Genomic DNA, 230,686 nt, shown 5'->3' with positions numbered 1-230,686 from the left:
GTCCGGCCCGCCGTCGAGCGCCACCGGGGCCTCGTGCAGCCGTGCCTCCGGCGGCATCAGGGCCACCGCGTCGGTCGGCACGTACGGGGCGTTGGCGACCACCAGGTCAAGTCTCCCCCGCCACTGCTGGGGCAGAGGGGCGAACAGGTCACCCTCGTACACCTCGGCGGTCAGGCCGGCGAGGTTGCGCCGGGCGCACGCCACCGCCACCGGGTCGATGTCGGCGGCGGCCAGCCAGCGCGGCGCGAGCCGATGCGCCAGCGCGACGGCCGCAGCCCCGGAGCCGCAGCAGAGGTCGACGACCGCCGGGGCGGGTCCGGTCAGCTCGACCGCCACCTCGACCAGCAGGGCCGTCCGGCCGCGCGGCACGAAGACGCCCGGGTCGACGGCGATCCGTAGGCCGCAGAACTCCGCCCAGCCGAGCAGGTACTCCAGCGGCTCACCGGCCACCCGGCGGTCGGTCAGCTCGGCCAGGGCCACCGGGTCGTCGGTGGCGGCGACCAACAGCTCGGCCTCGTCCTCGGCGTACACACAGCCGGCGGCGCGCAGCCGGCCCACCAGGGCCGACCGGTCGATCGGCGGTGAGTCCACTCAGGCCCCCGCGCTGGCGTCCAGCGCGGCGGCGATGTCGGCCACCAGGTCGGCCGTATCCTCGGCGCCGCAGGAGAGCCGGACGAAGCCGGGGGCGGTGTCGTCGCCCCACTGGGCCCGTCGGTCGGCGGTGGTGTGCAGACCGCCGAAGGAGGTGGCGGCCGCCACCAGCCGAGCGGCCTCGACGAAGCGGGCGACCCGATCGGCGTCGCCCAGGTCGAACGACAACACCCCGGGCATCCGGCGCATCTGCGTCGAGGCGACCGCGTACGCGGGATCGTCCGGCAGCCCCGGCCAGCGCAGCCCGGTCACGTCCGGACGGGCCGCCAGCAGGTCGGCCACGGCGGCGGCGTTCGCGCTCTGCCGGGCCAACCGCAGGTCGAGGGTCGCCAGCGACCGGTGGGCCAGCCAGGCGTCGAACGCGCCCGGCACCGAACCGGTGCTGGTACGCCAGAGCGTCACCGCCTCCAGCACCTCGGCGGACCGGCTGGCCAGGTAGCCGAGCAGCAGGTCGGAGTGGCCGGTGAGCGCCTTCGTGCCGGACGCCACCACCAGGTCGGCGCCGAGGTCCAGGGGACGCTGCCCGAGCGGGGTGGCCGTGGTGTTGTCGACCGCGAGCAGGGCGCCCGCGGCGTGCGCCCGCTCCGCCAGGGCGGCCACGTCGACCACGTCCAGGCCCGGGTTGGCCGGGGTCTCCACCAGCACCAGCCGTACGCCCTCGAACGAGGGGTACGGGCCGACGGTCGGCACGAAGAGCACCCGTACGCCCATCGTCTCCAGCACGGCGGTGGCGAACGCCCGCACCGGGAAGTACCCGTCGGACGGCAGCACCACGGTGTCCCCCGGGCGCAACAGGGTGAACAGCGCGCCCGTGATGGCGGCCTGACCGCTGGCGAAGACGCGGCAGTCCCCGCCCTCCAACTCGCCCACCGCGGCTTCCAACAGCCGCCGGGTCGGGTTGTCGGGGCGACCGTAGCCGTTCGGCGACGTGTCCGGCCCCTGCCGAGGGTCCAGGTGGTACGGCGCGGCGAACACCGGCCCCGGCAGGAACGGGTCACCCGGTGCCGGCTCCGGCAGGCCGGCGCGGACACAACGGGTGCCGTCTCCCCACTCGCTCATCAAGACCTCACTCGTACGACTCGGGCTTGGCGGTGCGGCTCATCAGCGCCTGGACGGCGAGGCGCGGGTCCATCCCCTCGTGACAGATCCGTTCGACGTGCTCGGTGATCGGCATCTCGACGCCGTGCGCCCGGGCCAGGTCGCGGATCGCGAGGCAGCTCTTGACTCCCTCGGCGGTCTGTCGTGTGGCGGCCTGGGCCTGCTCCAGCGTCTCACCGCGGCCCAGGTGCTCGCCGAAGGTGCGGTTACGGGCCAGCGGGGACGAGCAGGAGGCGACGAGGTCGCCCATGCCGGCCAGGCCGGCGAAGGTGATCGGGTCCGCGCCGAGCGCCACGCCCAGGCGGGCCGTCTCGGCCAGCCCCCGGGTCATCAGCATGGCCCGGGTGTTGTCGCCGAAGCCCATCGCGGTGGCGATGCCGTACGACAGGGCGATCACGTTCTTGACCGCGCCGCCCAGCTCGCAGCCGATCACGTCGTCGTTGGTGTACGGGCGCAGGTACGGCGTCCGGATCGACGACTGCACGAGCGTGGCCCGGTTGGCGTTCGTGCCGGCCACCACCGTGGCGGCCGGCTGCTCGGCGGCGATCTCGGGGGCCAGGTTGGGGCCGGAGACCACCACCACCCGGTCCGCGGCCACCCCGGCGGTCTCCACGATGACCTCGCTCATCCGCCTGGTGGTGCCGAGTTCGATGCCCTTCATCAGCGACACGAGCGTCGAGTCCGGGTGCAGGTATGCGGCCCACTCGGCGAGGTTGCCGCGCAGGGTCTGCGACGGTACGGAGAGCACCACCACCTCGGCGTCGGTGATCGCCTCGGCGGCGTCGGTGGTGGCGGTGACCCGGGCCGGCAGCAGCAGGTCCGGCAGGTACTCGGGATTGCGACGCTCGGTACGGATGCTCTCGGCCACCGGAGCACGGCGGGCCCACACCGTCACGTCCCGACCCGCGTCGGCCAGGATCTTGGCGAAGGCGGTGCCCCAGGAGCCGGCGCCGAGCACCGCGACGTGGCCGCTCATGCCGCTTCGCCCTGTCGCCGTTCGCCGGACGGTCGGGCCGGTCGTTGCCAGAGCGGGGGCGGGGTACCGCCCCGGATCTCGGCGAGCATGTCCCGTAGCCGCAGCATGATGGCGTCCGTCATCTCTTCGAGGGTTTCCCGGGTCGGCGGGGCGTCCGCCCAGCGGCTGAGGTCGACCGGGGCGCCGGCCACCACGGTGACCGGAATCCGGGGGCGTGGGTTGAGGCGGCTGGTACGCGGGTCGAAGATCCGCTCCGGCCCCCACATCGCCACCGGCACCACGGGCGCGCCGGTGGCCAACGCCAGGCGGGCGGCGCCGGTCTTCGCCTTCATCGGCCACAGGTCCGGCTGCCGGGTGGTGGTTCCCTCCGGGTAGATCACGACCGCACCGCCCTCGTCGAGCGCGGCGACGAGCTTGTCCAGCGAGCGGACGGCTTCCACGCTGCCCCGCTCGACCGGGATCTGCCGGCACCGGTGCAGGATCCAGCCGACCACCGGCACCCGGAACACGCTGGCCTTGCCCAGGTACTGCGGCCACCGGCCGGAGTCGTAGATGAAGTGCGCGGAGACCAGCGGGTCGGCGTGCGAGATGTGGTTCGGCACGATGATCACACCGCCGTCCCCGGCGAGGTGTTCCTGGCCACGCCAGGTCCGCCGGGTCCAGACGGTCATCACCGGCTTCACCAGCCCCACGGCGAACCGTTGCCAGAACCCCAGCCTCCGCCGTGCCACTGTGCCTCCTCGTCGCGCCGAACCCACCGCGCGCGCCCGACCCGCGACACCCGCAGCGGAAATCATGCCTGCTCGCCCCCGGTACGGCCAGCGAGGGTCCCGTCGTCCGGCTGGCAGGATTGCGGACGTGAGTCAGCCGAGGTGGGCCGTGGTGGTGCCGGTGAAGCGTCTGACCGTGGCCAAGAGCCGGCTGCGGGGCGCGCTGCCCGGCGTACCCCACGAGGAGCTGGCGCTGGCGCTGGCCGCCGACACCCTCCGCGCGGTGCTGGCCTGCCCGGCGGTCGCCGAGGCCCTGGTGGTGACCGACGACCACCGGGTGGCGCGGGCGGCCCGGGCCGTCGGGGCGCGGACGCTCGCCGACCTGCCGGACGCCGGCCTGAACGCCGCGTTCCGGCACGGCGCGGCACAAACCCCGGCGCGGTGGGTGGTCGGGCTCACCGCCGACCTACCGGCGCTGCGCCCGGACGAGCTGGCCGCCGCGCTGCTCGCGGCGCAGCACGGTCCCACCGGGGTACGCCGGTTCGTCGCGGACGCGCCCGGCACGGGAACCGTGCTGCTCGCCGCGCCGCCGGGGGTGGACCTCGACCCGCGGTTCGGGATCGGCTCGGCGGTGGTGCACGAGGTGAGCGGGGCGCTGCCGCTGACCGGCGACTGGCCCAGCCTGCGACGCGACGTGGACACCGCCGGGGACCTGGCCGACGCCGCCCGCCTGGGCCTGGGACCGCGCACGGCGGCGCTGCTCGCCGCCGGCTGCCCGGCGCGCGCCACGAGCTGAGAGCGCGGCCGCGCGGCGTCGGGCCGACCCCACCGGTGTACGGTGCCAGCATGCAGGGCACGGTGGCCAGCTACGACGCGGCGACACGCAGCGGTGTGCTGTTGCTCGACGACGGCACCGAGCTGCGCTTCCCCGCGCGGGCGTTCGACGCCTCCGGCCTGCGACTTCTCCGGCTCGGCCAGCGGGTACGGATCGACACCGATCCCGACGGCGAGGTCGTCCGGGTGACATTGCCGACGATGAACTGAACCGGCGGGGCCAAGTTCATTTTGCGTTAACTCTCTTCGGGTGATTATGAGCGGGTGAGCACCCCTCGCGAGCACCCGGTCACCCCGCCCGCCACCGATCCCCGCAACGGCGCCCGCATCCGCGGCACCGACGGCCGTTTCCGTCCGTCCCGGGCCGAACGGGCCGGCGCCGCCCGCGCCGACACGCTCGCCGACGACCCGGGAGGGGCCTCCTCCGGGCTGGACGAGGTCCTCGACCCCGCCGTGCCGACCACCGAGACGGACGGCCCGGCGGCCGGTGGAGTCCAGCCGGCCCCGCCCCCCGCCGAGGACGACGAGGAGCCGCCGGCTCCGCTGCCGGAGGACCGCTTCCTCAACCGGGAGCTGTCCTGGCTCGACTTCAACGCGCGGGTGCTCGCGCTCGCCGAGGACCAGAGCACTCCCCTGCTGGAGCGGGCCAAGTTCCTGGCGATCTTCGCCAGCAACCTGGACGAGTTCTACATGGTGCGGATCGCCGGCCTGAAGCGGCGGCTCTCCGCCGGCCTTCCGGTACGCGGCGGCGACCGTCTCCCGCTGCGCACGCAGCTCGAACTGATCGCCGAACGGACCGCCGAACTGGTCGCCCGGCACGCCGCCTGCTTCGTCGACGACGTCCTGCCCCGGCTGGCCGAGGAGGACGTCCGCATCCTGCGCTGGGCCGACCTCGGCGACGCCGAGCGGGAACGGCTGCGCACCTACTTCCGGGAGCACATCTTCCCGGTGCTCACCCCGCTCGCGGTGGACCCGGCGCACCCGTTCCCGTACATCTCGGGACGGTCGCTCAACCTGGCGGTGGCCGTCCGCGACCCGGACGGCGGTTCCGAGCTGTTCGCGCGGGTGAAGGTGCCCAACAACGTCCCGCGATTCGTGCGCGTCGACCGGGACCAACCGGGCGTACGGATGCTGCCGGTCGAGGACCTGATCTCGGTGCACCTGGGTCAGCTCTTCAGCGGCATGCAGGTGGTCGAGTGCCACCTGTTCCGGGTGACCCGCAACGCCGAGGTGGAGGTCGACGAGGACCGCGACGAGGACCTGCTCCAGGCGCTGGAACGGGAACTGGCCCGCCGCCGGTTCGGTCCGCCGGTCCGGCTGGAGGTCGCCGCGTCGATCTCCGATCACATGCTCGAACTGCTCGTCCGTGAGTTGGACATGGACGACCAGGACGTGCTGCGGGTGCCCGGCCTGCTGGACCTGTCCGCGCTGTGGCAGGTGTACGGCGAGGCCGACCGCCCGGACCTGAAGGACCCGCCGTTCGTACCGGCCACGCACCCCCGGCTCACCGAGGGTGAGGTGCCACGCAGCGTCTTCGCCACATTGCGGGACGGGGACATCCTGGTGCACCACCCGTACCACTCGTTCGCGACGAGCGTGCAGCGCTTCATCGAGCAGGCCGCCGCCGACCCGAACGTGCTCGCCATCAAGCAGACGCTCTACCGGACCAGCGGAGATTCCCCGATCGTGGACGCGTTGGTGGACGCGGCCGCCGCCGGCAAGCAGGTGGTGGTGCTGGTCGAGGTGAAGGCCCGCTTCGACGAGGTGGCCAATATCGGCTGGGCCCGGACCCTGGAACGGGCCGGCTGTCACGTGGTGTACGGCCTCGTCGGGCTCAAGACGCACTGCAAGACGGCGTTGGTGGTCCGGCAGGAGGGCAACCAGATCCGCCGGTACTGCCACATCGGCACCGGCAACTACCACCCGAAGACCGCGCGGCTGTACGAGGACTTCGGCATGCTCACCGCCGACCCGGAGATCGGCGCGGACCTCACCGACCTGTTCAACGTGCTGACCGGCTACAGCCGGCAGACCGCGTACCGGCGGCTGCTGGTCGCCCCGCAGGGCATCCGCAGCGGACTGATCGAACGGATCGAGCGGGAGATCGCGCACGTCCGCCTCGGCATGCCCGGCCTGGTCCAGTTCAAGGTCAACTCCCTGGTCGACGAGGGCGTGACCGACGCGCTGTACCGGGCCTCCCAGGCCGGCGTCCACGTCGACCTGCTCATCCGGGGCATGTGCACGCTGCGGCCCGGGGTGCCGGGGCTGTCGGAGAACATCCGGGTCCGCTCGATCCTGGGCCGGTTCCTGGAGCACTCCCGCATCTTCCGCTTCGGCAACAACGGCGAGGCCGAGTTCTGGATGGGTTCGGCGGACCTGATGCACCGCAACCTGGACCGGCGGGTGGAGGCGCTGGTGCAGGTGAGCGATCCGGTCGCCCGGGCCGAGCTGGACCATGTGCTGACCGCCGCCATGAGCCCAGACGTCGACGCGTTCGAGCTGGCCGGCGACGGCACCTGGACCCGGCGCACCGGCGGCGACGAGGCGGCCCGCGTCCATCTCCAGGAACTGTTGCTGCGCCGCGTCGGTGGCACAGCCGGCTGAGCGATCACCGCCTAGGCTGAGTTGATGGTCGAGGAGGAGCAGAAGTACGAGGTGGACGACACCTTCGTGCTGCCCGACCTGTCCGCCGCCGCACCCGTCGGCGGCCGGGTCCGGGCGCTGCCGCCGGTGACGCTCGTCGCCCGCTACCTGGACACGGTCGACCTGCGGCTGGCCCGCGCCGGGGCGTCCCTGCGGCACCGTGCCGGGGACGAGCCGCCGTGGACGGTGAAGCTGCCCACCGGCACGCCCGGCGTCCGGCATGAGATCTCCCGTCCCGGGCCGGCCGGGCAACCGCCGCCGGAGCTGGTCGAGCTGGTCACCGCGCTGCACCGGGGTACGCCCCTGGCACCGGTGACGGTGGTGCGTACCGTCCGGCACGCCCACGAGGTGTGCGCCGAGGACGGCACGGTGCTCGCCGAGGTGGTGGACGACCGGGTGAGCGTCCTCGACGACGCCGGCACCAGCACGGATGAGTTCCGCGAGGTGGAGGTCGAGCGCAAGGCCGGCGACCGTGACCTGCTGGGCCGCGTCGGCGCGGTGCTGCGTGACGCCGGGGCGCGGGCCGGCTCGTTCACCCCGAAGCACGTGCGGGCGCTGGGCGCGGTGGCGCAGGCCGAACCGGACCTGGTAGCACCGGGTGAGCTGGCCGACGACCCGAGCGCCGGGGAGGTGGTCACCGAGGCGGTCCGCAAGGAGGTACGCCGGCTACTGGCCCACGATCCCCTCGTCCGACTGCACCGCTCCACCGGCGACGGTGACAGCGCCGTACACCAGATGCGGGTGGCCTGCCGACGGCTGCGCAGCGACCTGCGGACCTTCCGGCCACTCGTCCGCCGCAGCTGGGCCCGTCCCCTGCGCGACGAGCTGCGCTGGCTGGCCGGGGTGCTCGGCGGGGCGCGCGACGCCGAGGTGCTGCGCGGACGGCTGCGGCGCACCGCGACCGCCGACCCGCTCAGCCCACTCGACGCGGGCGCGGTCGACCGGCTGGACGACGCGCTCGCGCAGCGGCAGCGGCGCGCGCTCGTCGCCATCGACGAGGCGCTGCGCTCCCCGCGCTACCTCGCCCTGGTGGACGCCCTGGTGCTGGCCGCCCGAGCGCCCCGGCTCACCCGGCGGGCGGCCGCCCCGGCGGCCCGGACGCTACCGAAGCTGGTGGCCCGCCCGTGGCGGCGGCTCACCGGCCCGGACGGCGTCGACGGGCTCGACCCGCTCGCACCCGACGACCGCTGGCACGCCGTCCGCAAGCAGGGCAAACAGGCCCGGTACGCGGTCACCGCCGTCCTCCCGGCGGTCGGCAGCGACGCGCGGAGGCTGGCCCGTGCGCTGGCCCGCGTCCAGGACGTGCTCGGTGAGCACCAGGACGCCGCGGTGGCCGCCGAGACCTGGCTCGCCCTCGCCGCCGAGCGACCCGACGACCACGAGATCGCGGTCACCGCCGGGCGGCTGGCCGAACGGGAACGCGACACGGTCCGCCGGATGCGGGCCCGGTTCCCCGACGCGTGGCACCGGGCGACCCGGCGACGGCGGACCCGATGGCTGCCATGACGGGCATCCGGGCCGCCGGTGGGGTCTGCTGGCGACCCACCGACGACGGCGTACGGGTCTGCGTGGTGCACCGCCCGCGCTACGGGGACTGGACGCTGCCCAAGGGCAAGTTGGAACCGGGCGAACATCCGCTCGTCGCGGCGGTCCGCGAGGTGGCCGAGGAGGCCGACGTGCGGGGCGTACCGCAGGTGCGGCTGCCGTCGGTGCGCTACCGCAGCGAGGGGCAGGCCAAACTGGTCGACTACTGGTCGATGCTCGCCGTCGCCGAGGGGGGTTTCCAGCCGGGCACCGAGGTCGACGACATCCGATGGCTCACCGTGGACGACGCGATCCGGCTGGTCAGCTACCCACACGACGCCGAGGTGCTGGCCGCGTTCGCCGCGCTGCCGCCGGTGACCGCGACCGTCGCGCTGGTTCGGCACGGGCACGCCGGCAAGCGGGCCACGTGGACCGGTCCGGACACCGCCCGTCCGCTCGACGACGAGGGGTGGGCCCAGGCGTACGCGCTGGCGCCGCTGATCGCCGTGGTCCGGCCGGCCCGGTTGCTGTCGGCGTCGGCACGCCGCTGCGTACAGACCCTGGACCCGGCCGCCGCGCTCCTCGACCTGCCCATCGAGGTCTGCGGCGACCTGGACGAGCCGCAGCCCGGCCAGCAACACGACGAACGGGTGCTGGCGACCGCCGCGCGGGTGCTGGAGTTGGCCTGCGTCGGCGGGCAGGTGGCGGTGTGCAGCCAGGGCAAGGTGCTGCCCGGCGCGTTGGAGCGGCTGACCGGCCGCACCGACGACGACTTCACCACCCCCAAGGGCGGCGGTTGGCTGCTCGCCTTCGTCGGCGACCGACTGCTCGCCACCGATCGCCTCTGAACCCTGGGCGCCGATCGGCCCGGGTCGGCGACCAACCGACGCCGCGGCGTCGTCGGTCCCGGCGCACCGGGTCAGCGCGGCGGCAGCGTGACGGTCACCGCCACCGGCAGGTGGTCGCTGGCCTCGCCGCGCGGCGCGACCGGATCCGTCGCCGTCAGACCGGGTGAGACGAAGACGTGGTCGATCTGCTGCCGGGGGTCGTCGGCGGGGCTGGTCGCCAGCGGTCGGGCGGCCGCCAACGCGTCCACCAGACCCGCCCCCGTGAACTGTCCGAACGCCTCGTCGCCCGGCTCGGTGTTCAGGTCGCCGGCCACGATGAGCGGGCGGCCCACCGCGTACCGGACGGCGAAGTCGGCGACCGCGCGGGCCTGGACCACCGGTCCCCGGCCGGGCGGCGGCTGGAGGTGGGTGCTCACCACGACGGTACGCACGTCGTCGCCGAGGTCGAGGGTCACGGCGAGCGCCTGCGCGCCGGTCGGCGCCCCGACGGCCGGCAACGGCAGGGACTCCGGCGCGGTGACCGGCCAGCGGCTGAGCACCGCGTCACCCCACACCGGGTCGGCGGCCGGCCCGAAGACGTACGGCATGCCGAGCCGGTCGGACAGCAGGTCCAACGTGTCGTGGCCGCCGTTGAGCAGCCAGCCCCGGTCCACCTCGCTGAGCAGCACGACGTCCGGTCGCTGCCGGTTTATCGCGGCGGCCAGCCCGGCCAGGTCGAACCGGCCGTCCAGACCGAAGCCCATCCGGATGTTGTACGCCACCACCCGCAACCGCTCCGGCGGCCCTTCCCGGTTGCTGGCCACCGGAAGTTCCTCGGCGACGAGCGGCGCCAGCAGGGCGAGCGCGGTCACCGCGGCCGTGGTCGGCAGGGGCGGCAACGGTCCGGGCAGCCGGAGGCGGATGGGACGGGCCGTCAGGGCCACCACGGCGACCACCCCGGCCACCACCACCGGCACGGCGGCGTTGGGATACCCGAGGTCGTAGGCGGAGTAGTAGCCGATCGAGCCGACCACGAAGACGAGCATGCCGGCGGCCACCGCGTACCCCCGGCGGGCCGCCGCCCGCCGTCCATCGCCCGCCTCGTCCGCCCGGACCCGATCGGGGCCGGCCTTGTCGGTCCGACCTGCGCTGTCGGGGCGGCCCGCGCTGTCGGTGCGACCGGCGCTGTCGGTGCGACCGGCGCTGTCGGGGCGGCCCGCGCTGTCGGTGCGACCGGCGCTGTCGGTGTGGGCCAGGCAGGCGCCGAGGCCGACGGCGCTGAGCAGCATCGCCGCGACCAGCAGATCGCCACGGTCGAGGGCGAAGAGCACCGCGCCCGCCAGCAGGGCCACCGGCCCGAGTGGGCGGGTCCACGGCCGGATCGGGCCTGCCAGGGCGGCCAGCAGGAATCCGGCCACCGCCACCGGCACGGGCGCCAGGCCGAACAACGGTGAACGGGCGACCGACCCGCCCGCTTGCAGGTACGACATCCCGGCCTGTGCCAGGGCCGGCGCGAGGGCCACCATGCCGGACAGCAGCAGCGTCGGCCCGAACAGCAGCCACGATCGGGCCCCACCGGGGCCGGGCGGCGCGGCGGGTAGGGCGGCGTCGAGCAGGAACAGCGCCACCGCGACGATGCTGAGCAGCCAGGCCGCCCAGCCGCCGCGCCAGACGAGGTCGTAGGTGTCCAGCAGCGCATGACCAACGGCGTTGACCGCCAGCCCGAGCGCCAGCCCCGGCACCGGGCGGTCGGTGCCGGCGGCGACGCCGACCAGCCACACCAGCCCGGCCAGCAGGCCCGTGGTGGCCAACCAGAGCTGCGGACGGCCCCCAGGGGTCGCGGTGAGGGCGAGACGGGCCACGGCCAGCACGACGGCCGCCGCGACGGTCACCGGACGGGCACCGACCCGACGGACCAGCGCCGGCGCGGCCAGCGCCAGCACGAACCAGCCGAGCGCGAACGCGCCCATCAACTCGGCCGGAGTGGAGGCGGCCTGCCCGAAGATGGTGATGATGCCGGGTAGCCAGACGCGTAGCACGTCGATGAACAGGATGACGCCCAGCGCGAGCGATGAGGTGGTGAGCTGGCGGTAGCGCACCGGTGCCCCACTTCCCGTCGACGGACCAGCCCGAAGGGGGAGCCGGCACGGCGATTCTGCGCGTACGGTCCGGTCCGGTCAACGGTTCCGGCACGCACGAGGGGCGTCCACCGCGCGGTGGACGCCCCTCGTCGCTCTGTCGGTCGGTCAGCGCTTGCTGGCCGCCTTCTTGGCCGGAGCCTTCTTCGCCGGGGCCTTCTTGGCCGCCGTGCTCTTGCTCGCCGCCGCGGTGGTCTTCTTCGCCGTGGTCGACTTGGTGGCCGCGGCGCTCTTCTTCGCCGGGGCGGTCTTCTTGCTGGCCGCCTTGGTGGCCGTGGCGGTCTTGCTCGCCTTGGCCGGGGCGGTCTTCTTGCTGGCCGCCTTGGTGGCCGTGGCGGTCTTGCTCGCCTTGGCCGGGGCGGTCTTCTTGCTCGCCGCCTTGGTGGCGGTGGCCTTGGTGGCGGTGGCCTTGGTGCCCGTCGCCTTGGTGCCGGCCGCCTTCGCCGTGGTGGTCGCCGTCTTCTTGGCCGCCACCGTGGCCTTCGGCACCTTGCCGCTGGCCACCATCTCCTTGAACCCAGCGCCGGGACGGAAGGTCGGGACAGACGTCTTCTTGACCTTCACCGCCTCGCCGGTACGCGGGTTGCGCGCTGTTCGTGCGCCACGCACACGCTTTTCGAATGCTCCGAATCCGGTGATCGCCACCTTCTCGCCCTTGGTGACCGCCGCCTGGACCTCAGTGAGGACCGCGTCGAGCGCGGCCGTCGCCGTTTTCCGGTCCCCCAGGCGAACGGCGAGCGCCTCGATGAGCTCGGCCTTGTTCACGACTTCCTCCCGATTGTGCAACTGACTCGACGCGAGCCATTCTGCGCGCACCGTATGCCCTGTAGTGCCTGGACACAAACATTCGGCGGAAAAAAGCCCTTGTGTCGTAACGGATTCGCCCCCACCGGTTGGACCGGTGGGGGCGAAATCCGATGTGGGGGTGCGCGTACGGCTATGCCACGGAGGGCAGGAACGGCAGTCGGCCGGCCTCGTAGGAGTCGATGTCGGCGGCGTGTCGGAGGGTGAGTCCAATGTCGTCCAGGCCCTCGATCAGCCGCCAGCGGCTGAAGTCGTCGAGCGGGAACGACCAGGTCGCATCCCCGGCCCGGAGCTGTCGCGCGGTCAGGTCGACGGTCACCGGCGTGGTCGGGTCGGCCTCGACGAGATCCCACAACTCCTCGACGGCTTTCAATTCCAACTCGACCGGTAGCAGGCCCTCCTTGAGTGCGTTGCCGCGGAAGATGTCACCGAAGCGCGGTGACACGACAGCACGGAAGCCCCAGTCCCGCAGCGCCCAGACCGCGTGCTCGCGCGAGGATCCGGTGCCGAACTCCGGTCCGGCGACGAGGATCGACGCACCGGAATAGGATTCATCGTTGAGCACGAATGCCGGGTCTTCCCGCCAGGCGTTGAACAGCCCGTCGGCGAAGCCGGTACGGGTCACCCGCTTGAGGTACACGGCCGGGATGATCTGATCCGTGTCCACGTTGGACCGCCGCAGCGGCACGGCCGTACCGGTGTGGGTGGTGAACTTGTCCATCTCGTCGGTCCCTTCTACAGGTCGGCGGGGGCGGCCAGCCGGCCGACCACGGCGGTGGCGGCGGCGACCGGCGGGGACACCAGATGGGTACGTCCGCCCCGGCCCTGCCGGCCCTCGAAGTTGCGGTTGGAGGTGGAGGCGGAGCGCTCGCCCGGCTTGAGCGTGTCCGGGTTCATGCCCAGGCACATCGAGCAGCCGGCGAACCGCCATTCGGCGCCCGCGTCGGCGAAGACCTTGTCCAGCCCCTCGGCTTCGGCGGCCTCCCGTACGGCGGCGGAGCCGGGCACCACGAGCATCCGCACCCCGTCGGCGACCCGGTGCCCGCGCAGCACGTCGGCGGCGGCCCGCAGATCCTCCAGACGGCCGTTGGTGCACGAGCCCACGAAGACCACGTCGATGGGCAGCTCCCGCAGCGGGGTGCCGGGGCGCAGATCCATGTACTCCAGGGCCCGGCGGGCGGCGGCGCGCTCCGCGTCGGTGGTGAACTCCTCCGGGTCGGGCACCGGCGCGCTCAGCGGCGCGCCCTGCCCCGGGTTGGTGCCCCAGGTGACGAAGGGCGTGATGCGGCTCGCGTCCAGCGTCACCTCGGCGTCGAAGCGCGCGCCCTCGTCGGTGGGCAGCGTCCGCCACCAGGCGAGCGCCGCGTCCCAGTCGGCGCCCTGGGGCGCGTTCGGCCGACCCTTGAGGTACGCGAAGGTCGTCTCGTCCGGCGCGATCATGCCGGCCTTGGCGCCCCACTCGATGGACATGTTGGCGATGGTCATCCGCCCCTCCATGGAGAGGTTGCGGATCGCCTCGCCGCGGTACTCCACGATGTGCCCACGGCCACCGCCGGTGCCGACCTGCGTGATCAGCGCGAGCACGAGGTCCTTGGCGGTGACGCCCGGCGCGAGCTGGCCGGTGACGTTCACGGCCATCGTCTTCGGCCGGCTCTGCGGCAGCGTCTGGGTGGCCAGCACGTGCTCCACCTCGCTGGTGCCGATGCCAAAGGCGAGCGCCCCGAACGCGCCGTGGGTGGCGGTGTGCGAGTCGCCGCAGACGATCGTCATACCCGGCTGGGTGAGCCCGAGCTGCGGGCCGATGACGTGCACGATGCCCTGGTTGTCGTCGCCGAGCGGGTGCAGGCGCACCCCGAACTCGGCGCAGTTGCGGCGCAGCGTCTCGATCTGCGTACGCGACGTCGGGTCCGCGATGGTGAGCAGGTCACCACGGCGGGACCGGAACGCCGGATCGGCGTACCCGGTCGGGGTGTTGTGGTCCTCGGTCGCGAGGGTCAGGTCGGTACGACGCACCCGGCGCCCGGCGAGCCGCAGCCCGTCGAACGCCTGCGGGCTGGTCACCTCGTGCAGCAGGTGCAGGTCGATGAAGAGCAGGTCCGGCTCACCAGCGGCGGACCGTACGACGTGCGCGTCCCAGACCTTCTCGGCCAGGGTCCTCGGCTCAGGAGTGACTCCCACCATCTGGACATCCTAAATTCTGGGAGGTAAGTTTCGGCTTGTGGGACACAGTATGAGCGGTGTCGGCGTTCTCGACAAGGCGGTGGTCATCCTGGCCGCCTGCGTCGACGGCGCCAGCCTTGCCGAACTCGTTGAACGCACCAAGCTGCCCCGAGCCACCGCACACCGGCTGGCGCAGGCCCTGGAGATCCACCGGATGCTGGTCCGGGACACACAGGGCCGTTGGCGCCCCGGCCCCCGGCTCGGCGAGCTGGCCAACGCCGCACCGGACGTGCTGCTGACCGCCGCCGAGCCCCTGCTCGCCGCGCTGCGCGACGCCACCGGTGAGAGCGCCCAGCTCTACCTGCGCCGCGCCGACGAGCGCATCTGCGTGGCCGCCGCCGAGCGCGCCAGCGGTTTGCGGGACACCGTCCCGGTAGGCTCGGTGCTGCCCATGACGGCCGGTTCGGCGGCGCAGATCCTGCTCGCCTGGGAGCCGCCCGAGGCGGTGATGCCGCTGCTGCCACGCAGCAAGTTCACCGGCCGCACGCTGGCCGAGGTACGCCGTCGCGGATGGGCGCAGAGCGTCGCCGAGCGGGAGGCCGGTGTGGCGAGCGTCTCCGCGCCGATCCGCGACCGCACCGGCCGCGTGATCGCCTCGATCAGCATCTCCGGCCCGATCGAACGCCTCGGCCGCCGCCCCGGCGAACGCCACGCCATGGCCGTAGTCCGAGCCGGCCAACGCCTCTCCGGCCTCTAACCCCCGCCCAACCCCCTCCCACCAGCTGGCAACCCCCACCCACCCACCCACCCGCGTTGATCATGAAGTTATTGCCCCTCGCGCCGGCGTGTCGTGACGATAACTTCATGATCAACCGGCCGGGCCGGGCCGGGCCGGGCCGGGCCGGGCCGGGCCGGGCCGGGCATGGGTGGGCCGGTTGCCCCTGGTGATCAAGAGGTTCGCGTCACGACACGGCGGTCTCGATGACGCGAACGTCTCGATCACGAGGACCGGGGCGGCCGACGGCCGAGGGGGAAATGGAGAAGGCTCACCTCGTTGGGCGAGGTGAGCCTTTGGTTGTAGCCCCGACCGGATTCGAACCGGCGCTACCGCCTTGAGAGGGCGGCGTCCTGGGCCGCTAGACGACGGGGCCAGAACTTTCCTGTTCACCACCCTCGCGGGCGGTGCGACTTGTAGTCTAGCGGCACCGCCCGCGAGGGCGAGCACGGGGTACGGGCAACGGCCGCACCCGATGCGGCCCAGATCGACTCGGGTTCCGTGAACTCGGCCTATCAGCCGGCCCAGGACACCACGGTTTCCTGCAAGCCGAGTCGATCAAGCCAGGCCGCGACCAGCAGGCCGCGGCCGGCGGGCCGCGAACCGGCCGGCGGCGGACACGAAACAGCCCGCCTCACTGTAGTGAGACGGGCTGTGCACGATGTAGCCCCGACCGGATTCGAACCGGCGCTACCGCCTTGAGAGGGCGGCGTCCTGGGCCGCTAGACGACGGGGCCAGAACAACTTTCGCTCCCCCACCCGTCTGGGTGGAGGAGCTGCACTCCGCCGGAGAACACTCCTCCGCCCCCGCAGGGACGGAGTCGAACTCCGTCAGAATCCAGCGTCCGGGATTCTCGCGAATCCCAGCTGCGCTGGGGTACCAGGACTCGAACCTAGACTAACTGAACCAGAATCAGTCGGGCTGCCAATTACCCCATACCCCATCGGCCCCTTGCGGCGCCGGGAGTGAACATTACCCTCCCGGTGCCGGCAGGCCAAATCCGATCCCCCCGAAACACCCTTGAGCTGCGGAAACAGGGGCATCAGACCGATCAGGCGACGGGGACCACCGGGTTGCTGAGCTCGCCGATGCCCTCGATCCGCACGGAGACCGTATCCCCCTCGACGAGCTGACTAACCCCCGCCGGGGTGCCGGTGAGCACCACGTCGCCGGGCAGCAGCGTCATCACGTGCGAGATGTACGACACCAGGCCGGGCACGTCGAAGACCATGTCCTTCGTCCGGCCGAGCTGGCGTACCTCCATCTCGTCGGGGTTGCGACCGACCTCACACCGGATCTCCAGGTCGGAGATGTCCAGCCCGGTGGTGATCCACGGCCCGATCGGGCAGAACGAGTCGAAGCCCTTGGCCCGCGTCCACTGCCCGTCCGAGCGCTGGAGGTCCCGGGCGGTGACGTCGTTGGCGCAGGTGTAGCCGAAGATGGCGCGTTCGGCGGCGGCGCGGTCGGCCCGGCGGGCGCCCGGGGCGCCGATCACGACGGCCAACTCCGCCTCGTGCTCGACCTGCTTGGAGAAGATCGGCAGCCGGATCGCGTCGCGTGGACCGATCACCGAGGTGGACGGCTTGAGGAAGAGCAACGGCTCCTTGGGCACGTCGTTGCCGAGTTCGGCGGCGTGGTCGGCGTAGTTGCGGCCCACGCAGACCACCTTGCTGGGCAGAATCGGCGAGAGCAGCCGGACGTCGGAGAGGGCCCAGCGGGCCCCGCTGAAGGTGAGCTGGCCGAACGGGTGACCCTCGATCTCGGCGATGGTCAGGCCCTGCGGCCCGGCCTCCGGCTCCCCTTCGACGGCTCCGAACGACATTCCCTTGGCATGAGCGAAACGAGCGATACGCACCCGGCCAATCTAGCCCCGCGAGCGCGTCCACCGGCCACAACGCCCGGCGGGTGTGCGCAACCCGTCAGTGTCGCGGCACCCTAGCGCAGGGCGGGACTGCCGAGGCGGGATTCCGCACTTCGTACCCGCACGGAGGCCGGGCCGCCCTAGCGTCGGCTCCGGAGGTTCGTTCGTATGCCTGCATCGACACGACACCACAGAGCCCTCGCAGTGTTCGTACACTGCCTCGGCATCCTCGCCGCCGTGCCGGCCCTGCCCGCGGCGGCCCCGGAGGCGGCGGCCGCGCCACGACCGGCGGTCGTCACGCCACCGCCGACCGTGCCACCACCGGCGGCCGGCACACCACGACCAGCCGCGCCGCCCACAGCCGCGCCGCCGCCGACGACCGGGCCGATGGCGGTCGGGCCGGCGGTGCCGGTGGCCGCGCGGGCGACCAGCGCGGAGCCCACGCCGCCCTCGGCGCCCCCGGCGGTGCCGACGCCCACGCGGGCGGTCGTGCCGGCGCCCCCGCCTCCGGTCACGGTGGCGGTAGCGCCGGAGAACAGTCCAGCGCCGCGGTACCGGATCCACGTCCGCAACGTGGGCAACTCGCCGGTCGACACCACGGTCCGTCAGGAGCTGCCGTCCGGTTCGTCGGCGACCGCGATCAGCGCGGGCGGCCGGTCCAGTCGCTCCAACGGCTCGACGTCCGAGGTGACGTGGCGGTTGCGGCTGCCGGCCCACAGCAGCACGACGCTGGGCACGAGCCTGACCGCGACCGCGCCGGGCCAGCCGCTGACCGCGCCGGCCTGCGCCTTCACCAGTGACGGCAGCCGGCCGTACGACTGCGCCACCGCCACCTGGCAGGCGGCAGCCGCGGCACCGGCGGCGGAGGTCACCGAGGCGCCGCCCTGGCGGCGGTACCCGGTGCTGCTGGCCGGGTTGGGGATCCTGCTGCTGATCAGTGCCGTGGTGGCCTGGGTGTGGCGTCGTCGACGACGCGGACCGCGGGTGACCGCCGCCGCCCTGGCCGACGGGGCCGCAGACGGTGGACGCGGAACGATCTACCCGCGCCCGGCGACGCCGAGCCCGAGCCGACGTCGGCGTACCCCGCCGGTCTGGCTGCTGGTCGGCTCGGCAGTGGTGGTGCTGGCGGGGGTGATCGGCACGGCTGGCTGGACGGCGACCCGGCAGGTCTCGTCGATCGACACCCAGAAGCAGCCGACCAGTGGCGCGTGGCGGGGCACCGGGGTCTCCGGCCCGATGGGGGTGCCGCTGCGGGAGTCCGCGTTCGAGTTCACCGTCTACCGGATGACGTGCGGCGCGGCGGGCAGCGCGGCCACCGCCCCGGGGGCCAGCGCGCCACCGCCGGGCGCGCGGAGCTGTCAGGCCACCGTGGGTGTGCGCAACCTCACCGGCGCCCAGCAGCCCTGGCACGGCCAGTTGCAACGCGCGTACCTGCCCGGCAACCGCTGGGTGAGCACGGACGAGCCGGCCACCCGGGCGGCCAACCTGGGGCGGGACGTCTTCGCCAACCCGGTGGCCGCGGGCAGTCGGGTGGTGCTCCCGCTGGTCTTCACCGTCGACGGGCGGGATCCGCCCCAGCAACTGGAGCTGCGCAGCGGGGTGTTCTCGGCCGGCGTCCGGGTGCAGATGCCCTGACCGGCGCGCGGGCGGCGGTCGTACCCTGGGTTCCGTGACCGCCGCCCTCGCCCCCGCCGTGCTCGACGTGGCGACCTGGCAGGCCCGTCGCCGGGCCCACGAGGAGCGGGCGGACGCCTGGCTGACGCCGCACCTGGAGCGGCGGCGTCGGGGCGAGCGGCATCCGGTGGAGGACTTCCTCTTCACCTACTACTCGCACCGGCCGGCGCAGCTACGTCGCTGGCATCCGGGCGCGGGGGTCGAGCTGCGCGACGCCGACCCGGCCGAGTTCGGCCGGGACTACCGCGCCACGTCCGCCGGGGTCACCCTCGACACCGAGGGGGTACGCGTCAGACGCGGCGATTCGATCGCGTGGATCCGTTCGCTGCTGGCGGCCACGGCGGGCCGGACGCCGCACTTCGGCTGCTTCGGGATGCATGAGTGGGCGATGGTGTACCGGCAGACCCGCGAGGAGCTGCGGCACAACGCCTGGCCGCTGCGGCTGGCTCCGGAGCGGACCGCCGAGGTCGTCGAGGAGCGCGGCGTACGGTGCAGCCACTTCGACGCGTACCGGTTCTTCACCCCGCCGGCCCGGCCGTTGAACCTGCTCGACCCGACGCGCGAGACGCAGCACGCGAACGAGCAGCCGGGCTGCCTGCACGCCAACATGGACCTCTACAAGTGGGCGTACAAGTTGTCGCCGCTGGTCCCGTCCGAGCTGGTGGCGGACTGTTTCGAGCTGGCCCGCGAGATTCGCACGCTGGACATGCGGGCCAGCCCGTACGACCTGGCGGCGCTGGGTCATCCGCCGGTGCGGGTGGAGACGCCGGAGGGTCGGGCCGAGTACGCGACGGCACAGCGTGGGTTCGCGGACCGCGCGGCGGTGCTCCGCGACCGGCTGCTCGCCGCCGTTCCCTAGCGCCGGCCGGCCCGCAGGCCGTCGAGGAGCAGCGCGACCACTGCGGCCAGGTCGTCGTCGAGGCCCGGCTCGTCCCATTCCGTCCGGTGCGACGGGTGGTGGAAGCGGGCGGTGGCCTGGAGCAGCGCGCGGCCGGCCACCGCCGGGTCGGGCACGGTGAACTCGCCGGTGGCCACCCCGTCGGCGACGATCAGATTGAGCTGACCGGCGAGGACCTCCAGGTGGTTGGCGACCGCCCCCTCGGAGAGGGTGGCGAGCTGGTGGAAGTTGTCGAACAACTCCGGATCCTCGCGGGCCATCCGCCGCTTGGTGCCGCTCAGCTCGGCCAGCCAGCGGCGCAGCCGCTCGGCGGCCGGCCCGGGGGCGGTGGCGACGCCGATCAGCGGGGTCGACACCCGGGCCAGCCAGCGTTCGGCGACCGCCTCGCGGAGCGCGGCCTTGCTGGCGAAGTGCCGGTAGACGCTGCCGTGGCTGACGCTCAGCGCGCGGGCCACGTCGAGCACGGTGGCCTTCGCCGGGCCGTACCGGCGCAGCACCTCCTCGGCGGTGTCGAGGATGCGGTCGGCCGTCAGGGCGGTGGCGTCGCTCATCATCCCAGCCTCCCTGACGCCGCCGCCGGTCGTGGCGCGACCCCCGGGCGAGCGGTCGCGCCACGACGGGACGGTCATGCCCGCTCGCTGTCCAGCATGGCCATCTGCGCCTCGCCGTAGCGGCTGCCGGCCACCGCGTTCGAGGGTACGGCGGCCTCGATCGCGGCCAGGTCGGCCTCGGTCAGGGTGACCGTCGCGGCGCCGAGCGCCTCGGTCAGCCGCTCCCGGCGGCGGGCACCGATCAGCGGCACGATGGTCTCGCCCCGGGACAGCACCCAGGCGATGGCGATCTGCGCCACGGTCACGCCCCGCGCCTCGGCGACGGTGCGCAGGGCGTCCACCAGGGCGAGGTTGCGGTCCAGGTTCGCGCCGGTGAACCGGGGCAGGTCGGTGCGGAAGTCGCGGGCGGTGGTCTGCCGCTGCGGCGTCCAGTGACCGCTGATCAGGCCCCGGGACAGCACCCCGTACGCGGTGATGCCGACGCCCAGCTCGCGCGCGGTGGGCAGGATCGCGGCCTCGGGGTCGCGGGAGATCAACGAGTACTCGATCTGGAGATCGGCGACGGGGTGCACGGCGTGCGCCCGCCGCAGCGTCTCGGCGCTCACCTCGGACAGGCCGATGTGCCGGATGTGGCCGGCCTTGACCAGGTCGGCCAGGGTGCCCATCACGTCCTCGACCGGCACGTCCGGCGCGAGCCGGGCGGGGCGGTAGATGTCGACGTGGTCGGTGCCGAGTCGGCGCAGCGTGTACGCCAGGAAGTTCTTGATCGCGGCGGGTCGGAGGTCGTGGCCGATCCAGTTGCCGTCCACGTCGCGCAGGGCGCCGAACTTGACGCTGATCACCGCGTTGTCGCGGTTACGGCCGCGCAGGGCGTCGCGCAGCAGCATCTCGTTGTGGCCCATGCCGTAGAAGTCGCCGGTGTCGAGCAGGGTGATGCCGGCGTCCAGCGCGGCGTGGATGGTGGCGATGCTCTCGGCCTCGTCGGCGGGACCGTAGAGGTCGGACATGCCCATCAGGCCGAGCCCGAGGGCCGAGACGGTGGGGCCGGTGCTGCCGAGGGTGCGGGTGTCCATCGGTCTTCCTCTCACGTGGGGTACCCGGATGACAGTACACCGATCGACTGACAGATTCCAGATTATGTCACTCAATAGCGCGCGGATGCCGTCGAAGTGAAGCTCGGTTCCGCTACTCGCCGTCGACGCGGCGGTCGCGCTTGCGCTGCGACTGGCGCTTCTTCTCGGCCAACCGGCGTTCCTTCGCGCCGCGCGAAGGCCTCGTCGCGCGGCGCGGCGGCGGGGGCGGGGCCGCCGCCTCGCGCAACAACGCGGCCATCCGCTCCCGGGCCGCCTCCCGGTTGGCAAGCTGCGCCCGGTGCTCGCTGGCCGCGATCGTCAGCACGCCGTCCACCAGCCGATTGGCGAGGCGCGCGAGCGCCCGCGTCCGCAGCGACTCGGGCACGGTCGGTGAGTTCGCCAGGTCGTAGCTCAGCTCGACCCGGGAGTCGGCGGTGTTCACGCCCTGCCCACCGGGGCCCGACGAACGGGAGAAGCGCTCCCGAAGCTCCCCGGCGGGGACGACCCACCGGTCGGTCACCCGCAGTCCGTCGTCCACGCCCCGAGGCTAGCCCCCCGGGAGGCGCACCGGGTCACCGGCGCGAAGGCTCACCCGGGGTCGCGGACGAGGTGGGTGCCGGGCCGGCGGTCTCGTCGTCCGAACCCGCCGCCGCGTACGCCACGGCCCCGAACAGCAGCAACCCCACGACCGCGGCCTTCACGGCCACTCCGCGGACCAGCACCCACGCGCCACGGCGAGCGCCGGGCACCGATTTCTTCGCGGTCTGGTAATCGGTCCACCCGCGCCGTGCCCGGGCGTACGCCGACCCCACCGCCCACCCGATGACCAGGCCCACCAGCAGGAGGACCGTGAGAAGAGGACGCTCCACCTCAGCCAGTATCCATACCGAGCGTCATATTTCCATCCTCCGATGACGTCGGGCCGGATATCCGACACTGGAGGCGGCCGACAGGACCGTTCGTGCAGGTCAGCCGCCCTTGCCGATGATCGTGTCGGCGGTCTGCTGGACCTGCTCGATCGGGATGGCGAAGCCGATTCCGATCGAGCCGTTGCCGTCGATGGTGGCGATGGCGGTGTTCACCCCGACCACCTCGCCCCGGGCGTTGACCAGCGGCCCGCCCGAGTTGCCCGGGTTGATCGACGCGTCGGTCTGCACCGCGCGGTGCCGGTTGTTGCCCAACCGCACCTGGCGGTCCAGCGCGCTGACGATGCCGGCGGTGACCGTCCCGGACAGTCCCAGCGGTGAGCCCACCGCCAGCACCGGCTCACCGACCCGGGTCGCGCCCGGCTTCGCCAGTGGCAGCGGAGCGAGTCCGGCCGACGGTGGCACCTTCAGCACCGCCAGGTCGCTGCCGGCCTCCCGGCCGACCACCTCGGCTTCGTACCGGCGGCCGTCGGGCAGCTCCACGGTCACCGGTCCGCCGCCGCCCTTGGCCAGGATGTGGTCGTTGGTGACCAGGTGTTGCTGGTCGTCGATGGCGAATCCCGAGCCCGTCGCGGACGCGCCGTTCGCACCGCCGGCGAGCACCGACACCACACCGGGCACGGTCCGCTCGGCGGCGGTGACCAGCTCCGCCGGCACCGGCGCGGCGGACGCGGCGGCCGGCCCGCCGGCACCGTCCCGGCTGGCCACCACACCCCCGGCCAGCGCCCCCGACACGGCCGAGACCGCCACGATCGCCAGCGCGGCGAGCAGCCGACCGGGCCGTCGCCCGCCGGGGTCACGGCCCGAGCCGGGAGCGTCCCACCACCCTCGCCCGTCCGGATCGAGGTCCGGCGAGATGAACCAGGGACCGCGCGGTTCGCCCAGTCCGGTCTGCACTGCCATGCGTACTCCTCACGGTCGACGTCGGCGCTGCCGGTCAGGGCAGTCGGGAGAACCAGCGCATCGATCCGGCGGCGGCCCCCATCGCGAACACCAGTCCGAGGCCGATGAACCGCGCCGAGACGTCCTGGCGTTCAGTGCGGTAGCCGACCGAGCTGCCGATGTCGTCGTAGACGGCGCGCAGTTCGTCGACGGTGCTGGCCTCGTGGAACATCCCGCCGGTCTCGTCGGCGACCGCCCTGAGCGTCTGCCCGTCGACCGGGACCTGGATCGGCCGTCCGCCCCGGTCCACGAACCCCGACGGGGTGCCGAAGGAGATCGCGTGCACGGGCACCTTCGCCGCGACGGCCTCCGCCGCCGCCTCCATCGGGTCCATCCCCGAGGTGTTGGCCCCGTCGGAGAGCAGGATGATCCGGGCCGGGGGTGGTTCCTTCGCGGCCTCGCTGTCCAGGCTCTTGACCGCTCCGAGCGAGGTGTTGATGGCCTCCCCGATCGCGGTGCCCTGGACTCCGGTCACCCCCTCGGCCAGCCGGCCGATGCCCTCGTCCAGGGCGTCCCGGTCGGTGCCCGGTGGCACCAGGACGGCGGCGCTGCCGGCGAACGCGACGAGGCCCACGTTGAACTCGTCGGGGAGGCCGTCGACGAAGCGTCGGGCCGCCTGCTTGGCCGCCGCCAGCCGGTCCGGCTCGACGTCGGTGGCGAGCATCGAGGTGGACACGTCGACGGCCACCATCACCGTGGCGCGCTCACGGGGGACCCGGACCTCGGCGGTGGGCCGGGCGAAGCCGACCACCAGCAACGCCAGCATGGCCAGGAACAGCCCGGCGGGCACGTGCCGTCGCCAGGCCGGCCGCTCCGGCGCCACCCGGTCCAGCAGCCGCAGGTTGGTGAAGCGGACGGCGTAGCGGGCGCGTCCGCGCTGCACCACCAGGTACGCGACGACAAGCGCGAGCACACCCACCAGCAGCCAGAGCCGCAGCGGGGACTCCCAGCTCACGCGGCACCTCCCCGGGCGGCCCCGGCCGGCGCGGCAGCCATCCGTCGCTGGGCGTGCACGTGGCGGACGATGTCCGCGCTGACGTCGCGGTCGGTCCGCAGCGCCAGGTGTGTCGCCCCGCTGCGGCGCAACGCCACTCGGACCTGCTCCCGCTGCGCGGCGGCCGCCGCGGCGTAGCGCTCCCGCAGGCGGCGGTCCGATGTGCACACCTCGCGGCGACGGCCGGTCTCCGGGTCGACGAGCGTGATCAGGCCGACGTCGGGCAGTTCCAGCTCGCGCGGGTCGGTCACCTCGATCGCCAGGACCTGGTGGCGCGCGGACAGCCGGCGCAGGGTCCGCTCCCAGGGCGGCGGCTCGTCGGGGTCGTCCGCAAGGCCGTCGAGGAAGTCGGAGACCACCACCACGAGTCCACGTTGGTTGGCCACCCGTTGCAACGCGTCGAGCCCGTCGGCCAGCTCCGGAACCTGCGCGGTCGACCGTTGCCCCGGACCACGGGTGGGCGCGCTGGCACGCGGGGCCGCGAGCAACGCCCGCAGCAGACCGAGCAGATGGGTACGCCCGCAGCGGGCCGGAAAGCGGCGCATCCCGTCCGCGCTCAACACCTGCGCGCCCAACCGGTTGCCGACGCCTGCGGTCAGGAAGCCGACGGCCGCCACCGCGGTCACCGCCAGCTCCCGTTTGTCCAACTCGGCGGTGCCGAACTCCATGCTGGCGCTGGAGTCGACGAGCAGCCAGGTGGTCAGTTCCCGATCGGCGTCGACCTGGCGGACGTGCGGCACGGCGGTCCTGGCCGTCACCGCCCAGTCCATCCGGCGGACCTCGTCCTCCCCCGGCCGGTACTCCCGGCTGCCGGCGGGTTCGCTACCCGGCCCGGGCAGCAGGCCGCGGTACTGACCATGGAGCAGTCCGTCGAGCCGCCGGGTGACGGTCAGTTCGAGCCGGCGCAGCCGTTGGTCGGGGGTCAACTCGGCCAGACCCGGATCGGGCGGTGTCGGCACCGACGTACGGCCGGCGCGTCTCATGCCGCCGCCAGGTCGGGTGCCAGCTGGGGGTGTCCGGCGGCCACCCGGGGCGGGGGCACCGCCTCCACGAGCCGCCGGACGATGCTCTCGGCCGAGACCCCGTCGGCCACGGCGTCGAAGGAGAGCACCAGTCGATGGGACAGGACGTCCACCGCCAACTCCCGGACGTCCTCGGGCAGCACGTACTCCCGCCCGCGCAACAGCGCCTGCGCCCGGGCGGCAGCGACCAGGCCGAGCGTGGCCCGGGGGCTGGCGCCGTACGCGAGCAGCGGCGCGATGTCGGCCAGCCCGAACCGGCCCGGGTCGCGGGTGGCGAGGATCAGCCGGACCACGTACTCGGCCAGGGCGTGGTGCACGAAGATCCGCTCGGCGAGCCCCTGGAGGTGTTGCAGTCGTTGCGGGTCGAGCACCTGGCGCGGGCTGGGCCGGTCGCTGCTCATCCGATAGAGGATCGCCAGCTCGTCGGCGTCGCTGGGGTAGTCGACGACCACCTTCATGAGGAACCGGTCGCGCTGCGCCTCGGGGAGCTGGTAGACCCCCTCGGACTCGATGGGATTCTGGGTGGCCAGCACCAGGAACGGCGCCGGTACGGGCCAACTGCGTCCGCCGATGGAGACCTGCCGTTCGGCCATCGCCTCCAGCAACGCCGACTGGACCTTGGCGGGCGCCCGGTTGATCTCGTCGGCCAACACCAGGTTGGCCATGATCGGACCCAGCTCGATGTCGAAGGTCTCCTTCGAGGCCCGGTAGATCCGGGTGCCCACGATGTCGGAGGGAACCAGGTCCGGGGTGAACTGGATCCGGGAGAAGGTGCCGCCGACCACGGTGGCGAGGGTCTGCGCGGCGAGGGTCTTGGCCACGCCGGGCACACCCTCCAGGAGGCAGTGCCCGTTGGCGAGCAGTGCGGTGAGCAGACGCTCGACGAGCCGATCCTGCCCGACGATCACGCGTTTGACCTCGAAGAGGGTCTGTTCCAGCTCGGCGCCGGTCGGCTCGGGATCGACCGGGGTGGGCATGCTGGCCAGGGTGTCCGAGATGTCCGTCACGGTGCTTGCTTCCCGGACGGGACCCCCGGCAAACGTCGGATTGTGCGGGCCGGACCGGCCCGGAGGGCCCGCATCAGGCACGGACCGCGCGAAAGAGTGACGAGCCACGCGAGTCGACCGCGCACGACCGAATCACCCCGGGGGCGACCACGAGAGCACACAGCGGGCTCGTGGGCGCAACGGAGCCGGCCCCCGCGCGGGATGCGCGGGGGCCGGCCCTGTCACCTCGCTCAGAAGGTGTGCGTGAGCAGCGTGAAGCCCAGGTCGGCGGGCACTCCGGCAGAGTTGTACGTCTGCACGAAGACCGCGTTCGGGGTGCTCAGCCGCGGGGCGACCGTGGCCTCACCGGCGGGCGGGATGCAGCAGGAGTTGGCGCTCGAGATGGTCGCCAGGTAGGCGCCGGTCGAGACGTTCACGCCGAACTGCACCTCGTACTGGCCGGCGCCGTACTTGATCACGGTGCCGGTGCCCCGGACCTTGGTCCCGTTGGCGTTGACGACGGTGAAGTAGGTGGCCGTGGCCAACGTGGTGGCACCGCTGGCCTTCAGCGCGGCCTTGGCCGACCGTGCCGACTCGGCAGTGACGGGCGGCTGGTCGCCCACCCGCTTCGCCGCCGGCTGGACGGCCGCCTGCGGCGCCTTCGCCGACGGCTGGGCGACGGCGATGCCCCCACCCGCCAGGGTGAGTGCCGCGACCGCGAACCCGATCGCTGCCGCCTTGCGTCGGAAGGATGTACTCATGACAGGTCCCCCTTGTGTGACCGTGCGAATTCGGCCGACCCGCGGGGCGGGACGGATAACTGCCGGGAAATGAATGAGACGGTTGATTCCTCGGTGACATCCACCGGCCCTGAGCTGGGATTACTACTCAGAGTTGCGTCGTTTCAACCAGATGGAACGTAGCACCGGCAAAAGCCGCAGGTCAATAGTTGATCTCGCATTATCGGCCGTGTCATTCAACTGTCAGAGAATTGTGAAAGGTGAACGGAGAACCATTCACGAATTGTCTGGACCGGTGCCGTTAGGCTGACGCCATGATCGTTACCGACGACCCGCCCGCGCCGACCCGCGGCCGGACGTGGGTCGGCACCGCTCTCTGCTGGGTGCTCGTCGGGCCCACGGCCGCCTGGGCCGCCGTACGTCTGGTCGGGCTGGACCGGGGGCCGCTGGTGCAGGCGCTCGCCTTCACCCCGTACGTCGCCGCCGGAAGCGTGCTGGTGCTCGGACTCAGCGTCGCGCTGCGGCGCTGGTGGCCGGCGGCGGTCGCGGCCCTGGCCGCGGTGGCGTTGCTCGGTGTGGTCGCCCCCCGGGCGCTGGCCGCGCCGCAGCCGACGGTGACCGGCCCGACGATCCGGCTGCTCACCGCGAACCTGCTCGCCGGTTCCGCCGACGCGTCGGCGCTCGTGGAGCTGGTCCGGCGGCACCGGGTCGACGTGCTCACCGTGCAGGAGTTCACGCCCGACGCGCAGGCCGCGCTGGACCGGCTCGGCCTCGACCGGCTGCTCCCCCACCGGCAGCTCAACGCACACGTCGGCACGCCCGGCTCCGGGCTCTACTCGCGCTGGCCGCTCAGCGACGTCGGCATCCGGAACAACCGGGGCCAGGGCGGCTGGGGATTCACCCAGGCGTACGGCACTGTGGCCGTCCCCGGAGCGGCACCGGTCCGGGTCGAGTCGGCCCACCCGTCGGCGCCGTCCGCGCTGGACCAGGTCGACGCGTGGCGTACCGACCTGACCGCCCAACCACAGGCCACGCCCGACGGTGAGCTGCAAATCCTCGCCGGGGACTTCAACGCCACCCTCGATCACGGGCCGCTGCGGGCGCTGCTGGACACCGGCTACGTCGACGCCGCCGACGCCACCGGCAAGGGGCTGACCGGCACATGGGGCCCGTACGACGGCGACCTCATCCCCCCGGTCACGATCGACCACGTGCTCGTCGACCGCCGCATAGCCGTCGACGAGGTGACCGTGCTCCCCCTCCCGAAATCCGACCACCGCCCCGTCCTGGCGACCCTCCGCCTCCCCACCCCCTGACCCCGTCGATCTTGCACTTTCTGTCGCCGCATCAGCGACAAAAGCCACGTGTCGTCGACACAAAGTGCAAGATCGCGGGGGCGGGGTGGGCCGCTGCCGGTTAGAGGTTGCCGCCGCGGTTGAGCCAGGCCCGGACCGCGCCCTGGCGGTAGACGACGAGGTAGTCGGCCTTACCGTCGCCGGTGACGTCGTTGAACTGGATGTACTCGCGCGGGTAGTGCGAGGCGTTGGACCAGTTCAGGTGCTGCTCGAAGCCGCCCGCGTCCTTGCCACCCCGATTGAGGAACGCGTGGACGCTGCCGTCGGTGCCGACCATCAGGTAGTCGGCCCGGCCGTCGCCATCGACGTCGGAGAAGCGCAGGCTGTTGAGCGAAGCGCCGTTGACGCCGGGGGCCCAGCTCAGCTTCTCCACCCACTTCGGCTTCTTGATCAGCGAGTCTCCGTCAGCGATGTTGTAGTAGGCGTGGACCCGGCCGTTGTCGCCGATGCGCAGGGCGTCGTCGCGGCCGTCACCGTTGATGTCGGCGAACCGGATGTGCGTGCGCTTGACGCCCTGCAACTGCGCCGGGCCGGCGTTCGCCATCTTGGTCCACCCCGGAGGTGAGGTGTTCGTGAGAGAGAGGTTGAGGTAGGCGTCCATGGTGCCGTCCTCGGTGACGAAGACGACGTCGTCGCGGCCGTTGCCGTCCATGTCGGCGAGGCGGATCTGGTTGCCGTACTCGGGTGGGTTCGAGCCGGTGCCGACCTGCGCACAGGTCGAGCACGGGTTGAACACTCCGGTGCCGCCCAGCCAGAGCGGCCAGGTGATGTGCCCGGGCTCGTCCTCGGTGTTGATGGCGACCCGGATCGAGCCGTCCTGGCGGATCTGGACGTAGTCCTGCCGCCGATCGCCGTTCATCTCCGCGATCTCGGTCCGGACGTAGTTCGCCGGCCGTTGCATGCCCGGAGCGATCACGCCGATCCGACTCCAACCGGACCCCAGCGCCGTACCGTCGTCGACCGGGTTGCCGGTCGCGTTGCACGGTTCGCCCGGCTCCGGCATCTCGGGCGTCCGGATCCAGCCCTGGTCCAGGGCCTCCCCGATGCCGAAGTAGAAGGCGTAAGCGAGCTTGGCGTAGCCGCCGTCGTTCGGGTGGGCGTCGTTCTGCATGCCCTCACTGGCCTGGATGGTGCTGGTGTCCGCCCAGATCACGTGCTTGCCCTCGGCCCGCAGGTCGCGCACCACGTTGTAGATCGCCGGGTTGTAGGCGTCGATGCGGGGTTGCAGGCCGGACTTGCCGGTGGGCAACAGCTTGCCGACGACGACCGTGGCCCGGGGCGAGTAGGCGAGCGCCTTGTTGATGAGGTTCTTGAGGCGTTGGGGCGCGCCGGACAGGTCGTAGCTCTGGTTGATGTCGTTGGTACCGGCCATCAGCGTGATGACGTTCGGTTTGTACTGGGCCACCTTGCAGTCGGCCACCCGGGCGATCTGGTCGATCCGCCAGCCGGGGTGCCCCTCGTGGTCGGGATCGTCCATGGTGCCGGCCTCCTGCGAGCCGACGAAATCGACGTCGCCGGCGACGATGTCCAGCGCGTCGAACAGTTTCCGGCGATAGCCGTTGTTGTCCGAACTCTCCACACCCGCGGTGATCGAATCACCGAGCGGCATGACCCGAAGCTCGGTGGAGGCTTGCTCCAGCACCTGCCGGCCCCGGGCAACGATGGCCGGCATCAACTCCGGCAGCTCGATGGTCACGCTTTCGAGCGCCTGTCTGGTCCCCGTACGGGCGCCCAGCCACACAAGCAGGTTGTAGAACGAGGTCCGCAGATAGGTCTGCAGGCGCAGGGCGAGGGCCGCGCCACCTTCCTGGGCCCAGTTCATGATCGCGCCTCCGGCGTAGGCCAGTCCGGCGCCCACCATTCCCGCCCAGAACGCCTTGGCCCAGACCTCACTGTTGCCGAGCGACTGACCATCGAACATCGCGGCGAACAGTTCGGCGAACAGGCCCCCGAAGAAGCCGGAGAACGGGCCGCAGGCGGGGGCAAGCGCGGGAAGGGCGCCCGCCGCGACACCGCAGATGGCAACGGCCAGGAGGCTGATGGCCCCCGCACCAACCGTGATCACCACCCCCTGCCAGAAGCTCACGGTCGCCTGAACCTCCCCCGCCGGGATCACCACCACGAGGGTGGCGCCGACGGTGACCAGTTTGCCGTCGAAGGCGAGAGCAGGGGGCGCCCATTCACCAGTGGGCGGTACGACGCCAGGACGATTCAACGTGAACCGGTCCCCGAGGAACTCGCCGAGCGACGTGCCGCTGGCCTTGGCCCGCCGCGACTCGTCGGTGAGCTTCTGCATGGCGTCGTGGAACTCGTCCTGGTACTCGGCGCCGTGACCGGTGATCTGGAACATCGCGTCGTCGTCACTGTCGGCCAACGCACGCAGCTCGCCCGCGTGCCTGGCGCATCCGAGCCGCAGTGTGACGTCACCGGCCGACGTTCCCGTCGGCAGGGTGAACGCGCTCTCCCCCCGGTCGCAAGGGTCGAGGCCGGCGGCCAGCGCCGGCCGGCCGGCCGTCATCCCCAGCACCACGACAAGGATGCAGAGAATGCCCGCCAGGAGTCTTCGTGGTCGTGACACCACCACCGGGGACGAAGTCCGGCCGGGTCGGATTGCCATTGTTTCTCCTCGGATCAGCGCGACGTGGGGTCCACCACGGCGGTACGGGCCGCCGCGGTTGGTCCATAGTGGACGGTTGATGTTTCGGAACACTGCCCGCGACGGTTCACGGACGTCGTCGCCTGGCGACAGGATGTCGGCGGATCAGGTCGTTGCCGTCGCCGAGTGCGACCACGCCGACCACAGGGCGGTGTAGGCGCCACCGCGCGCGATGAGGTCGTCATGCGTACCGAACTCGACGATGGTTCCGGCCTCCAGGAGGGCGATGCGGTCGCAGGCGCGGGCCTGGGTCAGCCGGTGCGCGATCACCACGGCCGTGCGGCCCTCGATCAGCGCCGCGGCGGCCCGGTCCAGATCACCGGCACCCGCGCTGCCCGCTTCGGCGGTCGCCTCGTCGAGCACGACGACGGGCGGATCGCGCAGGAGCAGCCGGGCCAACGCGAGCTGCTGCGCCCGCGCGGGTGGCAGTGGGCCGACTGCCGTGTCCAGCAGGTCGCGCGACACCCAGTCGCGCGCGCCGACCGCCACCAGGGCGCTGCGGAGGCGAGCGTCGTCGGCGTCCGGCGCGGCGTAGGTGACGTTGTCGCGCAGGGTGCCGGTGAAGACGTGTGTCTCCTGCGACACCAGGCCGACCCAGTCGCGCAGCACGGCGGGGTCCAGGTCGGCGACGCCGACCGAGGTGTCCGGGCCGGTCAGCGTGATCCGCCCAGCGCGGGCGGGGAAGGTACCGGCGATCAGGTTCGCCACTGTCGTCTTGCCGGCGCCGCTGCCGCCGACCAGCGCCAGCGAGGTGCCCGCCGGCACGTCGAGGTCGATGCCGGCCAGGACGTCGGGTTCCCCGCCGTACGCGTGCCGTAGCCCGCGCACGGACACCGCGACCGTTCCCGGCGTGCCCGGTCGCTCCCGCCTGCCGGCAATGGGCCCAGGCACCAGCAGGACTCCGGCGGTACGCGCCATCGATGCCTGTGCGCGCTGCACGTCGTCGAAGGAGAGAAGCAGGGTGCCCAGCGGTGTGAACAGGCGGTGGAACAGCAGGGCGGCTGCCGTCACCGCGCCGACGGTGACCAGGTCGGCGCGGACCAGCCAGTAACCGGTCAGCAGGACGGCGGAGAGCCCGATCGCCTCGGCCGCGTTCATGCTCTTGCTGAACCACAGGAAGCTGCGGGCCGCGCGCAGGGATGCCGCCAGGTTGTCCCCCGACGCCGTGGCCAGCCGCCGGGTCTGTAGCGCGGCCATCCGGTACGCCGACACGGTGTCCCGGCCGTGCAGTGCCTCCAGCAGCACCCGTCCGCGCTCGGCGGCGAGCGACCGCTCCTGTGCGTAGAGGAGGGCTGCCCGTGGCAGGTAGGCACGCAGGCTGAGTGCGTAGATCGGAAAGACCACCAGGAAGGCGAGCGCCAGCCGCCAGTCCAGGGCCAGGAAGCCCGCGGCGGACAGCAGGACGGTGATCAGTGCGCGCAGGACCTCGGCCACCAACGGGACCGAGGTGACGACGTTCTCCAGGTCCTCGGTCACCCGTGACGCCACCTCGCCGCGGCCGGCGTTCTCGAGTACGGCCGGTGGCAGCTCGAGGGTGCGGTGGACCGCCTGGACGCGCAGGTCCGCCGCGACGTGCGCGCCGAGGTGTTCGGTGGCGCGTAGGGCCAGCGCGGTGGCGGCGGCGCCGGCCAGGACGACCGCGCCGAGCCCGACTGTCAGACCGGTCGCGTGCGGTCCCCGGCCGGCGCGGACCGCGTCGACGAGCCAGCCCAGCAGCAGCGGGGCGGCGACGGTGGCGGCGGCGCTCAGCACGGTCCAGAGCAGGGCGGCGACGGCCGTGGCTCGATGCGAGATCAAGACCCTGGCCAGCAGAGTCAGGCTCTGCCGGCCGGTGGCGATCGGCAGCGCCGTCATCGCAGGACCGCCGCGGCGTATTCGGCGTCGGTGGCGAGTTGGTCATGGGTGGACACCCGCGAGGTCCCGACGCCGGGCAGAAAGGCGACGCGGTCGCATCGGGTGAGCAACGTGGGAGACGTGGTCACGATGACGGTGCTGCCGCGGCCGTCGCGTCGCATGGCAGACAGGCCCGCGCCAACCCGGTCCTCGGTTACCGCGTCGACCGCGGTGAGGGGATCGCGCAGGATCAGCAGCGACGGCTGGGCTGCCAGGGCGCGGGCGAGCGCGACCCGCTGGCGCTGTCCGCCGGAGAGGTTGACGCCGCCGTCGAGTAGCGCCGCGCTCAGGTCGGTGGCCTGTGCCGCGTCGAGTGCCCGCCGCAGCGTCGCTGGATCGACGTCGCGGCCGGTGTCGAGGGCCTCGACCAGGGTGCGGCCGAGAAGGTGCACCAGGTGCGGCTCCACCAGCACATCCGGGTGCGTCGCCGCCAGCGTGGCGATCAGGGTGTCGACGGAGCCGGGGGCGGTGGCGACGACGCCGAGCAGTTCACCCTCGCGTACGGCGACCTCACACGCCGCGTCCGGGCGTGGCGGGTCAGCGCGGCGCGGGTGCGCCCCTGCGAGCAGGACGGCGATGCGGATGGCACTGGCCCGGGAGATCGCCAATTGCTTGATGCCGGCGGCGACACGGTCGACCGGCTCGCCGGCGAACGCGACCATGGCCACGACGGTGACGAAGCCGCCGACGCCGATGCGCCCGGAGAGCGTCATGGCGGCCGCGACGGCGGTGGTGCCGACCAGCACGAGGCCGCCGGCAACCGCGCCGATTCCTTCGGCGGCCGCTGACGCGGTCGCGCTTCGAAGCGCGGCGTCGCGGGAGGTCAGGTTCACCTCACGGTAGCGGCGGACCGCCTCGCCGACGCCGCCGAAGCCGCGCAGCGGTCGCAGGGCCTGGACCAGCTCGGCGGCGAGGGCGGCGGCTGACCCGGCGGTGTGCTGCCGATCGGCGATCCGGCGCTCCAGCAAGGGGCTGATCCGGTTGACGGCCAGCCCGAGCGCAGGCACCCCGACGGCGACGCCGAGGCCGAGCCAGGGATCGATCGACAGCAGCACGGCCACGGTGACGAGCAGGCCGGCGGCCCCTGAGATCAGCAGTACGGCCGCCCGCAGCACCTCGGCGGTGGCTCTGGTGTCGGCGACCAGCACCGTCGACAGGTCCCCGGGCAGTCGCCCCGCGCCGACGCCATCGGTCAGGATGCGGCCGGCCGCGCGGATACGCAGATCGTGCGCTTCGCGGGTCGTCGCTGAGGTCAGCCGCCAGTAGTTGATGCCACCGCCCGTCGCCAGCACGGCGAACAGGGTCAGCACTCCACCGACAGCCAGCACGATCGACATTGGCGAGCCACCGTCGACGGCGTGGTCGACGGACAGTCCGATGGCGAGTGGAATCAGGGCCTCGCAGATCTGGTGACCAGCCGAGGCAGCACAGGCAAGCGCGAGCGAGCGTGCCCTACGGTGCAGGACGCCCGCGAGAACGGGATGCATGGCTCCGGACGCTAGGAGTCACCGGCGGCAGCTTCCAACCGCTCGGCAGATGCCGAATCCTCGAACGTCGCCAGGAGCGTGTCACCTTCCGGCCGGCGCGCGTAGAAGACCTGCCGGCCGAACCGCGTCCGGCTGACGGCACCGGCCTCTCGCAGCGCACTGAGGTGCTCGGAGACCGTGCCGGACGACAGGCCGAGCGCCGCGGCCAGGTTCGTCGTCGTCGTGGGCTCGGTCAGGGCCCGCAGCACGGCGGCACGCCCCGAGCCGATCAACCGGGCCAGCCGGTCGCGCTCGGGATCGGCTGGCGCCGGATGCTCGGCCAGGGCCCCCGCCCCCCGGGCCTGATACGTCACCATCAGGATCTCGGGGTGATCGGTCGAGCAGGTCATCCTGTTCTGCAGGAGCAGCACGGGCACGAGCACCAGACGCCGCCCGCGCGCATCGAGCACCGACTCGTGCTGCCTCGACAGCGACAACACGGGCCGCTCCCACCACGCGGCCCCGCGCAGGCCGCTCAGCAGCGCCTCGGGGCCAGCCACGGCAAGGGTGCGGCCGCGCAGGAGCACCTCCTCGTCGAGTGCGGCCCGCATGGCCGGCCAGTGCGCGGCGGTCGTGAGCTCCCAGAACGCGTTGAGGGCATCGCCGAGCCGGCCGAATGCGCGATCCGGGTCGTCACGGTAGGGCGCGAGGAAGGCGGGCAGTTCCTGCGGATAGTGCTTCGCGAACTGCTCCCGTACCACCGCGTGCGGCGTGCGGCGCAGGTCGTCGAGCTGCGCACCGAGGGTCGGGCTCGCCGCCGACGGCACCGGCGTGAACACATCCGGGGTCGGTCGGTTGTGGCTCTCGCCGTACAGCTGCGCGTAGATCCTCAGCGGAGCCGTCTCGGGGACCGTTCGCAGCACCTCGCGGGCCCGCTGGACCCATGCCGTGTACGGCCACGGCGCGGCCCGGCGGCCCCGCTCGCGATGCACCATGTCCAGGCCACCGACCAGCTCCGAGATCGGGCTGACGGCGATCCGCGTGCGATCGATCGAGGAGTCGTCGAACCGGATCCGGATCACACCGAGAGCCTAGTGCCGCACCCGGCGCTGCGCCCCCGCACCAACACCCCGTCGATCTTGCACTTTCTGTCGCCGCATCAGCGACGAAAGCCACGTGTCGTCGACACAAAGTGCAAGATCGCGGGGGCGGGGGCGGGGAGGTTTAGACCGGGGTGGGGGCCAGGCCGTAGGTCAGGGCGTCTACCAGGGCGTGCCAGCTTGCCTCGACGACGTTGGGGTGTACGCCCACCGTCGTGAAGTCCCGGCCGGTGCCGTTGGCGGTCTCCAGCAGCACCCGCGTGACCGCGCCCGTGCCGTGGCTGCCCTCCAGGATTCGCACCTTGTAGTCGGCCAACTCGAACTCGCGCAACTGCGGATAGTGCCGGGTCAGCCCCACCCGCAGGGCTTCGTCCAGCGCGTTGACCGGGCCGTTGCCCTCGGCCGTGGCGATGACCCGCTCACCGCGTACCCGGATCTTCACGGTCGCCTCGGAGACGACCGCGCCGTCCTCGCGGTGCTCGACCAGCACCCGGTACGACTCGAGGGTGAACGGCCGCGCCGGGCCACCCTCCGGGAGCTCGGAGCGGACGAGCAGCTCGAACGAGGCGTCGGCGGCCTCGAAGGACCAGCCCTCGGCCTCCAACTCCTTGACCCGCCTGGTGACCCGGGTCAGCGCCTCCGGACGGTCGGCCAGGTCCAGGCCGAGCTCTCGGCTCTTGAGCTCGACACTGGCCCGGCCGGCCATCTCGGTCACCAGGATCCGCATGTCGTTGCCCACCACCGACGGGTCCACGTGGTTGTAGAGCAACGGGTCGACCTTGATCGCGCTCGCGTGCAGCCCCGCCTTGTGGGCGAAGGCGGCGGCCCCGGCGTACGCCTGGTGGGTGTCGGGGGCGATGTTGGCGATCTCGGCGATGGCGTGCGAGACCCGCACCATCTGCGCCAGGCAGCCCTCCGGTAGGACGGGCATGCCGAGCTTGAGCTGGAGGTTGGCGACGACCGCGAAGATGTCGGCGTTGCCGGGGCGTTCGCCGTACCCGTTGGCGGTGCCCTGCACGTGGCGGACGCCCGCCTCCACGGCGGCGATCGTGTTGGCGACCGCGCAGGCCGTGTCGTTCTGCGCGTGCATGCCGAACAGCGCGGCGTCGACCCCGAGCCGGTCGGTCAGGTCGTGGATCGCGGCGGTCACCTGGGACGGCAGCATGCCGCCGTTGGTGTCGCAGAGCACCATCCGCTCGGCGCCCGCGGCGAGCGCGGTCTGCACCACGGCGGCGCCGTACGCGGGGTCGTGGCGGTAGCCGTCGAAGAAGTGCTCGCCGTCGACGAACACCCGGCGTCCCTCGGCGACCAGGTGGGCGACGGTGTCGTGGATCATCGCCAGGTTCTCCGCGCCGGTCGTGCGCAACGCGCGCTCGACATGACGGATGTCGGCCTTGGCGACCAGGGCGACCGCCGGGGTCTGCGCGTCCAGCAGGCCGCGCACCTGGGGGTCGTCGGCGACCGCGACACCGGCCTTGCGGGTGGCGCCGAACGCCACCAGCACGGCGTGGCGCAGGGTCAGCTCGGTGCGGGCCCGGCGGAAGAACTCGGTGTCCTTGGGCACCGCGCCCGGCCAGCCGCCCTCGATGAACCCGACGCCGAACTCGTCGAGCAGCCGCGCCACCGCCAGCTTGTCGACCACCGAGTAGGTGAGCCCTTCGCGCTGGGCGCCGTCTCGCAACGTCGTGTCGAAGACCTGGAACGTCATCAGGATCCTTTCTCGGAGCAACAAAAAGACCCCCCGCGGGATGCGGGAGGTCTGCGCGCTCGGCGGAGGGGAGAGCCGGCGCGCTAGGTCGCAATAATCAGGGCGGTGCAGGTCACGATCGCTACTCTGCCACCCGCTCCCGCTTTTGGGAGAGACAATCCATATGGTGGGACATCTATCGCCCACAAGGAGGCCCCGTGCTCACCGTGTCGCTCGACACCGCCGCCCCGCCCGCCGAGGGCTGACCCGTGGGACTGGACACGATCCGGGCGGCCCTGCCCGCGTACGCCACGGACATCGCCCACAACCTCGACTCGACGATCGGCGCGTCGACGCTGACCCCGGCGCGTACGTGGGGCACGGCGCTGGCCTGCGCGGTGGCCGCGCGCAACCCGCTGGTACTGCGCGAGATCGCCGCGGCAGCGCTCGACCACCTCGGGCCGGACGGCGTCGAGGCGGCCAAGGGCGCGGCGGCCGTGATGGCGATGACCAACATCTACTACCGCGCCACGCATCTGATGGGCGACGAGGAGTACGTCTCGCTACCGGCCCGCCTCCGCATGCAGATCATCGCCCGACCGGGCGTGGACAAGGGCGACTTCAAGCTGTGGTGTCTCGGCGTCTCGGCGATCCACGGCTGCGAGATCTGCCTTCAGACCCAGGAGCAGGCGCTGCGCCGCCGGGGATTCACACCCGAGCAGGTGCAGGAGGCCCTGCGGATCGCCGCAGTCGTCCACGCGGCGGCGGTCACCCTGGACGCCGAGGCGGCGCTGGCCTGATGCCCGTCCCGCAGGCCCTGCGGCCTGGTGTCCGGCGCTGATCGGCGGACCGGCACGGGCTGTCGCCGCGCCGGTCGGTCACCGTTTCCGGGGGCCTGCCGCCGGGTAGCTCCTCTCGGGGACACCCGCATCGAGGCCGAGACGATCGGCGACAGTCAGGAGTGAACGGCATGGACAGGATCGACCCGCACGCCGCCCACGCCGGCCCGGACCCGCTGCGCGGCGGCGACCAGGGCGCCGTGCCCGGCGGGGCGCCGGCCGGCACGTTCGACCCGTGGCGCTACCGCGACACCGCCGGCGTGGCCGACGTCGACCTGGTCGGCTACAAGGTCGAGGCCAGCGACGGCGGTGTCGGCAAGATCGACAGTGCCAGCCACGAGGTCGGCGGCAGCTACCTGGTCGTGGACACCGGGCCGTGGATCTTCGGCAAGAAGGTGATGCTGCCCGCCGGCACGGTCAACCAGGTCGACCACGACCAGCGCACCGTCTCGGTCGACCGCACCCGCGACCAGATCAAGGCCGCCCCGGAGTACGACGAGACCAGCCACAGCGACCCGGCGTACCGGGACCAGCTCGGCGGTTACTACGACGAGACGTACGGCGCGCTCCCCCCGGGCACCGCACGCTGACCGATCGGACCCGACGGCCGGTGGGGAACGACCCCGCCGGCCGTTACCGTGTGCACGTGGACGCCATCGATGACGAACGTCACCTCACGCTGCCCGCGACCTTCAACTTCCGCGACGTCGGCGGCTACCTCGGCCACGACGGCCGCACCGTACGCCGTGGTCGCCTCTACCGCTCCGACTCCCTGCACCGGCTCGACGAGCAGGACCGCGACGCCTTCGCCGCGATCGGCATCCGCACCGTGGTCGACCTGCGCCGCCCCAGCGAGGTGGAGCGCGACGGTCGGGTGCCGGCCTACCAGGGGCTGACCTACCGGCACATCCACCCGGAGCACGAGGACTGGGCGCTGACGCCGCACGAGAAGGGTACCGACCTGGCGCGCTACCTCGCCGACCGCTACGCCGACCTGGCCCAGACCGGCACCGCGGGTCTGGGCGAGGCGATCGGGCTGATCGCCGACTCGGCGAACGCCCCGGTCGTCGTGCACTGCGTGGCCGGCAAGGACCGCACCGGCATCGTGTGTGCCCTGACGCTTGCCGTGCTGGGCGTCGACGACGCGGACATCACCGCCGACTACGCGCTGAGCAGCGAGGCGTCGGCCCGGTTCAGCGCCTGGCTGGCCGCCACCATGCCGGACGGCGCGGAGGTGCCGGCGCCGTTCCTGGCGTCGCCCGCCGAGGCCATGCAGATCTTCCTGGACGAACTGCGCGAGGGGCACGGTTCGATCGAGGCGTACCTGCGGCATGCCGGGGTGACCGACGTGCAGCTCGCGGCCCTGCGCGACCACCTGCTCGACGGGGGTCAGGACTGACCGGCCCGTGGCGACGGGCCGGTCAGCCGGACGTCAGAGGACCTGGCGCACCCAGCCGTGCGGGTCGGCGGCCTTGCCGCGCTGGATGTCGACCAACTGCTGGCGCAGCGACATGGTGACCCGACCGGGCTCGCCGCCACCGATCAGGAACTCGCCGTCGGGGAAACGCACCCCGCCGATCGGGGTGATCACCGCGGCGGTGCCGCAGGCGAAGACCTCGCGGAGCCGGCCGCTGGCCGCGTCGGCCTGCCAGTCGGCGAACGAGACCGGGCGCTCCTGCACCTGGTGCCCGGCCTTGCCGGCCAGCGTCATGACCGCGTCCCGGGTGATGCCGGGCAGGATCGTGCCGGTCAGCGGCGGGGTGACCACCGTGTCGTCGTCGTAGACGAAGAAGACGTTCATGCCGCCCAGCTCGTCGACGAAGCGACGCTCCACCGCGTCGAGGAAGACCACCTGGTCGCAGCCGGCGTCGATGGCCTCGGCCTGGGCCGCCAGCGAGGCAGCGTAGTTGCCGCCGCACTTGGCCGCGCCGGTGCCGCCGGGCGCGGCCCGGGTGTAGTCCGGGGAGACCCAGACGGTGACCGGCTTGACGCCGCCGGTGAAGTACGCGCCGACCGGCGAGGCGATCACCATGTACAGGTATTCGTTGGCCGGGCGGACGCCGAGGAAGACCTCGCTGGCGAACATGAACGGCCGCAGGTAGAGGCTGCCGTCCTCGCCGGTCGGGATCCAGTCCCGGTCGATCTCGATGAGCTTGTGCAGCGAGTCGACGAACACCTCGGGCGGCAACGCCGGCATCGCCATCCGCTGCGCCGAGTCGACGAAGCGGGCGGCGTTGGCGTCCGGCCGGAACATCGTCACGCCGCCGTCGGCCGTCCGGTACGCCTTGAGCCCCTCGAAGATCTCCTGCGCGTAGTGCAGCACCGCGCTGGCCGGATCCATCGGGATCGGCCCCCGCGCCTCCACCCGGGCGTCGTACCAGCCCTTGCCCTCGGCGTACCGGATGGTGACCATGTGGTCGGTGAAGACTCGGCCGAACCCCGGGTTGGCCAGCAGGGCGGCCCGGTCGGCGGCGGATACCGGCGCGGGATTCGGACGGATCTCGAAGTCGAGCTTGTCACCACCGCTCATCGCGCTGACCTCCCTGCGGGAAAACGGCGTGCGGGACCGCACACCGACATGGCTGTGCCAGAAACTTACCCCGAACGGTCGTTCAGAAGGTAGCGCCGCTCGGGACCGGGTGGACTGCCCGGACAGGCGGAATCCGCCCCGGCCGTGGACCGGCCGGGACGGTCAGGCTACGGCGTGGGCGGCGAGCCGGTCGCCGACCTCGGCCGTGCGCAGCGTCGTACCGGGGGTACGGCCGGCCAGCTCGGCGGCGACCGCCGCGTTGACCCGGGCCGCCGCCTCGGCGTGCCCGAGCTGCTCCAGCAGGAGCGCCACGGAGAGCACCGCGGCCACCGGGTCCGCGATGCCCTGCCCGGCGATGTCCGGTGCCGAGCCGTGCACCGGCTCGAACATCGAGGGGTACGCGCCCTCGGGGTTGATGCAGCCACTGGCGGCCAGCCCGATTCCGCCGGTGACGGCGGCGGCGATGTCGGTGAGGATGTCGCCGAAGAGGTTGTCGGTGACCACCACGTCGTAGCGCTGCGGCTGGGTGACCAGGAACATCGCGGCCGCGTCGACGTGCTGGTATTCCGTCGCGACGTCCGGGTGCTCGGCGGCGACCGCCGCGAAGGCGCGCGACCACAGCGACCCGGCGTGGGTCAGCACGTTGGTCTTGTGCACCAGCGTGACCTTGCGCCGCTCCCGACGACCGGCCCGCGCGAACGCGTCGCGGATCACCCGCTCCACGCCGTGCCGGGTGTTGAGGCTCTCCTCCGTGGCGACCTCGGCGGGCGTGTCGCGGTGCAACGTCCCGCCCGCGCCGGCGTACAGCCCCTCGGTGCCCTCGCGGACCACCACCAGGTCGACCTCGCCCGGCTTCACGTTGCCCAGCGGACCGGCGACGCCGGGCCAGAGCCGCGAGGGACGCAGGTTGACGTACTGGTCGAAGGCGAACCGGAGCTTGAGCAGCAGGCCGCGTTCCAGGACACCCGGCGGCACCGTGGGGTCGCCCACCGCGCCGAGCAGGATCGCGTCGTGCCCGGCCAGCTCGGTCAGCACCGAGTCGGGCAGGACCTCTCCGGTACGGTGCCAGCGGGCGGCGCCGAGGTCGTACTCGGTGGCCTGCACACCGGGAAGCACCGCGTCGAGGACCTTGCGGGCCTGCGCGACCACCTCGGGCCCGATGCCGTCCCCGGCCACCACCGCGATCCGCGCCACGCCCGCTCTCCCCACGCTCGACTGCCCTGTCCGGCAACGGTACGTCGCCGTCCCGACTCCCGGTACGTTGCTTCCAAGATGTGAGACACGAGGATGCACAGCAGCCTCTCAGCTGGGATTCATGTGGCGATCATGTGCGCTGCCTACGGTATGCAGCAGCGGGTCAGAGGGCCCGCGAACGGTGGTCGTGACGACGCGACGTCAACTGCGAGGGGGCAGGCGCCATGCGCATCGACGAGCAGCCGCGGACCCGGTGGCCGGACCTGTCGGCGTTCCGGCACCGCCGGCCCGACCTCCGCCTCGGCAGCCGCCGTGGCCGATTCGACCCGGCCGCCGCCACCCAGGGCCGCATCGCCGTGCAGCACACCGTACGCACCGCCACGGCGGAGTACACCCTGCTGCTCAACGCCCCCGAGTGGCTCGGCCGCCGGGGCGTCGGCGAGGCGCTGCGGGACAGCGTCGCGGAACTGCGCGCCATCGACGTGACCTACGGCCCCAACCGACCGGAGAGCCTGGTCTCCAGACTGCGTCGGGGCGAGATCAGCCCCGAGTCGTACCCCCCGCTGGCCGACCTGGTGGACCGCTGCGCGGCGATGCGCGCCGCCACCGACGGCTGGTTCGACGCCTGGGCGGTGCCCGGCGGCTTCGACCCGGGCGGCCTGCTGGGCGGCTGGGCCGTGGAACGCGCCGCCGCCCGGCTGCGCGCGGCGGGTGTGCACGACTACGCCGTACTCACCGGCGCCGACCTCGTGGTCCGGGGCCGCGCGCCGCACGGCGGGCCGTGGCGGGTCGCGGTGCACCACCCGACGGCGCCGCAGCGCGCGCCACTGATGCTGGAGATGACCTCGGGAGCTGTCGGCACCTCCGGGGTGTCCGGACGGCAGGGGCACGTGGTCGACCCGCACAGCGGTGAGCCGGCCGACCACCTCGTCGCCGCGACCGTCGTGGGCCCGGACCTGGCGGTCGCCGACGCTTACGCGACCGCGCTCTACGCCGCTGGCCCCACCGGACTGAGCTGGTTCCGGGGTGGCTCCGAGTATCGGGCGCTCTTCGCCCACCGGCGCTGACCGCCCGCCCTCAGCCAGGGACGCTAGCGTCCCGTGCTCGGGTCCGGCACGGTCACCCGCGCCGGGGTCGGTGCCCCGAAGACGGTGGCGACCAGATCGCTCACCGCGTGCACTCCCACACCGATCCCCTTGCCGGGTGGCAGCTGGTACATGATGGCGACGACGTAGCGCTGGTCGTCGCCGGCGAACCCCACGGTGTTCGTGACCCAGTGCTCACCGCCCGGGTCCGGCTCGATCGACCAGCCGTCCTTGGTGCCGGGGCGCATGTCGCTGCCGGCCGCCCAGACACCCCACCGTTGGATCGAACCGACCGAACGCATCGCGCCGACGAGGTAGGCCCGGTCGGTCGGGTCGAGGTCGTCCAGCACGTACGACATCAACCGCTGGAGATCCTCGGCCGTGCACTTGAGGTGACCCCAGAAGCGCGCGTAGCCGGCGACGGTGGTCAGCCCCGTCATGCCGTAGCGCTGCTGGAAGCGTTTGAGCTGACCGTCGCGGCCGTACCGGTTCCACAGCGCGGTGGCCGCGTCGTCGGAGGAGAAGTTCAGCATGTCGGCTATCTGTCGACGCGCGGCGCTGTCGAGCGTGATCTCGCCCGCACGTGAGCGCTCCAGCAGCCCGACGGCCATCGCGAGCTTGATGGTGGAGGCCGTCCAGATCGGATGGTCGGTGGTCCCCGCCCGCCAGGAGGTGCCGGTGCGCCGGTCCCGTACCAGGATTCCGAGGACCCCCGGCTTGCTCTTGAGAAGGGTGGCCGCCGCCGCGAACCGGCGGCGTTGGGCCTCGTCCGCGCTGCCCGTGTCGGGTCGTCGGCCCTTGGCCGGGCCCAGCCCACTCGTCGACCGCGGCTCGGCGGTACCCGTGGCCGACGAGTCGCGCGCGGCAGGCGAGCCGGTCGGATCGGTCGAACAGCCGGCAAGTACGAGCACCGCCACCAGGGCCGCGAGGAGCCGCGTCGGGCCCACCGCTCGCCGTGGGGGCGCAGGTCGCCGGAGCCGGGCGGCCCAGCGGCCACCCCGACGGCCGTCGCCGTTCGACAACTGGGCGCTTGTCACGGCGGCCGATCATAGCCTGGATTGCGATCGGCCCCCACGGCCTCGGCAACGGCTGTGGGGGCCGATCAGCGACGAGTGCGCGTGGCTCGCACAATCGAGGGGTGCGGACCGGTCGGGCCGGACGTCGGCCGCGCCACCCGAAGACGGGCCGGCGCCACGGCCTGGCGGCCAGTAACCGCAGTCGTACGCTAGCGAATCGACGCAACTCGACGCAAGAGTCTCCACAGCGGACGCCTTCGGACGTCACCGCAACGGATCGGCGATTGGCCTGCGGCGAGGCAATTTCGACATGGTGAACGACGGATGGCACGCTGTCCGCCGTGAGTTTCGATCTGAGTGTGTGGGCCCTGGAGGACGGGGCGACGCCCGAGGACGTGCGGGCAGCGGTCGAGGGTTGCCGGCAGGGGCGGCACGTGGACCGATACCCGGACCCGCGCGTCGTCGGCTTCTACCGGGCGATCACCGCGTCCTATCCGGACCGCCACCCCGGCCCGGACAGCCCGTGGGCGGTCGCGCCGCTGCACGCCGCGCACGATCACGTCGAGCTGAACCTGCACCCGACCTGCCCGGACCAGGTGCTGCTGGACATCGAGCGGCTGGCCGGCGAGCACGGTCTGATGCTCTTCGACCCCCAGGACGGCTCGGTGTACCCGCCCCCCGCCCGGCTGCCGAGCTGACCGCTCCCGGGGCGTAACACCTCCGGCGTACGACGAAGGGGCCCGGCGCTGTCGCCGGGCCCCCCGTGGTGCTGTCGTCGGTGCCGCCACGCCTGTCGCGCGGCGGCCGCTAGCTACTCGTCGCGCAGGTCGGCCGCGCTGGCGGCGGTCGCGCCGATGGAGTCGGCCGCCGAGGTCAGCAGGTCGGCGCCGAGCGCCTGGTCGACGGTGAGGGTCATCAGCGTCTCGCCGCCCGCCTCGCGCCGGGCCACCTGCATCGCGGCGATGTTGATGCCCGACTCGCCGAGCAGCGTACCGACGGTGCCGACGACGCCCGGGCGGTCCGCGTACCGCAGGAACACCAGGATGCCCTCCGCACCGATCTCCACGTCGAAACCGTCCACTTCGGTCAGCCGCGGGACGTCGCGCCCGCCCGCGTGGGTGACCGTCCCGGAGACGCTCACCGCCCGGCCGTCCGGCAGGGCACCGCGCACCGTGACCAGGAGGGGCTGGTCGGCGGTCTCGACCTGACTGTCCAGAGTGACCTCGACGCCGCGCTCGGCGGCCAGGTGCGGGGCGTTGACGTAGGTGACCTGGTCCTCGACCACCGAGCTGAACAGGCCCTTCGTGGCGGCCAGCTTGAGCACCGACACGTCGTGGCCGACGACCTCGCCGCGAACCTCGACGGTGACGCTGGCCGCGACCCCGCCGGCGACGGCGGTGAAGGCCCGGCCCAGCTTCTCGGCCAGCGGCAGCAGCGGGCGTACGTCCTCGGCGACCACGCCGCCGGCCTGGACGTTGACGGCGTCCGGCACGAACTCGCCCTGCAGCGCCAGCTTCACGCTCTTGGCAACCGCCAGACCGGCCTTGTCCTGCGCCTCGTGGGTCGACGCGCCCAGGTGCGGGGTGGCCACCACGTTGTCGAAGGCGAACAGCGGCGAGGAGGTGCAGGGTTCCTTGGAGTACACGTCGACGCCGGCGCCGGCGACCCGCCCCTCGGCGATGGCGTCGGCGAGCGCCTGCTCGTCGACCAGACCGCCGCGGGCGGCGTTCACGATGCGGACGCTGGGCTTGACGAGTGCCAGCTCCTTCTCGCCGATCAGACCGACCGTCTCGGGGGTCTTGGGCAGGTGGATCGAGATGAAGTCGCTCTCGCGCAGCAACTCCTCCAGCCCGACCAGCCGTACGCCGAGCTGCGCCGCCCGAGCCGGCTGGATGTACGGGTCGTACGCGATCAGTCGGGTGCCGAACGCGGCGATGCGCTGCGCGAAGAGCACCCCGATGCGGCCGAGGCCGACCACGCCGACGGTCTTGCCCTGCACCTCGACGCCCGTGTACTTGGACCGCTTCCACTCGCCGGCCTTGAGGGCCGCGCTGGCGCTGGCGGTGTTGCGGGCGACGGCGAGCAGCAGTGCGACGGCCTGCTCGGCGGCGGAGACGATGTTCGAGGTGGGTGCGTTGACGACCATCACGCCCCGCGCGGTGGCTGCCGGCACCTCGACGTTGTCGAGCCCGACGCCCGCGCGGGCGACCACCTTGAGTCGCGGGGCCGCGGCGACCGCCTCGGCGTCGATCTGGGTCGCGCTGCGCACGATGACGGCGTCGGCCTCGGAGAGCGCCGAGAGCAGGGCCGGACGGTCGGTGCCGTCGACGTGACGGACGTCGAAGTCGTGAGCGAGCACCTCGATGGCGGCGGGGGCGAGTTCTTCGGCGATCAGTACGACAGGATTCATCGGTCCTCGTAGAGGTCGTGTTTGCGATCGGCGCGGGTGGCGGGGCGCCGCACTGCACCCCGTGCTGATCCGTGCCGTGGCCGTCAGGTGCCGGCTCAGCGCACCTACCCGCGATCGTAGGGGCCGCGCTGGCCGGCGTGTTCCGGTCTGCGGGGTGAGTGCCCTCACACGCCCGGACACCAGTCGTTCACCGCACCGAAACGCGCCCCTCCCCCGCGATCTTGCACTTACTGTCGCGACGTAAGGGGTGCCTCATGACAAATCGCCATACCAAAGTGCAAGATCGGCGAGGGCGGGGGGAGGCACGGGTTTGCCCCGGGCCGCGCTGGGGAGAGCGCGGCCCGGGGCCGGGGGAACCGTGTTTTCGGGGTGGGTCAGGCGGTTTCGGTGATCGGGCGGTCGACCCAGCTCATCATGCCGCGCAGCTTCCTACCGGTCTCCTCGATCGGGTGCGCCGCACCCTCGGCCTGCCACTTGGTGAAGTTCGGCCGGCCGGCCTCGTCCTCGGCCACCCACTCGCGGGCGAACTCGCCGGACTGGATCTCGCCCAGGATCTTGCGCATCTCCTCCTTGACCCGGGAGTCGATGATGCGCGAGCCCCGGGAGAGGTCGCCGTACTCGGCGGTGTCGGAGATGCTGTACCGCATCTTCGCGATGCCACCCTCGTACATCAGGTCGACGATCAGCTTCAGCTCGTGCAGGCACTCGAAGTAGGCGACCTCCGGGGCGTAGCCGGCCTCGGTGAGCACCTCGAAACCGGTCTGCACCAGCGCCGAGGCACCGCCGCAGAGCACCGCCTGCTCGCCGAAGAGGTCGGTCTCGGTCTCCTCGGTGAAGGTGGTCTTGATCGCGCCGGCGCGGGTGCCGCCGATCCCCTTGGCGTACGCGAGGGCGAGCGCGAACGCGGTGCCCGTGGCGTCCTGCTCGACGGCGACCAGACAGGGCACGCCCTTGCCGTCGACGTACTGGCGACGCACCAGGTGGCCGGGGCCCTTGGGGGCGACCATGGCCACGTCCACCTCGGCCGGGGGCTTGATCAGGCCGTACCGGATGTTGAAACCGTGGCCGAAGAAGATCGCCTTGCCGGGGGCCAGGTGCGGCTCGATCGACTCGGCGTAGATCTTGCGCTGGGCGGTGTCCGGCGCAAGCACCATGATCACGTCCGCCTCGGCCGAGGCCTCGGCCGGCGTGAGCACCCGGAGGCCCTGCTCCTCGGCCTTGGGACGGCTCTTCGAGCCCTCCGGCAGACCGATCACCACGTCGACGCCGGAGTCACGCAGCGACAGCGCGTGGGCGTGACCCTGGCTGCCGTAGCCGATCACCGCGACCTTCTTGGCCTGGATCAGGCCGAGGTCGGCATCGTCGTCGTAGTACACCTCAACGCTCATGAGAACTTCCCTTTCGTACGACGGCCTGGGTGCCCGTCGTGGTCTGTGCGGATGGGTCAGGCGGCCCGCAGCGCGGGACCGGCGGTGATCGAACGCGAGCCGCGCCCGATGGCCACCAGCCCGGACTGGACCATTTCCTTGATGCCGAACGGCTCGAGGTCGCGCAGCAGCGCGTCGAGCTTGTCCGGCGTGCCGGTGGCCTCGATGGTCAGCGTGTCCGGTGCGACGTCCACCACCCGGGCCCGGAACAGGTTGACGGTCTCCAGCACCTGGGACCGGGCGGCCCGGTCGGCGCGGACCTTCACCAGCAGCAACTCCCGGGCGACCGAGACCTGCGGATCCAACTCAACGATCTTGAGTACGTTGACCAGCTTGTTGAGCTGCTTGGTGACCTGCTCCAGCGGGGACGAGTCCGCGTTCACCACGATGGTGATCCGGGAGACGTCCGGGTTCTCGGTCTCGCCCACGGCGAGGCTGTCGATGTTGAAACCGCGCCGGGAGAAGAGGCCGGACACCCGGGCGAGGACGCCCGGCTTGTTCTCCACCAGCACCGAAAGCGTGTGCATAGTCATGTCAGATGTCATCCTCGTCGAAGACCGGGCGGACGCCGCGGGCGAACATGATCTCGTCGTTACTGGTGCCGGCGGCGACCATCGGCCAGACCATGGCGTCCTTGCCGACCACGAAGTCGATCACCACCGGGGCATCGTTGATCTCCATGGCGGCGGCGATGGTCTTGTCCACGTCCTCGGCGGTCTCGCAGCGCAGCCCGACGCAGCCCAGCGCCTCGGCGAGCTTGACGAAGTCGGGGATGCGGTGCTTGTGCGTGCCCAACTCGGTGTTGGAGTAGCGCTCGTTGTAGAAGAGCGTCTGCCACTGCCGGACCATGCCGAGGTTGCCGTTGTTGATGACGGCGATCTTGACCGGGATGCCCTCCAGCGCGCAGGTCGCCAACTCCTGGTTGGTCATCTGGAAGCAGCCGTCACCGTCGATCGCCCACACCACCGCGTCCGGCTTGCCGACCTTCGCGCCCATGGCCGCCGGCACCGCGTAGCCCATGGTGCCTAGGCCGCCGGAGTTCAACCAGGTGTACGGCTTCTCGTAGGAGATGAACTGCGACGCCCACATCTGGTGCTGCCCCACACCGGCCACGAAGATCGTGTCGGGGCCGACGATCTCGCCCAACCGCTTGATCACGTATTGCGGGGAGAGCGTGCCGTCGGACGGCTCGTCGTAGCCCAGCGGGTAGCGGTTGCGCAGGTCGTCGAGCTGGGTCCACCAGTCGCCCAGGTCGGTGACGCGCCCCGCCGCGCGCTCGACGGTGACCGCCGCGATCAACTCGTCGATCACGTGCTTGGCATCACCGACGATCGGGACGTCCGCGTGCCGGTTCTTGCCGATCTCGGCGGGGTCGATGTCGGCGTGCACCACCGCCGCGTCCGGAGCGAACGAGTCGAGCTTGCCGGTGACCCGGTCGTCGAACCGCGCGCCCAGCGCGACGATCAGATCGGCCTTCTGGAGGCCGTACACGGCGGCGACCGTGCCGTGCATGCCGGGCATGCCCAGGTGCTGCGGGTGCGAGTCGGGGAACGCGCCGAGCGCCATCAGCGTGGTGATGACCGGGATGCCGGTCAGGTCGGCGAGCCGACGCAGCCCCTCGGTGGCGCCGGCCTTGAGCACCCCGCCGCCCACGTAGAGCACCGGCCGCCGGGCGCCGGCCAGCAACCGGGCCGCCTCGCGGATCTGCTTGCCGTGCGGGTGCAGGGTGGGCCGGTAGCCGGGCAGGTCCAGCGTGGGCGGCCAGGTGAAGGTGGTCGACGCCTGGAGCACGTCCTTGGGGATGTCGACCAGCACGGGGCCGGGCCGGCCGGTGCTGGCCAGGTGGAACGCCTCGGCCAGCACCTGCGGGATCTCCTCGGCGGTCTGCACGAGGAAGTTGTGCTTGGTGATCGGCAGCGTGATGCCCTGGATGTCCGCCTCCTGGAAGGCGTCGGTGCCGATGGACGGGCGAGCCACCTGGCCGGTGATCGCCACCATCGCGACCGAGTCCATGTACGCGTCGGCGATCGGCGTCACCAGGTTCGTCGCGCCCGGGCCGGAGGTGGCGATGCAGACGCCGACCTTGCCGGTGGCCTGCGCGTACCCGGTCGCCGCGTGACCGGCGCCCTGCTCGTGGCGGACCAGGATGTGCCGGACGGTGGAGTCGTAGAGCGGGTCGTACGCCGGCAGGATCGCGCCGCCCGGGATGCCGAAGACGACGTCGACGCCGAGCGCCTCAAGGGACCGCACCAGCGAGCCGGCGCCGGAGACCTGGGCCGGGGCGGGTGTCCGTACGGCCGGGACTGCCGGCGTGGCCGCGGCGCGGGCGGCGGGGTCGGCGGCGCCGGCCGGGTCGGCGGTCGCGCGGGCCCGCCGGGCGGTGTGGGCGAGGGTCTCGGGCGTTGGTCTCGTCATGGTGGTTCTGGCCTTCGGCTGGAGTGGCTGGGGCTTGTTCAGCGATGCGACGTGGGCGTGGGCCCGTCGCGACAGGTTCCGACGGCAATAAAAACGGCCCTCGTGCAGATGCACGGGGCCAGCGCACTCTCGACGGAGGAGAGTGCGCTCAGATAAGTACTCGCAGCGACCGGTACGACGACATGCGGCTAAGCCTGACGCATCTCACGCGATGAGTCAACTGATCCCACATGTTGGTTAACGGACGGCGGCGCGTCGGCCGACGCCGCGCCGCTGCCGGACGGCGTGACCTGCCCGGACCCGCCAGATGCCCGGCGCTGGGCGGGCACCGCGGCGGGCCGCGCGCCCGGCGAGGTGGCCGCCTCCAGCATCGCCTCCAGGTGCTCCGCGGGCACCCCCCAGCCGAACAGCGCGCCCTGACCGAACCGGCAGCCCGCGGCGACCACCGCGGCCAGCTCCGTCGGCGTGGTGACGCCCTCCGCGATGACCTCCATGCCCAACTGGTGACCCAGCCGCATGACGATGTCGACCATGGGCGCGAACGCCGGACCGTCCCGGCCCACCGGCCGGACCGGCTCGTGCTCGGCCACCAGACTGTGGTCGATCTTGAGGATGTCGATGGGGAGCCGACGTAGCTGCCCCAGGGACGAGTACCCGGCGCCGAAGTCGTCGAGCGCGATCCGTACGCCGGTCAACCGCAGCGCGGTCAACCGCCGGATCAGCTCGTCCAGGTCGGTGGCGACCGCGTGCTCGGTGACCTCCAGCACCAGCCGCTGCGGCGGTACGTGGTGGGCGCGCAGGGCCTCGGCCACCTGGACCACGTACTCCGGGGCGTGCAGCTCGCGCGGCGAGACGTTCACCGAGACCCAGACGTCGTGCCCGTCGGCCAGCCAGCGGGAGAGCTGGTAGCAGGCCTGGTGCAGCACCCAGGCACCGAGCGCGGCGATCATGCCGCTCTCCTCGGCGATCGGGATGAACTCGTCCGGGCGGACGTTTCCCAGCTCGGGGTGGTGCCAGCGGAGCAGCGCCTCGGCCCCGACCGGCCGTACCGACGGCAACGACGCCACCGGCTGGAAGGCGAGCCGCAGCTCGTCGCGGTCGATCGCGCCCCGCAACTCGTGCTCGACGGTGGTGCGGCGACGCAGCAGCTGGTCGTACGCCGCGTCGTAGCGCTCGATCCGGTTCTTACCGCGTTGCTTGGCGTAGCGCAGCGCCAGGTCGGCGTGGCGCAGCAGCAGCTCCACGTCCGGCTCGGCGGCCCACCCGGCCACGCCGATGCTCACGGACAGGAAGACCGGTCCCTCCGGCTGGTCGTACGGGCGGTTCAGCACCCCGAGCAGCCGCTCGGCCACCCGGTCCGCCTCGGCGGGCCGGGCCGGCATGAGCACGGCGAACTCGTCGCCGCCGAGCCGGGCCGCCACGTCGCCCGGACGCAGGTTGCCGCGCAGCCGGCGACCCACCTCGGCCAGCACCGCGTCCCCCACGTCGTGACCACGCATGTCGTTGACGTTCTTGAAGCCGTCCAGGTCCAGACCGAGCAGGACGCACGGCGTGCCCGCCGCCGCGCCGTCGTGCAGCGCCCGCAGCAGCCCGCGCCGGTTGGCCAGCGACGTCAACGGGTCGGTGTGCGCCAGCTCACGGAAGTGCGCCTCCCGCTCGACGAGCCGGCCGGCGTAGTCCCGGACGTCCTTGAGGGCGAGGTACTGCCGCGCCACCAGGGCGAAGCCCTCCACACTGCCGGCGAGGATGCCCGGCGCGGTGAAGCGGCCGTCCTGGAGCAGGTGGTACATCGCCGAGGCCGCCATCGCCAGCATCGGGGCGAGGGCGTACTCACCGTCCCGACCGACGAGGTCCAGCGCGACCTCCCCGGGCTGGTCGGCCCGGCGCACCCCGAGCGCGACGGTCAGCAGGCCGGCCGAGAGCAGCGCCGCGCCGGTGAGCGCCATGGTCGGCCCGGACTGGCAGAGCCCCGCGCTGAGGCCCAGCCCGCCGCAGCTCACCGCCGTGATGCCGGTCGCGAGCACGACCAGCCGGCGACGCGGGGCGGCGGCCCGAAAGACGACGATCACGGCGAGGCCGGCCCCGAGCGCGGCGCTCACCGTCGTGACCAGGATCGCCGGGCAGGCCATCGGGGTGGCGGCGCCGAGCAGCCGGGTCGGCTCGGAGAAGAGCACCCAGCCGACGAACCACAGCGCCGCCGCCACGGTGACGCCGTCCAGCGCGAGCCGGGCGGTCCCCGCGGCGGTGGCGGCGACCCCCGGCAGCCGGAGCAGACCGGCCGCGAAGGCCAGCCCGGCCAGCGCCATACCGATCGCCGTGGCGTTGGCCCATCCGGTCCGCTGCCCCTGCTCGTGCGCCCAGTGGTCGCTCGCCGACAGCACCGCCACCACCCCGGCCAGCAGGCTGACCAAAGACACCCCGGCGGCACCCGCGAGCAGCACGTGCGCCGGTCGACGCGGCCCCGGCCGCTGCCCGACGAGCATGGTGAGCAGCGCGGTGGCCACGGCCGCGACCAGTCCGCTCAGCGCCGCGACGGCGACCATGCCCGGGGAAAGATGCACGAGAACAAGAGTGCCGGATGAGCGCAGGTCGCGGGAGACCGGATGTGCATCTGTTGGGACACGGGCCCTCTCCCGCAGGGTGCTTCGCGGCCGCGGTGTCATGCTGGTACGCATGCCTGAGCTGCGATCGAGGACGTCCACACACGGTCGGACGATGGCCGGCGCCCGGGCCCTCTGGCGGGCCACCGGGATGACCGACGACGACTTCGGCAAGCCGATCGTCGCCATCGCCAACAGTTTCACCCAGTTCGTGCCGGGTCACGTACACCTCAAGGACATGGGCGGCCTGGTCGCGGACGCGGTGGCCGAGGCCGGCGGGGTCGGCCGAGAGTTCAACACCATCGCGGTCGACGACGGCATCGCGATGGGGCACGGCGGCATGCTCTACTCCCTGCCCAGCCGCGAGCTGATCGCCGACGCGGTGGAGTACATGGTCAACGCGCACTGCGCGGACGCCCTGGTCTGCATCTCTAACTGCGACAAGATCACCCCAGGCATGCTGCTGGCCGCGCTGCGCCTCAACATCCCGACCGTCTTCGTTTCCGGCGGCCCGATGGAGGCCGGCAAGACGGCGGCGATCGAGGGCATCGTGCACAGCAAGATCGACCTGATCGACGCGATGATCGCATCCTCGAACGAGGCGGTCACCGACGCGCAGCTCGGCGAGATCGAGCGCTCCGCCTGCCCCACCTGCGGCTCCTGCTCCGGCATGTTCACCGCCAACTCGATGAACTGCCTCACCGAGGCCATCGGGCTCGCGCTCCCCGGCAACGGTTCGACCCTCGCCACCCACGCCGCGCGCCGGTCGCTGTTCGTCGAGGCCGGCCGGACCGTCGTCGACATCGCCAAGCGGTGGTACGACGGCGACGACGACTCGGTGCTGCCGCGCACCGTCGCGTCCAAGGCCGCCTTCGAGAACGCCGTCGCCCTCGACGTGGCCATGGGCGGCTCGACCAACACGGTGCTGCACCTGCTCGCCGCCGCCCGCGAGGCGGAACTCGACTTCGGCGTCGCCGACATCGACGCCATCTCCCGGCGGGTGCCCTGCCTGGCGAAGGTGGCGCCGAACTCCCCGAAGTACCACATGGAGGACGTGCACCGCGCCGGTGGCATCCCCGCCATCCTCGGTGAGCTGGACCGGGCCGGCCAGCTCAACCGGGACGTGCACGCCGTGCACTCCCCCTCGCTCGCCCAGTGGCTGACCGACTGGGACGTGCGCGGTGGCTCGCCGACGCCGGAGGCGGTCGAGCTGTTCCACGCCGCGCCGGGCGGGGTGCGGACCGTGGAGCCCTTCTCCACCACCAACCGCTGGTCGTCACTCGACACCGACGCCGCCGAGGGCTGCATCCGCGACCGCGAGCACGCGTACTCCGCCGACGGCGGCCTGGCCATCCTGCACGGCAACCTGGCCCCGGACGGCTGCGTCGTGAAGACCGCCGGAGTGCCGGACGACTGCCTGACGTTCCGCGGCCCAGCCAAGGTGTACGAGTCGCAGGACGACGCCGTCACCGCGATCCTGGCCAAGGAGGTCGTCGCCGGGGACGTCGTGGTGATCCGGTACGAGGGGCCCAAGGGCGGGCCGGGCATGCAGGAGATGCTGTACCCCACCTCGTTCCTGAAGGGTCGCGGGCTGGGCCGGTCCTGCGCGCTGCTCACCGACGGCCGCTTCTCCGGCGGCACGTCCGGCCTCTCCATCGGACACGCCTCCCCCGAGGCGGCCTCCGGCGGGCTGATCGCGCTGGTCCGCGAGGGCGACGAGATCGTCATCGACATCCCGGCCCGGTCGATCGAGCTGAACGTGCCCGCCGACGAGTTGGAGGCGCGGCGGGTGGCCGAGGAGAAGCGCGACCGGCCGTACACCCCGACCGACCGGCAGCGACCGGTGTCGGCGGCGCTGCGCGCGTACGCCTCGATGGCCACCTCGGCCAGCGACGGCGCCTACCGACGCGTCCCCGAGTAGCCGGGGCTGATCAACGCGACTTCGCCGATGTCGTGGTGTCCCGCCCACTCGGACACCCCGACATCGGCGATCTCGTGTCGATCACCTGCCCAACTCGTGCACGGTGCAGCCGGCGCGGGTGAAGCGGATGGTGACCACCTGTCCGGCGTGCTGGGCGGCCAAGCGCAGAAGCTCCTGCTCGGGGTCGGCGACGTCACGCGGCCCCGAGCAGGGCACCGGGATCGGCGTCGTCGGGTCCGGCGGAACAGCCCCGGCGACGGCGTCCGTCAGGCACTCCGCGCACCAGGCGAGCGCGGCCGCCAGGCTCGGCCGACAGGGATACGTGTCGGGGCGGACGGGCGCGTCCCGGGGCGCGATCTCGACCGACCAGCTGAGCCCGTCGGCCAGCAGCGGGTCACCGGCGTTGTGCCGCCAGTCGCACACGCTCACCATCAGGGCCAGGTCGAGGCCCAGGGCGAGCCGTACCAGCTCGGACAGCGGCGGCGCTTCGGGAGGGGCCACCGTCACGATCAGGCGGCCGGCGGCTGCGCCCCGCCCGGCGTCGCGCACGTACTCCCCGACCGGATCGGCACCGGCCCAGGGCAGCGTGACATACCCGTCGCGCAGGTCCTTGCCGATGGCATGGCCGCCGTCGGCGTCGGCGAGGTCTTCGGGTCGCCCGCCTAGGGCGGCCGCCCACGCGCCGAGCCGATAACGCTCGGGAAGCCGCACAACCGGCTTGCCGCCGGGCTGGGTGGCGACCAGCGGGGCGACCTCGGGTGTGCCTGCGTCCCAGGTCAGGTGCACCACGCGGTGCCGCAGGTCGGTGAGGGTGACCAGCACCGTGCGATGGAGACGGTGGGTGCCGCCGCAGGTGAAGCAGGGGAACGCCGAGGGGCGCAGGCCAGCGCCGCAGCAGTGCGGGCAGTCGGGCTGGGCGGTGCGCCCACCGAGCCGGCAGTCGCAGACGCGCAGCCGGCTGCCGGGGCGGCAGTCGGGGCAGGGCCGCCAGTCGACGGGTTCCCCCAGCCAGGACGGGGCCGGTGGCTCGTACCCACGGGTCAGCGGCACCCGCACGCGGCGGACCACCTGACCGGTGGGCTGCTCCGCGAGTACGTCCTCCGGCTCGCCGGGGCGCAGGGTGCTGTGCCACCATCGCCCGTCCCGCCAGATGGACTGCGCGCCGGGCAGGTCGTCGCCGCTGCCCGGGTCGACGCAGTCGGCGACGATCCGGCGTTCGAGCTGGTCGACGTGGGAGGCGGCGACGCCGGGCGGGCGCGGCGAGTCGGGTCGCAGCCTCCGGGCGGGCGCGGCCAGACCACGCGCGGCGAGGCCGGTCAGCGCGCCGGCCACGTCGGTGTGGCTCAAGGCCTCTGCCAGGCTGAGGTGCCAGCCGGCCGCGCCGGCCGACACCGGGGTTCCGGGCACCTCGTACCGGATGTCCCAGCCGAAACTCCCACCCTGCCGGCGAGCCTCGACGACCAGGTCGAGCAGCAGCAGGTCGGCCAGCGCGCAGAGCCGGGCCAACCGGGCGGCCGGGTCGACCGTGGGCGCGGCAACGGACCGGCCCAACACCAACCGCCAGGGCACATGATCCGCCCGCAGGATGGTCTGGGCCTCCAGCTCGTGCCGACGCGCGGCCGGCAGCTCAGGCTGCCACTCGGCGGGCAGCCACAGCGCCGGCACGTCCGACTCCGACACGACCGCGCCGACGTCGGCGGCGAGGTCGCGTACCCGATCGGCCAGGTCGACCACCCACACGCCCGCCGGGTCCCGGCGGGGGTCGAGGCCACCGGGCACGACCTGGTGGGACGCGACCGCGCCGGTGTCCAGGTTGGCGACGCTGAGCACGAGCTGCGCCCGCCGCCGGCCGCGCCGCGCGCAGCGGTGACAGGGGTACGCGACGCTGCCCGCGCCGCGACACTGCTCGCAGTTCCGGTACGCCTCCCGGCGCGGCCCGAGCCCGTCGTCCTCGACGAGGAACCGGTCACCGTAGGCGGTGCACCGGCACGGTTGCAGCGTGAAGGTCGCCCCGTCGCAGTCCGGGCACACGACGACGGGCGCGGCGCTCACCGGCACCACCGCGCCGCGCAGTCACCGTCGTGCTCGACGCGCCGCACGCACCGCCGGCCGCCGTCGAGTGGCAGGTCGCAGAAGACCCGATGGCGTACGCCCTGGGCGTCCTCGGTCGACACGGTGGTCTCCCCCGGGTCCACCTCGGACAGGAAGCTCAGCGAGCGGGCCAAGGTGCCGGCGAAATGCTGGGCGGCCGGCAGGTCGGCGGCGGTGAACGGCAGGTGCGCCACCCACCGGGCGCTCACCGGCGGACCGCCAGATCCTCGCGGGCCCGCTGGGACTGCCAGCTCTTCAACGCGTCCTTGATCCGCTGGGTCTCCCGCCGGCTGCTGCCCAACGCCGCGTACACCTCGGCCAGGTCATGGGCGACCCGGTCGAGGAACTCGGCGACCTCCACGGCGTCCACGCCACGCCGGCCACGCCGGGTGAAACGGCGGCCACGGACCTGCCAGGGCTTCAGGGGTACGTAGTTGGCCGCCCGATAGGACACGGGCCGGGGTGGCTCGGCCCGAAGATGACGGAGAAACGCGCGCACGAAAGCGACACCACCCTTCATCGCAATTGTTCGACGGTCGTCGGCGTGGGAATTGCGCGTCCATCGCCGTTGTCGGACCAATCTTGTAGGGTCGGAAGCGCCATAGCAATGAATGTCCACTCACACTGTTCCGCTATTTGTGCGCAACATTCCCCTGTTGCAGATCGGGCGTCGGGATGTTGCAGAACTTAACAGGAAGGAGAGCCGGGTGGCCGATGACATGGGCTCGACGGTGCCCCGCCGCCAGCTCGGCAGGGCGCTACGTGACCTGCGCACCGAGGCGGGGGCGACCCTCGACGCGGTCGCCGAGGCGCTGGAGTGCAGCCGCCAGAAGGTGTGGCGGATCGAGAGCGGGCTCGGCTCGGTGCGCGGCGTCGACGTCCGAGCGATGTGCGAGCTGTACGGGGCGACGGGCGAGCTGACCCGGGCGCTCACTTCACTGGCCGGCGAGACGAGAGCGAAGGGATGGTGGCACGCGTACGGCGACGCCGTCCCGGAATGGTTCGAGCTGTACGTGGGGCTCGAATCCGCCGCGTCTAGGCTCCGCTTCTACAAGAACACTCTCGTGCCCGGCATTCTTCAAAGCCGGGACTATGCCCGGGGCATCTACCGCATCGACCAGCCTGACATGGACGACGACGACCGGGAGCGCGCGGTCGAGCTTCGACTGCAACGGCAGTCCCTGCTGACCCGTCGCCTGCCTCAGGCTCCGCAGGTGCAGGTGGTGCTCTGCGAATCGGTCCTGCTTCGGCCGGTTGGTGACGCCGAGACGATGGCCGGGCAGCTCAATCACCTACTGGCGATGACCAGGCTCCCGAACATCTCGATTCGGATCTTGCCGCTGGCTGCCGGGCCCCACCACGGAGCAGTGGGGGGCGAATTCGTTTTGCTGAACTTTCCGCTCGGCAATCGAAGCACCCCCGAGCCACCCGTGGTCTACAGCGAGTCGTGGACGGGTTCGCTGTACCTCGACCGGCCCGCCGAATTCACCGCCTACGAGAAGGTCTGGTCAGGGCTGCTTGACCGCAGCCTCGATGAGGAACAATCGAGGCAACTGATCCAGAAGATCATCGGGGAGGTCCACCATGGCTGATCTGACCGGCGCCCGCTGGCGCAAGAGCACCCGCAGCGGCGGCAACGGCGGCGAGTGCGTGGAGGTTGCCGACAACCTGCCCGGCATCGTCGCCGTACGCGACAGCAAGGACCCGCACGGTCCGGCCCTCACCTTCACTCCCGCCGCCTGGGCCACCTTCGTTCAGGCGACCGGCACCTTCCGCTGAGGCTTCGGTGGGTGTCCCAGCCACCACCGAGACACCCACCCCGACCCTCGAATGCATCAAGATTCGAGCAACTTCTCTGTTGTTGCTGCCTGCGGCGCGCGTGAGGCAGCAACATCCCTGATGTTGCGCGGATCTCCCCGACGGCAGTCCCCCGCAAGCAGGAAGTACGACGCAGCGACCGCCAGCCCCGCTGGCCCGGCTCATCCTGATCATGACAGTCGGCAGGGGCTGACGGAGTGGCAGTCGGCCCGACAGAATGATCCCCGTGAAGGCGTGTGTCGGGGTGACCGACGGAGACTGGTCGCGCTTCCTGGCGGCTCGTCCGCACCTCACCTACGGCGCCGTGCCGGACCTGTCGACGTATCTGTTCGAGAAGGCACTAGCTGCCCGAGGACCGGTGGATGGCGAAGCGACAGACTGACCCCCAGCGCAAGGGGCGATCGAAGACCGGCTTGGTCCGTGAGACCGACCTCCGACCGCCTTCTTTCGCGACGCCGGCGGGAGGTTGATGGGTCGGCTGCTTGGAGCGTCCGTCGAGATCGACCCAACCGTTCCTCAGATGGCACCCCGAGACGAGGTGCCGGGCAGCCTGAGGCCCGAGCTCAATGACGCTCCGACCCCTCATGCTTTCCCCTCGCGCCGGATGCGTTGCCAGGCGGAAGGCAACGAGGTTGATACCTCTGAGTCATCAAGATGACTGCGGGGCATCACGCTCATCGCCGAATCCGCCCGCCGAGGGCGCGTCCGTTCCTCGGCGCTCCTCGCGTAGCTGTTCGAGCATGGCGGTGTCCGACGCGAGGTCCGGGTGGTCGACCTGGCGGTCGAGATCGACGACGATTTCCAGCTCGCGGATCGCCTGGTCGAGATTCCCCGCCGCTCGATGGATCATCGCGAGGTTGTAACGGGTGACCGCTTCGCCTGAGCGGTCGCCCACCTCACGTCGAATAGTCAGAGCCTGCGTGTAGTAGGCCAGCGCCTGCTCCCCATCGCCGCGCGTCTTGTACTCGAGGCCAATGTTGTTGAGGGTGGTGGCCTCTCCGGCGCGATCGCCCACTTCTCGCCGAATCGGTAGAGACCGGGCGTAGTAGGCCATTGCCTGCTCTCTGTCGCCTCGCCTGCTCTGGACGACGCCGATGTTGTTGAGGGTGGTGGCCTCTCCAGCTCGATCGCCCATCTCCCGTTGGACGGGTAGAGCCTGCCCGTAGTAGGCGAGCGCCTGCTCGCCATCGCCGAGTTGGGCGTGGAGGGCGCCGATGTTGCCGAGGGTGGCAGCTTCACCGGCACGGTTGCCCACCTCCCGCTGGACAGGCAGAGCCTGCCCGTAGTGCGCCAGCGCCTGTTCCCCGTCCCCAAGGTTGGCGTACACGAGGCCGATATTGTTCAGGGTGGCCGCCTCGTTGCCGCGTTCACCGGCTTGGCGGTACAGGGCCAGGGCCTCCCCGAAGCTGGCCAGGGCCTGCCAGGGCTGGCCCGTCGCGGACTGCGCCCGCCCCAGCTCGAAGAAGGCGCTGGCGTCCGGGCCGAGAGTCAACGTCGCAATAGCCATCGCCGCCACGTCGGCGAACCGCGACCGGGGCATCCACACCCTCGACACCAGATCGACGACGTGCCTCGCTATTGCCGCCTCGTGGCCCGCGACCGCCAACCGGTGCACCTCCACCCATCGAGCTGGGGTATTCACGCCGTGGACCCGGACACCCCGGCGTCGACGACCCAGAGTTCGTAAAGGCTCCGGGCGGCGGCGGCACAGGCCTGCGTGTGTTCGTCGTCGGTGAGCAGCGGGCGGATGAGCGGGCGCAGCACGTTGGAGACGAAGTACCGGGGATGTCCGGTTTCCGGGTCGGTGCCCTCTTCGAGCAGGCCGAGTTGGACGGCACGCTCGACGTGCCGGCCGGCGTCGGGGTGGTCGTGGACGGCCCGGACGGTGTCGGCGGGTACGGGCAGTTCGATGACGTTGACCTTGGCGAGCATCCGTTGCAGTTCCCGATCCTGCGACCCGAGCAGGTTCTTGGCGAGGATGGTTTCGCGACGGAACTTGTCGGTCTCCCGTTCGATGGCGCTGATGAGACCGTCGACGTCGAGGCTGCCGTCGCCGACGATCAGGTCGAGCCAGTCGAGCAGGCGAGGGTTGCCGGCCGCAGCCTGGACGGCACGCTCACGGATCTCCGGGTCGATGGCCGATCGCGGACGCAGGTTCGGCAGGTTGGCGAGCTTCTTGGCCTGCTCGGTCGGGTTCAGGGTTTCGAGCGATTCGACCACGGCGGATCCGGCCGGCGTCGGGAAGCGGTAGCGGCTCGTGATCACCACCCGACTGGGGCTGCCCGTCTCGCGGATGGCTTTGACCAGGGCCGGGAGGATCTCAGCCATCTCGGCGGAGAGCACCTGCCCGCCGTCGCGTTCGTCCAGGTTGCCGTCCTCGAAGTCGTCGAAGACGAACAGGCAGGCGGTCTGCCCGAGTGGCCCGTCGACGTCGAGCAGGTGCCGAAGGCGCACGACGAGGGGCGCGTCGTCGTTGGCCAGCAGCCGGTCCGCCTCGACCTGCTGCTCGAGGGTGGGGAACGAGACCTTGGTGGCGAGGTCGCGGAAGCTGGTCAGGTCGACGCGGCCGTACCAGACGGCACGCTGGTGGTTGGGCATGCGCTCCAGCAGCCGGGAGGCCAGGCTGCTCTTGCCGAGACCGCCCATGCCGTGCAGGACGAGGGTCGGAACCCCGCTGCCCGTGGGGCTGCGGAGGGTACGTAGGCAGCGCTGGATGACGCGCCGCCGTCCGACGAAGGTGGCCCGGGGGGCGACCCGGGAAAGGTGGGTCTGTGGGTCCAGGAATTCCTGGTCGGCGGGCCGGATTCGGGTGCGCGCGCGTCCTTTGGTGAGCAGGGGCGTGACCATCGGGGCGAGCGGCGACCGGTCGGCGTAGACGCGCAGCAGGTGCCAGTTTCCGTGCTGGCGCGCGTACAGGTGTTGCCGGGCCTCGACGATGGCCCGGTCGAGCGACACCCCGTCGGCCAGCGACCGGTAGAGCTCGGCGGCGAACTCGGTGGCGGCGAGGTCGCTCACCGGCAGCGCCCACCCCAGCACGGCGGGGGCGCCGGCGTCGACCAGGCTCTCACTCATTGAGGGGAACACGCCGGCACCCGGGGCGTTCCCGGTGAGGCAGCCTGAGACGAAGACCAGGCGGGGCCAGTGTCCCGCCATCGCCTGGACGATCCGGTCGGCAGTGACATCGACCCGTCCGCCGAACTCGTCCTCCATCAGGAACACGGGCTGACCGTCGGCGTTGATCGTGGCGTGGCCGCTCAGGTGCAGGACGTCGAAGTATCCCGCGCCGTAGTCCCGGCTCAGCAGACGCAGCCCTTCCAGGGTGCCGCTCTCCTCGACGACCAGTTCCGCGCCGGTGCGGGCGGTGGCGTCGAGGATGGCGGCCTCCTCGGCCTCGTACCTCAGTTCGGGTTCGACACCCTCGGGGGAGGTGGCCATGAACAGCACGCGCAGGGGCCGGTTTGCCGGCGCGACCGGGCCCCTGCGGGCGGTGTCGTTGCCCGCGGCCCGCACCGGCAACAGCGGCGCCGAGCCGGAGACGGCGAGATGCGCGCCGTCGGCGGCGAGCAGCTCCCAGGGCAGGTGCCGCAACCGCCCCGCGCCGGTGATCCGCAGTGTGGCGCCGGGAGGTTGGTGCAGGATCCGGGTCAGCCACCGCTCCTCGCCGTCGAGGAAGGTGGCCAGTCGCGTCCCGAGATCGCGTAGCTGCGGCGAGCCGAAGGTCTGCTGGACGACCGCGTGCTGGCTGTAGTGGCGTTCCACGCGTTCGATCAGCTGGTCGATGGCGGCCTGGTCCAGCGCACGGGTCTTGGGCCGCTCTCCAGCGTTCGACAGCCGCAACTCGGAGTAGTCCGAGGTCCGCTCGAAGATCTCCAGCTCATGGGTGGTCAGGTCACCCGCCACAGTGGTCTCCTCCCCCAGCCGCAGTGCCCATCGCTCACCGTGCCCCGGCCTGCGGTATCTGAGCAAGGATGGCCCGGAACCGGTCCAGCTCGGGATGATTCGTCTGCTCGGCCAGGGCGACCGCGCGACGCTGGTACCCGATGGCCTGGTCCAATCGCCCCATCTTCAGCAGCAGAAGGGCCATGTTCTGGGTGGCCGTCGCCTCGGACATCTGGTCGCCGACAGCGCGGAGGGTCTCAAGAATGTCGTCGAGCGTGTCTTTCGCGCCGGGGAGATCACCCTGATGGAGCCGAATCGCGGCCACGTTGTTGAGGGTGTTCGCTTCGCCCGGCCGGTCACCGACCTCTCGGGCGATGGACAACGCCTGCCCGTAGTAGGACAGCGCCCGCTCCCCATCCTCACGACCGGCATACACGAGACCGATGTTGCTCAGGGTGTTCGCTTCGCCGAACCGGTCACCGACCTCACGGGCGATGGACAACGCCTGCCCGTAGTAGGACAGCGCCCGCTCCCCATCCCCATGACCGGCATACACGAGACCGATGTTGTTGAGGGTGGCTGCCTCGCCGTTGCGGTCGCCGATCTCCTGGCGGATGGGAAGGGCCTGCGCGTAGTGGGCCAGCGCCTGCTCCCCATCCCCGTGCCGGGCGTACACGTAGCCGATGTTGTTCAGGGTGACCGCCTCGCCGGCCCGGTCACCGACCTCGCGTTGGATGGGCAGTGCCTGCGCGTAGTGGGCCAGTGCCCGCTCCGGATCGCCCCGGTTGTCGTGCACATGGCCGATGTTGCTCAGGGCGGCCGCCTCGCCCTCCCGGTTGCCGACCTCGCGTTGGATGGGCAGGGCCCGCGCGAAGTAGGCCAGCGCATCGCCCCACTGCCCGAGCCGGTCGTGCACGTGGCCGATGTTGTTGAGGGTGACCGCCTCGCCGTCCCGGTCGCCAACCTCACGGGCGATCGCCAGCGCCTCCTCGTAGTGGGCCAGCGCCCGCTCCCCGTCCCCGAGCCGGTCGTACGTGGCGCCGATGTTGTTGAGGGTGCCCGCCTCGTCGCTCCGGTCGCCGGCCTCTCGGTACAGGTGCAGGGCCCGCTCCTGGCTGGCCAGGGCCTGCCGGGTCTGTCCCGTCACGTACTGGGCGTGCCCCAGGTGGTAGTAGGCGTCGGCGTCCGGGCCGAGAGTCAGGGTCGCCGTCGCCAGCGCCGCCACGTCCGCGAACCGCGACCGGCGCACCCACGCCCTCGACACCAGGTCACCGACGTCACGGGCGATCTCCGGCTCCCGGCCCGCCACCGCCAGGCGGTGTACCTCCGCCCACCGGGCGACCGTCTGCGTCGGCGACCTCGGTTGGCGAGGCGGCCGAGTGTCGGCCGCCGGGCGTGATCCGTCCGTCAACCCAGCACCTCCCGGGGGCCGTCCGCCGATGGATGGTCACCATTGTTGGCTCCGAACGCCACCCCCGCTGCCGCCGGGAGAGTCCAGGATCCGACACCACGCCCGGCCACTGCGGCTACCGGGACCGCCACTCCCCGCGATCTTGCACTTTCCGTGCCGACAGAAGGGGTATCTCACCCCATGTCGACGACAGAAACCGCGAGATCGGCGGGAAGGTGGGGTGCGGGTTCAGGTCAGGTCGTTCACGCAGCGCAGCACCGGGCGCGACGTCAGCGCGTCGGCGTCCAGCGCGGCCCCGGACCGGACGGTGAACGTGGCCGACTCGCCCGGCAGCAGGGTGACCAGGGCCTTGTCGACGGACGCCGACCCGTCCAGCCGGTCCGGGAAGAGAGTCAGGTCGCGCAGCACCGTGCGCGCGGTCACCCGGACCCGCTGGCCGCCGTCGACCGGCTCGACCGTCGCGTCCCAGGCCGCCGCGGGCCAGTCGACGTCCCGGTCCTCGGCGAAGAACCACAGCGCCCGCTCCGCGGTGCCGCCGGCCTCCGCGACCAGCAGCTCACGGCGGCTCTCGTCCGGCCGCGCCAGCTCCGCCGGCAGCTCCAGCACCACCGAGGAGTACGCCGGGACGTCGAGGTCGACCGAGGTCTTCGCCCTCGGCTCCCCGGTGAGCATGACCCGGGTCACCGTGGCCGGCACGGTCCACGCCTCGCCGGTCTCGTTCACCGCGACCAGCGCCAGCCCACCGTCACGAGGCTGCACGGTGAGCAGGCGGTCGGCGTACGCGTGGCGCAGCGCGTACCACAGGGGTTTGCGGCGGCCGTCGCCGTCGACGGCCGACCAGGAGGTCACCGGCCAGCAGTCGTTGAGCTGCCAGACGATCGTGCCGGCGCAGACGTCGCGGTGGGAGCGGAAGTGCTCCACCCCGAGCTGGATGGCCCGCGCCTGGTTGAGCTGCGTGAGGTAGTGCCAGTCGTCGAAGTCGGCCGGAGCGGGCAGGTGGGCGTCCAGGCCGCGCTGGAGTTTGGCGTCCCCGCCGGCCGCCTTCTGATGGTGGGCCATGCCCGGCGAGTCGGGGGCGAGTGGTTCGTCGCTGAGCGCCCGCCGCAGCGTGGCGTACGCGGGCGGGCCCTGGTACCCGAACTCGGCCACGAAGCGCGGCACGTACTCGCGGTACTTCGGGTAGTCGTCGGTGTTCCACACGTCCCAGATGTGGGTGGTGCCGTGCGCCGGGTCGTTGGGGTGAATGGTCTCGCTCCCCGACCAGGGGCTGCCCGGCCAGTACGGGCGGGTCGGGTCCAGCTCGCCGACGACGCGCGGCAGTACGTCCAGGTAGTAGCCGCGCCCCCAGGTACGCCCGGCCAGGGCTTCCTGCCAGCCCCAGTCGTGCCAGCCCCAGATGTTCTCGTTGTTGCCGGTCCACAGGACCAGCGACGGGTGCGGCGTCAGGCGGGTCACCTGCTCGCGGGCCTCGGCGGCCACCTCACCGCCGAGACCACCGAACGGCTCCTCCTCGGGGTACGCGGCGCAGGCGAAAAGGAAGTCCTGTTGGACGAGCAGGCCGCGCTCGTCGGCGAGGTCGTAGAAGTCCGCCGACTCGTACCGGCCGCCACCCCAGACGCGCAGCAGGTTGACGTTGGCGGCGGCGGCCTGGTCGAACCGCTCGGCGAGCCGCGCGCGGGTGATCCGGGTGGGGAACGCGTCGTCGGGGATCCAGTTGACGCCCCGGACGAAGACCGGCACGTCGTTGACCGCGAGCGCGAACGGGGTGCCGTGCTCGTCGGGGGTGGTGTCCAGCCGGACGGACCGGAAGCCGATCCGCCGGGACCAGGTGTCCAGGGTGGCGCCGTCCGGCGCGTGCAGGGTCACGTCCAGCAGGTGACGGGCCTGCTCGCCGTACCCCCGGGGCCACCAGAGCGCGGGCTCGCGGACGGCGAGGGTCAGCACGGCCGTGCGCTGGCCGGCCGCGACGACGGCCTCGGCGCGGACGCCGCCGACGACGGCCCGGACGGTCAGCGGGACGTCCGCGACCCGCTCGACCTCGACGTGCACCTCGACCCGGCCGTCGCGACCGTCGAGGGTGACCAGCGGGCGGACGGCGGCCAGCCGGGCGGTGGACCAGGCGTGCAGGCCGATGTCCTGCCAGATGCCGGCGGTGACCAGCGTCGGCCCCCAGTCCCAGCCGAAGTTGCAGGCCATCTTGCGGACGAACTGGAAGGGCTCCGGGTACGCGTTGGGTCGGTCGCCGAGTCGGTCCCGTTGCGCCTCGGCGTAGCGGTACACGGAGTCGAACGCGACGGTCAGCTCGTTGTCGCCGTCGCGCAGCAGCGCGCGGACGTCGAACCGGTAGCCACGGTGCATGTTCTCGGTGCGGCCGACCTGGACGCCGTTGACGCTGACGGTGGCGACGGTGTCCAGGCCCGCGCAGACCAGGTCGACCCGGTCGTGGTCGCCGGCCGGTGGCCGGAAGGTCGTCCGGTAGCGCCAGTCGGTGCGGCCGATCCAGGCCAGCGACAGCTCGTTGTCGTCGAGGTACGGGTCGGGGATCAGCCCGGCGTCGAGCAGGTCGGTGTGCACGCACCCGGGCACGGTCGCCGGTACGGTCCGGTTGACGATCTCCGTGGGCACGTCCACGTCGGACATCGCGCGCAGCGTCCAGCCGTCGTGCAGGGCCTGTCGGCTCACGATTCACCGCACCTTCGTGATCGAGACGTTAGCTGAACCGGATAAGCTCAGCCACCGTACGGTCCGACCCTGGGGGTGTCAAAGCCCCTGAACGGCTAAGGAGCACGCCGGTGAAGCGGCCGACCATCGCGGACGTCGCCCAACGAGCGGGAGTGTCCAAGGGCGCCGTGTCGTACGCGTTGAACGGGCAGCCCGGTGTCTCCGAGGCCACCCGGCAGCGCATCCTCGCCATCGCCACCGAGATCGGGTTCAGTCCGAGCAGCGCCGCGCGGGCACTGTCCGCCGCCACCGCCCGGGCCGTCGGACTGGCCCTGTGCCGCCCCGCGCGGACGCTGGGCGTCGAGCCGTTCTTCATGGCGTTGATCAGTGGCGTGGAGGCCGAACTGTCGGCCCGCTCGTACGCGCTGACGTTGCAGGTGGTGGCCGATCACGACGCCGAGATCGCCGTCTACCGGCGGTGGTGGGGCGAGCGCCGGGTGGACGGGGTCCTCGTCTGCGACCTACGCACCGACGACCAGCGCATCCCCGCCCTGGAACAGCTGCGCCTGCCGGCGGTCGTCATCGGCGGGCCGGGCGGTACCGGGGAGTTGGCGAGCCTGTTCTCGGACGACGCGGCGGCGCTGACCGAGGCGGTGGAGTACCTGGTCGCGCTCGGGCACCGCCGGATCGCCCGGGTCGGCGGCCTGCCCGACCTGCGGCACACCGAGATCCGGACCGACGCCTTCGCGGCGGTGTGCCGACGACTCGGCCTGACCGACACGGTCACCGTCTTCTCCGACTACACCGGCGAGGAGGGCGGGCGGGCCACCCGACGACTGCTCAGCGGCACCTCCCGGCCCACCGCGGTCATCTACGACAACGACGTGATGGCCATCGCGGGGCTCTCGGTGGCCCAGGAGATGGGCCTGACCGTGCCGGCCGACCTGTCCATCGTGGCCTGGGACGACTCGCCGCTGTGCCGGCTGGTGCACCCGCCGTTGACGGCGCTGGGCCGCGACATCTCCGCGTACGGCGCGCACGCGGCCCGGCACCTGCTCGGCGTCATCGCGGGCGAGCCGGCGACCCGGCTGCGGGACGAGACCCCGCAGTTGACCCCGCGCGGCAGCACCGCACCGCCCCGGCAGAGGTGAACCGGTTCATCACCGGTACGCCGAGGGAAACTCCTCGAAGTACGCCTCGACGCGCTCGGCGGTCGCCGGGCGGGACAGCGCGAAACCCTGCCCGTAACGGCAGCCGGCCCGGTGCGCACCCTCGACCTGGACCGGCGACTCCAAGCCCTCCGCGACGATCTCCACGCCCAACCGCTCACCGACGTTGACCACCACGTCGATCAGCGGCGGCTGCCCCGTCGGCTCGGCCCCGACCAGGTCGGGCCCCACCTTCAGCAGGTCGATCGGCAGCCGGCGCAGGTGGGCCAACGAGGCGTGTTCGGGCCGGAAGTCGTCGAGCGCGGTGCGTACGCCCAACGACCGCAGGCCCGCCAGCCGGGCCACCACCGTCGACAGGTCGGCGGCGACCCTCGGCTCGGCCACCTCCACCACCAGGCGCTCCGGCGGCACCCCGTACGCGGCCAGGACCGCCGCGGCGCGCTGCACGAAATCGGGTGTGGCCAACTCGCGGGTGGTCACGTTGACGGCCATCCACAGCTCCCGGGAGCCCGCCGACCAGGCCGCCAACTGCCGGCAGGCCCGGTCCAGCACCCACCACTCCAACTCGCCGACCAGATCCAGGTCCTCGGCGACCGGCAGCAGCTCGGCCGGGAGCACCGTGCCGAGCACCGGACTACGCCACCGCAGCAACGCCTCGGCGCCCACCGGCTGCCGGTCGGTCAGGTCGAGCACGGGCTGGTAGACCAGGTCCAGTTCGCCCCGGGCGACCGCGCCCGGCAGCTCACGTTCCAGGTCGAGCCGGCGGACCAGCTGCTCCTCCAGGAACGCGTCGTACCACTCGACCCGGTCCCGGCCCAGCTGCACCGCCCGCCGTCGGGCCAGCTCGGCCTGACGGAGCACGTCGGCCGGTCCCGCGCCACCCACCTCGGCCAGCCCGATGCTCGCCTGCACGCGCAGCACCGACCCGGCCAACCGGTACGGCGAGGTGAGCGTGCCCAGCAGCCGGGTGCCCAGCGCGTACGCCAGCACGGGCCCCACGCCGGTGACCACCGCGAACCCGGCGCCGGCGCAGGCGGTCACCAGATCGCCGGGCGCGACGACCGCCCGCGCCCGCAGGGCGGCCTCGGCAAGCGCGTCCTCGCGGGCCACCGGGCCCAGCCCTTCGATGCCGTGCAACTCGACCAGCAGCAGCGCGCCGGCCGGGGCGGGCACGTCGCCGATCGCGGCGAGGGCGGCGAGCAGGCCCGCCCGGTCCCCCGGCCCGTCGCCGGCCGGGCCGGAACCCTGGCGTGACCAGGAGACGCCCGTGTCGGGCCACGTCGCGTCGACGTCGGCCGCCGGAGTCCACGGATCGGTCGCCGCGGCCTGCCACGGCGGTTGCGGCTCCGGGTGGCGGACCGTGTGCGCGGCGGCCCGGCGGTGCGCGGCGGGCCGCTCGGAGCTGCCCCCGTCACCGCCGCGCAGCAGCTCGCGCAGGACCAGAGGCGGCAGCGCCGCCAGGGCGAGCAACAGACTCGTCCGGTCCGGAGTGCGACCGGAACCGAGGTGCAGGCCCGCCGCGACCAGCAGCACCGACGCCGGGAGCACCGCCCGTGGCCAGGTGGTGGCCGGTGCACCGACCAGGGGCGTCGAGCTGGCCGACGTCACCGTCGACGTCGCACCCAGGGCGGTCAGCAGCATGCCGAGCACCAGCGGCGGCACCGCGAGCAGCGACGCGCGCCCCGACGACGCGGGCGGCAGGATCGTCAACAGCGCCAGGCCGATCAGGGTGAGCAGGAGGCCTCCCCGGCAGATCGCGGGGCCCGAGCGCCGTCCGGCGCCCGTGAACGCGCTGAGCGCGGCGATGCCCAACCCGGCCACCACCAGTGCCGCGACCAGCCGGGCCGGTGCGGGGAGGGTGTCGGCGGGCAGGAGCAACCACCCGGCAAGGGTCAGACCGACCGTCGGCCCGGTCGCCTCGACCAGGTCCCGCAGTCGGGTCGGCGCGGGCCCCCGTGCCGGGAGCCCGCGCAGCCCGACCACGGACAGGGCCGCGACGGTGAGCGATCCGAGCAGCGCGACCGCGCGCTGCCGGGTCTCGACCAGCGGCAGCGCGGCCGGGACCCACCCGGCCGCCACCACCGCCGCGTCGAGCAGGACCAGACCGACCCGCCCCGGGGAGCCGCTCGACGACGGTGCGGGCCGACCGGCAGCCAACCGGGAGAGTCGTACGCCGGCCAGGGTGGCGCCCGCGCCACCGGCCAGCGCGATCACCACCGGGGTCGGGACCAGGCCGGCCACCCCGGCGAGGACGAGCAGCGCCACCGCCGTGGACACGGCGGCCTCCGGGGCCGCCCGGCGGGGGACGAGGAAACGGAACGGGTACGCGAGGAGCACGGCGGTCGCCTTCGTGAGGGGGCACGGGGCGGTGCGGCGGTGCGGGTGGTGCGGTGGTGGTGCGGTAGTGCGGGGCGGCGGATGTTGCGAGTCCGCTGCCCAACACTGGGGAACGATCGACGATCGGATCGGTTACGCGTCGGCCGGCGGCACGAAGCAATGACCCGTGTCACTGTACGCGTGCGGACCCCCATGACACCGCCCGCCGCGACCCCCGCCGACCAGGGGTGGGATCATCGCGGAGTGAGTACGCCCGACACGGTCCGCTTCCGTTTCAACCAAGCCATCCTGGCCGCATCGGTCATCGCCTTCATCGGCGCGCTGCCGCTGGCGAACGCCCGGGCGTACCTGCTGCCGGTGCTGCTCGTCCCGCTGGGTGTCGGAGTGTGGGCCTGGCGGGCCGGTACCGACGCCGACCCTCGGGAGCTGCGCCTGCGGGCGCTGTTCGGGCAACGCCGCATCGGCTGGGACCACGTCGTCGAGTTCGCCACCGACGCACGCGGGCGGGCCGTCGCCCGACTCGACGACGGCCAGCAGGTCGTCCTGCCGGCGGTACGCGGCACCGACCTGCCCCGCCTGGTCTCGGCCACCGGCCAGACCCTGCCGGACGAGCCCGCCGAGACGCCCTGAGCCGCCCCGGGACCGGCCGCCGGCCCGGAGCTCAGTAGCCGTCGACCACCCGGTTGGTGAGCGGCTCACCGGCGGCGAACCGCCGTACCTGCTCGCCGACCAGCCGGTACGCCCGCGGCAGCAGTCCCCGCACCGACCCCGCCACGTGCGGTGTGAGCAGCACGTTCGGCATCGTCCACAGCGGGGATTCGGCGGGCAGCGGCTCCGGGTCGGTGACGTCCAGCGCGGCCGAGATCCGGCCGGTGGCCAGTTCGGCGACGAGCGCGTCGGTACGGGCCACCGGACCTCGGGCCGCGTTGACCAGCAACGCCCCGTCGGGCATCGCGGCCAGGAAGTCCTTGTCGATCAGACCGCGGGTCTGGTCGGTGAGCGGCACCAGCACCACCACCACGTCCGCGTCGGGCAGCAGTCGCGGCAGCTCCGCGACGGCGTGCACCGACTGCTCCGGCCGGGCGCTGCGGGCGACCAGGGTGAAGCTCACCCCGAACGGCGCGAGCCGGTCACGTACCGCCGTGCCGATCGAGCCGGCCCCGACGATCAGCACCCGTTTGCCGGTCAGCTCGTCGGTCGGCGCGTTGCCCTCGTACGCCCACTGCCGCTGCGCCTGCGCGCGGGCGAAGGCGGGGAACGCCCGGAGCTGGGCCAGGATCGCGGTGACCACCCACTCGGCGGTGGACGGATCGTGCACCCCCCGGGCGTCGCAGAGGGTGACCCCGTCGGGCATCCGACCGACCCAGGCGTCCGCCCCGGCGGAGAGCAGTTGCACGACCTCCAGATCGGGCAGCTCACCCAGCAGAGCGGTGGCGTCCGAACCGCTCAGGAACGGTGGCACCCAGAAACGGACGTCGGCCACGGCCGACGGCAGGCGGTCGGCGTGCTCGGCGACCTCCACCGTCACGCCCGGGGGCAGCTCGCCGACGAGGTCCCGGCCGGCCGGGTGCGGAATCCATACCTTCACGTCCGCCGACGATAGCCGTCGCCACGACGGTCGGCGCGCGCACGGTGGAACCCGCGCCCTGGGCGAGACGCGACACACGAGTTTTCCACCCGGCCACGGCGAGGTATAACCGAGAGTCGGGGGCCGGTCGGCCTCCGCCCCGGCAGACAGGCGCTCGATGACCGACGGCTCTCCCGCCAGCGCGCGACGTCCGAACGCTTCACCTCCGGCTCTTGGTGACGCGGCGCGGCTGCGCGCGCTCGCCGACACCGGGCTGGACGCGGCCCCGGACGAGGCGTTCGACCGGTTCGCCCGACTGGTCAGCGACCTGCTGGAGGTGCCGGTCGCGCTGGTCTCGCTGGTCTCCGCCGACCGGCAGTTCTTCCCGGGCGCGGTCGGTCTGCCCGAGCCGTGGTCGCAGCGGCGGCAGACCCCGTTGAGCCATTCGTTCTGCCAGCACGTGGTGGACGTCGAGGTGCCGATGGTGCTGCCGGACGCCCGGCTCTACCCCCGGGTCCGGGACAACCTGGCCATCGACGACCTCGGCGTCGTCGCGTACGCAGGAATGCCGTTGACCGACCTCTCCGGCCGGGTCCTCGGGTCGCTGTGCGCCATCGACAACAAGCCCCGGGCGTGGACCGCCGGGCAACTGCGGACGCTGTCCGACCTCGCCGCCGCCTGCTCCTCCGAGTTACGCCTGCGGATCGCGCTGGACGGCGCTCAGGAGGCGCACCAGCGACTGGAACTGCTGGCCGGGGTGAGCGAGACGCTGGCTGGCACGTTGGACGTGGGCACGTCGCTGCGCCGGCTCACCGCCGCCATGGTGCCGCTGCTCGCCGACTGGTGCGTGCTCATCCTCGTCGGGCCGACGGGACAGCCTCGGGAAGTCGTCGCGGCGCACCAGGACCAGGCCTGGACGTCGGATGTCGACCGGTTCGCCGCGCTGCTGCGGACCGGCCTGAACCAGGAGTCGGCGATCCGCGCGGTGCTGCGTACCGGCCAGCCCCGGCTCGGTCAGGTGGCGTCGCCGGCCGACGTGGCCCGGGGCACCGTGGATCCGGAGCTGCCGGTGATCGCCGAGCGGCTGGGCATCGCCTCGTACCTCAGCGTGCCGGTGCGAGCTGCCGGGGGCACCGTGCTGGGCGCGATCACCCTGGTCAACGGGTCCGACCGGCAGCAGTTCGACGACCGCGACCTGCTCACTGCCGTGGACATCGGCCGCCGCGCCGGGCAGGCCATCGGCAACAGCTCGATGTACGGGGAGCAGCGGCACGTCGCTGAGGTGCTGCAACACAGCATGCTGCCGCGGCTGCCGCTCGTACCGGAGCTGGAGCTGGCGGCCCGTTACCAGCCGGCCGCCGACCGGGTGGAGGTCGGCGGCGACTGGTACGACGCCTTCGTGCAGCCCGACGGCGACCTGATCGCGGCGATCGGGGACGTGGCCGGGCACGACATCGAGGCCGCCGCGACCATGGGTCAGCTCCGCAACCTGGTGCGCGGCAACGCGTTCGGGCGGCGCGACGACGTCGGGGCCCTGGTGAGCCACCTGGACGACGCCATCCGTGGTCTGCGGCTGCCCATCGCGGCCACCGCCACGCTGGTGCGGATCGGCCCCGAGCGCTCCGGTGTCCGTGAACTGACGTGGTGCAACGCCGGGCACCCACCGGCACTGGTGGTCCGCGTCGGCGGCGCGGTGGAAGTCCTCGACGCGACGCCCGAGCCACTGCTCGGCCTGGCCCGGCCCACGCCGCGTACCAGCCACTCGACCGGCCTGGCCACCGGAGACACCCTGCTGCTCTACACCGACGGGTTGATCGAGCGCCGGGACCGGTCCATCGACGACGGGCTCGCCGAGCTGGTGGGCCGGCTGACCGGCACCGACACGCTGCCCCTGGACGAGCTGTGCGACCTGCTGCTCGCCTCGATCCACCATCGCGAGGACGATACGGCGCTGCTGGCGGTCCGGGCCCGCTGAGAGCGCTGGACCCCGGCCGGGCCGTCCGGCGGGCTACCCTGGGCCGGGTGAGAGCCCGTCCCCCGTACCCTCGCGTCCGGCGCCTCCGGGCGGTCCTCGCGGCGTCCTGCGCGGCGCTGCTGTTCGCCTCGGGTTGCAGCTTCGGTGAGCCGGAACCCGACCCAGCGGGCGAGCCACCCAACCTGCCGACCCCCTCGGCGTCGCCGAATCCCGGCGGCGCGGGCCAGCAGGCGGTGACCACCGTGCTGGCCAAGGGACTGCGGGTACCGTGGGCCATCGCGTTCCTGCCCGACGGCGGCGCGCTGGTCACCGAGCGGGACACCGGCCGGATCCTCCAGGTGGGCCCGGAGTCCGGCCCGGACGGGCTGCGGGTCCGGGTCGTGCAGACGATCAACGACGTGGCCGCGGCGGGTGAGGGCGGCCTGCTCGGCATCGCCATCTCCCCCGGCTACGCCCAGGACCGGACGGTCTTCGTCTACTACACCGCCGCGCAGGACAACCGAGTCGCCCGCCTTCAGATCGGCGGGCAGCCCACCCCGATCCTCACCGGTATCCCGAAGGCGAACGTGCACAACGGCGGCGGGTTGGGCTTCGGGCCGGACGGGCAGCTCTACGTCAGCACCGGTGACGCGGGTGAGCGGCCCAACGCGCAGGACACCAAGAGCCTCGGTGGCAAGATCCTGCGGATCACCGCCGACGGCAAGCCCGCGCCGGGCAACCCGTTCCCCGGCTCGCCGGTGTGGTCGTTCGGCCACCGGAACGTGCAGGGTTTCGCCTGGGACGCGGCCAAGCGGATGTACGCCGTCGAGTTCGGCCAGAACACCTGGGACGAGATCAACCAGATCACCAAGGGCGGCAACTACGGCTGGCCGGAGGTCGAGGGGCGGGCCGGCGACAAGCGTTACACCGACCCGATCACGCAGTGGGCGACGTCCGACGCGTCCTGCTCCGGGCTGGCCGCGACGGACCGGCTGCTCGTCACCGGCTGCCTGCGTGGCAAGCGGCTGTGGGTGATGGAGCTGACCGACACCGGCACACTGCTCGGGCAACCGAGCGAGCTGCTGACCAACCGGTACGGACGGTTACGTGCCGTGGCCGCCGCGCCCGACGGCTCGCTCTGGGTGAGCACCTCCAACCACGACGGGCGGGGTGATCCGGCGGCCGACGACGACCGCCTCCTGCGGGTGGTCTTCGCCGGCGGCGACGGCGGACGCAGCTGACCTGCGTCACCTTCCGCCCAGGTTTGCCAAGATCCTTCGACGGGCAGGTCAGAATCTCAGCATGGACGGGCAACGCGACGAGCAGCACGGCGACGCCGAGGGCCGGGACGACCCGGTGACCGGCGTCGAGCCGTCACGCCCGGCCCGCCGACGGATCGGCCGCCCCGGTGGTCCGGTACGGCGCACCGGCATGATCCTCGCCGTGCTGGTGGTGGCCCTGGCCGGGGCGGCGCTCGGTGTGCTGGCCGGCGGTCGGGTGAACACCGACATCGGGCCGTTCCGGGCCAACCTCACCCTCTCGCCGGCCAGCGATGGCGGGACGACCATCGACGTGCCGCCGCTGGGCGCGCTGTTGATCGACAGTCACCGCGGGCCGACGCACCTCACGGTACGACTCGGCGCGCTCGACCAGGGCCGCACCGAGGCGCTGCTGGACGATCCGGCGAGCATCAGCCGGGCCAGCCAGAGCGCCGTGGAGGACGTGCGTTCCGGGGTGATGCGGCTCGGCCTGCGTACCCTCGCCTCGGCGGTGCTGGTCACCCTCATCCTGGCCGCGTTGGTCTTCCGGGACGTGCGGCGTACGGCCTGGGCGGGCGGGTTGGCGCTGCTGGTCACCGCCGGCAGTCTCGGCACGGCCGCCGCGACGCTGCGCCCGCAGGCGATCGAGGAGCCACGCTACGAGGGTCTGCTGGTCAACGCCCCGGCGATCGTCGGCGATGCCCGCCGCATCGCCAACGACTACACCAAGTACGCCGAGCAGCTGCAACGCATCGTCGGCAACGTCAGTCAGCTCTACACGACGGTGTCGGCGTTGCCGGTGCTGGACCCGGCGCCGGGCACCACCCGGGTCCTGCACGTCTCCGACATGCACCTCAACCCGACCGGCTGGCAACTGATCCGCACGGTGGTGGAGCAGTTCGGCATCGACGTGGTCATCGACACCGGCGACATCACCGACTGGGGCAGCGAGCCGGAGGCCTCGTTCGTCGGCTCGATCAGCCTGCTCAAGAAGCCGTACGTGTTCATCCGGGGTAACCACGACTCGGGCAAGACCGGCGCAGCGGTGGCGCGTCAGCCGAACGCGATCGTGCTGAACAACTCGACGACCACGGTCGCGGGGCTGACCATCGCCGGCATCGGCGACCCGCGCTTCACCCCGGACAAGAACACCTCGCCGGCCGGCAGCGGGCTGACCCAGGAGGTCGCCGACCAGGTGATCGGCGCGGGTGAGCAGCTCGCCACGACGATCCGTAACTCGCCACGGCCGGTCAACATCGCCCTCGTGCACGACCCGGCATCGGCCGGGCCGCTCGCCGGCACCTGCCCGCTGGTGCTGGCCGGGCACACGCACGCCCGGCAGGTCTCCAAGTTGCCGCAGGCCCCCGGCCAGCAGCCGACCGCCCTGTTCGTGGAGGGCTCGACGGGCGGGGCCGGGCTGCGCGGCCTGGAGGGTGAGAAGCCCACCCCGCTGTCGATGACGGTGCTCTACTTCGACCAGCAGAAGATGCTCCAGGCGTACGACGACATCACCGTCGGCGGCACCGGCCAGGCCCAGGTCAACCTTGAACGCCACATCGTGCAGGATCCGAACGCGGGCGCGCCCGCCTCGGTCACCCCCACGCCGACCCGCTGAACGCGGGCTGCCGCCGGCCCGCCCGCCGACCCGCCGCCCCGGCGGTGCCCGCCCGCCTTCCCACCCAGCCGGAGCCAGAGCCGGAGCCGGAGGTGCGTGCGCAGCCTTTGCTCTGCTTCAACGGACGCAACAGTTACGGCGGGTTACTCCGCTTCCGGTGTGCGCACCCGAATTTTCGCAGCTCAGCGCGGATGTTGCGTATGTTGAAGCAGAGCAAAGGGCGAAGGGAGCCCGTTAGGTAGGCGGACGCCCCGCACTGTCAGTCGCGGCGGCGGTGGGACGCGAAGGTCGGCACCCGCGAGCCGGCGCACGCAAGCCGGCAGGCGCGAGCCGGCAGGCGCGAGCCGGCAGGCGCGAGCCGGCAGGCGCGAGCCGGCAGACGCAAGCCGGCAGGCGGGGAGAGCCCGCCCTCGCGGGCGCGGTCAGCGCAGGGCGAGGGCGGCCAGGGCGGCGTTGACGATGCTGCCGGGCAGCAGGTCGTGCAGCTCGTACAGGTCGGCCACGCTGCCGGACTGGCCGAACTCGTCGACCCCGAGCGGCACCGCCGGTGCGCCGAGCGCCGATCCCAGCCAGGCCATGGCGTGCGAGGCCGCGTCGTGCACGGTCACCACCGGCACCCGGTCGGCGAACGCGGACCGCAGCGCGCCGGGCACGCTGGGCACGGTGGCCGTGCGTACGCCCTGGCGCAGGGTGCGCTGCCACGCCCGGTAGAGCCGGTCCAGGCTGGTCACGTCCACGACGTGCGCGGCGATGCCCTCCTCGGCCAGCTCGGCGGCGGCGGCCAGCACCTCGGGCAGCACCGCACCGGAGCCGGCGAGTTGCACCACCGGCGCGTCGGCCAGGTGCGGGTACGCCTGGTGCGCGTCGACGAGCCGGTACGCCCCGGCAACGACCTGCCGGCGCAGCACCGCGTCACCGAGCCGGGCGCGGGCCGCCTCGAACGGCGTCTGGTCCAGCGGACGGGTGCTGAGGCGGAAGTAGTACGCGCCGTCCTCGGCGGGGGCGGCCGTCGCGGCGGGCGTCGACCCGCCGGCGATCTGCCCCAGCGCATCGCAGAGCAGCCAGTCGAGGCTGCCCGCGTACGCCGGCTCGACGAACGTCACGCCGGGCAGTTCCAGGCCCACCGAGGCGGTGATCGTGGACTGGTGGGCGCCACCCTCGGGGGCCAGGGTGATGCCGGACGGGGTGCCGGCCACCACGAACCGCGAGCCGGAGTACGTGCCGTAGAGGAACGCGTCCAGGCCCCGCAGCACGAACGGGTCGTAGACCGTGCCCACCGGCAGCAGCGGCTGACCGGACAGGTCCCACGACAGGCCGAGCTGCCCGAGCAGCAGGAAGAGGTTCATCTCCGAGATGCCCAGCTCGATGTGCTGCCCGGTGGGGCTCTCGGTCCAGCGCAGCATCCGGTCCTCGGTCCAGGACCGCTGCTCGGTGGGGGCGAACACGCCGGTCTTGTTGATGAATCCGGCGAGGTTGGTGGAGGTCGCGACGTCCGGGGCGGTCGTGACCAGGTAACGGCCGACCTCCCGGTCCCGCGCCAGGTCGACGAGCACCCGACCGAACACCTCCTGGGTGGAGATGGGCTTGTTGGCGCGTACTCCGGTGCTCTCCGGAACGGTGACCCCGAGCGCGCGCTCGCGCGGCGCGCGGGACAGCGCCTCCCGGCGGGCGTTGGCCCGGATGCCGGCCGGGGACGCCGGGTCGAGGCGGTCCCACTCGGTCTCGGCGGTCAACCCGTGTGCGCTGCGCAGCGCGTCGACCTGCTCGGTGCTGAGCAGCGCGGAATGGTTGCGCGGATTGCCGGCGATGGGCAACCCCCAACCCTTCACGGTGTACGCGAAGACGACGCTGGGCCGGTCGGTGACCGCGTCGCACTGCGCGTAGGCGTCGAGCATCGCCTGAAGGTCGTGCCCTCCCAGGTCGGTGACGAGCGGACCCAGTTCCTCGTCGCTCACACCCTCGATCAGCTCGGCGATCCCGGCCGGTGCGCCGTCCAGGAACTGCTTGCGCAGCGCGTCGCCGGCCAGCCCGAACAGCGACTGGTACTGCTCGTTGGGCATCGCGTCGATCCAGTCGCGCAGCGCCTCGCCCCCCGGCCGGGCGTACGCCTCGGCGAGCCTGCGGCCGTACTTGACCTCCACGACGTGCCAGCCGGCGGCCTCGAACTGGCCGCGCCACTGGTTGATGCGGATGCCGGGCACGACCCGGTCGAGCGACTGCCGGTTGAAGTCGACGAGCCACATCACGTTGCCCAGGCCGGTGGTCGCCGGGTCGGCCACCGCCTCCCAGATGTTGCCCTCGTCCAGCTCGGCGTCACCGATCAGCGCCACGAACCGGGAGTGCGGGCGGGCCCCGAAGTGGGCGTCGACGTACCGGCGGGTGGCAGCGGCGAAGAGCGGCGCCGCCGCGCCCAGACCGACCGAACCGGTGGAGAAGTCCACCTCGTCCGGGTCCTTGGTGCGCGACGGGTACGACTGGAGGCCGCCCCGCGCCCGCAGCCGGGGCAGGTAGGAGCGGTCCAGGTTGCCCAGCAGGTACTGGATGGCGTGGAACACCGGGGAGGCGTGCGGCTTCACCGCGACCCGGTCCTCGGCGTCCAGGTGCGCGAACCACAGCGCGGTCATCGCCGTGACCAGGGACGCGCTGGACGCCTGGTGCCCGCCGACCTTCACGCCGTCGCCGGTGGCCCGGTCGTGGTTGGCGGCGTCCACGATCCGGGTGGCGAGCCAGAGCACCCGCCGCTGGAGCTCGTCGAGAACGTCAAGGTCGTGCTGGGTCACGGTGGCTCCATTCGGGCGTCGACGATGACGCCCTCGACGAGGGGTGCGGGGTGGCCGCGTGGTCGACAGAGGTGCGGAGAAGGCCGCCGCCGGGTCGCGGCGGCGGCCTGTTCCGAACGGGGTGTCAGCCCTGGACGCCCAGGCGCTCCAGGATCAACGTGCGGACGGCGGCGGCGTCGGCCTGGCCACGGGTCGACTTCATCACCGCGCCGACCAGCGCGCCGGCCGCCGCGACCTTGCCGCTGCGGATCTTGTCGGCGATGCCCGGGTTGGCGGCGATGGCCTCGTCCACGGCGGCGGTCAACGCGCCGGTGTCCGAGACGACCTCCAGGCCCCGGCTGGTCATGATCTCGGTGGGCGAGCCCTCGCCGTCGACCACGCCCTCCAGCACCGTACGGGCCAGCTTGTCGTTGAGCTTGCCGGCGTCGACCAGGCCCTGCAACTCGGCGACCTGCGCCGGGGTGGCCCCGACGTCGGCCAGCTCCACGCCGGTCTCGTTGGCGCGACGGGACAGCTCACCCAGCCACCACTTGCGGGCCGCCGCGGGCGTGGTGCCGGCGGCGACGGTGGCCTCGATCAGCTCGACCGCGCCGGCGTTGAGCACCGACTGCATGTCCAGGTCGGACAGGCCCCACTGCTCCTGCAACCGACGCCGGTGCACCCGGGGCAGCTCCGGCAGGGCGGCCTTCAGCTCGGCGACCCAAGCCGGGTCCGGAGCGACCGGCACCAGGTCCGGCTCCGGGAAGTACCGGTAGTCGGTCGCCGTCTCCTTCGAGCGGCCCGGGGTGGTGTCCCCGGTGTCCTCGTGGAAGTGCCGGGTCTCCTGGGTGATCCGGCCGCCCGCGTCGAGCACCGCCGCCTGCCGCAGCATCTCCGAGCGGACCGCCCGCTCCACCGACCGCAGCGAGTTGACGTTCTTGGTCTCGGTGCGGGTGCCCCACTCCTGCCCCGGCAGGTTGAGCGAGGTGTTCACGTCGCAGCGCAGCGAACCCTCCTCCATCCGCACGTCCGAGACGCCGAGGGTACGGATCACGTCCCGCAGCTCGGCGACGTACGCGCGGGCCACGTCGGGGGCGAGCGCGCCGGTGCCCACGACCGGCTTGGTGACGATCTCGACCAGCGGGATGCCGGCGCGGTTGTAGTCGACGAGCGACTCCGTCGCGCCGTGGATCCGCCCGGTGGCGCCGCCGACGTGCAGCGTCTTGCCGGTGTCCTCCTCCAGGTGCACCCGCTCGATCTCGATCCGGACCGTCTCGCCGTTCACCTCGACGTCCAGGTAACCGTCGACGCAGATCGGCTCGTCGTACTGGCTGATCTGGAAGTTCTTCGGCATGTCCGGGTAGAAGTAGTTCTTCCGGGCGAACCGGCACCACTCGGCGATCGAGCAGTTCAACGCCAGGCCGATCCGGATGATCGCCTCGATGGCGGCCTTGTTGGCCACCGGCAGCGACCCGGGCAGGCCCAGGCACACCGGGCAGACCCGGGTGTTCGGCTCGCCACCGAAGTCGGTCGGGCAGCCGCACCACATCTTGGTGTTCGTGCCCAACTCGACGTGGGTCTCCAGGCCGATCACCGGTTCGTAGCGCGCGACGACCTCGTCGTACGCGGGCAGCGTCGTCGTCATCTGGGCTCCTGCCTCACAGTGCCGGTGGGGTGAACGTGCCGACCGCGGACTCCAGCGCGGCGGCGACCCGGTACATCCGGTCGTCGGCCATCGTCGGGGCCATCACCTGCAGGCCCACGGGCAGCCCTTCGGACAGACCACAGGGCACCGAGATGCCCGGACCGCCGTACAGGTTGGTCGGGATGGTGAACAGGTCGGCCAGGTACATCTGGTACGGGTCGGCGGTGCGCGCGCCGATCGGGAAGGCCGTGAACGGGGTGGTCGGCGAGATCAGCGCGTCGACCCGCTCGAACGCGGCCGTGAAGTCCCGCGTGATCAGCGTACGGACCTTCTGCGCCTGCCCGTAGTACGCGTCGTAGTAGCCCGACGACAGCGCGTACGTGCCGATCATGATCCGCCGCTTCACCTCGGGCCCGAAGCCGGCCTCGCGGGTCAGCGACATGACCTCCTCCAGCGACCGGTTGCCGTCGTCGCCGACCCGCAGGCCGAACCGGACACCGTCGAACCGGGCCAGGTTGGACGAGCACTCGCTCGGCGCGATCAGGTAGTACGCCGGCAGCGCGTACGCGAACGTCGGGCAGGAGACCTCGACGACCTCGGCGCCCATCTTGGTCAGCGCGTCCACCGACTCGCGGAACGCCGTCATCACGCCCGGCTCGGCGCCCTCGCCGACGAACTCGCTGACGATGCCGAGTCGTACGCCGGTCAGGTCGCCGGTCGCGCCGAGCTTCGCCGCCGCCACCACGTCCGGCACGGGCTGCGGGATCGAGGTCGAGTCGCGCGGGTCGTGCCCGCCGATCACCTGGTGCAGCAGGGCGGCGTCGAGCACGTTACGGGCACACGGGCCGGGAGTGTCCAGCGACGAGGAGAACGCCACCAGGCCGTACCGGGAGGTGCCGCCGTAGGTGGGCTTCGCCCCGACGGTGCCGGTGACCGCGCCGGGCTGGCGGATCGAGCCGCCGGTGTCCGAGCCGATCGCCAGCGGCGCCTCGTACGCGGCCAGCGCGGCGGCGCTGCCCCCACCGGAGCCACCCGGGATGCGGCTCAGGTCCCACGGGTTGTGCGTCGGGCCGTACGCCGAGTATTCGGTGGAGGAGCCCATCGCGAACTCGTCCATGTTCGTCTTGCCCAGCATCACCGTGCCGGCGTCCCGCAGCCGCTGCACGATCGTCGCGTCGTACGGCGGGCGCCACCCCTCGAGGATCTTCGAGCCGACGGTGGTCGGCACGCCACGGGTGGCGAGCACGTCCTTCACCGCGACCGGCACACCCGCGAGCGGGCCCAACTCCTCGCCGGCGGCCCGGCGCTCGTCCACGGCGCGGGCTGCCGCGAGCGCGCCGTCGGTGTCCACGTGCAGGAACGCGTGCACCCGGTCGTCGACCGCGGCGATCCGGTCCAGGTGCGCCTGGGTCACCTCGACGGCGGAGGTCTCCCCGCCGGCGACCAGGGCGGCGATCTCCGTCGCGGTCATTCTGGTCAAATCGCTCATGAGGCCACGTCCTCGCTCAGAATCCGGGGTACGCGGAACCGCTGCTCCTCGGCGTCCGGCGCACCGGACAGCACCTCCTCGGGGGTCAGGCACGGCGTGACGACGTCCTCACGGAAGACGTTCGTCAGCGGCACCGAGTGCGAGGTCGGCGGGATGTCCGCGGCGGCGACCTCGCCGACCTGGGCGACCGCCTGGAGGATCACGTCGAGCTGGCCGGCGAACGTGTCCAGCTCCTCCTCGGTGACGGCGAGCCGCGACAGGCGCGCCAGGTGCGCGACCTCCTCGCGGGAGATGGCGGCCATCCGTGCCCCCTTCTGATGTCCTGCTGGTCGGGCGGTGTGCCGGCCGCGCGGCGGATGCAACGTGACGCGCGGTGACCGGAGCGAGTCTATTGTTCCGCGCCCCGCGCCGGCTGCTCGGGTGGGTCAGCGCGTCAGCCGGCGGCCGGCGTCCGGCTCCGGGCCGCCGCTCGGGCGCACCGGCCGATACCGGGCCAGCCAGGTGACCAGCTCCTCGGCAGGCATCGGACGGGCGTAGAACCAGCCCTGGGCCGCGTCGCAGCCGGCCGCGTACAGCATCCGCCAGGTCCGCTCGTCCTCCACCCCCTCCGCGACCACCCGCAGGCCCAGCGCGCCGGCCAGCTCGATCGTCGAGCGGACGATCGCCGCGTCGTCGGCGTCCTCGGCCATGCCCAGCACGAAGGACCGGTCCACCTTCACCTCGGACAGCGGCAGCCGGCGCAGGTGCTGCAAGGACGAGTAGCCGGTGCCGAAGTCGTCGAGCGCGATGGCCACCCCGATCTGGTGCAACCGGGTGATCGTCGCCAGCACCCGACGCGGATCGGCCATCAGGGCGCCCTCGGTGATCTCCAGTTGCAGTCGCTCGGCCGGCACCCCGTAGCGGGCCAGCCGGTCGGCGATCTGGTCGGCGATCTCGCCGGTGTGCAGGTCGCGCACGCTCACGTTGAGCGCCGCGCGTAGCCCGATGCCGGCCGCCGACCACTTGGCGAGCTGCTCCACCACGTCGTCCACGACCCGGCGGGTGAGCAGCCGCATCACCGCGCTCTGCTCGGCGACCCGGATCAGCTCCTCCGGGTCGACCATGCCCCGACGGGGATGCCGCCAGCGCAGCAGGGCCTCGACACCGACCACCTCGCCCGTCGCGATGGCGACCTGCGGCTGGTAGTACATGGTGATCGCACCGGCGTCGTCGACCGGCTCGCCCTCGCCTGCCCACCCGGTCGGCCCGGTCGCCCGCCCGCCCGCGAGGGACCCGGCATCGCGCCCTGGACGGCGGTCGCCCGTCGGCGGCAGCGCGCCACCGTTGGGCGAGCGCCGCCCGTGACCGCCGGCACGCCGGTCCCGGCTCGGACCGGGACGGGTGCCGGGAATCGTCGCGCGGCTGTTGCGACCCCGGATCGGATCGGCCCCGGTGGCGATCCGGTTGATCAACTCATCGGCGTGCGCCACCTCGTCCGCGGCACGCCGACGACGACCCCACCGCCGCCCGTCGGTCACCGGCGGCGCGGCGATGACCGGCGCGGCCCCGGCCGGCAGCGCGGCACCGTCACCGCCGCGCACCTCGGCCTCCACCGCGAGGGGTACGTCTGCCGTCCGCTCCGATCCACCCGGCTCGGACTGCTCCGCCTCGACGGCGTTGCCCGCCTCGCCCGCGTCGCTTACCTCCACGGCGTTGCTCGCCCCCACGGCGTTGCTCGCCCCCACGGCGTTGCTCGCCCCCACGGCGTTGCTCGCCTCCACGGCGGGCGTGCCGGATTCGAGCACCCGGCGGAGGTCGGCGAGGAGCCCGAGACGCTCGGCCGAGTTGTGGTCGGACTCCGGGGCGTACACGGCAACCGTGTCGTTACGGTGTTTGGCGTCGTACATCGCCACGTCGGCGTGCCGCATCAGGGTGGCGAAGTCCTCACCGTGCTCCGGGAAGATGGCGATCCCGATGGAGCCGCCCACGTCGAGCGGCAACCCGTCCAACGGCACCGGCTCGGCCAACACCCCGACCACCCGGTCGGCCATCTCGCGCGCCTGACCGACGTCGGACAGCCCGGTCATCACGATGGCGAACTCGTCCCCACCCAGCCGGGCGATCATCTGCGGTCGGGGTTCCACGTCCGCGAGTCGGGCGCTCACCTCGACCAGCAGCCGGTCACCCACCGCGTGCCCGAGCGCGTCGTTGACGTTCTTGAAGCGGTCCAGGTCGATAAGCAGCAGCGCCAGATGTCCGCCCGGCTCGCCCCGGGCGGTCCGCTCGGCGTGCAGGTGGACCTGCTCGGCGACCTCGGCCAGCAGCGCCTTTCGGTTCGGCAGACCGGTCAGCGGATCGGCGGCGGCCAGGTGCTGCTGTTCGACGGTCAGCCGGGCCATCCGGTACACGGCGAACAGCGGCACCAGCACCAGCGGGATCAGCGCCGCGCTGAGCCGGGCGGCGGCGACGAGCACCGGCGCCAGCAACAGCAGCGAGCCGGTGGAGAGCAGTTCGAAACCGACGCCCCGGCGGACGGTGGGCCACCAGCGGCCGCCGAAGCGCAGTCGTACCGCCCAGCTCACCAGCCCGTAGTTCACCACGAACCAGGCCAGCGTCGCGCCACCCACGGCGGCCACGTCGGTCCAGTGCAGGCGTCCCCCGGAGAAGATGGTGCCCGGCCCGAGCTGGACGACCCCGTACGCGGCGGCGAGCGCGCAGGCGTACTGGCCGACGTTGAACGCCGTCCGCCAGGCGGCGTTGCCCATCCGCCAGCCGGAGACGACCACCCCGACGGCCTGCACCGCCACCGCCGGGCCGAGCCCCCACCCGAGCAGGATGGCGAAGGTGAAGCAGGTGGACGGGAAGACCGCCGAGGTCTGCCGTCGCCCGGGCGGAACGAACGGGCGCGCGTCGCAGATCACCGCGAGCGCGGCCATCGTCCAGAACGCCACCGGCAGCCGGGACAGCTCCCCCGGAAGCGTCGTGAGTGGACCGGTGGCGGTCAGCGCCGCCACCGCCAGGATGCCGACGACGAAGGTGGCGAACGGCGCCGCCCGCCCAGGTGGGAGGGAGTTGCGCGGGTCGGCGACCTCCATCACACCTCCCGAGGAACCGTCGACGTGTCGGTGAGCACGTCGTGACCCAATGAAACGCCCTCAGCCCCAGGTTTCCCGGTATGACAGTCACGAATCGGTAGTAGTCGTAATTAAGTTGGTATACGCGGCGGCCACCTCGGTCGCGTGGCGGCGTCAGCCCTCGACCCGGGCGACCTCCCGCGCGGCGTCCGGACCCGCGTCCAGCAGCAGCCGGAACCCGTCCTCGTCCAGCACCGGCACCTTGAGGCTGGCGGCCTTGTCCGCCTTGGAACCCGGGTTGTCCCCCACCACGACGAAGCTCGTCCGCTTGGAGACCGAGCCGCTGACCTTGCCGCCCCGGCTCTGCACCGCCTCGGCGGCCTGGTCCCGGGAGAAGCCGGCAAGGGTGCCGGTGACCACGACGGTCAGCCCCTCCAACGGACGCGGGCCCTCGTCGACCGCCTCCTCGGCCATCCGTACGCCCGCGTCGGCCCACTTGCGGACCACCTCGCGGTGCCAGTCCACGGCGAACCACTCCCGGATGCTGGCCGCGATGGTCGGCCCGACGCCGTCGACGGAGGACAGCTCCTCCTCGCTGGCCGCGTCGATGGCCTCCACGGAACGGAAGTGCCGGGCCAGCGCCTGGGCGGCGGTGGGGCCGACGTGCCGGATGGAGAGCGCCACCAGCACCCGCCAGAGGTCACGTTCCCGGGCGACGGCCAGGTTGTCGAGCAGCTTGACCGCGTTGGTGCCGAGGCTGCCGTCCTTGTTGACGAAGAACGGCGAGCGGGACAGTTGGTCGGCGTCGAGCTGGAAGAGGTCACCCTCGTCGGCGATGATCCCCGCGTCGAGCAGCGCCGCGGCGCCCTTGTAGCCGAGCACCTCGATGTCGAACGCGCCACGGCCGGCGAGGTGGAACACCCGTTCGCGGAGCTGGGCCGGGCAGCTGCGGGTGTTGGGGCACCGGATGTCGACGTCGCCCTCCTTGGACGGCGCGAGCGGGGTGCCGCATGCCGGACAGGTGGTCGGCATGACGAACGGGCGGGCGTCGGCGGGCCGCAGGTCGACCACCGGGCCGAGCACCTCGGGGATCACGTCGCCGGCCTTGCGCAGCACCACCGTGTCGCCGATCAGCACGCCCTTGCGTTCCACCTCCCGGGCGTTGTGCAGGGTGGCGAGCGCGACCGTGGAGCCGGCCACCCGCACCGGCTCCAGCACGGCGAACGGGGTGACCCGACCGGTACGCCCCACGTTGACGTCGATGTCGAGGAGCTTGGTGGTGACCTCCTCCGGCGGGTACTTGAAGGCGATCGCCCAGCGCGGAGCGCGACTGGTCGAGCCCAGACGACCCTGGATGGAGACCGGGTCGACCTTGACCACCACACCGTCGATCTCATGCTCGACGTCGTGCCGGTGCTCGGCGTAGTAGGCGATGTATTCCGCGACGCCGGACAGGTCCGGCACGACCCGCCACCGGTCACTGGTCGGCAGCCCCCACGCCTTCAGGGCCGCGTACGACTCGGACTGCGCGGCGGGCTGGAACCCCCGGCGCGCGCCGATGCCGTGCACCACGAGACGCAGCGGCCGGGAGGCGGTGACCCTCGGGTCCTTCTGTCGGAGGCTGCCGGCGGCGGCGTTGCGCGGGTTGGCGAACGGCGCCCGGCCCTGCTCGACCAGACCCGCGTTGAGGTCGGCGAACGCGGCGACCGGGAAGTAGATCTCGCCCCGGACCTCCAGCAGCTCGGGGATCGTCGGGAACTCGGCGGACGGCGTGAGCTGGCCGGGCACGTCCCGGATGCTGCGCACGTTGGCGGTGACGTCCTCGCCGGTGCGACCGTCGCCCCGGGTGGCCGCCCGGACCAACCGACCGGCCTCGTAGGTCAGGTTGATCGCCAGACCGTCGACCTTCAACTCGCAGAGGTAGGGCACCGGCCCACCCGCGTCCCGTTCGACCCGCTCGGCCCAGGCCGCCAGCTCCTCGTCGGCGAAGGCGTTGTCGAGCGAGAGCATGCGCTCGGCGTGCGTGACCGGGGTGAAGTCGGTGGAGAACGTGCCACCCACCCGCTGGGTCGGCGAATCCGGCGTCCGCAGCGCGGGAAACTCCTGCTCCAGCGCTTCCAGCTCGCGCAGCTGCTTGTCGAACTCGGCATCGGTGATGATCGGCGAATCCAGCACGTAGTAGCGGTACTGATGCTCGGTCAGCTCACGGCTCAGCGTGGCGTGCCGCTCCCGCGCCTGCGGCGTCGGCTCCGCGCCGGCCGCCGCCTCCTGAGCCGGGCTGACCTGCTGACCGATCTGCTCCTCGGACACCCCGCCACCTTCGGACACGCCTGCGACCTCCCTGATCACGCTACTAAGGCACGGTATCGGTCCGGGCCGACAATCCGCCGCCCACCCGCGCCGACCGTGACGCCTCACGCTCCCGGTCCCTGGCCGCGCCGCGCCTCGCCGACGAAGCCGCCGCTCTTGATCGACTCCACATCGCCGAAGTCGGGGTATCCCAGCGCCAGGACACCCCGACTTCGGCGATCTGGAGTGGATCAAGGCGCGCGCCCGGCCGGCCCGCGCGCCGGGGCCGGGCGGCGGTGCCGCCAGCGGGGTGAACGCCGGGCCCCGGGGACCCCGGCCGCCCCGACGTTGGTGTCTCCGCAGGCCGAGGCGGGCCCGTCGCCGGACCCCCGGCGATCTTGCAGTTGCGGTCGTCAGTAGGGGTGGGACGTCCGGAATGTCGCAGCAGAAAGAGCAAGATCGGCGCGGGTGACGGCCGGCGCGGGTGCAGGACGGCCGGCGCGGGTGACGGCCGGCGCGGGTGCGGGACGGCCGGCGCGGGTGCGGGACGGCCGGCGCGGGATGGCTGCCTGGCCGTGGCGGTTCCGAGCGCCCCGGAACACGGGGGCTCGGCGGCACGAATGGCGGTGTCGTCGGCGGGCGGCGGGGGTCGTGACGTGCGAGGATCGCCGCACGAAGCGGCCGGCGTGCCGCGTGGGCGCGGAGGTGGCCATGACCGAGACGCTGCTCTGGGCGGCGGCGATCCTGCTCGCGGTGGCCGCCGGTTGGGCGTGGAACAGCTGGCGACACCGGGCGGCGACGCGACGCTCGACCGACCGACGCTCGACCGACCGACCCGGTCGACGTGCCACGACCGGCGCAGGTGGCCGCCGCCCCGCACCGCCGAGGCCGCGCGGCACCGACCGGCCGGGCGCGACGCCCCGCTCCCGTGACACCGATCGGACGGCCGACGCTCCGGCGGCGGGCGAGATCTGGTGGGCCGACGTGCCGTACGCCGATGGCAGCGGCTCGAAGGTCCGCCCCTGCCTGGTGCTCCGCGCCGACTCGCGGGGCGCCGACGTCCTGAAGATCACCAGCCAGGACAAGAGCGACCGCGACGACCATGTCCGGATTCCCACCCGGGACTGGGATCCCGACGCCGAGCACGACAGCTACCTCAGCCTGACCGAGCCGGTCCGGATCGACTCGGCCGACTTCGCCGACCGCGCCGGCCGCTGCGACGCCGACCTCTGGCGCAAGGTTCGCAGCCTGCGCCACCTGTCCACCAGCTGACCGCCGGACCGGGCGAGGCCAGCCCTCGCCTTGATCCACTCGGCATCCTGGAACCCGGCCCCTCCACCCGCCAGCAACACCCCGACTTCCAGAAACCCGAGTCGATCACCGCCAGAAATCGCGCCGGGCAGGGCCAGGCCGCGCCGGGCAGGGCCAGGCCGCGCCGGGCAGGGCCAGGCCACACCGGGCAGGGCCAGGCCACACCGGGCAGGGCCAGGCCACACCGGGCAGGGCCAGGCCACACCGAGCAGGGCCAGGCCACACCGGACTCGGCCAGGCCACACCGGACTCGGCCAGGCCACACGGGCCAGGCCGCACGGACCGGGCCGCGCCGGGACGGGCGGTCAGTCCCAGCTCTTGCCGAGGGTGGTGAGCTGATCGGCGTACTCGATGCGGTCGGCCCATCCCGACGGCCAGGCGGCCATGCCGACTGCCGTGCCCACGAAGGCGCCGGCCAGGGCGGCGATCGAGTCGGAGTCACCGGCGGTGGTCGCGCCCCGGGCCAGCGCCGCGACCGGGTCGTCGGCGTGGCGTACGGCGCAGAACAGCGCGGTGGCCAGCGCCTCTTCGGCCACCCACCCCTCTCCGGTGGCCCGGCACGGGTCGCCGCCGTCGTCCGGTGCGGCCAGGGCGATGGTCAGCCGGCGCAGTGCCGCCAGGCACTCGTCCCAACCGTGGGCGATGAACTCCTCCGGCGTGTCGGCCCCCGGACGACGCCAGAGATCGCCCAACCACTCCTGGTGGTAGACCCGGCGCTGGGACCGCGCCCGCTCGGTGAGGATCGCGGGCAGTTCGGGCAGTGTGACGCCGCCGCGCAGGGCGACGACCGCGTAGGCGGTGAGTTCGCTGGCGGCCAGCCCGGTCGGGTGGCCGTGGGTGAGCCCGGCCTGCAACTGGGCCAGACCGGCCATCGTGTCGAGGTCTACGTCCAACAGCCCGACCGGCGTGACGCGCATGTTCGCGCCGCAGCCCTTCGAGCCGGCGACCGTCGCCTCCTGCCAGCGCAGCCCTCGATCCAGGTCGGCGCAGGCGCGCAGGCAGGTCATCCCGGGGGCGCGGTTGTTGTCCGGGCTGACCGACCAGGCCACGAAGCGGCGTCGTAGCAGCGGCTCCACCGCGTCCGGTGTGAGCGTCGACGCCTCGTGCAGCGCCCAGCCCACCGCCAGCGCCATCTGCGTGTCGTCCGTGACCAACGCCGGGTCACCGGTCAACTCTCGTGGGCCGGTCGGACCGTAACGGCGTTCGATCTCGGCGACGGTCAGGAACTCGGTGGGCTTGCCCAGCGCGTCGCCGTAGGCGAGACCGAAGAGCGAACCGGAGGCGCGCAGTACGGCGGTGGAGGTCACGGCGGCCATCATGCCCGGCCGCCGCAACCGCCGTCGTGCGTGGTCAGTCCCAGCAGAGGCAGAACGGGTGGCCGACCGGATCGGCGTAGACCCGGAAACCGTCGCCCTCGCCGGGCAGCCGCCGGGCACCGAGCGCGAGCGCCGCCTTCTCCGCGCTCTCGATGTCGTCGACGGTCACGTCCAGGTGGAACTGCTGCGGGCGCTCCGGGTCCGGCCAGGACGGCGTACGCAGGTTGAGCGCCCGCTGGAAAGCCAGTCGTGGCTGGTGACCGGGCGGGCCACCGAGCACCACCCAGTCGTCCTCGGAGTTGTCCTCGGCGATGGGGATGCCGAGCAGCTCGGCGTAGAACGCGGCCAGCGCCCGCGGATCGGGGCAGTCGATCACCACTGAACGTAGCTGTCCAATCATGACGGTCATCCTGCCCACCGGATACGACAGGAAACCTCACTCCTCGGTGAACCGGCGGCCGGCGTCCCGGCAGGCCGCGAGGACCGCCCGGGCGTACCGCGGGGTGGCGCCGGCCAGGCCACACGCCGGGGTGACGACCACCTGCTGGGCGAGCTGCCGGCGGGGAAAGCCGAGGCGGTCCCAGATCTGTCGTACCCGATCGGCGATCTGCCCGGAGGTCGGTGCGCCACCGGCCGACGGCGGCCGGGTCGGCGCGGCGCCGGCCAACAACCCGAGGCCGGCATCGATCGCTTCGCCCAGCGGATCCAGGTCGGTGACGAGGTCGAGGTCGAGGGCGACCGCGACGGCCCCGGTGGAGCGGATCAGCTCCAACGGCACGTCCGGGGCGCAGCAGTGCACCACGGTGGGTACGGCCACCGCGTCGACGACCGTGCGCAGCAGGGCCGCCGCGTCGGCCGACTCCACCGCCCGGTACGCGCCCAACCCGCTCTCGGTCGGCACTCGTCCGGCCAGCACGGTCGGCAGCGACGGCTCGTCCAGTTGGAGCAGCACCGACGCCTGGGGCAGCCGTCGCGCGACCGCCGCCACATGCTCGCGCAGCCCTTCGGCGAGCGAGCCGGTGAGGTCGCGCACGGCACCGGGGTCGCGCAGCAGCCGGCCGCCGATCGGCAGCTCCAGCGCGGCGGCCAGGGTGAACGGGCCGCCGGCCTGCACCTTGATCGGACCGGCGTACCCCTCGGCCTGCTCGGTGAGCTGGTCCAGGTCACGTTCCATCAGGTCCCGGGCCCGGCGCAGGTCACGGCCGGGGCGGGGGGCGACCCGCCACCGCCCGGTGTACAGCTCGACGGGCAGCTCGACCAGCAGCCCGGCGCTGCGGCCGATCAGGTCGGCCCCGGGGCCCCGGGCCGGCAGCTCGGGCAGGTGCGGCAGGTCGGGAAGCTCGCCGAGAACCACCCGCTGGGCCTCAGCGATGTCGGTGCCGGGCAACGAACCGATGCCGGTCGCCGCGCCGGCCGGCCACGGCCACGCCTGATCTGTCACGGCCGAAGGCTATCCCGCGGGCACCCGGGCCGTGTCGTCAGCCGGCGATCGTGGCCGAGCCGAGGACGATGTCGCCGGCCGGGTCCGGCCGGTACGCCACCAGGGCCTGACCGGCGGCGACGCCGCGGACCGGACGGCGCAGCTCGGCGTGCAGCGCGTCGCCGTCGAGGTCGACGGTCGCCGGCACCACGTCGCCGTGCGCGCGGAGCTGCACCTCGCACTCGACCGGCGCGTCGGGGCGGGGACCACCGGTCCAGACCGGGCGGATGGCGCGGACCTGGGACACCTCCAGCGCCTCGGCCGGCCCGACCGTCACGGTGTTGCTCTTGGGCGTGATCGAGAGCACGTAACGCGGCCGACCGTCGGGGGCGGGCCGGTCCAGGTGCAGGCCGCGACGCTGGCCCACCGTGTACGCGTACGCCCCGGTATGGCTGCCGACGACCGCGCCGGTGCTCGCGTCGACGACGTCGCCGGGGGTCTCGCCGAGCCGGCCGGCGAGGAAGCCACGGGTGTCACCGTCGGCGATGAAGCAGATGTCGTGGGAGTCCGGCTTGTCGGCCACGGCCAGGCCGCGCTCGGCGGCCTCCGCGCGGACCTGCGCCTTGGTCGAGTCGCCGAGCGGGAACATCGAGCGGTCCAGCTGCTCGCGGGTGAGGACCGCCAGCACGTACGACTGGTCCTTGGCGATGTCGACGCTCCGGCGCAACAGCCCGTCCGGGCCGAGCCGGGCGTGGTGACCGGTGACCACCGCGTCGAAGCCCAACGCGATCGCCCGGTCCAGCACCGCCGCGAACTTGATCTTTTCGTTGCACCGCAGACAGGGATTCGGCGTACGGCCGGCGGCGTACTCGGCGACGAAGTCGTCCACCACGTCCTCGTGGAACCGGTCCGCCATGTCCCACACGTAGAACGGAATGCCGATCACGTCGGCGGCCCGGCGGGCGTCCCGGGAGTCCTCGAGGGTGCAGCAACCGCGCGCCCCGGTCCGGTACGTCTGCGGATTGCGGGCCAACGCGAGGTGCACGCCGGTCACGTCGTGCCCGGCCGCCACCGCCCGCGCCGCCGCCACGGCCGAGTCGACCCCGCCCGACATCGCCGCCAGAACTCTCACCAGCCAACCCCCTTCCCCACAGACCCAACCCTATCCACCACCCAACCCAACCCCCACCCCCCAACCCCGCCCCGCCCGCGCCCGCGTCCGCGTCCGCACCGACCCACCCTGTTGATCATGAAGTTATTGCCACGACACGCCGACCCGCAGGGCAACAACTTCATGATCAACGCGAACGCGCCGAGGCCCCGCGCGATCACGCCGAGCGGGCGGGCCGGGGTCAGCGGGGGGTTCGGGGGGCGGCGGCTCGGCGGGCTCGCTCCACCGCTGCGGGGAGGGCCGCCACCAGGGCGTCGATCTCGGCCTGGGTGCTGGTGTGGCCGAGCGTGAAGCGCAGCGACGAACGAGCGCGGTCGTCGTCGGCGCCCATCGCCAACAGCACGTGCGACGGCTGGGCGACGCCGGCCGAGCAGGCCGAGCCGGTCGAGCAGGCGATGCCCTGGGCGTCGAGCAGAAGCAGCAGTGCGTCGCCCTCGCAACCCGGGAAGGAGAAGTGCGCGTTGCCGGGGAGCCGGTCGGTCGCGTCGCCGTTGTAGATCACCTCGGGCACCGCGCGGCGGACCCGCTCGATCAGGTCGTCGCGCAGGGCGGCCACCCGGGCCGCGTACTCCTGCTGGCCCTTCACCGCCGTCTCGACCGCGACCGCGAAGGCGACGATGCCGGCGGTGTCCAGCGTGCCGGAACGGACGTCGCGCTCCTGGCCGCCGCCGTGCAGCAGGGGTACGGCGGTCACGTCCCGGCCGAGCAGCAGGGCGCCCACCCCGATCGGACCGCCCAGCTTGTGACCGGTGACGGTGAGCGCGGCGGCCCCGCTGGCGGCGAAGTCGACCGGCACCTGCCCGACGGCCTGGATGGCGTCGGTGTGGAACGGCACACCGTACTCGGCGGCGACGGCGGCCAGCTCGGCCACCGGCTGCACGGTACCGACCTCGTTGTTGGCCCACATCGCGGTGACCAGGGCCACCCGGTCGGCGTGCGCGCTGAGCTCGGCGCGCAGGGTCTCCGGGTCGAGTCGGCCCGTGGCGTCCACCGGCAGCGAGCCGATCTCGGCGTTCTCGTGCGCGGCCAGCCAGTCGACCGAGTCGAGCACGGCGTGGTGTTCGACGGCGCTGGAGACCACCCGCCGACGGTCGGCGACGGCGTCCCGGCGGGCCCAGAAGAGGCCCTTGACGGCCAGGTTGTCGCTCTCCGTGCCACCGCCCGTGAAGATCACTTCGGACGGCCGGGCGCCCAGCACAGCGGCCACCCGTTCGCGCGACTCCTCGACCCGGCGACGGGCACGACGACCGGCCGCGTGCAGGGAGGACGCGTTGCCGACCTCGCGGGCGGTGGCGACGTACGCCTCCAGTGCCTCGTCGAGCATGGGGGTGGTAGCCGCGTGATCCAGGTAAGCCATCACCTCTCAGCGTACGGCCGACCGGACAGCGAGTTGAGGGCGGAGTGGCCTCCGCGCGACGTGCCGGGGTGTGCGGGCCACCCCGGCACGAAGCGGACACGGGTCCCCCGCTCAGGCGGGCACCGCTGTGACGACGATGTTGTCGCGGTACTTGCGGGCCTTGGCGTCGAACGGCCCGCCGCAGGTGATCAGGGTCAACCTCGGCTTGCCGTCCCGGGCGAAGTAGCGGTCCAGCGGGATCTTGGTCTTGGCGTACTCCTCCCGGGCGACGACCCGGTACCGCCGGGCCTTGCCGTCGCTGCCGGTCGCGGTCAGGGTGTCGCCCTGGTCCAGCTCGCGGAGCCGGAAGAACGCTCCGTTGCCCTGTCTGGCGCTGTCCACGTGCCCGGCGATGACCACCGATCCGGCGTCCGCCTCCAGGCCGGGGCCGTACCGGTACCAGCCGATCTCATCGACGCTCGGCGGCACCTCGAACTCGTTGGTGCGCTCGTTGATGCCGACCGCGTTGACCGTGGCGGTCACGCCGATCTCCGGGATGACCAGCCGGACCGGCGGGACGGCCTGGGCACCTGCGGGCAGGTCGCCGCCGGTCACCGGCACCGATGGGACGGGCGCGGTCGGGGTGGGGCTGGCCAGCGCGGTCGCCTCCTCGGTGCCGACGTTCTCGGCCGGCTGGGAGTTGCACGCCACCAGGGCGGCGACGGTGAGCGCGGCAGCGCCGGCGGCCAGGGCCGCCAGCGCGCCGCGGTTGCGCACCGTCACTTGCGGCCGGTCCGCGCGGTCGCCATCCGCGCCCCACCACCGACCAGCAGGAGTACGCCGGCACCGGTGAGCACGTACCACCAGGTGTTCACGCCGGTACCCGCCTGGCCACCGTCACCGCTCGGCACGCCGCCAGGTGCGGAGTGCAGGCCGGTGATGGTCTGGGCCACCACGTCCAGGTTCTTGCCCTCGGCGGAGCCGATGGCGTAGACGATCGTCGCGGTGCCCTCGGAGAGGTTCAGGTCCGCCGGGCCGATGGCCACGGTGTCGGTGCCGGCCAGCACCACGTCCGCCTTCACCTCACCGGCGTCGACGTCGCCCTTGGCCTCGTTCGGGTTGGTCAGGCCCTTGAAGACCGGGGTGCCGCCGGCCCGTACGTCGACCGCCGGGGCGGCCGCGGTGTGCCGGACGATCAGGCGGGCCTTGCCGGCCTCGACCTTGGAGACGTCGTTCACGAACGGCGTGATCTTCGGCTTGCCGGCGGCGTCGAGGTGTGCGGCGATGCTGATGTTCGCCCCACCCGGCACCTTGGCGTCGTCGGCCTTGAGGATCGCGCTGCCGACCGGCTCACCGGGCTTGGTGAGGGCGATGTCGTACTCCCCCTCGGCCAGGTTCAGCGGGCCGGCCACGTCACCGGGCTTGAAGTTGTCGAGCGTCTTCTTGCCGTTGACGTAGACGTCGACCGGGGTGTCCGGGATGCCGTGCACGACGGAGACCTTCGACGTGGCGGCGTACGCGGGGGTGGCGGTGAACGCGCCGGCACCGGCGAAGGTGAGCGCGGCGACCGCGCCGCCTGCGGCGACCCGACGGAAGTACGAGAGCTGCATGTCTGCCTCCTGGTGATTGATGCTGATTAGTCAGGCCTGGCTTGCAGAACGGGTTACGCCGGCTCCGCGACGGGCGGATGCGCTCTCGACGCGATTCTTTTTCTCGCCTCCGACCGCATCCAGATCACCGTCGCCCGACGAAGAGCAGGTGAGATGACTTTGACCGGGAGAGTGGGGCGAGGGCTGTGGCAGCTACAGTCGGGCATGCCCCATCGAAGGCGGGCCGCCCCGTGACGGCGCTGCCACCGCAACCGGACCCACCGGCGGACGACCTCGCGGCCCGGTTCCGGGCCGGCGACGAGGCGGCGCTGCGTGCGGCGTACGAGCGTTACGGCCGCGCCGTCCTGCACCTCGCGACCACCATGCTGGCCAACCGGGCCGACGCCGAGGACGTGACCCAGGCGACGTTCGTGGGCGCGTGGCTGGGCCGGGAGACCTTCGACCCGACCAAGGGCTCGTTGGTCGGCTGGCTGCTCGGCATCGGCCGACGCAAGGTGATCGACCGCATGCGCGCCTCGGCGCGGGAGACCCGGGTGGTGGAGACCGTCCGGCAACTGCCCGAGCCGGCGCAGACCGGCCCGGACCCGGACCGGGTGGTGGATCGGCTGGTGATCGCGGACGAGCTGGCACGCCTCCCGGACGACCAGCGACGCATGTTGGAGTTGGCCTTCTACGACGACCTGACACACCAGCAGATCGCCGCGGTGACCGGGGTGCCGCTGGGCACCGTGAAGAGTCACATCCGACGCGGTATGGCGAGCTTGAAGCGCAGATGGGAGGTGGATGGTGCAGCACCTGGAGCACGAGCGGCTGGTCTTTCTGGCGCTCGGTGAGAGCGAGGCGGACGACGGGGAGCGCACCCACCTCGACACCTGCGCGCACTGCCGGACGGAGCTGTCGGCCCTGCGGCAGGTCGCCGGGCTCGGTGCCGAGACGCAGGGTCTCGGCGACCTGCCCGACCCGCCGGAGCACATCTGGCAGGGCATCGAAGCCGAGATCCGGGCGGCCGAGGTCACCGAGGTCCACGCGCCCGTGGCGGTGCTGACCGGTGTCGATCGGCAGCAGGTGCCGGGGCAGACCCGCGGGACGGAGACCGTCACCCGGCTGGACCCGACGCGTCGGCCGCGCCGGGGTCGTGGCTGGTCCCGTTGGGCGGCCACGGCGGTGACCGCCGTCGCCGCGGCGGCGATCGGTGTGGTGGGCACGGTCACGGTGCTGCGGCCGACGGAACCAGAGCCGGCGGAGACGCCGACGGTGCTGGCCAGCGCGCCACTGGCGGCGTTCGGCTCGACACCGAAATCGGCCCAGGGCGACGCGCGGGTGCTACAGGGCGGCCAACTACATCTGCATGTGGCGAATCTCCCGCGCGTGCCGGGGTACTACGAGGTCTGGCTCATCAACCCGACGACCATGGAGATGTTCTCGATCGGCACCCTCGGTGGCGACGCGGACGCTCTGCTGCCCCTGCCCCCGAATGTCGACCTCAAGAGCTATTCGGTGGTCGACGTGTCCGCCGAGCAGTACGACAACAACACCCGCCACTCCGGCGACAGCCTGTTGAGGGGCACCCTGACGGGCTGATCGGCGGGCCGGCTCAGCTCCCCGGCCCGCCGATCAGCTCCCCACGAAAAAAGTGGCCGCCCGGTGCCGGGCGGCCACTTTTTCGTTCACCTGATCACTTGCGCTTGCGGATCTCCTCGGCGGCCTGCGGGACGATCTTGAACAGGTCGCCCACCACGCCGAAGTCGGCCAGCTCGAAGATCGGCGCCTCACCGTCCTTGTTGACGGCGACGATCGTCTTCGAGGTCTGCATGCCGGCCCGGTGCTGGATGGCGCCGGAGATGCCCAGCGCCACGTAGAGCTGCGGCGAGACGGTCTTGCCGGTCTGGCCCACCTGGAACTGGTGCGGGTAGAAGCCGGAGTCCACGGCCGCGCGGGACGCGCCGACGGCGCCACCGAGCAGGTCGGCCAGCTCTTCGACCAGCTTGAAGTTGTCGGCGTTGCCGACGCCACGACCGCCGGAGACGACCACGCCGGCCTCGGTCAGCTCGGGCCGGGAGCCCTTCTGCTCGGCGACCCGCTCGACGACCTTGGCCAGCTTGTCGGTGTCGGTGACCGACACCGTGAGCTGCTCGATCGTCGGGGTGGCCGCCGCCGGGGCGGGGGTGACCGAGTTGGGCCGGACGGTGACCAGCGGCAGGCCCTTGGTGACCTTGGACTTGACGATGGTGGAGCCCGCGAAGGCGACCTGGGTGGCGGTGCCGTCGGCGGCCAGGCCGACCACGTCGGTCAGGATGCCGTTGTCGAGCTTGACGGCGAGCCGGGCGGCGATCTCCTTGCCCTCCTGGGCGGAGGCCAGCAGCACGGCGGCCGGCTGCACCCGCTGGACCAGCTCGGCCAGCACGGTCGCCTTCGGGGCCACCAGGTAGCCGTCGATGTCGTCACCCTCGGCGGCGTAGATCTTCTCCGCGCCGTACTCGCCCAGCTTGGCGCTGAGCGCCTCGGCGGCCCCGGGGCCACCGAGCACCACGGCGCTCGGGGTGCCCAGCTCACGGGCGAGGGTGAGCATCTCGAGGGTGACCTTCTTGACGCCGAATTCCTTGGTGGCTTCGACGACGACGAGAACCTCAGACATGTCCAGACCCGCTCTCAGACGAACTTCTCGGTGGCGAGGAACTCGACCAGCTTGACGCCGCCCTCGCCCTCATCGGTGACCTTGGCGCCGCCGGAGCGCGGCGGGCGCTTGGTGTGCTCGACGACGGCGCTGGTCGCGCCGTCGAAGCCCACCTCGGTCGGCGCGACGCCCAGGTCCGCCAGGGAGTACGTCTGCACCGGCTTCTTCTTCGCGGCCATGATGCCCTTGAAGGAGGGGTAGCGCGGCTCGTTGATGGTGTCCCACACGGAGACCACGGCCGGCGTGGCGGCCGTGACGACCTCGTAGCCCTCCTCGGTCTGCCGCTCGACGGTCAGGGTGGAACCGTCGACCGTCAGCTTGCGCGCGCCGGTGAGCGCCGCGACGCCGAGCCGCTCGGCGATCATGTGCGGCATGACCTGCACCCGGCCGTCGGTGGACTCCGCGCCGCAGATCACCAGGTCGGCGTTGAGCTGCCCGAGGGCGGCGGCGAGCACCTTGGACGTCGCCACCGCGCAGGAACCGTGCAGGGCGTCGTCCACCACGTGCACGGCCTTGTCGGGACCCATGGAGAGCGCCTTGCGGATCGACTCGGTCGCCCGGTCCGGACCCATGGTCAGGATGGTCACCTCGCCGCCGTGCGCCTCCTTGATCTTCAGCGCCTCCTCGATGGCGTACTCGTCCATCTCGTTGATCACGTTGTTCGCCGAACCGCGGTCGACGGTGTTGTCGTCACTGCGCAGGTTGCGGTCCGCGCCCGAATCAGGCACCTGCTTGACGAGTACGACGATATTCATCGCGCTTCGACGACCCTCCTGTGTGGTGTTGCGATTGGCTCGCCCGGTCTGGGCCGCAGCCTCGCCTGTCGGTCGACGCCCGGTCAACCGCGGGCTGCTGTGCAGTTGCCCACGCGGCAATGTTACCTGCCAGTAGGTTACCGCTGTCGAGCACGCGGAGTGACACAGGTCACCGGCGTGGCGCAGGTCAGACGGGCTCGGCCAGCGCGCCCCGGATCTGCTCGATGGCGGCGGTCTCGGCGGGGGCCACCCCGGCGTGTGCGCGGGCGACCCGGTCCGCAGCGGTCAGCACCACCGACCGGTACGCCTCGACGTCGGCCGGCGACTTCTCCCGCAGGATCCGTACCGCCCGCCCGAGCGCCGGCAGCACCACCGACTCGATCTCCAACTGGGAGTCCCGGGGCAGGCGGGGCAGCGGGCCGGTGGTCAGCGCCTCCTTGACCACGCCGCTCGCGTCGGCCAGCGCGCCCGAGGCGGCGACGCTCTCGCGGATCACGCCCAGCATCCCCGGGTCGGCGTTCGAGACCAGGAAGACCGCGCCGAACGCGCCCGTCTTCAGGGTCAGGCGCTCCTCGTCCGTCAGCCGCTGCTCCATGATCACGGAGTGTAGACGTACGGCGTGGTGGTGGTGACGGCTACGAGTCCGAGTCGCTGGAGGATCGGCCGGCTGTCCTCGGAACAGTCGACCTGCAGGAGCGTCCGACCCCGCTGCTCGGCCAGCCGCGCCCGGTAGTTGACCAACGCCCGGTAGATGCCCCTGCGCCGCCACTGCGCCAGGGTCGAGCCGCCCCAGAGCGTGGCGAAGCCGGTGTTCGCCGGGAACCGCACCCAGCCGGCGCTCACCACCGTCCCGTCCGCCTCGGCCACCACCACCGTGATCGAGGTCGGGTCGGCGTCGATCTCCTTGGCCAGACCCGTCACCAGGTGCGAGCGGTCCGCCTGCCAGACCTCCTCCTCCATGGCGGCGATCCGTTCCAGATCAGCGCGGGAGGTCACCTCACGCAGGCGTACCCCCTCGGGAACCACCGGCAGCGCGGCCGCCAGCGGCGCGACCGGCCCGACCACGACGGTCTCCCGGTCCTCCGGAACGAAGCCGGCGGCGCGCAGCCGGTCCGCCAGGTCGGCCGGCTCGTCGTGCTCGTTGAGCTTCCACTCCACCGACTGGCCGCGCTCGCGGAAGAACGCCACCTGCCGGGCGATCAGCTCGTCAAGCGCGTCGCCGGTCAGCCCGCCCAGGTCGCGGTAGGTCAGGAAGCCACCCGCGTCGAGCCCGGTGATCCGCACGAGGGGGCCGTCCCGCTCCACGGTCACCCCGGCCGGAACCGGGTCGGGGATCTCCGGGCGGATCTGGTTGTCGTAGGCGGCGCGCAGGGTGTTCACATCAAGATCGGTCACCGGACCAGGCTACGGTCCGGGGGAAGCGGATAATCTCCCATCGTGTGGGAAGCGATCAGGCGCTGGTTCGACCCGGCGGAGGCACGCTCCGTCGGTGAGACACCGGACTACCGGTTCTCCCTCGCCAACGAGCGGACCTTCCTCGCCTGGCTGCGTACCGGGCTCGCGCTGGTTGGCGGCGGGCTGGCCGCCGCGCAGTTCCTGCCGCCGCTGCCGATGAGCCACCTGCGGGAGGTCATCGCGGTCGCGCTGCTGCTGCTCGGCGGCACCGTCGCGATCCGCGCCGTGGACCACTGGGCGCGTACCGAACGGGCCATCCGGCTCGGCCAGGAGCTGCCCGCCTCGCGCTTCCCCGCCATCCTCGCCCTCGCCGTCGGCGCGGGGGCCGTCCTGCTGGTGCTCGCGGTCCTGGCCCGGGCGGTCGGGGAACGGTGAGCGCCGGACGCGACCCGGGCCTGCAACCGGAGCGGACCCGGCTGGCCTGGCGGCGCACCCTGCTCACGCTGACCGTGGTGACCGCGCTGGCCGTCCGGCTCGCGTCCAACGGCGGCGTGTTCGGCGCGCTCGTCGTCGGCGCAGCCGTGCTGGTCTGGGGTGGCCTGCTCGTACTCTGCTGGCCGCGCGCCACCGGCGTCGGCGCGGCCCGTACCGGTGGCCGGACGCTGCCGCTGGTCGCGCTGGGCTCGGTCGGGCTCGCGCTGCTCGGCGTGCTGCTGACGGTTCGCGGACTACGCTGACGCGACACCGTGCGCCATGATGGGTGCATGGCCCGGCTGTACGTTCTCCTCTTCCTGGCGCAGATCGTCCTCGCCGTCTGCGCACTGATCAGCTGCCTGTCCGCCGAGGAGGGTCAGATCCGCGCCCTGCCCCGGATCGCCTGGGTGCTGATCATCCTGTTCTTCCCCCTGGTCGGGTCGATCGCCTGGTTCGTCGCCGGGCGCGAGCCGGGCACCTCCGCCCGCACGGCGTGGCCGGGCCCCGCCGGGCGGCAGCCGCGCCGGCCACTCGCTCCCGACGACGACCCGGAGTTCCTGCGCTCGGTGCAGGACCGCGCCAAGCAGCAGGACCAGGAGCTCTTCCGCCGCTGGGAGGAGGACCTGCGTCGGCGTGAGGACGACCTGCGCCGCCGCGACGGCGAGCCGCCCCGCGAGGGCGACCGACCGGAGGTGTGAGTCCGCCGCCGTCGCCCTCCGAGGAGCGGCGACGGCGGCGGGTGTGACTCAGGCCAGGTTCGACGAGCGGGGGTACGCGTCGGTCGGGTCGGTGAGCACGTTGACCAGGTACGGCACGCCGGAGTCGAAGGCCCGTTGCAGTGCCGGCGCGAGGTCGGCGGCCTTCGCGACCGTCTCCCCCGCGCCACCCAGCGCGCTGACCACCGTGTCGTAGCGCAACTCCGGCTGGAGGTCGGCGGCCACGTCGTAGCCGTACATGGCCCGCATCGGGTGCTTCTCCAGGCCCCAGATGCCGTTGTTGCCGACGACGATCACCACGGGCAGCTTCTGGCGGACCAGGGACTCGACGTCCATCAGCGAGAAGCCGGCCGCGCCGTCGCCCATCAGCACGCAGATCTGCCGGTCCGGGTGGCTGACCCGGGCGCCCATCGCGTAGCCCATGCCGGTGCCCAGGCAGCCGTACGGGCCCGGGTCCAACCAGGTGCCGGGCTGCGACGGCTCCAGGTAACGCCCGGCGTACGAGACGAAGTCACCACCGTCGCCGATGGTGATGGCGTCCGGGGCGAGCGCCCGGCGCAGCTCGCCGTAGATCCGGGCCGGCCGGATCGGATCCGTCTCGGCAGCCATCTCGGCGGCGTCCCGGGCCTTCGCGGCGTCCTCGGCGACCCGCAGGTCGGCGATCCAGTCGGTGTGGTCCGCCCGGTCGCCAACGTGGTCGGCCAGCGCGGAGAGGATCAGGCGCAGGTCGCCGGCGGGGGCGACGGCCGGCTGCACGTGCGTGGCGCGCTGGCTGGGCGCGTCGACGATGTGCACCACCTTGGCGTCACCGAAGTCGCCGAAGCTGAGCCGGAAGTCCAGCGGCGTGCCGACCACCACGACGACGTCGGCACCGGAGAGCGCGGCGCGGCGTGCCTTGGCGAAGGCGAGCGGGTGCTCCGGCGGCAGTGAACCACGGCCCATGCCGTTGGTGAACACCGGCACCTGCAACGCCTCGGCAGCCTCGCGCAGCGCGGCCACCGCGTCACCGGCGTACACGTCGGAGCCGGCGATGATGACCGGCCGCTGCGCGCCGGCGATCAGGGTGGCGGCCCGGCTCACCTCGTCCGGGTCCGGCTCGACCGCGTCGACGCCGGCCGGCGCGGGCAGGTCCGCGTCGGCGACCGAGAAGACCGTCTCCAACGGGAAGTCGAGGAAGACCGGGCCACGGTGCGGGGTGAGCGCGGCGGTGAGGGCGGCCCCCACCGCGCGCGGGATGTCGTCGGTGCTGAACACCGTCTCGGCGTGCTTGGTGACCGGGGCGACCAGCGGCAGGTGGTCCATCTCCTGGAGGCTGCCGGAGCCCCACCGGAAGGCGGGCGCGCGACCACCGAGCACCAACACCGGGGAGGCGTTGAAGAACGCGCTGGTCATGCCGGAGATGCCGTTGGTGACACCGGGGCCGGCGGTGAGCACGGCGAGACCGGGTCGGCGCTGGAGCTTCGCCACCGCCTCGGCCGCGAAGACCGCGGACTGCTCGTGCCGGACGTCGTAGATCGGGAAGTCGGTCTTGTGGGCGGCGTCGTAGAGCGGGAAGACGTGCCCGCCGGAGAGCGTGAACATCTCCCGTACGCCGTGCGCGCGCAGTGCCGCCAGCGCCAACTCGCCGCCGTGACCCTCGATCCGCTCCGTCATGTCGCTCCCATCGTCCGTGGCCGGGATCACAGGTTACCGGCCAGTCAACTACCGCCCCGACCGTGGCCCCGGCCGGCCGACGCCGTCCAGGTCAGCGCCGCCACGACGGCCGCGCCCGCCCGGTGGGATCGTCCACCGGGCGGGCGCGGTCGGTCAGCGCCGAGGTGTCAGCGCGTCTTCAGCACCACCGCCACCGGCTCGGTCCGGTACGGGGTGTCCGTCTCGAACGCCAGCCGGGCCGCGTACTCGCCGTGCCCGGCGACGGCGGGAACGGCCGCCGACACCCGGACCGTGACGGTCCGACCCGCCGGGATGGTCAGCTCGGTCCTGTTCGCCGACAGCCACGACACGTCGCTGCCGCGGAGGCAGGACTCGGCACCGGGCAGCTGGTAGACGGACGCGGACAGATCGTCGGAGCTGTCCACACCGCCGACCTGGAACGTGCCGCAGGCGGCACCGCCCCGCATACCGGGCTGAGGGAGGTCCAGCAGCCTCGACCAGAGCGCGGTCGCCGGGTCGAACTCCCACACCTGCGCCGAGATCCCGTTGCCGGTCTTGCCGCCCATCAGCCGCAGCTTGCCGTTGACGCTGACGGACGTCATGCCGTAGTTCGACACCGGCAGGCTGGTCGTCTCCACCCACGTGTTCGACTCGGGGAAGTAGCGGTACGCCGACAACGACGCGTCCATCTGGACCGGTAGGTATCCACCGGCGCACAGCAGACCGTCGCCGACGGCACCGCAGGAGAGGAAGGCCGCGCCCTCGGGGATGTCGGCCAACCGGATCCACCTGTCGACGTCGGGGTCGTAGCGGTACACCTCCTGCGAGGGCGGTCCGCACCGGTAGTCCGCGCAGCCGGAGACCACGTACAGCTTGCCGTCGAGCGACACCGCCGCACCGTTGTACGTCCCCTTGGGCAGGTCAGCCCCGCGCGACCAGCTGTTGGTCATCGGGTCGTAGACGAAGGTGGTGGTGGCCACCTCACCCAACGGACCCGTGCCGCCGGCCACGTACAGCTTGCCGTCGACGAAGCCGCCCGCGGCACCGCTGCGCGGCTCGGGCAGGTCGGCGATCCGCTTCCAGGCCCGGGTCTGCGGGTCGAGAACCCACCCCTCGCGCAGGGTGTACTGGTAGCTGGTGCCGCCGACCGAGTACACCGTGCCGTCGTTGTCGGCGACCACGTTGTCGGCCACCCGCATCGGCAGGTCGGGCATGCTCACCCACGCGCTGCCGTCCCCCACCTGCTGCGACGGCGACTGCGCCGAGCGGGCGGCGACGAGCCTCGCGTCGCTCGTGTAGCCGCGGTCCTGCTCGACCAGCCGGACCGTCAGCGGCCGCTCGCCGTCGTTGGTGAGCCGGATGTCCCCGGTGGCGGAACGCCCCGGCTTGACCGAGAAGGTCAGCTCGGACGTGTCGACGGTCAGCCGCCCACTCTCCAGGAGCCAGTCCCGCTGCACGACGCGGTCGCTCTTGACCTTCTGTTTCCCGGTGGCATCGGCGTACCGCAGACCGGTCACGGTCATCGGCGCCTGGCCGTCACCCTTGGCGAAGAGCCAGTAGAAGCCGTCGCCGAGGGCCGGGTCGTCGGGCGTGTCGAGGCTGGTGGCCTTCGCCGTCGGGTCGGTGCCGGCCGAGACGGTGGCACCGGTGATCGCCTGTCCCGTGTTGTCGTCCCGGACGAGCCCGGCGATGATCCCGCCCGGCACCGCGTCACACGTCCGCCGGCCGACGAAAGCGTTGTCCAGCTGCCACCAGTAGGAGGAGGTGCCCTCGTAGCGGAACCGCGCCTGCACCCCGGACTTCCCCGCCGCCTGCGGGATCGGGATCTCCAGGTGCCCCCGTACGGCGACGTCCGGGAAGCGGTACGCCTCCTTCCAGGTCGCCCCGTTGTCCAGGCTGAGCTCGACGAACCCCTTCTGCACACCGAAGTTGGAAGACGGGAAGTCGGTGTCGAAACCGATCACCGGGTTGGTGATGCCGCGCAGATCCATCGACGGCGTGACCAGGGCCGAGTCGAGGTAGCCGGACTGCACCCAGGTGTTGATGGAGGCGAACCCTCCGGTGCCACCGGTCAGGTTGCCCTGCTTGCCGGGGTCGTCGAAGCGCCAGGTCTGGCCGACGCCGGACTCGTCGGTGACCCGCCAGCCGTCCTTGGGTCCGCTCGCCCAGCCGGTGAAGTCGGTGCTCAGACCCTGGTACTTCCAGGCGTACCCGGGCGCCGCGCAGGTCGAGGCGTCGATGGCCAGCTTGACGTCCTTGCGGATCTGGCCCGACCCCTCGCCCGCCTTGGCGCCGACGACGGCGGACACCGTGCTGGTGACGTAGCCCGGCAGGTGGACCGGAGAGACGCGCAGGGTGTATTCGCCGATCGGTAGCTCGACGTCGTACCGGCCGGTGTAAGGGTCGGTGAACACCGCGTCGCCCGGATAGCCGTCGATGGAGACCTTGGCGTAGATCGGCCAGCCGTGCGCGGAGCCGTCGGTGACGACACCGCTGACTCGCTGGGTCGCCAACGCGGTCAGCGTCAGGTTCCTGGACACGCTCGTACCGCCGGCGACGGTGACCTTGACCGGCTTCGGCGCCTGGTAGCCGAACCTGGCGGCGACCACGTCGTACGTGCCGGCCGGAGCGAACAGGTGGTAGCCGCCCTGCACGTCGGTGACGGCCTGGTACGTCGCGCCGGTCGAGTCGGTGGCGCTGACGGACACACCGGCGAGCGGGCCCTCCGGCTTGCCGTGCGAGTTCTTGTCGCTCTGCACCACTCCGCTGACCTCGCCGCTCACGCCGAGGGTGAGCGCGGAGACACCGTTGGGGCTGCCCAGGCCGGTCGGCCCGTCCCAGCCGGGACCGGCGTTGCACAGCAGGTCGCCGCAGTACCCGTTGGCGCCCTCGGTGATGTCGAAGAGACCGGCGGCCTTGTCCTTGCGGTACGGGTAGGTCACCGGATACGTCCCGGGCACCGGGTCACCGGCCAGCGCGAACATCGCCGCGACGAGCGGGGCGGACAGTGACGTGCCACCCCACTGCGCCCAGCCGTCCTGGCCGAGGGTGTTGTAGACGGCCAGGCCGGACTCCGGCGCTGCCGTGGCGGAGATGTCGGAGCTGGCCCGCTTGTCATCGCAGTGCGTGTCGATGCCCGCCTGGTACGCCGGCCTCGCCTCGTAGAGGGAACAGCCGCTACCCGCCGAACTCCACGCGGTCTCCGACCAGCCACGGGCCGAGGAGGGGTCGCGGGTCAGCTGGGTGCCGCCGACCGACACCACGTTCGGGTGGGTCGCCGGGAAGCTCTGCACGTTGCCGATGTCACCGCTGGCCACCGTGATGACGACGCCCGGGTGGTCGTAGTGGGCCGCGAAGTAGCTCTGGTACGGCGCCTCGCCCGGGACTCCGTACGAGTTGGAGATGGCGACCGCACCGAGCCGGGCGGCGGTGTCCACGGCACGGCCGAGGTTCTCGCCGCCGTTGTCGTCGGCCTGGACGAACAGGATGTTGCACTTCGGGCAGGCCGACGAGACGGCGTCCAGGTCCAGGGCGGCCTCGATCGACCAGCCCTCGTCCTCGATCGGGTAGTTCGTCCCGCCGTACTGGTCCACCTTCCGGAAGCAGCCGTTCGCGGTGGTGCAGGGCGGCAGGCCGTAGTGGGCGCGGAACACCGCGAGGTCGGCCTCGGCGGCGGCGTAACCGAACGCGCCGACGATGGCGACGGTCTGCCCCGCGCCGCCTGCGGGCAGCCGGTAGGCGGACTTGATGTCGGCCGGCCCCAGGGCTCCCGGCGGCGGGGACGTGGTGCGCAGGCGTCGCTGGGCGTCCTGGCTGGAGAGACCGACGGCGAAGCAGCGGGCCCAGGGCCCGTCCTTGCCGGCCTCGGCAGCGGAGGCGGTGTTGCACCCGGCCGGCGTGTACCGCCGCGCGTCCCAGTCGGCGGAGGGGGTTGGCGCGGACGACGGGGCTGCCTGGGCCGCTCCGCCGGGCAGGGGGCCCGCGGCGAACAGCGACAGGGCGACGGCTGCGACCAGCCCGTGCAGAAGGACCCGATGAATTCGTCTCCGCCGTAAGCGCTCGACCATCCAGTTACTCCTCATGAGCAGAATCAGGGGGCACGGCTCGCCGTTGAGGCCGCGAACGCACCACCGCCATGCCACGCGTGATACCTGCCACGAAACCGGCGTACGTCGAGCGATGATCTTGGCACGGCCCGGAAAGCACGGACAATGACCAGGACGTTCATGTTCCGGACAGCTGGCCGGTTCCCGACGGAGGCTTCCGATGTGGCACACGGTGGGCGTGCCCGAGTCCGAAGGGCTCGTGTACGAGGCGCTCGCCCGGCGTCGCCAGGCGGCGATCAACGATCTCCGCGACGATGTCGCGCTCTCCCCGGCACGACTCAGAGCTGCGCTCGGTCACCTGGTCGACCGCGGCCTGGCCAGTCGACTACCCGGACACCCGGCCCGCTACGAGGCGACGTCCCCCGACCAGGTCGCCACCGTCCTGATCGCCGAGCAGGAACGCGACCTGCTCCGCCTGCGCCGGCACGCCGACGAGCTGGCCAAGGAGATCCGCCAGCGCGAGGAGCCGGGGCGACATCCGGCCGAACTGGTCGAGGTCATCGAGGGGGCCGGGAACCTCCGGGCCACCCTCATTCGGCTGCAACGTGAGGCTCGGGTGCAGATCCGCGGCATGGACCGACCGCCCTACCTGGACAATCCGGCCAAAGGCAACACCGAGGAGACCCAGCAGCTCGCCGACCGCGCCCTGACCTACCGGGTGATCTACGACCGGTCCGCGCTGGCCATCCCGGGGCGGATGGCGGAGATCTGGCGAGGAATCCAATCCGGCGAACGCGCCCGGGTCGCCAGCAACGTGCCGATGAAGATGCTGCTCTGCGACGACCGGTTCGCGCTCATCCCCGTGATGGCGGCGGGGCAGCTGACCGACGCCGCGTACCTGGTGCACCCGTCGTCGCTGCTCCATGCGGTGATCGGGCTGTTCGAAGCGCTCTGGGAGCGGGCCGTCGCGATCAACCGCTCGGTCGGCGGCGCACACGACGGCCGCCCGAGCACCGAGGAGCTTCCGGAGCAACTCGCCGACCGCGACATCGAACTGCTCGGCCTGCTGGCCGGCGGCGCCACCGACGAACGGATCGCCCGCACCCTGGGCTGGAGCGTGCGGACGGTGCACCGCCACGTACACCGCATCATGGCGATGGTCGGCGCCGAGACCCGCTTCCAGGCCGGAATGGAAGCGGTCCGGCGCGGTTGGGTCTGACCCCTGCCGGTCAGCGGCCGGTGAAGTCGGGCTTGCGCTTCTCGACGAACGCGGCCATCCCCTCGCGCCGGTCGTCGGTCGCGAACAGCGCAGCGAAGAGCTGACTCTCCCAGGCCAGACCCGAGTTGAGGTCCATGTCCAGGCCGCCGTCGACCGCCAGCTTCGCGGCGCGCAGGGCCTGCACAGGCCCCTTGAGGTACGGCGTGACGAGCGCGACGGCCGCGTCGTACACCTCGGCGGCCGGCACGACCCGGTCGGCGAGACCGATCCGCAGCGCCTCCTGGGCGTCGACCATCCGCCCGGACATGATCAGATCCTTCGCCCGCGCCGGACCCACGAGACGCGCCAGCCGCTGCGTACCGCCCGCGCCGGGAATGATGCCCAGCTTGATCTCCGGCTGGCCGAGCTTGGCGTCCTCGGCGACCACCCGCCAGTCACAGGCCAACGCCAGCTCGCAGCCGCCGCCGAGCGCGTACCCGGTGATCGCGGCCACCACCGGCTTCGGGATGCGGGCGATCGCACCGAGCGCGCTGGACAGGGCCGCGGCCCGGTCGGCCATGTCCACGTAGGACATGTCGGCCATCTGCTTGATGTCCGCCCCGGCGGCGAAGACCTTCTCACCGCCGTACACGATGACGGCACGGACCTCGGGATCGGCGGTGGCCGCCGTGGCGGCGGCGCGCAACTCCTCCTGCACCTGGGTGTTGAGCGCGTTCATCGGCGGCCGCTCCAGCCGGATGGTGCCGATGCCGTCAGTGGTCTCCAGCCGAACGAACTCGCCCACGCTGCCCTCACTTCCTCGTCGAAGTCGCGTGCCAACCTTACGACCCGGCTCGTTGGGGTAAGTACTGTGGTGTCAGCCCCGTGGGCGGGAGTCCAGCCATGATCACTTTTTACGACGACAGGTCGGTACGGGTCACCTCCGCCGCCGTCCAGGTCGACGGACGCAGCTACGCCCTGCCCGAGATCACCATGGTCTGGCACCGCCGCGGCAGCCGATCCTGGCGGGTGCTCGCCGGGCGGGGCGCGATCGGCGCCGCCCTGGCCGGTCCGCTGATCGCTGCGGTGCTCGGCATCGGCGTGGCCGTCTGGCTGCACCGCTCACCCACCGTCACGATCGCGATCGTCGGCGCCTCGGTGCTGGTCGGGCTGGCCGTCGGCCCGGTCGCCGACTTCCTCTTCGAACACCTCGACCGGTCGTACGCCAGGGGCAGTCGCCAACTGGAGATCTGGGCCCGCTGGCGCGGCCAGCCGGTGCGCTTGCTGCACACCCGCGACGCGCTGCGCTTCGGCCAGATCTACCGGGCGGTCCAGCGCGCCATGGAGGCGACGCAACCCGCCCACCCCGCCGCCCGCCGCTAACCGCCCCGCGCGACGCTTCCTGGACCGACTTGCCACGATCGTCGTCACGGGATGCGCGGGTTTGCCTACGGGTGGTTAGGCTTAGTGATGACCCTCTATTACCGGGACGACGCGGTGCAGGTGACTTCCGAGTCGATCCGGGCGGGCGGTCAGGTGATCGCCCTGCCCGACGTGACGTTCGTCTGGCACCAACGAGGGCCGAAGACCCTCGCCGTACGCGGTCGGGTGCTGGGTCGCGGCGTGCTGGTCCTGCTGCTGTCGCTGCCGCCCCTCGTCGCGCTGGTCTGCGTGGTGTCGCTGGCGTGGTCGGCTCAGGACCGGGGCAACTGGCAGTTGGCGCTGATCATCCTCGCCGCCTGCGCGGTGGGGGCGTTGGCGTTGACGCCGTTCCTGGAAATCCCCCTCGGCTGGCTGGACCGCTCCTACGAGCGTGGCAGCCACGTGCACGAACTGTGGGTGCAGCACCACGGTCAGGAGCACATGCTCCTGCGCACGCCGGACGCGCTACGGTTCGGCCAGATCTACCGGGCGGTGCAGCGCGCCGTCGAACAGCAGGGCGACCATCGGTGACCACCCCACGCGTCGTCAGGTCAACGGCAGTGTGGTGGCGATCGGCCAACCCAGCAGGGCCGCGCCCACGAGGGCCGGCAGCCAGCGCGGTGAGGCGTAGCGGCGCAGCACGGCGGCCCACCCGACGTACCAGCCGAGCAGTACCGCGAAGAGCGGCACCACCAGCAGCACGAAACCGGGCGCCAGACCGACCACCGCCGCCGTGCTCAGCACGACCACGGTGACCGCGACGACCAGCAGGCGACGCCACGTCCGGCCCGCCGCGACCAGCTCCACGCCGAGCAGGAACAGCAGGCACGCCCCCACCACCAGCGGAAGTAGCCACCAGCGGGCACCGACCGGCCGCGCCGAGGTCAGGCCGAGGTGGATCGGCAGCGCCACGGCGAGAATCGCGTACGCCGTCAGCGCCACCGCCGCGACGACGACCCGCGCCGGTGTCCGCCGGTCGACCTCCGCGTCGACGGGCATCCGTGTGCCGGCCGGCAGCCAGCGTTCCCCCCGGCACCACGACGGCGGGCCGGCGACCCACCGTCGCGCCCCGCTGCGCGGCGTCGTCGGCTGCTCGCCGGAACCCGGGAAACTCCGCGCCGCCCACGACCAGCAGCAGTTCGGTCGGACGCCCGGGCGGCAACTCGCCCGCCTCGGGCAGCGAGATCGCCACGGTCCTGGCGATCTCCGGGTGCTCGACCGCGTACCGGGTGACGGCGCCCGCGCCCATCGAGTGCCCGACCAGCATGATCTGGGCCGGGTCCACGTCCGGCTGGGACCGCAGGAATCCGACCGCGACGTCCAGGTCGGCGGCGAGCGTCGGGGGCGACATGCCGGTACCGAGCCGGGCCGGGTTGGCACCGTGCCCGGCGAAGTCGAACACCAGCGCGACCGCTCCGCGACGCGCGACGGTGTCGGCGAGCGGGCGCATCAGCCGTGCCGAGCCGGCGAAGCCGTGTGCGATCACCACGCCGGGTCGCCGGGCGTCCGGGGTCGGCGGGCCGGCGCGTACCTCGGTCACCGGCAGGCCGTCGACGGTGATCTGCCGCACGGTGAGGCCGGCGTCGGCGCGTACCAGCACCGCAGTGCCGAACGCGGCGGCGACCGCCGCGAGCACGGCGAGCAGGACGGCGATCCGGGTACTCGGTGGGTGGCGCGGCGGTGCGGCCGACATGCCGGCACCCTACCGCCGGGCGTCCCGCTCCGGACCGCGCCGGACGCGCCGAACGAGCGGTTGTGGCAGGACCGACGCACACTTGGTCCCATGGCGCTTCCCCTCCCCACACCTACCGCGGTGGTCGGCCTGACCCGCTCCGCTCTCGACCAGGCGCTCGGCTCGGCCGCCTCGTTCGCCGCCGTGCCCGCCCGCGCTTTCGCGGTGTTGGACGGGGTGGAAGCGCTGCTGGCCAGGATCAACGGCGTGGTCGATCGGATCGAGACGACCCTGGACCGGACCGATCAGGTGCTCACCGACGCCGAGGCGGCGGTCCGGGAGGTGGCGGTGATCAGCGCCGCCGCGACCACCGCCGTCGACACGGCCACCGAGGTGGCCGCGGCCGCCGCCGTGGTGGTGAACGAGGCCGACAAGGTCGCGCGCCTCGCGGGCACGGTGGTCACCGGGGCCGACGCGGTGGCCGGCAACGCCGCGGTCACCGTGGACACGGCCGCGCAGGCCGCGGCCACGGCGGCCGAACTGCTGGCGGCGTACGAGCCGGCGCTGCGCCGGGCCGCGCCGATGACCGACCGGTTCGTGCAGGAGTTGAGCCACGAGGAGATCACCGCGGCGATCCACCTGATCGACGAGCTGCCCAAGCTCAAGGAGCACCTGACCGCCGACATCCTGCCGATCCTCGCGACCCTGGACCGGGTCGGGCCCGACCTGCACGACCTGCTCGACGTCACCCGTGACCTCAAGCTCGCCGTGGCCGGCATCCCCGGCCTCGGCATGCTGCGTCGGCGGGGCGAGAAACTGAGCGACGAACCGGTCGACTGAGCACGCGGGACGGGCGGTCAGCCCGGCGCGTACAACGCGTCGATCTCGGCCCGCTGCGGCAGCGCCACCGAGGCGCCGAGCTTGCGGACGCAGGCCGCGCCGGCCGCCGCCGCCCAGCGTACGGCGTCGACGACGTCCCGCCCCTCGCCCCAGCCGACCGCCAGCGCGGCGGTGAACGCGTCGCCCGCCGCCGTCGAGTCGACCACGTCGACCGGAACGGCGGGCACGTGCACCTCGACGCCCTCCCGGTCGACGTACCAGGCCCCGGCGTCGCCGAGGGTGAGTACCGCGCGGGGCACCAGGTCGAGCAGCGCCCTCGGGTCCTCCCGGCCCCGGCCGGTGAACGCCTGCGCCTCACCCTCGTTGACGACGAGCAGGTCCACGGCTTCGAGCAGTTCCGCAGGAAGCTCCCGGGCGGGTGCGGCGTTGAGGACGACCCGGGTGCCGGCGGCGCGGGCGGCCAGCGCCGCGGCGGTCACCGTGCGCACCGGGATCTCCAACTGGGCGACCAGGACGTCCGCCTCGCGTACCGTGGTCAGCTCCTCGTCGGTGAGGCCGACCAGCGCGTCGTTCGCGCCGGGGGTGACGACGATGGCGTTCTCACCCTGGCCGTTGACCATCACGAGCGCCACGCCGGAGGTGCCGTACACCACCCGCAGGTGACCGGTGTCCACGCCGGCCGCCGTGATGCGGGCGCGGAGCGTCACACCGAACGCGTCGGAGCCGATCGCGCCCAGGAAGACGCAGGAGGCGCCGGCCCGGACGGCGGCGATGGCCTGGTTGGCGCCCTTGCCGCCGGGCACCATCACGAAGTCGGTGCCGAGCATGGTCTGGCCCGGTCGGGGCAGCGAGGGGGCCATCGCGACCAGGTCCATGTTGGCGCTGCCCACCACCACCACCCGCGTCGGCGACATGGTCACCCGCTCAGGCGGCGCGCGCGGTGTAGCGGTCGCCGGAACGCTCGACCACCAACGGCAGACCGAAGGTCTTGGAGAGGTTGTCGCCGGTCAACGTCTCGGCCAGGAGGCCCTGGGCGACGACCGCGCCCTCGCGCAGCAGCAGCGCGTGGGTGAACCCGGGCGGGATCTCCTCCACGTGGTGGGTGACGAGCACCATGGCGGGGGCGTCCGGGTCGTACGCCAGCTCGGCGAGCCGGCCGACCAGGTCCTCGCGGCCACCGAGGTCGAGCCCGGCGGTGGGCTCGTCGAGCAGCAGCAGCTCCGGGTCGGTCATCAGCGCGCGGGCGATCTGCACGCGCTTGCGTTCGCCGTCGGAGAGGGTGCCGTAGCGGCGCTCGGCGAGGTTGCCGACGCCGAGCTGGCTGAGCAGCGCCCGGGCCCGCGCCACGTCGCCGTGCTCGTAGCTCTCCCGCCAGCGTCCGACCACCGACCAGGCTGCGGTGACCACCACGTCGCTGACCTGCTCGTCGGCGGGCACCCGCGCGGCGAGCGCGGCCGTGGTCAGCCCGATGCGGGTCTGTAGCTCGTTGATGTCGGTGCGGCCGATCCGCTCACCGAGGACGTACGCGACGCCGGTGGTGGGGTGCAGCCGGCCGGCGGCCAGGTTGAGCAGGGTGGTCTTGCCCGCGCCGTTGGGGCCGAGCACCACCCAGCGCTCGTCCAGCTCGACGCGCCAGGTCAGGTCCTGCAACAGGGCGTTGTCGGAGCGACGTACGCCCACGCTGTCGAGGCTGACCACCAGATCCGGGTCCACGGGTGCGGCGGCAGGCGCGGCGCCGGCAGCGCCGGGGATCAGGTCACCAGTCACCCGACCATCCAACCACGCAGGAGTGGCGTGCCCCCCACGGGCGGCGCTCTGGCCATAGGGTGAGGCACCGTGTCGTTGATCACCACACCCCAGGGACGGCCCATGCCCGGTCGAGGTTTGGCGCCGCGCGGATGAGCGCGGTCATCGAGATCGAGGGTCTGCGCAAGACCTTCCGCAGTGTGCGCAACGGCAGGCGGGTGGCGGTCGACGGGTTCGACCTGCTGGTCGAGGCCGGACAGATCCACGGCTTCCTGGGGCCCAACGGCTCGGGTAAGACCACCACCCTGCGCGCCCTGCTCGGGCTGGTCCGCGCCGACAGCGGCCGGATGACCGTGCTCGGCGAGCCGTCGCCGGAGCTGCTGCCCCGGGTGGCGGGGCAGGTCGGCGCCATCGTGGAGAGTCCGCAGTTCTTCGGCAACTTCACCGGGCACCGCACGCTGCGGCTGCTGGCCCGCGCGGGCGGGGTGTCGATCTCACGGGTGGACGAGGCGCTGGAGCTGGTGGGGCTGCGGGACCGGGGCGACGAGCGGGTGAAGGCCTACTCACTGGGGATGAAGCAGCGCCTGGCGGTGGCGTCCGCGCTGCTGAAGGATCCGCGTCTACTCATCCTCGACGAGCCGGCGAACGGCCTCGATCCGGCGGGCATCCGGGAGATGCGCGACCTGATGCGGTCACTCGCCGCGGCGGGGGTCACCGTGCTGGTGTCGAGCCACATCCTGGGCGAGATCCAACTGATCTGCGACCACGTCACGATCATCTCGCGGGGGCGGCGGGTGGCCGCCGGCCGGGTCGACGAGGTGCTGGCGGGTCACGACCGGCACGAGTTCCTGGTCCGGGTGGCCGAGCCCGAGCGCGCGGCCGACGTGCTGCGCGCGGCGGAGCTGACGGCCGCCGTCGAGGGCGAGACGCTGGTGGTGGGCGGGACGACCGACTCGACGGTCATCAGCCGCGTCCTCGGTGAACAGGATCTGTGGGTCGCCGAGCTGACGCCGCTGCGACCCGACCTGGAGAGTGTCTTCCTGGAGCTGACCGGGGCCGGCGAGCACCCCTCGGTGCCCCGTCAGGTCGACGAGGCGGCACGACCGGTGGACGCCGACGGCGCGCCGGTGATCGATCTCGACGTTCGGGGAGTGGACGCGTGAACCTGGTCCGGGCCGAGGTGGAGCGGCTCTCCGCACGCCGCTTCGTGCAGCTGATGATCGTCCTGCTGGTGCTGGCGTTCGGCATCACGGCCGCCACCACGCTGGCCGGGTCGCACCAGCCGAGCGCCTCCGAACTCGCCACGGCGCGGCAGCAGGCCATCGAGGCGCGGCGGAGCATGGAGGTCAGCTACCAGCAGTGCCTGGCCCAGCGGGACGGGATCTCGACCCCCGACACGCAGGACTACCTGCCCGCCAATTGTTCCGACATGGACCCGGCCCAGCAGGAGCGGTTGCCGATCGCGTCCGACTACCTGTCGGGGGTGTTCATCTTCGCCGAGCAGGCCAAACCGCTGCTGTTCTTCCTCATCGCGTTCCTGGTGCTGTTCGGGTTCCTGGTCGGCGCCTCGTACATCGGGGCGGACCTGAACTCCGGTGGGGTGGTCAACCTGCTGCTGTGGCGGCCACGCCGGTTGACGGTGCTGGGCACGAAGCTGGGCACCCTGCTGGCTGCCATGATGGCGCTGGCGGTGGTGGCCTCGGTGGCCTACCTGGCGACCTTCTGGGTGATCGGGCAGACCGCCGGGCTGACCGGTCGGCTCGACGGTGACTTCTGGGGTTCGCTGGGCGCCGTCCACGGCCGTGGCCTGGTGCTGATGCTGCTGGCCACCGCGTCGGGTTTCGCCATCGCGACGCTGGGCCGCCACACGTCGGCGGCGCTCGGAGTGGTCGCCGCGTACTCGGTGGTGTGGGAGCTTGGCGCCCGGCTGGTGCTGGAGATCGTCGACGCCCGGCGGCCGGAACAGCTGATGTTCTCCACCTACGTCGGGGCGTGGCTCAGCGGCGAGGTGCGGATCTGGGATTCCCAGCTCTGTCGGCAGAACTTCAGCGGCATGTCCTGCGACGGCTACTACACCCTCACCTGGGGACCGGCGCTGGCGGTGCTGCTCGCGGTCGCCGGTGGGTTGACCGTGCTGGCCTTCGCCGCCTTCCGCCGCCGTGATCTGAACTGAGCTGGCAGCGGCCGCCCGGCGGCAAGAGCTTGCAGCCGGGCGGCCAGCGGTGAAATATTCCTTCACATGACCGCCGCAGCGGGCTCAGCCGACGGTGGAGCCGAACACCTCGTCACGGACGGCGTTCAACGCGGTCCGCAGGGCACCACGCAGGATCGGCTCCTCGGTGAGGCCGGTGGGCACCACCCGCGGCCGGACCAGGGTGATCGCGGCGACCTCCCGCTGCACCCGGTCGGCGAGCGCCGCGCCGCCGGCCTGGCCGACCTCGCCGGCCAGCACGACCAACGGCGGGTCGAGCACCACGCAGGTGCTGGCCACGCCGAGCGCGAGCCGGCGGGCCAACTCGTCGAGCATCGCGCCACCGGCGGCGCCGGCCGCCACCGCCGCACGCACCGCCCCGGCGGCATCCGGTGCGGAGAAGCCGTGCTCACGGGCCACCGAGCGCACCGAGTCACCGCCGATCACCTGCTGGAAGGCGGGCTTCGCGCGCCGCGAGACATCGCGTGGGATGGGCGCGCCAGGTACCGGCAGGTAGCCGATCTCGCCCGCCGCTCCGCTGCTGCCGTGGTGCAGCCGCCCACCCAGCATGATCGCCAGGCCGACACCGGCACCCACCCAGACCAGGACGAAGTCCGCCACGCCCTGTGCGGCGCCGGATTGCGCCTCGGCCACCGCGGCCAGGTTGACGTCGTTCTCGAAGACCACCGGGGTGTGCAGGTCGTCCCGCAAGGCGGCCAGCAGACCGCTGTGCCAGCGTGGCAGGTTGAAGGCGAAGGTGATGTCGCCGGTCTGCGGATCGACGAGGCCCGGCGTGCCGAGCACGATCCGTCGGACGCTGCTGAGCTGCGCCTGGGCGCTGCTGGCGGCCTGCACCACGGCGTTGTGCACCACGCCCACCGGATCGTCGGTGTCCCGCGTCGACTGCTCCACCCGGCCGATGACGGCGCCGGTGATGTCGGCACAGGCGGCCACCACCCGGTCCGGCCCGACGTCCACCCCGACGACGTGCGCACTGCTCGCGCGGACGGCGTAGAGCTGGGCGTTCGGCCCCCGCCCGCCGGCCTGCTCGCCGACCCGGCTGACCAGGCCGCGCTCCTCCAGGCGCTCGACGAGCTGCGAGGCGGTGACCTTGGACAGACCGGTCAGCTCGCCGAGCCGGGCGCGAGTGAGCGGCCCGCGCTCGAGGAGCAGTTCCAGCGCCGCACGGTCGTTGAGCGCCCGCAACAGGCGGGGGGTGCCGGGCAGCCGGGTCGCACTCATGCCATGTCCTCTAGTTTTAGTAAACTTTGCTAACTGTAAACCGACCTGCGAACGGGTAGCCGTAGCGTAACGGCCACCCGGAGGCAGAGTGCTCCGCCAACCCGGCAGGGCGACGACCACCGCGGGTACACGTTCGTATCCACGGGAAGCGAAGGGGGAAATCTCGTGGGGCTCGATCCAGGACTGCGCCGGCTCGCGCTGGGCACGTTGCTCGCCGCGTACCCGGGAGCGGTCCCGCCGCGGTGGGCGGTCGACCTCGTGGCCGATGGCCTGGCCGGGCACACCCTGTTCGGCACGAACGTGCAAGACCCCGCGCAGGTGGCGGCGAGCACGGCGGCGCTGCGCGCCGGCCGGTCGGACGTGCTGATCGCCATCGACGAGGAGGGGGGCGACGTGACCCGGCTGGCCCACGCCACCGGGAGCCCGTACCCCGGTAACGCCGCCCTCGGCGCGGTCGGCGACGTGGCGCTCACCCGCCGGGTCTACCAGTCGATCGGGGCGGAACTGGCCGCGCTGGGCGTCACCGTCAACCTGGCCCCCACGGTCGACGTGAACACGGCCGACGACAACCCGGTGATCGGCACCCGCTCGTTCGGCGCCGACCCGCTGCGGGTGGCCGCGCACTCGGCCGCCGCCGTCAGCGGCCTCCAGGCCGCCGGGGTCGCCGCCTGCGCCAAGCACTTCCCCGGCCACGGTGCGACGGTCACCGACTCCCACCACGAGCTGCCCACGGTGGACGTACCGCTGGACGTGCTCCGCCAGCGCGACCTGCCGCCGTTCGCCGCGGTCGTCGCGGCCGGCACGCAGGCCGTGATGACCGCGCACATCCGGGTGCCGGCGCTGACCGGTGCCGGCCCGGCCACCTTCAGCCGGGCCGTCCTGGTCGACCTGCTGCGCGCCGAGTACGGCTTCACCGGCACGGTGATCACCGATGCCCTGGAGATGAAGGGCGCGGCCGTGGCCGCCGGAGGCGTGGGACCGGCCGCCGTACGGGCGCTGTCGGCCGGCGCCGACCTGCTCTGCATCGGCGCACAGGTCGACGCCGCCCTGGTCGAGCGGGTAGCCGCCGAGATCGTCGAGGCGACCGTCGACGGTCGGCTGCCGGTCGCGCGGGTGGAGGAGGCGGCCGGCCGCGCCGCCGCACTCGCCGCCTGGACCCGGGCCGCCGGCCGGTCGTCGGCCACCCCCGACCCCGATCTGGGGTACGCGGTGGCCCGCCGGGCAGTACGGGTCGAGGGCCTGCTCACCGGCCTGGACCAGCCGCTGGTGGTGCAGTTGCACACCGAGTCCACGATGGCCGAGGGCCGGGTGCCGTGGGGCCTCGGCCCGCATCTCGACGGTGGACGCGAGATCCGCGTCGTGGCCGCCGAGACCGATCAGGCGGCGCTGCGCGAGGTGGCCGGGGACCGACCGATCGTGCTGGTCGGGCGGCACCTGCACCGGCTGCCCGGCGGCCCCGAACTGATCGACGCACTGGCCGCCGCGCATCCGGTGACCGTCGTGGAGATGGGCTGGCCGGGGGCCTGGCGACCGTCCGGCGCACGGGCGTTCGTCACCACGTACGGCGCGAGCCACGCCAACGGCAGGGCGGCAGCCGAGGCGCTCGGCCTGGCAGGTTGACCCAGCGTCACTGACCGGCTCACCAGCGTCACAGCGCCTTGTTGCAGGTCAAGTCCACAATTCGACACTCCGACTCGACTGCTCGCATCTTGCAGCTTGCAGTTTCGATACGTAGCGTGATCGATATCGGGTTGGCGTGCCAGTGGCGCGGCCGATCGGAGTGAACCGGGGCCTGGGGGCAGGTTGCGGACCGTGGATCCGGCCCGGGATCCACGGTCCGCGCACTGAGCCCGGCCGCAGAGCCGGTTCAGCGCGGATACACCCCGTACGCCCGCCAACCCCGGTCCGGGAAGCCCGCCGCCTCCGCCACCCGGGCCGAGGCGTGGTTGTCCCTCTCGTGCAGATACGTCGGCACCGCGCCCTCGTCCAGGACCCGCCGCGCCGCCTGCGCCACCAGCCGACGCGCGAGGCCCCGACCCCGGGCGGCCGGCACGGTGCCGACGGCCAGCTCGTGACCGTACGCGTCGTGCCGCTTGATGGCGGCGCCCGCCAGGTACGCCCCGTCGGCATCCCGCACCACGAGCACCGGCCGGTCGAACAGCCGCAGCCAGGACGGCAGCCCGGGCGTCGTCGAGGCGACCCACTCGCCCACGTCGGGCAGGGGCGCGGGGGCATTGGTCCAGCGAAACGGGCCGTCGTGCACGCAGAAGGCGGGTTGTCCGACGGCGTCCGGCAGTGCCGCGAGCATCCGCTGCGGCGCGCGCTCGATCAACGCCCGGATCGCGGCGACCCGGTCAGGCGGGACGGAGAGCACCGCGCTCTGGCCGGTGTCCACGGCGAGGGCCGGGCGCAGTCGGCCGTCCCAGGCCGGCCGGGCCCGCCGATGCGAGGCGACCACGTGCAGCCCGGGCGCGGCCGGCCACTGACCGAGCCAGGAGGCGAGGTGCAGCTGCAACCGCCGGTCGAGCATGCGTACCTCCCGTCGCCCCACACGTCGTGATCACCGTACGCCTGGGCGGCTCGACCGGGCGGGCCATCGCGTCAGCACGGGACGCTGCCCGGGATCCGACAGTCGACCCCGCTGCATCGACCGTCATAGTTATTTTCATTCCTGGACACCTTTCTCTGCCACGGTATGGGCATGCCGACCCAGCCGAACGACCGTTTCCACCAGCACCCCGCGCGACTCTGGCGAGCGGCGGGGGCCACCGAGGGCATCCCGACTCAGGCGGGCTACCGGGTGATCCGGGCGACGGGTGGGCTGCCCTGGTCGACGCTGAACGAGCTGCCGGCCGGCTCCAGCCGGCACGGCCCGAACCGGCGCTGAACACACCGACGCGGCACCTGCGACGGCATTCGCACACCTGTCGGGTAATTTCTTCCAGGTCCGGCACCCCGGCCTACGACAGGAGAAGCTCCGCGCATGGGCAAGAAGACGATCCACGTCTCCGACTTCACCGGCACCGTTCTGCAGCAGGACGACGAGGTGGTTCGTGTCGTCGTCCTGGAGCACCCGGACCTGGTCGCCGGGCCCGTGCAGCTCGACGCCACCCCGGGCGAGGTGGAGAACATCGACGACGCCGCGCTGGACGTGGCGGTGGTCGAGATCCACGACCGGCACGGTGGCGGCGAGCCCCGACGGGTCGTCCTCACGGCCAGCGAGTTCGACGCGATGGCCACCGACGTCCCGATGGCGCAGTTGTTGAAGACGGCCGAGCGGGTCCGCCCGCCCAAGGCCCGCAAGAGCGCCGAGAAGATCGACTACGGCACGCTGGAGCACGCCGGCAAGCCGCACCGGGGCCGGGTCACCGAGGAGGAGGCCCGGCTGGTCCGCGAGCAACTGGACGAGGTCAACAAGCGGCTCGCCGACGCGGGCGTACGCCAGATCGACCCGGCCGATCCGGAGCACGCCCTGCGCTACGGCTTCCCCGAGGCGCCCTGACCCCGGTCCCTACTTCTGCGCGACGGCGGCGGCGAGGGCGGCGGACAGGTCGGCTTCGACCGCCGCCTTCTCCAGGCCGAGGTCGGTGAGCACGCCGGCCCCGTCCTCCTGCTCCAAAAGGGCGAGCAGGATGTGCTCGGTGCCGATGTAGTTGTGCCCGAGCCGCAGCGCCTCCCGGAAGGTCAGCTCCAACGCCTTCTTGCCGGCGGCGTTGTAGGGGATCAGGTCGGGGACGTCGTCGACGGCGGGCGACAGCGTGGCACCGACCGCCTCGCGTACGGCCTCGGGGGTCGCGCCCCGACCCGCCATCACCCGCGCGGCCAGCCCGTCCGGCTCGGCGAGCAGCCCCAACACCAGGTGCGCGGGGGCGATCTCGGGGTTTCCGGCGGCACGGGCCTCCTCCTGGGAAGCCATCACCACGTTGCGGGCCCGAGGGGTGAACCGACCGAAGCCGGCGTTCGGGTCGAGCGCCGAAGCGTCGGTGGAGCCCTTCGCGACGAAGCGCTTCTGGGCGGCCTGCTTGCTGACCCCCATGCTGCGGCCAATGTCGGTCCAGGAGGCGCCCGAGCGGCGGGCCTGGTCGACGAAGTGCCCGATCAGATGGTCGGCGACCTCACCGAGATGGTCGGCGGCGATCACCGCGTCGGTGAGCTGGTCGAGCGCGTCGGTGTGCGCCTTCTTGATCGCCTGGATCAGGTCGTCGAGCTTGACGGCGTTGCTCATCTGGAAAGGTTCGGTCATGCGTCAACCATAGGTTGACGCACTGGCCGCGTCAACCCCTGGTTGACGAGAGCTCGCTCGCGCAAGCGGATACCGTGGGCGCGGCCGCACACGTCAGGAGGGTCGGGCATGCGTCTGCACGTGGGGTGCGCGATGTGGAGCCACCGGTCGTGGCCGGGGCACTCGCTGCCGTCCGGAGAGCGCTTACGGCACTACGCCAGTTGGTGCGATGCCGTGGAGGGCAACACCACGTTCTACGCGACCCCGAGCCGGGACACCGTGGCATCCTGGGCGGCGCAGACCGAAGCCGACTTCCGGTTCGTCCTGAAGCTGCCCAAGGTGGTCACGCACGAACGTCGACTCACCGACGTCGGCGAGCCGCTGCGCGCCTTCCTGGACGCGATCGAGCCCCTCGGCCCACGCGTCCACGCCCTCTGGATCCAACTACCGGGGTCGTTCGCGCCGGCCGACGTACCCACGCTCGGCCGGTTCCTCGCGCACCTCCCGGATTCCCACCGGTACGCCGTGGAGGTCCGCCATCCCGCGTTCTTCACCGAGCCCCGCGCGACCCGGCTGCTCGAGGAGGCCCTCACCACGGCGTCGGCCGAATGGGTCCCCTTCGACACGACCGCGTTCTTCAGCCGACCGCCGACGAGCGACGCCGAGCGCGACGCGTGGATGAAGAAGCCCCGGGTGCCGCTGCGGTCCGCCGCGCTGACCGACCGCCCGATCGTGCGTTACCTGGGCCGCGACGACGACACCCGGACCGTCGAGGGGTGGCAGCGCTGGGTCGAGGTCACCGCCGCCTGGCTGCGCGAGGGGCGCTCCCCCACCGTGTTCGTCCACACGCCGGACAACGCCGACGCGCCGCGGCTCGCCCGCCGGTTCCACGACGAGGTGCGCGCCCGCGTGCCGGGCCTCGAAGCGCTGCCCGATCCGATACCCGTCGAACCGCTGACCCTCTTCTGAGCACCCATGTCACGGCTGTCGGTCGAGCAGCGCGTTGAGGTGGTGGGCCGTGCTGATCAGCGAGAGGTGACTGAACGCCTGCGGGAAGTTGCCGATCTGCTCGCCGGTGGGGGCGATCTCCTCCGAGTAGAGCCCCAACGGCGTGCTGTAGGTCAGCATCTTCTCGAACGTCAGCCGGGCGTCGTCGAGCCGACCCGACTGGGCGAGGGCCTGCACGTACCAGAAGGTGCACATGCTGAAGGTTCCCTCGGAGCCGGCGAGCCCGTCGGGCGAGGCCTTCGGGTCGTAGCGGTAGACGAGACTGTCCGACACCAACTCGTTGTCGATCGCCCGCAACGTCGACAGCCACATCGGATCGTTCGGCGCGATGAAGCCGACCCCGGGCATCGCGAGCAGCGAGGCGTCGGTGATGTCGGTGCGGTAGTGCTGCACGAAGGCCTGCCGTCCCGGATGGAATCCCCGAGCTACGACCTGCTCGTAGACGGCGTTGCGTTGGTCCGCCCAGCGGGTGATGCTCGCGGGACGCCCCCTGTTGTGCGCGATGCGGATGGCACGGTCGAACGCGAGCCAGCACATCATCCGCCCATAGGTGAAGTCCTGCCGGCCGGAGCGGGTCTCCCAGATGCCGTCCTCGGGCTGGTCCCAGTGGTCGCAGAGCCAGTCCATCAGGCCGGCCGTCTTGCGCCACCCCTCGTACGACGTCATCAGCCCGCTCTGGTCGGCGAGATGCAGCGAGTTCAGCGCCTCGCCGTAGATGTCCAGTTGTAGCTGGCCCGCCGCGCCGTTGCCGATCCGCACCGGCGCGGAGCGGCGGTACCCCTCCAGGTGCGGCAACACCTCCTCGGCCAGGTCCGGCGAGCCGTCGATGCGGTACATGATCTGCAGCGGCACGTCGCCGTCGTGGGCGTCCCGGATGCGCGCTTCGAGCCAGGCCAGATACTTCTCGGCCTCCTCGGTGAAACCGACGCTGAGCAGCGCGTGCACCGAGAACGAGGCGTCGCGGATCCAGGTGTAGCGGTAGTCCCAGTTCCGCGGCCCGCCGATCTGCTCCGGCAACCCCGCCGTCGGCGCGGCGACCAGGGCGCCCGTCGGGGCGTACGTCATGAGCTTGAGCGTCATGGCCGACCGTTCGACCATCTCCCGCCAGCGACCGGTGTAGGACGTGCGGAGGGCCCACCGACGCCAGTGGTCCCGGGTTTCGGCGAGCAGTTCGCAGGCTTCCTTCGTGGTGAGAGCCCGGGGTGCGTGGGGGCAGGCCGTTTCCAGCACGACCCCACCGATGTCGCCCTCGTGCAGCACGTTACGGAAGCACACGCCCTCCTCGTCGCGCTGGACCAGCCTCCGGTCGATAAGCCGTTGCGAGTCCTTGAACGGCGTCAGGGTGAGCGAAAGGGTAGAGCTGCGAAAGACGTCCCCCTCCGGATGGACCTCCAACTCGTACGGATCTCGCCCGTAGTTGAACCGCGGCCGGCAGTCGAAGCGGAAGGGCATGGCCCCCCGGACCATTCGGACCAGCCGGACCAGCCGATGCCGGTCGGTGGCCTGTTCGCCCGTGACGGGCATGAAGTCCAACACCTCGCCCACGCCGTCGGCGCTGTGGAAGCGGGTGATCAGGATCGGCGTGCCCGGTAGGTAGAGCTGCTTGCTCGAATACTCGATACCGTCGGGCGAGAGCTGGAAGTGCCCGCCCCTGTCGCGGTCGAGCAGGGCGGCGAAGACGCTCGGCGAGTCGAAGCGCGGCGCGCAGAACCAGTCGATCGTGCCGTCCTTGCTGATCAGCGCTGCGGTCTGCAGGTCACCGATCAGGCCGTGCTCCTCGATCCCCGGATACCGTGTCTGCACACCGACCCCCCCTCGTCAGGCTGACGGCGACTACCCGGGAACCCGCCCGCTACACGAACGCCGTCCCGATGCCCGGGCGAGTGTGTCGGTGGCCGCCGATAGCGTGCACGCTGGACGACATCGACGGAGGGACGACGGATGAGCCTGCGCGGATTCGCCACCCTGAACATCTGGGCCGACGACGTGGCGGCGGCCACCGACTGGTACGCCCGATTCCTGGGCCAGGAGGCGTACTTCTCGCGGCCCGGCCCCGACGGGCGTCCCGCGTACGCCGAGTTCCGCCTGGGCGACTACCAGGCGGAGCTGGGCATCATCGACCGCCGGTACGCTCCCCCGGGCGCGGCGAGCGGGCCCGGGGGCGCGGTCATGCACTGGCACGTCGACGACCTCGCCGCCACCGTGGACCGGCTCCTGGCGCTGGGTGCCACCGAGTACCAGCCGATCACGCCCCGCGGAGACACGGGTTTCGTGACGGCGGCCGTGGTGGACCCCTTCGGCAACGTGCTGGGCGTCATGACCAACCCGCACTACCTCGACGTGCTCGCCACACACCGCACGGTCTGAGCTCGCCGTCCCCGTTTCCGCCGCTCGATCCTGTTAGGGCGTGTGTCAAAGTCCTCGGTCGAGTCGAGGCGGAGTCCAGGCGGCGGTCTGGGCCCGCCGGAGGCCGGCCAGGGGCTTTGACATTCGCCCTAGTGCTGGTCCACTGCCTGCCGCACCAACGCCGCTGCCCTCTCGGTCTCCAACCCGCTGGTGATGAGCAGGTCGTGGGCAGCCGCCCGGTACTCCCCCACCGCGACCAGCCCGGAATAGCCGAGACGATGGACGTGCGGGCGGGTCGGGTCCCCCACGAACCCCTGCGCACGCCCGACCAGCTCGACGCCGGCCAGGATCTGGTCGCGGGCCTCCCGAGGCTCCCGACCGACCTGGACCGCTCGGCGCAGCGTAGGCAGCGCGTCGGCCAGCAGGTCAATGGCCTGCGGAAACTCCTCGGGAATCGGCTCGTCGTCCTTCAGGGCTGTGGTCAGGCGCCGACACAGTGACCGGCAACCGTGCAGGCTCCGTTCCAGGTGGTGGATCGCCGTGGTGTGAAAGTCCAGGGAGTCGCGCTCACGCCACCGCAGGGGTGCCAGCCGCGTCACTTCCTGGGCGGCGCTGAGTCCGTCGTCGAGCGCGGCCAGGCGGGGGTCGAGCCCCCGCAACCCGCGCAGGCTCCGTTCGGCGTCCCCGAGATCACGCCTGCGCAGCGCCGTCGCCAGCTCGTGCATGATGTCGGCCGCCGGCCCGACCACCGGCTCGGCCAGCCGCAGCAGCGTCCGCTGCGGATTGATCGGCGCCACCAGTAGACCGACACCCAGACCGACGAGCCCACCGACCGCCGCGTCGACGAAGCGCGGGATGGACAGGTCGCGTAGCGGCGGTTCCAGCGTGGCGATCAGCACCGCGGTGCCGCCGGCCTGGGTGAGCAGCGAGCCACCGCCCTTGAGCAGGATGGCGACCCCGATCGCCAGGACGACGACCACACCTGTCTGCCAGAACCCGATGCCGAAGAACGGCATCAACGTGTCGCCGACGGCGAGCCCCAGGGTCACCCCGGCCAGCAGCTCGATGGTGCGCCGCAGGCGCGACCCCATCGAGGCGGCCACGATGCCCACCGCCGTGGTCGGTGCCAGGACGGGAGAAGGATTGCCCAAGAATTCGTACGCCACGAACCAGGCGATCGCCGCGGCGATGCCGGCCTGCACCGCGAGCAGGCCGAACAGGCGCAGCCGCCAGGTCCGCGAGCGCAACGCGTGGTGGGCCCGCGCTCGGAGGCGGTCGATCCGGGACTTCCCGTGGTCCGTCGGTTCGCCGCTGGCCTCCGACTCCTGGTGGGCAGACATCCGCGACGCTTACCCGACGAATGCGAACCTATCCGGCATGTGAAATCCACTCTTGTCGACGTCTGCTGTACTCGACAGAGAGGATTCCTCGGCGAAGGAGGCCCCGTGCCATGTCCACCTCCGAGTTCAGCCCCGACAGCCTGCGTACGCTGATCCGCGCCGGTGCGTGGATCAGCCGTCCCGACACCATGAAGGCCGCCGTACACCTGTTGACCTTCACCAAGCTGCCGGACCAACCCGGCTTCGCGGACCTGGTCGAGGTCGTGCAGATCCCCGAGTACGACGACGGCCACGACATCCAGGTGGCGGTCATCCGCGACTGGCCGGCGCTGCTCGCGCTACCGGCGGTCGAGCAGCTGTCTGCCGACGACCAACGGCTGCTCGCCCTGGCCGGCAGCCTCGCCACCGGGCAGCCGGTCGACCTGGCCGCCAACGCCGCCGTACAGGGTCACGAGCACGCGGCGAAGGTCGCCGAGGCGATGGTGATCGCCGCCGGCTACCACATGAAGTACGAGGTCACGGCGACCGAGCGACTCACCACGAGGTTCGCCAAGGCCTGAGAGCTTCGGGGACACCAGATCAAGGCGTACGACGCTCGCCCGCATCGGGGGGCAGCCACCGCAGCGCGGCATCGACGGTGTCCACCGGGCTGCCGTTGAAAGCGATCGCCGCGCCGGGTGCCCATTGCCGGACGAGGTTCACCACCTTCTCGAAGAGCAGGAGCAGCGGCTCGTGCTTGCGGAGGCCACCGCCGACCACGACACAGGCGTATTCCTTACGCTGTAACGCCTCGACGACGGTGGACTCGGCGTCGTCGTCGGGTGCCACCAGGCACAGATCGGCTTCGACGCCATGCTCGACGAAACGGGCCTGGCCGCGTGCTATCGCCGCCACCACCGGCGCCGGATCCCACCCCGGGATCCGTTCGGGATCAAGACCAATCACCAGTACGGGACCCAACGCCATACGCACTCCTGTGAAGCGGTCCACCGTCGCCCAGCACGATCGATGCTGCCACAGGTGGCAGGGGTGCGGCGCACGGCGACACCGGGAGGCGGCCGGGCAGCTCTACCGGTCGTCGTCGCGTCCGGCCTGGGGCAGCCCGGCGGCAACGGCGATGGCCTCGACGGCCCCGTCGAGTCCGGTCGTCTCGGGCAGGACGAGTTCGTCGGGCCAGCCCAGGGCGTCCTGTGCGGCGTACCAACCGCTCATCTGCTCGGCGGTGAACTCACTGACCTGCGGGCGGGTGAGGTGCCGACGCAGGGTCTCGGCCAGCGACACGTCGAGGTAGCAGAACAGCGACCGACCGCGGTGGCCGTCCCGCAGCGCGGTCAGCATGCTTCGGTAGCGACTGGTGTGCATGATGCCTTCCATGACCACGTGGTAGCCGTGATCCAGCGCGAACCGCACGGTCTGTCCGATCAAGGCGGGTGCCGCCCCGCCAGGCTTGTCCCGCTCGCGCAGCAGGACGCGGCGCAGGTAGTCCTGCTCGACCAGGGCACAGCCCCGGCCGTGCCGCCATCGTAGCTCGCGGGCGATGCTGCTCTTGCCCGAGCCGGAGTTGCCCCGGATGCAGACGAGGATCGTGTCCGGGCTGCCAGCGGGTTCGGCGACCACGATGCCTCCTTGGCTCCCTACGTCACTCCCGGATCTCCATCTCGGAAACCGACCCCCTGTCGAGGCGGTACACATGCGTGACGGTGTGGTCGGCGATTTTCGCTCCGGTCTTGTCGTGTACCACCTGATGAACGGTGACGGCAATACGGCCGTCGGCCTCCGTACTGAACGCCGTCGGCGTGACGGTGGGTTCGAGCTGCTCCCACTGTCGACGCCAGTAGGCACCTACCATCTCCCGGCCGTGGACCACGCCGCCCTCGCCTCGCACGCTCTTCGCCGGCATCGGGGAGTGACAGTCGAAGACGTTTTCCTCGATCAGGTAGTCGGGATCCTTGCCCGGTTCCCAGAATCACCGGTACCTAGCCGGGCGTCAGCGACCTCCTGCCGGGTCGGGTTCTGGTGGAGTCGGTACCCCTGGGCAGCGACGGTATCGGCGCACTGGTTCTCCAGTTCCAGGGAGCGCCGCACGCGTTCGTCCTCTCTCAGAGGAATCCGGGTACGCCGACCGGTAGGCGACCCGCCCGGCTCTCCGGTCGGCTTGCGCGTCCACGCCGTCGTCACGCCCCCGCCGGGTGACGGTGTGGGAACCGAGGCAGGGCTGGTCGGTACAGCGCCGCCAGCCCCGCTCAGTTTCCCGACGACCCCAGCCGTCGTGCCTCAGCGATCGCCGCGTCAACCGCCTGACGGGTGGTGGCGGTGCGCTGCACCAGCAGGACAAGCACCTGCTTGACGGCCTCCAGAGCCTGCAGCAGCGGCCCAGGCTGCCCACCCTGCAAGACCCCGACAACAAGCTGCTGCGTCTCACCGACCTGGGTGACAGTGGCGGTCGTCTGGTCACGGATGCCGTCGACCGCACTCTGCACCGGAGTCAACCCGCTGATGGTCTCCCTCGGACTGGCCAGCTGGGGAACACCAGCGGCCGCCTTCGTGGCATCACCGACAGCCCCGGTCAGATCACCCAGTCCACCCCGGATGGCGGCAATGGCTCCGCGCACCCGCGCCATACCGACAGCGACGGCAGCGAACCCGGCACCCGCCGCGCGCAGCGCGATCTCCTGCGCCTGCTGATCAGCAGCGGCAGCCAGACCCTGCGCACGTTCGACCCCGGCCGCCAGCGTACGTAGCTCCGTAGTGATTTTCTCGACCTGCGACACGCTGCTGGATCCCTCCACCTGGCCGCGAGAGCTCTCAGGAGGGTTGAACCTACCGGCACGGCACCGACGCCACCAGACGTCGCAGAGCAAGTACGCGATCAGTGGTCGCGGCCGAGAAGGCGGTAGAAGGAGTGAGCGTGAGACGGCGGGAGATCGCGGTCAGCGCGGCGGTTCAGCCCCACCGTGGTGTTGGGCGGGCCAGCGAGCGACGCCCACCACCCACGTACGCGAAAAAGGCCCCGACCCAGTGTGAACCACCAGGTCAGGGCCTTGATCGTTGGTGCGCCGCCAGGGACTCGAACCCCGAACCCGCGGATTAAGAGTCCGCTGCTCTGCCAGTTGAGCTAGCGGCGCTCGCTGACAACGACGAGCACGCTAACACGCCCGCGAACGGGCCTCGGAACCCATCCCCGGTCCGCGCTCAGTGCGCGGGGTTCGGGGTGTGCGGCAGTTTGCCGAGTTGCTTCCAGTTCGTCTCGGCGACCTCCACGCCGTAGTGCTTGGCGGCCGCGAGGATGTTCTGGAAGGCCAGGTCGCGGTCCTCGTCGGTGACGCCCTGCACCTGGTCGAAACGGGCGATGGCGTTGCGGACGTGGCCCGCGTCGGTCATCGGCTCCTTGCGCTTGCCGGGGAAGGCGAAGACGGTCTCCGGCAGCTCGCGCTTGTCCTTGTCAGTCAGGCCGCCGTGCTTCTCGTGGGGCTTCCAGGTCGACTTCATCGCCCAGCATTACCCATTTTTCGTCCAGACGTGCGCCCGGACCGGCTTGATTAAGAGCGTTTAAAGACCCTGTCCGGCACGCGCGGCGAGCGCCTACCATACGGCGGCCCGTGACCGTTTGGGTCAGCCTGTCGTGTGTTCGTTGGGAGTGATCCGTGTCGTACGAAGGCCCGCTGCCGCCACGTCATCGTCCGCCGGGGTGGGCCACCCACAAGAGGCTGGGCGTCGCCGCGGGCGCGGCCGTGGTGCTCGTCGTCGCGGCCGGGGCCGTGTACCTGGGCAACGGTGCAGCCCAGCCCGAGCCGTCGAACGTCGCCAATACCGTCGGAGACCCGTCGCCGTCGGCTGGGCAGGCAGAGTCGCCCGGAACGGCGGTGTCTGCCTCCGCGACACCTTCGGGCTCCACGACTCCGTCGACCGGTGCGACACCATCGACCGCTGCCGCATCGAAGACCCCCGTCACCGGCTGGGTTCCGATCGATCGTGTGGCCTGGAAGGCGCAGGCCGACGCGTACCGGGCGTTGAAGATCGACCCCGTCCCGGCCGGTGTAGGCGATCTTCCGGAGTTCCGGGCGGACTGCCAGTACAGCCACCGGCTGCCGGACGACCCGATCGTGGCCCCCGGCCTCCCGGGCGCCTCACACATGCACTCCTTCGTCGGCAACAAGGCCGTCGACGCGAACACCGTCGCCGGTGACCTGACGAAGTTCACGGCCACGTCCTGCAAACCGGTGCAGGACCACTCGGCGTACTGGGTGCCCACGCTCTATGACAACGCGACCGGCAAGCCGGTCGAGACCACCGGCTTCCGGGTCTACTACCGCTCGCTCGCGAAGAACTCGACCGGCCAGATGCCCATGCCCAACGGCCTGCGCATGATCTCCGGGGACGCCAAGAAGAAGCAGCCGACACCGCGCGGCGCGACCGGCCAGTTCTACTGCGCCTTCTACGGCCCCGGCGACCTCGACGGCGTCGCCCGCAGCACCAACGGCAACTGGCCGATCTGCGGCGGGACCGCCACGCTGCACTTCATGCTGCAGTTCCCGGACTGCTGGGACGGCAAGCACCTGGACAGCCCCAACCACAAGGACCATGTGGCGTACGGCAGCGGCGGTACCTGCCCGCCCGGCCACCCGGTCCGGATTCCGGCGATCACCTTCGACATCCAGTACCCGGCCAGGGGCACCCCGGCGGGCTATTACCTCTCCTCCGACAAGGCGGGCAAGAGCGCCTCGTCGATGCACGGCGACGCGTTCGTGATGTGGGACGTCGACACCATGAACAAGCGCACCAAGAACTGCGTCCTGGGCCGCCGGACCTGCGACAACTACGGCTACCAGAAGTAGCCGGGGCCGGACCGAAAAGCGGCCCGGCCCCGGCTGTAGACCGCTAGCTACGCAGCGTCCACCGCTGGTTGGCGCCACCGTTGCACGACCAAAGGATGATCTTCGTGCCGTTGGCGCTGGCCGCGCCGTTGGCATCGAGACAGAGCCCGGACTGGCCGTTCGTGATGGTGCCGTTGCTGTTGATGTTCCACTGCTGGTTCGCGCCACCGTGGCAGTCCCAGATGATGACCTGGGTGCCGTTTGCCGTGCCCGCCCCCGAGGCGTCCAGGCACTTGTTGCCGTACACCATCAGCTGCTTGCTGGACGTGGAGGTCCACCGCTGGTTGGTGCCGCTGCCGCAGTCCCAGAGTTGCACCTGGGTGCCGTTGGTGGTCGAGGAGTTGGGGACCTCGATGCAGCGGCCGGACTGGCCGCCCACGAGCTGCCCGCCCTGCTGGGTACCGCCGCCGCTCTGCTGCCGGACGAGGGAGGTCGACTCGGCCGAGCGGTTGCCCTGTGCGTCGACGACGTAGAGGCGGTACTCGCCCTGGGTCGACGGCACGGCGATGGACGTGGCGTTACCGGCTGCCCTGGTCATCGTCGCCCCGGCCGTGAAGGTGGTGGTGCCCAACGGTGCCAGCCAGACCGACTTGCCGGCGTCGCCGGTGCTCCGGATCGGGATCGTCGCCGTGGCGCTGGTGACGTACGTGCTGGCCGGCAGCACGTAGTTGGATACGGAGAACCTGCTGGCCGGGATGATGTCCCGGTAGGCGTCCTCGAGGCCCGAGTTCGCCGCGATGCCGTACGCCGCCGCCGGCCAGACGTAGTCGGAGGAGACGAGGATGTCGGCGACCGTACTGTTCGGCAGGTTCTTGTTCGACACCTTGTTGATCGGGCCGTAGATCTGCGTGATGCTCAGGTCGTGCTTCCGACCGAAGTCGTCGGAATTGATCATCCAGGTGACGTTCTTGTCGATGCTCAGGACGTTGTCCCGGAAGGTGATGTACGCCGAACCCTCGTCGGGGTGCAGGCCGTACTTGTGGCCCGAGGGCACACCCTGGAGGTAGTTGTTGGTGATCGTGGTACCGGGCTGGCTGCCCAGCGTGTAGATGGGCGCAGTGTCACTGAGGCGCTGGACCGTGTCGATGATGTGGTTGTAGCTGATGGTGTTGTTCCGCGCCGTCGTGGTCGGCCGGTTGGGCGCGATCGAGCCCGATGACCCGTCGAAGTTCCACCAGCCCCAGCCCATCGTGATGCCCGACCAGGGGGACTTCTCGATCCGGTTGCGCTGGATCGTCAGGGTGTCGACGAAGTACGCCGAGATGGGGCTGTGCCCGTTGAACAGGACCGCGCTGTCGTACAGATAGTTGTTCTTGATCTCGATGTTCTTCGGCAGCCCCTCGACCTGCGGGAGGTACTTCTCCCGGTTGCTCGACGTGCCGTCTCCGATGTAGACGTGCTGGGGATGGCCGACATCGATGGCGGACCCGGCTACGTCGTTGGTGTAGTTCCCGATCAACTGCGAGTTCTGTACGTCGTTGACCATGCTGATGCCGTCGGCCCCGGTGTGCTGGACCCGGTTGCGTTGCAGCAGGATCCCGTCGGCGTTCTGCACCTGGACGATGCCGGGCGTGACGTCGACGTTGCGGTAGTAGTAGACGTGGAAGTTGCCCTTCGCGTACGCCTGCGCGCCGAGGTTGCCCTGCTGCGCCTGCTTGAAGGACGAGCCGGCGACGTTGAACAGGTTCCAGTCGGAGTGCTGCACGGTCAGGCCGGAGAACGTGATGTTGCGGGCGTGGCTGGTGGTCGAGGTGCCGGCGACCCGCAGCACGGTGGTGACGTTGTTCGGCGCGTACACCGACGCGTTCGTCATGTCCTCGGAGCTGGCCTTGTAGTAGTAGACCGTCTTGGTGCCCTTGTCGAAGTAGAACTCGCCGGGCGCGTCCAGGAACTCGTACGCGTTCATGAGTTTGTGGCTGCCGTTGATTTGGGCGTTGCCGTTGAACGCGCCCTGCGCGATGGCCGCGCCCGGCTGCTGGAACAGGGCGACCCGGTTCGAGCCGTCGGTGGTCACCTGACGGACCCCCACGATGGCCGTGGTCCAGGTCGTGCCCGTCTCGATCTCGATGTCGTCCTGGTTGCGGGGGATGGCGGGGAAGTCGTTCTGGCTGTACTTCGCGCCGTCACACTGGGAGCCCGACTCCCACGCCCAGGATGCCTGACCGGCGGTGACGTTGTAGGTCCCGTAGCACCCCGCCGAGCTGACGGTCTTGGTCGCCATCTGCGCCCGCTTGTCGTTGACGTAGAGCGTGCGCAGCTTGGTGCTGCGATCCAGCGGCGCCTTCCAGATGTTGCCGCTGTGCTGGGTCCATCCCGTCACCGGGACGCCGCCATCGAGGATGGGGGTCTCGCCGGGGTAGGCGGCGTAGCTGATCCGGTAGCCGTTGGTGCCGGAGTCGCTGGCACCGAACTCGACGGTGCTGGTGACCGGGTATCTGCCGCCGCGCAGGTAGACGTCGATGTCGCCGGACATGTTCGCGTTAACAGTCCGGACGACGTCCCGCGCGCGTTGCACCGTCTTGAACGGTGCCGCCAGGGTGCCCGCGTTGGAGTCGTTACCGTCGGGGGCGACGTAGTACGTCGCCTGGACCGCGGCCGAGGCCGGCGTTTGACTGATCACCACGGCCGGCAGCGTGGCGGCGACGAGCGCCGCCGCGAGCAGGGCCGTTCGGGTGGTGGATACGGCTGGTCTCACGTGCTGTCCTTTCTCACTTGTCGTCGACGTGGTGCGTGGGACGTGCATCGAGCGACGAGCAGGAAACAGCGACGCCACCGAGGGTCGGCGGGGGACGGGGGATGCCGCCCCACCGCACTCTTTTGCCAATCGCTACGAAGTCTTGGGCGGAGCGTATGTCAGACGTGTGACGAATGCAATACGAGATTGGGTCCCATCTATGTCTAAATGCCTACCAAAGGCGCGAAACAGACGACCCGACCTAGGCTTGATCGTCGATCATCAGATGAATTCGGATCGGCTCGGGCCGAGGCATACCGACACCCCGGCCCGAGCCGTCCGGATCACCGCAGCGAGAAGTCCGCCAACCGCAGCGGAGAGTCGAACACCAGGTAGACGTCGTGGGTCCCGGCGACCCGGGCCACGTCGGCACTGACGTCGACGTACCGGTAGTCGTCGCCGGTGCTCGGCACGGTGGCCGTACCGAGGAGCCGACCGGTGGGCGAGCCCAGCCGCACCTGGATGCTGCCGGTGCCCGCCGTGGCCTTGGCGACCCGCGCCGTCAGGGTGTGGTTGCCCGGTCGCAGGGCGGACTTCGCGAACGAGATCCACTGTCCGGCGGCGGTCGCGCCCACCGCCGTGCCGCGTACCTTCGTCTCGTCGACGAGCCGGACCCCCGCGTACCCGTCGAAGTTCTCGGCGCGGGTCGTCCGGGACAGGTCCCGGGCCGGGATCGTCTCACCGCGTACCGTGACCGCCGTGCGGGCCCGGACGTCCGTGGCGCTCGCGCCGACCATCAGGTCGTACGCGGACGACTCGACCACCCACCGGCTCCGGGTGACGTCCCAGTTGGCGAGGTCGGCGGCGCGCACCCGCAGCGTGACGGTGCGGGTCTGGCCGGGAGCGAGCTCCACCCGCTGGAACGACCTGAGCGCCCGGATCGGCGTCTTCACCCGCGAGCTGCGCTGGTGGCTGTAGAGCTGGACGACCTCGGAGCCGGCCCGGCTACCGGTGTTGGTCACGTCGACGCGGGCCGTGATGGTGCCGTCCGCCCCGACCGAACGGGCGTCCGCGCGGAGCTGGCCGTACCGGAACCCGGTGTACGACAGCCCGTGGCCGAACGGGTAGAGCGGCTTCGCGGTGCTGTACAGGTAGGTCTGCCCGGACGAGATGATGTCGTACTCCAGCAGGTCCGGCGGGAGTTGCCGGTCCGAGCGGTACCAGGTCTGGGTGAGCTTGCCGGACGGGTTGCGGTCGCCGAACAGGACGTCGGCGACGGCGTGACCCGTCTCCGCTCCCGCGTGGGTCGTCCACACGATCGCCGGCACGTGGTCCTGCTCCCAGTCGATCGTGACCGGGTAGCTGGTCTGGAGCACCAGCACCGTCCGCGGGTTGGCCTTGGTGACGGCCTTGACCAGCGCCTCCTGACCCGCGCTCAACGCCATCGAGGTGCGGTCGTGCGCCTCGCGCCCGTTGATGAACGGGTTGCTGCCGACGACCAGGACGGCGGTGTCGGCCGCCTTGGCCGCCGCCACGGCACGGTCGACCCCGCTGCTGATCACCTCACGCTGGAAGTGGGTGGCGTCCGCCGCGGTGGCTGCGCCGAGCTTGAGCGCGCCGTCGTCGCCGACGGTGACGTAGGTGTTGACGCCGAACCAGCTCTCCTTGGTCTCGTAGCCGGCGTAGCGCACCGCGACCGTCCCGTCGGCCTGCGGCTCCAGCGTGAACTGCTGCTGGACGTACCAACCGTTCGGCTGCTCGTCCCGGGTGACGAACGGCCCCCAGTTGTAGCCGAGGTAGCGGCCGTTGGCGGCGTTGCGCAGCGTCACCACGTTCTGTCCCCAGTCGACGCTGTCGAACTGGGCCGCGAGCGAGGCGTCGGTGCCGGTGGCGGCGACCGGGTCCGCGTCGGTGGTGCCGGTGGCCGTCACGTACCGGCCGGTGGACGGGTCCCTCAGCGCGATCCGGTCCGCACCGTCGAGCCCGTCGACGCTGGCCGAGCTGCCCAACCGCTCGCGGATGCCGTCCAGCGCGGTCACCTGGTACGGCAGGTCGGCGCCGTACCAGTCGGTGTAGAGGGTGTCGGCGAGCGGACCGAGCACGGCCACCTTGCGGGTCCGGGCCGGGTTCAGCGGCAGCGCCTGCCGCGAGTTCTTGAGCAGCACCATCGCCTCGCCGGCGGCCTGACGGGCCAGCCGTTGGTGTTCCGGGCTGTTGATGACGTCCGGGGTGATGCCGCCGTACCGGCCACCGCCCGGGTCGAACTCGCCGAGTCGCATGCGCAGGTTCAGGATCTCGGCGATCCGGGCGTCGATGTCCGCCTCGGTGAGCAGGCCGCTGGCGAGGGCCTGCTTGATGGCGGTGACGGTCGGCTGAGCGTTGGTGTCGTCGGTGATGAAGCTGTTGAGGCCGGCCTTGACGATCGCCGCGTTCCCCTCGGCCTGGGTCGGGTAGTACCCCTGCGAGGCGACGAGGTTGTTCGGCGCCCACGCGTCGGTGACGTTCATCAGGGGCCGGTCGGTCCAGCCACGTACCACCGTCGCCAGGTCCGGGTCCACCGTCGCCGGGCGGCCGTTGACCAGGTTGTACGAGGCCATCACGCCGGTCGCCGCGTCGGCGGTGATGGCCGGCTTGAACGCGGCCCGGTCGTACTCGTTGAGCACCCGGGGCGGGACGTTCGACGAGGTGGTGTCACGCCGCACCTCGTTGTTGTAGGCCAGGTAGTGCTTCAGGGTCGGCGCACTCTTGAGGTGGTCCGGGTCGCCCCCGGTCATCCCCGAGCCGTACGCGGTGGAGATCTTCGCGGTGAGCAGCGGGTCCTCCGAGTACCCCTCCTCGTTGCGACCCCAGCGTGGGTCGCGGAGCAGGTTGACCACCGGCGCCCACAGGTTGAGGCCCCAGACCCTCGGGTTCTGCGCGTGGTAGCCGCGCGCCTCGTCACCCACGGCCGACCCCACCCGTTGGATCAGATCCGGGTTCCAGGTGCTCGCCATGCCCACCGGCTGCGGGAAGGACGTACCCCGGGCCTTGACCACCGCGCCGCTGTTGTCGATGTCGGTCGACCAGGCGACGCCGTGCAGCGCCTCGGTGCCGGTCTTGAACAGGCCGATGCCCAACCGGGGAACGGCCGGTTGGTACTGGTGCAGCCAGGAGATCTTCTCGTCCAGGGTGAGCCGGCCGAGCAGGTCGTCGACCCGGACCTGGACGGGCAGGTGCGGGTCACGGAACGGGTAGGTGGGGTCGGCGTGTGCCGTGCCGGGAACGGTCGGCAGGACGAGCAGGGCGAGCGCGAGCGCGGTGATTCCGCGCCGAAGGCGCCACTTCCGCATGCGGTTTCTCCTCATGTCGTACGACAGGCGCGATTCAGCGCCAAGACCGGCGTGGCCAGGCTCGACACCCGGCTGACGGGCCTGAACGACGAATCGTCGAAGCGCTTCGACGATCCGGCCGCGTAACCACGGCCATGAATGTGGTGATCGCGCAACTATAGAAGCGCACCAATGCTCGGGCAAGGCCGGACACGCGCGACGAGTCCCCCGTGCGCCGGTGGCGGGTAGGGTCGATACGAGATCCGCGCGCCGATCCAGGGGGACGACACCAGGTGAGCGCCCATTCGATGGTGTTGTTCGTGCTCGCCGCCGTGGCGGTCATCGTCGCCGTCCGGTGGGTGGCGTCCCGTACCGGCCTGCCGGCGGCCGCGCTGCTGCCGCTCATCGGCATCGTGTACGCACTGCTGCCCGGCCCCAACGTCGGCCTCGACCCGGAGCTGGTGCTCATGGTCGTGCTGCCGCCACTGCTCTACAGCGCCGCGTTGGACTCCTCACTGCTGGACATCCGCCGGAACCTGCGGATCGTGGTCAGCCTCTCGGTGGTGCTGGTGCTCATCACCGGGCTGCTCGTCGGCCTCGGGTTCCACCTGTTCGTCGCGGGCGCGACGCTGGCCGCCGGAATCGCGGTCGGCGCCGCCGTCGCCCCGCCCGACCCGGTGGCCGCCCTCGCGGTGGGCCGCCGGGTCAACCTGCCGCCGAAGATGGTCACGATCATCCAGGGCGAGGGGCTGCTCAACGACGCGACCGCGCTGACGATGCTCAGCGTCGCGGTGGCCGCCGCCGTCGGTGGCACGTTCTCGTTCCCCGCCGCCGTAGCCCAGTTCGTGCTGGCGGCGGTCGGCGGGGTCGCCGTCGGCGTCGCCGTCGCCTGGGCGAAACGACTGGCCCGCCCGCTCACCGAGGATCCGCTGCTGTCCAACGCGATCTCGCTCGCGACACCGTTCGTGGCGTACCTGCTGGGCGAGGCGTTGCACGTCTCCGGCGTGCTCGCCGTGGTGATCGCCGGGCTGATCGTCGGCCACCAGACGCCGCAGGTCGGGTCCGGGGCCGCCCGGCTCCAGACCAGCGCGGTGTGGCGTCTCGTCGACTTCCTCCTCGAAGGCTTCGTCTTCCTGCTGATCGGCCAGCAGCTCCCCGAGGTCGTCAAGGGGCTGCGCCAGTACGACACGTCGACGATCGTCACCGCCGTCGCGGTGTCCGTGGGAGTGGTGCTGCTCCTGCGTCCCGCGTGGCTGGTGCTGACCCAGTCGCTCCCCCGGTCCCTGCACACCCGCCTCGGCGGCGTCTCCGAGCAGGACGACGCCGACGAGCCGAACAGCGCCCGGCAGGTGGCGCGGGCCGACCGCAACGCCCGCCGACTCAACTCCCGCGAGGTGGTGGCGCTGAGCTGGTCCGGCACGCGCGGCGTCATCAGCCTCGCCGCGATCTTCACCCTGCCGCTGACCACCGACGACGGGTCGCCCTTTCCCGACCGCGACCTGCTGCTGTTCTGCACCTTCGTGGTCGTCCTCGTGACGCTCGTCGGGCAGGGTCTGACCTTCGCACCGCTCGTGCGGATGCTCGGCCTGCGCGCCAACGCAACCGACCAGGCCCGGGTACGCAACGAGGCCCGCTCCGCGGCGGTCGAGGCGGCTCTGACCCGTCTCGACGAGGTCGCCGCCGCCGAGCCGGACAGCGCGGTCGCCGTCAACACCACCCGTACCCAGTTGCTGGCCCGCCTCGCGCGTTACCGCGGCCGTCTCGACCTGCTCGAACAGAGCGAGTCGACGGAGATACCGACCTCACCGCAGTACGAGACGGCGCTGCGGGTCCGCCGTACCGCCCTCGACGCGCAGCGCGAGGAGTTGGTGCGCTGGCGCGACTCCGGGCGGCTTCCGGACGAGGAGCTGCGGGTGCTCGAGCGGGAACTCGACCACGAGGAACTGCTGCTCCCCAAGCGGCAGTAGCCGTACCGATGGTCGGTCGACGGATCGGGACCTCGCCCGGGCGGCCCGCCTACGAGCCGGCGCCGACCGGCGGCATCGGCCGCACGGACGCCTTGGTGGCGAGCCGCGCGGCCAACCGCTCATCGAGGTACGCCGTCACCCGCGCGTCCTCGGTCGGCGTCAGTGTCGTGCGGCACAGGTAGCGGGGCTGCTGGTCTGCGCAGTCGAGTCGGTACGCCTCCCGTAGCCGGACGGCGTGCCTGATCGCCGTCCACGGCAACCGCAACGCGGCATGGGCGGTGTGCCACTCGATGGCCTCCGCGGTGAACACGTACCGCACCGGCGCGCTCAACTCGGCGTGCCGTCGCAGGTACGCCGCGCCGGTGATCAGCCCTGCGATGAACCAGACCACCCCGAACGGGAGGCCGAACAGCCCGGCGAAGAGCCAGCCACCATCGGCCGTGAACGTGCCGAGACTCGTGATGGACAACAGCAGGCCCGAGAGGAGGAACAGGTAGCTCAGCCGCAGCATCTCCCGTCGCAGCAACCGCGTGAACCGGACGTCGGGCGTGACCAGCAGATCGAACCCGTCCCGGACGCTCACATCGTCGAGCTTCTCGTCGCCCACCCCGTACCCCCGACCGTCGTCGATACCAACCGCGAAGAACCTAGACCCGTGCCGCCCGACGAGTCGCAGCACCTAGCGACTTTCGATCACCGCAGCACCAGCGTGACCCGGCCGGTCGCGGGCCCGGACGGGTTCACCACCACCGTGTACGTGCCGGCGGCTGGCAGCGTCGTCGGCCCGATGTCGCCGGCTCCGTTGATCACGCAGCCGCTGGTGATCGGGCTGCCGTCGGGGGCACGCAGCTCCAGCACGCCGCACTGGTCGGGCAGGTCGGAGGCGGTCGCGGTCAGACTCACCGACGTGCCGGCGGCGGCCGTGAACCGGTAGCTCGTCACCGCCCCGGGCCGGTCGACGGTGGCGACGACCGGCGGACCGCCAACGGTGATCGTCGCCGCCCGGTCGCGGCTGCTGACCAGCCGCAGTGTGGTCGTGCCGGTGGTGCGTCCGGTCGGATCGACCACCACCGTGTACGTCCCGTCGGCGGGCAACAGCGTGCCGTCGATCTCGCCGACGCCGTTGATCACGCAGCCGCTGTTCAGCAGCCGGTCTTCGGTGTCGCGCAGTTCCAGCGGGGTGCACTGGTTGGGAAGTGCGCTCGTGGGCACCTCGACGTAGACGCGCTCGCCCTGCTGCCCGGCGAACCGGTACCGGGCCGCCGCGCCGGGCTGTTCCAGGGTCGCGGTGACCTCGGGACCGTTCGCCTGCAGCGTGCCGTCGACGTCCCGGGCCACGTACACACGGACGGCGGCTCGTCCGGTGTCTCCGGGGGCGGCGGTTACCCGCACGGCGTACGGGCCGGTGGTGGTGAGATCGACGCGGTCGATGTACCCGACACCGTCGATGGCGCAGCCGGCCCCGATCAGCCGGTCGGTCGGGTCGGTCAGCACGTACGGCGAGCAGCGGTCGGCCATGCCGGGCGCGGTGACGTCGACGAAGACGGAGTCGCCGGCACGACCGGGAAAGGTCAGCGGCTCGCCGCCCGGCGTGAGGCTGGCGGTCGCGAACGGTACGGCGGTGATCGACGCGGCGGTCGGCGGGGCGATCCGTTCGGTGGTGGCCCCGGCGACGGCGAACTCACCACGTCCGCTGACGGCTACGTCGAAGACGCAGTCGGCGAGCGGACCCGCGGCGGTGACGCCGGCCCACCGGCAGATCCGTTCGGCGGCGGCACGCCGGGCCGGGTCGAGGTCGGCGACGCTCACCTCCCGCTCGGGGAAGGTCCGGTCGGTGAACGTGGTGGTGTCCTCGCCGTCGCCATAGGCGAACAGCGAGCGGTCCGGGGTGATCCGCCAACTGTCCGCGTACGCCGGGTAGAGCGTGCTGAACGGCACGGGCTGGGCGAGGGCCGCGCCGCCGGCGGGCGTGATGTCGTCGGCCGGGTCGCCGTCGAAGTCGCCGAGCAGGCCGCGTACCTTCCCGGCCCGGCCGTCGGCCAGCCGCACGAGCACCCGGTAGCCGTAGCGGCCGATCTGGTCCACCGCCGCCGCCGAACCGTCCGGCCAGGTCACGTCGTACCCGTCGGTCTCGCCCGTGTCGGACGGGCGGCGGGTGAGGTTGCCGCCGGCCAGGTCGGTCCGCTCCGGCGGCGCGGCGACCGGCGTGCCGTCGACGTGCACCCGGGTCGTGCCGTCGGTGAGGGTGAGCGCGACCCGGTGGACGCCGATCCGGAACGCGACCGCCGAGTTGACCGAGGCGGAGCGGGAGCCCGCCATCGGTGACTGCCGGACCTGGACCTCCAGCGGGTCACCGCCGACCGCGGCGACCAGGGTGAACTCGCCGACGGCCTGGAAGTCGTAGGCGACCCGGTCGAACGTGACGAGGTGCGGGTCGCCGTTGCTACCGCCGCAGTCCGCGCCGTCCTCGCAGAGCTTCACCGGCCCCTTCGGCGGGGGCGTCTTCTTGGGCGGCTTCTTGCAGTCGTCGAGGCTCTTCGGCAGCGGCTTGCCCTTGTACTCCGTACGGGGCGGCAGGCCCTTGGCCACCCGGTAGCGGTTCTCCGCCAACGTCGCCCGCACCTCGGCGGTCGGAATGCCGGTGCTCCCGCACTCGCCCGCCGGCACCGCGTCGCGGGAGATGTCGTCGGCGTGGTTCAACTCGTGGTAGAGCGCGGCGCAGGGGTCCCGGGCCACCCCGTCGTCGTACGGGTCGGTGGAGGTCGGGTTCCAGGTGACGGTCGACGAGCCCTTGCCGTCGGGGCCGTCCGGCGTCTCGAACGCGCCGGAGCCACCCGGGGTGGGGATGATGCGCACCTTCGGGCTCTTCTTGTCCTTGAGCCGGGGCAGCAGGCCGGACGGGTCCCCGCCCGGCGCGGCGAACCCGCTCAGGCAGCCGTCCACGGCGGCCTGGAAGTCGACGCCCTTGATCGGCACCCCGGAGGTCGGGTCGACCGTGTAGTCGGCTCGGGCCGGGCGGGCCCCGCCGCCGACCAGCGCGCCGACCGCCACCAGCAGCAGGACCACGGTCGCGGCCGTCGGTCGGCGGCGTAGCCGCAGCAGGATCACCAGCGCGACCAGGAGCAGCACCAGCAGCAGTGCGCCGGCCGCCGCCCAGATCCAGCGGCGGCCGGACGCGCCGCCGTCGCCGACCGTGAACGTGGTGCCCCGCAGGGCCGTGGCACCGTCGCAAGGGTCGACCGCGCCGGTGACCGGCAGCGGCACGTAGCCGGCCGTCACCTCGTACCGGCCGGGAGCGCCGACCGGCCAGAGCGAGTCGAGACCGCCGCCGTCCCCGGTGGCCGCCACCGAGCGGAGCACGACCTCGCCGGGTGCGTCAGCCAGTCGCACCCCGGTCAGCGTCACGGTCGCGGTCGCTCCGGGCTCGACAGTGGTCAGACCGGCGGTGGCCGCGGCGGCGATCCCGTCGTCGTGGAAGCTACGGGCGAGCGTGGGCGTGAGGTCGCGCCCGTCCCGGCGTACCCCGGTTATCTGGACGGTGCCGACGGCGGTGGTGGGCAGCGCGCACGCCGACCCGGTGGAGTTCGTGACGGTGAGGTCCAGGCGGACCTGGTCACCGGCGCGGTAGTCTGCCTGCCCGGCCCGCAGGGTCAGACCCAGGCCGCCGTCGTCGGGCGCCGCGGCGGCGCTCGCCGCCCCGGCCACCAGGGCCGTCACGAGTACGACGAGTCCGGCAGCCGAGCGCAGCGTCCACCTCATGGTGGGGACTGTAGGGGCGCGCGGACGGGATTCCCGCGCTCTGTCGGGGACCGGTCGCTGCCGGGGTAGGGCCTGCCCCACCTACGACGGTCCCGCTCACCGGCTGTCACCTGGGCAGGCCGCTTCCTAGCCTACGAATAACGGTTCCTGTCGATTACGGGGGTGGTCGCGTGACGTTTTCCAGGAAAGACCCGCCAGTCGTCGTCGAACGGTCGCCCGGGGCGGTCTCCCGGATCGCCGGCGTCGATGCCCTGCGCGCCGTGGCCCTGTTCCTCATCCTGGTCGTCAACATCGCCTACTTCGCCTCCGGCTACTCCTTCCACCTGGTCCCCGACCCCGTGCACGACTCGTGGGGCGTCCAGGCGGTCGGGTGGGCGGTCGAGGCGCTGGTCACGATGAAGGCGTACCTGCTCTTCGCCTTCCTGTTCGGCTACAGCTTCACGCTCCAGCTCGACTCCGCCGCCCGGCGCGGCGTCGACATTGTCCCCCGGTTCCGGCGACGGCTGGCCGGGCTCTTCGTGCTCGGCGTCCTGCACGCGGTACTGCTGTTCCAGGGCGACATCCTGACCACGTACGCGGTGCTCGGTCTGGTCCTGCTCGCCATGCGCCGAGTCGCGGTCGGGACCGCGCTGCGCGCTGCCGTCCTGCTGACCGCCGGCATCGGCTTCGTGCTGGCGCTCGCGGCTGTCGGCGGCACCCAACTGGTCACCGATCCGGCGGCGGCGCTCGCCGCGGGGCAGCGGTCCACCGAGGCGCTACAGGGCGGACTCGGATCGCTGATCGCCGAGCACGTACGTCAGCTGCCGGCGATGATCGGCGCGCTCGTCGTGCAGGGACCGCTCGCCCTCTCGGCGTTCCTCTTCGGGTACGCGGCGGGGCGTCGCCGGCTGCTCACCGACGTCGCGGGGAACCGGCAGCTGCTGCACCGGGTTCAGCGGGTGGGCTATCCGGTCGGCCTGGCCGGCGCGGTCGTCTTCGCCTCGGGCGGCGGCACCGCCAACCTGACCGGGCTGACGGTCGGCGTGCTCACCGCCCCGTTGCTCGCCGCCGCGTACGCCGCCAGCCTCCTCGAGTTCTTCGAGACCGACCGGGGACGGCGGGTCGTGACCGTACTCGCGCCGGCCGGACGGATGTCCCTGTCCAACTACCTGGGTCAGTCGGTGCTCTGCGTCCTGGTCTTCACCGGCGTCGGCCTGGGTCTCGCCGGTGCCGTCGCACCGCCGGTCGTACTCCTCGTCGCGGTGGTGATCTACGGGGTGCAGGTCGCGGTCAGCGCGGTGTGGCTGAGCCGGTTCCGGTACGGACCGGCGGAGTGGTTGTTGCGGGCCTGGACCGAGCAGCGGTGGCCACGGTTGCGCGCTTCGGTACCAGACTGAGTGACGCACGAAAAAGGCCCCGGCTGGTATTGATCACCAGATCGGGGCCTTGCTCGTTGGTGCGCCGCCAGGGACTCGAACCCCGAACCCGCGGATTAAGAGTCCGCTGCTCTGCCAGTTGAGCTAGCGGCGCTCGTTCGGCAACGGAGAGAACATTAGCACCCCGCCAACCCGGGCTCCAATCCGGTTACCCGGCTCCCCCCTTCGGTCGAGCTTAACGGGCATACAGCCACAAACCACGCCTCGGGTCTGAGACGGGGGCGTAGGTCCGGCCACTGATACGGCACGATGTCCGCCAGGTACGCGAGAACAGAGGTGGGGATGGCACGGTTCACGCGAGCCGGGGCGGTGGTGGGCGCGCTGACCTTGGCGATGTCGCTGGCACTGACCGGGTGCGGCGACGAGCAGAAGAAACCGGAATTCGTCGGCGGGACGTCGGCGGATGCGAGTACCGCACCCGACCCGGCCGCGCCGTCGACGAGCGGCGAGCCCAGCGCGCCCAGTGGGCCGACGCTGACGCTGAGCCCGGCCGACGGCACGAAGAACAAGCCCGTGAGTACGGAGATCAGCGCCAAACTGCCGAGCGGCGGGAAGGTGTCCGCGGTCACCCTGACCGCGGCCGGCGGCGGGACCGTGGAGGGCAAGCTCCGCACCGACGGTTCGGCCTGGGTGCCGTCCGCGCCCCTGAAGTGGGGGACGAAGTACACGGCCACGGTGACGGCGAGCACGCCGGACGGCACGACCAGCCAGGGCACCAGCTCCTTCACCACGATGGCCAAGCCGAAGTCGACCATCGGCTCCGGCCTCTACCTCTTCGACGACAAGAGCTACGGCGTCGCCATGCCGGTGGTCACCGAGTTCCACCCGGGCATCCCGAAGAAGGACCGGGCGGCGGTGCAGAAGCGGATGTTCGTCAAGACCGACCCGCCGCAGCCGGGCGCCTGGCACTGGGTCGACAACGGCACGCAGGCGTACTACCGGGCGCCGGAGTACTGGAAGCCGGGCACCACCATCAGCGTGCGGATCGCGTTGGCCGGGGTGCCGCTGAGCAACGGCAGGTACGGCGACATCGACCGCAAGGCCACCGTCAAGATCGGCCGGTCGTTGGTGATGAAGGTCGACAACGCCACGAAGAAGATGTCGGTGTACGAGAACGGCGCGCTGACGCGCACGATCCCGGTGAGCCTGGGCAAGAAGAGCACCCCGTCGTCCAGCGGCACCTTGGTCGTGATGGAGAAGAAGGAAGCCACGGTCTTCGACACCCGTGACGATCCCGATCCGGCCAACCGCTACGTCACCGACATCCAGTTCGCTCAGCGGATCACCTGGGGTGGCGAGTACATCCACGCCGCGCCCTGGTCGGAGCACGTGCAGGGACGGCAGAACGTCTCGCACGGCTGCGTGAACGTGTCGACGGCCAACGCCAAGTGGCTGTTCGACAAGACCCGTGTCGGCGACCCGATCACGATCAAGGGCACCGAGCGCACGATCGCCGCCGGCAACGGCTGGACGGCGTGGAGCCTCAGCTGGTCGGAGTTCATCAAGGGCAGCGCGCTGCCGGTACCCAAGGGTGGGTCCGGTCCGGCGCTCTGAGCGTCCGGCGTCGTCGCGCCGGCCCTGCCGATGGCACGGGCCGGCGCGTACCCTTGCACTGCCTGAGGCGTTACGACGGCGGCGGGCGACCCCTCGACTCCGGCAGGAAGACGAACGCCGATCACGAAACGCCGGATAGTAGCAAAAATCCGACAACGTGATCGGCGTGTTCCTGCCCACCCTCGGCAACCAGGACCGGTTCTGGCACGTCTTTAGGAGACGATGGGTCAGCGACCACGACTGTGAGGACATCATGCGAGCTAGCCAGGACCAGCTGATCCGGCCCCGCGGACGACGCCGCGTGCTCGCGGCGGGGCTCCTCGCCGTGGCGTTGGCCTTCACCTCCGCCTGCACCGACGGCGACGGCGGCAAGCCGTCCTCGTGGCAGGGCGGGGCCGAGACCCCCGCCCCCAAGGCGTCGGCGACCATCGCCGAACCGGCGGCCGACGCCAAGGACGTCCCCGCCTCCACCGGCATCACCTTCACCACGAAGGACGCCGAGGAGACCGCCGTCGAGCTCAAGGACGCGGCCGGCAAGGCGGTCGAGGGCAAGCTCGCGGCGGACGGCAAGTCGTGGCTGCCGTCCGGAGCCCTGGAGTACGGCACCAGCTACACCGCCACGGTCACGGCCACCGGCGACGACGGTCGGCCGGCCACCGCGACCAGCACCTTCACCACGATGGCCAAGCCCGACAAGCAGATCCGGGTGAGCAGCTTCCTCGGCGACAACCAGCAGGTCGGTGTCGGGATGCCGCTGATCGTGCGGTTCAGCCGGGACATTCCGGAGGACTACCGCGACGACGTCCAGCGCCGCATGACGGTGACCTCGACGCCGGCCCAGGAGGGCATCTGGCACTGGGTCAGCCCGACCGAGGTCCGGTACCGGCCGAAGGAGTTCTGGAAGGCGAACAGCAAGGTCTCGTACCGCGTCCAGGCGGGTGGCCTGCCGATGGGCAACGGCTACTACGGCCGTGCGGACCTGTCGGTGGACATCAAGATCGGCCCGAAGTTGCTGATGACGGTGGACAACAAGACCAAGCGGATGACGGTGACCCGGGACGGCAAGGTGATCAAGACGATCCCGGTCAGCCTGGGCAAGAAGAGCACCCCCTCGTCCAGCGGAACCATGGTCGTCATCGAGAAGCTGCGCAAGACCGTCTTCGACACGTTCGAGGAGCTGGGCCCGGAGGAGGGCTACCGCACCAAGATTGACTTCGCGCAGCGCCTCACCTGGGGCGGCGAGTTCATCCACGCGGCCCCCTGGTCCGAGGGCCAGCAGGGCAGCGTCAACGTCTCGCACGGCTGCGTGAACGTGTCGATGGCGAACGGCGACTGGCTGTTCAAGAACACCGAGGTCGGTGACCCGATCACCGTCAAGGGCACCGAGCGCAGGCTCCAGAACGGCAACGGCTGGACCGACTGGAACATGAGCTGGGACGAGTACGTCAAGGGCAGCGCCCTGCCGTACGACCCGGACGCCCCGACGGCGGGCGCGGACGACGCGGCCACCCCGACGCCCACGCCGACCGCCTGACCCAGACCGCCCCGGATTCCTGGAACCTTCGCCGTTTCATGGGCTGGCAGCTTCGTCACCGAATCCAGCCCACGATCCGGTCGTACAATTCACTCGGCTCGTCGTCGGGCCGCTCCTGGCTGGCGACGTAGTACAGGGCCCCGACGTGCATGGAAAGCCCGACTCGGTCGCGCCCGTACAACTCGAACAGGCTGACCTGTGCGGGCGCACACGGCCAGGACGTACCAGGCGCACAGCTCTGGCACTCCCACTCCGGGCGGCGCGGTACGTGTTCGTCGGCAAGCCGCGCCTCAAGCGCGGTCAGTTCGCGGATCGCCTGCTGATGGCGGGACGCTATCGCGGCTCGGGCGGTGGTCGGTTCTTCCATCATGGCGTCTGCCCATCTGCGAGATGATCGTCGCGTCCTGCCGCCGAAATCGAATAGGCCCTGCTGCATGGCCATGCGGTCGACGGCCTTCCCGCCACCGACCGCATGGTTGCTGAACGGATCTGCTTGGTAGCGGGGAGCTAGGGCAAAGCTAGTGCACTAGGTTTGCCCTAGCAAGGCTCGTCGCGCAACTTGGCACACCAGGTTGTCTGTGATCGACTGGTCGCGCTGACCGGAGGTTGTATTCCCATGGCCAAGACGCCTGCCTATCTGGCAATCGCCGCCGAGTTACGCACGGAGATCCAGTCCGGCGCGCTGGCAGCAGGGGCCAAGTTGCCCAGCGAGACCAAGCTCATGGCCCGGTTCGGTGTGAGCCGCACCGTCGCGAAGTGGGCTGTCAGCGTGCTCAAGGGTGAAGGGCTCGTCGAGGGCCGAGCAGGCTCAGGGGTCTACGTCCAGGCCGCCCGCCGGCTGGTGCGACGCGCGCCCGGCCGCGACGTCCGCAGCAAATCCGGATCGACGTCACCGTTCGCCCGGGACGCCGCCCACGCCGGCCAGGAGGCCACCTGGGAGCACGAAAGCCGCCACGAGCAGGCGGACGAGCGAATCGCCATACGCCTCGGTGTCGAGCCCGGCGCTCCGGTCATGCGGACGGCCTACCGGTTCCTCTCCGACGGCGACCCGGTCCAACTGTCAACGTCCTACGAGCCGCTGAGCATCACGGGCGGAACGGCGGTCGAGTGGCCGGAGGACGGCGCGGCGGTCGGTGTGGTCGCCCGGATGGACGCGATCGGTGTGCGCGTCGACGAGTTCGAAGAGCGGATCAACAGCCGTCCCGCGCTGGACGCGGAGGCGGACGCGCTGCGCCTGCCGGGCAGACCGGCGGACGTGTACGAGATCAATCGGACGTACTTCGCCTCGGGCATGCCGGTCGAGACGGCCACCATCGTGCTGCCACGCGGACGATACGAACTGGTCTACCGGATGCCCGTGGACTGAGTTCCCCTATGAGTCCCCTACAACGACGCAGGCCCCCTCCGAGGAGGGGGCCTGCGTATTGGGGTGACTGATGGGAATTGAACCCACGACAACCGGGACCACAACCCGGTGCTCTGCCAACTGAGCTACAGCCACCATGCCTCCGACGCCCCGGTCTGTCGCCCCGGGCGTCGTGCGGACCAATAATAGCCCCACCACCGCGCACGGCGTCCAGCGGGTTCCCCGCCGGCCCGAGCCGCGCCGGATCAGAGGTCGGCGGCGATGCCCTTGGCGGTCTCGACGTCCGGGCCGGGCAGCGGCACGAAGATGGTGCGCCGGTAGTACTCCAGCTCGCGGATGCTCTCGCGGATGTCGGCGAGCGCCCGGTGCGCCAGGCCCTTCTGCGGCTGACCGAAGTACACGCGGGGGTACCAGCGGCGGCAGAGTTCCTTGATCGACGACACGTCGATCATGCGGTAGTGCAGGTGCGCGTCGAGGCGGGGCATGTCCCGGGCGATGAAGCCGCGGTCGGTGGCGATCGAGTTGCCGCACAGCGGCGCGGTACGCGGGTCCTTCACGAAGGTGCTCACGTACTCCAGCACCCGGTCCTCGGCCTCGGCCAGGGTGACCGCCGACCGACGGACCTCCTCGGTGAGGCCGGACTTGGCGTGCATCGTCTGGACGATCTCCGGCATCGCCTCCAACGCCGCCTCGTCGGCGTGGATCACCACGTCGACACCATCACCGAGCACGTTGAGGTCAGGGTCGGTGACCAGCGCCGCGACCTCGATCAGCTTGTCACTGCCGAGGTCCAACCCGGTCATCTCACAGTCGATCCAGACGAGGAGGTCAGCCACCGGGACAGCCTACGCGCAGCCCACGCCCCGCTGCTGCGCGCTCTTGAGGGGGTGGACCGCTAGGGTTTCTCAAGTGCCAGCCGAACCCATCGCACCGCCCGCCGTCACCGACGACGATCCCGGTGGCCGTACCGTCCGTCGGCTGGTCACGATCGTGGCGCTGGTCGCCGTGCTGCCGGCGCTCTATCTGCGCAACCTGGTGCACAACTTCTTCGACCTGAAGATCTACATGTCGGCGATGGACTGGTGGACGGCCGGTCATCCGCTCTACGACTACGTCCAGCCGGACCGGGTGCAGGGTGAGTTGTACTTCACGTACCCGCCGTTCAGCGCCCTGCTGTTGTGGCCGTTCGGACTGCTCCGGCTCGGCGTCACCGTGGCGATCTTCACGGTGCTCACGGTGGGGGCCGTGGTGCTGACCACCCGGTGGCTGGTGACGCCCGTGATCGTCCGCCACGGCCTGCCCAGGACGTTCACCCTGACCGTCGCCGTGCTGCTGGTGCTGGCCGCGGAGATCACCCGCGAGACGGTCACCCTCGGGCAGATCAACATGCTGCTGGTCGTGCTGATCCTGGCGGACCTGTTGTTCGCCGTACCGCAGGGGCGGCGCTGGGCCGGAGTCGGCGTGGGGCTGGCGACGGCGCTCAAGCTCTTCCCGGGCATCTTCATCGTGTACCTGCTGGCCACCCGCCGGTGGCGGGCCGCCGCGCTGGCGAGCGTGACGGCGGCGGCGGCGACCCTGCTGGCGGCGGCGGTCGCGCCCGGGGACTCGTGGCGGTTCTGGACGCAGGAGCTGTGGGACACCGACCGGGTGGGACGCACCGACTACGTCGGCAACCAGTCGGTCTTCGGTCTGCTGAGCCGGTTCACCGCCCCGGAGAAGCCGGACCGGCTGCTGTGGTTGGTGATCGTGGCCGTGGTGGCCGGCTACGGGCTGTGGCGGGCGGCCCGGGCCGCCCGGGCCGGTGACGCGTTGACCGGCCTGACCCTGACCGGGCTGGTCGGTGCCCTGATCAGCCCGATCACCTGGACCCACCACATCTACTGGTTCGTGCCGGCGGTGGTGCTGCTCGCCGACACGACGCTCAGCGCGAGACACCCGACCGAGGCACGCCGGCGGTGGTGGTCCGCCGCGCTCGCCGTAGGCACCACCGCCGTGATCGTCTACGGCGTGGTGACGTTCCAGAAATGGGGTACGGCGCCGGTGCGTACCCATGATCCGGTCGACTTCGTCCTGCAGAACCCGTACGTTCTGCTCAGTCTGCTGTTGCTGGTGGCGCTGCCGGTCCGCGCGTACCGCCCGGCCCGCACCGAGGCAAATTCGCGCCAAATGGACAGAAGTCCCCAGTAATGACCATCGGCGATAATCTGGACCCATCTCCTTCAAGCGTCGCTCTGGTAGCACCGCTCCCCCGGTGAGAGTGGCCCTTCGCGTCGGCAGTGCGAAGGGCCACTTGCCGCGTCAGTCCTCCGGCGTCGGCCGGGCCGGCTCCGCGCCGATCGCCGACCGGGACCAGTCGGACCCGCCGGAGCCGACCGGAGCCAGCTGTCGCAGGGCCGGCACCGAGCTGGCCGAATGGGGATCCCGGACACCCAGGCCGCTGAGCGACGTGACCCCGAGCCGGCCGGCGAGGACCGGCACCTGATCCGGTTCGACGACGAAGACCACCTCACGCGGACGCGGATGGCGCAGCAGGAGCAGCACCGCGCACGCCACCAGCAGCACCCCCGCCACCAGCAGTCCCCAGGCGACCGGGCCGACCCAGCCCGCGCGCAGCTCGGCGCGCAGATCCAACGTCAGGTCGGCACGGCCGTCCGGGCGCATCACCACCAGGCTCATCGGCTCGCCCGTGAGGTCGTCGGCGCTCCACTCGACGGTGCCGATGCCCTCGCGTACCCAGAAGGAGAGGCCCAGCGGCGGACGGACCGCATCGGCGGTCGGGGCCACCGACGGAACTGCGGCGTCCGTACGGACCGGCAGCGGACCCCGGGCCAGCGCCACCCGGCGGACCGGGGCGTACGGCACGGACTCCAGCCAGTGGCGCACCTCAGCGGTCGGCGCGAGCCCCACGAAGGCCGGCCCGTCCGGCGTCCGGGCGTCGAGCCGCAGCCGGGTCTGCGGGCCACGCGCGAAGGGCGCCTCCCGTCGCAACAGCCGGTCGAGGTCGGTGACCACGACCGCGTGGCCCGGTGTGCGGACGGTTTCGAACCGGGCCGCGAAGGCCCCACCGGGATCCGCGTGCCGGGCGACCAACCACAGTCCGCCACCGACGAGCAGCGCCGGGATCCCGATGACCAACAGCAGCATTCCGGCGATCACCCGCACGAACCGCATTCGCACCGTCCCCCTCTGTAGCCAGATACCCGGCCGACCATACCGACGTACGCCCGCTCATCAGGGGATATCCACGGCACGACCGCTCCCGGTCCCGGAACGCGCGCTGGCCCGCCGGATTTCCGGCGGGCCAGCGGGTGAGCGACGGAATCAGGACTTGGCGACCGGCTCCCGGCGGGTCCGGGCGAACGCCAGGCCGCCCAGCACCAGGCCGGCCAGGCCGGCGACGAGACCCGCGACACCGAGGCCGATGGCGGCGCCGTCACCCTCGTCGTCGTCATCGTCCTTGTCGGCGATGGCCACGGCGGACGGCGCGGCGGCCGACGCCGAGGGCGCGGCAGCGGTGAGGGTGAGCACCGGGGCGGGCTTCTCCGGCTCCTCGCCACCCGGCTGCGGCTCGTCGATCCAGCGGGAGACGTTGCCGTCGGAGTACGTCTGGAGGGTCTTGAAGACCATCGTGTCGACCTTCGGCAGCGGCCCCATCGATACGCCGAACTCCTGGAACTGCCCCGGCTTGACGGCCGCGTCACCCGTGGCCGTCCAGGTGATCTTGGAAACCGCCTCGGTGAGCTGGCTGCCGTGCACCTCGATCGGCGGCTCCACCTTGCGCTTCTCCGTGGCCACCGTCCAGCCCGGCACCGGGATGGTCGACACCGAGCCGACCGGGGCGTGCTCCGGCAGCACCACCTCGAGCTTGGTGGTCGAGGCGGTGTCGCTCTCGTTGGGCACCCGGAACGCCACCCGGGCGTAGCCGCCCTGGGTCGCCTCCTTCGGGTTCACCGTGACGTGGGCGGAGGCCGGCCCGGCGAAGCCGAGCACGGCGGTGGCGACGGCGGTGAGCGCCAGGGCGGCAGCGGCGGATGCGGTACGCCGGAGTCGGGTCATGGGTGTCGTGGACCTCTCTAACGGATGGGCACGGTGGCGGTCACCGTGGCCTGGTCGATGTCGGTGGTGCGAGCGGTGATCTTCAACTGCCACTCGCCGGCGGCCGGCAGGCTGATGTCGCCGTACGCGTGGTTGTCGGTCAACGGCAGCAGCGGCACGTCGATCGGTTCGATGCCGGCCGACGGCAACGCGGCGGTCGCCCGCCACTCCTTCACCGGCAGCGGCAGGTTGTCCTTGCCGTACGCGTACAGGTGCACCGAGTTGTTGCCCCGCTCGGCCGGGCTCAGCTCGACCTGCATGCTGAAGAGCGAGCTGTTCAGGGTGGCGGTGAAGAGGCCGGCCTCGACGCCGGACGACTCGGCCGCCGCGGTCCGCGCGGGCGTGGTCTGCACCAGGGTCGCGGACACGGCCAGCACCACGGCGGTGACGGTCAGCTCCGCCAGGACCGCCCGGCGCACCGGCACCGGTCGCTGCGCGGCCACCCGCCGACGGACCAGGTGCCGGGAGTACGCGGCCACGGCGATCACGATCGCGAAGAGCCCGATCTTGGCGAGCAGCAGCCGCCCGTAGGTGGTGCTGAACAGCGCGTCGAGGGTCGCCACCTCGATCAACGCCTGCACGGTGCCGGCCAGCAGCAGGGCCGAGACGGCGAGCGCCGCCCAGCGCGACCAGATGGGCAGGATCGCGCTCAACTCCCGCTCGTCGGCCTGGCGCAGCAGGAAGACCGCGAGCATGAGCAGGCCGCCCAGCCAGACCGCCATGCTGCCCAGGTGGACCGCGTCGACCACCACGGACACCGCCGGTGCCGGGGAGGCCGCCGGGTGCCCGGCCAGCGGCCAGGTGAGCAGGGCCGCGCCGCCGAGCACCGCCAGGATGATCGCGTCGGTACGACCGGCCGGACGGTCCAGCAACGGCCGCAGCAGGAACGCCGCCGCGGCCAGCAGGCCGAGCCGGACCAGGTGGGCCGCGCCGAAGGTACTGCCGAAGACGCTGCCGAATCCCGCGCCGGTCACGTCGAAGAGACCACCACCTGCGGTGTAGGGCACCTGCAACCACAGGTCGGCGAGAGTGGCCAGCGCGGTCAGGCCGAGACCGGCCCAGGCCAGCCGGGCGGGACCCCGCCGGGAGAGCCGCTGCGGCCAGAGCGCGGCGAGTACGAGGACCGGCCCGAACAGCAGCACCAGACCGGCGTACCCGAGGAACTTGGCCACCTTCACGGCGGTGCCCACCACCGGGTTGGCGCGGCTGTCGTTGCCGGAGTCGACCGGCGGCGTCGAGGGCGCGCCGACCGAGTAGGTGAACGCGCCGGAGACCGGGTGGCTGTCGGCGGAGATCACCCGGAAGCTCACCAGGTAGGTGCCGCGCCCGGCGGCCGGATCCACCGGGATGGTCACCACCGCGCCCGCGAACGACGGCTCACCCCGGTCGGCCCGCGAGCCGTCCGGAGCGATCACCCGGACCTTGTCCGGGACCTTGCGGACCGACTCGCTGAAGGTGAGGACCACCTCGGACGGGCCGTTCGGCACCACCGAGGAGGCGGCCGGGCTGCTGCTGGACAGCACCGCGTGGGCGCTGGCCGGGGTGGCTGGCGCGATCAACAGGGCGACGACGGTGACCAGGAGGCCGGCGGCGGCAGCCAACCGGGCGGCCCAGCGGCGGGGGGCGACAGTCATGCCTGCCATGGTCGCCGACCCCACTGGATCTCGGCGAGCCGAGTCGGACGGGCGGCTCAATTGCGCTCAGCCGCCAACGCCGCGCGGGAGAGGTCGCGTGTCATGAGCAGGTAGTCGGCTGACGACGGGGAAAAGTTCCCGACGTGTCGCAGACCATCCAAGGGCCGAAGGACCCTGACGTCACACCCGACGCCGCGTAACCTGGTTTGTCGTGATCCCCGTCCCGCGTGACACCGGCCCCGCCGGCCCCACCGGTCCGTCCGGTGCCGCCGGCCCGGACCCGGCGACCGAGTCGGCCCTGGTCGCGCGCGGCGGCGACCCCGCCGCCCAGGCGGTGTTCGTGCGGTTGACCCAGGCCGAGGTCTGGCGCTTCACCGCCGCCCTGGTGGGCCCGGACAGCGCCGACGACCTCGCCCAGGAGACGTACCTGCGGGCGTTCAAGGCCCTGCCGGCGTTCGAGGGTCGGTCCAGCGCCCGTACCTGGCTGCTCGGCATCGCCCGGCGTGCCTGCGCCGACCACCTGCGCACGGTGATCCGCCGACGTCGCCTCGACGAGCGGCTGGCCGCGAACGCGCACACCGAGCGTCCGCACCCCGACCACGCCGGGCAACTCGGCGCCAACGACCTCGTGCGGCGGCTGAGCCCCGAACGACGGGCGGCGTTCGTGCTCACCCAACTGCTCGGTCTCTCCTACGCCGAGGCCGCCGCCGTCGAGGGAGTGCCCGTGGGCACCATCCGGTCCCGGGTCGCCCGGGCCCGCGACGAGCTGGTCGAGGCCGTCGACGACGCCCGCACCGGCTGAGACGGGAACTTCCGGCTGAGGCGGGACGACAAATGAGCGTGACTACACCCCCCACGCGGCTCGGCCGTTGGGCGGCTCTCCGGCCCTGGCTCGGCACGGCGGCCCGCCTCGGTCTCGCCGCCGTCTGGCTCGTCGCCGGAGCGTCGAAGGTCGGCGACCTGGCCGCCTCGGGTCGGGCCGTGAACGCGTACCAGGTGCTGCCGTACGAGACCGCCACCGTGCTCGGCGCGGCGCTGCCCTTCGTCGAGCTGGCCCTGGGCCTGCTCCTGCTGCTCGGACTGGCCACCCGGCTCACGGCGGCGATCTCGGCCGCCCTGCTGCTGGTCTTCATCGCGGGGATCTCCTCGGCCTGGGCGCGTGGCCTGGCCATCGACTGCGGGTGCTTCGGCAGCGGCGGTCAGCTCGCCGAGGGGCAGGCCCCGAGTTACCTCCCGGAGATCCTGCGGGACCTGGGATTCTTGGTACTGGCCGGATTCCTGCTGATCTGGCCGCGTACGCCCGTCTCGGTGGATGGCTGGCTGTCCGCCGAGCCCGTCGTGGAGGACGAGGATGAGTAGTCGCAAGGGTCAGCGGGACGCGGCCCGGGTGGTCCGCGAGCAACTGGCCCGCGAACGACGCCGCCGCCGCACGATCTGGGTGTCCGCCGCCGCCGTCGCCGTCCTGGTCATCGCCGGCCTGATCGGCTGGGGTGTCTGGTCCAGCCAGCGCTCGGACAGCTTCACCACGCCGCCCGGCGCCAACGGGCCCGGCACCGGCATCGTCACCGGCGGCGGGCCGGTCACCGTCGACGTCTACGAGGACTTCCTCTGCCCGGTCTGCAACCAGTTCGAGCAGAGCAGCGGCCCGACGCTGGAGCAGTTGGCGTCCGAGAACAAGGCGAAGGTGGTGTACCACCCCGTCGCGTACCTCAACCGCTTCTCCAGCACCCAGTACTCCACCCGCTCGTCGGCCGCGTCCGGCTGCGCGGCGGCCGGCGGCAAGTTCCGCGAGTACGCCAAGGCGCTCTTCGCCCAGCAGCCGCCCGAGGGCAGCGCCGGGCTCAGCGACGACGAACTGATCGACATCGGCGTCGGCGTGGGGCTCGACCGGGGCTCGTTCGGGGGCTGTGTGAAGGACGGCACGTACAAGACGTGGACCGAGCACGTCACCGAGGAGGCCAGCCGCAGCGACGTCACCAGCACGCCCACCATCCTCGTCAACGGTCAGCCGCTCGCCGACCGCACCCCGCAGGGCCTCACGGCAGCCGTGGCGGCGGCCGGCAAGTGATCCGTACCGTCCTGGCGCGCGCCGGCCTCGTCGCCGCCGCCGCGTGCGCGGCGACGCTGCTCACCGCGGCCCCCGCCGCCGCACACGGCGCGGACGCCCCGGACGGCACCGACTACCGCGCCCGCGTCACCGCTGTCACACCGGCCCGGCCCGGTCTGACGGTACGGGTCATCGAGGCGGGCGCACGCCTGGAACTGACCAACCACACCGGCCGGGCGGTCGAGGTGATCGGCTACTCCGGCGAGCCGTACCTGCGGGTCGGTCCCGACGGTGTCTTCGAGAACACCCGCTCCCCCGCCACGTACCTGAACCGCACCCTCGCCGGTGACACCGCGCTTCCGGCCGACGCCGACCCGGCCGCCCCACCGTCCTGGCGGCGCATCGACGACGGGACCACGGCCCGCTGGCACGACCAACGCGCGCTGTGGCCGGAGTCGACGCCACCGGCGCAGGTCCGCACCGCGCCGGAGCGCGAGCACCGGGTCCGGGACTGGACGGTGCCGCTGCGCGACGGCACCGACCCGCTGACGATCGGCGGCACCCTGGACTGGGTGCCGCCGCCGGACGCGTACACCTGGTGGGCGGTGAGCATCGTCGGACTCCTCGCGGTGGGCGGGCTCGGCCTGTTCGCCGCCGCCGCGCCCGCCGGCACCCGGGCGCTGGCCGCGCTCGGCGCGCTGCTCGTCGTCGGCGGCGTGGTCGCGGTCGCCTACCCGGTGGGCCGGGAGGTCGACGCGGGCGCCCAGGGGGTCGGCGGGGTGCTGGCCGGGCTGCTGTCCGGGCAGATCTGGTCGCTGCTCACCGGTCTCGGCGCGGTCGCCGCCGGCTGGTACGCGCTGACCCGCCGCCCGGCAGCCGACTTCGCGGTGGCCCTCGCCGGGGCGTGCCTGGCGCTCTTCGCCGGGGTGGCGAACGCCGCCGTGTTCGCCCGGTCCGTCGCCCCGGTGCCCTGGTCGCCGCACCTCGCCCGGGTCATGGTGGCGGTGGTCCTGATCACCGGCGTCGGCGCGACGGCCGCCGGCGTCCTACGGCTGCACGCGGCCTCCCGGGCCGCCGCCCGCGCCACCGTGCCGGCCCCCTGACGTCCCACAGGCGTTCGCCGGTGTACGCCGGTGTACGGGATACCGGACCTTCGGAAGGTCGCCCGGGCCAGAATGCCCGCGGCAATCGATTCTTCTGGAGGTATCGATGAGAAAATCGCCGTCGAGATGGCTCGCCCGCCTGGGCATCGGGCTGCTCCTGGCCGCGGGGACAGCCGTCCCGGTGAGCCCGGTGACCGCGGCACCCACGAAGGTGGAGGCCCCTGCGCAATGCACCGCCTCGGGAGCGCCGGCCGGGACCGTGGGCTGCCTCCGGCTCGGAGTGAGCCCGCCCGCCTCCGCCCGGACGAGAGCCGCGTCCGCCGCAGCACCGACGGGATGCGGCAACGGCGCCTGGGCCAACCTGTCCCGCTTCGTGATGTGCAAGGCGTCCAGTGGCGTCTACCAGGTGATCCTGACCCAGGGCGGCACCGTGGTGGGCGAGATCTACTTCAACTACTCCAGCATGGTCACGCTGCAAGCCAGAGAACTGCGGTGGACGCAGTCCTTCGACTACACCCCGACCTACGCCTGGGGAGTGCTCGGCACGCCGACACTCTGGTCCGTCCCCGACTGCATGTTCAACTGCTCGCTCGTGGGTGGCACCCCGCCGACCGGCAGCCCCTTCGGCAACCTGTCCGGTACGGCGACCTTCACCTCGACCAGCCTGCCCGGCCAGTACTGGGGCGCCAGCTCGGACTGGGGGTTCTGGATCGTCAACCCGGCGACGGCCAACAAGGTGACCCTCACCCTCTGGACCAACTACCCGGGTCACCGCTGCGACGACGCGCTGCCGGGTGGCGCTGCGGGGTGCGCCAACCAGGACTTCGTCCCGGCCCTCGACGTCCCCGAGAGTCGCTACCCGCTGTACGCCGCGCACGTCAGGAACGCCATCCACACCGGCGGCCTGCCGTCGCTGCTCACCCGTACGACCGACGGCGCCCTGCGGGACGCCAACCGCCGTGTCGCCTGCCCCGAGGGCGCGAGCTACCCCCGCCCGACCGGCTACACCTGTGACGAGTACCCCTTCGCCGTCACCACGCAGGGTGCCGCCGCCAACCCCGCCGGGTTCACCTTCCGCTTCGACACCAAACGGCTGGGACGGCTCAACTGCCAGGTGCCCTGGCTGGAGGAACACCGCAGCACCACCAACCGCGGCTACAGCGCGTGCATGATCCCCTCGGCGGAGAACAGTCTCGGCGGCTCCGACCTACAGTCGTTCTTCCTCGACAACCGGGTCATCCACGGGGACAGGTTCCAGGTACGCGCCTGACCGGGCGGCGGGGCGGGCCGCGGTCAGGGATGCGGGGTGAAGCCGTACGGAAGCTCGAGGCGGTGCTTCGCCAGCAGGGGGGCGTCGCCGAGCAGCGTGCGGGTGGGGGCGTCGGCGACGATCCGGCCGCCGTCCAGGATCACCGAACGCTCGCACAGCTCCGCCGCGTACGGCAGGTCGTGGGTGACCATCAGCAGGGTCACCGGCAGGTCCCGCAGAATCTCGGCCAGCTCACGGCGGGCCGCCGGGTCCAGGTTCGACGACGGCTCGTCCAGCACCAGGATCTCCGGGTGCATGGCCAGCACCGTCGCCACCGCCACCCGGCGGCGCTGCCCGAACGAGAGGTGCTGCGGGGCCCGGTCCCGGTGCTCGCTCATCCCCACGGCGGCCAGCGCCTCGTCGACCCGGCCCGCCAGCTCCGCCCCGCGCAGGCCCAGGTTGGCGGGCCCGAACGCGACATCCTCCGCCACCGTGGGCAGGAAGAGCTGGTCGTCCGGGTCCTGGAAGACGATGCCCACCCGGCGGCGTACCTCGGCCAGCGTCGCCCGGTCCGGAGTGACCGTCAGACCACCCACGCTCACGCTGCCCTCGGCCGGGGTGAGGATGCCGTTGAGGTGCAGCACCAGCGTGGTCTTGCCGGCCCCGTTGGGGCCGAGCAGCGCCACCCGATCGCCGCGCGGCACCGCCAGGTCCACGCCGTGCAGCGCCACGTGCCCGTCCGGGTACGCGAACCGGAGGCCACGAACGTCCAGCGAGAGGGCGGTCTGCACGACACCGATCATGTCAGCACGACGGCGGTCGCGGCGATGGAGGCCGCCACCACCGGCACGGTCGCCGCGACCAGCCACTGACCGGCGGTCGCGGCGCCGTCACCCTGCCACACGGCGGGCATCCGCCCGGTGTAGCCCCGCGACAGCATCGCCAGGTAGACCCGCTCACCGCGTTCGAAGGCGCGCAGGAACAGCGCGCCGATGCCGGCGGCGAAGCCACGGAGCTGCCACAGGAAGCGCGGGTCGTCACCCCGCGAGATACGCGCCACCCGCATCCGCCGCGCCTCGCCCACCAGCACGTCGAGGTAGCGCAGCATGAACGTGGCGATCTGCGTGAGGATCTGCGGGCAGCGCAACCGGTCCAGCCCGACGATCAGATCCCGGGTGGTGGTCGTCGCGGCCAGCAGCAGCGACGCGAGGACACCGAGGGTGCCCTTGGCCAGGATGTTCCATGCGCCGTGCAGGCCGTCCTCGGACAGCCGAAGACCCAGCACCTCGACCCGCTCACCCGTGCCGAGGAACGGCAGCGCGACCGCGAACAGCACGAACGGCAGCTCGATCAGCGCCCGGCTGAGCAGCCAGCGCGGCCCCACCCGGGCCAGCGCCGCCACCACCGCCACCAGCAGGGCGTACGCCCCGAAGGCCCAGAAGGCCGCACGTGGGGTGGCCACCACGGCGACCGTGAAGACCACCATCGCCACGATCTTGACCTCGGGTGGGAGCCGGTGCACCGGCGAGGCCGACTCGCGGTACAGCACGTGCCCGTGACCGGCACCCATGTCGTACCCCCGCTCAGTCGCTCGTGCCGGGGTGGCCGCGCCCGGCGGCGACCGCCGTGCCCTCGGCGGACGTGCCGCCGTCGTCGCCCGTGGCCGGCGCGGTGTCCCGGCGGCGCAGCAGCCAGAAACCGCCGAGGCCGATCGCGAAGGTCACCAGCACGCCGAGCACCCCGGAGAGACCGGTCGAGAGGAAGCTGTTCTCCACCCCCCGCACGCCGTAGTCCGCCAGCGGGCTGTCGCCCAGCTCGTGGTCCTTGGCCTGCTGGGCCGGGCAGCTGCCACCGACGATGGTGTCGTCGGCGTCGACGGTGCAGCCCTTGAGCAGGGAGGAGTCCAGCCCGTCCGGATGCGACGAGGCGTAGTTGCTCACGACGCCCGCGAGCAGCAGGGCGACCAGCAGGCCACCGGCCAGGAAGGCCCAGGAACGGTTCTTCATCGGACACCTCCGGAGACCGGGACGGCGGGGGCGGTGGTCGGGGTGCGCAGGGACCGCAGCGCGTACACCAGGTCGGGGCGGACCTTGGCGACGGTGAGCACGGTGGTCGCGGTGATCAGGCCCTCGCCGATGCCGATCAGCACGTGGACACCGGCCATCGTGCCGGCCAGGCCGGCGAGGTTGCTGCCCAGGTCGGTGGTGCCGCCCAGCCAGTACTCCACGACGAAGCCCTGGGACGCGACCACCACGCTGACCAGGGCCGCGACGAACGCGGTCACCGCCAGGCCCGCCCGCGTGCGGGGCAGCACCCGCAGCAACAGCGAGATCAACAGGTACGCGGCGGCCGTCCCGAGCAGCGCCATGTTGGTGATGTTGAGGCCGAGCATCGCCACCCCGCCGTCACCGAAGATCAGGGCCTGCACGACGAGGACCACGGCCACGCAGAGCGCACCGACCCACGGGCCGACCAGCATCGCGGCGAGCGCGCCACCGAGCAGGTGACCGCTCACGCCCGCCGTGAAGATCGGAAAGTTGAGCATCTGCACGGCGAAGATGAACGCCGCCACCAGGCCGGCCATCGGGGCGAGCCGGTCGTCCAGGTCCCGCCGGCCGCGCAGGACGCAGTAGGTGAGCGCGACGAGCGCGAGCGCAGCGAAGACCGCCGCCACGGGACCGTCGATGATCCCGTTCGAGATGTGCATCGCAAGTGTTTCCACGCGACCTCCCACGCGTCAGCGGACCCGACCGGACCCGGCGGGGGTCAGCCTATTTCCTGCGACTTGTTGTTGCCAGACTCTGGCAACAACGCATGGCCTTGATCACCTTTGCGGTCCGGCGACTTGATCAACTCGCCTTCCGTGATGTCGGGGTGTCCGGGGCTCGGGGACACCCCGCTTTCCAGGAACACGAGCCGGCGCGCGCCGGCCACGCCGACACCGGCACGCCCGGCGGTAGGGTCGGGGCCATGACCGCGCCCGATCGTCTTGCCCCCGGTGACCCCGCGCCCGAGTGGACCCTGCCCACCGACACCGGCGACCAGCTCTCCCTGGCCGACCTGCGGGGCCGCAAGGTCGTCCTGTATGCCTACCCGGCCGCGATGACCCCCGGCTGCACCAAGCAGGCCTGCGACTTCCGCGACTCGCTCGCCTCGCTCCAGGCGGCCGGCTACGAGGTGGTCGGCATCTCCCCCGACAAGCCGGAGAAGCTCGCCAAGTTCCGCGACCGCGACGCCATCACGTTCCCGCTGGTCTCGGACGTGGACAAGTCGGTGCTCACCGCGTACGGCGCGTACGGCGAGAAGCAGCTGTACGGCAAGACCGTCACCGGTGTGATCCGCTCCACGTTCGTCATCGACGGTGACGGCAAGATCGAACGGGCGCTCTACAACGTCAAGGCCACCGGACACGTCGCCAAGCTCCGCCGCGACCTCGGGCTCGACTGAGACCGTCGCACCGGACCACTACCGTGCGTCAATGGTCCGATACAAGTACACACCGGAGCTGCTCGCCGAGGCGGCCGCCGCCTCCCGCAACATCACCGAGGTGATGCGGATGCTCGGCGTACGGGTCAGCGGTGGCTCGCACGCGCACATCAGCCGCCAGCTCAAGAAGTTCGGCATCGACACGTCGCACTTCACCGGCCAGGCGCACAACCGCAGCGCACGGCGGACAACATCAGCAGAGTTGCTGATCCAGCTGCCGCAAGGATCCCGGCGGACGCCCGGCGGACGCTTGAAGTGGGCCCTCGGGGAGCTCGGCGTGCCGAACGAGTGCGAGGGATGCGGAACGGGGCCTTACTGGCAAGGTGCCGCACTCACCCTGCACGTCGACCACATCAACGGGGACTTCCTCGACAATCGGCCGCCCAACCTACGACTACTTTGCCCGAATTGCCACAGTCAGACCGAAACCTTCGCCGGCCGCGGGAAGCGGGTCCGCAGTCTGGCCGCTTCCGCGTTCAAGGCGGACAGCGCCGAGGAACGCCCCGGCATAGCTGGTTCCGACCGCCGCCCGCCGACCCGGCAGGAACTCCTCGAGATGTTCGGCCGGATCGCCGCGCAGCAGATCACCGCGACTGAGGCCGCACAGCGATTGGGCTACCCCCCGGCATACCTGCACAAGGTCCGGCGACTACTGGAGCAGGAAGGCGTGTTGACGCCGCGTCAGGACCGTAGCTGGCGTTCGAGGGCTCATCGAGACGCGGTGATACAGCAGGCGCTGGCCAATCCGGACGTCGGTCCGAAGCGGCTCGCAGAGATCCTGCGTAACGTGCCCAACGGGACATGCCGGGTAGGTCACGGCACGATCTCAGCCATCCTGAAGGAGGCCGGGCTCAACACCGTCGAAGCCAGACGCTCTAGACTCAGCGAGTTGGCGGGAGTGGCGGAACGGCAGACGCGCAGGTCTTAGGAACCTGTATCCGGAAGGATGTGGGGGTTCGAATCCCCTCTCCCGCACCAATGAACAACCACCACCTGCGCGGGAGCTGGTTGTCGACCGCGTCACGGTCGCGGGCCACGAGCCCGGTCGACCGGCCAGGATGGGCGCCGTGAGTTTGCGCTTCGTCCTGGATCCTGAGCTGACCCCGCGGCTGCGCGCCGAGATCGTCGCCCTCTGGGTGGACGTCAGCAACGCCGGCGGCGCGGTGGGTTTCGTCCCGCCGGTCACCACCACTGACGTCCGTACGATCGCCGACCCGACGTTCGCGGGCATCGCCGACGGACCGGACCGGCTCCTGGTCGGATACGACGGTGACCGGCCCGTCGCGGTGCTGATCTTCTGCGACAACCGGTTCGGGTTCAAGGCGCACTGGTGTGTGCTGAAGCGGGTGATGGTCCACCCGGACACCCAGGGCACGGGCTACGGGTCGGCGCTCATGCGCGAGGCCGCCCGGCTGGGCCGCGAGCTGGGCCACGAGGCGCTGCACGTGACGGTGCGCGACGGGTTGGGGCTGGACGGGTTCTACCGCCGCCTCGGGTACCGGGAGGTCGGCCGCCTGCCGGGCGCGCTGCGGGTGGCGCCGGGCGACGACCGCGACGAGATCCTGATGTGGCTGGACCTGAGGCCGGCCGCCTGACGGACCGGACCGGAGCACCGGGGACGGCTCAGCCGCACCAGCGGGCGCTCGCGCCGGCCGGTCGGGTGGAAGGCCCGTCGGCGGCCGGGGTGGCGGGCGCGCTCGCCACGGCCACCTTGTCGGCGCGGCGGGCCGGGGTCGGTGTGCCGTTGGGTCGGGCGACCGGCGGACGGGCCGTCGTGGGCGGACGCGGGGTCGCGGCGACGACGCCGCGCTCGTACATCCGCACCACGCTCGTCTGCACCTGGCCGGGTGCCATCCGGATACCGGACACGGTGACCTGGTGCCCGTACACGTCGCTGACCCGCACGCTGTACGGGCCGGGGCCCGCGCCGGAGGCCAGCAGCCAGTAGTTGTAGTCCTGCCGGGCCGTTGCCCGCCACGGGCCGCTGGTGCCCTGGCGCACCTCGACGGAGCGCAGCGGGTTGCCGTGGTTGCCGATCCGGACGGCGAACCAGAACTGCGACGCGCCCTCCTTGATGCGGAAGGTCAGCGGGCCGGGCAGCGGCGGGTTGACGACCGCGCGGTAGGTGACCTGGACGAGCCCCTGGACCGGGTCGGCGATCCGGGCGAACGCCTCCCGGGACAGGTCGAGGTGTTCCGGCTCGCACTCCGGGCACTGGTCCATGATCAGGACGCGGACGGTGCCCTTCGGGCCGGTGACGTCGAGGAAACCACCGCAGGCGGCGCCCGCGGCGTACTCGGTGGGGCCGAGGGCGACGTAGAGCCGGTTGGCCGGCGCCGCCGGGTTGGAGCAGTTGCCGCCGGCGCCCTTCGAGTCGTAGAAGGTCGCCTTGCCGCTGTGGGTGGCGGTGCCGGTCGGTGGCGCGGCGGCGAGCGTCCGCCCGGCGGCGCAGGCCGGGGTCGAGCCGGACCGCAGGGCCAGGGTGAGTCCGAGGGCCGCCGCGAGCACGGTGACGCCGGTGGCGACCAGCCAGGGCACCGGACCGGACGAGGAGGCGGGCCGATCGTCCGGAGTGCGGTCCAGGTCGAGGTCGATGTCGACGTCCTTGACGACGAGGGCGCGATCCTCGACGCCGCCGGGAGCGCTTCCGTCGGTCACGTCGCGATGCTGCCGGAAGCGCGTAGGGCCGGACAAGGCGGCTAAGCGAAAGCTAAGAGAGCATCGACGGACGGTGACGAGCCCGCCGCTGGCCGGTCAGGGTTCGACGACGAGCGGATCGCCGATCCGGATCGGTCCACTGTCGACGGGCACGACGTTCAGTCCGAACAGGAGCTTCTGCCGGATGTTGCGATGGCGGCCGAGGGTGCGCAGGGGCTCCTTGGCGCGTACCCCGGTCTCCTGGTCGGTGGTGGTGACCACGCAGCGGTCGCACGGCCCGGCGGCGCGCAGCCGCACGTCGCCGACGCGCAGCGACCGGCCCGCCCACCCGTCCTCGGCCCAGGCCGGCGCGCCGTCGACGACCAGGTTGGGCCGGAATCGCGTCATCGGCACCGGCTCCTCCCCCGCGTCGGCGAGCCAGCCGTTGAGGGCGTCGAGGGAGCCGGTGCTGGTCAGCAGCAGCGGGTAGGCGTCGGCGAAGCTGACCTGGTCACCGGTGTCGTACTCGCGTCCGGCGGCGGGCACGTGTCGCGTCGGTTTGGCCAACCACACCAACCGGACGGGCCGGCCGAGGAGCGCGCCGAGCCAGGCGTCGGCCGCCGGGCCGGCGGGCAGCGCGGTGACCGAGGTGGTCCGGCTGCGGAAGGTCCGCACCTGCACCGGCTCGCCGCCGGCCGGCTCCGGCACGTCGAGGTCTGGCCTCCCATCGGCGCGGAGCACCAGGCCGCCGGGGCGGACGCTGGCACGCAGGTCGACCAGGCGGGTGGTGTCCCGCTGGGTGACGCCGACGCCGTCGGCGTCGACCACCATCCAGCGCCGGTCGCCGGCCAGGCCCCACGGGTGCACGAACGCGCCGTCGTGGTCGAGCCGGTGACATCCCTTGACGGGGTACGTGTGGATCGAGGTCAGCCGCACCCGGTAACCATGACACGCCGACAGCGTGGCGGGCGATCCTCGCACCATCGGCGGGCGTTCCTGGCCGGACGAGGGTACGCGGGGTAGAACGTGAATCAGTAGCATCGCCGCTATGGCGCGCGCAGACCAGACCGCAGAACTCAACCTCCCCACGAACCGGGGACCGGTCGACCCTGGGCGGCCGGACGGTGGCGAGCAGGCGACCGCTGGAGCACCCAAGCCCCGGCGACGGTGGAAGCGGATCGTCCTGATCATCCTCGTGGTCCTGGCGTTGCTCGCCGCTGGCGGTGTGGTCGCGGGCGGCCTCTACTACCGCTCCATCAACTCCAAGGTCGAACGGATGGACGCGTTCGAGGATGTGCCGGAGGCGTCGCGTCCGCAGCCCGCGGCGCCCGGCGCCATGAACATCATGATCCTCGGCAGCGACTCCCGCGACACGGAGAACGCATCGGGCTCCCGATCGGACACGATCATCCTGGCGCACCTTCCCAAGGACCGGTCCAGCGCTCAACTGATCTCCATCCCCCGGGACACCTGGGTGCACGTGCCCAAGTCGAAGGAGGGGCGGGGCGGCACCGACGCCAAGATCAATGCGGCGTACGCGTGGGGTGGCGTGCCGCTGATGGTCCAGACGGTGGAGGAGTTCACCAACGTCCGCATCGACCACGTGACAATGGTCGACTTCTCCGGCTTCAAGGAGATCGTCGACGCGCTCGGTGGTGTGGAGATCGATGTGGAGCAGAGCTTCACCTCGACGCATTCGCTGAACCCCGACGGGCGGCGCGAATTCACCAAGGGAAAGCAGACGATGGACGGGGCCGCCGCCCTGGACTACGCCCGTGAGCGGTACGCCTTCGCCAATGGCGACTTCGCCCGAATCAAGCATCAGCAGCAGGTCATCAAGGCCATTTTGGACAAGGCGGCCTCCGGTGGCGTGCTGGCCAGTCCCACCAAGCTGAACTCGTTCGTGAAGGCCACGGCCAACTCGGTCGCCGTCGACCGTTCCCTGTCCCTGGTCGACCTGGCGATGGAGCTTCGTCACCTGCGCGGCGGCAACCTCGCGTTCTTCACCTGCCCCACCAAGGGAACGGGAATGATCGGCAGCGAAAGCGTCGTGCTCGCGGACAAGGGCAAGGCAAAGCGCGTCTTCGACGCCGTTCGTCGCGACGCGGTAGCCGACATCGCGTCCGCCGCAAAGTAGGAGACAGGAATGCCGTGCCGGCTCTGGTGGCGCAACTGACGCGGTCGTAACCTGCGATCGCCCCCTGGTATGAATTTCACCGGCGGGCTCACGGGGGAGGATCACCATGTCGAGCCAACCGGTCATGAGTTACCCGGGCGCGAGACGGACGGAGTTCGGCGACGCACCGCCACCGGCGGAGGCGCAGCAGGGCGACGAGGGCAGCACGGTCGCCGAGTCGACGAGGGTGTCGGCGACGGTGCCCGTCCGGTCCGGTTTGGACACCACGGCGGTCCTGCCGTACGCGGGGTCCCGGACCTCCAAGCGGACGCGCTGGCTGCGGGCCTGGATGTTGACGGCGCCCATCGACGCCGTCGCACTGCTCGTTCCCCTGCTGTTGAGCCAGAACTACTGGCGGGGAACCCTGTCCAACGCGGCGTTGACCGTGGCCATCTTCGCGTCCGGCGGGTTGTATCGCGCCCGCCGGCACGTCGGCATCCTGGACGAACTGCCGAGCATTTGCGGCCGACTGCTGGCGTCCGCCGCGGTGGTGGCCATCATCGCGGCGGAACGGCACGACTCGGTGCACTACGTGGGCGGATTCATGCGGGGCGTCGCGCTCTCCGCCGGTCTGGTGATCGTCGGCCGGGCCTTCAGCAGGGCGTTCACCATCGTCGCACGCAAGCGCCGGTGGGTGGAGCACAACACCATCATCATCGGCAGCGGACCGGTCGGTCTGGAACTCGCCCGGCTGCTGCGGCGCTACCCGCAGTACGGGCTGCGGTTCGTCGGTTGCGTCGACGTCGCGCCGAACGAGGGCGTCGGGTCCGTTCCGTTGATCGGCACGCTGAACGATCTCGAGAAGCTCACCGAGATGTTGGAATGCGACGTGTTGGTCATCGCCGACCCGGACTGCTCCGAGTCGGAGCTGATGGACAACCTGTTGCGGATGGTCAGGGCACGCCCCGACCTGTGGGCAGTGCCCCGCCTCTGGGGATCCCGCTCGCTGGGCGGGTATCCCGATCACATCGGCGCGATACCGATCGTCAAGATCGGAGATACCAAACTCTCCGGGCCACGATGGGCCGTCAAGCGGGCGTCCGATGTGGTCTTCGCGGCGGTGGCGTTGCTCGTCCTCAGTCCGGTGCTGCTGCTCTGCGCGCTGGCGACGTTCCTCGCCGTTGGCCGGGGCATCTTCTTCTACCAGGAACGGATCGGCCGGTACGGCAAACCATTCAAGGTGATCAAGTTCCGTTCGATGCAGCCCACCGACGAGAGCGAGTCGCAGACGAACTGGTCCATCGCGCACGACCAGCGGGTGGGGGTGGTCGGCCGGTTCATGCGTCGGACGTCCCTCGACGAACTACCTCAACTCTGGAACATCCTGCGCGGCGAGATGAGCGTGGTCGGCCCCCGACCGGAACGGCCGCACTTCGTGGAGAAGTTCTCGGTCGAGTACCCCACCTACGCGATGCGCCACCGGGTACCCGTCGGGCTCACCGGGCTCGCGCAGGTCAGTGGTCTGCGCGGCGACACCCCGATCTCCGACCGGGCGAGGTTCGACAACTACTACATCGAGAACTGGTCACTGTGGCTCGACGTCAAGGTCGTGCTGCGTACCGTCGCCGAGGTGTTCCGCGGTGGCGGCCGCTGACGGTCGGCATCAGCGCATGAGCAGCGGCAGCAATTGGGCCCGGTAGCCACCGAGGTATCGGTCCGGATCGCCGGCCAACACGCTGGCGAGCACGGTGCCGAAGACGTCCCGGAAGTCCGTCGTCGCCTTGAGATCGCCGTCATCCAGGTCGGTCAGGCTCGGTTGCTCGCCGTAGAACCCGCCGGCCACGCCATGTCCGAGGATGAACATCGGCCCCGCTGTGCCGTGGTCGGTTCCGTCGGAGGCGTTCGCCCGGACCCGCCGGCCGAACTCGCTGTAGACCACGACGGTGACCCGTCGGCCGGCCTCGGTGCGGCCCATCCGGTCCACGAAGCCGCTCAGCGCCTCGTCGAGGTTCCTGAGCAGCGTCTCATGCCACACGCGCTCGCCCGCGTGCGTGTCGAACCCGCCGAGACTCACCGAGTAGACCCGGGTGGGCACCTGGGATTCCACGCACCGGGCAACGAGCGCCAACTGGGCGACGAGTGCGTTGTCGCCGCCCGTGCCGGTCGCCTGGACGGTGCTCCCGCCGGTATGCCTTCGCTCGTCGGTTCCGCTCGCGGCTTCCTGCACCACACGGTTCATCGTGATGAGGTCCGCGTAGCTGGCCGCTGCCCGCGCCTGCATCTCCGACTCGCCGGGCTCGGCCCGGCCGAGTGCCGAGACGACGGCAGGCGAGAAGCCCGGCGGCAGGGTGAGCCCTCGGTAACTCACGCAGGCACCGATTCGGGACTTACCCACCAGCATCGGCGGTAGGGCCGGCTCGAAGCTGACGGCCGTCTCGGTGGCGGCGTTCGTCGCGTCGAGCCAGCGCCCCACCCAGCCGGTTGGAGCGGGAGTGCCCGGCGACGCGGTCTGCCAGATGTCCATCGACTTGAAGTGGCTCCGGTCCGGCTTCGGGTAGCCGACGCCACGCACGATTGCCATCTTCTGGGCGTCCCAGAGCCGTTTCATCCCGCGCAGCGCCGGGTTGAGGCCCAGCGTGCCGTCGAGGTGCAGCACCTGCTCCGGCGCGTACGCCAACTCTGGCCGGGCGCTGTGGTAGCCCGGGTCCGCGTACGGGATGACCGTGTTGAGTCCGTCGTTCCCGCCGTAGAGGGTGACCAGAACGAGCGTGGGCAGGCCCTCCTGGGCATCACCGGCCTTGGTCTTCGCACCACTTTTGAGCAGTTCGTGAAAGCCCAGCACCCCCGCGCCGGCCGCCAGCGCGCCACCGCCGACAACCCCGGACGAGATGAGGAACCGCCGTCGGGTCAACGCATCCATGCCCACACATCCAGTCAGGTCACCAGGTACTCGGGACTGACCAGCCCGAGTGTCAGCTTCATCCGGTCATCTCGGGTATCGCGCAGCACGGCGTACGTCCGGTTGGTCCATCGATCGACGCAGAGCAGTTGCGCCACGGTTTCCGGTGTCAGTGAGCCGGGCTGCACCAGGCCGACAAGCATGCTGGCGATCTTCAACCGGACCTGGGCGGCGGCCGAGGTCAGCCAGGCTGTACCTGCCGGCCACCCGCCGACGCTCGGCGGTGCGAACGGACGCTGACCCAGCGCTTCCATCGCCCAGTAGATCTGCGTGAACATCTGCTCGGGCATCGCGGCCGGCCGGACCCCCAGTTGACGCATCGCGCCGACCAGCCACTCGACGGGTTGCAGGACCATCGTCCCGCGAGTCGCCTGGAACGCCTCGTCGGCGAAGAGCACCCGCAGCATCGCCATCGGCGCCGGGAAGGCCTCCGCCATCGCGTCACGGATGCGCCCGGGGATGGGTTGGGTGGCCGAGGCGTACCGGAACCACAGCCGGGACGCGATGAACCGCCGGCAGGTCGGTTGTTCCAGCAGGAGGTCGACGAGACTGTCCGCGTCGAAGTTCGCGGTGACGCCGAGGACCTTCTTGCGGCCGGTGTCACGGTGCTGGGGATCGGAGACCAGCGACTCACGGTCGAGGATGACCCGCCAGCCGGTCAGGGCGCGGCCAGCCTCTTTGACGTCCTGCTCGGTGTACTGCCCGACACCGAGCATGAACAGCTCGAACAGCTCCCGGGCGAGGTTCTCGTTCGGTGCCGCCTTCTTGTTGTGCTGCCCGTCCAGCCAGTAGACCAACGCCCGGTCGAGCACCATGCGGTGGGCCAACTCGGCGAAGTCGCGTGCCCCCCGGAACGCGTGCAGTTGCCCGAGCATGAGCTGTGGGCTGCGGACCTTCGCCACAGAGGTCGCCCAGTGTCCGTGCCAGAAGAACACCAACTTCTCGACCGCCTGGTGGTCTGCCACGGTCATCCGATCAAGCCACCAGCGCGCGAGGGACACCGTCTGCTCCATCCGCCGACGGTCTCCCTCGGCCCGCTGAGCGTCCGTTGGCCGGGCCAGGCCGATGAACGGATCGGGACCCAGGTCGGGAGCCCGTGCACTGGTCGCGCCGACATCCGGCCCGGCAGGGGCGACCATCCCCGTCACCGTCGCCGCGTAGCCGCGCTGCCGCGCGGCGCCCACTTCCGCCGCAGTCGGGCCGAAGCCAGCCCGCCGAAGCAGAAGGACGATGTCGTCGGTCATGCGTCCACATTAAGGAGTGCCACCGATGCCCTGCGACAGGCCGGCACCGATCCCACGTCGACAGGATCTGCACAGAGCCATTTCCTCCGTGTTCCTGAGCAGCCCATCTGATACCAAATGCCTACAAGAGGACTAAGTAGCTTCCGACTTAGCTTGTCGGCATCGTTACCGGAGGGTCCAGCAGTCCGGTCCATCATTGACAGAAGGGCCGGCGCTGAGGTCTATTAACCCCGGCTTGACGGGGGCGGCCCTCGCTGCCGTCGTCTGCGGGTGCGCCCGGCCACCGTCGAGGCTGGCGAACGCACCCAACCGAACGGGGATCGGGTTGTAGCGGAGTGCGTCCTGTCGTGCACGCACCATCGCTGCCGCACGGTCTACACACCTGCGGCCGCAGCGCGAACATGTGGCCGGACGAATCCGGAAGAGAGACGTGACGACACCACCTCTGCCGCCGGACCGCCTCTCCGGAGCCGGGTCGGCAGCACCGACGATCCTCGTCCTGGGCACCGCCGAGTGGAATGCTCAGATCGCCACGAACCAGCACTACGTCGTACGGGAACTGGCCCGTGACTCTGACACCTACTTCGTGGAATCTATGGGTCTACGGCGAGTGAGACTCGACTCGAAGGACGTCACCCGGATCGCCAAGCGGCTGCGCCACTCTCTCGTCGGCCATCACAAGACGGCGGCCTACCGTCCCATCCCGAAGCGGGCCACGGTCATCTCGCCGCTCATCGTGCCGCTCCACCGGAGGCCGACCCGCTTGCCGAACCGACTCCTCCTGCAACGTGCCGTGGCCGAATGGCGGCGAAGCCCGAGCCCTCGGATCCTTTGGACGTTCACGCCCGTCACCTACGGCCTGGAGCAGTACGCGGACTTCACCCTCTACCACTGCGTCGACATCCTCCAGGCCTTCCCCGGCATCGACGCCTCGGCCGTGTCCACCGGCGAACGGAACCTGGCGGAGCGGGCCGACCTGACCATCGGCACCAGCCAGGCCGTCACCGCCCACCTGACCGACGTCGGGTTCACCGAGGTCCTCACCCTGCCGAACGTCGCCGAGATCGATGTCTTCTCCGCAGCGAGCCAGCCGGCGGCGCAGCGGCGTCCCGCAGCGCTGTTCGCGGGTAACCTCTCGCCACACAAGCTGGACTTCGAACTGCTGCGCACGTTGACCACCGCTCTGCAGGGGCACGGCGAGCTTCTCCTCGCCGGCCCGGTCGCGGCGGGCGGCGGCGAGTTCGACCGCGAACTGGCCCACCTCGAAGGGCTCGGCGCAAGGTACCTGGGAGTACTGACCCTCGACCAACTCGCCGCCGCCGCGGGCACGTGCAGCGTCGGGCTGATCCCATACGCGCTGAACGACTACACCGCCGGCGTCAGCCCGCTCAAGTGCTACGAGTACCTCTCGTCCGGCCTGAACGTGGTCAGCACGCCCATCCCCGGCGTCGTACAGGCGGCGCAAGCCACCCAGCACATCACCACCGCGAGCTCCACCGGCGACTTCGTCGGCCAGGTGCTGGCCACCATCCGCCCTGGTACGGACGACGTGATCGAGGCCCGTGTCCGGCATGCCGGCGACTTCGGCTGGCGCTCTCGGGGCGGCCTCCTGCGCGACATCGCACATCGCATGCCACGACGCGTCGCCGAGGTCGTGGCCCGGCCTGCGGGCGAGATTGGAGGCACCCGTGGCTAGGGCGCGCTCAGCAGTAGCCCCGGTGATCGCGACCGGATCGACGCCGGTGGCCGCAGCCTGTCTGCTGCTCTTCCTCGCCCTGCCCCAGTTCTACCTTCTACCCAAGGGCAGCACCGACATCGCTGCGTCGACGGTGGTCACCATCCTGCTGGTCCCGGGAGTCCTCCTTGCGGCCCGTCGCGGCTCGGGCGTCGAACTGCTCCGCCTCGGCTTCTTCCGCGTCCTCGTGGCGCTACTCGTGGTACGGATGCTGGCGCTGGTCTGGTCGCCGGATCCACGCGCGGGTCTGCCGCTGATCGCGCTGCTCGGCCAGTTCATCGTCACGCTGACGCTGATGCTCCAGGCTGTCCGTCAGGACTCCGATCTGCTGCGCCGATTGGCGCGCTGGTACTGGCCCTGGGTCATGGTGGAGGTGGCGATGGTGCTCACCTTCCGGGTCCTACCTGGCGTGGAGGACGCGTTCCTGCGTTCCGTCGGCGGGCTCGTCGCGGGGCAGAACACCGTCGCCGCCCTGTTCGGGGACAGTCCCAACAACGTCTTCGACGAGGCGAAGTCCGGCGGGGTGTTCGTGAACGCGAACGTCGCCGGACTGTTCCTCGGTGTGAACGCGATTGCCGCGTTCGCCGTCGCGGCTGTCACCCGGGATCGGTGGACGCGGGTGGTGGGCTTCGTCGCGCTGGCGGCGGTGCCGATCACCGGCTCGAAATCGGCGACGATCCTCGCGGTCGTCCTACCCGCGACCGTGCTCGCCGTTGAACGTCTCGCCCGTACGCACGCCTCGGGGCCGGCCCGACGGAGCATCCGTTACTGGCCGACCGGCCGCAGGCGCCGTCGGCTGTTGCTCGGGTTGGGCGGCGCCGGTCTGCTCGGCGCGATCGCGGCCGTGCTGCTCGCCGTCAACCTCGGCCTCACCGATGCGTTGGCCAAGTCCTTCGGCGACCGGGCGGCCATCTGGGGCTTCGGCGCGGAGGCGTTCCTGCGTGAACCGCTGCTCGGCCTCGGCTACGGCGGCTGGGACGCCGGCTTCGGGACGTACGCGCGAGAGCACGGCATCTACCGCAGCTTCCCGCCCCACAACGTCCTCCTCGCGGCGTGGGCCGCGACAGGTCTGGTCGGCCTGGTGCTGACCGCCGTGTTCTTCGCGCTCGCGTTGCGGCTGGCCGTCCGCGTCGTCACCAACGGCGAGCCTCGACACCGAGCGTTCGCGCTCTGGACCACCGCGGCCATCGCCTGGACGCTCATCCATGGGCTCGGTGACAACACCGATATTTTCGGTGACATCCACCTCATACCTATCCTTTCGCTGCTGGTCGCCTTCCTCATCGGGGGCGGCCGCGAGGAGTCGAACGACCATGCGACTGCCCGCCGTCGGAATCCTTCGACATCAACAGTTCCTGCCCTCGGAGACGTTCATCCCGAGCCAGGCGCTGGCGATGCGCAGCTTCCGACCGCTGTTCGTGGGCCGGGATCTGGTTCCGAACCGGCCGGAGACCGAATCGGTTAGCGTGGCGGATTTCGGCAGGTCGGCCGTCCTGTCGTACACGCTGACGCGCCGCTCCCAGGCGTTGGCCGCCGCGCTCGCGGAGCGCGGCACCGCATTGCTGCACGCCCACTTCGGCGTCGAGGGGGTGTACGCGGTCCCCACCGCGAAGGCGCTGGGAGTGCCACTGGTCACGACCCTGCATGGCTTCGACGTCACGGTCACCCGGGCGAAGATGCTCGCCTCGAAGAAGCCGTCGTGGTTGAACTACGTCACCTGGCGCAACTCACTTTTCACCGAGGGCGCGGTGTTCGTCTGCGTCTCCGAGCACATCCGCCGCCGCGCGGTGGAGTGGGGATACCCCGCGGACCGGTGCCGCGTACTGCCCATCGGCGTGGACGTCGACGCCATCCAGCCCAGCGGCCCTGTCGAGGTACCCCGCATCCTGCACGTCGCGCGGCTGGTGGAGAAGAAGGGAACGCAGTACCTGCTGCGGGCGTTCGCTGAGGTGCGGAAGGCAATTCCCGGCGCGGAGCTGACGCTCATCGGTGAGGGTCCGCTCCGCGACCCGCTCGGCGCGCTCGCCCGGGAGCTCGGCATCGAGGCATCCGTGCGCTTCCTGGGCGCCCAGAAGCACAGCGACACCCTCCAGTGGCTGAGCCAATCGACGTTGCTCTGCCTGCCGAGCGTGACGGCCCAGGACGGTGACCAGGAGGGCCTGGGCATGGTCCTCCTGGAGGCGGCCGCCTCCGGCAAGCCGGTGATCGGCACTCTTCACGGCGGGATCCCGGAAGCGGTGACCGACGGGGCGAACGGCTTCCTGGTGCCCGAGCGGGATGTCGCCGCGCTCGCGGACCGGCTGATCGAACTGCTGCGGGACAAGCACCTCTGCGACCAGCTCGGCAAGGTCGGGCGGCAGACCGTCGAGGACCGGTTCAACCTGCGCCGGCAGACCGAGAAGCTCGAGTCGTTGTATCGGGATCTGCTGTGATCGAGTCAATCCTCATCCATTCCCGATCGACGCCGCACCATCACACCGGCGGGATGGAAACCCTCGCCTGGCGACTGGCCGCCGAGTGGGCCAGGACCGTGCCGCGCGTGCAACTGGTCACCACGGCGATTCCGGGCCGGACCGACGCCTTCGCCGAGGACGACGTCCAGGTGACGCCGCTAACCGGCACCCGGCCGGGCCGCTACTCCCGCTCCTGGTGGAAGGAGTCCCGCGCCCACTGGGCGGCGATCAGTTCCCCACCGGGGGTGGTCTTCTCGGTCAGCGCCGGCTCCTACTCGGTGGTCCGGGAGCGGGCCCTGCACCCGCACACGCCGTTCGTGCTCCAGGCGCACGGCACGTCCGCCATGGAACTCGGGTCGAAGCTGCGGGCGCCCAGCGCGCGTTCCCTGGCCGGTACGCCCAAGAACGCGCTCTCGCTGGTCCGCGACCTGGCCCGGTATCGCCACTTCGACCGCCTCGTCGCGGTCGGCGAAAACGTGGTCGAGTCGCTGACCGCGGCACCGCAGAACTGGTCGACGACGCCAGACAAGATCCGTCTGATTCCGAACGGTGTTCGGGCCGAGGACCACGCTTTTGACGGCGCGGCCCGGAACCGGATCCGACTCGCTCTGGGGATCGACGAGGCGACGGTCCTGGTCGGCTGTGTCGGCCGACTGCACGTGCAGAAGCGGGTCGACCGGGCCCTGCGGGCGGCAGCGGTCCTCCGCGACCGTGGCCACGGCGACCGGTTCCGGTTCCTCATGGTGGGCGACGGCCCGGACGACGGGCGGCTGCGCGGCCTGGTCCGCAAGCTCCAGCTGGAGAGAATGGTCGTTTTCACGGGACGGGTGGACGCGGACGCAGTGCCCGACTACTACTCGGCCGCAGACGTGTCATTGCTCACCACCGCGCGACTGGAAGGGCTTCCGATGGCGGTGCTGGAGGCGTTGGCCGGCGGCCTGCCCTGCGTCGTCACGGCCGGGTCGATCCGATCCGAGGCGTTGAGCCGGGTCATGCACGAGGTCGACACGTCGGACTCCGACGCGCTTGCCGACGTGGTGCTGAAGGTGACCGCGGACCGAGCGCCGCGGGAGAATCTGCTGCCCCCGGCCTTCCTGCTCGACCAGTGTGCCCGGAACTACCTGGCGGACTTCGCGCACCTGATCGCACAGCGCCGAGCCTGACCATGGGCAAGATCTTCTTCCGTCTGGTCCTCGGCGGCATCGCCGGCAAGATCCTCGGCCTGCTCCGCGAGGTGCTGCTGGCCGCGCTCTTCGGGGCGGGTCGGGTGGTGGCAGCCAACCGCATCGCGCTGACTGCGACGCTGATTCCGATCAACTTCTTCACCGCCGACGCGCTGACTGCGGGCTTCCTTCCGCTGTACGTGCAGTACCGCCAGGAGCGGCCGGCGATGGCGCGGACGCTCTACCGTGCGGTGCATCTGCTGTTGGCCGTCTTCTCCCTGCTCTTGGCCGTGGCGCTGATCTTCGGGCGGGACCTGTGGGTTGGGCTCCTGGGGCCGGGGTTGGATCCGCACACGGCGGACATCGCCGCGACCATGCTCGGCATCGCCGCGCTAGGCGTGCCGTTCTACGTCCTGTACAACCTCAACACCTTGGTCGGCCTGGCCAACGACGACGTCCGCCTGATCAACCTGCGGCCCTCGTGCCAGAGCGTCGGGCTGATCCTCGCCACGGTGATCGCCTGGAGGACCGGGCACGTTTCCGTGCTGGCGTGGGGCTTCACGGTGCCGTACATCGTGCTGTGGGGTTGGGGCGCCTACTGGATCCGTCGTCAGGGCTACCTGCACGGAGGCGACGACACTGGTTCGCACCGCCCGGACCGGGCGGCCGCCAAGGTCGCCCTCGGGATGTTCTGGCGGCGCCTGCGGCCACTACTGCTGATTCCCGTGATCCTGCAGGGCTCGATCGCGGTGGAGCGGGCCGTCGGCTCGCTGCTCGGCGTCGAGGTGGTGGCCGCCACCGAGTACGCACGCTTCGTGGTCGACTCGTGCATGGCCCTGCTCGCCGCCCCGCTGGGTCTGGCCGGCCTGGCGTCGTTCGCCCGGATGAAGGCCGATGAGGTGGGTGCCGGGCTCCGCCGACTGATCCCGCCGGTGATACTGGTGGCCGTCCCCCTCGCCCTGATCCTGTCGCTGAACAGCCGGGGGATCGTCACCCTCCTCTATGCCCGAGGCCAGTTCGACGAGCGGGCCGTGGACGTATCGTCGGTGCTGCTGTTGGGCTTCGCGCTCGGGATCTGGGCACACGTCCTCGGCTACACCTTCGTGAAAGTGCTGAACGCCCGAGGGGCCAACGTCCAGGTCGCGATCGTGATGGCGCTGTCGTTCGGCATACCGATCGCCGTGAACGTCCTGCTGTACAGGCAATGGGGCGCCTTCACGATCGGCGCTGCCTCCTCGATCGGCGGCGTCTTGATGTTCCTCATCTCGGCGAGATGGCTGTCGGTGCTGGGCTACAGCACACGCCTGCTCGCCATCGCGCTGCCCGGCGCGGTCGTCGCCGCAGTAGCCGGATATCTGCTGGCCGGCGCCGGGCTGCTACGCCTCGTCGCATCGTGCGCGGCCATCCTGCTGGTCTGGGTCGGCTACGTAACGGCCGTGCCCTCGCTTCGGCGTACGTTTCTGTCGTTCGTCCTGAAGAAGCTCGGCCGCGGCACGGACGAGCCTCAGCAGGACGGCCTGGTGGCAATCAAGTGAGGCTCATGAGCGGGCGGGTGGCACTCGTGCACGAGTGGTTCGGGGCGACCGGCGGCTCGGAGAACGTCTTCCGGCAGATCAGCAAACTGCTGCCGGACGCGGAGCGCTTCGTGTTGTGGAAGGACCACGACGCCGTCGAGCCCAACCTGCGGGAATCCTGGTTGGCGCGGACACCGTTGCGTCGTACGAAGGCAGGGGCGCTGCCGTTGATGCCGCTGGTCTGGCGAACCCTCAGCCGGGAGCGGTTCGACCTCGTCATCTCCTCCAGCCACGCGTTCGCCCACACCGTACGGCTCGGCTCGACGGAACACACCCGGTACCTGAGCTACGTGCACTCCCCCGCCCGATACATCTGGAGCCCGAACTTCGACGGGCGGGGCTCCAACCCGCTGCTGACCCTGCCACGGCGTGTGCTGCAGACCGCCGATGTGCGGCTCAGCCGCCACGTGCACGGGTACGCCGCGAACTCCGAGGAGGTGCGTGCCCGGATCGCCCGATACTGGCGGCGCGACGCGGTCGTCATCAACCCTCCGGTGGACGTCGACTACTTCGGTGCCGCGCCTGCTGCGGACCAGAGCCAGTCCCGCGACTACCTGCTCGGGGTGGGGCGATGGATCCCGTACAAGAACTTCGACCTGATCATTCAAATCGCCGAGGCGGCCGGTCTGCCGGTGGTCATCGCCGGCTCGGGTCCCGAGGAGTCCGCGCTGCGGCGCGCCGCGGAGCGAGCCCGGGTGGCGGTGACGTTCGAGGTCCGCCCCTCGAAGGAGCGGCTGCGTCAGCTCTACTGGGGTGCGCGGGCACTGCTGTTTCCGGTCCACGAGGACTTCGGCATCATCCCGGTCGAGGCACAGGCCTGCGGTACCCCGGTGGTGGGCCTGCGCCGCGGCGGTCTATTGGAGACCGTGCACAACGGCGAGACCGGCTTCCTCGTCGACTCCCTCGACCCACACAGCTTCGTACCGCTCGTCCACCGCCTGCCGGAAGTGTCGCCGGAGCGCATCCGAGCACATGCGGCCAGGTTCTCCGAGCAGCAGTTCGCCGAGCGTATGGCGGACTGGATCGCCGAAACCCGTCGCTGAGCGTGATTTACGTGGACACGCGTGTCGACCGGCACGCGTGTCCACGGCACGTTCAGAAGACCACGACGTCCCGCAGGTAGGTGGCCACCCGGCGCAGTTGCTGGGCCTCCGGCACCGGGCTGGTCATCCGGAGCACGAGCTGCCGGTCGACGACACCGTCCCCGCTGCGGAAGTAGGCGACGACGACCAGACCGTGCCGCTGCTCGCCGTCGGCGTCGATGAGCGCCTCGGCGTAGGTGGCGTACTGCCCGCTACGGATCCACCGTGCACCCCACGCCTCCTCGCTCATCCGCATCGTGGTCTGGCGTTGCTCGTCGCACGGCTGGGGGCAGTTCCGAACGATCAGCTCACCACCGATCGGCGATCCCCCGGAGGCTGTCATGCCGCAGTTGTACTTGACGAACCCCTCGGCCTGACCAGCAAGTGTGCAGGACCAGTCCATCGGGACCTTCACCGGGAACCCGAGCCCTTCGAGGCCGGTCAGCGTACGTACGTTGTCCCGTTCGGTGAACCCCGGCCACTGTGGCGGCCACTTGCCTCCGCGCGGCGGCTCGATCCCCGGCGACTGTGGCGGCGCGGTAGGCATCGTTGGCGGCGCGGCGGTGGCGGTGGCGGTGGCGTTCACGTCGGCCGGGTTGTCGTCGTCGCCCAGGCCGGCCCAGGCGATGAGGCCACCCCCGCCGGCCAGCACCACCAATACCAGCGCTGCGGCTCCGACCCAGAGGCCGGTCCGCCGCTTGGGCGGTGGGGAGGGGGTGATGCGACGGACTGGCGAGGCGAACAGGTCGGCGCTCGACGGTCCGTTGCTCTGGGCGTCGGGTGGCGCCGACGTCACCGCGGCGGGTGGCGCCGACGTCACCCCGGCTGGCGAAATGGGCGCGCCGGAGATCGGGTGCGGGATCGCGGACACCAACTTGCCGGGGACGGGACCCGTCTGCACTGCCCACGGGGCCTGCGGCGCACCGGAGACCGGCTGCGGCGGGCTCGACACGGGCGGGGCGGACACCGACGGCGGCACGGACGTCGGCGGCGGCACGGACGTCGGCGGCGGGGCGGACACCGACGGCGGGGCGGACGTAGGCGGCGGGACGGACGTCGGCGCGGGGGTGTATTCGACGCCGAGGGCCCGGAGCAGCTTCTCGGCCCCGGCACCCGCCTCGGCCGGGTACGCCACCCAGGGGGCGTCGGCCGAGAAGTCGGCGTACGTGTAGGCCAGTCCACCCGGGGCCTGCGCCAGCGAATCGGCGACTCCGGCGAAGGACTCGCGCCAGCCTGGTGCGGCGGCCACGGTGGCGTCGAGCACCGCCACGGTGACGAACCGGCCCTGCTCGTCGATCGCGGCCCATGCCTTCCCTACCGGAGACCCGCCGAGCGCGTGGGTGAACCTGTAGGGGCCTTCCGGCTGCATGCGCACTCCTCCGTTGTACCGCCGTGCGGATAGTACCGGCCGTTCGCCAACCCGACCCGCCCCGGCGGCACCCACCGGTGACCGCGCCACTGCTTGCTTTGTGAAAGTTTTCATGCATACAGTCCAAGCGTGAATGACAGCGCTGCGGAGGCGACGGCCGAGCAGGTCCTCGACCTGTTCGACGGGGTGCGACTCACCCCGACCCAGCGCCGGATCGCGCACTGTCTCGTGCAGCACGCGCCGACCGTCGCGTACCTCTCCGCCGCGGAGGTCGCCGAGTTGGCCGGGGTCAGCCAGCCCTCGGTCACCCGGTTCGCCGTCGCGCTCGGCCACGACGGCTATCCGGCGCTGCGCCGCCGGCTGCGGGACCTCACCGCCCGCACGACCGGCCGCCCGGCGGACGTCACCAACGAACTCCAGCAGGCGGTACGCACCGAGATGGGCAACCTGGACCGATTGGCCGGGCAGCTCGCCGACACCGACCGGATCGCCGGGACCGGGCGGCTGCTCGCGTCCAGCCGGCCACTGCCGGTGCTGGGCCTGCGGGCCGCCGCGCCACTGGCCGCGTACTTCGCCTACTTCGCCGCCAAGGTGCACCCGGACGTGCGGGTGCTCAACGACGGCGGCAGCCTGCTCACCGACCGGCTGGAGCAGGCCGCCGAGGCCGGGGCCTCCGCCGTGCTCGCCTTCGTGCTGCCCCGCTACCCCCGGGAGACCCTGGACGCCCTGCGCGACGCGCGTGCCGCCGGGCTGACCGTCGTGGCGATCACCGACTCGCCGGTCAGCCCGGCCACCGAACACGCCGACGTGGTGTTGCCGGCCGCCGTCGGCGCCCAACTCGTCTTCGACCTGCACACCGCCCCGATGACCCTGGCGATGGTCCTGTTGCAGGCGATCTGCGACGCCGCGCCGGCCGACACCCAGCGCCGCCTGGAGGCATTCGAAGCCTCCGCGGCCCGCCGACAGTTGTTCCTCGGATGAGGAGGAGACCGGAGATGACCCAGCCCATCCGTGCCGCACGGGGTAGCCAGCTCACCGCCCGTGGCTGGCCGCAGGAGGCCGCCCTGCGGATGTTGATGAACAACCTCGACCCCGAGGTGGCCGAACGCCCCGACGACCTGGTGGTCTACGGCGGGACCGGCAAGGCGGCGCGGGACTGGCCGTCGTACCACGCGTTGGTGCGTACGCTGACCGACCTGCGCGCGGACGAGACGATGCTGGTGCAGTCCGGGCGGCCGGTCGGTGTCATGCGGACGCACGAGTGGGCGCCCCGGGTGCTGCTGGCGAACTCCAACCTGGTCGGTGACTGGGCGACCTGGCCCGAGTTCCGTCGCCTCGAACAGCTCGGCCTGACCATGTACGGACAGATGACGGCCGGATCCTGGATCTACATCGGCACGCAGGGCATCCTCCAGGGCACCTACGAGACGTTCGCCGCCGTGGCCGCCAAACGGTTCGGGGGCACCCTGGCCGGGACGCTGACCCTCACCGCCGGGTGCGGCGGAATGGGTGGCGCGCAGCCCCTCGCGGTCACCATGAACGACGGCGTCTGCCTCATCGTCGACGTCGACCGCACCCGCCTGGACCGCCGGGTGCACGACCGCTACCTGGACGAGGTGGCCGACTCCCTGGACGACGCGGTCGCGCGGGTCCGCGCGGCGAAGCGGGACCGGCGCGCGTTGAGCGTCGGGGTCGTCGGCAACGCCGCCGAGGTCTTCCCGGAACTGCTGACCCGGGGCGTCGAGATCGACATCGTGACCGACCAGACCAGCGCGCACGACCCGCTGGCGTACCTGCCGGTGGGCGTCGAGCTGGCCGATGCCCGGGACTACGCCGCCGCGAAGCCCGCCGAGTTCACCGATCGGGCCCGCGAGTCGATGGCACGGCACGTCGAGGCGATGGTCGGCTTCCTGGACGCCGGGGCCGAGGTCTTCGACTACGGCAACTCGATCCGGGGCGAGGCGCAGCTCGGCGGCTACCAGCGCGCGTTCGACTTCCCGGGCTTCGTGCCCGCGTACATCCGTCCGCTGTTCTGCGAGGGCAGGGGTCCGTTCCGGTGGGCGGCGCTCTCCGGCGACCCGGCCGACATCGCCGCCACCGACAAGGCCATCCTGGACCTGTTTCCGGAGAACGAGTCGCTGGCCCGCTGGATCAAGCTGGCCGGCGAGCGGGTCGCGTTCCAGGGCCTACCGGCTCGGATCTGCTGGCTCGGCCAGGGCGAACGGGACCGGACGGGAGTGCGGTTCAACGACATGGTCGCCTCCGGTGAGCTCTCCGCCCCGGTGGTGATCGGCCGGGACCACCTGGACACCGGCAGCGTGGCGAGCCCGTACCGGGAGACCGAGGGCATGGCCGACGGCTCCGACGCGGTCGCGGACTGGCCGCTGCTGAACGCGCTGGTCAACACCGCCAGTGGGGCGTCCTGGGTGTCCATCCACCACGGGGGCGGGGTGGGCATCGGCCGGTCGATCCACGCCGGGCAGGTCTGCGTGGCCGACGGCACCGCCCTGGCCGGCCAGAAGATCGAGCGGGTGCTCACCAACGACCCGGCGATGGGTGTCATCCGGCACGTCGACGCCGGCTACGACAGCGCCCGCGAGGTCGCCGAGCGCACGGGCGTCCGGGTGCCCATGGCCGAGGGTGAAAACGCGTGAGCGACGACCTGCCCGGCCGGTTCCGGGAGCTGTGGGACGAGATCGCTCCGGTCGGGCGGGACGCGGACAGCGGCGGCTACCTGCGGTACGCGCTGACCGAGCCGGAACTCCAGCTGCGGGCCTGGTTCCGGGCGCAGGCCGACCGGCGTGGCCTGCCGGTCACCGAGGACGGCAACGGCAACCTCTTCGCCCACTGGGGTGACCCCGAGGGCACGGACGCCGTGCTGACCGGCAGCCACTTCGACTCGGTGCCGCACGGCGGGGCGTACGACGGGCCGCTCGGCATCGTCAGCGCCCTCCTCGCCGTGGACGAGCTGCGCGCCGCCGGTGTCACCCCGGTCCGGCCGCTGGTGGTGGCCGCGTTCGTGGAGGAGGAGGGCGCGCGTTTCGGCGTACCCTGCCTGGGGTCGCGGCTGCTCAGCGGCGTGCTGGCGGCCGACCGCGCGGCCGGCCTGCGCGACGCGGCCGGGGTGAGCTACGCCGACGCGCTCGGCGGGCAGCCGGCGGGCGCTCGCCCGGAGCTGCTGGGTCGGTTCGCCGCGTTCGTGGAGCTGCACGTCGAGCAGGGCCGCGCGCTCGTGGACGCGGACGCGCCGGTCGGGGTGGCGAGCGCGATCTGGCCGCACGGCCGCTGGCGCTTCGACGTGGTCGGCGAGGGCAACCACGCGGGTACGACGCGGATGGCCGACCGCCGCGACCCGATGCTCACCTACGCGTTCGGGGTGCTGGCCGCCAACAAGGAGGCCCGGCTGCGCGGGGCGCACGCCACCGTGGGCCGGGTCGCCGTGGAACCCAACGCGACGAACGCCATCCCGTCGAGGGTGACCGGCTGGCTGGACGCGCGCGCCGCCGACCCGGAGACGCTGACCGGGCTGGTCGACGCGGTCCGGACCAAGCTCGCCGAGCGGGCCCGCCGCGACGGCACGGAGGTGCTGGTCACCGAGGAGTCGATGACCCCGCTGGTCGCCTTCGACGACGACCTGGCCGCCCGGCTGGCGACGCTGCTCGACGCGCCGGTGCTGCCCACCGGTGCGGGACACGACGCCGGGGTGCTCGCGGCGCACCTGCCCACCGCGATGCTGTTCGTGCGGAACCCGACCGGGGTGTCGCACTCCCCCGCCGAGGCCGCCAGCGACGACGACTGCGCGGCCGGGGTGCGCGCGCTGGCCCGCGTGCTCGAGGAGCTGACATGCCGCTGACCCCCACCCGCTGGCTGGCCGAGTACGCCTGGCTCCCGGCGCACGCCGAGCCCACGCCGGACGTGCTGATCGAGGTCGAGGACGGCCGGATCAGCGCGGTGACGCCGCTGACCCCGGGGAGCCGGCCGCCGGCCGGGGTCGACGCGTACGCCGACGCCGTGCCGCTGCCCGGCCTGACCCTGCCGGGCCTGGCGAACGCGCACTCGCACGCCTTCCACCGGGCCCTGCGCGGGCGCACCCACGGCGGGCAGGGGGACTTCTTCTCCTGGCGGGACCGGATGTACGCCGTCGCGGACCGGCTCGACCCGGACACCTACCTGGCGCTGGCCCGGGCGGTGTACGCCGAGATGGCGCTCACGGGGATCACCTGCGTGGGCGAGTTCCACTACCTGCACCACCGGCCCGACGGCGGCGCGTACGACGATCCGAACGCGATGGGCGCGGCGCTGGTCGAGGCGGCCGCGCACGCCGGCATCCGACTCACCCTGCTGGACACCTGCTACCTCACCTCCACGGTGGACGGTCAGCCGCTCGTCGGGCCGCAGCGGCGCTTCGGCGACGGCGACGCGGCCGGCTGGGCGCGACGGGCGGGGGCGTTCCAGCCGACCGACTCCCACGTGCGGGTCGGCGCGGCGGTGCACTCGGTCCGGGCGGTGCCCGCCGACCAGCTCCGTACGGTCGCCGACTGGGCCCGCGAGCGGCGGGCCCCGCTGCACGTGCACCTCTCCGAACAGCCCGCCGAGAACGACGAGTGCCGGGCCGTGCACGGGCGTACGCCCACCGCGCTGCTCGCGGACCACGGCGTCCTCGGGCCGGACACCACCGCCGTCCACGCCACCCATCCGACCAGCGCCGACCTGACCCTGCTCGCCGACAGCCGGACCGGCGTCTGCCTCTGTCCCACCACCGAACGGGACCTCGCCGACGGCATCGGTCCGGCCCGCCGGATGGCCGACGCGGGTATCCGGCTGAGCCTGGGCAGCGACAGTCACGCCGTGGTCGACCTGTTCGAGGAGGCCCGCGCCGTGGAGCTGGACGAACGGCTGCGCACCCGCCGGCGCGGCCACTTCACCCCGGTCGACCTGCTCACCACGGCCACCGCCGCCGGGCACGCCGCGCTGGGGTGGACCGACGCCGGGCGGATCGCCGCCGGTGCCCGCGCCGACCTGGTGACGGTACGGCTCGACAGTGCCCGCACCGCCGGCGTACCGCCGGTGGGGTTGTTCTTCGCGGCCGGCGCGGCGGACGTCGACCAGGTCGTGGTGGACGGCCGGGTGGTGGTGGCCGAGGGCCGGCACCTGAGCGTGGACGTGCCGGCCGAGCTGTCGGCGTCGATCGAGGCGGTGACGCCCTCATGAGCAGCCTTCTTGTCGACAACATCGGCGAGCTGGTCACCAACGGCGTCGGCGCCGATCCGTTGGGCATCCGCCGCACGGCGGCCGTCCTCGTCGAGGAGGATCGGGTGGCCTGGGTCGGGCCGTCCGCGTACGCCCCGGCCGCCGACCACCGGATCGACGTCGGTGGGGCCGCCGTGCTGCCCGGCTTCGTGGACAGCCACGCCCACCTGGTCTTCGCCGGGGACCGGGCCGCCGAGTTCGCCGCCCGGATGGCCGGCGAGCCGTACACCGGCGGCGGCATCCGGACCACCGTGGGCGCGACCCGGGCCGCCACCGACGACGGGCTGCGGACCACCGTGCGCCGGCTGCGCGGCGAGGCGCTGCGCCAGGGCACCACGACCATGGAGATCAAGAGTGGGTACGGGCTGAGCGTCGCCGACGAGGCCCGCTCGCTGCGGATCGCCGCCGAGACCAGCAGCGAGACCACTTTCCTGGGCGCACACGTGGTCCCCGCCGAGTACGCCGACCGGCCGGACGACTACGTCGGGCTGGTCTGCGGGCCGATGCTGGCCGCCGCCGCGCCGTACGCGAAGTGGATCGACGTGTTCTGCGAGCGGGGCGCCTTCGACGTCGACCACGCCCGTGCCATCCTCGCCTGCGGGCAGGCAGCCGGGCTGGGCGTGCGGCTGCACGCCAACCAGCTCGGCCCCGGACCGGGCGTGCAGCTCGGGGTGGAGCTGGGTGCGGCCAGCGTCGACCACTGCACCCACCTGAGCGACGCCGACGTCGACGCGCTCGCCGGCACGGCCCACGACGACGGGTCCGGCACCACCACCGTCGCCACCCTGCTGCCGGGCGCCGAATTCTCCACCCGCTCGCCGTACCCGGACGCCCGCCGGCTGCTCGACGCCGGTGTGACGGTCGCGCTGGCGACGGACTGCAATCCCGGTTCGTCGTACACCTCGTCGATGCCCTTCTGCATCGCCCTCGCGGTCCGCGAGATGCGGATGACCCCGGCGGAGGCGGTCTGGGCCGCCACCGCCGGTGGCGCGCGGGCGCTGCGCCGCGACGACATCGGCGTGCTCACCCCCGGCGCGCGGGCCGACCTGATCGTGCTGGACGCGCCTTCCCACCTGCACCTGGCCTACCGGCCCGGTGTCCCCCTGATCCGCCAGGTAATTCGCAACGGAGTTCCGCAGTGACGAACGTGACCATCCAACCAACCGGGATCACCGCCGACGACGTGCTCGCGGTGGCCCGCGGCACCGCCACGGTGGTCCTCGACCCGGCCGCCCGGGACGCGATGGCGACCAGCCGCGCGATCGTGGACGGGATCGAGGCCGCCGGACGACCGGTGTACGGCGTCTCGACCGGGTTCGGGGCCCTGGCGAACACGTTCGTCGCCCCCGAGCGGCGGGCCGAACTGCAACACGCGCTGATCCGCTCGCACGCCGCCGGGGTGGGCGCTCCGATGCCGCGCGAGGTGGTACGCGCCATGATGCTGCTGCGCGTACGCTCGCTCGCCCTGGGCCGCTCCGGGGTCCGGCCGCTGGTCGCCGAGGCCCTCGTCGACCTGCTCAACCACGACGTCACCCCGTGGGTGCCGGAGCACGGCTCGCTGGGCGCGTCCGGCGACCTGGCGCCGCTGGCGCACTGCGCGCTGGTGCTGCTCGGCGAGGGCTGGGTGCTCGGCCCGGCCGGCGAGCGGCAGAACGCGGCCGAGGTGCTGGCCGCCAACGGGCTCAAGCCGATCGAACTGGCCGCCAAGGAGGGGCTGGCGCTGATCAACGGCACCGACGGCATGCTCGGCATGCTGCTGCTGGCCATCCACGACGCGGCGCACCTCTTCGCGATGGCGGACGTGACCGCCGCGCTGGCCATCGAGGCGATGCTCGGCTCGGAGCGGCCGTTCCTGCCCGAGCTGCACGCCATCCGACCGCACCCCGGCCAGGCGGCGTCGGCGGCGAACATCCACCGGCTGTTGCAGGACTCGCGGGTCATGGACTCGCACCGCGACGACCTGGCGCACGCCGTGCAGGACGCGTACTCGATGCGCTGCGCGCCGCAGGTGGCCGGCGCGGCCCGGGACACCCTGGACTTCGTCCGCACGGTCGCGGCCCGGGAGCTGGTGTCCGTGGTGGACAACCCGGTGGTGCTGCCGGACGGGCGGGTCGAGTCGACCGGGAACTTCCACGGCGCTCCGCTCGGCTTCGCCGCCGACTTCCTCGCCATCGCCGCCGCCGAGGTGGGCGCGATCGCCGAGCGGCGGGTGGACCGGCTGCTCGACGTGACCCGCTCCCGGGAACTTCCGGCGTTCCTCTCCCCCGACGCCGGGGTCAACTCGGGCCTGATGATCGCCCAGTACACGGCGGCCGGGATCGTCGCCGAGAACCGCCGACTGGCCGCGCCCGCGTCGGTGGACTCGCTGCCCACCAGTGGCATGCAGGAGGACCACGTCTCGATGGGGTGGGCGGCCACCAAGAAGCTGCGCACCGTGCTGGACAACCTGACCAGCCTGCTCGCGGTCGAGCTGCTGGCCGGCGTACGTGGCCTGCAACTGCGCGAACCGCTGGTGCCGTCGCCGGCCGGTCGGGCCGCCGTCGCCGCGCTCGGCGCGGCGGCCGGCGACCCCGGCCCGGACGTGTTCCTCGCCCCGCTGATGGAGGCGGCCCGTACGGTCGTCGCCGGCCCCGAGCTGCGCGCCGCCATCGAGCGGGAGGTCGGCCCGCTGGGCTGACCTCCACGGGTCGTTGTCGTCCGCCGCGGGTCAGGCGGCGGGCGGCAGCACCTCGCGCCCGTCAGGCGGCGGGCGGCAGTACCTTGGCGACCAGCTTGGCCAGCTCCCGCAGCGCCTTGCCCCGGTGGCTGACCGCGTCCTTCTCGGCCGGGGTCAGCTCGGCGTTGGTCCGGTCCTGACCGTCGCCCTGGAAGATGGGGTCGTAGCCGAACCCGCCGTCACCACGCGGCGCGCGCAGCACCCGACCGGGCTGCCGGCCGTCGACCAGGTGCTCCTTGCCGCCGGGCAGCACGAGCGCCACCGTGCAGACGAAGGACGCCGCCCGGTGCTCGTCCGGCACGTCGGCGATCTGGTCCAGCACGAGCTGGAGGTTCGCCTGGTCGTCGCCGTGCTTGCCGGCCCACCGGGCGCTGAACACCCCCGGCATCCCGTTCAGCGCGTCCACGGCGATGCCCGAGTCGTCGGCGATCGTCGGCAGGCCGGTCCGCCGGCAACCCTCCCGCGCCTTGATCAGCGCGTTCTCGCCGAAGGTGAGGCCGGTCTCGGGCAGCTCCGGGTACTCCTCGACGTCGTCGAGGCCGAGCAGGGCGATCCGGTGCGCGCCGAGCGCGCCGTCCAGGATCCGCTGAAGCTCCACCAGCTTCTTGCGGTTCCGCGTAGCCAGCAGGACCTTGTTCATGCTGAATCACCTTCGTTCGCGACTGCGGGGCTCGCAAGCTCACTCCTGGCGCTCACGCTGTCACCTTCGTTCGCGACTGCGGGGCTCGCAAGCTCACTCCTCGCGCTCACGCGAGAGCCTCGCGCTGGGCCTCGGCCAACTCGGCGCACCCGGCCACGGCCAGGTCGAGCAGGCTGTCGAGCTGGTCGCGGGCGAAGACGCCCGCCTCGCCGGTGCCCTGCACCTCGACGAAGTCGCCGGTGCCGGTGCACACCACGTTCATGTCCACCTCGGCGGCCACGTCCTCTTCGTAGCAGAGGTCCAGGCGGGCCTCCCCGGCGATGATCCCGACGCTGACGGCGGCCACCGAGCGGTGCATCACCTTCTCCGGCTTGCCGGCGAGGGCCTTGCGGGCGGCCAGCCAGCCCACCGCGTCGTGCAGTGCCACGTACCCGCCGGTGATCGCGGCGGTCCGGGTACCTCCGTCGGCCTGCAACACGTCGCAGTCGAGCACGATCGAGTTCTCGCCGAGCGCCTTGAGGTCGATGCAGGCGCGCAGGCTGCGACCGATCAGGCGGGAGATCTCGTGGGTACGCCCACCGACGCGGCCCTTGACGCTCTCCCGGTCGGAGCGGGTGTTGGTGGCCCGAGGCAGCATCGCGTACTCAGCGGTCACCCAGCCGAGCCCGGAGCCCTTGCGCCAGCGGGGCACGCCCTCGGTGACGCTCGCCGTGCAGAGCACCCGGGTGCCGCCGAACTCGACGAGCACCGACCCCTCGGGGTGGGTGCTCCAGCCTCGGGTCAGGGTCACCGGTCGAAGTTGAGAGGGCCCTCGCCCGTCAGGTCGCGCCATGCCTGCACCCTATGCGGTGCGAGGATCCACCCCGCCCCGGGTGCCCCGCGCGGCACGTCCGCGTGCGGTGCCGACCGGCGAACAGTACGGCACCACACCGTCCGCGACGCGGTCAGATGTCGTAGCTGGCGCCCGCCCGGACCACTTCGAGCGGCCCGCTGTACGTGGCGGCCGCCGACTCCAGCGTGTGCGCCTCGCTGCCCCAGGCCGCGACCAGGTGGGTGAGCAGCAGCCGACCCACCGCCGCCTTGGTCGCCATCTCACCCGCCTCTCGCCCGGTCAGGTGCAGATCCGGGGGATTGTCCACGCCGTCCAGGTAGCTGGCCTCGCACAGGAACACGTCGGCGTTCTGGGCCAACCGCAGCAGCGCTTCGCAGGGAGCGGTGTCGGACGAGTAGCACAGCGACCGGCCATCATGTTCCAGTCGCACGCCGTACGTCTCGACGGGATGGTTGACCCGGTCGACGGTGACCGTGAACGGCCCGATCGGGAACGTGCCCGGCTGGAGGGCGTAGAACTGGTAGACGTCGTCCACCGTGCCGTCGTCGCCGTAGGCGGCGCTGAGCCGGTCCGGGGCGCCGGCCGGGGCGTACACCGGCAGCGCCGGGTAGGGGCCCTCGGGGGCGTACCGGCGGACCACCACGTACGTCACCGCGTCGAGGATGTGGTCACAGTGCAGGTGGGTCAGCAGGATCGCGTCCGGAGCGTGCAGCCCCACGTAGCGCTGGAGGCTGGACAACGACCCCGAGCCGAAGTCGACCAGGAGACGGAAGCCGTCCGCCTCGACGAGGTAGGCGGAGCACGGTGACTCGGGGCCCGGGAAGCTGCCGGCACACCCAAGGACAGTCAGTCGCATCGGGTTTTCTCACTGTCACTGTCGGTAGTATCTCTGCCGGCGGTCGTACCGGCCATGATCTCTACCGACGCGTACGCCACGCTGCGCAGCCTACGCCGGGGTACCCGAGGACAAGAATCATCCGTTGGAAGTTGTCACTAACGTGACACCTGCTCACAGCGAGCCCGGACGCGGAACGGGCCGTCGACGCGTACGCCGACGGCCCGTTCGCCCGAAATATCGGCCCTCAGGCCCAGAGCTGACCCTCGAGGGCGTCCTCGGCGTCGCTGAGGGTGCCGCCGTACGCGCCGGTGGACAGGTACTTCCAGCCGCCGTCGCAGGCCACGAACGCCACGTCGGCACGTCGGCCGGCGCGGACCGCCTCGTGCGCCACCGCCAGCGCGGCGTGCAGGATCGCGCCCGTGGAGAACCCGGCGAAGATGCCCTCCACCTCCACGAGCTGACGGGTGCGCAGCACGGCGTCCCGCGTACCGACCGAGAAACGGCGGGACAGCACCGAGGCGTCGTACAGCTCCGGGACGTACCCCTCGTCGATGTTGCGCAGCCCGTAGACCAGCTCGCCGTAGCGCGGCTCGGCCGCCACGACCTGGATGCCCTCCACCTTTTCGCGCAGGTAGCGCCCGGTGCCCATCAGGGTGCCGGTGGTGCCCAGTCCGGCGACGAAGTGCGTGATGGTGGGCAGGTCGTGCAGCAACTCCGGACCGGTCGTCTCGTAGTGCGCCCGCGCGTTGGCCTCGTTGCCGTACTGGTAGAGCATCACCCAGTCCGGGTGGTCGGCGGCGATCTGCTTGGCCGTCGCGACGGCCTGGTTCGAGCCGCCCGCCGCCTCGGAGAAGATGATTTCCGCCCCGTACATGCGGAGTAGTTGAACCCGCTCGGTCGAGACGTTCTCGGGCATCACGCAGACCAGCCGATACCCCCGCAGCTTCGCCACCATCGCCAACGAGATACCGGTGTTGCCGCTGGTCGGCTCCAGGATGGTGTCACCGGCCCGGAGCCGGCCCGCCTCCTCCGCCGCGCGGACCATGAACAGCGCCGCGCGGTCCTTGATGCTGCCCGTCGGGTTCCGGTCCTCCAGCTTGGCCCAGAGCCGCACCGCCGGCGCACCGTCGGGCACCGTCGGGGAGAGCCGGGGCAGCCCGACGAGCGGCGTACCCCCGCACGCGTCGAGCAGGCTGTCGTACCGCGCCACGACGGCCGCCCTCAGCGAGCGGCGACGGCGTCGCGAGCCGCTGCCGAGCTGTGCGAGCTGATCGCGGCTGCCGCCGCGCTGTGCGAGCTGATCGCGGCTGCCGCCGCGAAGCCGAACGCGCCGCCGGCCACGGCCGGGAGGATGGTGACGCTGTCGCCGTCGGAGAGCTTGGCGTCGAGCGCACCGAGGAAGCGCACGTCCTCGTCGTTGACGTAGACGTTGACGAAGCGGTGCAGCGCGCCGGCGTCGGTGACCAGTCGGCCGCGCAGGCCGGCGTGCCGGGAGTCCAGGTCGGTGAGCAGGTCGCCAAGCGTGTCGCCGGCGCCCTCGACGACCTTGGCGCCGCCGGTGTAGCTACGCAGGATGGTGGGGATGCGAACTTCGATGGCCATGATGTCGTGCTCCTTGATCGGGTGTGCCAACGGTGACGGGAAGAAACGGGTGCGGACGCTGACGGGTCAGCGGCCGGAACACTCGTAGTCGACCGTCGCCGGGCTCTGCCCGAACATGTAGGACTGCACGGCGTGCGGATCGACCCCGGCCTCCACGATCTGGACGGGCTCCTCGGTCACCACGCCGTCGACGATCCGGAACGACCGGATCTCCTCCGAGTCGGGCTCACGGGTCGAGACGAGCAGGTAGTGCGCGTTGGGCTCGCCCGCGAACGACACGTCGGTGCGCGACGGGTACGCCTCGGTCGCGGTGTGCGAGTGGTAGATGACCACCGGCTCCTCGTCGCGGTCGTCCATCTCCCGCCAGACGCGCAGGTGCTCCATCGAGTCGAACTCGTAGAAGGTCATCGACCGCGCCGCATTGTCCATCGGGATGTGCCGGGTCGGGGTGTCGCTGCCGACGGCACCGGCGACGACGCCACACGCCTCGTCGGGGTGGTCCCGGCGCGCGTGGGCGACGATCGCGTCGATGATCGACCGGTCGATGCTCAGCACGTGCACCAGCCTAACGCCTACCGGGCAGGGCTCTGAAGTGGTGCGGGTCACGCCTAGTCGATCAAGGCGTTGAGCAGCGACTCCTGGAGATATCCGAGGTACGCGTAGACCGACAGCTGGAACACCCGGCTCGACCCCGGATCCTCGGTCACCGCGTCGTCCAGCTCCTCGCCCAGGTCCGTGCCGTCCTTGATCTCCAGCCGGACGCCCATCGCCAGCCGTGCGTCGTTGAGCGCGCGGAGCCACGCCTCCGCGGCCTCGGCGTCCAACCGCACCTCGCCGCCGGCATCGTCGGGCAGCGCGGCCAGGATCGCCCCGGCCTGGTCGATCTTCGCGGTCTTCAGGTCACCCTCGGTGTAGCGGCGGAACTCCGCGGTGCTGGCCGCGTCCTCCGGGTACGCCGCCGGGAACAGCCGGCCGACGACCGGGTCGGTGTGGTCGAAGCCGTCGGTGAGCAGGCCGACCACCTCGGTGGCGACCTTGCGCAGCACCCGCACCTCGTCGACGGCGAAGGTGGCGACGTAGCGGCCCGCCTGCCGCCGGAACATGCTCACGATGCCTGCCTGGTTCGCGACTGCGGGGCTCGCAACCCCGGCTCACTCCTCGCGCTCACGATGCCTGCCTGGTTCGCGACTGCGGGGCTCGCAACCCCGGCTCACTCCTCGCGCTCACGAGCGATCCACCGTCGCCCAGAGCCCGTACGCGTGCAGCTGCGACGCGTCGTGCTCCATGCGCTCGCGGGCGCCCGTCGAGACCACGGCGCGGCCCTTGTGGTGCACGTCCAGCATGAGCTGCTCCGCCCTCTCCCGGCTGTAGCCGAACAGCTTCTGGAAGACCCAGGTCACGTACGTCATCAGGTTGACCGGGTCGTCCCACACGATCGTCACCCATTGCCGGTCGGGCGCCGGCACCTCGTCAGTGGCCGGCGTCTCGACCGGTGCAACCTGTGGAGCCGCCATGCCCCCCATCGTGCCACCGGTTTCCCGGAACCGAGGAACCGGAACGCCGGACGAATACCGATCGCCCGTCGTGCCCGCCGCGAAGCCGCCTCGCACCTCGGGGGAAGCGAGGCGCCCAGCGAGGTCGAGCCGCACGGCGGGCACGCTCTCAGGCAAGCAGGATGCCGTGTTCGATCGCATCGGACAGCACCACGCCGAGCGAGAGACGGATCACCTCGAACCGCCGGGAGATCTCGCGGGAAAGCTCCAACTCGACCTCCCGCAGCGCGCGCTGCGACCAGGCCCGCGCTGCGCTGTGGTCGTCCTTTCCCGGGGTGCGCCACTGCTGCCAGCATCCGCCGGAGAGCGCCACCGCGATCGGCGGAAGCACCTCGTCACGGGTTGCCGTGGGGTAACCGGCGAGCGCGTCGATCGCCTCGACGCCGGTCAGTCCGGCCACCCCCGCCGTACTGGTGACCAGCAGAACCCGGTCCAGGTCGCGGCCCGCGCGATGGTCGGCCAGGCCGTACTGGATGGCCGTGGCGATCCGACGACGTACACCCTCCGTGGGCGGCGTGCCGAGCACCTGGGCGGTGGTGTCGGCCACGATGCCCCGCACCGCTTGGTCGCACTGCGCGGTGGCCAGCAGCGACAGTGCCGCCATCTCCCGGTCGAGCAGATCGGGAAGGCCTGCGCAGCCAACCCCGAAGACGATCTCCTGAACGGCCCGCAGGTGGATGTTCGCCAGTTCCAGGGCCAGGTGCTGCCGGATCCGCTGGGCGCAGGAGCGGGCCTGCCGGTCGAGCTGTTCGGACCAGTCGCCCGGGTCGGCGGCCACCGCCACCCGCCCGTGCTGCCCCGGCAGCACGGGCGGTTCGGTGCTGGCGCGCTGCAACCCCTCGGTCGCCGACCAGCCCACCAGCGCCCGGCGTAGGTCGGCGGCGGTGTCGACGCCGTCGACCGGGAACCAGCGCGCGGCGGCCAGGGCGGGGACGGCGGCCAGCAGCGCCGCGCGGTGCGCCGCGACGGTCACCGCGACCGGGTCCACCTCCCCCGAACGACCGACCGTCGGCGGGACGGACGCCCCCGTGTCCTCCGTCGTCACCGTGCCGTCGGCCAGCGGCGCCCAACCGGCCGTGCCGGGCGTCACCGCGAAGACGACCTCCACCGGGCCCGCGGCCACCTCGGCGAGCAGGTTCAACTCGTGGGCGGTGAACGCCTGGTCGGCCGCGATCACGAAGAGCAACGCGCCGGCCCGCCCGACGGCGTCGCGCAGCACCCGGACGCCGGCCACGCCGAGCGCGCCGGTGTCCGGCGTGTCGATCAGGGTGAAGTGGCGCAGCAGCGGCTCGGGCACGCTCAGCTCGACCCGTCGGGGAGGGCGGGCCAGTGCCGGGCCGGCCGCGTCCCGGTCCGCGCCGTACGAGTGCGGCTGGCGGTAGCCCGGGACGAACGCCGCCCGCGTCGGCACCTTGGCGTGCCGGACCACCAGCCAACTGCCGGCCGGCACGGTGAGCATCACCGGATCGAGACCGACGAGGGTGGCGAGCACGGCACGCCGGTCGGCGCCGGCGGGACCGACGGCGACCACGCCGAGCGGCTCGTCCGCCCGGGGACTGGGCACGTCGACCTCGGTGGGCAGCGGGCCACAGGCCGGCAGATCGGCTGAGCCGGCCATGTCGCCGGGCGAGTCGAGTGAGGGGAGAGGGCCCTGCTGCATCGGGTGGCCTCCCGGGGCTGGCGACCGGCACGCCGGTCGGATGGAAATTCCGGTGACATTACCCGGATGCCCGAAGAGTACGTCCGGCCTGCCGACCAGGCGGAATACCGCAAGTACTCAGCGGTAATTGTGCGACTACTCAACTTCGGTGCGTGACGATGCGGGCGCGGACGGAATTCGATGGATATGCTGCGCGGATGAGTCGATGGAAGTTCGTCGGCCGGACCGATGAACTCAACCGCCTGCTGGCGGCGGTTACCGGCGAGGCCGGCCGGGGGCTCTTCTTCAGCGGCAGCGCCGGCATCGGCAAGAGCCGGCTGTTGCGGGAGGGCGTCAACACCCTGCCCACCGACCGGTACGCCATCTGGTCCATCGCGGCGAGCGCCACCACCGCGGCGCTGCCGTTCGGCGGGCTGGTGCAGGTCCTCCCGGCGGAGCAGCCACAGGGGCTCTCCCCCGCCGGCATCCTGCGCTGGGCACTGGGCGTCCTGCAACAGCAGGCCGCCGGCCGACGGATCGTGCTCGCCATCGACGACGCCCACCTGCTCGACCCACCGTCCGCCGCGCTCGTGCACCTGGTCGCCCGCGCGGACAACGCCACCGTGGTGGGCACCCTGCGCGACGGCGAGCAGATCCCGCTGCCGATCCGCGCGCTGTGGACCGACGACCTGGTCGAACACGTCGAGCTGACCCCGATGCCGCCGTCGGAGACCGCCGGCCTGCTGGCGGCGATCCTGGGCGGACCGGTCGACGCCAACTCCGCCGACCGGCTCGGACGGCTGTCGGCCGGTAACCCGCTGCTGCTGCGTGAGCTGGTGCACGCCGCCAGCGGCAGCGAGGAGTTGAAGCGCACCTACGGCCTCTGGAAGTGGACCGGGCGACTGGAGCTGGCGCCCAGCCTCACCGACCTGATCGACACCCGCGTCGGGCAGCTCACCGACGGCGTCCGTACGGTCGTCGAGCTGGTCGCCTTCGGTGAGCCGCTCGGGCTGCACCTGCTCAACCAGGCCGCCGAGCAGTCCGATGTGGAGTTCGCCGAGGAGCGTGGGCTGATCACCGTCGTCCAGCACGACCGGCGGACCAACGTACGCCTCGCGCACCCGCTCTACGGCGAGGTGATGCGTCGCCGATGCCCGGTCAGCCGCACCCGACGCCTCCAGGCGCACCTCGCCGAGTTGCTGGAGCAGGTCGGCAAGCGCCGCCGCGACGACCTGCTGCGGGTGGCGGTGTGGCGGCTCGACTCCGGCACCGCGCAGGACGCCGCCCTGCTCGTGGACGCCGCGATGCAGGCGTTCACCCGGTACGACGTACCGTTGGCCACCCGTCTGGCCCGGGCGGCGCTGCACGCCGACGGCGGCTCGGACGCGGCGGAGCTGCTGGCCACCATCCTGATGTTCGCCGACCGACCGGACGAGGCGCTCACCGTTCTCGACGCGGTGACCCTGGAGCCCGGCGACGAGCGCCGCCTCTGCCGATGGCTGACCGTCCGGGGCATGGTCAGTTACTGGGGGCTCAGTCGGGAGTCCACGGTGGAGGAGATCGCGAGCCGCGTCGAGCAACTCGGCGACTCCGCCGACCGGGCCCGTGTGCAGGCCTTCGAGGCGATCATGCGGCTGCACCGGCTCGACACGGCGACCGCCGTCCGGCTCAGCCAGACCGTGCTGGACCGGCCGGCGGCCAGCATCGCCGCCCGCGAGCTGGCCCGCAGCACCATCGCGTACGTCCAGGCCGCCGAGGGTCAGCTGACGCGAAGCGGCGCGGCCGTCGCGCAGGTGCACTCGGCCGCCGCGTGCTGGCGCACCGACATGCCGTACCTGCAACTGGCCCTGGAGCTGGCGCGCGGCACCCGGCTCATGCTCACCGGCGATCTCGTCGGGATCGACGCGATCGTGGCCGACGAGTTCGCCGACCTGGCGGGCGCCGGTGACTTTCGGCTCGGCACCGGCTACCTGGCGATCCTCGCGGCGTACGCCGCCCGGCTGCGGGGGCAGAGCGACGCGGCGATGCGTACCTCGTTGGGCGCCTGCGCGGTGCTGGCGACCAGCCGGGTCTACGCGGGCCTGGCCCAGGCCGAGCGGGCCCAGGCGGCGGCGCTGCGCGGCGACGCGGCGCAGGCCACCGAGGCGATGGCCGAGGCCGACCGCACGCACGCGCCGGGCATGGCGGTGCTCTACCCGTGGTTGGAGCAGGCCCGGGGCGCGGTGCTGGCCGTCTCGGGTGACCTGCCGGGCGCGGCGAAGCACCTCAGCGACCTGGCCGACCGGCTGCGCGCGGACGGCTTCGCCGGGCACGAGGTGCACGTCCTGCACGACCTGGTCCGGCTGGACCAGGCCGGCGCGCCGATCGGCCCCACCTGCTCCGACGGCGGGCGGCGGACCGTGGCGCAGCGCCTCGCCGAACTGTCCGAGCGGGTGGACGGCGTGTTGCCGCCGCTGCTGGCCCGGCACGCACGGGCGGCGGTGACCGACTCGGCCCCGGACCTGCTGTCGGTCGCGGACGACTACGCCGCGCTGGAGCTGACCGTGTACGCGGCCGAGGCCACCGCCCAGGCCCTGCACCTGTTGCGTCAGCAGCACTCGGCGGCGGCCGGCGAGGCACGCGAACGGCTCGCGGGGCTGCTCGGGCGGTGCAACCTGATCCGGACGCCGGCGCTACGGGCCGGAGCGCCGGTGCTGACCGAACGCGAGTGGCAGGTGGCGCGCCTCGCCGCGCACGGCGCGACCAGCAGAGCCATCGCCGAGCGGCTGTATCTCTCCGCCCGCACGGTGGAGAACCACCTACAGCGGATCTACGCCAAGCTCGGCGTGACCGGCCGGTCCGAGTTGTGGGCCGCGCTGCGGTCGATCCCGGGGCACGAGGGCGACGACTCGGCCTGAACCTTAGGCTGGGACGGTGAGCACCCTCCGCCCCGCGCTGCTGACCGACCACTACGAGCTGACCATGGTCAGCGCGGCACTCAAGGACGGCACCGCCGACCGCCGCTGCGTCTTCGAGGTGTTCAGCCGCCGGCTGCCCAGCGGCCGACGCTACGGCGTCGTCGCCGGCACCGCGCGACTGATCGAGCTGATCCGCGACTTCCGGTTCGACCCGGCCGAGGTCGACTTCCTGCGACGCACCGGGGTGGTCGACGACGCGGCAGCGGCCTGGCTCACCGACTACCGCTTCACGGGCGACATCGACGGGTACGCCGAGGGTGAGCTGTTCTTCCCCGGTTCGCCGATCCTGACCGTCTCGGGCGGCTTCGCCGAGTGTGTGGTGCTGGAGACGGTGGCGCTGTCCGTGCTCAACCACGACTGCGCGGTGGCGGCCGCCGCAGCCCGGATGGTCACCGCCGCCCGGGGCCGCGCCCTGATCGAGATGGGGTCCCGGCGGGCACACGAGGAGGCGGCCGTGGCGGCGGCGCGGGCCGCGTACCTGGCCGGCTTCCGGTTCACCTCCAACCTCGCCGCGGGCGAGCGCTACGGCATCCCCACGGCGGGCACGGCGGCGCACGCGTTCACGCTGCTGCACGACGACGAGCGGGCGGCGTTCGCCTCGCAGGTCGCCACGCTGGGCAAGGACACCACGCTGTTGGTCGACACGTACGACATCTCGCAGGGCATCCGCAACGCCATCGCGGTGGCCGGGCCGGAGCTGCGGGCGGTCCGGATCGACTCGGGCGACCTGGCGGTGATCGCGCAGCAGTCCCGGGAGCTGCTCGACTCCCTGGGCGCGACCGAGACCAAGATCATCGTTTCGGGCGACCTCGACGAATACTCCATCGCCGCGCTGGCCGCCGAGCCCGTCGACATCTACGGCGCGGGTACGGCCGTGGTCACCGGCTCCGGAGCGCCCACGGCAGGGCTGGTCTACAAGCTCGTCGAGGTCGACGGCCGACCGGTGGTGAAGCGATCCGAGCACAAGGCCACCATCGGGGGGCGCAAGGTGGCGGTCCGCCGGCACAAGCCCACCGGCACCGCCACGGAAGAGATCATCGTCCCGCAGGGCGTGCCCGACCGGCAGGCCAACGACCGGCTGCTCCAGCGCTCGTACGTCGTCGACGGCGAGCCGGTGGCCCTGCCGACCCTCGACGAGTCCCGGGAACACCTGCGCGAGTGCCTCATCTCCATCCCGTGGGAGGGGCTGAAGCTCTCCGCGGGTGACCCCGCCGTGCCGGTCACCGTCGTACCCGCCGGCTGAGCCCCCTGATCCGACCTCGAAGGGACCCCCGATGGCCAACGCGCTGATCATCGTGGATGTGCAGAACGACTTCTGTGAGGGCGGCTCGCTGGCCGTCCCGGGCGGCGCCGGGGTGGCCGCCGGGATCTCCCGGCTGCTCGCCACCGAGCCGGAGCGGTGGCGGCACGTGGTCGCCACGAAGGATTACCACATCGATCCGGGCCCGCACTTCGGCGATCCGCCGGACTTCGTGGAGTCCTGGCCACGGCACTGCGTGGTCGGCACCAGCGGCTCGGAGTTCCACCCGGAGCTGGAGACCGGACGGGTCGAGGCGATCTTCCACAAGGGCGAGCACGCCGCGGCGTACTCCGGCTTCGAGGGCCACGCCGACGACGGCGAGTGCCTGGCCGACTGGCTGCGCCGGCACGACGTGGACACCGTCGACGTGGTCGGCATCGCCACCGACCACTGCGTCCGCGCCACCGCGCTCGACGCCGCCCGCGAGGGCTTCGCCACCACGGTCCTGCTGGAGCTGACCGCCGCAGTCGCGCCGGAGACCACCGACGTGGCGCTGCGCGCCATGGACGGCGCCGGCGTGGTCCTGCACGGCGAGGCTGTGATCAGGGCCGCATGAGGCGGTAATTGGTTGGCCAACGGTCCGCGACCCGTCGAGGATGTCGCCGGAGGTACGGACCAACATGAACATCAAGCCTTACCGGACAGCGCTCGCCCTGCCCGGCCTGCGGTCGCTGCTGCTGGTCGCCGTCCTCGCCCGCATCCCGCTCACGGCCACCGGGGTCACCCTGACCTTCCACGTGCTGCTCGACCTGGACGGGACGTACGCTGCGGCAGGCCTGGTGGGCGCCGCCATCACCGTGGGCGCGGCGATCGGCGGTCCGCTGCTCGGCCGCCTGGTCGACCGCCGTGGCCTGCGGCCGGTGCTGATGCTCACCGGGCTCGCCGAGGCGGTGTTCTGGACCACCGCCCCCTCGTTGGCATACCCGCTGCTGCTGCCAGCCGCCTTCGTGGCCGGCTCGTTGGCCCTACCCATCTTCTCGGTGGTCCGCCAGTCGATCGCCGCACTGGCTCCCGAGGATCAACGGCGGCCGGCGTACGCGCTGGACTCCATGTCCGTCGAACTGTCCTTCATGATCGGTCCGGCGCTGGCGGTCGCTCTGGTCACCGCGATCTCCGCGCAGACCACCATGTACCTCGTCGGCGCCGGCATCGTCGCCGCCGGGGCCGCGCTGTGGCTCCTGAACCCGCCGATCCGTGGCGCGGCCGAGCCGGTCGGCCCACGACGTCGGGTGCCCCGCCGGGAGTGGCTGACGCCCCGGCTGCTCGCCGTACTGGCGCTCAGCACCGCCGCCACCCTGGTCCTCGGGGGGACCGACGTGGCGGTGGTCGCCGTCCTGCGGGCCAGCGGCGAGATCGGCTGGACCGGCGTCGTGCTGGCCTGTTGGGCGGTCGCCTCGCTGGTCGGCGGCTTCGCCTACGGAGCCGTGCACCGCTCGCTGTCACCGCTGGCGCTCACCGCGGCGCTCGCGCTCTGCACCATCCCGGTCGGGTTGGGCGGCGCACACTGGTGGCTGCTGTGCCTGGCGCTGATCCCGGCCGGCGCGCTCTGTGCGCCGACCATCGCAGCCTCCGCCGACGCCGTCAGCCGACTCGCCCCGGCCGAGGTACGCGGCGAGGCGATGGGCCTGCACGGCTCGGCCGTCACCGTCGGCATCGCGATCGGCGCACCACTCGCCGGCGCGGTGATCGACGCACGTACGCCGCTCTGGGGCTTCGTGGTGACCGGCGCGCTCGGCGTCCTGGTCACGCTGGCTGTGCTCCCCGTCGAGCTACGTCGCCGCCGCACCGCCGACACCCCACTCCCGACAACAACCCCCACCGAACACGAACTAACCACCACAACCCACTAGCACCCCCGCACCCCGGCACCCCGGCACGCCGGCACGCCGGCACCCCGGCACCCCGGCACCCCGGCACCCCGGCACCAAGATCCGCACAACTTCCCTGATGTTGCTGCTTCCCTGAGCGTGGGAGACAGCAACATCCCGGAAGTTGCGCGGATCTTGCCGCTGGACCGCGCTCACGAGCGAGCGACCCGACCCTTCCCGCGCCGATCTTGCAGAAACTGTCGCCGTTTCGCCAGTTTCATCCCCGTTGGTGAGGACAGAAAGTGCAAGATCGGCGCGCGGAGGGCGCGGAGAGCGCGGGCGCGGGCTATATGACGCGGCGGGCGCCGCTCCCGGTGGTTCCGGGGGCGGCGCCCGTCGTACGAGCTGGGTCGAGCGTCAGTGCCGGTCGACGTTGCTGGCGGTGTCCTCGGTGTAGGTGGCGCCGCCGTCCGACTCGCTGGTGAGCGGCTTGGCGCCACCCTCCGGCGGACCGGCCACGCTCTGGCCGGCGGCCAGCTCCGGGAACTTCGCGTCGAACGCCGGCCGCTCGGAGCGGATGCGCGGCATCCGGTCGAAGTTGCGCAGCGGCGGCGGGCTGCTGGTCGCCCACTCCAGCGAGTTGCCGTGACCCCAGGGGTCGTTCACCTCGACCACCGGGCCGGTCTTGTACGACTTCCAGCAGTTGTAGATGAACGGCAGCGTGGAGATACCGGTGATGAACGCGCCGATCGTGGAGATCGTGTTCAGCGTGGTGAAGCCGTCACCGGGCAGGTAGTCGGCGTAGCGGCGGGGCATGCCCTCGGCGCCGAGCCAGTGCTGCACCAGGAAGGTGGTGTGGAAACCGATCATGGTGAGCCAGAAGTGCACCTTGCCCAGGCGCTCGTCGAGCATCCGGCCGAACATCTTCGGGAACCAGAAGTAGATGCCGGCGAAGACCGCGAACACGATGGTGCCGAAGAGCACGTAGTGGAAGTGCGCCACCACGAAGTACGAGTCCGACACGTGGAAGTCGAGCGGCGGGCTGGCCAGCAGCACACCGGTGAGACCACCGAAGAGGAAGGTGACCAGGAAGCCGACCGCCCAGAGCATGGGCGTCTCGAAGCTGATCTGGCCGCGCCACATGGTGCCGATCCAGTTGAAGAACTTCATACCGGTCGGCACCGCGATCAGGTAGCTCAGGAAGCTGAAGAACGGCAGCAGCACCTGGCCGGTGGCGAACATGTGGTGCGCCCACACGCTCATGGAGAGCGCGGCGATCGCGACGGTCGCGGCGACCAGACCCTTGTAGCCGAAGATCGGCTTGCGGGAGAACACCGGGATGATCTCGCTGATGATGCCGAAGAACGGCAGCGCGACGATGTACACCTCGGGGTGCCCGAAGAACCAGAACAGGTGCTGCCAGAGCATCGGCCCACCGGTCGCCGGGTCGTACACGTGGGCGCCGATCATGCGGTCCGCGGCGAGCGCGAACAGCGCGGCGGCCAGCAGCGGGAAGACCAGGATCACCAGGAGGCTGGTGACCAGGATGTTCCACGTGAAGATCGGCATCCGGAACATGGTCATGCCGGGCGCACGCAGGGTGAGCACCGTGGTGATCATGTTCACCGCGCCGAGGATGGTGCCCAGACCGGAGATGGCCAGACCCATGATCCACATGTTGGCGCCGACGCCGGGCGAGTGCTCGACGCTGCTCAGCGGCGCGTACGCGAACCAACCGAAGTCGGCGGCGCCGCCCGGGGTGATGAACCCGGCGGTCGCGATCGTGCCGCCGAACAGGTACAGCCAGTAGGCGAAGCTGTTCAGGCGGGGGAAGGAGACGTCGGGTGCGCCGATCTGGATCGGCACGATGTAGTTCGCGAAGGCGAACACGATCGGCGTCGCGAAGAACAGCAACATGATCGTGCCGTGCATCGTGAAGAGCTGGTTGTACTGCTCGGGCGACAGGAACTGCAGCCCGGGTCGGGCCAGCTCAGCCCGCATGACCAGGGCCATCAGGCCACCGATCAGGAAGAACACGAACGCGGTGACCATGTACATGATCCCGATCTGCTTCGCGTCCGTGGTTCGCAGCAGCCGCGCGATGGCCGACCCCTTGACCGGCTCCCGGACCGGCCAGGGCCGGGTCACGACCGGCTTGGGTGCGACGGTGGTCACGAGTGGCCTCCGGTTCTCGGTTGTCCCGCTCGGCTCACGCTGCTTATCGGCGGGCCGTCATCCGCAAGGAGGATAGTCCCCGGCAGGTCGCAGCGCCGCGTGGGGTGGCGTGACACGATCTACTACGGGCCTACAGCGGGCCGACCAGTAGCCGGTAGTGCTCCCCGAAGATCCGGCCGCCGCGTCCGCGCAGCAGCGGGTCGCGCAGCGCCGGCGGCACGTCCCGGGTCCGGTTGCGGTCCCGGGTCCGGTCGGCCACCCATCGGGTACGCGGGCGACGACGACTCTCGTACGCCATCAGCGCCGCCTCGACGCTGCCGGCCGCGCGCAGCGATTCGGCCAGCACCACGGCGTCCTCGAGCGCCATCGCCGCACCCTGCGACAGGGTGGGCGCGGTGGCGTGGGCGGCGTCGCCGACCAGCAGCACCCTGCCCCGGTGCCAGCGGCCCAGGTCGACCTCGTCGGTGATTCCGACGTCCACCCGGTCGAGTGTGTCGAGCACCTCGGGCACCGGGCCCCGGTAGTCGGCGAAGAGTTCCCGCAGTCGGGCCGACGGGTCGGCGGGCGGCTCGGTGCCCGCCTCGTCGGCGTAGCAGTGCAGCCGCCCCTCCCCGATCGGCACGAGCAGCAGGCCGCAGCGCTGCCCAAGCAGCGCGGTCCAGTCGGTGAGGGTCGGCCCGTCGCGCAGGACGGCCCGGTAGACGACGTGCCCGGCCGGGCGGGGCGGCCCGCCGAGGGCGGCCAGGGTCCGGACCGACGAGCGCGGCCCGTCGGCGCCGATGACCAGGTCGTACTCGGTGCGGGTGCCGTCCGTGAAGGTGACGCCGACGGCGCCCGGGAGTAGCTCGAGGGTGCGGACCTCGGCGCCGTGCCGGACGGCGCCGCCGGCGCCGCTGAGCAGGACCCGGTGCAGGTCGCTACGGGGCAGTGCCCGGCACTCCCCGACTCCGGTCCAGAGCGCGTCCAGGTCGACCTCGCAGAGTGGGACCCCGGCGGCGTCGAAGAAGCGCTGCCGGTGGATCACCTGCCCGAGGGGGCGGACGGGATCGTGCAGGTCCAGCCGGTGCAGCGCGCGGGCGGCATTGCCGGGCAGGTAGAGGCCGACATCGGTCGACTCCCCGGCCGGCAGCTTGTCGGTCACATCCGGCCGGAAGCCCGCCAGGCGCAGGGCTCGGGCCACGGCCAGGCCGGCGATGCCCGCGCCGACGATGAGGATGCGCAGGGGGGAGCTACGCATGGTGGTGTACGCCTCCGGAGGGGAACGGCACGCGTTGGAGGCAACACGCTACTCGGAGCGATCGACGCACACCAGAGCCGATCGGCCCGGCGCGAACCGCTTGCCGGCGGCCGCCGCCACTGACCGGGATGTGAGCTGACAGCCGTCCGGAGCGGGCGTGGCAATCCTCACAATTCGCCAGTTTGACGTGCGCGGTTGCGCCACAGTTTCAGACATGTAAATGTGTCGTTGAGCGTGGGAGCGCTCCCGCACCACCCCACCACAGCCGGCGCCCAGCTTGCGCCGAGTCAAGGAGCGTCATGAAGCGTCACCTTCGAGCCCTGGCCGCCGCCGGGCTGTTGCTCACCAGTTCCCTCGTGGCCGTGGCCCTCGGCGGCAGCGCCTCCGCCGACACCCTGATCTGCGAGCAGTACGGCTCCACCGTCATCCAGGGCCGCTACGTGGTGCAGAACAACCGGTGGGGCACGACCGCCCAGCAGTGCATCAACGCCACCAGCAACGGCTTCGAGATCACCACGCTGAACGGCAGCAGCCCCACCAACGGCGCGCCGACGGCGTACCCCTCGATCTTCTTCGGTTGTCACTACACCAACTGCTCCCCCGGCACGAACCTGCCGATCCAGGTGTCGCAGATCAGCAGCGCCACCAGCAGCATCAGCTACCGGTACGTGAGCGGCGCGACCTACAACGCGTCCTACGACATCTGGCTGGACCCGTCGCCCAAGCGGGACGGCGTGAACCAGATGGAGATCATGATCTGGCTGAACCGTCAGGGCCCGATCCAGCCCATCGGCTCGGTGGTCGGCACGACGAACCTGGCCGGCCGCACCTGGGAGGTCTGGCGGGGCAGCAACGGCTCCAACAACGTCATCTCGTACGTCGCGCAGTCCACGACCTCCAGCCTGAACTTCAGCGTCATGGACTTCATCAACGACACCCGCAACCGGGGCGCGATCACGAACTCCTGGTACCTGACGAGCATCCAGGCCGGCTTCGAGCCGTGGCAGGGCGGCGTCGGCCTCGCGGTGACCTCGTTCTCGGCGAACGTCAACGGTGGCGGCAACCCCACCAACCCGCCGCCGACGACCCCGCCGCCGGGCGGCACCTCGGCCTGCGCGGTGAAGTACACGGCCAACTCGTGGAACAACGGCTTCACCGCCGACGTGCAGATCACCAACACCGGCTCCAGCGCGATCAACGGCTGGACGCTGAACTACAACCTGCCCAGCGGGCAGACGGTCACCAACGCCTGGAACGCCACGGTCAGCCAGAGTGGGTCCGCGGTCACCGCCCGGAACGTGAGCCACAACGGGTCGATCGCCCCCGGCGGCACGGCCAGCTTCGGCTACCAGGGAACGCTGAACGGGTCGTACTCGTCCCCGAGCAGCTTCTCGCTCAACGGCAGGAGCTGCACGCGTAACTGAGTCGACGGCACCACGGCGGGGCGCGACCCAAGCGGTCGCGCCCCGTCCGCGTCGAGGGTGAAAGAATCACGCTTAACTATGCATTAATATTATCTCCGTACCTTTCTAGAGATGTCGGCTTTGGCGTCATTTCGGCACGATATCCCCTCGTCGATCGTGGTCTTCCTGATCGCCATCCCGCTGTCCCTGGGCATCGCCGCCGCCTCCGGAGCGCCACTGTTGGCCGGGCTGATCGCCGCCGTCGTGGGCGGCATCGTCGCCGGCGCACTCAGCGGCGCGCCGCTCCAGGTCAGCGGACCGGCGGCCGGGCTCACCGTGATCGTCGCGGGCACCATCGCCGAGTTCGGTTTCGCCGGCACCGCCGCGATCGTGACCGTCGCCGGGCTGCTGCAGATCGTGCTGGGCATCACCCGTCTCGGGCGGGCCGCGCTCGCGCTGTCGCCCACCGTCGTACACGGAATGCTGGCCGGCATCGGCCTGGTCATCGCGTTGAGCCAGGTCCACGTGGCCCTCGGCGGCGCGCCCCAGAGCTCCGCGTGGGCGAACCTGCGTGACCTACCCGGCCAGATCGCCGACCATCACAGCGTGTCCGTGCTGCTCGGCGCACTCACGATGACGCTTTTGCTGGTCTGGTCACGTCTGGTCAAGACCACCATGCTGCCGGCGACCCTGGTGGCGGTGGTGGTCACCACCGTGGCGGCGACGGCCCTCGACGCCGACGTGGCACGGGTGGATCTGCCGGCCAACCCCTTGAGCGCGCTCGCCCTCCCCCGCTGGCCCGACTCGTCGCCGTGGGAGGTCCTCCCCGCAGTCGTGACCATCGCCCTGGTGGCGAGCGTGGAATCTCTTCTCTCGGCGGTGGCCGTCGACCGGATGCACCACGGCCCGCGCGCGAACCTCGATCGGGAGCTCATCGCCCAGGGCGCCGCGAACGCCGTGTCCGGGACCCTCGGCGGCCTGCCGGTGACCGGCGTCATCGTGCGCAGCTCGGCCAACGTCGCCGCCGGGGCACGCACTCGCGCGTCGACCATCCTGCACGGCGTCTGGATCGCCGGATTCGTGATGGCCGGCGCCGTACTGCTGGAGATGATCCCGATGGCCGCCCTCGCCGCCGTCCTCGTGGTGGTCGGCCTACGGCTGGTGAGCCTCGCCCAGATCCGCACGTACGCCCGGCACCGGGAGCTGCCCATCTACGTGGTCACCGCGGTCGGCGTGGCCGCGACGGACCTGCTCGTCGGGGTCGGGCTCGGCATGGCGACGGCCGCGCTCTTCATGTTGTGGCGGTTGGCCCGCTGCGACATCCACGTTACCGAGCCCAACCCCGGCGCCTGGCTCGTGTCGATCAGCGGAACACTCGCCTTCGTCGCCTGCGGACGGCTCACCCGCCGACTCGCCGCCCTACCTCCGGGACAGCACGTCGCACTCGAGCTGCACCTGGACTATCTCGATCACGGCGCCTACGAGACCATCCGCGACTGGCAGGCGTCCTACACGCGGTCCGGTGGCAGCGTCCGGGTCAGCGAGGTGCACGGCTCGTGGCTGCATCGGGCGGGCACCGATGGGCTCGGCACCGGCAAACGCACCGCTTCCTGTGTGACTCGGGGTCGTCGGTCTGCGGATGCGCAGGGGCCGACCCCTCACCCGTCGGGGTGATGGTCCACTCGGGATCCTGGACGTCGGGGCTTCCTCGCACGAGGGACACCCCGACATCCGGGAAGTCGAGTCGATCAAGCCGAGGCGGAGCGCGTTACGCCGGGTCAGACGCGGGTGAGGCGTACGGCGTCGGCGATGACCAGACCCGTGGCGTTGCTCCAGCGGCTCACCGCCACCCGGTTGGCGTCCCCGGCCGGCAGGGTGAACGTGCCCAGGACGCGCCATTGCCCACCGGTCGCCCGCTGGTCGACGTACACCGTCCGGTTGCCGGTGGTGGTGGCGACGATGTACGGGGTGGCGCTGTTGTAGCCGCTGTTCGTCGGCCACCACGCGTCCACCCGGTAGGTGGCGGTCGCCGGGACGTTGAACCGGTACCAGGCCGGGTCGCTGGCCGCGACGGGATCGGCGTAGCGGTAGTCGGCGCCGTACCGCTGGGTGGAGAACGTCGAAACCCCCCAGTTGGCGCTGGCGGTGAAGCGCCCGGAGGTCGTGTTGTCCACGATCGACGACCAGGCCGTGCTGCCGCCGGCCATCTTCGCGGCGACGTCGGCCCGCATCACGTTCAGGTCAATGAAGGACGGGTCGATCTTGCCGGTGGTGCTGGTCTCCCGATGACCACGCGCGTAACTGCTGTCCCGGCCCAGCCGGGTGAGCACCGCGGCCGTGGCGGCGATCGAGGCGTTGTACTGCGCGGTCGTCATCTGCTGGTCGACGCCGTTGTAGTCGATCTCCCACCCGATCATCAGGGTGTTGCCGTCGCCCGCAGGGATGGGCCCGCTGCCGCCACTGACCCCGGCATGGTTGCAGCGGCCCGCGGAGATCACGTGGAAGACGCCGTTGTAGTCGACGAGAGCCTGGCAGAGCGGGCCGGCCAGGTCGGAGCGGCCGTTGATGCAGATACCGAGCGCGGGGTGCGGGTTGCTGGCGCTGGAGGTCGAGGCGGTGTGGTGCCAGAGCACCCCGATCGGGTCGAAGGAGCCGGGCCGCATCCGGTTGAGCCAGTCACCCTCGACGACGACCTGGACTCCGGCGGCGCGCAGCACGTCCACGAGCCAGGGAATCGTGGCCATCAGGACTCTCCGAGCAGGTCGGCGAGGCACTCGGGGGCCTGCGGGGCGGCACTCGCCGGGGCGGGCCGGACCACGACGGTCAGGGCGGCGGCCACCAGGGCGGGGATGCCGAGCACCCCACGACGGCGCAGACGGATGGACGGTGGTCGGGCCATGGCGATCCTCCAGCTGAGGCGGGTGGGAGAGGGATCGACGGACGTGATGACGGCACGCTATACCGTCACATGCGTCGATGTCGATACCCTTCACCACCCGACCGCCGCCTGAAGAAATTCGCCGCCGGGGCCAGGCCACGGAGAGGACGCGAATCACGGCCACCTCGCGGAAGGGTGCCTGCAGCTGCAAGATCAGACTGTCGATGTCACGCAGGTGGACGCCCTGCGCGCCAACACCGCGCAGGGCGTCCAGACGACCGGCAATCTGGCCGCTCGACCCTCCCGTCTATAGCGATTCAGTCGCCTTCCACAAAGAGGTAGCCACTAACATTTCTCGCCTCTTGGGCCGCGCCTTTAACTCTGACTACAAGGCTCCGCTCGGTCGACGTCAAATCGCCCTGCAAAGCATCGTCAAGTTCGCTTATCATCCTATCCAACTGGATGTAGTTGAACATTGCATCAGCATATGGGTCGAAGATGTCGAAAACGCGGCTGCCCCTGACGGCCAATCGGCGAGCAAGGCCAAGGAACGAGTTATCAGCATCGTCGGAGAATGTCGAAAGGCGCGCGTGCAGCTGATCCTCGACGAAAAACGTTAGCGCCATCTTTCCTCAGTTCGGCAATCCTGGGTGCATGGTGACAACCCGACCATTCTCTTCTGTCACTACCGTGTACTTATTTGTTGGTAGACCATTCTGGTCTTTGCCGATGATCCGATTATCGGGCAAGGTACAAACGCGGTTGCAACGACCGTTTGTCTGCCTTTGCGGCTCAAACTTCGCCGCCTCATCCGCCAACTCATCATAGTCGACGCCCTTGTCAAACTTGCTCTTGTTCCCAGGAGCGTTCGGCCCATGGAACTTGTCCACGTGCGTATAGCTTTGCGGAGCCATCCATGGCTCATCGCAGTTGTGGACCAACGTCGAGGTGCCGCCAACGACCACGTAATACGTGTGAACCGATTCGACGGTGAGATCCCGCATAACCTTGGCGTCAGTATAGGATCGCACTTCGGAGACGATAACGTCGCTGCCGTCATGAGACCTAAGCCTCTCTCCAACATGAAGCAATGACGCAGAAACCCATTGTTTCCTGTCATTGCTCCAGAGGGGGTGATTCTGGGTCGTCTGCACCTCGATGACCGTGCCATTAATCACGAGACGCAGGTCAGTCAGCTCCACGTCGCGATTTATGTGCGTAGCGACGACTTTTTCAGGTCCGGTCTCGCCGCTGTCTGGATCCGTTGCCAAAACCTGATCGCCGAGACTGACCTGTTCGATCGGTTTTGAAGATCCATCAGCTAGGAGCACCAGCGTTCCTGGGGCGAAGCTGTGGCAGGCCTTCTTGCCTGCCTTGATGAAGTCCTTGACCCCGGTGATCAGCTTGCCGAGCAGGTCCTTGACCCGGACGCCGAGCTCGTAGCCCTTCTTCCACTTCCACGGTGCGCCGTACTTGCTGGCGAGCTTGCCCAGCAGGCCGCCCACGAACGAGCTGGCGATGGTGATCGCCGTGCTGACACAGCCGCCGATGTCGCCCTTGGTGATGCAGTTCAACGCATCGGTGATGCCCAGCTCGTCCATCGCGATCTTGGCGAGCGCCTTGCCCGCCTCGAGGAGGACCGCCTTCGCCTTGGCGATGCGCTCCTGTCGGGCCTTGTCCGCGGCCGCCGCCGGGTCACCGCCGCCACCGCCACCGCCGCCGCCGTTGTCCTTCGTCCGCGGGTGATTCTCGGCCGGCGCGTGCGGGTCGTACGCACCCGAGCAGCCGTGGCAACCATCGTTGTGCCCGGGCACGTCGTGATAGTTGCCGTACATGTCCTCGAAGTCGGCGCCCGGACCGCAGGCGTCGTCCGAGCAGGCCCGCAGGCCGTCCGGGTCGGAGAACGAGACCGGGTTGTTGTTCGCGTACGCGTACCCGTGCATCTGCTGCGGGTCGTTGACGTCGATGATCGGGTCGATCGAGATGAACCGGCCGAGCATCGGGTCGTACTCGCGGGCGCCGATGTTCACCAGGCCGGTGCTGCTGTCCTGGTTGCCGTTGACGAAGCCCTTCTCGGTGGGCCACTGCCCCGGTCCGGGCGGGGTCCCCCGCGACTCGCCGTACGGCGTGGTCCGCCGGGTGACAATCTTGCCTGCCTCGTCGACGACCGCCTGGCCGGTGCCGTGGTGGTCCGGCGCGACGTAGCGGACGCCGTCGAGCTTGCGGACGATGCTGCCGCCACCCGGCACCGGGTAGTAGCGGGTGCCGTCCGTGGAGTGGGTGGTGGTGTTGAGCCGGATCTCCATGCCCGGCAGGTAGAGCGTCGTCGTGCCGGGCTCCTTGCGAAGGATCCGGGACCCGTCGACGTCGTACACGAAGGACGTCGTCTTGCTGTTGGCGGTGACCGACTCGAGGTTGCCCTCGGCGTCCCAGACCAGGTTCTGGTCCTCGCCGACCTTCGTGCGCTTGGTGGTGTTACCGGCGGTGTCGTACTCGTAGGTGTAGAGCCGGTCCCCGGACGGGGTCGTCTCGGTCATCTTGTTGACCGTGTGCGGCCGGGCCTGGCGGGCCAACGGGGTCTCGTAGCTGCGGGCGAGCAACGATGTGCCGTTCGCGGCGTACTGGGTTTCGGTCTTGCGGTTGCCCGTCGCGTCGAAGGTGTAGGCGTGGTGGTACGGTGCCACCCCGCCGAGCCCGGTGACGCTGGGGCCGCCGGCGCAGGGATCGGTCGCCGTGCTCCCCGACGTCCAGGCCCGGTCCATCCGGCGCAGGTAGTCGTACGTGAAGCACTGCACGTCCCGGGCGCCGGTCGGGGTGTCCTCGATTCGGGTGATGTTGCCGGCATCGTCGTAGCTGTACCGGGCGTCGATGTCGATGACCGGCGCGCCGGCCCGTTCGAGCCGGACCTGGCTCAGCCGCTTCGAGGCCCGCTCGTACGCGTACGTCGACCAGACCAACTGCGTGCCGAGCTGCACCTCGGACAGGAGCACCTCACCGGTCGCCTGGTAGGCGACGTCGGTGACGTACGGCACGTCGCTCTTGGTGCTCTTCAGCCGCTCCAGGGAGTCGTAGGTGTAGGCGATCGACTCGAACGGCAGCCCGCCGCCCTCCGACATGCCGACCGTCTGCACCGTGCCGTCGAAGTTGAACTCGGTGCCGAAGGTGTACAGGCCGGCGAGCTCGGTGCCCGCCTGCTCCGGCACCTGGTAGTAGGTCTCGTGTGGCCGGTACAGCTCGTCGTAGGCGCCGTAGTAGGTCACGTACTCGCCGCCGTCCGGTGCGTACCGGGTGGTGGAGGAGAGCTGACCGAGCTTTTCCAGGTCGTACTGCCAGGCGCTGAGCAGCTGACCCGTGTCCGGGTCCTTGCCCTTGTACGTGGCGGTCTTGCGGCCGATCGCGTCGTAGCGGTAGCTCAGCGACGCGCCGGCGCCGTTGGTGCTGACCGTCAGCCGGTCCTGGTCGTCGTAGACGAAGTACGAGTGCCCCGCGTCCGGGTCGATCGACTCGGTCTTGCGGCCCCGCTGGTCGTACCGGTTCTCCCACTCGTTGCCGAGCGGGTCCCGCACCGTGGCGAGCTGACCGGACCGGGTGTAGGTGTACTCGGTCTTGTCGTACGCGCCGGTCGGGCTGTTGCCCTTGTACTGGAGCAGCTGGGTAGTCTGCCCGAGCGCGTTGGTGACGGTGGTGCGCGGCGTCTCGCCGTCCGGCGGGTCGACCGACACCCGGTCACCACCGTACGTGGTGGTGGTCCGCCACTTCTCGGAGATGCCGTCCAGGAAGATGGTGGCCTTCACCCGGTCGGCGCCGTCGTACACGAAGGCCGTCTGGCCGGTCATGTCGGCCGGCACGGCCGGATAGATCACGTCGGTCGGCGCACCCGCCACCTGGTAGGTGTCGTACGTCCGCTCGATCTGGCCGGTCGGGGTGTAGAAGGTGTCCGCGATCAGCCGGGTGCCGTCCGGACCCTCGGTCTGCAGCTGGCGGGGTCGCAGGAAGCTGTCGTACAGCTGGTACTCGACGGTGTAGGTGCCGTCGTTGCGCCGCTGCTCGGTCTTCACCGCCGCCGGCTTGTCGGTGCGGATCAGGTAGGTGTACTTGGTGTTCGGGGTCAGCCCGCTGGCCCCCGTGCGGTCCGGCATCCAGACCTTGGAGAGTCGGCCCAGCGGGTCGTACTCCAGGATGCTCTTCATCCCGTTGGGGTCGACCTGCTGTGTCGGGCTGCCCCAGGCCGGCGCGTACGTGGTGACCGTGTCGTGGCCGAGCGGGCTCCTCTCGGTGACCTGCGTGGTCAGTCCGTTGGTCTCGACGTAGCTGGTGGTGGTGACCTCGCCGAGCGCGTCCTTCGCGGTCAGCGGACGTCCGAAGCCGTCGAAGCTGCCCTCCGCCACCCGGGTGTACGTGGCCGTGGTGCCGTCGTGCGTGGCCAGCCGCTCCGTCCGGGTGGCGTTGCCGGTGACCTTCGCCTTGCCCAGCGCCTGCAGGTCGTAGTACGTGCGGTCGTCGGAGATGACCTGGGTGGCCCGGTTCGGGGTCACGGAGCACTTGACCGACACCGACTCGACCTGGGAGACCAGGTCCTTGACGTAGACCGGCTTGTTGTCGCCGTAGGTGGTCACGTCGGTGACGTAGGTGGTGCGGGTGCACGCCTCGTCGCCGGTGACGTCGACGTCACCCTCGTTCTCGGTCCGGTACGCCTGACCGGAGGTGGTGTCGAAGGCCGTGCTGGTCTTCGTCTGCCGCCAGCCGCCGGCCGCCAGCGCGGTGTAGCCGCGGGTGCTCGCGGTGTTGACGAAGTACGACTCGCTGGCCCCCCAGGTGTGCGACTCGCTGCCGGTCTTGTACCGCCACGGCGCCTTGATCATCTTGCTGGTCTCGGTGGCGCCGTCGAACGTCTTGCTCTCGTACTCGAAGCCGGAGAGCTCGTCGTAGTCGGTGTAGGTGCCGCCGGTCGTGTCGGTGACAGTGACCGAGCGGGGGTTGGTGCTGTCCGGGTCGTCGTCCCCGTGCATGCCGCGCAGGTAGTAGTACTCGGTCTTGGTGGTCTGCGTCTGACCGTCACCCTTGGTGACCTGGACCCGGCCGTAGCCACGCCAGTCGCTCCAGGTGAGGTCCTTACCGTCACTCAGCCCGTCCGGCTTCGCCTTCCGCCAGGCGGCGCCGTCGAGGTAGGTGTACTTGGTGACCATGTCGGGCGAGCGGGCGGTGCGGTCGGTCTCCACCACGGCCTTGACCACGTACTTGTGGAACCAGTCGATGACCTGGCCCCCGCTGCCCAGCGGGTTCCACTTCACCGGGAAGCAGCGGCGGGTGCTCCTGCCCTCGGTGGGCAGGGTGTTCTCCGTGCAGTCGGGGTCCTCGTAGTTGACGTCGATCTGCCCGCCGCTGTCGGTGTAGATCGCGGCCATGCGGGGCCGGATCAGCGGGGCGATGAAGTCGCCGCTCCGGTCGATCCGGTTGGGCAGCTGGAGGACGCCGAACTGCACGCTCGGCAGGGCCGCGCTGCCGCCGACCAGTCCGGTGTGGGTGATCTTGTCCAGCCAGAGGGTACGACTGCCATCAGAGTTGTCGGTGAACAGGTGGCCGAGGGCCCACTTGTCGACGTCGGTCCACGCGTTGGCCCCTCGGATCTGGGTGCGGATGCCGACGAGCCGCTTGCGGGTCCAGAAGGTCGGGGTGATCTGGTCGCCCTTGCACTTGGTGTCCTTGGCACAGTTGCGGTCCCACGGGACGTCCGGCCAGTACGGGGCGGTGGAGGCGTTCAGGTCCTGCTCGTCACAGTCGATCGAGCCGGTGGCCAGACAACGCTCCAGGGTGTCGAAGACCACCCGGGCGGGCGCGTTGGTGGTGTAGACCTGCCCGTCCTTCTGGCCGTAGTCGATCCGCTTGAGCCAGCCGGCCCGGTGGTACTCGACTCCGTTGAGGTCGGTGCGGTTACCGCGGGCGTACCAGTTGCTTTCCCGCCCGTAGAAGTAGGACGTGACGTTGCCGTGCCGGTCCTTGACGTAGTCGAGGCTCCACCGCCACGCCTGGTTGCAGTACGAGTCGGCGAAGGTCGTCTTGTTGCACGGCTCGTTGGCGTCGTCGCCGAAGACCGGAAGGGTCCAGGTCGACGCCGTCTCCTCCTTGCTGCTGGCCCAGCCCGGCAGCCGGTTGAGGCCGAAGTAGTACTCGGTGCCGCCGGTCGTGGTGACCCGCCAGTACTCGCCGACGTCGACGCCGGTGGTCCCCTGATCGCCGTTGGCAGCGCCCAACAGCTTCTCGACCTTGGAGCCGTCGTCGGAGGCGAACTTCCAACCCGAGGCGGTCTTGACCAGCTCGGTGGACTTGCCGTTGAGCAGGATGGTGGCGTTGTCGTACGCCCAGCACTGGTCGGCGACCTCGCTGTGGCCGTCGTCGGAGCACGCCTTGTAGCGACGCTCGATGTGGCCCGGCTCGTAGCTGAACCCCTCGCCGATCCAGGAGCCCTGGTTGTTGGTGGTCGAGGTGCGCCCGTCGACCGACTGCGAGGAGTAGGCCAGCGCGATGCCCGGCCCACCGCCACCCGGCACCGGGGGCGTCTGCAGCGGGTACGACCAGGAGAAACCGCCGGTGGAGGGGGCCACCGACCACTGTGCGGAAGGGGCCAGCTTCGTCGCGGCGTAGCTGCCCTGGGAGGACGAGTCACCGGCGGTCAGCGCGTAGAGGCTGCCGGTGGAGGCCGTCGCCGTCACCTGGGCCGAGACGCTGCGCTTCTCGCCGTCGTTGACGGTCGGCAGCGGCTGGGCGGCGCAGTCCTTGTGCTCGGGGGTACGCAGGGCACACTCGGGTAGTCGGGACAACCGCAGCCTGCTGCCGAAGTCGCCGCCGAAAGCGCCGGCCAGCCCGTCGTACCCGACGGAGAGCCGTATGTCGCCGGCGACCTGCTGGCCGTCGGTGCGGACCACCCGCACGACCGGACCGTCGACCTTGGCGCGCTCAGCCGTCCCGTGGTCGAGCACCTCGACCCGGACCTTGCTGGTTGGCGTGGTCGGGGCGGCCCTGCTCGCGGTGCCGGCGGCGCCGCTCGCGGGCGCCGACACTGCGCCGACGGAGACGGTGAGCCCGCCGGCCTTGGCGGTGCGTGCCGCGTCGGGCGCGACGGTCCGGGCGTCGGTCGAGGCGGGCACCGGCACGGCGATCTCGGTGGTGCCGGCGGCCGGCCAGGTGACCGACGCCGGCTTGGTGGGCGTCGCGGCGGCATCCGGTTGCCGGGGTTTGGCGGGCAGCGGGTCCCGCTCGGGCAGGATCTTGCCGGAGTCGGCGGTCTTGGGGCGATTGTTGCCCTGAGCGGCAGCGGTAGGCATCTCGACGGCTTGGACGAAGGTCAGGCCCAGCACGCCGGTCAACGCCCAGGACACGGGTCGCTTGATCCGGCGTTGCAGTACGCCGGAGGCGCCCAGGTGTCGGGAGAACATCAACCCTCCACGGGTGGTCGGGGGAAAGCGGCAGGAGCCGTCGGGTCGCCTTCGGTGCGGCGACCCGACGGCCGGGGGATCAGAGGTTGGGCTGTTCCTTGACGGAGAGGTTCAACCGCTGAAGGAGGTTCTTGTCGGCCACGCCGTTGTAGACACGGACGTCGTCGATGGCGCCGGAGAGGTGCTCACGGAACTGGTCGTCGATGAAGGCACGACCCAGCTGAAGCCCACCGGTGGCGTTGAACGGTTCGGTGAGCTGCACCGAGCCGATCAGTTGAGCGTTCGCGTACAGCGAGAACTCACGCGTGTAGCCGTTGTAGACCAGGGCGACGACCTCACCCTTGGTGATGGTCTTGGGCGCCACGTCGGTCAACGGGGTCAGCTCGACCGCCGTGCCCGCCGTGTCGGTGCCCGGCACGGCCAGCTCGTACCGGCCGTCGTTGTTGCACCGGACGATGACCGAGCTGTTGTGCAGGCCCTTCTGCGAGAAGAACGTCATCGGCTTACCCGCGCAGCTGCTGGTGAGCTTGACCCGGGCGGTGATGGTGAAACTGCTGGCCATGTTGGCGTTGAGCGTGGTGCTCGCGTAGCTGTTCGCGTTGCCGTTCAGCTTCAGGTGGCCCCCGCCGAGCATCGCGGCGGAGGGGGGCGGCACGACACCCTTGTAGATCGACGCATCCGCCCCGAGAACCATGGCCGCCTTGGCGCCGAACTCCGGGCTACTCGTACCGCTGGCGGTGTTGAGCTGCCAGTACGCCGCCCGGTCGAGGGCCGTCTGCTTCAGCCCAAGGACCTCGGTGGAGAGGATCGGCCGGTCGAAGAACGAGACGTCGGCCAGCTCACCGGACCAGTAGTCGAAGTAGCCACTCTTGACCATGCGCCGGCCGAACTGGACGGCACCCCGCGACGTCGCCTGCGACCGCCGGTCGGCGGTGTAGAGGTTCGTCCCGTTCACCAGGAGGGAGATCTTCTTGGTGGAGTCGTCGTACGAGGCGGTGAGGTGGGTCCACGCCGTGGTGACCGGGGACGGGGTGGTGCCGGTCGAAAAGACCCGCCACTCACCCAGCGCGATCACGTCGTTGGTCGGCATCCGGAACACCCAGTTGCCCCCGTCGGTGCCGAGGCTGAATCCGGCTTCGCCGGTGCCGTCCTGGCTCACGACGGTCTGCCGCCGCGTGGGGTCCGAGGTGCGGACCCAGGCACTGACCGTGAAGCTGCGCGAGGTGTCCAGGACCCGGGCGGTCTTGTCAGGATTCTCGGGGTCCAGGGTGGTCTTCAGATAGCCGTTCGAGGTGCCGTTCAGGGACACGGCCGTGTCGAACTGACCACCGGGGCCGGGGACACCGAAGGTGACCCCGGTGCCGGCCACGGCGTCGTGGTCCCCGAGCAGATCCTCGGCCTTCTGCGATCCGGCGACCTCGGAGTACGACCACTGCGCCACCGGCGGCCGCTTGCCGACCCGGAACGTGCAGGAGGCGATGGAGCTGCCCAGGCCGGCCCTGTCGACCGCCATGACGTTGATCGTCCAGGGCCCTTCCTTGGTCGGCTTCCACTGGATGGTGGACGGCCCACCAGCGGTCGACGGCTTGATGCTGTTGGCCGAGGACGGGTTGGTGTTGAACCCCCACCGGTACTCGACCACGTCGGCGGCAACGGAGTCGAAGGTGAAACTGGTGGTCAGGCCGAGCTTCTCGTGCCACTCCGTGTCGGTCACGCAGTCGGGCGAGCCGTTGTCGCCAGCGTCCCCGGGCAAGAAGTCCGGCGAGTCGACGTCCGGCGGGGCGGGCTTGGTGGCGTCGTAGATGAACTGGCAGGTGTTGCGGGCGCCGTCGGAACTCCACGGCCCCCAGACGGTGTTGTCGGAGGCGCGGACGTCCCAGGAGACGACGACGTTCTGTGGGATGTCCGACGGCGCGTTGAGCGAGAAGATCGACCCGCTCGCCTTGAGCAACGTCGTCGGGTACGACCGCACGGTGTCGGTCGACGCTCCCGGAGCCCGCCAAGTGAGCCGCCACTCGGCCTTGAGCTGCTCGGTGTGAGCCGAGGAGTGGTCCGGATCGCGCAGCACGGCGTAGAGCTTCGGGATCTTCCACACGTACGGGGCGCCGGAGCCGTAGACGCAGGCGCCACCCGGGTCGGAGCTGAGTTCTGACAGGGCGGGGATCAGCGGGGCTCGGTTGTACTTCACCGAGAGCACCGCGTTGTCGCAGAACCGCTTGCTGTGCTGGTAGTTGCCCTCGTTCTCGGCCTTGAGGCCGAGGGTGACGTTGCTCCAGCCGTTCGCGGCCGCCAACTGCACGGCCTCCTTGGCGTTCCAGCTGGCGTTCTGGTTGGTGGCGGTGCAGGACGCCTGTGTGCTGCTGGGCGCTCTGGTGTCCAGCCAGTTGGCGCCGCTGCTCCAGCTCGACCCACCCGGCTGGTTGCTCCAGTTGGTCTTGGAGTTGACGCCCTTCGGCAGCAGGTAGAGCTGGGCGTTCTGCGCGGTCGAATTCCAGGCGTGCTGCATGGTGACCCGGAACTCGGCGCTGAGGATCGTCTTGCCAGAGTACGGAGTGGCGAGGGTGTAGATGACCCGCTTCACCTTGGAGCTGTTGCACCGCTCAGGGCAGAGCCCGATCCGTTCGTGCCGCTTGCCGTCGAACTTCCAGTACTCCTCGTTGGGGTAGCCGCTGTCGACCATGGCCCAGGAGCTGTTGGTCGTGGCCTGCCAGACGGGGTCCAGGTAGACCGGCCAGTTCGTGTCCGGGTCGGCGAGCATCGCGGCGTCCGGGGTGAGGGTCAGCGCGCCGTTGGTGTAGTCCAGCCCCATCGGCGCGACCGTCGAACTGTCCTCCGGGCCGCGTGCCGTCTCCAGGTCGGTCTCACCGGGGACCGAGTTGGAGGCCACCGTGCCGGCGGGCGCCTTCTGGGCACTCGCCGCAGTGGCGTCGTCGTCACCGGCTGGGGTGCCGTTGTCCCACATGGTCGGCTGGTCGGCCTCGAGCACCGGGTTTCCGGTGGCCGGGTCCAGCGCGACGATCCCACCCTCGGGCGTCTCCTGGATGGTCAGGTTCTCGCCCGTGACCCCCAGCTTGAGCCCCTGGAGTTCGGGCGTGTTCGCCGCCTCGGGGGTCTTGAGGACGATGACGTGGGAGAAGCCCTCGACCGTCATGTTGACCACGAGGTCGACGTTCGGGAAGACCTCCGGGTAGACGGCCTGGTCGGCGTTGAGCACCGGCGCGGGCAGGTTGTACGGCCAGGTGAGGGTCATCACCTGGCCGTCCTTGCGGACCACCAGCAGCGGATCCGCACCGCCGGTGGAGATCCGCATGTCGATGAGCGCGGCCTTCGGGGTGATCGTTCCGTCGGCGTTCTGCGCCAGGGTGGCGTCGGTGGGAACCCAGGTGTCACCCTGGACCACCCGGACCGGATGGTTGTGCTCGTTGGCGATCAGGTTGCCGTCCGGCTGCGCGAAGACGTCCCGGTACTCGGTCCGGAAGGCGAGCACCTCCACCGGCTGGCCAAGCGACTTGGCGGCGAGCAGCGCCTCGGCCTCGGTCTCCCGGACCGGGTCCGTCTCCACCGCCGCCACAGGAGCGGTGGCCGGCGACCGGTCAGCGTTGTCGGCGTAGACGGTGGTGGAGAGCAGGCCGGCGAGGCCCACCATGAGGCCGAGCGTGAAGAGCCGGTTCCGCTTCCTGCTACGACGGGCCACCGTCAGGTCCTCCCTCGTTGAACTGCGCAATTCGTCGCGTGCCATCAGTTGATCGCCGCCCCGAAGAGGACCTTGGTCGTCGGGAGCCCGTTCTGCCCGGGCTGCCAGGTCTGGGCCGGAGTGGTCGTCCCACCCGCCAGACTCGACCAGTTGAAGGCGTAGACCGCGTCGTCGCCGTACGGCGTGCCGACCAGGAGCTGCGTGGAGGTGGCGCTGAGCGAGTTGCCGACGAGTTCCTGCTCGCGGAAGCTGCCCGGCAGGCTGGTGCCGTCGCGCTGCAGCGTCACCGGCGTGCCGATCGGGTTGGCCAGCGCGGGAAAGACCCGCACCCGTCCCGAGTCGATCGTCGAGGCCCCGGCGTCCTCACCGGGGACGCCGATCGCGATGAACATCGTCGAGTTGGTGCCCTCGCTGGCCGGTGCGGTGTTCGCCACCACCACCTTCTCGCCGAGGTAGTCACCGTCCTCCGAGGCGTACGTGATCGACGGCAACTCGGTGAAGGTGTTGGCCGCGGTCACGTGGAAGCGGTGCACCAGGCCCGCGTCGGTCATCGGTGTGGTCGTGCCGGAGAGGGTGATGTCCTCCCCCGGCACACCCACGACGACCAGCGAGTCCTGCGTCCCGGCCGGGCTACCGACCGGACGGTAGGGGGCGATGGAGATCGACTTGCCGAAGTTGTCGTTGGCCTCCGCGACGTTGGAGACGCCCGTCACGCCCTGGTACAGCCCTGCGGCGATCGTGGGCAGCCCGTTGGTCATCTTGTTACTGAAGACGTTGACCGCGCCAGCGAAGACCTCGCTGCCGATCGCCTCTCCCGGGGACCCGACCGCCCAGTGGTACTTGGCGGCCGCCACCGAGAAGCCCGTCCGGTCGTCGAACTCCGCGCTGCCCGGGATGCCGTTGCCCTGGGTGAGAGCGACGTTCACGTTGCCGCGCAGGTAGTGCACCATCCCGGTCAGGGAACCACTCGAGAGGCTCTCCCACGGGACGCCGATCACCAGGTAGGGCTCGCCGCTCGCGGTCCGGCTCCCGGCCACCGAGTAGCCGAAGACGTCCCACGCCTCGGCGGTGTCCGGGACGTTGGTGACGTCCTGGTGGTAGACCAGCGAGGCCGGCCCCTGCGCGAGCCCGGCCGGGGAGCCGAGCAGCACGTAGACCGCACCGGCCCCGTCCTGGCCGCTGACGCTCTGGTAGGGGACGCCGACCGCGAGGTCGGTGCAGCCGTCGTTGTTGGCGTCGTACGGGGAGATCGAGAAGCCGAAGCGGTCACCGTTCCCGGGTGCGCCGGGGACCTTGGCCACCCCCTCCTGCAGGGTGTGCACGGTGGTGCTGCCGCCGTAGCTGACGTGCACCTGACCAGCGCCCCAGAGGCCGTTGATCGTCACCTCCGGGTCGGCAACCGCCAGGTCGGTGACGCCGTCGCCGTTGAAGTCGTTCTCGGCCGTGCCAGCGCAACCGGTGACCGGGGCGACGGTGGTGTAGACCTGCATCTCGCAGAACGGGGACCAGCGGTCGCTGCCGCTGACCCCGTCGGCGGCCTTGACCCGCCAGCGGTAGATGCCGCCGTCGACGAACGCGCCCGCCGGCACGGTGGCCGCAGCGGTGGCACCGGAGGCCACGGCACTGTAGCTGGCCGAGCCGATCGCGGTCTCGGCGTTCATCGCCCACCACTCGAAGGTGACCGTCATCGCGGTGCCGTCACCGTCCGAGACGGTCGCCTTGAGCTGCGGGGTGAGGGTGTTGACCTGGGGTCGACCCGCGCCAGTGACGCAGCTGGTGGCCGGGACGGTGGCCCGGGTGCCGACGGTCGGCCAGGAGTTGTAGGTGACCGATGCCTTCGGATCCTCGGCGGCGCTGTCGCCCTCGCGGGAGCGGAACTGCTTGAACCCGGCCACGTCGGCCTCGTCGGTGGCCCGTAGGCCCATCCCGGCCCGGGTCTTGTTGGCGTCGGCGGCCCGCTGGAAGAAGGTCTTGCCGTCGATGTTCACCCAGGCGTCGGCACTGGTGCAGCTCGCGCCGCCGCCGGCGGTGGCGGTGGACCGGGCGTCGGGCCCGACCGCGTCCCACGCGGGCTGGTTGGCGAAGGTGGTGGCGGACGTGCCCGGCGCGGTGGTCCAGATCTCCCACGAGACCGGGGTGCAGAGGTACGACCAGTAGTTCCAGAACGACACGGTGGCCGAGTTGATCTGCTTGCCGGCGAGGACCGTGCTGTCCCAGGTGACGAACGACCGGGTCAACTTGGGGTTGCTCGGGTCGAGCAGACCGAGTTGGAGGTTGTTCTGCGTGCTCTGGTCCAGGCTCGACCCCGCGGTGACGTACGTGTCGAAGGTGGTGCCGAGCGGGTTGACCGTCGGGTCGATGGTCACCGGGTAGGCCGTGGCCGGGTCCCGCAGCCACGCGCGGTCCGGCGTGAGGGTCAACTCGACCGTGTCGCCGCGCTTCGCCACCTCGGTGCGGATCGGCTTCCGCACCGAGGGATCACCGGTGACCTTGTGTTTCCTGGCATCCCACATCAGGGGCGCCGGGATGCGGGCGGTCTGCTTGCCGGCCCGGTCCTTGATCGCAATGGCGCCGTCCGCGCCCCGGCTTCCCTCGGCCACGCCGCGACCACTGAGCGGGAAGGCCACGCTTTCGACCTGGGCTGCGGCGGCCCGGTTCTTGACCACGAGGAACTGTTCGAAGCCGGTCCGGGTCGCCTCGACGACGAGGTCGACCCCGGGACGGGCATCGACGTACGTCGCCCGGTTGCCCTGTAGGACCGGCGTGGGCAGTGCCCCTGTCCAGCCCATGGCGACCCGCTGGTCGGCGGAGCCGAGCGCGGCCAGCTCGTGGGTGCCCGCCGCACGGCTACCCGAGATGCGCAGGTCACCGGGGTGAGCGACCGGGGTGACCGAGCCGTCCGTCCCGGTTTTGAGGGTGAGATCGACCGGCACCCAGTCGCCGCCGCGGCGGAACCGTTGCATGCCGGCGGCGATCTCGGCCCGGAACTGCCCGTCGGGCAGGGCGAAGACCTCGGTGGTCTCGCTGGTGAGGCTGTCGACCCGTACCGGTCTGCCGGTATGCCGGGCGGTCCGCAGGGACACTGCCTGGTCTGACCTGTCTTGCACGCCACCCGTTACGCCATCGGGCCCGGCGGCGAGGTACTCCGCCGGTTCGCCCGAGATGCCAGCCAACGCGACCGCCGTCAGCACGGCGACTCCCGCCGCAAGGCATGAACGTACGGTGGCCGTCTTTCGACGTGCCACGAAAACCCCCCGTGGGTTGCCCGTATGTCGGTCGGGACTGTAGGGAGCTGCCTGCTCTATGCACAAGCACGGTTACAAGTGGTAAGCACAGATGCGGCAATGTGGACTTTCCACCCACAGTGCTTACTCTTCGGAGTTTTGCCTGCTCAGAGCAGCTGCGGCGGAGTCGACGATCAGTCGACCCGACATCCGCCGAACGTCTGGAATGCGCCACCGCCGGACGCCGGCCATTGCCACCCGATCAGCGCGGACAGGTCGATCCGACGGCGAATTGAGGGGTCCGCCGCGAAGTGTCGCGGGTGGACCGGAATCGCGGTGCGAGCGGTGGGCAATTCGCCGACGACCAACCGCCGGAACGCCTGCATTCGCCCGGCCGAAGAGCCTCGCGGAATGCGCCCCGATCGCGGCCCCGGACCCACCTCCCATGGACGTTCAGGCAGTTCACAGCAACTGCTCCCGATGGCGCACCAACGCTCGCGAATCGAAGCCCGGTCGAGGCGCGAATGGGCAGCTTGCCCCGTGGTCGGACACATCCGTCAAGCGCGTCGGGACGTGTTCGGATGGCGATCACATCACCGAGCGGACCGCGGTTGCAGCCATCGACGCAGATGGTTGCCTTAGTCGCCGGGTCCGTGCATCGTCGCCCCAGCTGGCCGGTAGGTGGGAGCCGCCGTCCCGCGCGCTTGGGGGTGCCCACATGCTGGGCGGCCATCTTAAGATGTGATCAGTCGCCGAGCGCGTCGATGTCGCGCATCTCCTCCGCCGTCAGCGAGAAGTGGAAGACGTCGAAGTTGGCGGTGATCCGCTCCGGCGTCACCGACTTGGGGATCACCACGATCTCGTGGTCGATGTGCCAGCGCAGCACCACCTGCGCCGGGGAGACGCCGTGCGCCGCGGCGATCCTGGTCAGCACCGGGTCGCTGAGATCACTGGTCTTGAACGGGCTGTACCCCTCCAGCACCACGCCCCGGTCCCGGTGCTCGGCGTGCCGCTGCCGGTCGTACAGCGCGGGGCTCCACCGGATCTGGTTGACCGCCGGGTTCTCCTCGGTCGACTGGATCAGCTCGTCGATCTCCGCCGTGCTGTAGTTGCTGACCCCGACGGCTCGGGTCAGGTTCTCGTCCCGCGCGGCCAGCAGCTCACGCCACAGGGGGATGCTGTCCGCCGGTGACGACGGCGGCCAGTGGATCAGCCAGAGGTCCACCTGGTCGACGCCGAGCGCCTCCAGGCTGGCCTCCAGGGTTTCGCGCTCCCGGCCCATCCGGTCCGGCGGCAGCTTCGTGGTGAGGAAGATGTCCTCCCGACGCAGCCCACTCTCCCGGACCGCCCGGCCCACCTCCCGCTCGTTGCCGTACACGGTGGCGGTGTCGAGGTGGCGGTAGCCGGTGTCGAGCGCGGCCAGCACGGCATCGTAGCCCGCCCGGCCGGTGGCCTGCCACGTGCCGAAGCCGAGCAGGGGCATCCGCACGTCACCCGAAAGGAGGGCGGTGGGCTGGTCGCTGAGGTCCATGAGGTCCGTTCTACCCCGCCTCGGGCCCGGCCGCCGAGTGAACCGGACACTCCGGCGGGCCAGCACAGGGGCCAGTTCTGCCGGAGAATGCGGGTGTGACGGACCGGCTCGACGAGTACGGGGGCGGCCGGATGGTCACCCACGACCGGGGCACGTACCGCTGCGAGAAGTGGCGCGACGACGAGGTCATCGTGACGCTCTCCGGCGAGCGCACCGAAGGCCGGTACGCGCTGTTCGCCACCGGCGGCCGGGACTGGATGATCCGCCGCACGGATCCCGCGCCGCCGGGCTGGACGCCGATGCCCGAGCTGGTCCGCCCGATGCACGCCACGCCCGCCGCCGGGCTGCCGCGCGACGCCAGCAACTGGGGGTACGAGCTGCGGTGGGACGGGGTCCGCGCGATGGCGTACGTCTCCGGCGGGCGGTTGCGGCTGCTCTCCGCGACCGACGAGGAGATCACCGGCGGGTACCCGTGGCTGCGCGCGATGGCCGAGGCACTGGCGCCGACCGAGGCGGTGCTCGACGGCGTGCTCGTGCGCATCGACGGCTCGGGCCGGGTACGTCCGGCCCGTCCGACCAGCGGGGGCCGGGTGCCGGCGGGCGCGCAGTTCCTGCTCGTCGACCTGCTGTGGTTGGAGGGTGTGAGCAGCGTCGACGTCCCGTACGCGCAACGCCGCGAACTGCTCGATGGGCTGGCGTTGGCCGGTACGCACTGGCAGACTCCGCCGTGGTTCTCCGGTGCCGGCGACGAGGCCCTGCGCACCGGGCGGGAGCAGGGGCTGCCCGGTGTGGTCGCCAAGCGGCTCGACTCGGTCTACGAGCCGGGCGCACGCAGTCGGCGCTGGTTGAGTATCGACGCAGCCTGACGGCGAGGAGCGACGTGTACCTGACCCACCTGGACTGCCCGCGCTGCGGCCTGGAGTACGCCACCGACGAGGTGCAGAACCTCTGCGACTGCGGCTCACCCCTGCTGGCCCGCTACGACCTGCCGGCGGTCGCGAAGGCGGTCACCCCGGAGCGCTTCGGCCTGCGCCCGGCCGACCTGTGGCGGTACCGGGAGGTGCTGCCGGTCGTCGACCCCCGGCACGTCACCACGCTCGGCGAGGGCTGGACCCCGCTGCTGCGCGCTCCCTCATACGGTGCCGAGATCGGCATCGCGGACCTGATGGTCAAGGACGAGGGGTTGATCCCGACCGGCTCGTTCAAGGCGCGGGGCGCGGCGGTCGGTGTGAGCCGGGCCCGCGAGCTGGGTGTCAAGCGGATCGCGATGCCCACCAACGGCAACGCCGGGTCGGCCTGGGCGACGTACGCGGCGCGCGCCGGGATGGGTGCCACCATCGTCATGCCGCTGGCTGCGCCGACCATCTGCCGGCGCGAGTGCGTGGCCGCCGGCGCCGATCTGCGCCTGGTGGACGGGCTGATCAGCGACGCGGGCCGGCGGGTGGCCGAGCTGATCGCCGAGTCCGACGGGGCGATCTTCGACGCCGGCACGCTGCGCGAGCCCTACCGGCTCGAGGGCAAGAAGACGATGGGGTACGAGATCGTCGAGCAGCTCGGCTGGCAGGTGCCCGACGTGATCATCTATCCGACGGGTGGCGGGGTCGGTCTGATCGGCATCCACAAGGCGCTGCACGAGATGCGCGAGCTGGGCTGGGTCGGCGACAAGCTGCCCCGGCTGGTGGCGGTGCAGTCGACCGGCTGCGCGCCGATCGTGCGGGCGTTCGCCGCGGGTGAGGATCGGGCCCGCCCGTGGGAGGACGCACACACGGTCGCCTTCGGCATCACCGTGCCGGCGCCGCTGGGTGACGAGCTGATCCTGGCGGCGTTGCGGGCTTCCGCCGGTACCGCCGTCGCCGTCGACGACGCCGAGATCCTGACCGATCTGCGGGACTTCGCGGCCCGGGAGGGGCTGCTGCTCTGCCCGGAGGGCGCGGCCTGCCTGACGGCGGCACGCCAGTTGCGCGCCGGTGGCTGGATCCGGGCCGGGGAACGGGTGGTGGTGCTCAACACCGGCGCGGGGCTGAAGTATCCGGAGACGGTCGACGTCTCGGGCGTACCCGTGCTGGCCTGAGCCGGCACGATCAGAAGCTGTCCGGCTCGGTCAGCCGCCAGGCGGCGTTGATCAGCCCGATGTGGGACAGCGCCTGCGGCGTGTTGCCGAGCTGCGCCCCGGTGGTCAGGTCGATCTGCTCGCTGAACAGGCCCACGTCGTTGGCGTGACCCACCACGCGCTCGAACAGCTCCTCGGCCCGCCGCGCCTCGCCCGCCATCGCCAGGCACTCCACCAGCCAGAACGAGCACAGCAGGAACCCGGCCGGGTCGCTCGTCCAGCGCCGGACCAGCCCGTCCTCCGTACCCAGCTCCCGCTCGACCATCGCGATGGTCGAGCGCATCCGCGAGTCGGTCGCCGGCAGGAAGCGCGCCACCGGCAGGGCGAGCACCGAGGCGTCCAACTCGGCGGAGCCGAACGAGCCGGTGAACGCGCCGATCCGGTCGTTCCAGCCGTCGCGCAGCACCGCCTCGCGGATCTCGTCCCGCACGACGGCCCAGCGACGCGGTTCGGCCCGCTCACCGAGTCGGTCGGCGAGCCCTACCGCCCGGTCCATGGCCAGCCAGCAGGAGACCTTCGAGGAGAGGTAGTGCCGCTCGTCCTCCCGGGTCTCCCAGATGCCCCGGTCCGGCAGGTGCCAGGTCGCCGCCACCTGCTCGGTCAGCCCGAGCACCATCTCCCGCAGCTCCGACTCGAACTCGGTGCCGAGGTAGTCGCGCAGCCGCCACACCGCCGACAGCACCTCACCCGGCACGTCGAGCTGCCGCTGCTTCCAGGCGTCGTTGCCGACGCGCACCGGGCGACTGTCGCGGTATCCGCGCAGGTGGTTGCAGTGGTGCTCGGAGAGGTCCCGTTCACCCTCCAACCCGAAGAGCACCGGCACCGGCTCGTCGCCGAACCGGCCGATCGACCGGGCGGCCCAGGCGAACAGCCGGGACGTCTCCTCCGGGCAGGCGGCCACCCAGAGCGCCCGCATCGTCAGCGAGAAGTCCCGCAACCAGGAGTACCGGTAGTCGTAGTTGCGGTCGCCGCCGATCTGCTCCGGTAGCGAGCTGGTCAGTGCCGCTGCCACCGCGCCACTGCGGGCGTACGTGAGACCGGTCAGCACGGTCGCGCTGTGCCGGACCAACTCCGCGTACCGGCCCGTGTACGTGTGCGTATCCCGGAACGCCTCCCAGGCTCGCGTGGTGTCGGCGAGGGCGGCCAGCGGGTCCATCTGAACCGGTGGTGTGCCGTACGCCTGCCCGAACGCCACGTCGATCCCCACCGTCTGGCCGGAGGAGACCTCGAACTCGTGGGTAACCCGGTCCCGGCCCGCCCGCAGCGGCATGCCCCCGGCCCGCAGCACCAGCACCACCGGGCCGGCATCGGCCACCACCGCTCCGTCGGGCTGTTCGTGCAGGTACGGCGTGAGCAGGCCGTACTCCGGGCGGGGGGCGAAGTCGAGCGCCATCCGTACCCGCCCGCTGAGGCCCTCGACCACACGGACCAGCACGGCGGGCGAGTCCATGCCCAGCTCGTGCGCGCGGGCACCGGGCTCGGCGGCGAGCGCGTCCGTCACCGCCACGCTGCCGTGTGGCGTGTGGTGCACCGTCCGCAGGATGAGCGTGTCCGGACGGTAGGCGCGTTCGACCCGGTAACCAGGGCCACCCGTGCCGACCGGCGCCAACCGGAAGTGCCCGCCGTCCGGGTCAAGCAGCCTGCCGAAGACGGAGGCGCCGTCGAAGCGGGGTGGACACCACCAGTCGACCGAGCCGTCGGTGCCGACCAGCGCTCCGGAACGGGAGTCCGAAAGGAACCCGTAGTCGGAGATCGGCGGCTGTGTCACGGACCGCGCGTACCCCGATCGGCCCGGTTCAGGCCGACGCGGTCACGCCGTCGGCGGTTCGTCCTCGCCGGCCTCCTCGGCCCGGTCGGCCTCCTCCTTGGTGTGGTGCACAGCCTGGTCGGCGTGCTCCGGAGGGCCGTAGACGGTGTAGAGCACCAGCGGGTTCGGGCCGGTGTTGACGAAGTTGTGCTTGGTTCCGGACGGGACGACGACCAGGTCTCCCGCGACGACCTCCCGCCTCTCACCGGCGACCCGGGCCTCGCCCGTCCCGCTGACGAACGTCAGGATCTGGTCGATGCCCTCGTGTACCTCCTCGCCGATCTCCCCGCCCGGCGGAATCGTCATGATCACCAACTGAGTGTGCTCGCCGGTCCACAGCACCCGCCGGAAGTCAGGGCTCTTCTCGGCGACGGTCGCGATCGTGAAATGCTCCATGGCCCGCTCATACCCCGTTCGGTCACGCGTCACGCCGGGACTGGCAGATGGTGGAATTCCCCACGGTCGGCAGGTTTGGATCCGCGGCGACCGGGGATCGACAACGCTGACCGGCGCGAACGGCCGGTCGAGCCAGGTCCCCGCTGGCGTACCGCCGAACGGCTGCGGTGGTGGGAGACGGCCAGAGCGCGGCGACGTGACGACCACGGTCGGAGCGGCGCCGCGCGCTCGTCCTCCGGTACGTCTCAGCCGTCGCGGTGCAACCAGGCGACCAGGTCCGGCGGGGCGAGCGCCCGCGCCCGCTGTTCGTAGCGGGCCAATGCAGCCGCGTCGAGCAGGTCGCGGCCCTGCCCCGAACCGCCGCGACGGAAGAACGCCCGACGGTCCCGCAGCACGCCGAGCGTGTCCGGGGCGAGTTGGTCGGCGCGCTCGCGCATCCGGTCGAACGTGGCCGCCTCGACCAGCACGGGCCACCGCCCGGCGGGCACCTCGACACCCCAGCGGTCGGCCAGCAGTCGCATCTGTGCGTCCAGGTCGGCGCGGAGGTCGTCGTAGTGCACCAGCGTGATGTTCGGCTCGTGCCGGCGCGCCCAGGCATCGCACAGGTGCCAGAACACGCCGGGCAGCGAGTCCAGCTCGGCGCGTGGGTCGACCTCGTGGTCGACCCAGCTCGGCAGCCACTGCCCGAGCGACGGACGGGCACGCGACGTCCCTGCCGGCGGGGGTTGACCGGTCAGCTCCGCGATCCGGGCCCGATCCAGGTT

Annotated in this window: 188 protein-coding genes, 7 tRNA genes and 4 pseudogenes (2 of these 199 cut by a window edge); 78 read left to right on the top strand and 121 right to left on the bottom strand. The window is 71.7% G+C overall.

The features are described 5' to 3' along the window. The 4 genes in view from ACN269_RS26210 to ACN269_RS26195 are tightly spaced (at most 7 nt apart) and all read right to left on the bottom strand, a layout consistent with a single transcriptional unit that may run on beyond the window. Positions 1–591, bottom strand: partial view of a putative protein N(5)-glutamine methyltransferase gene (locus tag ACN269_RS26210; RefSeq protein ID WP_421474911.1) — the 5' portion only. The gene continues 195 nt to the left of window position 1, outside the view; the window shows 591 of its 786 coding nt (coding positions 1–591); its start codon is at positions 589–591; its stop codon lies beyond the left edge, outside the window. After that, on the bottom strand, positions 592–1,710 hold the full coding sequence (locus tag ACN269_RS26205; protein WP_421474910.1) for a cystathionine gamma-lyase: 1,119 nt from the start codon (positions 1,708–1,710) through the stop codon (positions 592–594). Positions 1,711–1,717: 7 nt separating this feature from the next. Continuing rightward, complete coding sequence (locus ACN269_RS26200; protein ID WP_421474909.1) at positions 1,718–2,725, bottom strand: NAD(P)H-dependent glycerol-3-phosphate dehydrogenase; 1,008 nt, start codon at positions 2,723–2,725, stop codon at positions 1,718–1,720. Next, positions 2,722–3,456: a lysophospholipid acyltransferase family protein gene (locus tag ACN269_RS26195; RefSeq protein WP_421474907.1), complete on the bottom strand. Its 735-nt coding sequence runs from the start codon at positions 3,454–3,456 to the stop codon at positions 2,722–2,724. The genes ACN269_RS26200 and ACN269_RS26195 overlap by 4 nt, the downstream gene beginning before the upstream one ends. Before the next feature lie 127 nt (positions 3,457–3,583). Between ACN269_RS26195 and cofC the strand changes: the two genes are divergently transcribed. From cofC to ACN269_RS26170, 5 genes are read left to right on the top strand one after another with little or no spacing between them, the layout of a single operon-like run. After that, on the top strand, positions 3,584–4,231 hold the full coding sequence (gene cofC, locus ACN269_RS26190; RefSeq protein WP_421474906.1) for a 2-phospho-L-lactate guanylyltransferase: 648 nt from the start codon (positions 3,584–3,586) through the stop codon (positions 4,229–4,231). A 50-nt stretch (positions 4,232–4,281) separates the two neighbouring features. After that, positions 4,282–4,479: a cold-shock protein gene (locus ACN269_RS26185; protein WP_007456426.1), complete on the top strand. Its 198-nt coding sequence runs from the start codon at positions 4,282–4,284 to the stop codon at positions 4,477–4,479. 54 nt (positions 4,480–4,533) lie between these two features. Continuing rightward, complete coding sequence (locus tag ACN269_RS26180; RefSeq protein ID WP_421474905.1) at positions 4,534–6,873, top strand: RNA degradosome polyphosphate kinase; 2,340 nt, start codon at positions 4,534–4,536, stop codon at positions 6,871–6,873. Positions 6,874–6,897: 24 nt separating this feature from the next. Continuing rightward, positions 6,898–8,418: a CHAD domain-containing protein gene (locus tag ACN269_RS26175; RefSeq protein WP_421474904.1), complete on the top strand. Its 1,521-nt coding sequence runs from the start codon at positions 6,898–6,900 to the stop codon at positions 8,416–8,418. Next, positions 8,406–9,284 (top strand): NUDIX hydrolase, encoded by an 879-nt coding sequence (locus tag ACN269_RS26170; RefSeq protein ID WP_421474903.1) that lies wholly within the window; start codon positions 8,406–8,408, stop codon positions 9,282–9,284. The genes ACN269_RS26175 and ACN269_RS26170 overlap by 13 nt, the downstream gene beginning before the upstream one ends. 71 nt (positions 9,285–9,355) lie before the next feature. On the opposite strand, the gene ACN269_RS26165 is transcribed toward ACN269_RS26170, so the two are convergent. From ACN269_RS26165 to leuC, 4 genes are all read right to left on the bottom strand, one after another. Then, entirely contained in the window at positions 9,356–11,362 is a 2,007-nt protein-coding gene (locus ACN269_RS26165; protein ID WP_421474902.1) for an endonuclease/exonuclease/phosphatase family protein, read from the bottom strand. Between the two features lie 147 nt (positions 11,363–11,509). Next, positions 11,510–12,166, bottom strand: coding sequence for an HU family DNA-binding protein (locus ACN269_RS26160; protein ID WP_421474901.1), 657 nt, complete (start codon positions 12,164–12,166; stop codon positions 11,510–11,512). Between the two features lie 172 nt (positions 12,167–12,338). Then, complete coding sequence (gene leuD / locus ACN269_RS26155) at positions 12,339–12,926, bottom strand: 3-isopropylmalate dehydratase small subunit (RefSeq protein WP_421474900.1); 588 nt, start codon at positions 12,924–12,926, stop codon at positions 12,339–12,341. A gap of 14 nt (positions 12,927–12,940) precedes the next feature. Further along, positions 12,941–14,386: a 3-isopropylmalate dehydratase large subunit gene (gene leuC / locus ACN269_RS26150; RefSeq protein ID WP_421474899.1), complete on the bottom strand. Its 1,446-nt coding sequence runs from the start codon at positions 14,384–14,386 to the stop codon at positions 12,941–12,943. Between the two features lie 49 nt (positions 14,387–14,435). On the opposite strand from leuC, the gene ACN269_RS26145 reads away from it, so the two are divergent. Then, entirely contained in the window at positions 14,436–15,122 is a 687-nt protein-coding gene (locus tag ACN269_RS26145; RefSeq protein ID WP_091671614.1) for an IclR family transcriptional regulator, read from the top strand. 321 nt (positions 15,123–15,443) lie between these two features. On the opposite strand, the gene ACN269_RS26140 is transcribed toward ACN269_RS26145, so the two are convergent. The 4 genes from ACN269_RS26140 to ACN269_RS26125 form a co-directional block, all read right to left on the bottom strand. Continuing rightward, positions 15,444–15,516: transfer RNA gene (locus tag ACN269_RS26140), tRNA-Glu, on the bottom strand. A gap of 288 nt (positions 15,517–15,804) precedes the next feature. After that, positions 15,805–15,877, bottom strand: a tRNA-Glu gene (locus ACN269_RS26135). 135 nt (positions 15,878–16,012) lie between these two features. After that, positions 16,013–16,084: transfer RNA gene (locus ACN269_RS26130), tRNA-Gln, on the bottom strand. 108 nt (positions 16,085–16,192) lie between these two features. Next, the gene (locus ACN269_RS26125) at positions 16,193–16,996 is read right to left on the bottom strand and encodes a fumarylacetoacetate hydrolase family protein (RefSeq protein WP_421474898.1); all 804 of its coding nucleotides are present in this window, start codon (positions 16,994–16,996) and stop codon (positions 16,193–16,195) included. A gap of 174 nt (positions 16,997–17,170) precedes the next feature. On the opposite strand from ACN269_RS26125, the gene ACN269_RS26120 reads away from it, so the two are divergent. Next, positions 17,171–18,637 carry a hypothetical protein gene (locus ACN269_RS26120; RefSeq protein WP_421474897.1) on the top strand — a complete coding sequence of 489 codons (1,467 nt, stop codon included), beginning with the start codon at positions 17,171–17,173 and terminating at the stop codon, positions 18,635–18,637. A gap of 34 nt (positions 18,638–18,671) precedes the next feature. Further along, the gene (locus ACN269_RS26115; protein ID WP_421474896.1) at positions 18,672–19,535 is read left to right on the top strand and encodes a 3-methyladenine DNA glycosylase; all 864 of its coding nucleotides are present in this window, start codon (positions 18,672–18,674) and stop codon (positions 19,533–19,535) included. Here the strand turns inward: ACN269_RS26115 and ACN269_RS26110 are convergent. The 9 genes from ACN269_RS26110 to ACN269_RS26070 all read right to left on the bottom strand — a co-directional run bounded on the left by ACN269_RS26110 (position 19,532) and on the right by ACN269_RS26070 (position 26,829). After that, on the bottom strand, positions 19,532–20,125 hold the full coding sequence (locus ACN269_RS26110; protein ID WP_421474895.1) for a TetR family transcriptional regulator: 594 nt from the start codon (positions 20,123–20,125) through the stop codon (positions 19,532–19,534). The two genes, ACN269_RS26115 and ACN269_RS26110, sit on opposite strands and share 4 nt — an antisense overlap. 74 nt (positions 20,126–20,199) lie before the next feature. Next, the gene (locus ACN269_RS26105; protein ID WP_421474894.1) at positions 20,200–21,198 is read right to left on the bottom strand and encodes an aldo/keto reductase; all 999 of its coding nucleotides are present in this window, start codon (positions 21,196–21,198) and stop codon (positions 20,200–20,202) included. Between the two features lie 112 nt (positions 21,199–21,310). Continuing rightward, positions 21,311–21,736, bottom strand: a complete 426-nt coding sequence (arfB, locus tag ACN269_RS26100) for an alternative ribosome rescue aminoacyl-tRNA hydrolase ArfB (RefSeq protein ID WP_421474892.1) — start codon at positions 21,734–21,736, stop codon at positions 21,311–21,313. Between the two features lie 34 nt (positions 21,737–21,770). Further along, a complete protein-coding gene (locus ACN269_RS26095; RefSeq protein ID WP_421474891.1) occupies positions 21,771–22,067 on the bottom strand; it encodes a hypothetical protein in 297 nt (98 codons plus the stop codon). A gap of 99 nt (positions 22,068–22,166) precedes the next feature. Beyond that, the gene (locus ACN269_RS26090) at positions 22,167–23,027 is read right to left on the bottom strand and encodes a S1C family serine protease (RefSeq protein WP_421474890.1); all 861 of its coding nucleotides are present in this window, start codon (positions 23,025–23,027) and stop codon (positions 22,167–22,169) included. Between the two features lie 34 nt (positions 23,028–23,061). Continuing rightward, entirely contained in the window at positions 23,062–24,021 is a 960-nt protein-coding gene (locus ACN269_RS26085; protein ID WP_421474889.1) for a VWA domain-containing protein, read from the bottom strand. Then, positions 24,018–25,043, bottom strand: coding sequence for a DUF58 domain-containing protein (locus tag ACN269_RS26080; RefSeq protein WP_421474888.1), 1,026 nt, complete (start codon positions 25,041–25,043; stop codon positions 24,018–24,020). Before ACN269_RS26080 ends, ACN269_RS26085 begins: the two co-directional genes overlap by 4 nt. After that, positions 25,040–26,089 carry an AAA family ATPase gene (locus tag ACN269_RS26075; protein WP_421474887.1) on the bottom strand — a complete coding sequence of 350 codons (1,050 nt, stop codon included), beginning with the start codon at positions 26,087–26,089 and terminating at the stop codon, positions 25,040–25,042. The genes ACN269_RS26080 and ACN269_RS26075 overlap by 4 nt, the downstream gene beginning before the upstream one ends. Positions 26,090–26,319: 230 nt before the next feature. Then, on the bottom strand, positions 26,320–26,829 hold the full coding sequence (locus ACN269_RS26070; protein ID WP_421474886.1) for a hypothetical protein: 510 nt from the start codon (positions 26,827–26,829) through the stop codon (positions 26,320–26,322). Positions 26,830–27,122: 293 nt separating this feature from the next. On the opposite strand from ACN269_RS26070, the gene ACN269_RS26065 reads away from it, so the two are divergent. Then, the gene (locus tag ACN269_RS26065; RefSeq protein ID WP_421474885.1) at positions 27,123–28,124 is read left to right on the top strand and encodes an endonuclease/exonuclease/phosphatase family protein; all 1,002 of its coding nucleotides are present in this window, start codon (positions 27,123–27,125) and stop codon (positions 28,122–28,124) included. A gap of 100 nt (positions 28,125–28,224) precedes the next feature. On the opposite strand, the gene ACN269_RS26060 is transcribed toward ACN269_RS26065, so the two are convergent. The 5 genes from ACN269_RS26060 to cimA form a co-directional block, all read right to left on the bottom strand. Then, positions 28,225–30,681 (bottom strand): GDSL-type esterase/lipase family protein, encoded by a 2,457-nt coding sequence (locus ACN269_RS26060; RefSeq protein ID WP_421476572.1) that lies wholly within the window; start codon positions 30,679–30,681, stop codon positions 28,225–28,227. A gap of 243 nt (positions 30,682–30,924) precedes the next feature. Beyond that, positions 30,925–32,673 (bottom strand): ABC transporter ATP-binding protein, encoded by a 1,749-nt coding sequence (locus ACN269_RS26055; RefSeq protein WP_421474884.1) that lies wholly within the window; start codon positions 32,671–32,673, stop codon positions 30,925–30,927. Then, a complete protein-coding gene (locus ACN269_RS26050; protein ID WP_421474883.1) occupies positions 32,670–34,199 on the bottom strand; it encodes an ABC transporter transmembrane domain-containing protein in 1,530 nt (509 codons plus the stop codon). Before ACN269_RS26050 ends, ACN269_RS26055 begins: the two co-directional genes overlap by 4 nt. 11 nt (positions 34,200–34,210) lie before the next feature. Further along, complete coding sequence (locus ACN269_RS26045; protein WP_421474882.1) at positions 34,211–35,260, bottom strand: ArsR/SmtB family transcription factor; 1,050 nt, start codon at positions 35,258–35,260, stop codon at positions 34,211–34,213. Between the two features lie 142 nt (positions 35,261–35,402). Then, on the bottom strand, positions 35,403–36,986 hold the full coding sequence (cimA, locus tag ACN269_RS26040; protein WP_421474881.1) for a citramalate synthase: 1,584 nt from the start codon (positions 36,984–36,986) through the stop codon (positions 35,403–35,405). Positions 36,987–37,234: 248 nt separating this feature from the next. On the opposite strand from cimA, the gene ACN269_RS26035 reads away from it, so the two are divergent. From ACN269_RS26035 to ACN269_RS26025, 3 genes are all read left to right on the top strand, one after another. Further along, complete coding sequence (locus ACN269_RS26035) at positions 37,235–37,765, top strand: carboxymuconolactone decarboxylase family protein (RefSeq protein ID WP_421474880.1); 531 nt, start codon at positions 37,235–37,237, stop codon at positions 37,763–37,765. Between the two features lie 170 nt (positions 37,766–37,935). Next, positions 37,936–38,394 (top strand): PRC-barrel domain containing protein, encoded by a 459-nt coding sequence (locus ACN269_RS26030; protein ID WP_421474879.1) that lies wholly within the window; start codon positions 37,936–37,938, stop codon positions 38,392–38,394. A 56-nt stretch (positions 38,395–38,450) separates the two neighbouring features. Continuing rightward, positions 38,451–39,203, top strand: coding sequence for a tyrosine-protein phosphatase (locus ACN269_RS26025; RefSeq protein ID WP_421474878.1), 753 nt, complete (start codon positions 38,451–38,453; stop codon positions 39,201–39,203). A 33-nt stretch (positions 39,204–39,236) separates the two neighbouring features. On the opposite strand, the gene ACN269_RS26020 is transcribed toward ACN269_RS26025, so the two are convergent. Both ACN269_RS26020 and ACN269_RS26015 read right to left on the bottom strand, forming a co-directional pair. Next, positions 39,237–40,334 carry a branched-chain amino acid aminotransferase gene (locus tag ACN269_RS26020; protein WP_421474877.1) on the bottom strand — a complete coding sequence of 366 codons (1,098 nt, stop codon included), beginning with the start codon at positions 40,332–40,334 and terminating at the stop codon, positions 39,237–39,239. A gap of 162 nt (positions 40,335–40,496) precedes the next feature. Continuing rightward, entirely contained in the window at positions 40,497–41,528 is a 1,032-nt protein-coding gene (locus tag ACN269_RS26015) for a 3-isopropylmalate dehydrogenase (protein ID WP_421474876.1), read from the bottom strand. Between the two features lie 224 nt (positions 41,529–41,752). Here ACN269_RS26015 and ACN269_RS26010 point away from each other — a divergent pair, with 224 nt between their 5' ends. Next, positions 41,753–42,595: an FAD:protein FMN transferase gene (locus ACN269_RS26010; RefSeq protein WP_421474875.1), complete on the top strand. Its 843-nt coding sequence runs from the start codon at positions 41,753–41,755 to the stop codon at positions 42,593–42,595. Between the two features lie 23 nt (positions 42,596–42,618). On the opposite strand, the gene ACN269_RS26005 is transcribed toward ACN269_RS26010, so the two are convergent. Next, positions 42,619–43,650, bottom strand: a complete 1,032-nt coding sequence (locus ACN269_RS26005) for a hypothetical protein (protein ID WP_421474874.1) — start codon at positions 43,648–43,650, stop codon at positions 42,619–42,621. Positions 43,651–43,970: 320 nt separating this feature from the next. Between ACN269_RS26005 and ACN269_RS26000 the strand changes: the two genes are divergently transcribed. Continuing rightward, entirely contained in the window at positions 43,971–44,327 is a 357-nt protein-coding gene (locus ACN269_RS26000) for a hypothetical protein (protein ID WP_421474873.1), read from the top strand. 113 nt (positions 44,328–44,440) lie between these two features. Here the strand turns inward: ACN269_RS26000 and serA are convergent, their stop codons facing one another. From serA to ACN269_RS25975, 5 genes are all read right to left on the bottom strand, one after another. After that, on the bottom strand, positions 44,441–46,039 hold the full coding sequence (gene serA, locus ACN269_RS25995; protein ID WP_421474872.1) for a phosphoglycerate dehydrogenase: 1,599 nt from the start codon (positions 46,037–46,039) through the stop codon (positions 44,441–44,443). A gap of 374 nt (positions 46,040–46,413) precedes the next feature. Further along, a complete protein-coding gene (gene ilvC, locus ACN269_RS25990) occupies positions 46,414–47,427 on the bottom strand; it encodes a ketol-acid reductoisomerase (RefSeq protein ID WP_421474871.1) in 1,014 nt (337 codons plus the stop codon). Positions 47,428–47,483: 56 nt separating this feature from the next. Further along, a complete protein-coding gene (gene ilvN, locus ACN269_RS25985; RefSeq protein ID WP_355052170.1) occupies positions 47,484–47,999 on the bottom strand; it encodes an acetolactate synthase small subunit in 516 nt (171 codons plus the stop codon). Between the two features lies 1 nt (position 48,000). Continuing rightward, positions 48,001–49,881: an acetolactate synthase large subunit gene (locus ACN269_RS25980; protein WP_421474870.1), complete on the bottom strand. Its 1,881-nt coding sequence runs from the start codon at positions 49,879–49,881 to the stop codon at positions 48,001–48,003. Positions 49,882–50,069: 188 nt separating this feature from the next. After that, positions 50,070–52,424, bottom strand: coding sequence for a putative bifunctional diguanylate cyclase/phosphodiesterase (locus tag ACN269_RS25975; protein ID WP_421476571.1), 2,355 nt, complete (start codon positions 52,422–52,424; stop codon positions 50,070–50,072). Positions 52,425–52,554: 130 nt separating this feature from the next. Between ACN269_RS25975 and ilvD the strand changes: the two genes are divergently transcribed. Continuing rightward, the gene (gene ilvD / locus ACN269_RS25970) at positions 52,555–54,402 is read left to right on the top strand and encodes a dihydroxy-acid dehydratase (RefSeq protein ID WP_421474869.1); all 1,848 of its coding nucleotides are present in this window, start codon (positions 52,555–52,557) and stop codon (positions 54,400–54,402) included. Positions 54,403–54,483: 81 nt separating this feature from the next. Here ilvD and ACN269_RS25965 read toward each other — a convergent pair whose 3' ends face one another. Genes ACN269_RS25965 through ACN269_RS25955 form a run of 3 tightly spaced genes read right to left on the bottom strand, consistent with a single transcriptional unit; the run spans position 54,484 to position 56,992 of the window. Beyond that, positions 54,484–56,454, bottom strand: a complete 1,971-nt coding sequence (locus tag ACN269_RS25965; RefSeq protein WP_421474868.1) for a hypothetical protein — start codon at positions 56,452–56,454, stop codon at positions 54,484–54,486. After that, the gene (locus tag ACN269_RS25960) at positions 56,451–56,702 is read right to left on the bottom strand and encodes a hypothetical protein (RefSeq protein ID WP_421474867.1); all 252 of its coding nucleotides are present in this window, start codon (positions 56,700–56,702) and stop codon (positions 56,451–56,453) included. Before ACN269_RS25960 ends, ACN269_RS25965 begins: the two co-directional genes overlap by 4 nt. Then, positions 56,699–56,992, bottom strand: coding sequence for a DivIVA domain-containing protein (locus tag ACN269_RS25955; protein WP_421474866.1), 294 nt, complete (start codon positions 56,990–56,992; stop codon positions 56,699–56,701). The genes ACN269_RS25960 and ACN269_RS25955 overlap by 4 nt, the downstream gene beginning before the upstream one ends. Before the next feature lie 208 nt (positions 56,993–57,200). Here ACN269_RS25955 and ACN269_RS25950 point away from each other — a divergent pair, with 208 nt between their 5' ends. From ACN269_RS25950 to ACN269_RS25940, 3 genes are all read left to right on the top strand, one after another. Beyond that, entirely contained in the window at positions 57,201–58,085 is an 885-nt protein-coding gene (locus ACN269_RS25950; RefSeq protein ID WP_421474865.1) for a helix-turn-helix domain-containing protein, read from the top strand. Continuing rightward, positions 58,078–58,272 carry a DUF397 domain-containing protein gene (locus ACN269_RS25945; protein WP_421474864.1) on the top strand — a complete coding sequence of 65 codons (195 nt, stop codon included), beginning with the start codon at positions 58,078–58,080 and terminating at the stop codon, positions 58,270–58,272. Before ACN269_RS25950 ends, ACN269_RS25945 begins: the two co-directional genes overlap by 8 nt. 283 nt (positions 58,273–58,555) lie before the next feature. Next, positions 58,556–58,693: a hypothetical protein gene (locus tag ACN269_RS25940; protein ID WP_421474863.1), complete on the top strand. Its 138-nt coding sequence runs from the start codon at positions 58,556–58,558 to the stop codon at positions 58,691–58,693. Between the two features lie 267 nt (positions 58,694–58,960). Here ACN269_RS25940 and ACN269_RS25935 read toward each other — a convergent pair whose 3' ends face one another. The 4 genes from ACN269_RS25935 to ACN269_RS25920 form a co-directional block, all read right to left on the bottom strand. Next, positions 58,961–59,926 (bottom strand): tetratricopeptide repeat protein, encoded by a 966-nt coding sequence (locus tag ACN269_RS25935; RefSeq protein WP_421476569.1) that lies wholly within the window; start codon positions 59,924–59,926, stop codon positions 58,961–58,963. Between the two features lie 23 nt (positions 59,927–59,949). Then, complete coding sequence (locus ACN269_RS25930; RefSeq protein WP_421474862.1) at positions 59,950–62,211, bottom strand: CHAT domain-containing protein; 2,262 nt, start codon at positions 62,209–62,211, stop codon at positions 59,950–59,952. Between the two features lie 34 nt (positions 62,212–62,245). Beyond that, positions 62,246–63,499, bottom strand: a complete 1,254-nt coding sequence (locus ACN269_RS25925) for a tetratricopeptide repeat protein (protein ID WP_421474861.1) — start codon at positions 63,497–63,499, stop codon at positions 62,246–62,248. 330 nt (positions 63,500–63,829) lie between these two features. Beyond that, complete coding sequence (locus ACN269_RS25920) at positions 63,830–66,283, bottom strand: glycoside hydrolase family 2 protein (protein ID WP_421474860.1); 2,454 nt, start codon at positions 66,281–66,283, stop codon at positions 63,830–63,832. A gap of 110 nt (positions 66,284–66,393) precedes the next feature. Between ACN269_RS25920 and ACN269_RS25915 the strand changes: the two genes are divergently transcribed. Beyond that, the gene (locus tag ACN269_RS25915; RefSeq protein WP_421474859.1) at positions 66,394–67,413 is read left to right on the top strand and encodes a LacI family DNA-binding transcriptional regulator; all 1,020 of its coding nucleotides are present in this window, start codon (positions 66,394–66,396) and stop codon (positions 67,411–67,413) included. A gap of 9 nt (positions 67,414–67,422) precedes the next feature. Here ACN269_RS25915 and ACN269_RS25910 read toward each other — a convergent pair whose 3' ends face one another. Then, positions 67,423–69,768, bottom strand: coding sequence for an EAL domain-containing protein (locus ACN269_RS25910; protein WP_421474858.1), 2,346 nt, complete (start codon positions 69,766–69,768; stop codon positions 67,423–67,425). Positions 69,769–70,011: 243 nt separating this feature from the next. On the opposite strand from ACN269_RS25910, the gene ACN269_RS25905 reads away from it, so the two are divergent. Next, a complete protein-coding gene (locus ACN269_RS25905; RefSeq protein WP_421474857.1) occupies positions 70,012–70,398 on the top strand; it encodes a PH domain-containing protein in 387 nt (128 codons plus the stop codon). A gap of 31 nt (positions 70,399–70,429) precedes the next feature. Here the strand turns inward: ACN269_RS25905 and ACN269_RS25900 are convergent, their stop codons facing one another. After that, positions 70,430–71,356: a 2-hydroxyacid dehydrogenase gene (locus ACN269_RS25900; protein ID WP_421474856.1), complete on the bottom strand. Its 927-nt coding sequence runs from the start codon at positions 71,354–71,356 to the stop codon at positions 70,430–70,432. 157 nt (positions 71,357–71,513) lie between these two features. Between ACN269_RS25900 and ACN269_RS25895 the strand changes: the two genes are divergently transcribed. From ACN269_RS25895 to ACN269_RS25885, 3 genes are all read left to right on the top strand, one after another. Continuing rightward, positions 71,514–73,310: a SpoIIE family protein phosphatase gene (locus ACN269_RS25895; RefSeq protein ID WP_421474855.1), complete on the top strand. Its 1,797-nt coding sequence runs from the start codon at positions 71,514–71,516 to the stop codon at positions 73,308–73,310. A gap of 47 nt (positions 73,311–73,357) precedes the next feature. After that, the gene (locus ACN269_RS25890; protein WP_421474854.1) at positions 73,358–74,530 is read left to right on the top strand and encodes a PQQ-dependent sugar dehydrogenase; all 1,173 of its coding nucleotides are present in this window, start codon (positions 73,358–73,360) and stop codon (positions 74,528–74,530) included. Positions 74,531–74,591: 61 nt separating this feature from the next. Beyond that, the gene (locus ACN269_RS25885) at positions 74,592–76,163 is read left to right on the top strand and encodes a metallophosphoesterase (protein WP_421474853.1); all 1,572 of its coding nucleotides are present in this window, start codon (positions 74,592–74,594) and stop codon (positions 76,161–76,163) included. Positions 76,164–76,585: 422 nt separating this feature from the next. Here the strand turns inward: ACN269_RS25885 and ACN269_RS25880 are convergent, their stop codons facing one another. The 6 genes from ACN269_RS25880 to ligA form a co-directional block, all read right to left on the bottom strand. Beyond that, a complete protein-coding gene (locus ACN269_RS25880) occupies positions 76,586–78,943 on the bottom strand; it encodes a transketolase-like TK C-terminal-containing protein (protein ID WP_421474852.1) in 2,358 nt (785 codons plus the stop codon). A gap of 124 nt (positions 78,944–79,067) precedes the next feature. After that, positions 79,068–80,567, bottom strand: coding sequence for an Asp-tRNA(Asn)/Glu-tRNA(Gln) amidotransferase subunit GatB (gene gatB / locus ACN269_RS25875; protein ID WP_421474851.1), 1,500 nt, complete (start codon positions 80,565–80,567; stop codon positions 79,068–79,070). Between the two features lie 13 nt (positions 80,568–80,580). Beyond that, positions 80,581–82,056: an Asp-tRNA(Asn)/Glu-tRNA(Gln) amidotransferase subunit GatA gene (gene gatA, locus ACN269_RS25870; protein ID WP_421474850.1), complete on the bottom strand. Its 1,476-nt coding sequence runs from the start codon at positions 82,054–82,056 to the stop codon at positions 80,581–80,583. Further along, positions 82,053–82,358, bottom strand: a complete 306-nt coding sequence (gatC, locus tag ACN269_RS25865) for an Asp-tRNA(Asn)/Glu-tRNA(Gln) amidotransferase subunit GatC (protein ID WP_355052147.1) — start codon at positions 82,356–82,358, stop codon at positions 82,053–82,055. The genes gatA and gatC overlap by 4 nt, the downstream gene beginning before the upstream one ends. Positions 82,359–82,481: 123 nt before the next feature. Beyond that, positions 82,482–85,130, bottom strand: a complete 2,649-nt coding sequence (locus ACN269_RS25860) for a putative bifunctional diguanylate cyclase/phosphodiesterase (RefSeq protein ID WP_421474849.1) — start codon at positions 85,128–85,130, stop codon at positions 82,482–82,484. 153 nt (positions 85,131–85,283) lie between these two features. Next, complete coding sequence (gene ligA / locus ACN269_RS25855) at positions 85,284–87,419, bottom strand: NAD-dependent DNA ligase LigA (protein WP_421474848.1); 2,136 nt, start codon at positions 87,417–87,419, stop codon at positions 85,284–85,286. 690 nt (positions 87,420–88,109) lie between these two features. On the opposite strand from ligA, the gene ACN269_RS25850 reads away from it, so the two are divergent. Continuing rightward, the gene (locus ACN269_RS25850; protein WP_421474847.1) at positions 88,110–88,670 is read left to right on the top strand and encodes a type II toxin-antitoxin system PemK/MazF family toxin; all 561 of its coding nucleotides are present in this window, start codon (positions 88,110–88,112) and stop codon (positions 88,668–88,670) included. A 344-nt stretch (positions 88,671–89,014) separates the two neighbouring features. Here the strand turns inward: ACN269_RS25850 and ACN269_RS25845 are convergent, their stop codons facing one another. The 7 genes from ACN269_RS25845 to ACN269_RS25815 form a co-directional block, all read right to left on the bottom strand. Then, positions 89,015–90,028 carry an ADP-ribosylglycohydrolase family protein gene (locus ACN269_RS25845; RefSeq protein WP_421474846.1) on the bottom strand — a complete coding sequence of 338 codons (1,014 nt, stop codon included), beginning with the start codon at positions 90,026–90,028 and terminating at the stop codon, positions 89,015–89,017. A gap of 31 nt (positions 90,029–90,059) precedes the next feature. Continuing rightward, positions 90,060–90,425: a VOC family protein gene (locus ACN269_RS25840; protein WP_421474845.1), complete on the bottom strand. Its 366-nt coding sequence runs from the start codon at positions 90,423–90,425 to the stop codon at positions 90,060–90,062. 36 nt (positions 90,426–90,461) lie between these two features. Then, positions 90,462–91,466, bottom strand: coding sequence for a methionine synthase (locus ACN269_RS25835; RefSeq protein WP_421474844.1), 1,005 nt, complete (start codon positions 91,464–91,466; stop codon positions 90,462–90,464). Between the two features lie 37 nt (positions 91,467–91,503). Further along, positions 91,504–92,577: a tRNA 2-thiouridine(34) synthase MnmA gene (gene mnmA, locus ACN269_RS25830; protein WP_421474843.1), complete on the bottom strand. Its 1,074-nt coding sequence runs from the start codon at positions 92,575–92,577 to the stop codon at positions 91,504–91,506. Positions 92,578–92,797: 220 nt separating this feature from the next. After that, complete coding sequence (locus ACN269_RS25825; protein WP_421474842.1) at positions 92,798–93,973, bottom strand: cysteine desulfurase family protein; 1,176 nt, start codon at positions 93,971–93,973, stop codon at positions 92,798–92,800. A 111-nt stretch (positions 93,974–94,084) separates the two neighbouring features. Next, positions 94,085–94,735: a class F sortase gene (locus tag ACN269_RS25820; RefSeq protein WP_421474841.1), complete on the bottom strand. Its 651-nt coding sequence runs from the start codon at positions 94,733–94,735 to the stop codon at positions 94,085–94,087. Next, positions 94,732–95,562 carry a DUF4397 domain-containing protein gene (locus ACN269_RS25815; RefSeq protein ID WP_421474840.1) on the bottom strand — a complete coding sequence of 277 codons (831 nt, stop codon included), beginning with the start codon at positions 95,560–95,562 and terminating at the stop codon, positions 94,732–94,734. The genes ACN269_RS25820 and ACN269_RS25815 overlap by 4 nt, the downstream gene beginning before the upstream one ends. Before the next feature lie 230 nt (positions 95,563–95,792). On the opposite strand from ACN269_RS25815, the gene ACN269_RS25810 reads away from it, so the two are divergent. Further along, the gene (locus tag ACN269_RS25810; protein ID WP_421474839.1) at positions 95,793–96,395 is read left to right on the top strand and encodes an RNA polymerase sigma factor; all 603 of its coding nucleotides are present in this window, start codon (positions 95,793–95,795) and stop codon (positions 96,393–96,395) included. Continuing rightward, the gene (locus ACN269_RS25805) at positions 96,349–97,143 is read left to right on the top strand and encodes an anti-sigma factor (protein ID WP_421476567.1); all 795 of its coding nucleotides are present in this window, start codon (positions 96,349–96,351) and stop codon (positions 97,141–97,143) included. Before ACN269_RS25810 ends, ACN269_RS25805 begins: the two co-directional genes overlap by 47 nt. A gap of 94 nt (positions 97,144–97,237) precedes the next feature. On the opposite strand, the gene ACN269_RS25800 is transcribed toward ACN269_RS25805, so the two are convergent. The 4 genes from ACN269_RS25800 to ACN269_RS25785 all read right to left on the bottom strand — a co-directional run bounded on the left by ACN269_RS25800 (position 97,238) and on the right by ACN269_RS25785 (position 100,386). After that, complete coding sequence (locus tag ACN269_RS25800; RefSeq protein WP_421474838.1) at positions 97,238–98,197, bottom strand: electron transfer flavoprotein subunit alpha/FixB family protein; 960 nt, start codon at positions 98,195–98,197, stop codon at positions 97,238–97,240. 14 nt (positions 98,198–98,211) lie between these two features. Further along, entirely contained in the window at positions 98,212–98,991 is a 780-nt protein-coding gene (locus ACN269_RS25795) for an electron transfer flavoprotein subunit beta/FixA family protein (protein ID WP_421474837.1), read from the bottom strand. A gap of 187 nt (positions 98,992–99,178) precedes the next feature. Further along, entirely contained in the window at positions 99,179–99,586 is a 408-nt protein-coding gene (locus ACN269_RS25790) for a hypothetical protein (protein WP_421474836.1), read from the bottom strand. A gap of 2 nt (positions 99,587–99,588) precedes the next feature. After that, positions 99,589–100,386, bottom strand: coding sequence for a GNAT family N-acetyltransferase (locus ACN269_RS25785; protein ID WP_421474835.1), 798 nt, complete (start codon positions 100,384–100,386; stop codon positions 99,589–99,591). A gap of 42 nt (positions 100,387–100,428) precedes the next feature. Between ACN269_RS25785 and ACN269_RS25780 the strand changes: the two genes are divergently transcribed. From ACN269_RS25780 to ACN269_RS25770, 3 genes are read left to right on the top strand one after another with little or no spacing between them, the layout of a single operon-like run. After that, positions 100,429–100,821 (top strand): YidH family protein, encoded by a 393-nt coding sequence (locus tag ACN269_RS25780; protein WP_421474834.1) that lies wholly within the window; start codon positions 100,429–100,431, stop codon positions 100,819–100,821. Beyond that, positions 100,818–101,123 carry a DUF202 domain-containing protein gene (locus ACN269_RS25775; protein WP_421474833.1) on the top strand — a complete coding sequence of 102 codons (306 nt, stop codon included), beginning with the start codon at positions 100,818–100,820 and terminating at the stop codon, positions 101,121–101,123. Before ACN269_RS25780 ends, ACN269_RS25775 begins: the two co-directional genes overlap by 4 nt. 27 nt (positions 101,124–101,150) lie before the next feature. Continuing rightward, positions 101,151–101,558 carry a PLD nuclease N-terminal domain-containing protein gene (locus ACN269_RS25770; protein ID WP_421474832.1) on the top strand — a complete coding sequence of 136 codons (408 nt, stop codon included), beginning with the start codon at positions 101,151–101,153 and terminating at the stop codon, positions 101,556–101,558. 48 nt (positions 101,559–101,606) lie between these two features. Here the strand turns inward: ACN269_RS25770 and ACN269_RS25765 are convergent, their stop codons facing one another. Further along, positions 101,607–103,229 (bottom strand): acetolactate synthase, encoded by a 1,623-nt coding sequence (locus ACN269_RS25765; RefSeq protein ID WP_421474831.1) that lies wholly within the window; start codon positions 103,227–103,229, stop codon positions 101,607–101,609. 167 nt (positions 103,230–103,396) lie between these two features. Continuing rightward, positions 103,397–107,296 (bottom strand): kelch repeat-containing protein, encoded by a 3,900-nt coding sequence (locus ACN269_RS25760; protein ID WP_421474830.1) that lies wholly within the window; start codon positions 107,294–107,296, stop codon positions 103,397–103,399. A gap of 199 nt (positions 107,297–107,495) precedes the next feature. Between ACN269_RS25760 and ACN269_RS25755 the strand changes: the two genes are divergently transcribed. After that, positions 107,496–108,494, top strand: coding sequence for a LuxR C-terminal-related transcriptional regulator (locus ACN269_RS25755; RefSeq protein ID WP_421474829.1), 999 nt, complete (start codon positions 107,496–107,498; stop codon positions 108,492–108,494). A gap of 10 nt (positions 108,495–108,504) precedes the next feature. Here the strand turns inward: ACN269_RS25755 and ACN269_RS25750 are convergent, their stop codons facing one another. Continuing rightward, positions 108,505–109,278 carry an enoyl-CoA hydratase/isomerase family protein gene (locus tag ACN269_RS25750; protein ID WP_421474828.1) on the bottom strand — a complete coding sequence of 258 codons (774 nt, stop codon included), beginning with the start codon at positions 109,276–109,278 and terminating at the stop codon, positions 108,505–108,507. Positions 109,279–109,376: 98 nt separating this feature from the next. Here ACN269_RS25750 and ACN269_RS25745 point away from each other — a divergent pair, with 98 nt between their 5' ends. Next, positions 109,377–109,856, top strand: a complete 480-nt coding sequence (locus tag ACN269_RS25745; RefSeq protein ID WP_421474827.1) for a DUF6232 family protein — start codon at positions 109,377–109,379, stop codon at positions 109,854–109,856. Positions 109,857–109,943: 87 nt separating this feature from the next. Then, complete coding sequence (locus tag ACN269_RS25740; protein ID WP_421474826.1) at positions 109,944–110,426, top strand: DUF6232 family protein; 483 nt, start codon at positions 109,944–109,946, stop codon at positions 110,424–110,426. Positions 110,427–110,441: 15 nt separating this feature from the next. Here the strand turns inward: ACN269_RS25740 and ACN269_RS25735 are convergent, their stop codons facing one another. The 4 genes and pseudogenes from ACN269_RS25735 to ACN269_RS25720 all read right to left on the bottom strand — a co-directional run bounded on the left by ACN269_RS25735 (position 110,442) and on the right by ACN269_RS25720 (position 114,174). Further along, on the bottom strand, positions 110,442–110,894 hold the full coding sequence (locus ACN269_RS25735) for a hypothetical protein (protein ID WP_421474825.1): 453 nt from the start codon (positions 110,892–110,894) through the stop codon (positions 110,442–110,444). 151 nt (positions 110,895–111,045) lie between these two features. Next, a pseudogene (locus ACN269_RS25730) lies at positions 111,046–111,588 on the bottom strand (alpha/beta hydrolase); the annotation flags it as partial. Between the two features lie 836 nt (positions 111,589–112,424). Further along, positions 112,425–113,321, bottom strand: coding sequence for a ribokinase (locus ACN269_RS25725; RefSeq protein WP_421476566.1), 897 nt, complete (start codon positions 113,319–113,321; stop codon positions 112,425–112,427). 10 nt (positions 113,322–113,331) lie between these two features. Further along, positions 113,332–114,174, bottom strand: a complete 843-nt coding sequence (locus ACN269_RS25720) for an ABC transporter ATP-binding protein (RefSeq protein ID WP_355052121.1) — start codon at positions 114,172–114,174, stop codon at positions 113,332–113,334. Positions 114,175–114,305: 131 nt separating this feature from the next. Here ACN269_RS25720 and ACN269_RS25715 point away from each other — a divergent pair, with 131 nt between their 5' ends. Together ACN269_RS25715 and ACN269_RS25710 are read left to right on the top strand one after the other, a co-directional pair. Beyond that, entirely contained in the window at positions 114,306–115,316 is a 1,011-nt protein-coding gene (locus ACN269_RS25715) for an ABC transporter ATP-binding protein (RefSeq protein ID WP_421474824.1), read from the top strand. Continuing rightward, entirely contained in the window at positions 115,313–116,326 is a 1,014-nt protein-coding gene (locus tag ACN269_RS25710) for an ABC transporter permease (protein ID WP_421474823.1), read from the top strand. Before ACN269_RS25715 ends, ACN269_RS25710 begins: the two co-directional genes overlap by 4 nt. Positions 116,327–116,410: 84 nt before the next feature. Here ACN269_RS25710 and ACN269_RS25705 read toward each other — a convergent pair whose 3' ends face one another. After that, positions 116,411–117,586: an ROK family transcriptional regulator gene (locus ACN269_RS25705; RefSeq protein ID WP_421474822.1), complete on the bottom strand. Its 1,176-nt coding sequence runs from the start codon at positions 117,584–117,586 to the stop codon at positions 116,411–116,413. Between the two features lie 165 nt (positions 117,587–117,751). Between ACN269_RS25705 and ACN269_RS25700 the strand changes: the two genes are divergently transcribed. Continuing rightward, entirely contained in the window at positions 117,752–119,206 is a 1,455-nt protein-coding gene (locus ACN269_RS25700) for a glycoside hydrolase family 3 protein (RefSeq protein WP_421474821.1), read from the top strand. Positions 119,207–119,453: 247 nt separating this feature from the next. Here ACN269_RS25700 and ACN269_RS25695 read toward each other — a convergent pair whose 3' ends face one another. After that, positions 119,454–120,116 (bottom strand): GNAT family N-acetyltransferase, encoded by a 663-nt coding sequence (locus ACN269_RS25695; RefSeq protein ID WP_421474820.1) that lies wholly within the window; start codon positions 120,114–120,116, stop codon positions 119,454–119,456. 171 nt (positions 120,117–120,287) lie between these two features. Here ACN269_RS25695 and ACN269_RS25690 point away from each other — a divergent pair, with 171 nt between their 5' ends. Further along, positions 120,288–120,473 (top strand): DNA repair protein, encoded by a 186-nt coding sequence (locus ACN269_RS25690; protein WP_421474819.1) that lies wholly within the window; start codon positions 120,288–120,290, stop codon positions 120,471–120,473. 96 nt (positions 120,474–120,569) lie between these two features. Then, complete coding sequence (locus ACN269_RS25685; RefSeq protein ID WP_421474818.1) at positions 120,570–121,088, top strand: hypothetical protein; 519 nt, start codon at positions 120,570–120,572, stop codon at positions 121,086–121,088. A gap of 9 nt (positions 121,089–121,097) precedes the next feature. Here ACN269_RS25685 and ACN269_RS25680 read toward each other — a convergent pair whose 3' ends face one another. Then, on the bottom strand, positions 121,098–121,829 hold the full coding sequence (locus ACN269_RS25680; protein WP_421474817.1) for a Clp protease N-terminal domain-containing protein: 732 nt from the start codon (positions 121,827–121,829) through the stop codon (positions 121,098–121,100). Between the two features lie 132 nt (positions 121,830–121,961). Between ACN269_RS25680 and ACN269_RS25675 the strand changes: the two genes are divergently transcribed. Continuing rightward, positions 121,962–122,777, top strand: coding sequence for a DUF72 domain-containing protein (locus ACN269_RS25675; RefSeq protein WP_421476564.1), 816 nt, complete (start codon positions 121,962–121,964; stop codon positions 122,775–122,777). 9 nt (positions 122,778–122,786) lie between these two features. On the opposite strand, the gene ACN269_RS25670 is transcribed toward ACN269_RS25675, so the two are convergent. Further along, on the bottom strand, positions 122,787–124,619 hold the full coding sequence (locus ACN269_RS25670) for a glycoside hydrolase family 15 protein (protein ID WP_421474816.1): 1,833 nt from the start codon (positions 124,617–124,619) through the stop codon (positions 122,787–122,789). A gap of 138 nt (positions 124,620–124,757) precedes the next feature. Here ACN269_RS25670 and ACN269_RS25665 point away from each other — a divergent pair, with 138 nt between their 5' ends. Next, on the top strand, positions 124,758–125,183 hold the full coding sequence (locus ACN269_RS25665) for a VOC family protein (protein ID WP_421474815.1): 426 nt from the start codon (positions 124,758–124,760) through the stop codon (positions 125,181–125,183). Between the two features lie 128 nt (positions 125,184–125,311). On the opposite strand, the gene ACN269_RS25660 is transcribed toward ACN269_RS25665, so the two are convergent. Continuing rightward, positions 125,312–126,502 (bottom strand): FUSC family protein, encoded by a 1,191-nt coding sequence (locus ACN269_RS25660; protein ID WP_421474814.1) that lies wholly within the window; start codon positions 126,500–126,502, stop codon positions 125,312–125,314. 110 nt (positions 126,503–126,612) lie between these two features. Here ACN269_RS25660 and ACN269_RS25655 point away from each other — a divergent pair, with 110 nt between their 5' ends. Further along, positions 126,613–127,062, top strand: coding sequence for a hypothetical protein (locus ACN269_RS25655; protein ID WP_421474813.1), 450 nt, complete (start codon positions 126,613–126,615; stop codon positions 127,060–127,062). Positions 127,063–127,081: 19 nt separating this feature from the next. Here the strand turns inward: ACN269_RS25655 and ACN269_RS25650 are convergent, their stop codons facing one another. The 7 genes and pseudogenes from ACN269_RS25650 to ACN269_RS25620 all read right to left on the bottom strand — a co-directional run bounded on the left by ACN269_RS25650 (position 127,082) and on the right by ACN269_RS25620 (position 129,991). Then, positions 127,082–127,468 (bottom strand): hypothetical protein, encoded by a 387-nt coding sequence (locus ACN269_RS25650; RefSeq protein ID WP_421474812.1) that lies wholly within the window; start codon positions 127,466–127,468, stop codon positions 127,082–127,084. 102 nt (positions 127,469–127,570) lie between these two features. Continuing rightward, positions 127,571–128,119, bottom strand: a complete 549-nt coding sequence (locus ACN269_RS25645) for a kinase (protein WP_421474811.1) — start codon at positions 128,117–128,119, stop codon at positions 127,571–127,573. A gap of 22 nt (positions 128,120–128,141) precedes the next feature. After that, complete coding sequence (locus ACN269_RS25640) at positions 128,142–128,402, bottom strand: hypothetical protein (RefSeq protein WP_421476703.1); 261 nt, start codon at positions 128,400–128,402, stop codon at positions 128,142–128,144. Next, positions 128,379–128,587, bottom strand: a pseudogene (locus ACN269_RS25635) (hypothetical protein); the annotation flags it as partial. The gene ACN269_RS25640 and the pseudogene ACN269_RS25635, both read right to left, overlap by 24 nt. Before the next feature lie 158 nt (positions 128,588–128,745). Continuing rightward, positions 128,746–129,273: a DUF6244 family protein gene (locus ACN269_RS25630; RefSeq protein ID WP_421474810.1), complete on the bottom strand. Its 528-nt coding sequence runs from the start codon at positions 129,271–129,273 to the stop codon at positions 128,746–128,748. A 278-nt stretch (positions 129,274–129,551) separates the two neighbouring features. Continuing rightward, positions 129,552–129,627: transfer RNA gene (locus ACN269_RS25625), tRNA-Lys, on the bottom strand. Between the two features lie 67 nt (positions 129,628–129,694). Beyond that, on the bottom strand, positions 129,695–129,991 hold the full coding sequence (locus ACN269_RS25620) for a DUF6582 domain-containing protein (RefSeq protein ID WP_421474809.1): 297 nt from the start codon (positions 129,989–129,991) through the stop codon (positions 129,695–129,697). 485 nt (positions 129,992–130,476) lie between these two features. On the opposite strand from ACN269_RS25620, the gene ACN269_RS25615 reads away from it, so the two are divergent. Continuing rightward, positions 130,477–131,337 (top strand): DUF1996 domain-containing protein, encoded by an 861-nt coding sequence (locus tag ACN269_RS25615; protein ID WP_421474808.1) that lies wholly within the window; start codon positions 130,477–130,479, stop codon positions 131,335–131,337. A 43-nt stretch (positions 131,338–131,380) separates the two neighbouring features. Here ACN269_RS25615 and ACN269_RS25610 read toward each other — a convergent pair whose 3' ends face one another. Further along, on the bottom strand, positions 131,381–134,071 hold the full coding sequence (locus tag ACN269_RS25610) for an RICIN domain-containing protein (RefSeq protein ID WP_421474807.1): 2,691 nt from the start codon (positions 134,069–134,071) through the stop codon (positions 131,381–131,383). 323 nt (positions 134,072–134,394) lie between these two features. Continuing rightward, on the bottom strand, positions 134,395–137,379 hold the full coding sequence (locus ACN269_RS25605; RefSeq protein WP_421474806.1) for a glycoside hydrolase family 3 C-terminal domain-containing protein: 2,985 nt from the start codon (positions 137,377–137,379) through the stop codon (positions 134,395–134,397). Positions 137,380–137,666: 287 nt separating this feature from the next. On the opposite strand from ACN269_RS25605, the gene ACN269_RS25600 reads away from it, so the two are divergent. Continuing rightward, on the top strand, positions 137,667–139,325 hold the full coding sequence (locus ACN269_RS25600) for a Na+/H+ antiporter (RefSeq protein WP_421476562.1): 1,659 nt from the start codon (positions 137,667–137,669) through the stop codon (positions 139,323–139,325). Between the two features lie 49 nt (positions 139,326–139,374). On the opposite strand, the gene ACN269_RS25595 is transcribed toward ACN269_RS25600, so the two are convergent. Next, positions 139,375–140,004, bottom strand: coding sequence for a hypothetical protein (locus tag ACN269_RS25595; protein WP_421474805.1), 630 nt, complete (start codon positions 140,002–140,004; stop codon positions 139,375–139,377). Between the two features lie 14 nt (positions 140,005–140,018). After that, positions 140,019–143,084 (bottom strand): VWD domain-containing protein, encoded by a 3,066-nt coding sequence (locus ACN269_RS25590; RefSeq protein WP_421474804.1) that lies wholly within the window; start codon positions 143,082–143,084, stop codon positions 140,019–140,021. A 170-nt stretch (positions 143,085–143,254) separates the two neighbouring features. On the opposite strand from ACN269_RS25590, the gene ACN269_RS25585 reads away from it, so the two are divergent. Further along, entirely contained in the window at positions 143,255–144,460 is a 1,206-nt protein-coding gene (locus ACN269_RS25585; RefSeq protein WP_421474803.1) for a DUF418 domain-containing protein, read from the top strand. A gap of 57 nt (positions 144,461–144,517) precedes the next feature. Here the strand turns inward: ACN269_RS25585 and ACN269_RS25580 are convergent. Then, positions 144,518–144,593: transfer RNA gene (locus ACN269_RS25580), tRNA-Lys, on the bottom strand. Between the two features lie 188 nt (positions 144,594–144,781). Here ACN269_RS25580 and ACN269_RS25575 point away from each other — a divergent pair. Next, positions 144,782–146,053 (top strand): Ig-like domain-containing protein, encoded by a 1,272-nt coding sequence (locus ACN269_RS25575; protein ID WP_421474802.1) that lies wholly within the window; start codon positions 144,782–144,784, stop codon positions 146,051–146,053. A 253-nt stretch (positions 146,054–146,306) separates the two neighbouring features. Then, the gene (locus tag ACN269_RS25570; protein WP_421476561.1) at positions 146,307–147,587 is read left to right on the top strand and encodes an Ig-like domain-containing protein; all 1,281 of its coding nucleotides are present in this window, start codon (positions 146,307–146,309) and stop codon (positions 147,585–147,587) included. Between the two features lie 55 nt (positions 147,588–147,642). Here ACN269_RS25570 and ACN269_RS25565 read toward each other — a convergent pair whose 3' ends face one another. Next, positions 147,643–148,029, bottom strand: a complete 387-nt coding sequence (locus tag ACN269_RS25565; protein WP_421474801.1) for a hypothetical protein — start codon at positions 148,027–148,029, stop codon at positions 147,643–147,645. 174 nt (positions 148,030–148,203) lie between these two features. Between ACN269_RS25565 and ACN269_RS25560 the strand changes: the two genes are divergently transcribed. After that, positions 148,204–148,953, top strand: coding sequence for a GntR family transcriptional regulator (locus ACN269_RS25560; RefSeq protein WP_421474800.1), 750 nt, complete (start codon positions 148,204–148,206; stop codon positions 148,951–148,953). Between the two features lie 59 nt (positions 148,954–149,012). Here the strand turns inward: ACN269_RS25560 and ACN269_RS25555 are convergent. Together ACN269_RS25555 and orn are read right to left on the bottom strand one after the other, a co-directional pair. Then, positions 149,013–149,088, bottom strand: a tRNA-His gene (locus ACN269_RS25555). Positions 149,089–149,198: 110 nt separating this feature from the next. Beyond that, on the bottom strand, positions 149,199–149,789 hold the full coding sequence (gene orn / locus ACN269_RS25550) for an oligoribonuclease (RefSeq protein ID WP_007456183.1): 591 nt from the start codon (positions 149,787–149,789) through the stop codon (positions 149,199–149,201). A 73-nt stretch (positions 149,790–149,862) separates the two neighbouring features. Between orn and ACN269_RS25545 the strand changes: the two genes are divergently transcribed. Continuing rightward, positions 149,863–151,140: a glycosyltransferase 87 family protein gene (locus tag ACN269_RS25545; protein ID WP_421474799.1), complete on the top strand. Its 1,278-nt coding sequence runs from the start codon at positions 149,863–149,865 to the stop codon at positions 151,138–151,140. A gap of 177 nt (positions 151,141–151,317) precedes the next feature. On the opposite strand, the pseudogene ACN269_RS25540 reads toward ACN269_RS25545, so the two are convergent. The 3 genes and pseudogenes from ACN269_RS25540 to ACN269_RS25530 all read right to left on the bottom strand — a co-directional run. Further along, a pseudogene (locus ACN269_RS25540) lies at positions 151,318–151,596 on the bottom strand (hypothetical protein); the annotation flags it as partial. Positions 151,597–152,274: 678 nt separating this feature from the next. Continuing rightward, positions 152,275–153,009: a YcnI family protein gene (locus ACN269_RS25535; protein WP_421474798.1), complete on the bottom strand. Its 735-nt coding sequence runs from the start codon at positions 153,007–153,009 to the stop codon at positions 152,275–152,277. A gap of 17 nt (positions 153,010–153,026) precedes the next feature. Then, positions 153,027–154,691, bottom strand: coding sequence for a copper resistance CopC/CopD family protein (locus tag ACN269_RS25530; protein WP_421474797.1), 1,665 nt, complete (start codon positions 154,689–154,691; stop codon positions 153,027–153,029). Positions 154,692–154,893: 202 nt separating this feature from the next. Here ACN269_RS25530 and ACN269_RS25525 point away from each other — a divergent pair, with 202 nt between their 5' ends. From ACN269_RS25525 to ACN269_RS25505, 5 genes are all read left to right on the top strand, one after another. Then, positions 154,894–155,484: a sigma-70 family RNA polymerase sigma factor gene (locus ACN269_RS25525; protein WP_421474796.1), complete on the top strand. Its 591-nt coding sequence runs from the start codon at positions 154,894–154,896 to the stop codon at positions 155,482–155,484. A gap of 32 nt (positions 155,485–155,516) precedes the next feature. Next, positions 155,517–156,041, top strand: coding sequence for a MauE/DoxX family redox-associated membrane protein (locus ACN269_RS25520; RefSeq protein WP_421474795.1), 525 nt, complete (start codon positions 155,517–155,519; stop codon positions 156,039–156,041). Further along, a complete protein-coding gene (locus ACN269_RS25515) occupies positions 156,034–156,750 on the top strand; it encodes a DsbA family protein (RefSeq protein ID WP_421474794.1) in 717 nt (238 codons plus the stop codon). The genes ACN269_RS25520 and ACN269_RS25515 overlap by 8 nt, the downstream gene beginning before the upstream one ends. Then, complete coding sequence (locus ACN269_RS25510; protein ID WP_421474793.1) at positions 156,747–157,832, top strand: hypothetical protein; 1,086 nt, start codon at positions 156,747–156,749, stop codon at positions 157,830–157,832. Before ACN269_RS25515 ends, ACN269_RS25510 begins: the two co-directional genes overlap by 4 nt. A 106-nt stretch (positions 157,833–157,938) precedes the next feature. Then, a complete protein-coding gene (locus ACN269_RS25505; RefSeq protein WP_421474792.1) occupies positions 157,939–159,102 on the top strand; it encodes a NucA/NucB deoxyribonuclease domain-containing protein in 1,164 nt (387 codons plus the stop codon). Positions 159,103–159,125: 23 nt separating this feature from the next. On the opposite strand, the gene ACN269_RS25500 is transcribed toward ACN269_RS25505, so the two are convergent. From ACN269_RS25500 to ACN269_RS25480, 5 genes are read right to left on the bottom strand one after another with little or no spacing between them, the layout of a single operon-like run. Further along, positions 159,126–159,884, bottom strand: coding sequence for an energy-coupling factor ABC transporter ATP-binding protein (locus ACN269_RS25500; RefSeq protein ID WP_421474791.1), 759 nt, complete (start codon positions 159,882–159,884; stop codon positions 159,126–159,128). Continuing rightward, positions 159,881–160,651 (bottom strand): cobalt ECF transporter T component CbiQ, encoded by a 771-nt coding sequence (gene cbiQ, locus ACN269_RS25495; protein WP_421474790.1) that lies wholly within the window; start codon positions 160,649–160,651, stop codon positions 159,881–159,883. Before cbiQ ends, ACN269_RS25500 begins: the two co-directional genes overlap by 4 nt. A gap of 13 nt (positions 160,652–160,664) precedes the next feature. Further along, positions 160,665–161,087, bottom strand: coding sequence for a PDGLE domain-containing protein (locus ACN269_RS25490; RefSeq protein ID WP_421474789.1), 423 nt, complete (start codon positions 161,085–161,087; stop codon positions 160,665–160,667). Next, on the bottom strand, positions 161,084–161,803 hold the full coding sequence (locus ACN269_RS25485) for an energy-coupling factor ABC transporter permease (RefSeq protein WP_421474788.1): 720 nt from the start codon (positions 161,801–161,803) through the stop codon (positions 161,084–161,086). Before ACN269_RS25485 ends, ACN269_RS25490 begins: the two co-directional genes overlap by 4 nt. A 44-nt stretch (positions 161,804–161,847) precedes the next feature. Then, positions 161,848–162,015, bottom strand: a complete 168-nt coding sequence (locus tag ACN269_RS25480; RefSeq protein ID WP_421474787.1) for a hypothetical protein — start codon at positions 162,013–162,015, stop codon at positions 161,848–161,850. A gap of 36 nt (positions 162,016–162,051) precedes the next feature. Here ACN269_RS25480 and bcp point away from each other — a divergent pair, with 36 nt between their 5' ends. From bcp to ACN269_RS25460, 4 genes are all read left to right on the top strand, one after another. Beyond that, the gene (bcp, locus tag ACN269_RS25475; protein ID WP_421474786.1) at positions 162,052–162,528 is read left to right on the top strand and encodes a thioredoxin-dependent thiol peroxidase; all 477 of its coding nucleotides are present in this window, start codon (positions 162,052–162,054) and stop codon (positions 162,526–162,528) included. A gap of 31 nt (positions 162,529–162,559) precedes the next feature. Next, positions 162,560–163,495 carry an HNH endonuclease gene (locus ACN269_RS25470; RefSeq protein ID WP_421474785.1) on the top strand — a complete coding sequence of 312 codons (936 nt, stop codon included), beginning with the start codon at positions 162,560–162,562 and terminating at the stop codon, positions 163,493–163,495. Beyond that, positions 163,460–163,545: transfer RNA gene (locus ACN269_RS25465), tRNA-Leu, on the top strand. The genes ACN269_RS25470 and ACN269_RS25465 overlap by 36 nt, the downstream gene beginning before the upstream one ends. 80 nt (positions 163,546–163,625) lie before the next feature. Next, positions 163,626–164,162: a GNAT family N-acetyltransferase gene (locus tag ACN269_RS25460; RefSeq protein ID WP_421474784.1), complete on the top strand. Its 537-nt coding sequence runs from the start codon at positions 163,626–163,628 to the stop codon at positions 164,160–164,162. A 28-nt stretch (positions 164,163–164,190) separates the two neighbouring features. On the opposite strand, the gene ACN269_RS25455 is transcribed toward ACN269_RS25460, so the two are convergent. Continuing rightward, positions 164,191–165,225 (bottom strand): expansin EXLX1 family cellulose-binding protein, encoded by a 1,035-nt coding sequence (locus tag ACN269_RS25455; RefSeq protein ID WP_421474783.1) that lies wholly within the window; start codon positions 165,223–165,225, stop codon positions 164,191–164,193. A 96-nt stretch (positions 165,226–165,321) separates the two neighbouring features. Continuing rightward, positions 165,322–166,140 carry an MOSC domain-containing protein gene (locus ACN269_RS25450; protein ID WP_421474782.1) on the bottom strand — a complete coding sequence of 273 codons (819 nt, stop codon included), beginning with the start codon at positions 166,138–166,140 and terminating at the stop codon, positions 165,322–165,324. A 112-nt stretch (positions 166,141–166,252) separates the two neighbouring features. Between ACN269_RS25450 and ACN269_RS25445 the strand changes: the two genes are divergently transcribed. Next, positions 166,253–167,341: an LCP family protein gene (locus ACN269_RS25445; RefSeq protein ID WP_421474781.1), complete on the top strand. Its 1,089-nt coding sequence runs from the start codon at positions 166,253–166,255 to the stop codon at positions 167,339–167,341. Between the two features lie 106 nt (positions 167,342–167,447). Continuing rightward, entirely contained in the window at positions 167,448–168,974 is a 1,527-nt protein-coding gene (locus ACN269_RS25440) for a sugar transferase (protein WP_421474780.1), read from the top strand. Between the two features lie 9 nt (positions 168,975–168,983). Here the strand turns inward: ACN269_RS25440 and ACN269_RS25435 are convergent, their stop codons facing one another. Beyond that, positions 168,984–170,240, bottom strand: coding sequence for a DUF1501 domain-containing protein (locus ACN269_RS25435; RefSeq protein ID WP_421474779.1), 1,257 nt, complete (start codon positions 170,238–170,240; stop codon positions 168,984–168,986). Between the two features lie 14 nt (positions 170,241–170,254). Then, a complete protein-coding gene (locus ACN269_RS25430) occupies positions 170,255–171,523 on the bottom strand; it encodes a DUF1800 domain-containing protein (RefSeq protein ID WP_421474778.1) in 1,269 nt (422 codons plus the stop codon). 430 nt (positions 171,524–171,953) lie between these two features. On the opposite strand from ACN269_RS25430, the gene ACN269_RS25425 reads away from it, so the two are divergent. From ACN269_RS25425 to ACN269_RS25400, 6 genes are read left to right on the top strand one after another with little or no spacing between them, the layout of a single operon-like run. Continuing rightward, complete coding sequence (locus ACN269_RS25425) at positions 171,954–173,219, top strand: glycosyl transferase family 1 (protein WP_421474777.1); 1,266 nt, start codon at positions 171,954–171,956, stop codon at positions 173,217–173,219. Positions 173,220–173,241: 22 nt separating this feature from the next. Beyond that, on the top strand, positions 173,242–174,723 hold the full coding sequence (locus tag ACN269_RS25420; protein WP_421474776.1) for an O-antigen ligase family protein: 1,482 nt from the start codon (positions 173,242–173,244) through the stop codon (positions 174,721–174,723). A 1-nt stretch (position 174,724) separates the two neighbouring features. Continuing rightward, entirely contained in the window at positions 174,725–175,690 is a 966-nt protein-coding gene (locus ACN269_RS25415; protein WP_421474775.1) for a glycosyltransferase, read from the top strand. Positions 175,691–175,743: 53 nt separating this feature from the next. Beyond that, positions 175,744–176,874, top strand: coding sequence for a glycosyltransferase family 4 protein (locus ACN269_RS25410; RefSeq protein ID WP_421474774.1), 1,131 nt, complete (start codon positions 175,744–175,746; stop codon positions 176,872–176,874). Between the two features lie 2 nt (positions 176,875–176,876). Next, positions 176,877–178,409, top strand: coding sequence for a lipid II flippase MurJ (locus ACN269_RS25405; RefSeq protein WP_421474773.1), 1,533 nt, complete (start codon positions 176,877–176,879; stop codon positions 178,407–178,409). Between the two features lie 5 nt (positions 178,410–178,414). Then, positions 178,415–179,491 (top strand): glycosyltransferase, encoded by a 1,077-nt coding sequence (locus ACN269_RS25400; RefSeq protein ID WP_421474772.1) that lies wholly within the window; start codon positions 178,415–178,417, stop codon positions 179,489–179,491. A gap of 52 nt (positions 179,492–179,543) precedes the next feature. On the opposite strand, the gene ACN269_RS25395 is transcribed toward ACN269_RS25400, so the two are convergent. Then, entirely contained in the window at positions 179,544–180,899 is a 1,356-nt protein-coding gene (locus ACN269_RS25395) for a hypothetical protein (RefSeq protein WP_421474771.1), read from the bottom strand. A 129-nt stretch (positions 180,900–181,028) separates the two neighbouring features. On the opposite strand from ACN269_RS25395, the gene ACN269_RS25390 reads away from it, so the two are divergent. From ACN269_RS25390 to hutH, 6 genes are read left to right on the top strand one after another with little or no spacing between them, the layout of a single operon-like run. Further along, the gene (locus tag ACN269_RS25390; protein ID WP_421474770.1) at positions 181,029–181,880 is read left to right on the top strand and encodes a MurR/RpiR family transcriptional regulator; all 852 of its coding nucleotides are present in this window, start codon (positions 181,029–181,031) and stop codon (positions 181,878–181,880) included. A gap of 14 nt (positions 181,881–181,894) precedes the next feature. Continuing rightward, positions 181,895–183,553, top strand: coding sequence for a urocanate hydratase (gene hutU / locus ACN269_RS25385; RefSeq protein ID WP_421474769.1), 1,659 nt, complete (start codon positions 181,895–181,897; stop codon positions 183,551–183,553). Next, on the top strand, positions 183,550–184,752 hold the full coding sequence (locus ACN269_RS25380; protein ID WP_421474768.1) for an allantoate amidohydrolase: 1,203 nt from the start codon (positions 183,550–183,552) through the stop codon (positions 184,750–184,752). The genes hutU and ACN269_RS25380 overlap by 4 nt, the downstream gene beginning before the upstream one ends. Beyond that, a complete protein-coding gene (locus ACN269_RS25375; RefSeq protein WP_421474767.1) occupies positions 184,743–186,110 on the top strand; it encodes a formimidoylglutamate deiminase in 1,368 nt (455 codons plus the stop codon). The genes ACN269_RS25380 and ACN269_RS25375 overlap by 10 nt, the downstream gene beginning before the upstream one ends. Continuing rightward, positions 186,107–187,291 (top strand): imidazolonepropionase, encoded by a 1,185-nt coding sequence (gene hutI, locus ACN269_RS25370; protein ID WP_421474766.1) that lies wholly within the window; start codon positions 186,107–186,109, stop codon positions 187,289–187,291. Before ACN269_RS25375 ends, hutI begins: the two co-directional genes overlap by 4 nt. Further along, positions 187,288–188,826, top strand: coding sequence for a histidine ammonia-lyase (gene hutH, locus ACN269_RS25365; protein WP_421474765.1), 1,539 nt, complete (start codon positions 187,288–187,290; stop codon positions 188,824–188,826). The genes hutI and hutH overlap by 4 nt, the downstream gene beginning before the upstream one ends. A gap of 61 nt (positions 188,827–188,887) precedes the next feature. On the opposite strand, the gene rdgB is transcribed toward hutH, so the two are convergent. The 9 genes from rdgB to ACN269_RS25320 all read right to left on the bottom strand — a co-directional run bounded on the left by rdgB (position 188,888) and on the right by ACN269_RS25320 (position 195,990). Continuing rightward, the gene (rdgB, locus tag ACN269_RS25360) at positions 188,888–189,505 is read right to left on the bottom strand and encodes an RdgB/HAM1 family non-canonical purine NTP pyrophosphatase (protein ID WP_421474764.1); all 618 of its coding nucleotides are present in this window, start codon (positions 189,503–189,505) and stop codon (positions 188,888–188,890) included. 106 nt (positions 189,506–189,611) lie between these two features. Beyond that, on the bottom strand, positions 189,612–190,337 hold the full coding sequence (gene rph, locus ACN269_RS25355) for a ribonuclease PH (RefSeq protein WP_421474763.1): 726 nt from the start codon (positions 190,335–190,337) through the stop codon (positions 189,612–189,614). A 112-nt stretch (positions 190,338–190,449) separates the two neighbouring features. Next, positions 190,450–191,193, bottom strand: a complete 744-nt coding sequence (locus ACN269_RS25350) for an MBL fold metallo-hydrolase (protein WP_421474762.1) — start codon at positions 191,191–191,193, stop codon at positions 190,450–190,452. 226 nt (positions 191,194–191,419) lie between these two features. Further along, the gene (locus ACN269_RS25345) at positions 191,420–192,385 is read right to left on the bottom strand and encodes a PLP-dependent cysteine synthase family protein (RefSeq protein ID WP_421474761.1); all 966 of its coding nucleotides are present in this window, start codon (positions 192,383–192,385) and stop codon (positions 191,420–191,422) included. A gap of 11 nt (positions 192,386–192,396) precedes the next feature. Then, positions 192,397–192,777, bottom strand: a complete 381-nt coding sequence (locus tag ACN269_RS25340) for a MoaD/ThiS family protein (protein WP_421474760.1) — start codon at positions 192,775–192,777, stop codon at positions 192,397–192,399. A 66-nt stretch (positions 192,778–192,843) separates the two neighbouring features. Then, positions 192,844–193,332, bottom strand: coding sequence for a M67 family metallopeptidase (locus ACN269_RS25335; protein ID WP_355052048.1), 489 nt, complete (start codon positions 193,330–193,332; stop codon positions 192,844–192,846). 53 nt (positions 193,333–193,385) lie between these two features. After that, a complete protein-coding gene (locus ACN269_RS25330; RefSeq protein WP_421476559.1) occupies positions 193,386–193,880 on the bottom strand; it encodes a DUF2017 domain-containing protein in 495 nt (164 codons plus the stop codon). 120 nt (positions 193,881–194,000) lie between these two features. Continuing rightward, positions 194,001–194,291 (bottom strand): ATP-dependent Clp protease adapter ClpS, encoded by a 291-nt coding sequence (gene clpS, locus ACN269_RS25325; protein WP_234581506.1) that lies wholly within the window; start codon positions 194,289–194,291, stop codon positions 194,001–194,003. A gap of 148 nt (positions 194,292–194,439) precedes the next feature. After that, positions 194,440–195,990 (bottom strand): hypothetical protein, encoded by a 1,551-nt coding sequence (locus tag ACN269_RS25320; protein WP_421474759.1) that lies wholly within the window; start codon positions 195,988–195,990, stop codon positions 194,440–194,442. Positions 195,991–196,187: 197 nt separating this feature from the next. Here ACN269_RS25320 and ACN269_RS25315 point away from each other — a divergent pair, with 197 nt between their 5' ends. Genes ACN269_RS25315 through ACN269_RS25300 form a run of 4 tightly spaced genes read left to right on the top strand, consistent with a single transcriptional unit; the run spans position 196,188 to position 202,076 of the window. Next, positions 196,188–198,866, top strand: coding sequence for a LuxR C-terminal-related transcriptional regulator (locus tag ACN269_RS25315; protein WP_421474758.1), 2,679 nt, complete (start codon positions 196,188–196,190; stop codon positions 198,864–198,866). A gap of 16 nt (positions 198,867–198,882) precedes the next feature. After that, complete coding sequence (locus ACN269_RS25310; RefSeq protein ID WP_421474757.1) at positions 198,883–200,169, top strand: nicotinate phosphoribosyltransferase; 1,287 nt, start codon at positions 198,883–198,885, stop codon at positions 200,167–200,169. 31 nt (positions 200,170–200,200) lie between these two features. Then, positions 200,201–200,782: an isochorismatase family protein gene (locus ACN269_RS25305; RefSeq protein ID WP_421474756.1), complete on the top strand. Its 582-nt coding sequence runs from the start codon at positions 200,201–200,203 to the stop codon at positions 200,780–200,782. 40 nt (positions 200,783–200,822) lie between these two features. Further along, on the top strand, positions 200,823–202,076 hold the full coding sequence (locus tag ACN269_RS25300) for an MFS transporter (RefSeq protein ID WP_421474755.1): 1,254 nt from the start codon (positions 200,823–200,825) through the stop codon (positions 202,074–202,076). Between the two features lie 375 nt (positions 202,077–202,451). On the opposite strand, the gene ctaD is transcribed toward ACN269_RS25300, so the two are convergent. Then, the gene (gene ctaD / locus ACN269_RS25295) at positions 202,452–204,209 is read right to left on the bottom strand and encodes a cytochrome c oxidase subunit I (RefSeq protein ID WP_421474754.1); all 1,758 of its coding nucleotides are present in this window, start codon (positions 204,207–204,209) and stop codon (positions 202,452–202,454) included. Positions 204,210–204,339: 130 nt separating this feature from the next. Next, positions 204,340–205,446: an FAD-dependent monooxygenase gene (locus ACN269_RS25290; protein ID WP_421474753.1), complete on the bottom strand. Its 1,107-nt coding sequence runs from the start codon at positions 205,444–205,446 to the stop codon at positions 204,340–204,342. 299 nt (positions 205,447–205,745) lie between these two features. Between ACN269_RS25290 and ACN269_RS25285 the strand changes: the two genes are divergently transcribed. Further along, a complete protein-coding gene (locus ACN269_RS25285) occupies positions 205,746–206,870 on the top strand; it encodes a GH12 family glycosyl hydrolase domain-containing protein (protein ID WP_421474752.1) in 1,125 nt (374 codons plus the stop codon). Between the two features lie 111 nt (positions 206,871–206,981). Next, positions 206,982–208,523, top strand: coding sequence for a SulP family inorganic anion transporter (locus ACN269_RS25280; protein ID WP_421474751.1), 1,542 nt, complete (start codon positions 206,982–206,984; stop codon positions 208,521–208,523). Between the two features lie 104 nt (positions 208,524–208,627). Here the strand turns inward: ACN269_RS25280 and ACN269_RS25275 are convergent, their stop codons facing one another. The 7 genes from ACN269_RS25275 to ACN269_RS25245 form a co-directional block, all read right to left on the bottom strand. After that, on the bottom strand, positions 208,628–209,593 hold the full coding sequence (locus ACN269_RS25275; protein WP_421474750.1) for an N-acetylmuramoyl-L-alanine amidase: 966 nt from the start codon (positions 209,591–209,593) through the stop codon (positions 208,628–208,630). Beyond that, positions 209,593–209,748 (bottom strand): hypothetical protein, encoded by a 156-nt coding sequence (locus ACN269_RS25270; RefSeq protein ID WP_421474749.1) that lies wholly within the window; start codon positions 209,746–209,748, stop codon positions 209,593–209,595. Before ACN269_RS25270 ends, ACN269_RS25275 begins: the two co-directional genes overlap by 1 nt. A gap of 296 nt (positions 209,749–210,044) precedes the next feature. Continuing rightward, the gene (locus tag ACN269_RS25265; RefSeq protein ID WP_421474748.1) at positions 210,045–210,353 is read right to left on the bottom strand and encodes a hypothetical protein; all 309 of its coding nucleotides are present in this window, start codon (positions 210,351–210,353) and stop codon (positions 210,045–210,047) included. Between the two features lie 6 nt (positions 210,354–210,359). Beyond that, positions 210,360–217,160: an RHS repeat-associated core domain-containing protein gene (locus ACN269_RS25260; RefSeq protein ID WP_421474747.1), complete on the bottom strand. Its 6,801-nt coding sequence runs from the start codon at positions 217,158–217,160 to the stop codon at positions 210,360–210,362. 79 nt (positions 217,161–217,239) lie between these two features. Beyond that, entirely contained in the window at positions 217,240–220,806 is a 3,567-nt protein-coding gene (locus ACN269_RS25255; RefSeq protein WP_421476558.1) for a LamG-like jellyroll fold domain-containing protein, read from the bottom strand. A 92-nt stretch (positions 220,807–220,898) separates the two neighbouring features. Then, complete coding sequence (locus ACN269_RS25250; protein ID WP_421474746.1) at positions 220,899–224,099, bottom strand: DNRLRE domain-containing protein; 3,201 nt, start codon at positions 224,097–224,099, stop codon at positions 220,899–220,901. Between the two features lie 724 nt (positions 224,100–224,823). Next, entirely contained in the window at positions 224,824–225,609 is a 786-nt protein-coding gene (locus ACN269_RS25245) for an aldo/keto reductase (RefSeq protein WP_421474745.1), read from the bottom strand. A gap of 113 nt (positions 225,610–225,722) precedes the next feature. Between ACN269_RS25245 and ACN269_RS25240 the strand changes: the two are divergent. Next, positions 225,723–226,475 (top strand): annotated as a pseudogene (locus ACN269_RS25240) (ATP-dependent DNA ligase); the annotation flags it as partial. Positions 226,476–226,489: 14 nt separating this feature from the next. Further along, positions 226,490–227,680, top strand: coding sequence for a threonine synthase (locus ACN269_RS25235; RefSeq protein WP_421474744.1), 1,191 nt, complete (start codon positions 226,490–226,492; stop codon positions 227,678–227,680). A gap of 10 nt (positions 227,681–227,690) precedes the next feature. Here ACN269_RS25235 and ACN269_RS25230 read toward each other — a convergent pair whose 3' ends face one another. The 3 genes from ACN269_RS25230 to ACN269_RS25220 all read right to left on the bottom strand — a co-directional run. Next, positions 227,691–229,487: a glycoside hydrolase family 15 protein gene (locus ACN269_RS25230; RefSeq protein WP_421474743.1), complete on the bottom strand. Its 1,797-nt coding sequence runs from the start codon at positions 229,485–229,487 to the stop codon at positions 227,691–227,693. A gap of 42 nt (positions 229,488–229,529) precedes the next feature. Next, the gene (locus ACN269_RS25225; protein ID WP_421474742.1) at positions 229,530–229,922 is read right to left on the bottom strand and encodes a cupin domain-containing protein; all 393 of its coding nucleotides are present in this window, start codon (positions 229,920–229,922) and stop codon (positions 229,530–229,532) included. 245 nt (positions 229,923–230,167) lie between these two features. After that, on the bottom strand, positions 230,168–230,686 hold the 3' portion of the coding sequence (locus tag ACN269_RS25220; RefSeq protein WP_421474741.1) for a sulfotransferase domain-containing protein. Its footprint extends 375 nt past the window's final position; the window shows 519 of its 894 coding nt (coding positions 376–894); the start codon falls outside the window, past its right edge; the stop codon is at positions 230,168–230,170.

The organism is Micromonospora sp. WMMD736 (assembly GCF_049179015.1).
In the GTDB taxonomy this organism is placed as follows: Bacteria; Actinomycetota; Actinomycetes; order Mycobacteriales; family Micromonosporaceae; genus Micromonospora.
This window is presented reverse-complemented; position numbering and strand designations above follow the sequence as displayed.

Bases quoted from the DNA above. Each gene is read 5' to 3' on its own strand.
- ACN269_RS25520 (WP_421474795.1), top strand. From the start codon at position 155,517: ATGAGCGTGACTACACCCCCCACGCGGCTCGGCCGTTGGGCGGCTCTC.
- ACN269_RS25655 (WP_421474813.1), top strand. From the start codon at position 126,613: ATGTCCACCTCCGAGTTCAGCCCCGACAGCCTGCGTACGCTGATCCGC.
- ACN269_RS25740 (WP_421474826.1), top strand. From the start codon at position 109,944: ATGACCCTCTATTACCGGGACGACGCGGTGCAGGTGACTTCCGAGTCG.
- ACN269_RS25470 (WP_421474785.1), top strand. From the start codon at position 162,560: ATGGTCCGATACAAGTACACACCGGAGCTGCTCGCCGAGGCGGCCGCC.
- ACN269_RS25640 (WP_421476703.1), bottom strand. From the start codon at position 128,402: ATGCCGGCGAAGAGCGTGCGAGGCGAGGGCGGCGTGGTCCACGGCCGG.
- ACN269_RS25860 (WP_421474849.1), bottom strand. From the start codon at position 85,130: ATGGAGGTCGCCGACCCGCGCAACTCCCTCCCACCTGGGCGGGCGGCG.
- ACN269_RS25650 (WP_421474812.1), bottom strand. From the start codon at position 127,468: ATGGCGTTGGGTCCCGTACTGGTGATTGGTCTTGATCCCGAACGGATC.
- ACN269_RS25260 (WP_421474747.1), bottom strand. From the start codon at position 217,160: ATGTTCTCCCGACACCTGGGCGCCTCCGGCGTACTGCAACGCCGGATC.
- ACN269_RS25430 (WP_421474778.1), bottom strand. From the start codon at position 171,523: ATGACCGACGACATCGTCCTTCTGCTTCGGCGGGCTGGCTTCGGCCCG.
- ACN269_RS25275 (WP_421474750.1), bottom strand. From the start codon at position 209,593: ATGGCCACGATTCCCTGGCTCGTGGACGTGCTGCGCGCCGCCGGAGTC.
- rdgB (WP_421474764.1), bottom strand. From the start codon at position 189,505: ATGAACAAGGTCCTGCTGGCTACGCGGAACCGCAAGAAGCTGGTGGAG.
- ACN269_RS26050 (WP_421474883.1), bottom strand. From the start codon at position 34,199: ATGCATCCCGTTCTCGCGGGCGTCCTGCACCGTAGGGCACGCTCGCTC.
- ACN269_RS25315 (WP_421474758.1), top strand. From the start codon at position 196,188: ATGAGTCGATGGAAGTTCGTCGGCCGGACCGATGAACTCAACCGCCTG.
- ACN269_RS25270 (WP_421474749.1), bottom strand. From the start codon at position 209,748: ATGGCCCGACCACCGTCCATCCGTCTGCGCCGTCGTGGGGTGCTCGGC.
- ACN269_RS25505 (WP_421474792.1), top strand. From the start codon at position 157,939: ATGAGAAAATCGCCGTCGAGATGGCTCGCCCGCCTGGGCATCGGGCTG.
- ACN269_RS25755 (WP_421474829.1), top strand. From the start codon at position 107,496: ATGTGGCACACGGTGGGCGTGCCCGAGTCCGAAGGGCTCGTGTACGAG.
- gatB (WP_421474851.1), bottom strand. From the start codon at position 80,567: ATGACGACGACGCTGCCCGCGTACGACGAGGTCGTCGCGCGCTACGAA.
- ACN269_RS25300 (WP_421474755.1), top strand. From the start codon at position 200,823: ATGTCGCCGGAGGTACGGACCAACATGAACATCAAGCCTTACCGGACA.
- ACN269_RS25705 (WP_421474822.1), bottom strand. From the start codon at position 117,586: ATGAGTGCGACCCGGCTGCCCGGCACCCCCCGCCTGTTGCGGGCGCTC.
- ACN269_RS25285 (WP_421474752.1), top strand. From the start codon at position 205,746: ATGAAGCGTCACCTTCGAGCCCTGGCCGCCGCCGGGCTGTTGCTCACC.
- gatA (WP_421474850.1), bottom strand. From the start codon at position 82,056: ATGAGCGATTTGACCAGAATGACCGCGACGGAGATCGCCGCCCTGGTC.
- cbiQ (WP_421474790.1), bottom strand. From the start codon at position 160,651: ATGGGTGCCGGTCACGGGCACGTGCTGTACCGCGAGTCGGCCTCGCCG.
- ACN269_RS25690 (WP_421474819.1), top strand. From the start codon at position 120,288: ATGCCGACCCAGCCGAACGACCGTTTCCACCAGCACCCCGCGCGACTC.
- ACN269_RS25685 (WP_421474818.1), top strand. From the start codon at position 120,570: ATGGGCAAGAAGACGATCCACGTCTCCGACTTCACCGGCACCGTTCTG.
- ACN269_RS26120 (WP_421474897.1), top strand. From the start codon at position 17,171: ATGCCTGCATCGACACGACACCACAGAGCCCTCGCAGTGTTCGTACAC.
- ACN269_RS25435 (WP_421474779.1), bottom strand. From the start codon at position 170,240: ATGGATGCGTTGACCCGACGGCGGTTCCTCATCTCGTCCGGGGTTGTC.
- ACN269_RS25825 (WP_421474842.1), bottom strand. From the start codon at position 93,973: ATGGCTTACCTGGATCACGCGGCTACCACCCCCATGCTCGACGAGGCA.
- ACN269_RS25885 (WP_421474853.1), top strand. From the start codon at position 74,592: ATGGACGGGCAACGCGACGAGCAGCACGGCGACGCCGAGGGCCGGGAC.
- ACN269_RS26200 (WP_421474909.1), bottom strand. From the start codon at position 2,725: ATGAGCGGCCACGTCGCGGTGCTCGGCGCCGGCTCCTGGGGCACCGCC.
- ACN269_RS26145 (WP_091671614.1), top strand. From the start codon at position 14,436: ATGAGCGGTGTCGGCGTTCTCGACAAGGCGGTGGTCATCCTGGCCGCC.
- ACN269_RS25980 (WP_421474870.1), bottom strand. From the start codon at position 49,881: ATGACGAGACCAACGCCCGAGACCCTCGCCCACACCGCCCGGCGGGCC.
- ACN269_RS25770 (WP_421474832.1), top strand. From the start codon at position 101,151: ATGGCCCGGCTGTACGTTCTCCTCTTCCTGGCGCAGATCGTCCTCGCC.
- serA (WP_421474872.1), bottom strand. From the start codon at position 46,039: ATGAATCCTGTCGTACTGATCGCCGAAGAACTCGCCCCCGCCGCCATC.
- ACN269_RS26205 (WP_421474910.1), bottom strand. From the start codon at position 1,710: ATGAGCGAGTGGGGAGACGGCACCCGTTGTGTCCGCGCCGGCCTGCCG.
- ACN269_RS25280 (WP_421474751.1), top strand. From the start codon at position 206,982: ATGTCGGCTTTGGCGTCATTTCGGCACGATATCCCCTCGTCGATCGTG.
- ACN269_RS25565 (WP_421474801.1), bottom strand. From the start codon at position 148,029: ATGGCCATGCAGCAGGGCCTATTCGATTTCGGCGGCAGGACGCGACGA.
- ACN269_RS25665 (WP_421474815.1), top strand. From the start codon at position 124,758: ATGAGCCTGCGCGGATTCGCCACCCTGAACATCTGGGCCGACGACGTG.
- ACN269_RS26170 (WP_421474903.1), top strand. From the start codon at position 8,406: ATGGCTGCCATGACGGGCATCCGGGCCGCCGGTGGGGTCTGCTGGCGA.
- ACN269_RS25680 (WP_421474817.1), bottom strand. From the start codon at position 121,829: ATGACCGAACCTTTCCAGATGAGCAACGCCGTCAAGCTCGACGACCTG.
- ACN269_RS25500 (WP_421474791.1), bottom strand. From the start codon at position 159,884: ATGATCGGTGTCGTGCAGACCGCCCTCTCGCTGGACGTTCGTGGCCTC.
- hutI (WP_421474766.1), top strand. From the start codon at position 186,107: ATGAGCAGCCTTCTTGTCGACAACATCGGCGAGCTGGTCACCAACGGC.
- ACN269_RS25515 (WP_421474794.1), top strand. From the start codon at position 156,034: ATGAGTAGTCGCAAGGGTCAGCGGGACGCGGCCCGGGTGGTCCGCGAG.
- ACN269_RS25290 (WP_421474753.1), bottom strand. From the start codon at position 205,446: ATGCGTAGCTCCCCCCTGCGCATCCTCATCGTCGGCGCGGGCATCGCC.
- ACN269_RS25570 (WP_421476561.1), top strand. From the start codon at position 146,307: ATGCGAGCTAGCCAGGACCAGCTGATCCGGCCCCGCGGACGACGCCGC.
- ACN269_RS26185 (WP_007456426.1), top strand. From the start codon at position 4,282: ATGCAGGGCACGGTGGCCAGCTACGACGCGGCGACACGCAGCGGTGTG.
- ACN269_RS25975 (WP_421476571.1), bottom strand. From the start codon at position 52,424: ATGGTCGCCGTCGCGGCGCTGAGCGGACTGGTCGCGGCCGTGGCCACC.
- ilvD (WP_421474869.1), top strand. From the start codon at position 52,555: ATGCCTGAGCTGCGATCGAGGACGTCCACACACGGTCGGACGATGGCC.
- ACN269_RS25410 (WP_421474774.1), top strand. From the start codon at position 175,744: ATGGAAACCCTCGCCTGGCGACTGGCCGCCGAGTGGGCCAGGACCGTG.
- ACN269_RS25400 (WP_421474772.1), top strand. From the start codon at position 178,415: ATGAGCGGGCGGGTGGCACTCGTGCACGAGTGGTTCGGGGCGACCGGC.
- ACN269_RS25800 (WP_421474838.1), bottom strand. From the start codon at position 98,197: ATGTCTGAGGTTCTCGTCGTCGTCGAAGCCACCAAGGAATTCGGCGTC.
- ACN269_RS25715 (WP_421474824.1), top strand. From the start codon at position 114,306: ATGAGCGCGGTCATCGAGATCGAGGGTCTGCGCAAGACCTTCCGCAGT.
- ACN269_RS26105 (WP_421474894.1), bottom strand. From the start codon at position 21,198: ATGGACACCCGCACCCTCGGCAGCACCGGCCCCACCGTCTCGGCCCTC.
- ACN269_RS26090 (WP_421474890.1), bottom strand. From the start codon at position 23,027: ATGGCAGTGCAGACCGGACTGGGCGAACCGCGCGGTCCCTGGTTCATC.
- ACN269_RS25265 (WP_421474748.1), bottom strand. From the start codon at position 210,353: ATGGCGCTAACGTTTTTCGTCGAGGATCAGCTGCACGCGCGCCTTTCG.
- bcp (WP_421474786.1), top strand. From the start codon at position 162,052: ATGACCGCGCCCGATCGTCTTGCCCCCGGTGACCCCGCGCCCGAGTGG.
- ilvN (WP_355052170.1), bottom strand. From the start codon at position 47,999: ATGACTATGCACACGCTTTCGGTGCTGGTGGAGAACAAGCCGGGCGTC.
- ACN269_RS25350 (WP_421474762.1), bottom strand. From the start codon at position 191,193: ATGCGACTGACTGTCCTTGGGTGTGCCGGCAGCTTCCCGGGCCCCGAG.
- ACN269_RS25330 (WP_421476559.1), bottom strand. From the start codon at position 193,880: ATGTTCCGGCGGCAGGCGGGCCGCTACGTCGCCACCTTCGCCGTCGAC.
- ACN269_RS26110 (WP_421474895.1), bottom strand. From the start codon at position 20,125: ATGAGCGACGCCACCGCCCTGACGGCCGACCGCATCCTCGACACCGCC.
- cimA (WP_421474881.1), bottom strand. From the start codon at position 36,986: ATGACGTTCCAGGTCTTCGACACGACGTTGCGAGACGGCGCCCAGCGC.
- ACN269_RS25590 (WP_421474804.1), bottom strand. From the start codon at position 143,084: ATGAGGTGGACGCTGCGCTCGGCTGCCGGACTCGTCGTACTCGTGACG.
- ACN269_RS26175 (WP_421474904.1), top strand. From the start codon at position 6,898: ATGGTCGAGGAGGAGCAGAAGTACGAGGTGGACGACACCTTCGTGCTG.
- ACN269_RS25725 (WP_421476566.1), bottom strand. From the start codon at position 113,321: ATGTCGCCGACGCGGGTGGTGGTGGTGGGCAGCGCCAACATGGACCTG.
- ACN269_RS26065 (WP_421474885.1), top strand. From the start codon at position 27,123: ATGATCGTTACCGACGACCCGCCCGCGCCGACCCGCGGCCGGACGTGG.
- ACN269_RS25760 (WP_421474830.1), bottom strand. From the start codon at position 107,296: ATGGTCGAGCGCTTACGGCGGAGACGAATTCATCGGGTCCTTCTGCAC.
- ACN269_RS25405 (WP_421474773.1), top strand. From the start codon at position 176,877: ATGGGCAAGATCTTCTTCCGTCTGGTCCTCGGCGGCATCGCCGGCAAG.
- ACN269_RS25895 (WP_421474855.1), top strand. From the start codon at position 71,514: ATGACCGACGGCTCTCCCGCCAGCGCGCGACGTCCGAACGCTTCACCT.
- ACN269_RS26060 (WP_421476572.1), bottom strand. From the start codon at position 30,681: ATGACGGCCGGCCGGCCGGCGCTGGCCGCCGGCCTCGACCCTTGCGAC.
- ACN269_RS25850 (WP_421474847.1), top strand. From the start codon at position 88,110: ATGACCGAGACGCTGCTCTGGGCGGCGGCGATCCTGCTCGCGGTGGCC.
- ACN269_RS25535 (WP_421474798.1), bottom strand. From the start codon at position 153,009: ATGACCCGACTCCGGCGTACCGCATCCGCCGCTGCCGCCCTGGCGCTC.
- ilvC (WP_421474871.1), bottom strand. From the start codon at position 47,427: ATGAGCGTTGAGGTGTACTACGACGACGATGCCGACCTCGGCCTGATC.
- ACN269_RS25530 (WP_421474797.1), bottom strand. From the start codon at position 154,691: ATGGCAGGCATGACTGTCGCCCCCCGCCGCTGGGCCGCCCGGTTGGCT.
- ACN269_RS26055 (WP_421474884.1), bottom strand. From the start codon at position 32,673: ATGACGGCGCTGCCGATCGCCACCGGCCGGCAGAGCCTGACTCTGCTG.
- ACN269_RS25675 (WP_421476564.1), top strand. From the start codon at position 121,962: ATGTGGAGCCACCGGTCGTGGCCGGGGCACTCGCTGCCGTCCGGAGAG.
- ACN269_RS25735 (WP_421474825.1), bottom strand. From the start codon at position 110,894: ATGCCCGTCGACGCGGAGGTCGACCGGCGGACACCGGCGCGGGTCGTC.
- ACN269_RS26070 (WP_421474886.1), bottom strand. From the start codon at position 26,829: ATGAGTACATCCTTCCGACGCAAGGCGGCAGCGATCGGGTTCGCGGTC.
- leuC (WP_421474899.1), bottom strand. From the start codon at position 14,386: ATGGTGGGAGTCACTCCTGAGCCGAGGACCCTGGCCGAGAAGGTCTGG.
- ACN269_RS25945 (WP_421474864.1), top strand. From the start codon at position 58,078: ATGGCTGATCTGACCGGCGCCCGCTGGCGCAAGAGCACCCGCAGCGGC.
- ACN269_RS25745 (WP_421474827.1), top strand. From the start codon at position 109,377: ATGATCACTTTTTACGACGACAGGTCGGTACGGGTCACCTCCGCCGCC.
- clpS (WP_234581506.1), bottom strand. From the start codon at position 194,291: ATGGCGGCTCCACAGGTTGCACCGGTCGAGACGCCGGCCACTGACGAG.
- ACN269_RS25395 (WP_421474771.1), bottom strand. From the start codon at position 180,899: ATGCAGCCGGAAGGCCCCTACAGGTTCACCCACGCGCTCGGCGGGTCT.
- ACN269_RS25320 (WP_421474759.1), bottom strand. From the start codon at position 195,990: ATGCAGCAGGGCCCTCTCCCCTCACTCGACTCGCCCGGCGACATGGCC.
- ACN269_RS25560 (WP_421474800.1), top strand. From the start codon at position 148,204: ATGGCCAAGACGCCTGCCTATCTGGCAATCGCCGCCGAGTTACGCACG.
- leuD (WP_421474900.1), bottom strand. From the start codon at position 12,926: ATGGACAAGTTCACCACCCACACCGGTACGGCCGTGCCGCTGCGGCGG.
- ACN269_RS25460 (WP_421474784.1), top strand. From the start codon at position 163,626: ATGGGCGCCGTGAGTTTGCGCTTCGTCCTGGATCCTGAGCTGACCCCG.
- ACN269_RS25305 (WP_421474756.1), top strand. From the start codon at position 200,201: ATGGCCAACGCGCTGATCATCGTGGATGTGCAGAACGACTTCTGTGAG.
- ACN269_RS25790 (WP_421474836.1), bottom strand. From the start codon at position 99,586: ATGGAGCAGCGGCTGACGGACGAGGAGCGCCTGACCCTGAAGACGGGC.
- gatC (WP_355052147.1), bottom strand. From the start codon at position 82,358: ATGGCCGCCATCTCCCGCGAGGAGGTCGCGCACCTGGCGCGCCTGTCG.
- ACN269_RS25795 (WP_421474837.1), bottom strand. From the start codon at position 98,991: ATGAATATCGTCGTACTCGTCAAGCAGGTGCCTGATTCGGGCGCGGAC.
- ACN269_RS25840 (WP_421474845.1), bottom strand. From the start codon at position 90,425: ATGATTGGACAGCTACGTTCAGTGGTGATCGACTGCCCCGATCCGCGG.
- hutU (WP_421474769.1), top strand. From the start codon at position 181,895: ATGACCCAGCCCATCCGTGCCGCACGGGGTAGCCAGCTCACCGCCCGT.
- ACN269_RS25695 (WP_421474820.1), bottom strand. From the start codon at position 120,116: ATGCTCGACCGGCGGTTGCAGCTGCACCTCGCCTCCTGGCTCGGTCAG.
- ACN269_RS25660 (WP_421474814.1), bottom strand. From the start codon at position 126,502: ATGTCTGCCCACCAGGAGTCGGAGGCCAGCGGCGAACCGACGGACCAC.
- ACN269_RS25815 (WP_421474840.1), bottom strand. From the start codon at position 95,562: ATGCAGCTCTCGTACTTCCGTCGGGTCGCCGCAGGCGGCGCGGTCGCC.
- ACN269_RS25375 (WP_421474767.1), top strand. From the start codon at position 184,743: ATGCCGCTGACCCCCACCCGCTGGCTGGCCGAGTACGCCTGGCTCCCG.
- ACN269_RS25765 (WP_421474831.1), bottom strand. From the start codon at position 103,229: ATGACGGAGCGGATCGAGGGTCACGGCGGCGAGTTGGCGCTGGCGGCA.
- ACN269_RS26020 (WP_421474877.1), bottom strand. From the start codon at position 40,334: ATGAGCGGTGGTGACAAGCTCGACTTCGAGATCCGTCCGAATCCCGCG.
- ACN269_RS25225 (WP_421474742.1), bottom strand. From the start codon at position 229,922: ATGGAGCATTTCACGATCGCGACCGTCGCCGAGAAGAGCCCTGACTTC.
- ACN269_RS26010 (WP_421474875.1), top strand. From the start codon at position 41,753: ATGCGCATCGACGAGCAGCCGCGGACCCGGTGGCCGGACCTGTCGGCG.
- ACN269_RS25845 (WP_421474846.1), bottom strand. From the start codon at position 90,028: ATGATGGCCGCCGTGACCTCCACCGCCGTACTGCGCGCCTCCGGTTCG.
- ACN269_RS25340 (WP_421474760.1), bottom strand. From the start codon at position 192,777: ATGGCCATCGAAGTTCGCATCCCCACCATCCTGCGTAGCTACACCGGC.
- ACN269_RS25600 (WP_421476562.1), top strand. From the start codon at position 137,667: ATGGTGTTGTTCGTGCTCGCCGCCGTGGCGGTCATCGTCGCCGTCCGG.
- ACN269_RS25245 (WP_421474745.1), bottom strand. From the start codon at position 225,609: ATGGACCTCAGCGACCAGCCCACCGCCCTCCTTTCGGGTGACGTGCGG.
- ACN269_RS25255 (WP_421476558.1), bottom strand. From the start codon at position 220,806: ATGGTGGGCCTCGCCGGCCTGCTCTCCACCACCGTCTACGCCGACAAC.
- ACN269_RS25620 (WP_421474809.1), bottom strand. From the start codon at position 129,991: ATGAAGTCGACCTGGAAGCCCCACGAGAAGCACGGCGGCCTGACTGAC.
- ACN269_RS25605 (WP_421474806.1), bottom strand. From the start codon at position 137,379: ATGCGGAAGTGGCGCCTTCGGCGCGGAATCACCGCGCTCGCGCTCGCC.
- rph (WP_421474763.1), bottom strand. From the start codon at position 190,337: ATGGCGCGACCTGACGGGCGAGGGCCCTCTCAACTTCGACCGGTGACC.
- ACN269_RS26080 (WP_421474888.1), bottom strand. From the start codon at position 25,043: ATGAGACGCGCCGGCCGTACGTCGGTGCCGACACCGCCCGATCCGGGT.
- ACN269_RS26030 (WP_421474879.1), top strand. From the start codon at position 37,936: ATGGACAGGATCGACCCGCACGCCGCCCACGCCGGCCCGGACCCGCTG.
- ACN269_RS25490 (WP_421474789.1), bottom strand. From the start codon at position 161,087: ATGAAGAACCGTTCCTGGGCCTTCCTGGCCGGTGGCCTGCTGGTCGCC.
- ACN269_RS25575 (WP_421474802.1), top strand. From the start codon at position 144,782: ATGGCACGGTTCACGCGAGCCGGGGCGGTGGTGGGCGCGCTGACCTTG.
- ACN269_RS25445 (WP_421474781.1), top strand. From the start codon at position 166,253: ATGGCGCGCGCAGACCAGACCGCAGAACTCAACCTCCCCACGAACCGG.
- ACN269_RS25440 (WP_421474780.1), top strand. From the start codon at position 167,448: ATGTCGAGCCAACCGGTCATGAGTTACCCGGGCGCGAGACGGACGGAG.